Annotated in this window: 220 protein-coding genes, 4 tRNA genes, 1 pseudogene and 2 riboswitches; of the genes and pseudogenes, 121 read left to right on the plus strand and 104 right to left on the minus strand. The window is 57.1% G+C overall.

The genetic code is table 11. The features are described from left to right. Nucleotides 1-75 precede the first annotated feature (75 nt). The 4 genes from KCG46_RS00005 to KCG46_RS00020 all read right to left on the minus strand — a co-directional run bounded on the left by KCG46_RS00005 (nucleotide 76) and on the right by KCG46_RS00020 (nucleotide 6,888). Nucleotides 76-396, minus strand: coding sequence for a hypothetical protein (locus tag KCG46_RS00005; RefSeq protein WP_218403332.1), 321 nt, complete (start codon nucleotides 394-396; stop codon nucleotides 76-78). 112 nt (nucleotides 397-508) lie between these two features. After that, a complete protein-coding gene (locus tag KCG46_RS00010; RefSeq protein ID WP_218403333.1) occupies nucleotides 509-3,739 on the minus strand; it encodes a PKD domain-containing protein in 3,231 nt (1,076 codons plus the stop codon). A gap of 446 nt (nucleotides 3,740-4,185) precedes the next feature. Beyond that, nucleotides 4,186-4,854 carry a response regulator gene (locus tag KCG46_RS00015; protein ID WP_218403334.1) on the minus strand — a complete coding sequence of 223 codons (669 nt, stop codon included), beginning with the start codon at nucleotides 4,852-4,854 and terminating at the stop codon, nucleotides 4,186-4,188. A gap of 90 nt (nucleotides 4,855-4,944) precedes the next feature. Next, entirely contained in the window at nucleotides 4,945-6,888 is a 1,944-nt protein-coding gene (locus KCG46_RS00020; RefSeq protein ID WP_218403335.1) for a sensor histidine kinase, read from the minus strand. Between the two features lie 196 nt (nucleotides 6,889-7,084). Between KCG46_RS00020 and KCG46_RS00025 the strand changes: the two genes are divergently transcribed. Then, complete coding sequence (locus KCG46_RS00025) at nucleotides 7,085-7,564, plus strand: DUF3617 domain-containing protein (RefSeq protein WP_218403336.1); 480 nt, start codon at nucleotides 7,085-7,087, stop codon at nucleotides 7,562-7,564. A gap of 86 nt (nucleotides 7,565-7,650) precedes the next feature. Continuing rightward, entirely contained in the window at nucleotides 7,651-8,022 is a 372-nt protein-coding gene (locus KCG46_RS00030; protein WP_218403337.1) for a hypothetical protein, read from the plus strand. A 16-nt stretch (nucleotides 8,023-8,038) separates the two neighbouring features. Here the strand turns inward: KCG46_RS00030 and KCG46_RS00035 are convergent, their stop codons facing one another. Then, a complete protein-coding gene (locus KCG46_RS00035; RefSeq protein ID WP_218403338.1) occupies nucleotides 8,039-8,896 on the minus strand; it encodes a hypothetical protein in 858 nt (285 codons plus the stop codon). Between the two features lie 300 nt (nucleotides 8,897-9,196). Between KCG46_RS00035 and KCG46_RS00040 the strand changes: the two genes are divergently transcribed. Next, on the plus strand, nucleotides 9,197-10,801 hold the full coding sequence (locus KCG46_RS00040; protein ID WP_218403339.1) for a pentapeptide repeat-containing protein: 1,605 nt from the start codon (nucleotides 9,197-9,199) through the stop codon (nucleotides 10,799-10,801). Between the two features lie 203 nt (nucleotides 10,802-11,004). On the opposite strand, the gene KCG46_RS00045 is transcribed toward KCG46_RS00040, so the two are convergent. Both KCG46_RS00045 and KCG46_RS00050 read right to left on the minus strand, forming a co-directional pair. Next, entirely contained in the window at nucleotides 11,005-12,060 is a 1,056-nt protein-coding gene (locus KCG46_RS00045; RefSeq protein ID WP_218403340.1) for a hypothetical protein, read from the minus strand. A gap of 484 nt (nucleotides 12,061-12,544) precedes the next feature. Next, the gene (locus tag KCG46_RS00050) at nucleotides 12,545-13,462 is read right to left on the minus strand and encodes a LysR family transcriptional regulator (protein WP_218403341.1); all 918 of its coding nucleotides are present in this window, start codon (nucleotides 13,460-13,462) and stop codon (nucleotides 12,545-12,547) included. A 127-nt stretch (nucleotides 13,463-13,589) separates the two neighbouring features. Between KCG46_RS00050 and KCG46_RS00055 the strand changes: the two genes are divergently transcribed. The 6 genes from KCG46_RS00055 (at nucleotide 13,590) to KCG46_RS00080 (ending at nucleotide 23,858) form a co-directional block, all read left to right on the plus strand. Then, a complete protein-coding gene (locus tag KCG46_RS00055; protein ID WP_218403342.1) occupies nucleotides 13,590-15,677 on the plus strand; it encodes a S9 family peptidase in 2,088 nt (695 codons plus the stop codon). Continuing rightward, nucleotides 15,674-16,897 (plus strand): DUF819 family protein, encoded by a 1,224-nt coding sequence (locus KCG46_RS00060; protein WP_218403343.1) that lies wholly within the window; start codon nucleotides 15,674-15,676, stop codon nucleotides 16,895-16,897. Before KCG46_RS00055 ends, KCG46_RS00060 begins: the two co-directional genes overlap by 4 nt. A gap of 11 nt (nucleotides 16,898-16,908) precedes the next feature. Next, nucleotides 16,909-17,616, plus strand: coding sequence for a Type 1 glutamine amidotransferase-like domain-containing protein (locus KCG46_RS00065; RefSeq protein WP_218403344.1), 708 nt, complete (start codon nucleotides 16,909-16,911; stop codon nucleotides 17,614-17,616). A 238-nt stretch (nucleotides 17,617-17,854) separates the two neighbouring features. Continuing rightward, entirely contained in the window at nucleotides 17,855-20,908 is a 3,054-nt protein-coding gene (locus KCG46_RS00070) for a TonB-dependent receptor plug domain-containing protein (RefSeq protein ID WP_218403345.1), read from the plus strand. A gap of 88 nt (nucleotides 20,909-20,996) precedes the next feature. Next, a complete protein-coding gene (locus tag KCG46_RS00075; RefSeq protein WP_218403346.1) occupies nucleotides 20,997-22,379 on the plus strand; it encodes an aspartate ammonia-lyase in 1,383 nt (460 codons plus the stop codon). A 66-nt stretch (nucleotides 22,380-22,445) separates the two neighbouring features. Continuing rightward, on the plus strand, nucleotides 22,446-23,858 hold the full coding sequence (locus KCG46_RS00080; protein ID WP_218403347.1) for a methyl-accepting chemotaxis protein: 1,413 nt from the start codon (nucleotides 22,446-22,448) through the stop codon (nucleotides 23,856-23,858). Nucleotides 23,859-24,093: 235 nt separating this feature from the next. Here the strand turns inward: KCG46_RS00080 and KCG46_RS00085 are convergent, their stop codons facing one another. From KCG46_RS00085 to KCG46_RS00095, 3 genes are read right to left on the minus strand one after another with little or no spacing between them, the layout of a single operon-like run. Then, nucleotides 24,094-24,648 (minus strand): DUF5681 domain-containing protein, encoded by a 555-nt coding sequence (locus tag KCG46_RS00085; RefSeq protein WP_218403348.1) that lies wholly within the window; start codon nucleotides 24,646-24,648, stop codon nucleotides 24,094-24,096. Further along, nucleotides 24,648-25,169, minus strand: coding sequence for a DUF5681 domain-containing protein (locus tag KCG46_RS00090; protein ID WP_218403349.1), 522 nt, complete (start codon nucleotides 25,167-25,169; stop codon nucleotides 24,648-24,650). Before KCG46_RS00090 ends, KCG46_RS00085 begins: the two co-directional genes overlap by 1 nt. After that, complete coding sequence (locus tag KCG46_RS00095; RefSeq protein WP_218403350.1) at nucleotides 25,166-26,488, minus strand: site-specific DNA-methyltransferase; 1,323 nt, start codon at nucleotides 26,486-26,488, stop codon at nucleotides 25,166-25,168. Before KCG46_RS00095 ends, KCG46_RS00090 begins: the two co-directional genes overlap by 4 nt. Nucleotides 26,489-26,686: 198 nt before the next feature. On the opposite strand from KCG46_RS00095, the gene KCG46_RS00100 reads away from it, so the two are divergent. Genes KCG46_RS00100 through KCG46_RS00110 form a run of 3 tightly spaced genes read left to right on the plus strand, consistent with a single transcriptional unit; the run spans nucleotide 26,687 to nucleotide 28,916 of the window. Continuing rightward, nucleotides 26,687-26,911 (plus strand): DUF3489 domain-containing protein, encoded by a 225-nt coding sequence (locus tag KCG46_RS00100; protein ID WP_218403351.1) that lies wholly within the window; start codon nucleotides 26,687-26,689, stop codon nucleotides 26,909-26,911. Then, on the plus strand, nucleotides 26,908-27,330 hold the full coding sequence (locus KCG46_RS00105) for a DUF2924 domain-containing protein (RefSeq protein WP_218403352.1): 423 nt from the start codon (nucleotides 26,908-26,910) through the stop codon (nucleotides 27,328-27,330). Before KCG46_RS00100 ends, KCG46_RS00105 begins: the two co-directional genes overlap by 4 nt. Beyond that, nucleotides 27,327-28,916 (plus strand): recombinase family protein, encoded by a 1,590-nt coding sequence (locus KCG46_RS00110; RefSeq protein ID WP_218403353.1) that lies wholly within the window; start codon nucleotides 27,327-27,329, stop codon nucleotides 28,914-28,916. The genes KCG46_RS00105 and KCG46_RS00110 overlap by 4 nt, the downstream gene beginning before the upstream one ends. 391 nt (nucleotides 28,917-29,307) lie before the next feature. Here the strand turns inward: KCG46_RS00110 and KCG46_RS00115 are convergent. Continuing rightward, nucleotides 29,308-29,397, minus strand: a tRNA-Ser gene (locus KCG46_RS00115). 77 nt (nucleotides 29,398-29,474) lie between these two features. On the opposite strand from KCG46_RS00115, the gene KCG46_RS00120 reads away from it, so the two are divergent. Continuing rightward, on the plus strand, nucleotides 29,475-30,548 hold the full coding sequence (locus KCG46_RS00120; RefSeq protein WP_218403354.1) for a peptidylprolyl isomerase: 1,074 nt from the start codon (nucleotides 29,475-29,477) through the stop codon (nucleotides 30,546-30,548). Then, complete coding sequence (locus tag KCG46_RS00125) at nucleotides 30,545-30,880, plus strand: DUF1905 domain-containing protein (RefSeq protein WP_218403355.1); 336 nt, start codon at nucleotides 30,545-30,547, stop codon at nucleotides 30,878-30,880. Before KCG46_RS00120 ends, KCG46_RS00125 begins: the two co-directional genes overlap by 4 nt. Here the strand turns inward: KCG46_RS00125 and KCG46_RS00130 are convergent. The 3 genes from KCG46_RS00130 to hemF all read right to left on the minus strand — a co-directional run bounded on the left by KCG46_RS00130 (nucleotide 30,877) and on the right by hemF (nucleotide 34,469). Then, entirely contained in the window at nucleotides 30,877-32,967 is a 2,091-nt protein-coding gene (locus tag KCG46_RS00130) for a RelA/SpoT family protein (RefSeq protein WP_218403356.1), read from the minus strand. The genes KCG46_RS00125 and KCG46_RS00130 overlap by 4 nt on opposite strands. 141 nt (nucleotides 32,968-33,108) lie before the next feature. Beyond that, entirely contained in the window at nucleotides 33,109-33,504 is a 396-nt protein-coding gene (locus KCG46_RS00135; protein ID WP_218403357.1) for a hypothetical protein, read from the minus strand. Nucleotides 33,505-33,611: 107 nt separating this feature from the next. Continuing rightward, nucleotides 33,612-34,469 (minus strand): oxygen-dependent coproporphyrinogen oxidase, encoded by an 858-nt coding sequence (gene hemF, locus KCG46_RS00140; RefSeq protein WP_218403358.1) that lies wholly within the window; start codon nucleotides 34,467-34,469, stop codon nucleotides 33,612-33,614. Between the two features lie 141 nt (nucleotides 34,470-34,610). On the opposite strand from hemF, the gene pdeM reads away from it, so the two are divergent. Both pdeM and infC read left to right on the plus strand, forming a co-directional pair. Then, the gene (gene pdeM, locus KCG46_RS00145; protein WP_218405199.1) at nucleotides 34,611-35,333 is read left to right on the plus strand and encodes a ligase-associated DNA damage response endonuclease PdeM; all 723 of its coding nucleotides are present in this window, start codon (nucleotides 34,611-34,613) and stop codon (nucleotides 35,331-35,333) included. Between the two features lie 99 nt (nucleotides 35,334-35,432). Continuing rightward, entirely contained in the window at nucleotides 35,433-35,951 is a 519-nt protein-coding gene (gene infC, locus KCG46_RS00150) for a translation initiation factor IF-3 (protein ID WP_218403359.1), read from the plus strand. A 68-nt stretch (nucleotides 35,952-36,019) separates the two neighbouring features. On the opposite strand, the gene KCG46_RS00155 is transcribed toward infC, so the two are convergent. After that, nucleotides 36,020-36,610, minus strand: a complete 591-nt coding sequence (locus tag KCG46_RS00155; protein WP_218403360.1) for a GNAT family N-acetyltransferase — start codon at nucleotides 36,608-36,610, stop codon at nucleotides 36,020-36,022. A 302-nt stretch (nucleotides 36,611-36,912) separates the two neighbouring features. Between KCG46_RS00155 and KCG46_RS00160 the strand changes: the two genes are divergently transcribed. The 7 genes from KCG46_RS00160 (at nucleotide 36,913) to KCG46_RS00190 (ending at nucleotide 45,581) form a co-directional block, all read left to right on the plus strand. Continuing rightward, entirely contained in the window at nucleotides 36,913-38,043 is a 1,131-nt protein-coding gene (locus KCG46_RS00160) for a DUF547 domain-containing protein (RefSeq protein ID WP_218403361.1), read from the plus strand. A 163-nt stretch (nucleotides 38,044-38,206) separates the two neighbouring features. Further along, the gene (locus KCG46_RS00165; protein WP_218403362.1) at nucleotides 38,207-39,331 is read left to right on the plus strand and encodes a DUF547 domain-containing protein; all 1,125 of its coding nucleotides are present in this window, start codon (nucleotides 38,207-38,209) and stop codon (nucleotides 39,329-39,331) included. Nucleotides 39,332-39,445: 114 nt separating this feature from the next. Further along, nucleotides 39,446-40,636, plus strand: coding sequence for a DUF547 domain-containing protein (locus tag KCG46_RS00170; protein ID WP_218403363.1), 1,191 nt, complete (start codon nucleotides 39,446-39,448; stop codon nucleotides 40,634-40,636). Between the two features lie 94 nt (nucleotides 40,637-40,730). Then, nucleotides 40,731-42,164, plus strand: a complete 1,434-nt coding sequence (locus KCG46_RS00175; protein WP_218403364.1) for an SLC13 family permease — start codon at nucleotides 40,731-40,733, stop codon at nucleotides 42,162-42,164. Between the two features lie 175 nt (nucleotides 42,165-42,339). Then, on the plus strand, nucleotides 42,340-43,656 hold the full coding sequence (locus KCG46_RS00180; protein ID WP_218403365.1) for a cystathionine gamma-synthase family protein: 1,317 nt from the start codon (nucleotides 42,340-42,342) through the stop codon (nucleotides 43,654-43,656). 8 nt (nucleotides 43,657-43,664) lie between these two features. Further along, nucleotides 43,665-44,747: a hypothetical protein gene (locus KCG46_RS00185; RefSeq protein WP_218403366.1), complete on the plus strand. Its 1,083-nt coding sequence runs from the start codon at nucleotides 43,665-43,667 to the stop codon at nucleotides 44,745-44,747. Between the two features lie 30 nt (nucleotides 44,748-44,777). Then, nucleotides 44,778-45,581 (plus strand): SDR family NAD(P)-dependent oxidoreductase, encoded by an 804-nt coding sequence (locus tag KCG46_RS00190; RefSeq protein WP_218403367.1) that lies wholly within the window; start codon nucleotides 44,778-44,780, stop codon nucleotides 45,579-45,581. A gap of 21 nt (nucleotides 45,582-45,602) precedes the next feature. Here KCG46_RS00190 and KCG46_RS00195 read toward each other — a convergent pair whose 3' ends face one another. Genes KCG46_RS00195 through KCG46_RS00205 form a run of 3 tightly spaced genes read right to left on the minus strand, consistent with a single transcriptional unit; the run spans nucleotide 45,603 to nucleotide 47,233 of the window. Next, nucleotides 45,603-46,130: a hypothetical protein gene (locus tag KCG46_RS00195; protein WP_218403368.1), complete on the minus strand. Its 528-nt coding sequence runs from the start codon at nucleotides 46,128-46,130 to the stop codon at nucleotides 45,603-45,605. Further along, the gene (locus tag KCG46_RS00200) at nucleotides 46,127-46,669 is read right to left on the minus strand and encodes an NADPH-dependent FMN reductase (protein ID WP_218403369.1); all 543 of its coding nucleotides are present in this window, start codon (nucleotides 46,667-46,669) and stop codon (nucleotides 46,127-46,129) included. Before KCG46_RS00200 ends, KCG46_RS00195 begins: the two co-directional genes overlap by 4 nt. A 30-nt stretch (nucleotides 46,670-46,699) precedes the next feature. After that, nucleotides 46,700-47,233: a J domain-containing protein gene (locus tag KCG46_RS00205; protein WP_218403370.1), complete on the minus strand. Its 534-nt coding sequence runs from the start codon at nucleotides 47,231-47,233 to the stop codon at nucleotides 46,700-46,702. A 176-nt stretch (nucleotides 47,234-47,409) separates the two neighbouring features. Between KCG46_RS00205 and KCG46_RS00210 the strand changes: the two genes are divergently transcribed. After that, nucleotides 47,410-47,571, plus strand: coding sequence for a hypothetical protein (locus KCG46_RS00210; protein ID WP_218403371.1), 162 nt, complete (start codon nucleotides 47,410-47,412; stop codon nucleotides 47,569-47,571). Nucleotides 47,572-47,587: 16 nt separating this feature from the next. Here KCG46_RS00210 and pal read toward each other — a convergent pair whose 3' ends face one another. From pal to hisB, 15 genes are all read right to left on the minus strand, one after another. Then, complete coding sequence (gene pal / locus KCG46_RS00215) at nucleotides 47,588-48,106, minus strand: peptidoglycan-associated lipoprotein Pal (protein WP_218403372.1); 519 nt, start codon at nucleotides 48,104-48,106, stop codon at nucleotides 47,588-47,590. 70 nt (nucleotides 48,107-48,176) lie between these two features. Beyond that, nucleotides 48,177-49,589: a Tol-Pal system beta propeller repeat protein TolB gene (gene tolB, locus KCG46_RS00220; RefSeq protein ID WP_218403373.1), complete on the minus strand. Its 1,413-nt coding sequence runs from the start codon at nucleotides 49,587-49,589 to the stop codon at nucleotides 48,177-48,179. A 2-nt stretch (nucleotides 49,590-49,591) separates the two neighbouring features. Next, nucleotides 49,592-50,437, minus strand: coding sequence for a cell envelope integrity protein TolA (gene tolA, locus KCG46_RS00225; RefSeq protein ID WP_255551686.1), 846 nt, complete (start codon nucleotides 50,435-50,437; stop codon nucleotides 49,592-49,594). An 11-nt stretch (nucleotides 50,438-50,448) separates the two neighbouring features. Continuing rightward, complete coding sequence (locus tag KCG46_RS00230; protein ID WP_218403374.1) at nucleotides 50,449-50,892, minus strand: ExbD/TolR family protein; 444 nt, start codon at nucleotides 50,890-50,892, stop codon at nucleotides 50,449-50,451. A gap of 172 nt (nucleotides 50,893-51,064) precedes the next feature. After that, nucleotides 51,065-51,769 (minus strand): protein TolQ, encoded by a 705-nt coding sequence (gene tolQ, locus KCG46_RS00235; RefSeq protein ID WP_218403375.1) that lies wholly within the window; start codon nucleotides 51,767-51,769, stop codon nucleotides 51,065-51,067. After that, nucleotides 51,766-52,224 carry a YbgC/FadM family acyl-CoA thioesterase gene (locus tag KCG46_RS00240; RefSeq protein ID WP_218403376.1) on the minus strand — a complete coding sequence of 153 codons (459 nt, stop codon included), beginning with the start codon at nucleotides 52,222-52,224 and terminating at the stop codon, nucleotides 51,766-51,768. The genes tolQ and KCG46_RS00240 overlap by 4 nt, the downstream gene beginning before the upstream one ends. A gap of 234 nt (nucleotides 52,225-52,458) precedes the next feature. Then, a complete protein-coding gene (locus KCG46_RS00245; protein ID WP_218403377.1) occupies nucleotides 52,459-52,836 on the minus strand; it encodes a histidine triad nucleotide-binding protein in 378 nt (125 codons plus the stop codon). A gap of 3 nt (nucleotides 52,837-52,839) precedes the next feature. After that, nucleotides 52,840-53,154 (minus strand): phosphoribosyl-ATP diphosphatase, encoded by a 315-nt coding sequence (locus tag KCG46_RS00250; protein ID WP_218403378.1) that lies wholly within the window; start codon nucleotides 53,152-53,154, stop codon nucleotides 52,840-52,842. A 15-nt stretch (nucleotides 53,155-53,169) separates the two neighbouring features. Beyond that, the gene (gene hisF / locus KCG46_RS00255; protein ID WP_218403379.1) at nucleotides 53,170-53,952 is read right to left on the minus strand and encodes an imidazole glycerol phosphate synthase subunit HisF; all 783 of its coding nucleotides are present in this window, start codon (nucleotides 53,950-53,952) and stop codon (nucleotides 53,170-53,172) included. Nucleotides 53,953-54,073: 121 nt separating this feature from the next. Continuing rightward, nucleotides 54,074-54,373 (minus strand): hypothetical protein, encoded by a 300-nt coding sequence (locus KCG46_RS00260; protein WP_218403380.1) that lies wholly within the window; start codon nucleotides 54,371-54,373, stop codon nucleotides 54,074-54,076. Then, complete coding sequence (locus KCG46_RS00265; RefSeq protein ID WP_218403381.1) at nucleotides 54,370-54,633, minus strand: hypothetical protein; 264 nt, start codon at nucleotides 54,631-54,633, stop codon at nucleotides 54,370-54,372. Before KCG46_RS00265 ends, KCG46_RS00260 begins: the two co-directional genes overlap by 4 nt. Before the next feature lie 5 nt (nucleotides 54,634-54,638). Continuing rightward, nucleotides 54,639-55,367: a 1-(5-phosphoribosyl)-5-[(5-phosphoribosylamino)methylideneamino]imidazole-4-carboxamide isomerase gene (gene hisA, locus KCG46_RS00270; protein ID WP_218403382.1), complete on the minus strand. Its 729-nt coding sequence runs from the start codon at nucleotides 55,365-55,367 to the stop codon at nucleotides 54,639-54,641. Then, entirely contained in the window at nucleotides 55,364-56,002 is a 639-nt protein-coding gene (gene hisH, locus KCG46_RS00275) for an imidazole glycerol phosphate synthase subunit HisH (RefSeq protein WP_218403383.1), read from the minus strand. The genes hisA and hisH overlap by 4 nt, the downstream gene beginning before the upstream one ends. Then, entirely contained in the window at nucleotides 55,995-56,291 is a 297-nt protein-coding gene (locus KCG46_RS00280; RefSeq protein ID WP_218403384.1) for a YciI family protein, read from the minus strand. The genes hisH and KCG46_RS00280 overlap by 8 nt, the downstream gene beginning before the upstream one ends. Then, nucleotides 56,284-56,898 (minus strand): imidazoleglycerol-phosphate dehydratase HisB, encoded by a 615-nt coding sequence (gene hisB, locus KCG46_RS00285; protein ID WP_218403385.1) that lies wholly within the window; start codon nucleotides 56,896-56,898, stop codon nucleotides 56,284-56,286. The genes KCG46_RS00280 and hisB overlap by 8 nt, the downstream gene beginning before the upstream one ends. A gap of 138 nt (nucleotides 56,899-57,036) precedes the next feature. Between hisB and KCG46_RS00290 the strand changes: the two genes are divergently transcribed. The 6 genes from KCG46_RS00290 to KCG46_RS00315 all read left to right on the plus strand — a co-directional run bounded on the left by KCG46_RS00290 (nucleotide 57,037) and on the right by KCG46_RS00315 (nucleotide 61,708). Beyond that, nucleotides 57,037-57,537: an SspB family protein gene (locus tag KCG46_RS00290; protein WP_218403386.1), complete on the plus strand. Its 501-nt coding sequence runs from the start codon at nucleotides 57,037-57,039 to the stop codon at nucleotides 57,535-57,537. A gap of 65 nt (nucleotides 57,538-57,602) precedes the next feature. Next, nucleotides 57,603-57,983: a hypothetical protein gene (locus KCG46_RS00295; protein WP_218403387.1), complete on the plus strand. Its 381-nt coding sequence runs from the start codon at nucleotides 57,603-57,605 to the stop codon at nucleotides 57,981-57,983. A gap of 56 nt (nucleotides 57,984-58,039) precedes the next feature. After that, nucleotides 58,040-58,684, plus strand: a complete 645-nt coding sequence (gene gmk, locus KCG46_RS00300) for a guanylate kinase (RefSeq protein ID WP_218403388.1) — start codon at nucleotides 58,040-58,042, stop codon at nucleotides 58,682-58,684. 25 nt (nucleotides 58,685-58,709) lie between these two features. Next, complete coding sequence (locus KCG46_RS00305; RefSeq protein ID WP_218403389.1) at nucleotides 58,710-59,993, plus strand: Nramp family divalent metal transporter; 1,284 nt, start codon at nucleotides 58,710-58,712, stop codon at nucleotides 59,991-59,993. A 16-nt stretch (nucleotides 59,994-60,009) separates the two neighbouring features. Next, the gene (uxuA, locus tag KCG46_RS00310) at nucleotides 60,010-61,191 is read left to right on the plus strand and encodes a mannonate dehydratase (RefSeq protein WP_218403390.1); all 1,182 of its coding nucleotides are present in this window, start codon (nucleotides 60,010-60,012) and stop codon (nucleotides 61,189-61,191) included. Nucleotides 61,192-61,336: 145 nt separating this feature from the next. Further along, nucleotides 61,337-61,708 (plus strand): hypothetical protein, encoded by a 372-nt coding sequence (locus KCG46_RS00315; RefSeq protein WP_218403391.1) that lies wholly within the window; start codon nucleotides 61,337-61,339, stop codon nucleotides 61,706-61,708. Nucleotides 61,709-61,989: 281 nt separating this feature from the next. Here KCG46_RS00315 and KCG46_RS00320 read toward each other — a convergent pair whose 3' ends face one another. The 3 genes from KCG46_RS00320 to KCG46_RS00330 form a co-directional block, all read right to left on the minus strand. Continuing rightward, nucleotides 61,990-62,793 (minus strand): SDR family oxidoreductase, encoded by an 804-nt coding sequence (locus tag KCG46_RS00320; RefSeq protein ID WP_218405201.1) that lies wholly within the window; start codon nucleotides 62,791-62,793, stop codon nucleotides 61,990-61,992. 90 nt (nucleotides 62,794-62,883) lie between these two features. Beyond that, the gene (locus tag KCG46_RS00325) at nucleotides 62,884-64,023 is read right to left on the minus strand and encodes an acyl-CoA dehydrogenase family protein (RefSeq protein ID WP_218403392.1); all 1,140 of its coding nucleotides are present in this window, start codon (nucleotides 64,021-64,023) and stop codon (nucleotides 62,884-62,886) included. Between the two features lie 81 nt (nucleotides 64,024-64,104). Continuing rightward, nucleotides 64,105-65,295 (minus strand): acyl-CoA dehydrogenase family protein, encoded by a 1,191-nt coding sequence (locus KCG46_RS00330; protein ID WP_218403393.1) that lies wholly within the window; start codon nucleotides 65,293-65,295, stop codon nucleotides 64,105-64,107. Nucleotides 65,296-65,529: 234 nt separating this feature from the next. Here KCG46_RS00330 and KCG46_RS00335 point away from each other — a divergent pair. From KCG46_RS00335 to KCG46_RS00350, 4 genes and pseudogenes are all read left to right on the plus strand, one after another. After that, a pseudogene (locus KCG46_RS00335) lies at nucleotides 65,530-67,002 on the plus strand (MFS transporter). An 86-nt stretch (nucleotides 67,003-67,088) separates the two neighbouring features. After that, complete coding sequence (locus KCG46_RS00340) at nucleotides 67,089-68,426, plus strand: acyl-CoA dehydrogenase family protein (RefSeq protein WP_218403394.1); 1,338 nt, start codon at nucleotides 67,089-67,091, stop codon at nucleotides 68,424-68,426. Nucleotides 68,427-68,454: 28 nt separating this feature from the next. After that, nucleotides 68,455-69,543, plus strand: a complete 1,089-nt coding sequence (locus tag KCG46_RS00345; protein WP_218403395.1) for a Zn-dependent alcohol dehydrogenase — start codon at nucleotides 68,455-68,457, stop codon at nucleotides 69,541-69,543. A 217-nt stretch (nucleotides 69,544-69,760) separates the two neighbouring features. Further along, nucleotides 69,761-70,837: a phosphotransferase family protein gene (locus tag KCG46_RS00350; RefSeq protein ID WP_218403396.1), complete on the plus strand. Its 1,077-nt coding sequence runs from the start codon at nucleotides 69,761-69,763 to the stop codon at nucleotides 70,835-70,837. 8 nt (nucleotides 70,838-70,845) lie between these two features. Here the strand turns inward: KCG46_RS00350 and KCG46_RS00355 are convergent, their stop codons facing one another. Next, nucleotides 70,846-73,053 carry a S8 family peptidase gene (locus KCG46_RS00355; protein WP_369410140.1) on the minus strand — a complete coding sequence of 736 codons (2,208 nt, stop codon included), beginning with the start codon at nucleotides 73,051-73,053 and terminating at the stop codon, nucleotides 70,846-70,848. Nucleotides 73,054-73,456: 403 nt separating this feature from the next. Here KCG46_RS00355 and dapD point away from each other — a divergent pair, with 403 nt between their 5' ends. The 4 genes from dapD (at nucleotide 73,457) to KCG46_RS00375 (ending at nucleotide 74,990) form a co-directional block, all read left to right on the plus strand. Continuing rightward, nucleotides 73,457-74,293, plus strand: coding sequence for a 2,3,4,5-tetrahydropyridine-2,6-dicarboxylate N-succinyltransferase (gene dapD / locus KCG46_RS00360; protein ID WP_218403398.1), 837 nt, complete (start codon nucleotides 73,457-73,459; stop codon nucleotides 74,291-74,293). A gap of 61 nt (nucleotides 74,294-74,354) precedes the next feature. Further along, nucleotides 74,355-74,507 carry a hypothetical protein gene (locus tag KCG46_RS00365; RefSeq protein WP_218403399.1) on the plus strand — a complete coding sequence of 51 codons (153 nt, stop codon included), beginning with the start codon at nucleotides 74,355-74,357 and terminating at the stop codon, nucleotides 74,505-74,507. Between the two features lie 64 nt (nucleotides 74,508-74,571). Continuing rightward, nucleotides 74,572-74,799 carry a hypervirulence associated TUDOR domain-containing protein gene (locus KCG46_RS00370; RefSeq protein WP_218405202.1) on the plus strand — a complete coding sequence of 76 codons (228 nt, stop codon included), beginning with the start codon at nucleotides 74,572-74,574 and terminating at the stop codon, nucleotides 74,797-74,799. Then, nucleotides 74,799-74,990 carry a DUF3008 family protein gene (locus KCG46_RS00375; RefSeq protein WP_218403400.1) on the plus strand — a complete coding sequence of 64 codons (192 nt, stop codon included), beginning with the start codon at nucleotides 74,799-74,801 and terminating at the stop codon, nucleotides 74,988-74,990. Before KCG46_RS00370 ends, KCG46_RS00375 begins: the two co-directional genes overlap by 1 nt. Nucleotides 74,991-75,005: 15 nt before the next feature. On the opposite strand, the gene KCG46_RS00380 is transcribed toward KCG46_RS00375, so the two are convergent. Next, nucleotides 75,006-76,319, minus strand: a complete 1,314-nt coding sequence (locus KCG46_RS00380; RefSeq protein ID WP_218403401.1) for a dipeptidase — start codon at nucleotides 76,317-76,319, stop codon at nucleotides 75,006-75,008. A 44-nt stretch (nucleotides 76,320-76,363) separates the two neighbouring features. On the opposite strand from KCG46_RS00380, the gene KCG46_RS00385 reads away from it, so the two are divergent. Next, on the plus strand, nucleotides 76,364-76,819 hold the full coding sequence (locus tag KCG46_RS00385) for a cupin domain-containing protein (RefSeq protein WP_218403402.1): 456 nt from the start codon (nucleotides 76,364-76,366) through the stop codon (nucleotides 76,817-76,819). Beyond that, entirely contained in the window at nucleotides 76,816-77,220 is a 405-nt protein-coding gene (locus tag KCG46_RS00390) for a DoxX family protein (protein WP_218403403.1), read from the plus strand. Before KCG46_RS00385 ends, KCG46_RS00390 begins: the two co-directional genes overlap by 4 nt. A 76-nt stretch (nucleotides 77,221-77,296) precedes the next feature. Here KCG46_RS00390 and KCG46_RS00395 read toward each other — a convergent pair whose 3' ends face one another. Together KCG46_RS00395 and KCG46_RS00400 are read right to left on the minus strand one after the other, a co-directional pair. After that, nucleotides 77,297-77,545 carry an SWIB/MDM2 domain-containing protein gene (locus KCG46_RS00395; RefSeq protein ID WP_218403404.1) on the minus strand — a complete coding sequence of 83 codons (249 nt, stop codon included), beginning with the start codon at nucleotides 77,543-77,545 and terminating at the stop codon, nucleotides 77,297-77,299. Nucleotides 77,546-77,572: 27 nt separating this feature from the next. Beyond that, entirely contained in the window at nucleotides 77,573-78,166 is a 594-nt protein-coding gene (locus tag KCG46_RS00400; protein ID WP_218403405.1) for a YbhB/YbcL family Raf kinase inhibitor-like protein, read from the minus strand. Between the two features lie 258 nt (nucleotides 78,167-78,424). Between KCG46_RS00400 and KCG46_RS00405 the strand changes: the two genes are divergently transcribed. Then, entirely contained in the window at nucleotides 78,425-79,903 is a 1,479-nt protein-coding gene (locus KCG46_RS00405; protein ID WP_218403406.1) for a S41 family peptidase, read from the plus strand. Nucleotides 79,904-79,906: 3 nt separating this feature from the next. Here KCG46_RS00405 and KCG46_RS00410 read toward each other — a convergent pair whose 3' ends face one another. From KCG46_RS00410 to KCG46_RS00430, 5 genes are all read right to left on the minus strand, one after another. Beyond that, complete coding sequence (locus KCG46_RS00410; protein WP_218403407.1) at nucleotides 79,907-80,305, minus strand: response regulator; 399 nt, start codon at nucleotides 80,303-80,305, stop codon at nucleotides 79,907-79,909. Beyond that, nucleotides 80,302-81,387 (minus strand): PAS domain-containing protein, encoded by a 1,086-nt coding sequence (locus KCG46_RS00415; protein ID WP_369410141.1) that lies wholly within the window; start codon nucleotides 81,385-81,387, stop codon nucleotides 80,302-80,304. The genes KCG46_RS00410 and KCG46_RS00415 overlap by 4 nt, the downstream gene beginning before the upstream one ends. 236 nt (nucleotides 81,388-81,623) lie before the next feature. After that, complete coding sequence (locus tag KCG46_RS00420; protein WP_218403409.1) at nucleotides 81,624-82,010, minus strand: hypothetical protein; 387 nt, start codon at nucleotides 82,008-82,010, stop codon at nucleotides 81,624-81,626. Continuing rightward, on the minus strand, nucleotides 82,007-82,471 hold the full coding sequence (locus KCG46_RS00425) for a COG3650 family protein (protein ID WP_218403410.1): 465 nt from the start codon (nucleotides 82,469-82,471) through the stop codon (nucleotides 82,007-82,009). The genes KCG46_RS00420 and KCG46_RS00425 overlap by 4 nt, the downstream gene beginning before the upstream one ends. Before the next feature lie 85 nt (nucleotides 82,472-82,556). Continuing rightward, a complete protein-coding gene (locus KCG46_RS00430; protein WP_218403411.1) occupies nucleotides 82,557-83,147 on the minus strand; it encodes a fasciclin domain-containing protein in 591 nt (196 codons plus the stop codon). Nucleotides 83,148-83,369: 222 nt separating this feature from the next. On the opposite strand from KCG46_RS00430, the gene KCG46_RS00435 reads away from it, so the two are divergent. The 4 genes from KCG46_RS00435 (at nucleotide 83,370) to KCG46_RS00450 (ending at nucleotide 86,764) form a co-directional block, all read left to right on the plus strand. Continuing rightward, a complete protein-coding gene (locus KCG46_RS00435; protein WP_218403412.1) occupies nucleotides 83,370-84,605 on the plus strand; it encodes an FAD-binding domain-containing protein in 1,236 nt (411 codons plus the stop codon). A 175-nt stretch (nucleotides 84,606-84,780) separates the two neighbouring features. Beyond that, nucleotides 84,781-85,098: a hypothetical protein gene (locus tag KCG46_RS00440; RefSeq protein WP_218403413.1), complete on the plus strand. Its 318-nt coding sequence runs from the start codon at nucleotides 84,781-84,783 to the stop codon at nucleotides 85,096-85,098. 65 nt (nucleotides 85,099-85,163) lie between these two features. Next, on the plus strand, nucleotides 85,164-86,144 hold the full coding sequence (locus KCG46_RS00445; protein ID WP_218403414.1) for a patatin-like phospholipase family protein: 981 nt from the start codon (nucleotides 85,164-85,166) through the stop codon (nucleotides 86,142-86,144). Between the two features lie 38 nt (nucleotides 86,145-86,182). Then, complete coding sequence (locus KCG46_RS00450) at nucleotides 86,183-86,764, plus strand: lipocalin family protein (protein ID WP_218403415.1); 582 nt, start codon at nucleotides 86,183-86,185, stop codon at nucleotides 86,762-86,764. A gap of 6 nt (nucleotides 86,765-86,770) precedes the next feature. Here the strand turns inward: KCG46_RS00450 and KCG46_RS00455 are convergent, their stop codons facing one another. The 3 genes from KCG46_RS00455 to KCG46_RS00465 form a co-directional block, all read right to left on the minus strand. Beyond that, nucleotides 86,771-87,124, minus strand: coding sequence for an HPF/RaiA family ribosome-associated protein (locus tag KCG46_RS00455; RefSeq protein ID WP_255551687.1), 354 nt, complete (start codon nucleotides 87,122-87,124; stop codon nucleotides 86,771-86,773). Nucleotides 87,125-87,210: 86 nt separating this feature from the next. Further along, nucleotides 87,211-87,429, minus strand: coding sequence for a hypothetical protein (locus tag KCG46_RS00460; protein ID WP_369410142.1), 219 nt, complete (start codon nucleotides 87,427-87,429; stop codon nucleotides 87,211-87,213). Nucleotides 87,430-87,508: 79 nt separating this feature from the next. Beyond that, nucleotides 87,509-87,721: a cold-shock protein gene (locus KCG46_RS00465; protein ID WP_218403416.1), complete on the minus strand. Its 213-nt coding sequence runs from the start codon at nucleotides 87,719-87,721 to the stop codon at nucleotides 87,509-87,511. A gap of 260 nt (nucleotides 87,722-87,981) precedes the next feature. Here KCG46_RS00465 and KCG46_RS00470 point away from each other — a divergent pair, with 260 nt between their 5' ends. After that, entirely contained in the window at nucleotides 87,982-88,437 is a 456-nt protein-coding gene (locus KCG46_RS00470; protein WP_218403417.1) for a YaiI/YqxD family protein, read from the plus strand. A 402-nt stretch (nucleotides 88,438-88,839) separates the two neighbouring features. Here the strand turns inward: KCG46_RS00470 and KCG46_RS00475 are convergent, their stop codons facing one another. The 9 genes from KCG46_RS00475 to KCG46_RS00510 form a co-directional block, all read right to left on the minus strand. Further along, nucleotides 88,840-89,382, minus strand: coding sequence for a hypothetical protein (locus KCG46_RS00475; protein WP_218403418.1), 543 nt, complete (start codon nucleotides 89,380-89,382; stop codon nucleotides 88,840-88,842). A gap of 45 nt (nucleotides 89,383-89,427) precedes the next feature. Continuing rightward, the gene (locus tag KCG46_RS00480; RefSeq protein ID WP_218403419.1) at nucleotides 89,428-90,378 is read right to left on the minus strand and encodes a hypothetical protein; all 951 of its coding nucleotides are present in this window, start codon (nucleotides 90,376-90,378) and stop codon (nucleotides 89,428-89,430) included. 609 nt (nucleotides 90,379-90,987) lie between these two features. Further along, nucleotides 90,988-91,650, minus strand: coding sequence for a hypothetical protein (locus KCG46_RS00485; RefSeq protein WP_218403420.1), 663 nt, complete (start codon nucleotides 91,648-91,650; stop codon nucleotides 90,988-90,990). A gap of 101 nt (nucleotides 91,651-91,751) precedes the next feature. Continuing rightward, nucleotides 91,752-92,252, minus strand: coding sequence for a hypothetical protein (locus KCG46_RS00490; protein WP_218403421.1), 501 nt, complete (start codon nucleotides 92,250-92,252; stop codon nucleotides 91,752-91,754). 357 nt (nucleotides 92,253-92,609) lie between these two features. Next, nucleotides 92,610-92,879 carry a hypothetical protein gene (locus KCG46_RS00495; RefSeq protein WP_218403422.1) on the minus strand — a complete coding sequence of 90 codons (270 nt, stop codon included), beginning with the start codon at nucleotides 92,877-92,879 and terminating at the stop codon, nucleotides 92,610-92,612. 51 nt (nucleotides 92,880-92,930) lie between these two features. After that, nucleotides 92,931-93,062 (minus strand): hypothetical protein, encoded by a 132-nt coding sequence (locus KCG46_RS12535; protein ID WP_255551688.1) that lies wholly within the window; start codon nucleotides 93,060-93,062, stop codon nucleotides 92,931-92,933. Beyond that, nucleotides 93,063-94,973, minus strand: coding sequence for a phosphomethylpyrimidine synthase ThiC (thiC, locus tag KCG46_RS00500; RefSeq protein ID WP_218403423.1), 1,911 nt, complete (start codon nucleotides 94,971-94,973; stop codon nucleotides 93,063-93,065). A gap of 48 nt (nucleotides 94,974-95,021) precedes the next feature. Next, nucleotides 95,022-95,130, minus strand: a riboswitch (TPP riboswitch). A 53-nt stretch (nucleotides 95,131-95,183) separates the two neighbouring features. Continuing rightward, nucleotides 95,184-96,662 (minus strand): serine hydrolase domain-containing protein, encoded by a 1,479-nt coding sequence (locus KCG46_RS00505; RefSeq protein WP_218403424.1) that lies wholly within the window; start codon nucleotides 96,660-96,662, stop codon nucleotides 95,184-95,186. A 120-nt stretch (nucleotides 96,663-96,782) separates the two neighbouring features. Further along, on the minus strand, nucleotides 96,783-97,382 hold the full coding sequence (locus KCG46_RS00510; protein WP_218403425.1) for a thiamine biosynthesis protein ThiC: 600 nt from the start codon (nucleotides 97,380-97,382) through the stop codon (nucleotides 96,783-96,785). Between the two features lie 163 nt (nucleotides 97,383-97,545). On the opposite strand from KCG46_RS00510, the gene KCG46_RS00515 reads away from it, so the two are divergent. Beyond that, on the plus strand, nucleotides 97,546-98,199 hold the full coding sequence (locus KCG46_RS00515) for a hypothetical protein (protein ID WP_218403426.1): 654 nt from the start codon (nucleotides 97,546-97,548) through the stop codon (nucleotides 98,197-98,199). A 61-nt stretch (nucleotides 98,200-98,260) separates the two neighbouring features. Here the strand turns inward: KCG46_RS00515 and KCG46_RS00520 are convergent, their stop codons facing one another. Then, nucleotides 98,261-99,361 (minus strand): glycoside hydrolase family 5 protein, encoded by a 1,101-nt coding sequence (locus tag KCG46_RS00520; protein ID WP_255551689.1) that lies wholly within the window; start codon nucleotides 99,359-99,361, stop codon nucleotides 98,261-98,263. A gap of 685 nt (nucleotides 99,362-100,046) precedes the next feature. Here KCG46_RS00520 and KCG46_RS00525 point away from each other — a divergent pair. From KCG46_RS00525 to KCG46_RS00535, 3 genes are all read left to right on the plus strand, one after another. After that, entirely contained in the window at nucleotides 100,047-100,709 is a 663-nt protein-coding gene (locus KCG46_RS00525) for a hypothetical protein (protein ID WP_218403427.1), read from the plus strand. Nucleotides 100,710-100,727: 18 nt separating this feature from the next. Further along, entirely contained in the window at nucleotides 100,728-101,363 is a 636-nt protein-coding gene (locus tag KCG46_RS00530) for an SOS response-associated peptidase family protein (RefSeq protein ID WP_218403428.1), read from the plus strand. Nucleotides 101,364-101,639: 276 nt separating this feature from the next. Beyond that, a complete protein-coding gene (locus KCG46_RS00535; protein WP_218403429.1) occupies nucleotides 101,640-103,229 on the plus strand; it encodes a hypothetical protein in 1,590 nt (529 codons plus the stop codon). A gap of 41 nt (nucleotides 103,230-103,270) precedes the next feature. Here KCG46_RS00535 and KCG46_RS00540 read toward each other — a convergent pair whose 3' ends face one another. Beyond that, on the minus strand, nucleotides 103,271-104,206 hold the full coding sequence (locus KCG46_RS00540; RefSeq protein ID WP_218403430.1) for an MBL fold metallo-hydrolase: 936 nt from the start codon (nucleotides 104,204-104,206) through the stop codon (nucleotides 103,271-103,273). Then, complete coding sequence (locus KCG46_RS00545; protein ID WP_255551690.1) at nucleotides 104,203-105,483, minus strand: metal-dependent hydrolase family protein; 1,281 nt, start codon at nucleotides 105,481-105,483, stop codon at nucleotides 104,203-104,205. The genes KCG46_RS00540 and KCG46_RS00545 overlap by 4 nt, the downstream gene beginning before the upstream one ends. 152 nt (nucleotides 105,484-105,635) lie before the next feature. Between KCG46_RS00545 and KCG46_RS00550 the strand changes: the two genes are divergently transcribed. Both KCG46_RS00550 and KCG46_RS00555 read left to right on the plus strand, forming a co-directional pair. Further along, on the plus strand, nucleotides 105,636-107,717 hold the full coding sequence (locus KCG46_RS00550; RefSeq protein ID WP_218403432.1) for a S9 family peptidase: 2,082 nt from the start codon (nucleotides 105,636-105,638) through the stop codon (nucleotides 107,715-107,717). A gap of 121 nt (nucleotides 107,718-107,838) precedes the next feature. Continuing rightward, nucleotides 107,839-108,555 (plus strand): hypothetical protein, encoded by a 717-nt coding sequence (locus KCG46_RS00555; RefSeq protein WP_218403433.1) that lies wholly within the window; start codon nucleotides 107,839-107,841, stop codon nucleotides 108,553-108,555. 29 nt (nucleotides 108,556-108,584) lie between these two features. Here the strand turns inward: KCG46_RS00555 and KCG46_RS00560 are convergent, their stop codons facing one another. Continuing rightward, complete coding sequence (locus tag KCG46_RS00560) at nucleotides 108,585-109,562, minus strand: MipA/OmpV family protein (RefSeq protein WP_255551691.1); 978 nt, start codon at nucleotides 109,560-109,562, stop codon at nucleotides 108,585-108,587. 191 nt (nucleotides 109,563-109,753) lie between these two features. On the opposite strand from KCG46_RS00560, the gene crtY reads away from it, so the two are divergent. From crtY to KCG46_RS00615, 11 genes are all read left to right on the plus strand, one after another. Further along, complete coding sequence (gene crtY / locus KCG46_RS00565) at nucleotides 109,754-110,998, plus strand: lycopene beta-cyclase CrtY (protein WP_218403435.1); 1,245 nt, start codon at nucleotides 109,754-109,756, stop codon at nucleotides 110,996-110,998. 131 nt (nucleotides 110,999-111,129) lie between these two features. Beyond that, nucleotides 111,130-112,584: a phytoene desaturase gene (locus tag KCG46_RS00570; protein ID WP_439648831.1), complete on the plus strand. Its 1,455-nt coding sequence runs from the start codon at nucleotides 111,130-111,132 to the stop codon at nucleotides 112,582-112,584. Next, a complete protein-coding gene (locus tag KCG46_RS00575) occupies nucleotides 112,581-113,012 on the plus strand; it encodes a hypothetical protein (RefSeq protein ID WP_218403437.1) in 432 nt (143 codons plus the stop codon). The genes KCG46_RS00570 and KCG46_RS00575 overlap by 4 nt, the downstream gene beginning before the upstream one ends. Before the next feature lie 184 nt (nucleotides 113,013-113,196). Further along, nucleotides 113,197-113,568 (plus strand): hypothetical protein, encoded by a 372-nt coding sequence (locus tag KCG46_RS00580; RefSeq protein WP_218403438.1) that lies wholly within the window; start codon nucleotides 113,197-113,199, stop codon nucleotides 113,566-113,568. Then, the gene (locus tag KCG46_RS00585) at nucleotides 113,568-114,149 is read left to right on the plus strand and encodes an LOG family protein (protein ID WP_218403439.1); all 582 of its coding nucleotides are present in this window, start codon (nucleotides 113,568-113,570) and stop codon (nucleotides 114,147-114,149) included. The genes KCG46_RS00580 and KCG46_RS00585 overlap by 1 nt, the downstream gene beginning before the upstream one ends. Before the next feature lie 12 nt (nucleotides 114,150-114,161). Continuing rightward, nucleotides 114,162-115,127, plus strand: a complete 966-nt coding sequence (locus KCG46_RS00590; RefSeq protein WP_218403440.1) for a phytoene/squalene synthase family protein — start codon at nucleotides 114,162-114,164, stop codon at nucleotides 115,125-115,127. Then, nucleotides 115,117-115,281: a hypothetical protein gene (locus KCG46_RS00595; RefSeq protein ID WP_218403441.1), complete on the plus strand. Its 165-nt coding sequence runs from the start codon at nucleotides 115,117-115,119 to the stop codon at nucleotides 115,279-115,281. The genes KCG46_RS00590 and KCG46_RS00595 overlap by 11 nt, the downstream gene beginning before the upstream one ends. A gap of 1 nt (nucleotide 115,282) precedes the next feature. After that, the gene (locus tag KCG46_RS00600; protein ID WP_218403442.1) at nucleotides 115,283-115,657 is read left to right on the plus strand and encodes a hypothetical protein; all 375 of its coding nucleotides are present in this window, start codon (nucleotides 115,283-115,285) and stop codon (nucleotides 115,655-115,657) included. A 46-nt stretch (nucleotides 115,658-115,703) separates the two neighbouring features. Next, entirely contained in the window at nucleotides 115,704-116,198 is a 495-nt protein-coding gene (locus tag KCG46_RS00605) for a hypothetical protein (protein WP_218403443.1), read from the plus strand. After that, nucleotides 116,195-118,081 (plus strand): acetyl/propionyl/methylcrotonyl-CoA carboxylase subunit alpha, encoded by a 1,887-nt coding sequence (locus tag KCG46_RS00610; RefSeq protein ID WP_218403444.1) that lies wholly within the window; start codon nucleotides 116,195-116,197, stop codon nucleotides 118,079-118,081. Before KCG46_RS00605 ends, KCG46_RS00610 begins: the two co-directional genes overlap by 4 nt. 118 nt (nucleotides 118,082-118,199) lie before the next feature. Then, nucleotides 118,200-119,750, plus strand: a complete 1,551-nt coding sequence (locus tag KCG46_RS00615; RefSeq protein ID WP_218403445.1) for an acyl-CoA carboxylase subunit beta — start codon at nucleotides 118,200-118,202, stop codon at nucleotides 119,748-119,750. Between the two features lie 111 nt (nucleotides 119,751-119,861). Here KCG46_RS00615 and KCG46_RS00620 read toward each other — a convergent pair whose 3' ends face one another. After that, a complete protein-coding gene (locus tag KCG46_RS00620; protein WP_218403446.1) occupies nucleotides 119,862-121,094 on the minus strand; it encodes a multidrug effflux MFS transporter in 1,233 nt (410 codons plus the stop codon). An 85-nt stretch (nucleotides 121,095-121,179) separates the two neighbouring features. Here KCG46_RS00620 and dinB point away from each other — a divergent pair, with 85 nt between their 5' ends. Then, complete coding sequence (dinB, locus tag KCG46_RS00625; RefSeq protein ID WP_218403447.1) at nucleotides 121,180-122,298, plus strand: DNA polymerase IV; 1,119 nt, start codon at nucleotides 121,180-121,182, stop codon at nucleotides 122,296-122,298. On the opposite strand, the gene KCG46_RS00630 is transcribed toward dinB, so the two are convergent. The 4 genes from KCG46_RS00630 to KCG46_RS00645 all read right to left on the minus strand — a co-directional run bounded on the left by KCG46_RS00630 (nucleotide 122,295) and on the right by KCG46_RS00645 (nucleotide 124,671). Continuing rightward, nucleotides 122,295-122,777: an NUDIX hydrolase gene (locus tag KCG46_RS00630; RefSeq protein ID WP_218403448.1), complete on the minus strand. Its 483-nt coding sequence runs from the start codon at nucleotides 122,775-122,777 to the stop codon at nucleotides 122,295-122,297. The two genes, dinB and KCG46_RS00630, sit on opposite strands and share 4 nt — an antisense overlap. Further along, nucleotides 122,777-123,415, minus strand: a complete 639-nt coding sequence (locus tag KCG46_RS00635; RefSeq protein WP_218403449.1) for a 6-phosphogluconolactonase — start codon at nucleotides 123,413-123,415, stop codon at nucleotides 122,777-122,779. The genes KCG46_RS00630 and KCG46_RS00635 overlap by 1 nt, the downstream gene beginning before the upstream one ends. A 99-nt stretch (nucleotides 123,416-123,514) precedes the next feature. After that, entirely contained in the window at nucleotides 123,515-123,976 is a 462-nt protein-coding gene (locus KCG46_RS00640) for a Dps family protein (protein ID WP_218403450.1), read from the minus strand. A gap of 131 nt (nucleotides 123,977-124,107) precedes the next feature. Beyond that, nucleotides 124,108-124,671 carry a TMEM165/GDT1 family protein gene (locus KCG46_RS00645; protein WP_218403451.1) on the minus strand — a complete coding sequence of 188 codons (564 nt, stop codon included), beginning with the start codon at nucleotides 124,669-124,671 and terminating at the stop codon, nucleotides 124,108-124,110. 110 nt (nucleotides 124,672-124,781) lie between these two features. Here KCG46_RS00645 and KCG46_RS00650 point away from each other — a divergent pair, with 110 nt between their 5' ends. The 10 genes from KCG46_RS00650 to KCG46_RS00695 all read left to right on the plus strand — a co-directional run bounded on the left by KCG46_RS00650 (nucleotide 124,782) and on the right by KCG46_RS00695 (nucleotide 136,189). Then, nucleotides 124,782-125,576, plus strand: a complete 795-nt coding sequence (locus KCG46_RS00650; RefSeq protein ID WP_218403452.1) for an SDR family oxidoreductase — start codon at nucleotides 124,782-124,784, stop codon at nucleotides 125,574-125,576. A gap of 132 nt (nucleotides 125,577-125,708) precedes the next feature. Further along, nucleotides 125,709-126,614 (plus strand): ABC transporter ATP-binding protein, encoded by a 906-nt coding sequence (locus KCG46_RS00655; protein WP_218403453.1) that lies wholly within the window; start codon nucleotides 125,709-125,711, stop codon nucleotides 126,612-126,614. A 14-nt stretch (nucleotides 126,615-126,628) separates the two neighbouring features. Continuing rightward, entirely contained in the window at nucleotides 126,629-130,213 is a 3,585-nt protein-coding gene (locus KCG46_RS00660) for an ABC transporter permease/M1 family aminopeptidase (protein ID WP_218403454.1), read from the plus strand. Nucleotides 130,214-130,316: 103 nt separating this feature from the next. Beyond that, nucleotides 130,317-131,654, plus strand: coding sequence for an alkaline phosphatase PhoX (locus KCG46_RS00665; protein WP_218403455.1), 1,338 nt, complete (start codon nucleotides 130,317-130,319; stop codon nucleotides 131,652-131,654). 112 nt (nucleotides 131,655-131,766) lie between these two features. Beyond that, nucleotides 131,767-133,260, plus strand: coding sequence for a CoA-acylating methylmalonate-semialdehyde dehydrogenase (locus tag KCG46_RS00670; protein WP_218403456.1), 1,494 nt, complete (start codon nucleotides 131,767-131,769; stop codon nucleotides 133,258-133,260). 5 nt (nucleotides 133,261-133,265) lie between these two features. Next, nucleotides 133,266-134,228 carry a polysaccharide deacetylase family protein gene (locus KCG46_RS00675; RefSeq protein ID WP_218403457.1) on the plus strand — a complete coding sequence of 321 codons (963 nt, stop codon included), beginning with the start codon at nucleotides 133,266-133,268 and terminating at the stop codon, nucleotides 134,226-134,228. Further along, nucleotides 134,225-134,716 carry a hypothetical protein gene (locus KCG46_RS00680; protein WP_218403458.1) on the plus strand — a complete coding sequence of 164 codons (492 nt, stop codon included), beginning with the start codon at nucleotides 134,225-134,227 and terminating at the stop codon, nucleotides 134,714-134,716. Before KCG46_RS00675 ends, KCG46_RS00680 begins: the two co-directional genes overlap by 4 nt. After that, nucleotides 134,713-135,327: a DUF1214 domain-containing protein gene (locus KCG46_RS00685; protein WP_218403459.1), complete on the plus strand. Its 615-nt coding sequence runs from the start codon at nucleotides 134,713-134,715 to the stop codon at nucleotides 135,325-135,327. Before KCG46_RS00680 ends, KCG46_RS00685 begins: the two co-directional genes overlap by 4 nt. After that, on the plus strand, nucleotides 135,324-135,806 hold the full coding sequence (locus KCG46_RS00690) for a DUF1254 domain-containing protein (protein ID WP_218403460.1): 483 nt from the start codon (nucleotides 135,324-135,326) through the stop codon (nucleotides 135,804-135,806). Before KCG46_RS00685 ends, KCG46_RS00690 begins: the two co-directional genes overlap by 4 nt. Then, on the plus strand, nucleotides 135,803-136,189 hold the full coding sequence (locus tag KCG46_RS00695) for a RidA family protein (protein WP_218403461.1): 387 nt from the start codon (nucleotides 135,803-135,805) through the stop codon (nucleotides 136,187-136,189). The genes KCG46_RS00690 and KCG46_RS00695 overlap by 4 nt, the downstream gene beginning before the upstream one ends. 10 nt (nucleotides 136,190-136,199) lie before the next feature. Here the strand turns inward: KCG46_RS00695 and KCG46_RS00700 are convergent, their stop codons facing one another. Then, nucleotides 136,200-136,619 carry a hypothetical protein gene (locus KCG46_RS00700; protein ID WP_218403462.1) on the minus strand — a complete coding sequence of 140 codons (420 nt, stop codon included), beginning with the start codon at nucleotides 136,617-136,619 and terminating at the stop codon, nucleotides 136,200-136,202. A gap of 137 nt (nucleotides 136,620-136,756) precedes the next feature. Here KCG46_RS00700 and KCG46_RS00705 point away from each other — a divergent pair, with 137 nt between their 5' ends. The 4 genes from KCG46_RS00705 to mmsB are packed head-to-tail and all read left to right on the plus strand — an operon-like array spanning nucleotide 136,757 to nucleotide 140,677. Continuing rightward, nucleotides 136,757-137,902 carry an acyl-CoA dehydrogenase family protein gene (locus KCG46_RS00705; RefSeq protein WP_218403463.1) on the plus strand — a complete coding sequence of 382 codons (1,146 nt, stop codon included), beginning with the start codon at nucleotides 136,757-136,759 and terminating at the stop codon, nucleotides 137,900-137,902. A 27-nt stretch (nucleotides 137,903-137,929) separates the two neighbouring features. Next, nucleotides 137,930-138,988: an enoyl-CoA hydratase/isomerase family protein gene (locus KCG46_RS00710; protein WP_218403464.1), complete on the plus strand. Its 1,059-nt coding sequence runs from the start codon at nucleotides 137,930-137,932 to the stop codon at nucleotides 138,986-138,988. Continuing rightward, the gene (locus tag KCG46_RS00715) at nucleotides 138,985-139,782 is read left to right on the plus strand and encodes an enoyl-CoA hydratase-related protein (protein WP_218403465.1); all 798 of its coding nucleotides are present in this window, start codon (nucleotides 138,985-138,987) and stop codon (nucleotides 139,780-139,782) included. Before KCG46_RS00710 ends, KCG46_RS00715 begins: the two co-directional genes overlap by 4 nt. A gap of 4 nt (nucleotides 139,783-139,786) precedes the next feature. Then, nucleotides 139,787-140,677, plus strand: a complete 891-nt coding sequence (gene mmsB / locus KCG46_RS00720) for a 3-hydroxyisobutyrate dehydrogenase (protein ID WP_369410193.1) — start codon at nucleotides 139,787-139,789, stop codon at nucleotides 140,675-140,677. Here mmsB and KCG46_RS00725 read toward each other — a convergent pair. From KCG46_RS00725 to KCG46_RS00770, 10 genes are all read right to left on the minus strand, one after another. Continuing rightward, nucleotides 140,664-141,389 (minus strand): Nmad3 family putative nucleotide modification protein, encoded by a 726-nt coding sequence (locus tag KCG46_RS00725; protein WP_218403467.1) that lies wholly within the window; start codon nucleotides 141,387-141,389, stop codon nucleotides 140,664-140,666. The genes mmsB and KCG46_RS00725 overlap by 14 nt on opposite strands. Nucleotides 141,390-141,399: 10 nt before the next feature. Continuing rightward, a complete protein-coding gene (gcvPB, locus tag KCG46_RS00730; RefSeq protein WP_218403468.1) occupies nucleotides 141,400-142,989 on the minus strand; it encodes an aminomethyl-transferring glycine dehydrogenase subunit GcvPB in 1,590 nt (529 codons plus the stop codon). After that, nucleotides 142,986-144,362 carry an aminomethyl-transferring glycine dehydrogenase subunit GcvPA gene (gene gcvPA / locus KCG46_RS00735; protein ID WP_218403469.1) on the minus strand — a complete coding sequence of 459 codons (1,377 nt, stop codon included), beginning with the start codon at nucleotides 144,360-144,362 and terminating at the stop codon, nucleotides 142,986-142,988. The genes gcvPB and gcvPA overlap by 4 nt, the downstream gene beginning before the upstream one ends. Before the next feature lie 90 nt (nucleotides 144,363-144,452). Next, nucleotides 144,453-144,824, minus strand: coding sequence for a glycine cleavage system protein GcvH (gene gcvH, locus KCG46_RS00740; protein ID WP_218403470.1), 372 nt, complete (start codon nucleotides 144,822-144,824; stop codon nucleotides 144,453-144,455). 5 nt (nucleotides 144,825-144,829) lie between these two features. After that, on the minus strand, nucleotides 144,830-145,945 hold the full coding sequence (gcvT, locus tag KCG46_RS00745; RefSeq protein ID WP_218405206.1) for a glycine cleavage system aminomethyltransferase GcvT: 1,116 nt from the start codon (nucleotides 145,943-145,945) through the stop codon (nucleotides 144,830-144,832). Between the two features lie 188 nt (nucleotides 145,946-146,133). Then, nucleotides 146,134-146,230: riboswitch (glycine riboswitch) on the minus strand. A 149-nt stretch (nucleotides 146,231-146,379) separates the two neighbouring features. Further along, nucleotides 146,380-147,309: a sulfite exporter TauE/SafE family protein gene (locus KCG46_RS00750; RefSeq protein WP_218403471.1), complete on the minus strand. Its 930-nt coding sequence runs from the start codon at nucleotides 147,307-147,309 to the stop codon at nucleotides 146,380-146,382. Nucleotides 147,310-147,318: 9 nt separating this feature from the next. Then, a complete protein-coding gene (gene metH, locus KCG46_RS00755) occupies nucleotides 147,319-149,949 on the minus strand; it encodes a methionine synthase (RefSeq protein ID WP_218403472.1) in 2,631 nt (876 codons plus the stop codon). Further along, complete coding sequence (locus KCG46_RS00760; RefSeq protein WP_218403473.1) at nucleotides 149,949-150,995, minus strand: homocysteine S-methyltransferase family protein; 1,047 nt, start codon at nucleotides 150,993-150,995, stop codon at nucleotides 149,949-149,951. Before KCG46_RS00760 ends, metH begins: the two co-directional genes overlap by 1 nt. Continuing rightward, on the minus strand, nucleotides 150,992-151,921 hold the full coding sequence (gene metF / locus KCG46_RS00765) for a methylenetetrahydrofolate reductase (protein ID WP_218403474.1): 930 nt from the start codon (nucleotides 151,919-151,921) through the stop codon (nucleotides 150,992-150,994). The genes KCG46_RS00760 and metF overlap by 4 nt, the downstream gene beginning before the upstream one ends. A 23-nt stretch (nucleotides 151,922-151,944) precedes the next feature. Beyond that, on the minus strand, nucleotides 151,945-152,916 hold the full coding sequence (locus KCG46_RS00770; protein WP_218403475.1) for an ArsR/SmtB family transcription factor: 972 nt from the start codon (nucleotides 152,914-152,916) through the stop codon (nucleotides 151,945-151,947). 95 nt (nucleotides 152,917-153,011) lie between these two features. On the opposite strand from KCG46_RS00770, the gene KCG46_RS00775 reads away from it, so the two are divergent. The 4 genes from KCG46_RS00775 to KCG46_RS00790 are packed head-to-tail and all read left to right on the plus strand — an operon-like array spanning nucleotide 153,012 to nucleotide 157,917. Further along, a complete protein-coding gene (locus KCG46_RS00775; RefSeq protein WP_218403476.1) occupies nucleotides 153,012-154,919 on the plus strand; it encodes a beta-galactosidase in 1,908 nt (635 codons plus the stop codon). Beyond that, nucleotides 154,894-156,042 (plus strand): Gfo/Idh/MocA family protein, encoded by a 1,149-nt coding sequence (locus KCG46_RS00780; RefSeq protein ID WP_369410144.1) that lies wholly within the window; start codon nucleotides 154,894-154,896, stop codon nucleotides 156,040-156,042. The genes KCG46_RS00775 and KCG46_RS00780 overlap by 26 nt, the downstream gene beginning before the upstream one ends. A 2-nt stretch (nucleotides 156,043-156,044) precedes the next feature. Next, nucleotides 156,045-157,001: an aldo/keto reductase gene (locus KCG46_RS00785; RefSeq protein WP_255551692.1), complete on the plus strand. Its 957-nt coding sequence runs from the start codon at nucleotides 156,045-156,047 to the stop codon at nucleotides 156,999-157,001. Between the two features lies 1 nt (nucleotide 157,002). Further along, nucleotides 157,003-157,917 carry a TauD/TfdA family dioxygenase gene (locus KCG46_RS00790; RefSeq protein ID WP_218403477.1) on the plus strand — a complete coding sequence of 305 codons (915 nt, stop codon included), beginning with the start codon at nucleotides 157,003-157,005 and terminating at the stop codon, nucleotides 157,915-157,917. On the opposite strand, the gene KCG46_RS00795 is transcribed toward KCG46_RS00790, so the two are convergent. The 9 genes from KCG46_RS00795 to KCG46_RS00835 all read right to left on the minus strand — a co-directional run bounded on the left by KCG46_RS00795 (nucleotide 157,914) and on the right by KCG46_RS00835 (nucleotide 172,228). After that, the gene (locus KCG46_RS00795) at nucleotides 157,914-158,240 is read right to left on the minus strand and encodes a tail fiber domain-containing protein (protein WP_218403478.1); all 327 of its coding nucleotides are present in this window, start codon (nucleotides 158,238-158,240) and stop codon (nucleotides 157,914-157,916) included. The genes KCG46_RS00790 and KCG46_RS00795 overlap by 4 nt on opposite strands. Before the next feature lie 128 nt (nucleotides 158,241-158,368). After that, complete coding sequence (locus KCG46_RS00800) at nucleotides 158,369-160,096, minus strand: solute:sodium symporter family transporter (RefSeq protein ID WP_218403479.1); 1,728 nt, start codon at nucleotides 160,094-160,096, stop codon at nucleotides 158,369-158,371. A 216-nt stretch (nucleotides 160,097-160,312) separates the two neighbouring features. Then, nucleotides 160,313-161,188, minus strand: coding sequence for an NAD(P)H-binding protein (locus tag KCG46_RS00805; protein ID WP_218403480.1), 876 nt, complete (start codon nucleotides 161,186-161,188; stop codon nucleotides 160,313-160,315). Between the two features lie 42 nt (nucleotides 161,189-161,230). Beyond that, a complete protein-coding gene (locus KCG46_RS00810; protein ID WP_218403481.1) occupies nucleotides 161,231-162,814 on the minus strand; it encodes a sodium:solute symporter family transporter in 1,584 nt (527 codons plus the stop codon). A gap of 110 nt (nucleotides 162,815-162,924) precedes the next feature. Beyond that, complete coding sequence (locus KCG46_RS00815; protein WP_255551693.1) at nucleotides 162,925-165,327, minus strand: glycoside hydrolase family 3 protein; 2,403 nt, start codon at nucleotides 165,325-165,327, stop codon at nucleotides 162,925-162,927. 106 nt (nucleotides 165,328-165,433) lie between these two features. Further along, nucleotides 165,434-166,636 (minus strand): MFS transporter, encoded by a 1,203-nt coding sequence (locus tag KCG46_RS00820; RefSeq protein WP_218403482.1) that lies wholly within the window; start codon nucleotides 166,634-166,636, stop codon nucleotides 165,434-165,436. Continuing rightward, nucleotides 166,633-167,688 (minus strand): LacI family DNA-binding transcriptional regulator, encoded by a 1,056-nt coding sequence (locus tag KCG46_RS00825; protein WP_218403483.1) that lies wholly within the window; start codon nucleotides 167,686-167,688, stop codon nucleotides 166,633-166,635. The genes KCG46_RS00820 and KCG46_RS00825 overlap by 4 nt, the downstream gene beginning before the upstream one ends. A 57-nt stretch (nucleotides 167,689-167,745) precedes the next feature. Beyond that, nucleotides 167,746-168,747 (minus strand): glycoside hydrolase family 16 protein, encoded by a 1,002-nt coding sequence (locus KCG46_RS00830; protein WP_255551694.1) that lies wholly within the window; start codon nucleotides 168,745-168,747, stop codon nucleotides 167,746-167,748. 115 nt (nucleotides 168,748-168,862) lie between these two features. Further along, nucleotides 168,863-172,228, minus strand: coding sequence for a TonB-dependent receptor domain-containing protein (locus KCG46_RS00835; RefSeq protein WP_218403484.1), 3,366 nt, complete (start codon nucleotides 172,226-172,228; stop codon nucleotides 168,863-168,865). Between the two features lie 227 nt (nucleotides 172,229-172,455). Between KCG46_RS00835 and KCG46_RS00840 the strand changes: the two genes are divergently transcribed. The 4 genes from KCG46_RS00840 (at nucleotide 172,456) to KCG46_RS00855 (ending at nucleotide 180,145) form a co-directional block, all read left to right on the plus strand. Beyond that, nucleotides 172,456-173,970 (plus strand): tryptophan halogenase family protein, encoded by a 1,515-nt coding sequence (locus tag KCG46_RS00840; RefSeq protein WP_218403485.1) that lies wholly within the window; start codon nucleotides 172,456-172,458, stop codon nucleotides 173,968-173,970. A 198-nt stretch (nucleotides 173,971-174,168) separates the two neighbouring features. Continuing rightward, nucleotides 174,169-175,242, plus strand: a complete 1,074-nt coding sequence (locus KCG46_RS00845) for a hypothetical protein (protein WP_218403486.1) — start codon at nucleotides 174,169-174,171, stop codon at nucleotides 175,240-175,242. 89 nt (nucleotides 175,243-175,331) lie between these two features. After that, nucleotides 175,332-176,609, plus strand: coding sequence for a Xaa-Pro dipeptidase (locus KCG46_RS00850; protein WP_255551695.1), 1,278 nt, complete (start codon nucleotides 175,332-175,334; stop codon nucleotides 176,607-176,609). Nucleotides 176,610-176,830: 221 nt separating this feature from the next. Then, nucleotides 176,831-180,145, plus strand: a complete 3,315-nt coding sequence (locus KCG46_RS00855) for a TonB-dependent receptor domain-containing protein (protein WP_218403487.1) — start codon at nucleotides 176,831-176,833, stop codon at nucleotides 180,143-180,145. Between the two features lie 149 nt (nucleotides 180,146-180,294). On the opposite strand, the gene KCG46_RS00860 is transcribed toward KCG46_RS00855, so the two are convergent. Together KCG46_RS00860 and KCG46_RS00865 are read right to left on the minus strand one after the other, a co-directional pair. Then, nucleotides 180,295-180,370 (minus strand) — tRNA-Thr (locus tag KCG46_RS00860). Between the two features lie 43 nt (nucleotides 180,371-180,413). Continuing rightward, nucleotides 180,414-180,487 (minus strand) — tRNA-Cys (locus KCG46_RS00865). A 178-nt stretch (nucleotides 180,488-180,665) separates the two neighbouring features. On the opposite strand from KCG46_RS00865, the gene KCG46_RS00870 reads away from it, so the two are divergent. After that, nucleotides 180,666-181,445 (plus strand): acyl-CoA thioesterase, encoded by a 780-nt coding sequence (locus KCG46_RS00870; protein WP_218403488.1) that lies wholly within the window; start codon nucleotides 180,666-180,668, stop codon nucleotides 181,443-181,445. Nucleotide 181,446: 1 nt separating this feature from the next. On the opposite strand, the gene KCG46_RS12540 is transcribed toward KCG46_RS00870, so the two are convergent. From KCG46_RS12540 to KCG46_RS00890, 5 genes are all read right to left on the minus strand, one after another. Further along, the gene (locus KCG46_RS12540; protein ID WP_255551696.1) at nucleotides 181,447-182,265 is read right to left on the minus strand and encodes a crotonase/enoyl-CoA hydratase family protein; all 819 of its coding nucleotides are present in this window, start codon (nucleotides 182,263-182,265) and stop codon (nucleotides 181,447-181,449) included. 87 nt (nucleotides 182,266-182,352) lie between these two features. Beyond that, on the minus strand, nucleotides 182,353-182,748 hold the full coding sequence (locus KCG46_RS12545; protein ID WP_255551698.1) for a winged helix-turn-helix domain-containing protein: 396 nt from the start codon (nucleotides 182,746-182,748) through the stop codon (nucleotides 182,353-182,355). Further along, nucleotides 182,745-183,167 carry a JAB domain-containing protein gene (locus KCG46_RS00880; RefSeq protein ID WP_218403489.1) on the minus strand — a complete coding sequence of 141 codons (423 nt, stop codon included), beginning with the start codon at nucleotides 183,165-183,167 and terminating at the stop codon, nucleotides 182,745-182,747. The genes KCG46_RS12545 and KCG46_RS00880 overlap by 4 nt, the downstream gene beginning before the upstream one ends. 114 nt (nucleotides 183,168-183,281) lie before the next feature. Then, nucleotides 183,282-183,884 carry a helix-turn-helix transcriptional regulator gene (locus KCG46_RS00885; RefSeq protein WP_255551699.1) on the minus strand — a complete coding sequence of 201 codons (603 nt, stop codon included), beginning with the start codon at nucleotides 183,882-183,884 and terminating at the stop codon, nucleotides 183,282-183,284. Nucleotides 183,885-183,986: 102 nt separating this feature from the next. Further along, nucleotides 183,987-185,207, minus strand: coding sequence for an LL-diaminopimelate aminotransferase (locus tag KCG46_RS00890; protein WP_218403490.1), 1,221 nt, complete (start codon nucleotides 185,205-185,207; stop codon nucleotides 183,987-183,989). A 165-nt stretch (nucleotides 185,208-185,372) separates the two neighbouring features. Between KCG46_RS00890 and KCG46_RS00895 the strand changes: the two genes are divergently transcribed. The 7 genes from KCG46_RS00895 (at nucleotide 185,373) to KCG46_RS00925 (ending at nucleotide 192,435) form a co-directional block, all read left to right on the plus strand. Continuing rightward, a complete protein-coding gene (locus tag KCG46_RS00895) occupies nucleotides 185,373-187,307 on the plus strand; it encodes a PHA/PHB synthase family protein (protein ID WP_218403491.1) in 1,935 nt (644 codons plus the stop codon). Between the two features lie 116 nt (nucleotides 187,308-187,423). Further along, nucleotides 187,424-188,275 (plus strand): phasin family protein, encoded by an 852-nt coding sequence (locus KCG46_RS00900; protein WP_218403492.1) that lies wholly within the window; start codon nucleotides 187,424-187,426, stop codon nucleotides 188,273-188,275. A gap of 286 nt (nucleotides 188,276-188,561) precedes the next feature. Further along, nucleotides 188,562-188,906, plus strand: coding sequence for an ATP-dependent Clp protease adapter ClpS (clpS, locus tag KCG46_RS00905; protein WP_218405213.1), 345 nt, complete (start codon nucleotides 188,562-188,564; stop codon nucleotides 188,904-188,906). A gap of 9 nt (nucleotides 188,907-188,915) precedes the next feature. Continuing rightward, on the plus strand, nucleotides 188,916-189,422 hold the full coding sequence (locus KCG46_RS00910; protein ID WP_369410145.1) for a DUF427 domain-containing protein: 507 nt from the start codon (nucleotides 188,916-188,918) through the stop codon (nucleotides 189,420-189,422). A 132-nt stretch (nucleotides 189,423-189,554) separates the two neighbouring features. Continuing rightward, nucleotides 189,555-190,796, plus strand: coding sequence for an LPS export ABC transporter permease LptF (lptF, locus tag KCG46_RS00915; protein ID WP_218405215.1), 1,242 nt, complete (start codon nucleotides 189,555-189,557; stop codon nucleotides 190,794-190,796). A 20-nt stretch (nucleotides 190,797-190,816) separates the two neighbouring features. After that, nucleotides 190,817-191,914, plus strand: coding sequence for an LPS export ABC transporter permease LptG (gene lptG, locus KCG46_RS00920; protein ID WP_218403493.1), 1,098 nt, complete (start codon nucleotides 190,817-190,819; stop codon nucleotides 191,912-191,914). Continuing rightward, nucleotides 191,911-192,435, plus strand: a complete 525-nt coding sequence (locus KCG46_RS00925) for a GNAT family N-acetyltransferase (RefSeq protein ID WP_218403494.1) — start codon at nucleotides 191,911-191,913, stop codon at nucleotides 192,433-192,435. Before lptG ends, KCG46_RS00925 begins: the two co-directional genes overlap by 4 nt. 29 nt (nucleotides 192,436-192,464) lie before the next feature. Here the strand turns inward: KCG46_RS00925 and KCG46_RS00930 are convergent, their stop codons facing one another. Continuing rightward, entirely contained in the window at nucleotides 192,465-193,565 is a 1,101-nt protein-coding gene (locus KCG46_RS00930) for a fatty acid desaturase family protein (RefSeq protein WP_218403495.1), read from the minus strand. A gap of 144 nt (nucleotides 193,566-193,709) precedes the next feature. On the opposite strand from KCG46_RS00930, the gene KCG46_RS00935 reads away from it, so the two are divergent. Both KCG46_RS00935 and KCG46_RS00940 read left to right on the plus strand, forming a co-directional pair. Next, entirely contained in the window at nucleotides 193,710-194,873 is a 1,164-nt protein-coding gene (locus KCG46_RS00935; protein WP_218405216.1) for a GNAT family N-acetyltransferase, read from the plus strand. 329 nt (nucleotides 194,874-195,202) lie between these two features. Next, the gene (locus tag KCG46_RS00940; RefSeq protein WP_218403496.1) at nucleotides 195,203-195,997 is read left to right on the plus strand and encodes a response regulator; all 795 of its coding nucleotides are present in this window, start codon (nucleotides 195,203-195,205) and stop codon (nucleotides 195,995-195,997) included. A 12-nt stretch (nucleotides 195,998-196,009) separates the two neighbouring features. Here KCG46_RS00940 and KCG46_RS00945 read toward each other — a convergent pair whose 3' ends face one another. Further along, nucleotides 196,010-197,725, minus strand: coding sequence for a CHASE domain-containing protein (locus KCG46_RS00945; protein WP_218403497.1), 1,716 nt, complete (start codon nucleotides 197,723-197,725; stop codon nucleotides 196,010-196,012). Between the two features lie 139 nt (nucleotides 197,726-197,864). Here KCG46_RS00945 and KCG46_RS00950 point away from each other — a divergent pair, with 139 nt between their 5' ends. Further along, on the plus strand, nucleotides 197,865-198,065 hold the full coding sequence (locus KCG46_RS00950) for a NepR family anti-sigma factor (protein ID WP_218403498.1): 201 nt from the start codon (nucleotides 197,865-197,867) through the stop codon (nucleotides 198,063-198,065). Then, nucleotides 198,065-198,688, plus strand: a complete 624-nt coding sequence (locus KCG46_RS00955; RefSeq protein ID WP_218403499.1) for a sigma-70 family RNA polymerase sigma factor — start codon at nucleotides 198,065-198,067, stop codon at nucleotides 198,686-198,688. The genes KCG46_RS00950 and KCG46_RS00955 overlap by 1 nt, the downstream gene beginning before the upstream one ends. Here KCG46_RS00955 and KCG46_RS00960 read toward each other — a convergent pair. Next, nucleotides 198,685-199,974 (minus strand): dicarboxylate/amino acid:cation symporter, encoded by a 1,290-nt coding sequence (locus tag KCG46_RS00960; RefSeq protein ID WP_255551702.1) that lies wholly within the window; start codon nucleotides 199,972-199,974, stop codon nucleotides 198,685-198,687. The two genes, KCG46_RS00955 and KCG46_RS00960, sit on opposite strands and share 4 nt — an antisense overlap. Before the next feature lie 115 nt (nucleotides 199,975-200,089). Between KCG46_RS00960 and glmM the strand changes: the two genes are divergently transcribed. From glmM to KCG46_RS00980, 4 genes are all read left to right on the plus strand, one after another. Then, nucleotides 200,090-201,427: a phosphoglucosamine mutase gene (glmM, locus tag KCG46_RS00965; protein WP_218403500.1), complete on the plus strand. Its 1,338-nt coding sequence runs from the start codon at nucleotides 200,090-200,092 to the stop codon at nucleotides 201,425-201,427. A 14-nt stretch (nucleotides 201,428-201,441) separates the two neighbouring features. Next, nucleotides 201,442-201,666 carry a DUF1272 domain-containing protein gene (locus tag KCG46_RS00970; RefSeq protein WP_218403501.1) on the plus strand — a complete coding sequence of 75 codons (225 nt, stop codon included), beginning with the start codon at nucleotides 201,442-201,444 and terminating at the stop codon, nucleotides 201,664-201,666. Further along, complete coding sequence (gene thiD, locus KCG46_RS00975; RefSeq protein ID WP_218403502.1) at nucleotides 201,663-202,478, plus strand: bifunctional hydroxymethylpyrimidine kinase/phosphomethylpyrimidine kinase; 816 nt, start codon at nucleotides 201,663-201,665, stop codon at nucleotides 202,476-202,478. Before KCG46_RS00970 ends, thiD begins: the two co-directional genes overlap by 4 nt. A gap of 95 nt (nucleotides 202,479-202,573) precedes the next feature. Continuing rightward, a complete protein-coding gene (locus tag KCG46_RS00980) occupies nucleotides 202,574-203,560 on the plus strand; it encodes a YHYH protein (protein ID WP_218403503.1) in 987 nt (328 codons plus the stop codon). Here the strand turns inward: KCG46_RS00980 and KCG46_RS00985 are convergent. Both KCG46_RS00985 and KCG46_RS00990 read right to left on the minus strand, forming a co-directional pair. Beyond that, on the minus strand, nucleotides 203,557-204,438 hold the full coding sequence (locus KCG46_RS00985; RefSeq protein WP_218403504.1) for an LOG family protein: 882 nt from the start codon (nucleotides 204,436-204,438) through the stop codon (nucleotides 203,557-203,559). The genes KCG46_RS00980 and KCG46_RS00985 overlap by 4 nt on opposite strands. Before the next feature lie 85 nt (nucleotides 204,439-204,523). Then, nucleotides 204,524-204,597, minus strand: a tRNA-Gln gene (locus KCG46_RS00990). 165 nt (nucleotides 204,598-204,762) lie between these two features. Between KCG46_RS00990 and KCG46_RS00995 the strand changes: the two genes are divergently transcribed. Both KCG46_RS00995 and KCG46_RS01000 read left to right on the plus strand, forming a co-directional pair. After that, nucleotides 204,763-205,971 carry a Ppx/GppA phosphatase family protein gene (locus tag KCG46_RS00995; RefSeq protein ID WP_218403505.1) on the plus strand — a complete coding sequence of 403 codons (1,209 nt, stop codon included), beginning with the start codon at nucleotides 204,763-204,765 and terminating at the stop codon, nucleotides 205,969-205,971. Beyond that, entirely contained in the window at nucleotides 205,971-206,636 is a 666-nt protein-coding gene (locus tag KCG46_RS01000; RefSeq protein ID WP_218403506.1) for an RlmE family RNA methyltransferase, read from the plus strand. The genes KCG46_RS00995 and KCG46_RS01000 overlap by 1 nt, the downstream gene beginning before the upstream one ends. Before the next feature lie 18 nt (nucleotides 206,637-206,654). On the opposite strand, the gene KCG46_RS01005 is transcribed toward KCG46_RS01000, so the two are convergent. Then, on the minus strand, nucleotides 206,655-207,362 hold the full coding sequence (locus KCG46_RS01005; protein WP_218403507.1) for a c-type cytochrome: 708 nt from the start codon (nucleotides 207,360-207,362) through the stop codon (nucleotides 206,655-206,657). Nucleotides 207,363-207,493: 131 nt separating this feature from the next. Between KCG46_RS01005 and KCG46_RS01010 the strand changes: the two genes are divergently transcribed. The 11 genes from KCG46_RS01010 to KCG46_RS01060 are packed head-to-tail and all read left to right on the plus strand — an operon-like array spanning nucleotide 207,494 to nucleotide 217,218. Next, the gene (locus KCG46_RS01010; protein WP_218403508.1) at nucleotides 207,494-208,387 is read left to right on the plus strand and encodes a prephenate dehydratase; all 894 of its coding nucleotides are present in this window, start codon (nucleotides 207,494-207,496) and stop codon (nucleotides 208,385-208,387) included. 59 nt (nucleotides 208,388-208,446) lie between these two features. Next, nucleotides 208,447-209,157 carry a hypothetical protein gene (locus tag KCG46_RS01015; RefSeq protein ID WP_255551703.1) on the plus strand — a complete coding sequence of 237 codons (711 nt, stop codon included), beginning with the start codon at nucleotides 208,447-208,449 and terminating at the stop codon, nucleotides 209,155-209,157. Beyond that, complete coding sequence (locus KCG46_RS01020) at nucleotides 209,154-210,422, plus strand: DUF4350 domain-containing protein (RefSeq protein ID WP_218403509.1); 1,269 nt, start codon at nucleotides 209,154-209,156, stop codon at nucleotides 210,420-210,422. The genes KCG46_RS01015 and KCG46_RS01020 overlap by 4 nt, the downstream gene beginning before the upstream one ends. Further along, nucleotides 210,419-211,381, plus strand: a complete 963-nt coding sequence (locus KCG46_RS01025) for an AAA family ATPase (protein WP_218403510.1) — start codon at nucleotides 210,419-210,421, stop codon at nucleotides 211,379-211,381. Before KCG46_RS01020 ends, KCG46_RS01025 begins: the two co-directional genes overlap by 4 nt. Before the next feature lie 4 nt (nucleotides 211,382-211,385). After that, complete coding sequence (locus KCG46_RS01030) at nucleotides 211,386-212,726, plus strand: DUF58 domain-containing protein (RefSeq protein WP_218403511.1); 1,341 nt, start codon at nucleotides 211,386-211,388, stop codon at nucleotides 212,724-212,726. Then, nucleotides 212,723-213,814 carry a stage II sporulation protein M gene (locus tag KCG46_RS01035; protein WP_218403512.1) on the plus strand — a complete coding sequence of 364 codons (1,092 nt, stop codon included), beginning with the start codon at nucleotides 212,723-212,725 and terminating at the stop codon, nucleotides 213,812-213,814. Before KCG46_RS01030 ends, KCG46_RS01035 begins: the two co-directional genes overlap by 4 nt. Then, nucleotides 213,811-214,731, plus strand: coding sequence for an RDD family protein (locus KCG46_RS01040; protein WP_218403513.1), 921 nt, complete (start codon nucleotides 213,811-213,813; stop codon nucleotides 214,729-214,731). The genes KCG46_RS01035 and KCG46_RS01040 overlap by 4 nt, the downstream gene beginning before the upstream one ends. Then, nucleotides 214,728-215,195: a GNAT family N-acetyltransferase gene (locus tag KCG46_RS01045; protein ID WP_369410146.1), complete on the plus strand. Its 468-nt coding sequence runs from the start codon at nucleotides 214,728-214,730 to the stop codon at nucleotides 215,193-215,195. The genes KCG46_RS01040 and KCG46_RS01045 overlap by 4 nt, the downstream gene beginning before the upstream one ends. Then, nucleotides 215,192-216,121, plus strand: a complete 930-nt coding sequence (bla, locus tag KCG46_RS01050; protein ID WP_218403514.1) for a class A beta-lactamase — start codon at nucleotides 215,192-215,194, stop codon at nucleotides 216,119-216,121. Before KCG46_RS01045 ends, bla begins: the two co-directional genes overlap by 4 nt. Nucleotides 216,122-216,139: 18 nt before the next feature. Continuing rightward, the gene (locus KCG46_RS01055; RefSeq protein ID WP_218403515.1) at nucleotides 216,140-216,334 is read left to right on the plus strand and encodes a hypothetical protein; all 195 of its coding nucleotides are present in this window, start codon (nucleotides 216,140-216,142) and stop codon (nucleotides 216,332-216,334) included. Continuing rightward, nucleotides 216,331-217,218: a fatty acid desaturase gene (locus tag KCG46_RS01060; protein WP_218403516.1), complete on the plus strand. Its 888-nt coding sequence runs from the start codon at nucleotides 216,331-216,333 to the stop codon at nucleotides 217,216-217,218. Before KCG46_RS01055 ends, KCG46_RS01060 begins: the two co-directional genes overlap by 4 nt. Nucleotides 217,219-217,221: 3 nt before the next feature. Here the strand turns inward: KCG46_RS01060 and KCG46_RS01065 are convergent, their stop codons facing one another. Continuing rightward, nucleotides 217,222-218,334 carry an isoaspartyl peptidase/L-asparaginase family protein gene (locus KCG46_RS01065; protein WP_218403517.1) on the minus strand — a complete coding sequence of 371 codons (1,113 nt, stop codon included), beginning with the start codon at nucleotides 218,332-218,334 and terminating at the stop codon, nucleotides 217,222-217,224. Nucleotides 218,335-218,470: 136 nt separating this feature from the next. Here KCG46_RS01065 and KCG46_RS01070 point away from each other — a divergent pair, with 136 nt between their 5' ends. Both KCG46_RS01070 and KCG46_RS01075 read left to right on the plus strand, forming a co-directional pair. Next, a complete protein-coding gene (locus tag KCG46_RS01070) occupies nucleotides 218,471-219,619 on the plus strand; it encodes a mechanosensitive ion channel (protein ID WP_218403518.1) in 1,149 nt (382 codons plus the stop codon). A gap of 170 nt (nucleotides 219,620-219,789) precedes the next feature. After that, complete coding sequence (locus KCG46_RS01075) at nucleotides 219,790-220,740, plus strand: SDR family NAD(P)-dependent oxidoreductase (RefSeq protein WP_218403519.1); 951 nt, start codon at nucleotides 219,790-219,792, stop codon at nucleotides 220,738-220,740. Nucleotides 220,741-220,746: 6 nt separating this feature from the next. On the opposite strand, the gene KCG46_RS01080 is transcribed toward KCG46_RS01075, so the two are convergent. From KCG46_RS01080 to bufB, 3 genes are read right to left on the minus strand one after another with little or no spacing between them, the layout of a single operon-like run. Then, the gene (locus tag KCG46_RS01080; protein WP_255551704.1) at nucleotides 220,747-221,718 is read right to left on the minus strand and encodes an alpha/beta hydrolase fold domain-containing protein; all 972 of its coding nucleotides are present in this window, start codon (nucleotides 221,716-221,718) and stop codon (nucleotides 220,747-220,749) included. A gap of 12 nt (nucleotides 221,719-221,730) precedes the next feature. Then, entirely contained in the window at nucleotides 221,731-222,525 is a 795-nt protein-coding gene (locus KCG46_RS01085; protein WP_218403520.1) for an HvfC/BufC N-terminal domain-containing protein, read from the minus strand. Then, entirely contained in the window at nucleotides 222,525-223,379 is an 855-nt protein-coding gene (bufB, locus tag KCG46_RS01090; RefSeq protein WP_218403521.1) for an MNIO family bufferin maturase, read from the minus strand. Before bufB ends, KCG46_RS01085 begins: the two co-directional genes overlap by 1 nt. A gap of 277 nt (nucleotides 223,380-223,656) precedes the next feature. On the opposite strand from bufB, the gene KCG46_RS01095 reads away from it, so the two are divergent. From KCG46_RS01095 to KCG46_RS01110, 4 genes are all read left to right on the plus strand, one after another. After that, complete coding sequence (locus tag KCG46_RS01095) at nucleotides 223,657-223,938, plus strand: BufA1 family periplasmic bufferin-type metallophore (RefSeq protein WP_218403522.1); 282 nt, start codon at nucleotides 223,657-223,659, stop codon at nucleotides 223,936-223,938. A 69-nt stretch (nucleotides 223,939-224,007) separates the two neighbouring features. Beyond that, nucleotides 224,008-224,481: a DoxX family protein gene (locus tag KCG46_RS01100; protein ID WP_218403523.1), complete on the plus strand. Its 474-nt coding sequence runs from the start codon at nucleotides 224,008-224,010 to the stop codon at nucleotides 224,479-224,481. 1 nt (nucleotide 224,482) lies between these two features. Further along, the gene (locus tag KCG46_RS01105) at nucleotides 224,483-225,013 is read left to right on the plus strand and encodes a sigma-70 family RNA polymerase sigma factor (protein WP_218403524.1); all 531 of its coding nucleotides are present in this window, start codon (nucleotides 224,483-224,485) and stop codon (nucleotides 225,011-225,013) included. A gap of 1 nt (nucleotide 225,014) precedes the next feature. Then, entirely contained in the window at nucleotides 225,015-225,680 is a 666-nt protein-coding gene (locus KCG46_RS01110) for an NrsF family protein (RefSeq protein WP_218403525.1), read from the plus strand. Here the strand turns inward: KCG46_RS01110 and KCG46_RS01115 are convergent. Next, on the minus strand, nucleotides 225,667-226,362 hold the full coding sequence (locus KCG46_RS01115) for a DUF8692 domain-containing protein (protein ID WP_218403526.1): 696 nt from the start codon (nucleotides 226,360-226,362) through the stop codon (nucleotides 225,667-225,669). The two genes, KCG46_RS01110 and KCG46_RS01115, sit on opposite strands and share 14 nt — an antisense overlap. Nucleotides 226,363-226,538 lie beyond the last annotated feature (176 nt).

The raw sequence follows: 226,538 nt of genomic DNA on the forward strand, positions 1-226,538 counted from the left end.
TGATGACACCCTGACAGCGATCTCTTTCGCGGCAGTCCCATTCCATAGGCGGTACAATTTGTCTGACAGTGCCGATCAGAGAGTTTGCGCGAACAAAGAACCACACAGCGAAAGCGCGAGTATGGCCGCCAAGGCAATCCATTTTATAGCCTTCGGCGAATTGCGAAGAACAACAAGGTAGGCAGCCGCCCAAGGTACGAGCGCGCTGCCAACCACATATCCTACCTGCCGTCCCACCGCTTCGCCTTCATCGAATGAGCTTCCATTCGGAATGGTCTCTGCGCTTGCAGTCGACACAAAAGCCAGCAGAGCCGCGATCGACCCTGCTAGTGCAATCGCTACCGTGAGCTTCCACCACGGAGTCGGAGCTGGCATCAATCGGTTTGTCTGTTTCATAGGAATTGCCCCTTTGGGTTTTCTGATTGAATTGAATTTGGCAAGATTCGCGCAGCGGCCTGAGAGATATTGGGGGCCCCCAGGCCGCTACACTTCACGGCCTCAGTCCGGCTCAGAAACCGAACGAGATCGACACGTGCCCGCCGGTGCTTCCAAAGTTGTCCGCCCCGATACCATCATGGAATGCACCGATGCTGGCGCGAATACCGTTCTTTGACAGCATATCCAGACCGCCTTCGACACGCGCTCTCAAACCATTTTCAAGCACATTGTTGATCGAAGTGCCGAACGTGTAAATGCCCTCGACTTCGGCAAATGGACGCAATGTCCATCCGCTTTCCAATTCGATCCGGTGCTGGACACGCGGGCGGAAGCTGATGTCCCCCTGCCCAACCCTCTGCTCGGGAATGATAACATTCAAACTGTCTGTGTAGGCAATCTGCGTCTCGTCAAGGTAGCGCACCGTCAGTTCAGGGCGCACTTGCGTGCGCTTACTAAGATCAAACTGTCCAACAAACGAACCGCTATAAAAAGCGCGGTTGGTTTCAAATTCGTCTGTATAGGTGCCAAGCGGCGAGACGCGGTTGTCTGACTTACCCCATGCGGCGCGCACTTCGGCGAAGAGTGTCGGCGCAAGACGGGTCATGACATAGGGGCCAACCATCCAGCCATTACCCTCGGCCTCGCCCGCTTCCAGATCATCACGATCATTGAAATTGTCGAATTCGCCAAGCGCACCGATCAGCAGATTTTCACTGATGCGGTAATCTGCTCCGACATGGAAAATCTGAAAGCTTGCGCGTTGATTTCCAAGCTGCGCACGAGAGAAGAAGGCCTCGCCCCAGATATCGAAATCCGATTCCGTCCGGTCTGGGCCGCTTGCTATCCCCATAACCTGAGACAGGCTGGTCGATGCGCTCGCGCGGCCATCCACAATGGAAAGATCGAACGGCAAAGCTCCTGATCCCGGAACCGGCACACCGAATGCCGAGGCCGAACCGCCCGGTGCGCTCTGCCCGTCGAGCCTGTCCAGCCGTCGTTGAAGATCGGGTTGATGCGACATAATCAATGCATTGCGACCGGTGAGGAAATCAGCAATTGCGGCCGATGCCGCTTCACGCGAATTCACCGATGTGAATGTGCAGACCAGATCTTCGCTCGGTGAAAGTTCAATCGCCACCGATCGACCAGCGATGTTCGCGACGGAATCGCCATCATTGCATGTGATGTCTGTTAAGGCGAAGCCTTGACCGGTCAGGTCATTGACACTGACAGAGTAAGAGCCTGCGGCGACGCTGGTTGCGCTGATTTGACCGGTGCCGCTGACCGTGTTCACAATCCCGTTCAGTCCCGCAACACTTGAGGTGAATGTAACCGGCGTATCGCCGCCGCCCACAAGTTGTTGAATAATGGTGACCGTACCAACGGCCTGCACGCTTACTGTGACAGTAACGACAGGTGAATCAAGCTGACCGTCGTTCACCCTCAGCGCAAAAACGAGATCCTCATTGCCATTCACCGTGGGCGCGACAAATGTCGGCGAAACACTGTTCCCGCCAGTGAGCGTCACGGGTGTTCCGGCAATCTGTGTCCAGATGTAAGTCAGGCTATCACCCTCAGGATCGGTCGACCCGCTACCATTCAGCGTTACGGTCTCGCCGCTATCAATCGGCCCCTGATCTGTGCCCGCATCGGCAACGGGCGCAGTATTCGCCAGGATTGTGATCTGGACACTGTCTTGTTGGGGGCTCGATGGCGCTTGTCGGGCGCCGGAGCCTGCGCCGCCAGACGTCGCATTGTCATCGACCGTCAGATCGAATGTCAGAATTTGGTCGACAGATGTCGCGGTTGGCGCGGTGAAGGTAGGGTTGACGGTATTGGCACCCGTCAGGACTACCAATGGACCACCATTCTGAACCCAAGTGTAATTGATTGCATCGCCATCGGGATCGGAAGAGCCGCTGCCATCAAGCGTGATCGTGCTGCCGCCAACCTGCGATTGATCGGCACCTGCATCTGCAATCGGAAGATTGTTAGAGAGTACCGTCGTCGTCGTACTTGCCGACGACGATGCATCGAACACATCAGTGACCGTCAAGGCAAATTCAAGAATCTGATCGGAGTTGGTTCGCGGCGGTGCAGTAAAGGTGGCCGTCGGCGTATTTGCGCCCGTCAGTACAACTGTAGGACCTGTGACCTGCACCCAGCTATAAATCAGCGCATCGTTTTCAGGATCGCTTGAGCCAGTTCCGTCAAGGGTGATGACAGTGCCGCCCGCGACATTCTGCGGCGCGCCGGCATTGGCAGTCGGTGCCTGGTTACCGGCAATGATGATATCGACGAAATCCGATGGACCTGCTCCGCCTGCATCGCTGGCCACCACTTCAAACGTAATAGTCTGATCATTGAAGGCGCGCGGAGGCGCTGTGAAAGTCGGCGTCGCTGTGTTGCCGCCGGTCAAGGTGACCGATGGGCCAGCGGTTTGGAGCCATTGATAGGTGATCGGGTCGCCTTCGGCATCGCTGCCCGTTGCAGCAAGGTTCACAGTGTCACCGCCCGAAACGTTCTGATCGGGTCCAGCATCCACCGTTGGCGGTTCGTTTGGATTAATCGTCACTCGGATCGTGCCTAAGTCGCTGGTCAATCCATCGGATACCGAAACTTGGAAATCGATGACCTGTGGGCTCGTCACAGTTGGAGAAACGAATGAAGGCGTCGCTGTATTGCCATTTATCAGCGTGACTGGTGTGCCAGATGTGAGCTGCGACCAAGAAAATGTGAGTGGGTCACCGTCCGGATCGGTCGAAGCGGACGCATCAAGATTAACGGTTTGACCTGCGCCAACGGATTGCGCTGGGCCTACAACAGGTACTGGGATTTGATTGGCGGCAATAAGCACATCAACCGTGTCCGTATCGATTGAAGTGCCATCATTTGCCTCCATCTCAAACGTCATCGCCTGCACGGCATTCGTTTTGGAGGGCGCTGTGAATTGCAATTCACCGGTGCCGGTGTTGAAACTAAAACTGCTCGCCGGTGGTGGCCCTGACAATTGCGCCCAGCCATAAGTGATCGGGTCATTCTCTGGGTCAGTAGCAGCAGCTGGCAGCGATACCGTTGCTCCGCCCATCACAGTTTGGTCTGGCCCCGCATCCGCAGTCGGCGGTGCGTTGGGAACGAGCCGTGAGCACCCGCTTCCTCCTTGGGCTAAAAGTGTTTCAGGTATAGACGCTGAACGCAAAACCGGACTGCTGAGTATCACAGTAATCGACGGGGCATTCGAAGTCGCCTCAAGCAGGCGAAGCTCAAAGCTGTTTGCCGCCAGCGAACTCGATAGAACCACTGGTTGTGTAACGGTTGTGGTGGAGCCTACTGTATTAGCATCAGGCGTACGAGCGGTTACGAATTGGCCCGTGCTAGTGGTGATCGAGAATTGCGTATAATCGATCGCCGGCGGGGAATCCGTGATCGTTCCAGTTATTGATGCGCTTACTATTAATTGGCACTGTCCACTGGACGTTGTGCTCGCGGATACCACGGATAAACTACTGGAAGTCGCTGCGTTCCCAGTGCCTGGGAAGGCAATTGCAGCGAGTATTGCGACTGGCATTGCGGAAGAGCGGAATAGTGATTTCTTGTATGATGATGGCAATGGACAAACCCCTCAATGAAATTTGAGAGGGATATGCGCAGGCATTGGTACCTTGCGAAAACCACATTGTTGGGTAGGTGGCGGCGCGGTGCACCATAAGTGTGGTGCAGGGAGGGAAGCTTTAACCCGTCCAAAAGCTAAAGCTTTAGTTGCCCGGTCTTCAGCGCTTCGTACACGGCCTCGCTGCGGGAATGGACCGCAAGTTTGCCATAGATTGATTTGACATAATTGTTGATGGTCAGAGGGGCGATCCCCATCGCGCTGGCCGCTTCTTTGTACGTTAGACCACGCGCGAACAGGTTTAGTAATTCAACCTCGCGCTCCTTAAGCTCAACATCCTCTCCAGCCTCAGCCGCCTCAACCAGGGCATCATCGTTGCGGAGACGTTCAAGCAGATAGACCGCTGCAGTCGCGCTTACAGGAGAGCCTCCGTCCAGCGTCACTTCGATCCCGTCGGTGATTTCCTGAACGCTGCTGTCTTTCAGTAAGTATCCATCTGCCCCTGCACGGATCGCGCCGACAACAGTCTGCCTGTCTCCGAACGAGGTTACAATCAAGACCTTGCCTCCGGCGGCTTCCTTTATCTCGGGAACAAGATCCAGCCCGCTGCCATCAGGCAGGCCGATATCGACCAGAAACAGATCAGGCTTCAACCGGAACAGCTTACGAGCGTCAGCCACAGACGACGCGACACCTGCAAGGTCGAGATCAACCATATCGGTGACAATCGCGATAAAATGATCGAGCAGATTGGGGTCATCTTCAATAATCGCCACGCGGCGGGTTGGGCCCAGATTATCCGTCATTTCGTTCATCCAACAGCAAGGTTTTGTGCCCTGTGAAACCATTAGAGGCACGAGCGCCAGCCAGAAGTGTGGGTGATTAGAGCCGCAAAGTCATTCGGCATGTCCGGCCATAGTCAACAAAACACGTGTTCCGTCGTCACTCGATACGATGTCAAATTCCGCTTCAATTCCCGTCGCCCTTGCCCGCATGTTCCTTAGGCCGCGGCCTGATCTTCCTGACGCCGCCTGAGCAATACCTCCGCCATTGTCCGCGATCGTGATTTGCGTCGTATTCGGATTGCCGGGAGCCGCCCCGATCGTCACATCGATTGTGTCGCCGCCGGAATGTTTCAACGCATTCGTCAGCGCCTCTTGCAGGATACGGAACACCTGCAAAATTTGGCGCGGGTTGTATTGCGGCAAAATTGCGGTTCCATCGTCAGACCAGTTTACCGCAAAACCTGCCTCCTGAGCGCGCGGAACAATCCGTTTTTTGAATACAGTCAATGCGGCTCTGAGCGATTCCCCTACAGAGTCCATGGAATCGATCATCAATCGCATCTCATCAATGACCGATTGCAAGCCATCAGCGTAATCGGAATACTCGCCATTCCCGCGCTTTGCCATCATCATCATTGACATCAGGTGGCTGCCCAACCCGTCATGCATATCGCGCATGATCCGCTGACGCTCCTCATCGAGGGCTTGTTGGCGAACGAGCCGCTTTTCCCGGTCATGAGCCACGGCGAGCTCACCTGTGCGTTCATCCAGTTGCGCCTGAAGCAGATCATTGATCTGCGCAGAGGTTCGGAACAGCGTCACTCGCCGAGCGAAAAAGGCAATCGCGATCCCGATAATCAGGAAGGGCTGCGTCCGGCTGGCATATCCCATGTTCAAGGCGTCGGTCATTTCTGTAATGACCTGAAGAGCCAGCAGCGACACAAGCAAAAGAGCAATCGCCGCCTCCAGATAGCGATCTTCTCGCAGGTCACGAAAATTCCAGATCAGACGCGCACCCGTAGCTCCTGAAAATGCGATGCCGGTGTAGAAAAGAACCTCGCCAGCGCGGTCATATCCCGCTCCTATCGGCAGGTTATAGAGGCAGTAAACAACTGCGAAGAGAGCGCAGACAAATACGAGAAAAGCCAGTGGCATGATCCATCGGATTCGGTCCCGCGACCATGCATTGGCCCAGCCGAACCAGGCAAAATTCGCAAACAGTGTGAGGGCGCAAAAGTACGCGAACCGCGCCTGCCCGCCAAAAGGAGGATCAGTCCAAACGTAGTAATGCGATATTCCTGCCAACGCGACGGCAAGCAAAAACAGCCACAACGCGCCGTAATCTCGGCCCGAAATCAGGAAAAATATGAAAGAGAACAGCGCCACCATCGCGATCGCGGCAATAAGGGCATAGCTATACCCTTCTGTCAGAAACTCTGTGTGCGCCATGTTGCTTTGGATGTGCGAATATTCCCCCAGAATGGGTGCAAAATAGTCAAAGTAAGGGATGCCATCGCGCACCATGATAAAGGTGACTTGGTTCGCGCCCTTATTCACCGCATCAACGGGGATGTGGTATGTCTTACGATAAAGACCATCATAGGTATGGTCGGGCAGTTCGAGCCTTCCCGTGCCCGCAATGAAATTGCCATTCACATAGATCGAGAAATTGTCTGCGCGGACATGCGGCGAGAGCCCTAGCCCTTTTTCCGGCACTTCATCCAATTCAAAACTATAGCGAAAAGCGCGGTAGCCCGTCTCGCAGCAATGCCATGCAGGCATATCATCAATGGCCGCGAATTTCGCAGAATCGACGGCGGCAAATGTAGGCTCTTTGAGCCGTGCTTCGGCGTAGTCATAACCGTCAATGGTTTCAAAACCCGGGCTCGGTGTGCCGATCACAGCAGGCTTTATCAAAAGCCAGAAAAGCAGCTGGACAAAGATCACAGCTATCGCAAGCCGCAACAGGTGCGGCATCTTATGCAAAATTGGGATGATTTTTTGCCGGATCATCTCTTTCTCCACATCTTGCCCTGCGCCGCTCAGAATACGCATCTAAGCGGCCACACTTATGGTGCATCATTTCGCCCGTAACACCACATTTGTGGGTCGGTTGAGCGATGCCGCCTCGATTGACAGCAGCATCTCTCACCCTCCGGCCCCCACACTTATGGGATTAAGGCAGCTGCAGCTGACACTAGTACAGCATGGCGAGAAACGTTTCGCCAAGTATTGAGGGAATATGAGTGCAATGCAAAAGACAGCAATTACCATCGCCGCTTTGATCGGCCTGAGCGCATGCAGCCAAGGTCCAGCAGAAGATGAAATCCTGCCAGGTAACTGGAAAATGTCCGCTGGCATGACAGAGGTTCAGGTTCCAGGCGCCACCGAAGAACAGGCGGCAATGTTCAAAGAAATGGCGGGCCAGATGTCTTCGCAAGAACAATGCGTTGCAGAGGACGAAACGAAACTTGATCCCGACGAACTCACACAGGTCTTTGCACAGGCTGGAGAATGCGAAGTAGGAGAGTTTGACTTCTCGGATGGCAAGATCGCGGGTAGCTTGACCTGCTCAATCGGCGGTAGCACCTCCGAAATTGCGATAACCGGGACGGTAAGCCCGGAAAGCTTTATGATGAGTGCGGCAACTGAAGTGTTAGAAGATAATTTTCCTGAGGGAAAAGCGAATGTCACTATGGTGGTGAAAGGCGAGCGGATCGGCGATTGCTAATCGGCAATGAATACAATGATGGGCGATTAAGCCGCTTCTTTTTCAGCAGTAATTTGCTGGGGAGATGCGGCTTTCTCGCCTGTTCAGTGCTTTCTCTGCAGGCGTGCACCCCGCCTACCCTGAATGTTACCCTTGTTCAAATTGGCGGTGAAGAAGAATTTGACGCCTGCCCCGGTGTTGGCCGGATGGCCGCTCTTCCCGGCTCAGATGCACCTCTTGAGGTTCGCGCCAGACCGGAATTTGACGCGCCCGTTACAGGCTATGTCGATCCCGGCGCATTTGTATGGATGTGCGAATTGACAGACGATAGAGCTTGGCACGGAGTCCTTTATTCCCATCGCGAGGATGACCGTATCCCATGCGAAGTTTCCAGCCCAATCGCTGAACGACAAGACTACAGCGGCCCATGCCAACAAGGCTGGGTTCCTGACGAGACTATCGTCCTGTTCGCAGACTGAGCCGGACCGTTACCGCCTACTTCGGGATGTTTTCGCAAGCCATACGTTTCGCAGCGTGGGAAGAGCGCCGGACAGCGGATCCCTCTTTGATCATAGTGAAGTCGTAGAGGTAGCACTTGCCCGATGCCGGATCTTCAACAGCAATTGCAGCATCACGGACCTGCCCGATCACAATCCCATACGCATTTCGCTTAGGCGCCCAGCCGCTGCGAATATGGATCTTCTTGATTGTGTAAGGAATACCGCTTGTGCCCCAAGCCGTTCGGAAGAGGTTTTCTGTTGGCTTACTGGCTTGAACCGCGGCAGGCATCCTAACTTTTCGAGCCCGTTCCATGATGACCTCTTCTTTGAGGATATTAGCGCCTTCTCTGGAACCGAATTTTTGTAGCACCCCACCAATGAGGGCGCGCGCTTCCGAATATGTCGCATTTTCAGGATAGATCACAACTGCCGCGTCTAAGTTAGTCGCATGAACCAGCATCAGATTGTACGCCGCATCGGCGACACCGATATTATTCACCATCTGCTCGGCCCAAGCAGCCTCTCGTTCAGCGGTTTCCGCCTGAGTGTCATAGAATGCTCTCAATTCACCGTCAGCTTGATTGCGCTGGACTTCGGAAAGAGCACCAAAGCGACCATCTGCAAATCGCTCGGCGCGTTCTTTGTAGGCTGTAACTTCGCGGTCGATACGATCATTGTCAGCCTTTGACCCCCAACTTGAGTCAATCAGAACCGATAGCATTCCGACTTCGCTGCGGAATTTACGCTCCAGCTCTTTGCTACCCGAGCTATTGATTTCACTTGGCTGTACGTTCTCGGGCGTCGAACCAATCTTCGGACTGCTGCCAAGTGGGTTCTTTACCTTAACAGGCATTCTGAGGCTCTGCGCGCTCAATGCTATCGTTGAAGCAAAAGCTGGCTGAAAGAGCCCCACTGACATCGCCGCTCCTGCAATCAAACCGAACCCTGCTACGCGCTTAATCATTGCCTCACTCCATTGTGACTTTTCTGGCAACAGGATGGAGACGCAATCAATTGATGCCGACCCACGAATGTGGTTGCTTAGAGATCGAGCAACAGAGCTCAAGCCAGCACCCTGTTTATGGTTTTCACCCCCAACGCAAGAGCAGCTATCACTAAGCGAGGTGGAACTCAGCCGAATAAGGGACAGCCAATGAATACCGTCAGAAGAGCATCTTTAATGCTGGCGGCTTTGACCGCTGGCTCTGCGATCATGCCCGAACTAGCGTCAGCCAAGGGCCTGCCGGCAGAATCGTGCAAACAGCTATTCGATCACGCCAAGGCCGGAAGTGAAACGATATTCCCGTCAGAGGCCAGCGGCGACTTCGAATATCTCGATGGCGCCGAGCTCCATACGCCTGATATGCTGCGCGCGGCCTTAAAACGCATTCGGTCATCGGAACATTCCGGTGCCAAAACACCGGTCGTCCTGATAGCGCGCGGGAACTTTGACGGATGGCTGTTTCAGGGAACCAATCCTGACAATTTGCCCGTTTGTTTTAATCAAAGCTCACTTGCCGGATCGAACTGGGAAAACGCTGATTATCCCGGGGTTGGGTTCCTTCAGTCTGATCTCACAGACGCCAATTTCCGAAGAGCACGCATAGAAAACGCCATCTTCCACGATTCCGCCTTAACGAATGCGATCATGCAGGACGCTTTCATCAAAGGCGGCCGGTTCAGCGGAAGCTGGGCCCGCAGCGTGACGAACTGGGACCTTTCAGGCTCCGACTTGACCCAATTCGTATTTGATTGCGGGATAACGATAGGCGATGGCTGCACGCTGGAGCGGGATGGAATAAAATTCGCATACGCCAATCTGGAAAAAGCTGATATTTCGTCCTTCCCGACTTGGGGAACTGCGGATTTCGACGGTGCTGTTTTCAAGTCAACCAAGATTGCCCCAAAGCAGATACGCTATCTGGTCGGGATTAATCCAGTGGGCACTATCGTGCTCCACGGCGGAAATGAACGGTCATATCTTACCAAATCGCATTTCCAGCAATTGCATGCCCTCTCGAAAATCGTCGTCGAAGAGAAGAGCGAGCCATCATTTCAGTGCTCTGACGCCCGCACAATTGTCGAGAAATTGATCTGCGGCGAGTATGAGACAAGGCTGCGTACACTCGATCGTCGTATGACCTTTCTCTACACAAATGGTTGGCCTCACCATTCACCTGGTCTCCAACCTCAGCGCGCGTGGCTAAAAGAGCGAAACAAGTGCGAGGATGCAGACTGTGTTGAGACCGCTTACAATGATCGGATTAACGCGGTTTTGGCGGCCAACGGAGAACCGATGTTTCTGGATTTGGGAGAAAGTGCATACTTCATCCCGGACACTATTGGCCTCCCGAAAAGCATCATCGGATCAGAGCTTTATGAACGTATCGTTCCCGCAGTCGCAGGCGAAGCGATGGCAAGCGTCCGTATAACCCGTGAGCTGGACGGCACCTATTCCGCGATCGGACAATCAATCGGGGCGAATGCACACATATGCTCGCTCAGCGGCACGAGTCTCTCATTCGACAGCACAAGCGGTTGGTTTTCCAGCACAGATGAAGGCAGTAATTCGTGGCCGCTATTTCAAATCATCCGCGACGAACTGACGATTTACAAGAACGGTCGATTCTCAGATTCTCGCCCCGAAAATAGCTCGGCGTTTGTCAGCTGCGGCGCGCGCGCCTACTTTCCAGACATGCAGCGGATTTTCTACGATACTGAAAAGCTTGCAGCTTTAATCGCATTTCCTGACGACTAGTTTTCATCCTGTTCGTGGGAGGAAATTGCTGCGCCTTCCGCGAAGTGCGATTTTCCAGAAGAGAAAGATTTAAACGGCTCGATGCGAACCAAAGTCATCTGTTTGCGCGACTGCGCCAAATGCTCAAACAAACGGCCAATCGTGCTCGCTTGACTGCTTGAAACCGGTTTACCCAAGGCGCCGCCGAAACAGCGGCATGGGGTTCAAACGTTTTCGCAGAGCATTTCATCCTGAAGAAAAGCTCTGCTGTGGTAGGCTGTACCGTACCGACCACCGCCCTGATGGTTTTGCTCAAAAAAAGCGTTGATCGCATAGCATTTGCCATCTGCCGCCTTAATGGCGAAATTAGCCAATCGGTTTCTTCTCAGAATTCGCCCGGTTAACTCGTTGCGTTCTAAGAACCAGTTCGCCGATTCCAGATGCACCTTCAAAACTTGGACACTGGAGAATTCGCGGCGGATCCCACGGCTCGATGAGAGCGCACTCGCCAACTGTTTTTCTACCGCCTGATTTTTGGCGGCAGCCGGACGCAGCCTGGTTTCTGCGATCTCGGCAACACGCTCTATATTTTGCTGCTGCAGAAGGTCGTCAAAATTCCCCGAATTGGCGAGCAGCCTAGCAGAAAATGCGTTGGCGGTGCTCACTTCCGCGTTTGCAGGAAAAAGTTGCTCCATCAAGCGCAGCTTCTCATGTGTGCGCGCGAGATCCAGCTGCGCACTGATCTTGACATCGGCTGCGGTATTCGGGTCGGCCAGCAGACTTTCTATTTCTGATAGTTTCGTCGATTTGTCATTTGTCCAATATCGAACATCAGTAAGAGTTCGAGCCATGCTACGACTCGTCGTATCTTGTGTGGCTTGAGACAGTTCAGATGTGATCTCCCTCGACATCGATTGTCGCAGCTCGCTCAATTGCTTCTTAATGACGTCAATATCGGCCGTAGAATTATACCTCCGCACCGAGAGATTTCGGATTTTGCGGAACATTTCCGCAACCAATTTGTTCAGGCGGCGATGCTCGTACATCTGTTCTCTTGTGATGCGCGGCAGGCGCTCTCTCGCTTGCAAGGTGGAACTGGAGGCCAGATGTTGCTTCGACATGATCAGCAAGGCGGTCGATTGATCACTCAATCTGCATTGCACGGTTGAACAGGCTTGGCTGCCTTGGATGCTTGCTGTGTGCTGATGCCGCGCTGCTACCGCCCCAGCGGGCAGGTTTACAGCGATTGCTGTGGTGAGAAATAACATCTGTTTCCGCATGGTCTGTTGCGTCGCTTTCTTCCGGATGGAGTCACGAAAGCAATAGTACCGGAGTGGATGACTGCATAACCACAGATGTGGTCCAAGAGCTATGAGTTCTCTTGATTATCCGTTCAGTCGCCCAACCCAAAAAACACTTCGCGTCAACAGGGTATCTGATCAATATGTCCGCAAGTGGGCCGGTAGGCGACTGTCCGCTCCTGGGTGACGAGGCGCCAAATGCAGCCCGTCAGCAAACGACCCATTTGCAGACATTGTAAAGGTCAAAACGATATCGGTCAGATGAGGAATTTGGGACACCGCGATCCGAATGAACTCGGTAGTCTACTGCTTCACTTAACGGGAAAGTCTGGTCGGCGAAGCGGAGCTAGACTTTGCCCACGCACTGGCCATTGCAGGCTAGTAGCCTGTGTTTTTCGCATAGCTGCTTGCTGTCGTTGTCGTTGGGGCTGCAGAGGCGGTGCTGATCAATGTAGCGATCCGGCTAAGACATAATTCCATTAGGCGGGTCTTTCGCAAGCAGCGCGTCCCATATCCTCTGGACGGTAGGGCGCTTGTTGTGGCGTGAGGAAAAAATCAGGATCTCCAGGTCGGCCACGTACTCGTCGGAGATCGGTCGAAACGAAGCGGTTTCACGGACATGCTCTGCGATGGTTTCCGGCAGCCAAGCGATCCCCAACCCTTCACGCGCTGCCGTGGCTAAACTCTCAGCCAAAGTGGCGCGGTAGACTGTCCGCAACCTGCGTTCGAACGCCGCATTGTTGATCATGTTTCGAAGCACGCGCGACATTATCGACGTTGGCCCATATTCCAGCAGCGGTATCGGGGTATCGTTATCTGCATCCAGAATACCGGCGAACTTTGTCGTATCGCCATATGGAAGAACACGATCAGCCGAGATCACCAGTCGCGGGTAATCATCGACATCGACATCAAACGGAATAGCGGCATGATTGTAGCAGATGAAGAAGTCGCAAGTGCCGTTTCGCAAGGCGTAAAGATATTCTTCGATCGTTCGCGTTTCAGGAACAATGGCGGCCTCAAATGGAGGAACCTGTCTGTGAAGGTCCGCCACCAACCTAGGGAGGAAATTGAGCGCAAGTGTGTGAAGGCAGGCGATGGTGACACCACGCTCGCTGATCCTGGCATAGTTCGCAGCCGCTGCCTGCGCTTCGCTGGCCTGCTTAATTATTGCACTGCCGCTGCTCATGAATTCAGTCCCTGCAGCGGTTAGACGAATGGGATGTTCGGTGCGATCAACCAGTTCAGCGCAGGCCCATTGTTCAAGCGCTTTGATCCGTCTGCTCAGCGCCGATTGAGTTACAAATCGCGCCTCAGCGGCTCGGGCAAAGTGCCCAAGTCTTGCAACTGCAGCCAAATCCTCAAGCCATTTGAGCTCCAAAACTCTTACCTTTCAAAGTCTTGCAATTTCCGCATTGAGGCTAACGACTTCGGAATTTGAAGTCGACCGTGATTTCGTCTCTCGTTTGCCTGGGACAGCGGCCAGACGCGGCACCAAATTGGGGGAAATGACCATCAAGCGAGGATTTCGTTACGGCAGCATGGTCGCAACAGGTTTGTGGGGGCTATGTGGATGGCCGGGACTGACAATGGCGGAGCAGATGCCTCAGAGTGAGCCGCTGCGTTCCGCGCCGCTCGGCCCGGTCGAATTCGTCGAACTGCCGCGGCTCTCCAACGTATCAGCCAGTGATGACGGAAGCTATCTGAGCTACATTCTTTCGGAACCTGATTGGGAAAAGGACGAGCGTAAGGAAACGCTCAAGGTACTTCGTTGCAGCGATGGCCAATGCGGCGAGACGATGCTTGAGCAGCTACCTGGAAAACCAGAAACCGGGGCCATCTGGCGGCCGGGTTCGCATCAGTTTGTGGTTTTGGCAGAGACCGGCAAGAATGATGATGAACAAGCCTATCTGATCGATCCCGCCGCCAATGAAAGCGCCCGAATCACGGATCATGCAGGGGGAATACGGCAGGTCAGCTGGCTGCCGAATGGAACAGGGCTGGTGTTCGAAGGGGACACCCCGGCAGAGGACGAATTTTCAAAGAAGTGGCGGATTGAAGCATTCGGCAGCGACGAGAGCGAAACGCTTTATCACCTTGATCTTGCAACCGGCGAGGCCCGCGCTGTGTTTTCGAGCGCGGGGATAATCGAGGGCTATTCGCTCTCAGAAGACGAAGAGCATCTGATCTTACGCCAGCGCTTCGATCCGCAAATTGAAGATCGCAATTCAGCGGAACTTTGGCGAGTTAGTCTGGTGAGCGGCGCGGCGCAGCAGCTCACCGACAACCGATATCGCGAGAATTCAGCGCGACTCTCGCCTGATGGATCCTCATTCGCTTTCATCGCCACTGTTAATGCGTTGGGCGAGCCCTATTTCGAGGACAATCTGTTCGTCCAGTCAGTAGGGGATGCTGAGCCGCGGCTGCTGTTGCCGGATGAGCCGCTCGAAGTGCTCGATATCGCTTGGGACAAGTCGGGCGAGGCGATCTGGTTCGTTGGCAATAGCGGGCTGCGCTCCCAGCTTTACCGCGTGCGGGTGAGCGACGGATCATTGACGCAAATCACTGATGGCGATCATGCCCTGCGTGATTGGCTCTACAACCCTTCTACCGGAAGACATCTCGGCCGCTTTGCCAATGGAGCGAAGCCGGGCGAAGTGTATGAAATCAATCCCCGCAGCGGAAAAGCTGAGCCGCTTTCCAACGTCTATTCTGCCGCCCTAAGCGAAGTGGATTTGCCAAAGCAGCGCAGCTTCTCTTGGCGAGCGGCTGATGAGCAGCGGCTTGAAGGATTGCTTGTTTATCCCCTCGGCTACCAAGAGGGCGAGCAATATCCCCTGGTTACGATCACTCACGGCGGTCCGCGCTCTTCTGCCCAATTCGGCAGCTGGAATGCCTCCCGCTATATCTCCGTGCTCGCAGGCCAGGGCTACGCCGTGTTCCTCCCCAACCATCGCGGCGGAACAGGCTATGGCGATGCCTTCATGCGCGACATGGTCGGCAACTATTTCCGCAACGCTCATACCGATGTGCTGAGCGGCGTCGATGCTTTGGTAGCCGAAGGTATTGCGGATCCGGACCGGCTGATCAAAATGGGCTGGAGCGCGGGCGGCCATATGACCAACAAGCTGATTACCGTGACCGACCGATTTGCTGTAGCTTCGTCGGGCGCGGGCGTCGCTGACTGGGTCTCGCTATATGGTGAGAGCGATCGCCGCTCCGGCAGAACCCCGTGGTTTGGGGGAACGCCCTGGAAAGAGGGCGCACCGCTTTCCTCCTTTCGCTCGCAGTCGCCGATCTTCAACGCGTGGAAAGTCACCACGCCCACTCTGTTTTGGAGCGGCAAAAACGACGTTCGCGTTCCTCCCACTCAAGGGATCATGATGTTCAGAGCGGTGCGTGACACCGGCACGCCGACCGCGCTCCATCTTGGCAAGGGGGAGCCGCACAATTTCAAGCGGCCAAGAAATGTCCTCTTCAAGATCAATCGTGAACTCGCCTGGTTTGCTGAGCACCTCGGACGGCCAGCCTACAAGCCGGACTTGCCCGCTCTTGAGCCGGACACCGATGAAGCCAAGGATACTGCCAAGCCATGATTACCAATGACAGCGTTATTCTCGGCCTGCTTGCCGCAGTGCTCCTCTTTGTTGGACTGACCCGTCAGCTCGGCGGCGGATGGCAGAAATTCTACACTTTCGTTCCGGTGATCCTGGTTTGTTATCTTGTGCCATCTTTGATGCGGACGTTCGGATTGATCGACACCTCGGAATCGAACCTGTGGCCGATTGCAAAGGACTACTTCCTGCCAGCAGCCCTCGTTCTGCTGACGCTGTCGATCGATATGAAGGCGATTTTGGGACTTGGTCCCAAGGCGCTGATCATGTTCTTCACCGCCACTATTGGTATCGTTATCGGCGGGCCGATCGCGCTTTGGATCGTGGTGCAGTTTGACCCGAGCATCCTTGGCGAAGGCGAAAATGCTGCCTGGCGAGGTCTTGCGACGCTCGCGGGCAGCTGGATTGGGGGCGGTGCTAATCAGACGGCTATGCTCGAAATCTACGGCTACAATCCGGAGCGCTATGCGGCACTGGTAGCGGTCGACATTATCGTTGCAAATATCTGGATGATCTTCCTGCTTTATGGTGCAGGCGCCCCCGAAAAAATCGATCGCTGGCTGAAGGCTGATACGTCGGCGATTGAGCGGCTGCGCGATAAGATGGCCGATTACAGCGCCTCGGTCGAACGCACCACTACAGCCAATGACTGGATGGTTTTGGGAGGCTTCACCCTAGCGGCAGTTGGGCTGTCGCATCTGGGCGGCGGAGCCATTGCAGCGCTGTTTGAGCAAGCATTCTCAAGCAGCGACGGCGTGCTTGCCAGCAAGTTCTTTTGGGTGGTTGTAATCGCCACGACCATCGGTTTGGGCGCAAGCTTCACCCGCGCCCGCGATCTCGAAGGAGTAGGCGCCTCAAAACTCGGGACCGTGTTCATATTCCTGCTGGTTACCGTAATTGGCACCAAGATGGACATTCTTCAGTTGGGCGATGCGCCCTCGTTCTTCGCGATTGGCATTATCTGGATGCTGATCCACACCACGCTTCTCTTGATCGTCGGTAAGATCATCCGCGCGCCGTTCTTCTTCATCGCCGTGGGCAGCAAGGCTAACGTCGGAGGCGCGGCATCCGCGCCGGTTGTGGCTGGTGCCTTTCACCCCGCCCTTGCTCCGGTGGGCGTGTTGCTGGCGGTATTGGGATATGCTCTTGGAACCTATGCCGCGATCTTAACCGCCGAACTCATGAGTATGGTTGGCGGATAGGCTGAACCCTGATGGCGAAGAACACCAGACACATCCTGGCGATGAGCAATTCCTCTGCGTTTTTCGCGGAGCCTTCCACGACGCCAGTATTAGCCAAATATCTGATGGGGCTCACGGGAAAAGACCGCCCGACTATAGTGCATGTTGGCGCGGCAAATGGAGACTCTGCGGAAAAGTCGGGCAAGTTTTTTGCTCTCGCGCAAATTGCTGGGTTTGAGCCCAGACATCTGAACCTGTTCGCACTGGAAGATGGCAATCCAGAGACCTTCTTCACAGGCGCCGACGCGATCTATATCGATGGCGGCTCCACCAGAAATCTTAGGGCGCTGCTGAAAGAGTGGTCAGCCGATAAAGCGTTGAAACGTGCCTACAAAAATGGCGTCGTGTTGTCTGGCGCAAGTGCCGGGGCAAACATCCTGTTTGAATGGGGAATGACGGACTCGGTCAAGACGCGGATCGAGGCGACACGCGGCCTCGGAATACTCAAGGGCACCATGTCGGTCCATTCTGATGTTAGGGAAGATCGGGGTGAAGCGCTTGAGAAGCATCTCAACGGAATCGATGCGACATATCCGGCCTATGCGATCAATGATGGCACCGCGTTGCACTTTGAGAACGAGGTTTTGCATCATGCAATCTCTCTAAACGAGAGCGCAAATATGGGCGTGGACGAAAATGGTGAAGGGCTGATCCCTCACCCCGTTTCTCAAATTTCCTAGAACGCCCGTTTCGACATATTATGACAATTCTATCGCAGTAAACAGCTTTTTGGGAGAGGTTGCTCGCTGAGTTTTGAAAAAATCTTTCAATTTGAGCATCTTGCGTTTTTGACATCGGTTAGCGCCTATTCGGAATTAGATGCCTCCCGCGATTTTGGTCAGCCTCTCCTTCCGACCTACCAAGTGGTGGGTCTTGTGCCGGGGCTGGCAAACGAAAATCAGACAGGGAGGTTTTGAAATGAAACGATCGTACAAAACAGCAGCGAGCACATCAGCCCTTGCGCTGGCGTTGAGCATGAGCGCTCAAGCCGCAGCGCAAGACACCCAAGTTGCTGAAAACGAATCCACCCTGGCAACTGAAACGACGCAGAATACGATCGTTGTCACGGGCAGTCGGATCGAGCGCACAATTGAGGAGAGCGCTGTACCGATCCAGATTTTGGGCGCGGAAGATATCGAGGAATCTGGTACGACCGACCTTGCTGAGGCAGTGCTGCAATTGCCCGGCGTTTCTGAATCAATCTCCCCCCAGAGCTCAAACAACCTAATTCAGACGAGCGGGCTCTCAACGATCAGCCTGCGCCGCCTTGGAGACGACCGCACGCTGGTCCTCATCAACGGCAAGCGCGCGGTTTCCAACTCGGGCAACTCGGACCGTGTCAGCCTCTCGACCCTCCCTGCCGGTTTTGTTGAGCGCACCGAAGTGCTCACAGGCGGTATGTCGGCGGTCTATGGTTCGGACGCGATTGCTGGCGTTGCCAACTTCATCCTCGAAGATGATTTTACCGGGGTTCAACTTGATGGGCGTTTTTCCGCTCCTGAGGCAAGCGGCGGCGGAGAATTTCGCATCAATGCGCTCGCCGGGACCGAGTTTGCCGGCGGGCGGGGCTACGCCTTGCTTGGGGTTGAGTATCGCAACGAAAACGAAGTCTTTGCGGATTCATCGCGGCCACTGACTATCGCCGCCATCGAGTTCGACGACCCGATCCCGTCAACCGGTAGCGATGGCTGGACCAACGAAATCGATGCCCCCGGCTGTTTTGGTGTCGATACTGATCGTCATTGCTTGCTGCCGAGCTTCAGCAGTTCGACCCCCGGCGGTGTTTTTGAAGGAGATGCTTGGTTTGTCGGCGGCCAATGGTTCAACGACCAATCACTCCGCCCTGCAAACCGGCCTGCCGGATCTGATTTTTACACGGATTTCGATGGCTGGAATTTCCGGCCGGGACGCTCAAACCTGCCTGAACGCGAAATTCTCAACATCGCGCTCACGACGTCTTTTGAATTCTCTGATGCAGCGACCTTCTCTTTCACGGGTGCATACTCGGATGTGGACACCACCTACTTCACCGGCTTCGAAACGCTGAACAGTGGCGACCGGCTTGGCGATGGCACGACCATTGGGAATATGGCTGCGGATCATCCGTTCATTCCGCCAGAGGTGGAAGAGACGCGCAGCGGCAGCGTGAGCTACAACAGGCGCCTGATCGAATTGGGCGAACAGGGCCGCGTAAACGACCGCCGAACCTTCCGCCTTATCGCCGATGTTACGGGCGACCTTAGCGATACGCTGCGATATGAAGTATTTGGCACATACGGACGGTTCAAGCAGGAGCAAAACAACCCCAATGAATACAACTTCCTAAACGCTCGCTTTGCTCTCGATATTGAGGATGATGGAAACGGCGGCTTCCAATGCGTTGACGCAGATGCACGGGCCGATGGCTGCGTCCCGCTCGATATCTTTGGCGAAGGCACGATCAGCCAAGGTGCGGCAGATTACATCCGCTACAACGGATATGGCGAGCAGGTCCGCCAGCAGTACACCGCTGGCGGATTTGTCTCAGGTACATTGTTCGACATGCCGGCGGGCGAGCTCAAGTTCGCAGCTGGCGTGGAATGGCGCCGTGAAAGCCAAAATACCGATGGCGATCCGGACGGTGACTTGTTTGCTGGCGTAAACGGCGTCCGTGACCTCAATGACGGCGCGACACGTGACACACCAAACTTTGCGCCAGATAGCGATTTTGACGTCACATCCTTGGCGACCTTCCCCAGCGTCTCCGCAAGCTACGAGGTTGTCGAAGCATATGCGGAGGTCGACATCCCGGTGTTTGAAGGTTTCAATGTGCAGCTTGCTGGCCGGATTGGTGATTACAATACAGTCGGCACGATCTTCAGCTACAATGCCGGCGCCGTTTGGAAGATAAACGATGATATTGGTCTGCGCGCCCAGTACTCGCGCTCACAGCGCGCACCGAACCTGACCGAAATCTTCTCGCCGCCGCGGCCTGATGCCGATGGCTTGTCTGATCCATGTGAAGGTCTGCTCCCTGATGGCACTGGTCTCACCGGAATCGTGGGCGACGGCGCTGAAAATGCCGATCTGGCGATTGTCGCGGCCAATTGTCTTACCGAACCGGGCATCCAGGCGTTCTTTGCTGATCCAGACAATGCGGGCGATCCGTTCACTGATGATCAGACCGGCACTCAAGGGCCCAACGCTGGTAATCCCAATGTGCAGGAGGAAACGGCCGACACGATCACAGCAGGGTTTGCGTTCACGCCGACCTTCATTCCGGGCCTGACGATCGTGGGCGATTATTACCGGATCAAGATCAAGGATGCGATCACGTCGATTTCAACACAAAATACTGTATCGCTCTGCTACTCAGCTGATGATTTTCCTAATAACAAGTTCTGCGATGTGATCACGCGTGACGGCGTTGGTGCAGTCACCGAGGTTATCAACTTCCAGGAAAATCTCGATACCGAAGTGGTATCCGGTTTTGATGCGCAGATACTTTACCGCTTCGAGCCCGAGTTCATACCTGGCCGCTTCGACATCGATTTCCGCTACGCGCATTATTTCGAGCAAGAGGTTTCCTTTGAGGGGATTGGCGGTGAAACAATCACGTCGTCGCCATTGGGGGAAATCGGCGACGCTGAGGATGAGTTCCGTCTGCGCCTTGGATACAGCGACGGCGGTTTCCGTCTGAGCTACACCGTCACCTATACTGGCGGCGGGGTCGACGATATTGCTCAAAACAGCAATCCGACAGATGATCGCTATTTCAAGGTTGGAGATCAGGACTTCCACCGGATCTACGTGCGCTACGATTTCGGCAATGGTGATCAATTCCGCATTTACGGCGGCGTGAACAATATCTTTGACGATTACGGCGCCTTTGTTCCGACAGGCCTGAACAATGGATCCAGCTACAACCTTTCAAACAGTCTAGCGGACGTTCTGGGCCGCGAGTTCTATGTGGGCGCACGGGTGCGCTTCTAGGTTACCGCTGTGCTGAACACGAAACACTCCGCTGGTCAGGGACTAGCGGGGTGTTTTCATATTCTGACCTCATATTGGAGAAGCGCCGATGGCTAAGCACACGCACATACGGCTTGAGTGCGATTTTCTTGGCGAAATATCGCTCCCTGCAAGTGCTTATTACGGCGTCGAAACAGCCCGCGCGCTTCAAAATTTTCCGATAACCGGGATTGCTATCAAGCAAATGCCCGAACTGATCACAGCCTTGGCCTGGATCAAAAAAGCTGCTGCCCGGACGAATTCGTCTGCGGGCCTTTTGCAAGATGACGTCGCCGCTGCAATCGCACAGGCTTGTGATGAGATTCTGGGCGGACAAATGCGGGATCCCTTTGCAGTTGATGTGATCCAAGGCGGCGCTGGCACCTCTACAAACATGAATGCAAACGAAGTGATTGCTAACCGGGCAGGCGAGCTGCTGGGCGATCGGCCAGGCAGCTACAAGAAGGTCCACCCGAAAGATCATGTGAACATGGCGCAGTCGACCAACGACGTTTATGCATCAGCGATCCGCCTCACCATAGTTCAGCGCAATCAGCACCTCATTGATGCGCTGCGTGGCTGTGTTGCAATGTTCACCAAGAAGGCAGACGAGTTCGCGCACGTTCACAAGATTGGCCGAACGCAGTTGCAAGACGCAGTGCCTATGACGGTGGGGCAGGAAATGCGCGGATATGCGACCGCTTTGGGTGAAGATATCGAACGTCTCATTGAGATTGAGAGCCTGTTTCTCGAAATCAATATGGGCGGAACCGCAATCGGCACCTCAATCGGTGCAAGTGAATATTACCAGACGCATATCGTGCAAGAATTGGCCCGGGTTTCTGGCCTGCCTGTGGTCAGCGCGGCCGACAAGATTGAGGCGAGCTGGGATACTGGGGCGTTCGTGCTCTACAGCGGTGTTCTGAAGCGTATCGCGACCAAGCTCAGCAAGATTGCCAACGATCTTCGCTTGCTGTCCAGCGGCCCTGTTGGCGGCTTCGGTGAACTAAGGCTTCCGCGCCGCCAGCCCGGCTCATCAATCATGCCTGGGAAGGTCAACCCCGTCATTCCCGAAGTGGTCAATCAGGCCTGTTTCCGGATATTTGGCGCTGATACGACGGTAACCTTCGCGGCAGAGTCAGGGCAGCTTCAACTCAACGCAATGGAACCCGTTATCATCTGGTCGATCTATGAGAGCTCGACGGCATTGATCGCGGCGCTTGAGACCTTCGCCAAAAATTGCATCGGCGGGATTGAGGTTGATGAGCAGCGCTGCTCCGCTTTGTTATCAGCCAGCACTGCGCAGGTGACAGCGCTTTCGCCGATAATCGGTTATGCCAAGGCTGCGCGCGTTGCCGAAGCAATGACCGATCGCTCGCTGACGATTGAACAGGCCCTGCGTGAGACTGTGCCCGATCAAACAGAAACCGTTTTGGAAGAATTGCTCCGCTAGCCCGGAGCTGCACGGTCACCGAGCCGAGATGTGTGGGATTCTGTCAAACCTTAGAGGATTGAACTGATGAATGGACTGGAAGCGACAAACGAGACCCAGGAGCCGGAGTTCGGCTCTCTGTCGGATCGCATCGCCGAGAAATGCGGCGAAGTCAGCGTCGGATCTTCGAATGTCGCTGGCTTGCTGCTGGGTGTCATTGAATCTTCTGATCTCCTTGGCGAGAAACGCGCGAACCTCATCGAAACATTTGAGACGCTGGAGCAAAATCAGCGCAAAGCGGCGGACGCGTCTGACGAAGCACGTGAGCTGTCCCGGCAGGGCAGTGAGAAACTGTCACAGAGTATCGGTCTGATCGGAACCGCGCTTACCGACATATCCTCCCTGCTCGAATTGGTGGGGACGCTCGAAAAGCATGTCATTGGTTTTACCGCTGCGCTGGAGCAGGTGCGCCATAGCACTAGCCAGATCGACCAGATCGCTGAGACAACCGGCATTCTTGCGCTCAACGCATCCATTGAAGCGGCCCGTGCAGGTGAAAAGGGCAATTCCTTTTCTGTCGTCGCCGCGGAAGTGAAGGGCTTGGCTGCGGATACGAGCAGAGCGACAGCTGAAATCAGTGCAACAGTGGAGCAGTTTACCGGCGAGGCCCAGGAATTGATCGGGAATATCGAACTTGGTGCACGCACGAGTGAGAAGGCGCGAAATTCGGTCAGCCGGATTGAGACGACGGTGTCCGATGTGGTTCAGGTGTTTGACGAGGTCGATCGCAATAACGAGCAAATCACCCGCTCTACCGGCGCAATAAGCGGAGAAGTCGCGACCGCGCGGCAGGTCATCGAGAGTTTCGAAGTGGCCTCAGCGAAGAACGGCGAAGATCTCGGATCGGCGCGCACGCTGGTGGGTGAGCTTGAGGTTGCAGCGAGCGAAATGTTCGATTCCGTGGTCAAAGCTGGTCTGTCACCCAAGGACAGCGAGATGGTCGACATGGCGCTGCTGAACCGCAAAAGGGTGGAGGACGTGACCATGGCTGCCATCCAGTCTGGCGAACTCAGCGCAGAGGCCATGTTCGATACGCAATACGTCGAAATCGAAGGCTCAAATCCCGTCCGGTACCGAACCCGCTTCACGCAGTGGGCGGATCAGAACTGGCGTCCCCTCCTTGATGAAATGAAAGCGGCCCATGCTGCTGTATCTGCAACAGTCTGCAGCGACATGAATGGTTTCCTGCCCACTCACCGGACAGAGAGATCACGCGAGCCGACGGGCGATTCGGTGCATGATGATGCCTATTGCCGCAATGGCCGAATTTCTATTGGCCCGATGACCAAAAAGGCGAAAGAGAGCAAGGGCGACTACCAGATGGCCGTTTATCGGCATGTCGGAGACGGCGCGTCCTACAAAATTGTCCGAAACGTCTACGTACCGCTCATTATTGATGGGCAGCGCTGGGGCGATGTTGAGCTCGCCTACAGCCTTTAGTCGAGCATCTAGCAACTGTACCTATACGTGTGATTGAGAAAGAAACGACGGCTCAAGCCTGTTTCTTTTTCAGAGAGTTCTGGTCCCGAATTCGGGGCCCCATATCGCGCCTCCCAATCATATACTAGAACCATATTCATTCTCATGTTTGGCCGAAATGGCCTTGGAGAATGTCCGCTATTGTGCGCTAAAATATTGGATCGCTATGTCTGGGACTGGGGCGCATTCCCGACATTCATTCCTTCACCGTCCACCACTCCGGCCAATTTACCTTGTGCGGCGTCCGGGTGGCCGCCCAGACCTCGCGCTGCTCTTCTTCGGTGAGCCGCTCTTCGCCAAGCCGCTCGAGCGCGGCCTCAACGATCCAAGGATTGAGCTCCCACCTCACTCGGGTTTCATCCTGCGGATATTTGAGTTTGGCAATGCCAAGGGTTTCGAGGATTGCATCAACGCCGCTGGCGACTGATTTAAGTATGATCTTTGTTATCGGAGAGCCGCTGCGATCGCCCCTGGCCGCTCGAGCTCCTTCGATAGCCTCAAGCGATGCGCGCGCCGCGGCGCTGTCTCCCGCGAGCCCTTTCTGGGTCAGTTGTAGAAGGAATGCCTCGGCAGCCGTGACCCGGCGTTCGCGGCCCTCCTCGCGGATTGTGACCATCTGGCCAAGCACGCTGTCATAGGGAACTTCGCGGTGACGGTTTTTCGGCCGGCCGCGCGGATTGCCGGACTGCCCCTTACGGAACCGATTTGCCTGTGGCGGTTGCCCGTATCCCGAAGGTTCTGGTGCGCTCATCAACTATGACCTCGCGGCCAGCGGATCGTGTCAGCATCGAAGGTGAAGAACTTCATGTCGCCCACATCTTTTGCTGTAAATCTCTTGCTCTTCGCGCGGGTGAGAGCGGCCTGCGCAGCCCAAGCCATCAGTTTCCACCTGCTCGGCATAGCAGCTTCAGGTTCGGAAATGCCAAGGATGCGCATGGCTTCATTGGCATTTTGCGCGCCATGATGACCCTCCAATGCGATTGGAGTTGGCGGCGAGCCGTTTTTCTTAGCCAGCGCTGCCTCACGCTTTTCGATCATCTTCAGCACTTTACGGATCGCCATGCGCTTACCTGCAAACGCATCTTTGAGCGTTTGCTGCTGCAGCGCCTCCTCGACTGTCGCCTCGCGCTGCTTGCCATAGCGCGCCGTTATCAGCGTCTTATCGAGAATGATCTCGAACGCCGAGATGTTTGGGCGGCGCGGTTTTGGGGGCCTGCCTTTGGGATTGCCGGACTGGCCTTTGGTGAACCGAGTGCTTGCGCCCTTGCTCATTCAGCAGCCTCCAGTTTGTCTCCGCCGTCATTATCAGCGCGGTGGACCAGCTGCGGCTCCTTGCCAGTGATCTGCGTCCAGCGTGTCATCGCCACATCGACATAGGCTGGATCAATATCCAGACCGCGGAAGGCGCGGCCGACCCGCTCAGCAGCGATCAGGCTGGTGCCTGAGCCAAGGAAGATATCAAGCACCAGCTCGCCCTGCTTAGTCACATCGCAGATTGCATCGGCAACCATTGCAACAGGCTTGACCGTGGGGTGCAGCGCCAAGTCCTCACGCCGCGATCCGCGCATCGAGTTGACGCTAGGATAGTCCCAGACATTGGTACGGTAACGGCCGTGCTTTCCAAGCTCGACTGTATTGGTGTGCGGCTCATCTCCAACCTTATAAACAAACACCATCTCGTGCTTGGAGCGGTAGAGCGACCCCATTCCGGCATTGCTTTTGTTCCAAACGCAGATGTTGAGGAGCTTGCCGTAAACTTCGCTGACCGACGCGGTGACATCATCCATGTGCCGCCAGTCCATGCAGACGAAGTGAACTGCGCCGTCACGCGATACTTGGGAGCAAGCGCCCAGCGTATCGGAGAGGAACGTGCGGAACTCGTTCTCGCTCATCTCGCCCGACGCCATCGCAAACTCGCGGTGGCGGCCAACCGCGTTGACGTGGCCATTGATCTTCACATTGTAGGGCGGATCGAGAAACGCGCAGTCAATCTGCGCATCTTCACCGATAATCTGCTGAAGAAAGGCGGCATCGCGGCCATCGCCGCAGCCAATCCGGTGTTCGCCCAGCTGCCAGATATCGCCAAGGCGGGCGCGCGGCTCGGTAGGCACCTCAGGAATTACTTCATCATCAGGATCCGGGCTATCTGCAAGCACGACGTCAATCTCGCCTGAGCTAAATCCGGTCAGGCCCAGATCAATGTCGATCTCAGGCATGGACAGATCAGCCAGCTCTAGCTTCAGGATTTCCATATCCCAGCCTGCATTGAGCGCGATCTTGTTGTCCGCGAGCCGGAGGGCTTTTTTCTGAGCCTCGCTTAGATCATTAAGCTCAATGACGGGAACTTCAGCGAGCCCCATCTCTTTCGCGGCCCGCAATCGGCCATGGCCGGCAATCAGATTACCCTTCGGATCGGCAAGGATCGGATTGGTAAAGCCGAACGCCTTTATCGACGCTGCAATTTGCTCAACCTGCTTCTTGGAATGCGTACGCGCATTGCGGGGATCAGGGATAAGGCTCGCGGCCGTCTTGTAGATGACTTTGAGCGGGCGATCGGCAGTGGGGGCTGCCTCTGTCGGGTTTGTGTTCATGCAAGAAATCTACAGGAACAAAACGGGTATCCAAAGAGGGTAAATATCAGATTCGATGCGAATTTCGGGCATAAACCGTTGATAACCTGAAGCTGCTGGACTTCGGCGCCGCTTCGAGCATTGCTGCGTGTGCCCGGCGAACCGGGCTTTCACCGGTAGGGCCGCCAATCTGGCGCCCGCATCAACCGGAGAACACCCATGACAACCAAGTCAAAAACCAAAACGCCCACGAAGCTCGATGCGCTCGAGAAGCTGCTTTTGCGCGCCAATGGCGCGGCTATTACCGACATGACGAAAGCGACTGGCTGGCAGCAGCATTCTGTACGCGGCGCAATGGCAGGTGCCCTCAAGAAACGCGGGCTGATCATTACATCGCAGAAAATCGGCGATGTGCGGCGTTACTCTGCTGAGAAAGCAGCATGAGGGGTGATCAAAACGTCAGCAATACAGAGCAGCTTGTGCGCGAGATCGAAGGCATGGATCTTGAAACTTTGCGCGGGTTCTGGAGGCGGCGCTACGGCGCCCCTCCTACCCTGCGCTCCGTACCCATCATGCGCATGCTGCTTGGATGGCGGGTGCAAACCGAGACTTACGGCGGGCTCAATGCTGATACCCGCAAGGCGCTGGCCCGCACCGGCTCGCCGCAACCTGAGGGGCGCCGGCTTGGCGTTGGCGCGGTTCTCACCCGAAGCTGGAAGGGTAATGAGGTAAAAGTTGTAGTCGAGGAAAAGGGGTTCTGCTGGGAAAGTGAGCTGTATCCCAGTCTCTCAGCTGCAGCGACCGCAATTGCCGGAAGCAGATGGAACGGGCCGCGCTTCTTTGGACTGCGAGATGCAGCATGAGTAAACCAGACAAGTCGGTCCGATGTGCAATCTACACTCGTAAAAGCTCCGATGAAGGCCTCGACCAGTCGTTCAACAGCCTTGATGCCCAGCGCGCCGCAGGCAAAGCCTATGTCACCAGTCAGGCCAGTGAAGGCTGGAGGGTAATTTCGACCCTGTATGACGATGGCGGCTTTTCTGGCGGCACGATGGAGCGTCCCGGTCTGCAGGCGCTGCTCAGCGATATTGAAGCGGGACGTATCGACGTGGTTGTGGTCTACAAGATCGACCGGCTGACCCGCTCGCTCACCGATTTCTCGCGCATCATCGAGACCTTTGATGCTGCTGGAACCAGCTTTGTATCGGTGACCCAATCGTTCAACACGAAGGACTCAATGGGGCGCTTGATGCTCAACGTCCTGCTGTCCTTTGCCCAGTTCGAGCGCGAGGTTACCGGCGAGCGCATCCGCGACAAGATCGCAGCATCCAAAGCCAAGGGTATGTGGATGGGCGGGATCCCGCCGCTGGGATACGATCCGCCGACCGATGGATCACGCACGTTGAAGGTCAATACAGAGGAGGCCGAGCGCGTCCGCCATCTGTTTGCTCGCTATCTTGAGCTTGGCTCAGTTCATGCCCTCCAGCGCGATCTTGAGGCAGGCGGTATCCTTTCAAAGCTGCACGTTACTGCAAAAGGGCGAACGATGGGCGGCCAGACGTTTAGCCGCGGCGCGCTCTTTCACCTGCTGCGCAACCGCATCTATCTCGGCCAGATCGTGCACAAGGATAAGGTGTTCGAAGGCGAGCATCACGGGATCGTAGATCCAGACCTGTTCGAGCGCGTACAGGTTAAGCTCAATAGCCAAGCCCAGCGCCACAAAGCTGGCGCTGGAACCCGCGCCGCCAAGGCGACGCTCACCGGCAAGCTGTTTGATGCAAATGGCGAGGTAATGACCCCGACATTCTCGCGCGGGCGTTCAGGCGGGGTCTATCGATACTACGTGTCGGCATCGCTGCAGCAGGGCGCGGGGAAGAACAGCAACGATGAAGTTCGCAGGCTTCCTGCGGACGCAATCGAATCCATCATCACCGAAACAGCAGCACGGTGGCTGCCGCGCGAAGATCGCCCTCTCGAATCTGTAACGGCTGTGAGGATCGTCGATTGCGGTTTGGTATTTGAATGCCCGGCGAAGTTTGCTGATGACATTGCCCGGCAGCTGCGAAGCGGCGAGCAGATTATCCATACATCCGCCAAGATTTGCCGGATCAAAATACCGGTCTCTTTGCCACTGCGAGGAGGTCAGCGTCTGGTCATTGCCGAGGGCCAGTCTGACGTTCATCCCGACCCGACATTGATTGCAGCGCTCCGCCGCGCTCATTCTTTATTGGGCCGCGACCGCAAGGGCATGCCGGTGATCGAGGTTTCTCCGCCCATTGCCCATAACCGCAACATTCTCCGGCTTGCGTTTCTGGCTCCGGATATTCAGCGCGGCATTATGGAAGGCCGCCAGCCGCAATCCCTCAACCTGCAGCAGCTTATCAAAATGCACATCCCGCTAAGCTGGAAAGAGCAGCGCGAAGTGCTCAATTGGCCGCATTCCAAATAGCCTGTTCCAGCAAAGAGCAGGGCCTGTTCCTGCTATAAAAGCCCCTGTTACACCCCAATAAATACCCTGTTCCGGCGATTAACAGGGAAACCCCATTTTACAGAGACTAACCCTCTGTAATCTGGGTTTTTTATCCAGAGGCATGCGGGCGAATTGTCCCAAAAAAGCTCTGTTTTCGGCCTCAAATGAGCAATTTTCCCTGTTATTGCCTGTTAAACAGGGAAACTCATCTGATTGCGATTGGCCAAGAGACTGGCCGCGCAAATTTGGCCTGATCTGCGCAGAGACTGATGCTGAAGATCCAGCGAACGGCGGTTTGGCCTGTTCAAACCCGCGCACACCGCCGCTTTGCGCAGGCGCCCAGCAATCAGAGATTGGTGCTGGGGGTAGTTGGCGGAGACGGTGGGATTCGAACCCACGAAAGAGTTGCCCCTTTACACACTTTCCAGGCGTGCGCCTTCGACCACTCGGCCACGTCTCCGCATGCCATTACGGCAGATGCGGGCCTCTAGCTTTCCTGCCATTGCAGCGCAAGCCGCATGATGGCACGAAGTGCAAATGAGAACATCATTTCTTGGCATCGCCGCGCTCGCCCTGACCTCCACACTTTCGGCTCAAGAAGCTCCAACCGGAGCGCCCTCACCCAATGCCATCGTCGAGACTGCGGCGAAGGAAGAGTGGGTGCAGATCGATACCGATGATCTGATCGTGATGACGCTAGCGCCGGATGCGAAGGGCGAGCCGCGTGAAGTTGTGATCCAGTTGATGCCTGCGCCGTTCTCGCAAGGCTGGGTCAGCAACATCCGTACCCTCGCCCGCGCCAAATGGTATGACGGGATCAGCGTAAACCGGGTACAGGACAATTACGTCGTCCAATGGGGTGATCCCGGATACGACAATCCGGAAAGCGGTGAGATGGAGCAGAAGCCTTTGCCCGAGGGGCTTAAGGTGATGGGGGAAGAGGAATATTTTCTCCAGTCTGGTTTTCGTCTTGACGAAATCAAAGTTGTCGCAGGGAAACCAATCGCGAATGACAGTTATTCTGAGGAGACCTATTTCGCACGCGGATTTCCGCTAGCATCATCTCTCGACCCAGAGAAAAACAATGGCATGCAGCACCGGCGAAGTTGGCCCGTCCACTGCTACGGCATGGTCGGCGTGGGCCGGAACTACTCGCCGGACACCGGCTCGGGCGCTGAACTCTACACTGTGATCGGTCATGCGCCGCGTCACCTTGATCGCAATATCGCTCTGGTGGGGCGGATTATCAGCGGAATGGAGCATCTGTCCTCGCTCCCGCGCGGAACGGGCGAACTTGGCTTCTACACCGAGGAAGAGGCAGAGCTACGCACGCCGATCCTGTCAGTGCGGGTTGTTAGCGATCTCGCCGCAAACGGCACCTATCAAGAGCGCAGCGCGGTCGAACGCAAATATGCCTATGAATATCTCTCCACCGAAAGCGAAACTTTCGCCAAATATGCCGAAGCACGCGCCAACCGTCGCGATCCGTTCTTTATCAAACCCGCGGGCGGCGCGGATATCTGCAACATTCCGGTGCCCGTGCGCACATTTGATTACGTCCGCTACGAACCGCTAGACGGGCCTGCGCCAGAGGAAGCCGAGACCAAGTGAGCGAGAACGTAACCGCCACGCTACCGCTGAAACGTTGGCAGGGGGATCGCGGCACTTATCACCTTGTCACAGTTACAGGCGATGCGGCGGAGGCAATCGCCATGCACGCGCGCCTGCACAGGCTCGAATTCGGCAAACAGCGCGGCTTTGGCTCCGTCAAAGTGATCGCGCGGATTGGCGCGACGGAATGGAAAACGTCAGTATTCCCGATGAACATCGAGGAAATGTCCAAGCAAACCAAAAACTGGACGTTGTTGGTGAGCAAGAAAGTCATGCGCGCAGAGGATTTGGCCGAGTGTGATCCGGTCGCTCTCGAACTTGATCTGCTTTAGATACGTTCGGCCTGAGCCACCGCGTCACTGGCGCGAAGGGCGCTGAGAATACGCGCAAGGTGCGACAAATCCTGCACCTCGGCATCAATTGTGTACGTCACAAAAGGATGATCCAGCTGAGACTGCGCCAGACTGGTGACGTTGCTTTTGTTCTGCGCAAACAGACCCGCCATTTCCGCCAGAGTTCCGGGCCGGTCATAGATCGTCACCGAAAGCCTGCCGACCGCGCCGTGGGACCGTTTGCCCCACGAAACATCCAGCCAGTCAGAGTCGATGCCATTGGCTAGCTCCAGACAGTTGATTGCATGGACCAGCACGGTTTCACCCTTGCGCCGCAATCCGACAATCCGGTCACCTGGCACTGGGTGGCAACATTCAGCCAATTCAAACCCTACGCCTGGCGTCATCCCCTTGATCGAGATCGCACGGTCACGCGGGGACCAATCGTCCGCTTCATCGAAATCGGCGGTGCAACCGGGCACGAGCGCCTCCATCACCTCGCGGTCGGTCAGCTTGGCTGCACCCACGGCGAACATCAGGTCTTCCGGTCCATCCAAGTCCAGCCGTTCGATCGCTGCGCGGATCGCCTTCTTCCCAATGCGGGCGGGAACTTTCGCGGCGATCTCGTCGAACAATTTAGACCCAAGGTCCGCAACCTCAGCGCGTTCCTTTTGCCGGACATTCCGGCGAATGGCCGCGCGCGCTTTGCCGGTCACAACAAAGCTTAGCCATGAAAGCTGCGGCTCTGCCGATGACCCTTTGATAACCTCGACCACATCGCCGTTTTGCAGCGGCGTGCGCAGCGGCATGTGCCGGCCATTGATCTTCGCACCAAGACACGCGAGCCCCAGATCGGTGTGGACGGCAAAGGCGAAATCAACCGCGCTTGCGCCCTTAGGCAACTGGAACAAAGCCCCCTTGGGCGTAAAGGAAAAAATGCGATCCTGGTAAATCGCCATCCGCGTATGTTCGAGCAATTCCTCGGCATCATGGCTCGCATCCACAATTTCGATCAGATCGCGCAGCCAGCCAACTTGCCCGTCGGCGCTGTCTGATTGCTTGTAAGCCCAATGCGCCGCCAGCCCGAATTCATTTCGGCGATGCATTTCGCGCGTGCGGATTTGCACTTCGACCCGCATCGAATTTTCATACATCAGCGAGGTATGCAGGCTGCGATAGCCGTTATTTTTCGGCGTCGAGATATAATCTTTGAACTTGCCCGGCAGGAACTGCCACGTCGTGTGCAGGATACCCATTGCCCGGTAACAATCGGCTTCGTTTTCCGTGATGACACGGAACGCCATGATGTCGGTCACCTGTTCAAAGCTGACGTGACGTTCCGACATTTTGTTCCAGATCGAGAACGGGTGTTTTTCGCGGCCCGAGACTTCGACATTCAAGCCCGCCTCGGCCAGCGCCTGTTTCACTTTGAGCGCGATGGCATCGACCTGACCGCCATCCTGACCGCGCAGCTCTTCCAACCGTTTTGTGATCGTGGTGAAAGCTTCGGGTTCAAGCTGTTCGAATGCCAGCAACTGCATCTCGCGCATATATTCATACATGCCGACACGCTCTGCCAGCGGCGCGTAGATATCCATTGTCTCGCGCGCGATCCGCTGGCGTTTCTCCGGCTTCTTAATGAAGTGCAGCGTGCGCATATTGTGCAGCCGGTCTGCCAGCTTCACCAGCAGCACGCGGATATCTTCGGACATCGCGAGAAGGAATTTGCGCAAATTCTCTGCCGCGCGCTCGTCCTCCGGCATGGCCTCGATCTTGGACAGCTTGGTCACGCCATCGACCAGCCGGGCGACCTCGGGCCCGAAATTGGCCTCGATATCTTCAATCGTCGCGAGCGTATCTTCGACAGTGTCGTGCAGCAGCGCGGTGATGATCGTTTCCTGATCAAGCTGCAGATCTGTCATCAGACCTGCAACCTCTACCGGATGCGAGAAATACGGATCCCCGCTCGCACGCTTTTGCGTGCCATGCTTCTGCACGGTGTAGACATAGGCGCGGTTAAGCAGCGCTTCGTCAGCGTCAGGGTCGTAGTCTAGGACCTTTTCAACGAGTTCGTATTGGCGCAGCATCGCGTTCAATATGTGCTGCCACCGGAATTGGAGCAAGCGCGAATTACATAGGGTGACTCATAAGAGAGCATATTGGCTGAGGCCACGACAGGTTGAGGCAACGACGCGACTAGAATTGCGCCTCAATTAATGGAAATCAAACTAACGGACACGCCGAGCCGAAACCACGCGATAGACCTTCCAATCGTAAAGGCCTTGGGGGCAGGCCAAAAAGACTTGCTCGCCCTTGCGCCGATACCACGCTGCTGACGAAATCTGAACCTCATCGCTAGCACGCGCAGCGTATGTTGCTCGAGCAGATGACACCTCTGCAATAGCATCAACAATCACATTGAAATGTGTGTCGGGAGGTATTTTTTGCGTGTCCGGATAGTCGTCAAAAGCATCTAGTTCGACTTTGGTGCTTTCCTTATCAGGAAGGACATCCAAACAGCTTGCGCCATCGCCACCTGAGAGCGTAGCGACATAGGCTCCTGGGGTTGCAGTCCATATGTATGCGACTTCAAATTCAACTGGATCAATCGACAGAAATTGCAAATCCGTTCCGCGATGCGCTTCGCCTAATGTCGCGACACAACCCAAAAGGGCTATCGTAGACAGGGCCGCCCCAACGACCCGCAGCGCATAGTGCTTGGTTTTGCGCCTCAGCTCCACGTCGCCCTCGGCGGTAGGCTCATCAGGATCGCGTCGATGTTGCCGCCGGTTTTTAGGCCGAAGATAGTGCCCCGGTCATACACCAGATTGAATTCGGCATAGAGACCGCGATATTCGAGCTGCTGCGCCACGTCTTCTTCGGTGAAATCGCTCGCCATCCGTTTGCGGACCAGCTTTGGATAGATGTCGAGGAATGCCTTGCCGACATCTTGCGTAAAGGCGAAATTGCGGTCCCATGACGGATCATCATCGCATTCGAGATGATCGTAGAAAATGCCTCCAACCCCGCGGTGTACTTCGCGGTGAGGCAGGTAGAAATATTCATCCGCCCATTTCTTGTATTTCTCATAATAGGTCGGGTTGTGAGCCATGCAGGCCGCGCGCATGCTGGCGTGGAACTCGTCCGTATCCTCTTCATAGGGAAGCGGCGGGTTTAGGTCAGCGCCGCCGCCAAACCATGCCTTGCCCGTAGTCAGGAAACGGCAGTTCATATGGACAGCTGGCACATGCGGGTTGTGCATATGCGCAACCAGACTGATGCCGGTTGCGGTAAAGCCGGGATTTTCGGGATCGGCGCCGTTGATATTACCAGCGAACTCTTTCGGGAAATTGCCGCGCACGGTCGACACATTGACGCCGACCTTCTCAAAGATCTTACCCTTCATAAGGCCCTGCGTGCCGCCGCCGGGGTCATCGTTGCCCTCTTCTTCGCGCTGCCAAGGGGTGTATTCAAACGAAGCATCTGAGCCATTATCGCGTTCGATCGATTCAAACGCAGCGCAGATTTGATCGCGCAGACTTTCGAACCATTCTTTCGCTTTTGCCGTCTTCGGCGCCCAATCGCTCATTCAGTATTCCCCGTCGTTTAAACTGCCTCGCAACGCGCGATGACAGTTCGGCTGTCCATCCGCTTTGACACAGATCAAGTCAACCGCATGTTTGCTGAAACGGCGCTTGCCAAAGGCATCGCGCAGCGTCAAAAGCATCGCATGGTTCCCGTTTCGTTCCCGGTCAATTTTGGCGCGCCGCTCGATTTCGCTGGTGAAGAGCTTGTTCTGATGAAGAGCAACGCGCTTTATTGGCCCCGCGAACGTGCCTTGCTGGTGGCCGATCTGCATCTGGAAAAGGGCAGCTGGTATGCCAAGCAAGGGCAAATGCTGCCCCCCTATGACAGCCGCGAAACGTTGGAACGGGTGGCTGACAGCGTAAAGGCAACAGGCGCAAGGCGCGTCATCACGCTGGGTGACAATTTTCACGATAGCGAAGGCACAAGCCGGCTCGATCCCTATGCCGCCGGAATGCTGGAATCGCTGACCCGCGCGCTTGATTGGGTCTGGATCACTGGCAACCACGACGAAGAAATGCACCGTTCGTTCGGCGCGACCTTGGTTGACGAGATGGAAATTGGCGGGATCACGCTGCGGCATGAGGCCAAGCGCGGCGAAACGCGCGCCGAACTATCCGGCCATTATCATCCCAAAATGCGCGTAAAAGTAAGAGACAGGCACATTGCGCGGCCATGCGGCGTTGTAAGCCGGTCTCCCCAAAGCGAAGACCGGATGATCCTACCTGCATTTGGAGCCTATACCGGCGGAATGGACGCAGGCTCTCCCGAAATTCTGAAAGCGTTGGGGCCTGCAAGCCAGATCGACGCGGTCCTGCCCGCAAAGGGTAAATTGGTCACATTCCCGCTTTATCGCGCTGCTGCCTAAGACTCATCTGGCGTTTCGACCATGTAGGCATTACATAGCGCGCAATACACACCGGCTATAACAGGAGATTCTCACATAGCTCGTCCACCCCGGCGCTCGATGGCCCCGCCAACTAAGAGCGGCCCTCGTTTCGATAGTTTTATTCAAGTCCCCAAGGTCCGCGTCATTGATGACGAAGGCGAAAACCTTGGCGTGATGTTCACCAAAGAAGCGACAGAACAGGCCAATGAAAAAGGCCTGAACCTTGTCGAAGTGTCCCCCAATGCGGACCCGCCGGTGTGCAAATTCCTCGATGTTGGCAAATACCGTTTCGAAGCCCAGAAAAAAGCCAATCTGGCGCGCAAGTCGCAAAAGACGCAGGACATCAAAGAAGTCAAAATGCGTCCGAATATCGACACGCATGATTATGATGTGAAGATGCGCAACGTGACAAAGTTCATCGGCAATGGTGACAAAGTTAAAGTCACGCTGCGGTTCCGCGGTCGTGAGATGGCGCACCAGCATCTTGGTATGGACCTGCTGAAACGTGTGCAGGATGATGCTGCAGAAATCGCCAAGGTAGAGGCATTCCCTCGGTTGGAGGGCCGCCAGATGCTGATGGTGCTTTCGCCAAAATAAGTGTCTTTCCGTTGCGCATGTTAATTTAAGAGCGCGCGCAGGAAACCGGCTTCATCGCCGATCGGATATCAGGCTGCCGGGTGGATCATGGTCCAGAATTTTGGACCGCCACCCGGCACCTCCCATTCAGAATCGATTTGAAACCCGAGCCGCGAGTATATCGCGACGTTGCTCGGTGTTGCTGTTTCGAGCAGCACGCCTTGGCCGACTTCGGCTGCGCTTGCGATCACTGCTCTTACCAAGGCGCCACCCCAACCCTTCCCCTGAGCCTGCGGCGCAACACCCACATATCTCAAATAGAGATAGGGCTGCGGATGCGGATGGCGGGCATGCATAGCCTCTGCGACCTTCAATCCGCGCGGCAGAGCGGTTTTAAACATGCTGAGCAGGCGGATTGTGTCCCACAATCGATCATCTTTCACCTCTCCCGCGGGATAGATGAGCGCAGCGGCATGCCGCTGCCCAGACGCCAGCACCGTGCCATGCCTCAGTGATTGTTCCGCCATAAGTTTGAAGAAACGCGGTAACATCGGGCGCCTAGCGTCAGGGTCAGTAACGATCCAGGAGAATGCCGGATCGCCTTGAAACGCCTGAGCCAACGTTGAAGCTATCCGGGAAGACTGCCTTGTTACGGTCTCTATCACATGTTTGGTTTCCATAGCGGCGCATCATGCCATCTCGCCCGCATCCCGCATAGGCTGTCCCTCCGCCGACCAACGACAAGTGTGTTCGATGAATAACACACCTCATCCGACAACTTGCAACACATGCAATTCGCTTTGCGCTATAAAATAAGCACGAGGCCGGGATCGGTTTTACCCTCTGCGGGTTTCCCCAAAGCCGATCCCGCCTCGGCAACGATAATAAGCTACGTGGCGCACATCCCCCGCTCCTCCCCGGAGTACCCGTATCAAGCCCCGGAAGAGGGCGGTAACAACCCTTTTCAGGAAGGACCGAACAAATGCCCCGCCTTCAGGCTCTTACCCTTACAGCTGCCAGCGCTCTCGCGCTGATCGCTGTTCCAGCAACCGCTCAAGATGCTCGATCCAGCGATCCGCAGTTCGCGACCTTCGTGCCGGCTGCGAACGCCACAAACGACAAGATCGACTATTCGATCTGGGACGAAGCCATGAAAAGCGTCGTCGTTTCGATGGGCCCGTCGCTGCGCGAAACCGCAGGGCGCCCTGACCCGAGCTACGGTTCGCGCCGTCAATACGGCCATGTTTCTCGCTACCGCCTTGAAGGCACGCGGATCATGTTCAGCTTCCTCGATTCCGATGTGAAAGCCAGCTTTGGCGAATATCGCCGCGATCTCGAAGCGACCGCAGACATTGTCGACATTCAGTCGCTGTCACGCAACGAACAGCTCGCCTATTGGATCAATCTCCACAATGTCGCGATGATCGAAAAGATCGCGAGTGAATGGCCCGTGCGTCAACCGCGCGAAATCGAAGTCGGCGGCGTGCCATTGGACGATGCAAAATTTCTCACGGTCGAAGGCATTGCTCTGAGCCCGCGCGACATTCGTGAGAAAATTGTCTTTCAGAACTGGAAAGACCCGATGGTCATTTACGGTTTCTGGCGCGGCGAGATCGGCGGTCCGTCGATCCAGCGCGAAGCCTACAACGCCGACAATGTGGCCCGCTTGCTCGACAAGACTGCTCGCGATTTTGTGAACTCGCTACGCGGATCGCAGAAATCAGGCGATACGCTGCAAGTGTCCGAACTCTATGCCGAAGCGGCTCCGTACTTCTTCGACAATTTCGGAGCCGATGTTCGCGCACATGTCGCGGAATATGCCAACGCCGATACCAACAAAATCCTATCAGCAACCACCGACGTGGAAGCCGTGATCAAGGAATGGGACATCGCCGATCTGGCTGGCGGCATTCGTGAGCCCACCTATCAGAACATCGAATCCGATGGCCGCACGCCAAGCTTCCGCATCCCGCAAAGCATGGCCCGCCTGCTTGCCCAGCGTGAGACCAAGTTCCGCAAGATCCTGCGCGAAGGCCGCACCGGTACTGTGACGTTCAGCAACATCACACTACCCGGCGATCCAGAAGATAAGGGCAATGGCGAGGTTGAATAAAGCTTTCCGCCAACTCTAATTCGGCCTCGTTCTGAGAGATCAGATTAAGCAAAGACCGTCAGGAGCGATCCTGACGGTCTTTTTTGTTTGCGCAATTCATGATGGGTTATGAAACCGCGTTTCAATGTATAAACAGCGTTGTACGGGGAAGTGGTGGGGGTCGATGACGAACAGAAGCAAAAGAGTTTTTCGCTGGGCAATCGCCTGTGCAGCGCTTGGTCAGTCAGCGATGCCGGCATACGCTCAGTCTGACCCGACCGTAGCGCAAGAAACGCCGAAACCGATCGCGACATTTGTGCCCAATGATGACAGGATTGAGCACCGGATCGACTATTCGATCTGGACATCGGCTCTGAACAGTTTCGTCATTTCGATGGGGCCACCCCTTCGCAAGAAACCGTTCGAGTTGGCAGGTACGCTCGGCACACGCCAACGCGCCGGTCACAATTCCCTTTACCGGCTCGACGGCGCGATGATGGGTTTTTCGTTCATGCCGCCCAACATCATCGCGAGCTTCACAGAATATCGCGAGGATCTGGAGCGGGTCGCAGACGGTCTCGACATCCAATCAATCCCTCGCAACGAACAGCTCGCTTTCTGGCTGAACCTGCACAATGTCGCGATGGTTGAGCAAGTTGCGAAAGCATGGCCCGTTCGCCAACCGCGCACAATCGAGTTAGACGGTGTGCCGCTCGATGACGCAAAGTTCATCACGGTTGAAGGCGTCGCGTTGTCGCCAAAAGATATCCGCACCCGCATCGTCTATCCCAATTGGTCGAATGCCAAGGTGATCTATGGTTTCTGGCACGGCGAGATCGGCGGGCCGGCCATTCAGCGCCGGGCATATGAAGCAAACAAGCTGTCGGACCAGCTTGACAGGGCGGCGAAGGAATTCGCCAATTCGCGCCGCGGTGTGGAAAAGCGCGGAAAGACTTTGCATGTCTCAAGGCTCTATCTCGAAGCTGCGCCCTTTTACTTCACCGACTTTGAAACGGATTTGCGCGATCACCTCTTGTCCCATGTCGAAGGCGAGGTGCTTGAACGGGTCAACGCCACAAATGCCTTGAAAGCCACCTTACGAGAGCATGACATTGCCGATCTTTCCGGCGGTGCGAGGTTCAATTCTTTCTTCTCCAACGGGAAGTTGAACCAGGGGATTATCAACCTGCTTAATCAGCGAGCGCAGAAACTGGATTATATCCAGCGTAAAGGTCTGCGCACCGGAACCGTCACATTCAGCAATATCATTCTCCCGGGAGACGATCCCAATAAGGGTGAGGTCGAATAGCAAATCGGCAATGGTGACGGTTTTTTGTTCTAATCCATCCCTGTGTTACCTTCGCTCAAATCTATAGTCCGCGCTCGTTGGGGCGGCCTGATCTGTCATAGTGGGAGAAATGCAATGCAACTTCGTTCGGTAGCCGCTGCCCTCGCCTGTTCATCGCTCGCTGCGCCCGCTACCGCGGAAAGCACCTCCGACAGCTTTCAGACCCGCAGCACCGCTGCAACTTCGGGCGGTGTCGAGCAGTTCGCCCCTGCAGCGAGCAGCACCGAGCACCGGATCGACTACGCCCATTGGGACGAAGCGCTCGGCTGGTTTGTCATCCCAATGGGACCGTCCCTGCGCGAAGGGGCGCCGAGGGTTGAACCGTTCACCGGCAGCCGCCGTGTCTATGGCCACGATTCCCGCTATCGCCTTGAAGGAAACAGGGTCGCATTCAGTTTCTTTGATGATGACGTGCGCGCTTCGCTCACCGACTACAGGATGGATCTTGAACGGATCGGCACAGAGCTGGACATCACGGGCCTGCCTCGCAACGAACAGCTGGCCTATTGGCTCAATCTGCACAACGTCGCGATGATTGAAGCGCTCGCGGGTGCCTATCCGCTTAGCGAACCGCGCTCCAGACGGTTTGGATCAAACAGCGCATCGCTCGATGATGCCAAGCTCGTTTCGGTCAACGGCGTGGCGCTCAGCCCACGCGACATCCGCGAAGGAATCGTCTTTCCCAACTGGCGCGATCCAAAGGTCATTTACGGCTTTTGGCGTGGTGAAATTGGCGGACCGTCGATCCAACGGCTGGCCTATAGCGGCCAGAACGTCGATGCTTTGCTTGCGCTGTCAGCCGAGGAGTTCGTGAACTCCCTGCGCGGCGTTGAGAAGTTTTCAGGCGCACTGCAAGTTTCAAAAATCTACGAGGAAGCCGCGCCGTACTACTTCGCCGATTTCAACCAGTTGCGCGGCCATCTTAGCCAGTTTGCCGGTGACGAAGTGCGCAGTTTGATCGAACGCACAAATGAAACACGCTACAACACATACGAAACCGATCTGGCCGATCTAACCCGCGGAGAGAAGGCACCGGGCTTTTTCAATTTCGGCACAGCGACCGATCCAACGGGCGGCGACCGGCTGTTCCGCTCCTACACACCGCGCAGCGCGCTTAATCCCAATTCACCCATCAGCATGTCGATCCAGCGGCTGATCACAGAACGCCAGAACAAGCTGACCAAGGCTACCAAACGCGGCATCCGCACAGGCATGGTCATCTATGGCGATGGCGAGTTTGCAGGCGAGCAAAAAGAAGTCGAATAGTGTGAAATAGTCTGGGCTCGGCCGCGCCCGCTCTGGACACTGCGCCAGACTGCCGCAAGAACAGCGCCTAGATCATTGGGGGCGCAAAACTGAAATGACTGCACAGCGGATCGGCCGGTTTCTTGGCCCTCTTATTTTCGCAATCACCGTTTTCACCGCGCCGCCTGCAGGAATGCCCGCCGGCGCATGGCTGGTTGCGGGTTTGGTAGTCTGGATGGCTACATGGTGGATGACAGAGGCGGTGCCCCTGACGGCAACCGCCCTGCTGCCATTTGTGATTTTGCCATTCAGCGGTGTTTCGAGCGCTCGTGATGTCGCCAGCACCTATTATTCGCCGATCCTGTTTCTGCTCTTGGGCGGCGCGTTTCTAGCGCTCGCGATTGAACGGACGGGGCTGCACAAACGGCTCAGCCTCGCGATCCTGCGTTTCGTGGGAAGCGGCGGCGGCCAGACGCAATTGCTGCTGGCATTTATGATTTCCGCCGCGCTGCTTTCGATGTTGATCTCCAACACCTCCACCGCGCTCATCATGATGCCGATGGCCTTGGCCGTGCTCGCTGGCGGAGAGGGCCTGTCTGAAAGCACCGCGCCGACAGAAGTTTTGAGCAAAGAAGGCCTGTCAGGCGCGCTCCCGATGGGGATCGCCTTCGCCGCATCGATCGGCGGGCTTGGCACGATTGTCGGTTCCCCCACCAATGCGATCGCTGTCGGCTTGCTCGACACGATGATCGGGATGGAAATCACCTTTGCGCAATGGACGCTTTACGGTCTGCCCATAGTGATCATCGGCGTGCCGCTCGCTGCGTTTATCATCGCCAAGTTTCAGCGGGTCGCGGATCACCCGTTCGATGTGGCTGCGGCACGCGCGGCGATCGACACACATGCGGCATGGAGCAGCGCGGAAAAGCGGCTGATCCCCGTTGTCGCGCTCACGTTCGTTGCGTGGATGACAGTGCAATGGGTGCGCCCTTACCTGCCCGATGGATCATGGACCAACGGCACGATTGCAATCATCGCCAGCTTGGCCTTGTTCCTGCTGCCCGATGGCACGGGCCGCCCACTGCTCAATTGGAAAGAGGCGAACCGCGCGCCATGGGGCGTAATCATGATGTTCGGCGGCGGGTTGGCACTGGCCGCAGGGATGCAGGCATCGGGCCTTGCCAATTGGCTGGGTGAGGCGCTCCTGCCGCTCGAAAGCCTGCCTTTGTTCGTCGTCGCGCTGTGTGTGGTCGCGATGATTATCGTCATCACTGAATTCGCCAGCAATGTCGCGACAGCCACCGGCATCATTCCGGTCATCGCCGCGCTCATCGTTGCGCTAGGCGCAGACCCTGTCCTGCTCGCGATACCAGCCGCGCTTGCCGCGAGCTGGGGCTTTATGCTGCCCGCCGGAACCGGTCCGAACGCCATTGCATGGAGCACGGAGCGTATTCGGATTGAGCGTATGGTCGGCGCAGGATTGGTGCTCGATATTGTAGGCGTATTCCTGATCGTCGGAATGGTATGGGTGATCGCTGCCATTGTCTGATCAGATTGCGGAAAGTCGCGCTTCAACCGGTTGCAAACGAAACTAGTCGGCGGTAGTCCTCGGCCATTGCACGGCTCGGGGGAGTTGCGTTTCTGCGGAGGTTAGAAGCGGGTGCCCGCGAGCCAAACAATTGGCTCCTGCCTTCCTGGGAGCGTTCAACAGGAAGGATTTCGGCATGACCGATTCCGTAGACCCGATCGCCGCCCCAACCCCACGCCGCAAACCCAAGCCGGAAAAAACCAGCATCGGCGGACGCGAGTTAAAACCGTCGACTCTGATGATGGGCCACGGATACGATCCAGCCCTTTCGGAAGGGTCGCTGAAAGCGCCTATCTTCCTCACCTCTACCTTCGCATTCGAAAACGCCGCGGCGGGCAAACGCCATTTCGAAGGCATCACCGGTAAGCGTCCGGGCGGCGCAGAGGGCCTCGTCTATTCGCGGTTCAACGGGCCGAACCAAGAAATCCTCGAAGATCGCCTCGCAGTATGGGACGGCGCAGAAGACGCGCTGACATTCTCATCCGGTATGACCGCGATCTGCATTCTGATGATGGCCTATGTCAGCCAAGGCGATGTGATCGTCCATTCCGGCCCGCTTTATGCAGCGTCGGAAGGCTTCGTTGCAAAATTCCTGTCCAAATTCGGCGTGACCTATGTCGATTTCCCCGCTGGTGCGACACGTGAGGAACTCGATGACGTGCTCAAGCGAGCGAAGAAACAAGCTGGCGAAAACGGCGGCAAGGTCGCTATGATCTACCTCGAAAGCCCGGCCAACCCGACCAACGCTCTGGTCGATATCGAAGCTGTCAAAGAAGCACGCGATGCAAACCTGAAATGGGATTGCCCTATCGCGATCGACAACACCTTCCTCGGCCCTCTTTGGCAACGACCACTCGACAACGGTGCCGACGTGGTTTGCTACTCGCTGACCAAATATGTCGGCGGCCACTCCGATCTCGTTGCAGGTTCGATTGCGGGCGCGAAGAAATGGATGGATCCGGTTCGCGCACTGCGCAACACAATGGGCGGTATTGTCGATCCGAACACGGCATGGATGCTGCTGCGCTCGCTTGAAACCGTTGAGCTGCGTATGCAGCGCGCGGGTGAGAACGCTGCGAAGGTTTGCGCCTTCCTGAAAAGCCACCCCAAGGTCGAAGGCCTCGGCTATCTCGGACTGATCGAGGATGCTCGTCAGCAGGATATCTATGACCGCCACTGCAAAGGCGCAGGCAGCACGTTCAGCGTGTTTATCAAAGGCGGCGAGGCGGAAAGCTTCCGCTTCCTCGACCACCTCACCATCGCGAAACTCGCGGTCAGCCTGGGCGGGACAGAGACGCTCGCCAGCCACCCGGCAGCGATGACGCATCTGTCCGTGCCGCAAGAGCGCAAGGATGCTCTTGGTATTACCGATAATCTCGTCCGGATCAGCGTCGGTATCGAAGATGCAGATGATCTGATCGCGGACTTTGCGCAGGCTCTGGAGCATGTATAACTGCGCGGATGAATTGGATTAAACTACTCCGAGGCGCAGCGCTGTTCATCAGCCTGTGCCTCGCAGCGCCTGCGGCAGCGCAATTCGAGCAGACTTACCCTGATGATCCGCCCAAAGAGGGTGAGACTTTGCTCGAATGGTCGCGTCCACCGATCCTTGACCACACAATTCCGCTCGACAAGCGCGGCGATGTGTCGAGCTGCGACGCGCGGCATGATCTTGATCTTGATGAGACTGCAGTCACGTGCTGGCCTGTTCTTCGCGCCACGCAGTTATTTACTCTTGCCAGCTTTGCGCAGGGCGAGCCGACCGGAGATATGGCTGCGAACCAGCGGCAGGGCATCGCATACGCGGATCAAGGGCTGGACTTTATCGGCGCGCCTCGTTGGCCGCTGCAGGAGCATCTTCGCTCAAAACTGCTTGAAGTGAAGCTCTCTGCGCTAATCAAACTCGAAGATTGGGAAGCCGCCCTGCCCGTGGCCCGCGATCTTGTCGAGAATGTCAGCGGCGATCTGATGAAGTATGACGATTTTCGCCGCGGTTTTGCCCACCGGCGCTATGGCGATGTCTTGCTAAAACTGGGTCGGGTCAAAGAGGCTCGCGATGATTTTAGGACGGCATGGTCTCTGTTTAGCGGGCCGGCAGGTGACAGGGTGGGCCTGCCGCTTAGCAAGTACAGCCGCAATCTGATCGTGGACGCCATTCGCACTGGCGATCTGAATTATGCCGAAAACGCGACGGAGAGATATCTGTATTTCGTACGCGAAGAGCCGTTTGGGTTGCGGTTTGGATACCGGGGCCACCTCGATTTCAAGATGTACCTGCTTGCCAAAGACGGACGGAAAGCGGCGCTGCTCGAAACGCTCGAAGAGCGAATTGGTCTGGAGCGCAATTACTCGAGCCTTTGCTCGATATTCGATCCTTTGTTTCCCGGTGTCCTGGCCCCGTTTCGCAAGGACGAGGATGTTCTGAAAATGCTGCGCGATGCAGATTGTCCGGTACGGGTCATTTCGAAAATGGACGATGTCGCCAAAAACGGCCTCCGCGAGTATAAGGGGCCACTGCTGCTTCCCTATCATGGGGCCGACTAGCACTTGCCGTTGCCCGAAAAAGGACACGTAATGACCACTCGCAAACCCGTTTTTCTAGTCATCGGCGCGGGCGCTGGAATTGGCGGCCATGCCGCTGCGCGTTTCGCCGCAGGCGGGTATCACGCGGTGCTTGCACGGCGCTCTGATGAAGAAGGTCTGGCGAAACTGGTCAGCGAGATCGAGGAAGCAGGCGGCAGCGCCTCGGGCACTTTGCTCAACGCATCGGAAGACGGCACCATCGAGGAACTGATCGAGCGCACAGAGCGCGATATCGGCCCGATTGATTGCGCGCTCTACAATTTGGGCGCGCAGATCGGAAATCGAGCGCTGCATGATACGCCGCACAGCACATTTGAGCTTGGCTGGCGGCTTGGCACATTTGGCCTCTTCCGCCTCTCCCATGCCATGCTGCCCGCCATGGTGGAGCGCGGGAAAGGCAGTTTGCTCGTCACGTCCGCCACCGCTGCCGTTCGGGGAAACGCGGGCCAGCACAGCCACGCCGCCGCGATGGCGGGCCGCCGGATGCTGTGCCAGACGCTGAACGCAGAGTTCGCGCCTCAGGGCATCCATGTTGCGCATGTCGTGGTGGACGGTTCGGTCGATGCGCCGGACACGCTGGGCAAGCTGTTAGGCGACAAATTCGAAGCGTATAAGGCGTCAAAGGGCGAAGACGGTGTGATCGATCCAGCGGCCCTCGCCGAAACCTATTGGCACCTCGCGCAGCAACCGCGCAATTGCTGGACGCATGAAATCGACGCGCGCCCATTCACAGATGTGGCATGGTGGAACGACACCCCGATTTCCGCAATCAATCGCGGTAAGCCGGGGGCTTAGCTTCGGATTAGAGCGAACCGGTCAATCCGGCTGCACTGCGGCGCAAGGCGCCTCGCCATCGGGCTCGCCTTTCTGAATGTAATATTCGCGAACCAATGGGCAAGGGATGTTCGGCCCGGGAAGCAAATCTACAGTGTAGCTGCCATCCGCGTTCAACCTGTAAATTTCAGAGGAGACCGGCGAGAAATCCGACCCGGGGCGCTCGACCAGTATCATCGCATAGGCGCCGGATTCGCTGATGGAGCGAACTTTGCGGTCCTCCAGCACTCCGCCCCAGCGTTCCTTAGTCCCTTCAAGACCATAGGTGGCGACTTCACGATCAATCTGCCGCTTCATATAGTCCGGCTGTGCGGTCAGCTTCGCCGCCGCCTCAAATTCGCCCGCTGCCATCAATCGGATCAATTCACGCGCGGCCTGTTCCGCTTTGTGGTCGGCGTGGATATCGGACGTCTGTGTTGGCGCGCTTTCAGGCTGCGCAGCCTCAGAACCGGAGCATCCGATCGCTGTCACACAGACCATGCCGACAATCGCGAGATAAATGGTCTTCATTGTTCAGTCACCGAATTTGCCAGCATTGCGATCAGTCCGCGCAGCTGTGTGTTGAGCGTATCGTCGATCAGTTTGTGAGCGCCGGTATCAAAATTCTCGCCAAAGCTCGGGACGGACAAATACCCCACCAGATTGCCTCCAAAACGCGGCATATGTCCGGTCGCAAATTCAAGCACGCCTTTGCCCCCGCGTCCGCCGGGAGAGGTCGATAGCAGCACCATCGGTTTGTCCCGCCAGACATCACGGCCCACGCGGCTGCACCAGTCGAACAGGTTTTTGAATGCTGCGGTGTAGATGCCGTTATGCTCGGCGAAGGAGATGATCAGCGCATCTGCTGATCCGACTTTGGCGAGGAAGTCGTGTGCCTGCTGCGGGATGCCGCTCTCTTCCTCGCGGTCGTGGCGATAGATCGGCATTTCGTAGTCATGGATTTCCAGCATCTCGATCTCTGCGCCTTCGGCGAGACTGGCTGCATAGGCGGCAAGCTGCTGATTGATCGAGACGGATGAATTGCTGGCCGCGAAGGCTAGGATACGCATGACGTTCTCCGAACTGTAATTGGAGCGCAACTAGCCTTTCCAGCTGCGCCGTTCTTCGGCGGCGCGGAGGACTTCGTAGCTGACCTGAATGGCCTGAAACTGTTTGGCCGCCTCTTCATCGCCCGGCTTTACATCGGGATGCACTTCTTTGGCTTTGGCGCGGTAGGCTTTCTTGATCGCGGGGTAATCAGCGTCCGCCTCAAGTTCCAGCACCTCAAGCGCCATCATCTCATCGGCGCTGCGGCTGCCATCGCCCGATCCGGTCCAGCCATAATGCGATGCCTCAGCATAGCCGGCGCTTTCCTGCCGCTCGGATTTGGCGCGCTGCGCCTTCTCCTCTTTGTCGAGGCCCTCGAAATAGTCCCAGCCCTTGTTGTATTCCGCCGCGTGCTTTTGGCAGAAATACCATTTGTCGGGATTGTTTGGCGATTTCGGCGCTGGGCACAGGCCCGGATCGCCGCAGCCATGCCGGTCACACTCCCGTTGAGCCACAGTCTCGCGAGACGATTCATACGAACGCCAGCGGGGAAAGCCCCAATCATCGGACCGGCGCGCCTTAGGCATTGAAAGCTGAGTTGTTTGTCGATTGCATCACGCGCTTTACCTAGGCGAGGTGGCGCGGAAAGCCAATGCTATGAAAAGACAGGAACCAGTTTCGATGTGAAATGTTGCATTGCAATAGAACGTTTACCTGTCGGCGCCATCGAGCTCTTTCGATCAACGCCCAATTAGAGACCCTGATGAGCCATCAACTTGCCCTCTCCAGCCTATTTTCCGTGCTTGCTCTGACGGTGCTGAGCCTTGCATCGGTGCACGGCATGATCGGATCAGGCGCTGGATCATCGGCTCCGTCGCAGCCCTTCACTATTCAGGCCGAGCTTGCGCCCGGCCTGAATAAATAGTCAGACGGATTTCCGATCAGTTTATGATGATGCTCGCGGCGCGGCGGTTTTGCGCCCACGCAGCCTGATTGGATGCAAGCGCGACCGGGCGCTCCTTACCATAGCTGACGGTGCGAATGCGGTTTGCGCCAACACCCAGACTGACCAGATAGTTCTTTGCGGCGTTTGCACGGCGTTCACCCAGCGCAAGGTTGTATTCGCGCGTGCCGCGTTCATCGGCGTGGCCTTCAACGGTGAAGGTTAGCTGCGGATATTGCGCAAAATACTGCGCCTGCGCCTGAAGCGCGGCAGCATCGCTGCTGTCGATGTTGAATCTGTCTGTATCAAAGTAAATCACAGTCGAGCTGCCAACGGCTCCGGCAAAGTGATCCTGCGATCCGACAATCGGGCCGGATTGACGCGGCGTGTTATCAATTGGCGCAGGCGTCGGCGAGGTAATCGGTGCGGGCGGCAGTTCTTCCGGCGGTTTTTTCGCGCAAGCAGCGAGCGCGGTGGCCGAAGCGACCAGCAGCATTGTGGCTTTCATCGAATTCATAATCTCATCCTTTCGAGAATGGCCTTTGGTGTTCGGGTGCGACCCCAGATTGGTTTCAATTCGTATGGCGTTAATCGCGGATCGGGCCCCATGCAGGGTCGGATGCATCGACGGGAGTTGGCAGGCGGCGTTCATTGTCGCCCGTCAGATCGACCTGCCACAGACCAGAGCGACCGGAATTGCGGGTTGTGCGGAAAAACTGGATGATGCGGCCATTGGGCGCCCAAGTCGGTGCCTCATCCTGCCATCCGCGTGTCAGCACGCGCATGCCGCGCCCGTTGGGGGACATAACCGCGACGTTGAAATCGCCGGCGATGCGCGTAAACGCGATCTGATCGCCGCGCGGGCTCCATTCCGGCGTTGCGCAGCGGCCACCGGAAAAGCTGATGCGTTTCTGGTTCGATCCATCCGCATCCATCACATAGCATTGCTGCGATCCGGAACGGTCGCTTTCAAACACGATCTTTGATCCGTCGGGCGAGTATGATCCGCCAATGTCGATGCCCGGCGTGTTGGTCAGCCGGATGCTGCGCCCGCCGGTGACAGGCACGCGGTAAATGTCCGTGTTGCCCGCGACAGCCATCGAATACAGCACGGACCGTCCATCGGGCGACCAGCGCGGCGCGAGGGTCGGATTGCTGTTCTCCGTCACCAACGTCTGTTTTCCGCTGCCGATGTCATAGACATAGATGCGCGGGTTGCCGTCGACATAGCTGAGATACATGAGTTTCTTGTAGTCAGGCGAGTAACGCGGGGTGAGCGCGGTGGCGCTGCCCAGTGTCAGGAAACGGTGGTTCGCGCCGTCGCTATCCATCACAGCGAGACGTTTTACGCGCTTATCCTTCGGGCCGGTTTCCGCGATGTAAGCGATCCGGCTATCGAAAAACGGGCTTTCACCGGTCAGACGCGAATATACGAGGTCAGAACATTTGTGCGCCGCGCGCCGCCAGTCCGCCGGACGAACCTCGTATCCTTCGCGGATCAGCTCATCCTGAAGCGCCACATCATAGAGATAACAACCGACGACCAGCGTCCCGTCATCCTGCGCGACGACATAACCGTGGACGAGCATTTCCGCTCCGCGTCCGCCCCATGTGCCAAACGCTGGCGCCTTGATCTGCTGAAAATTTGGCTGTGGCAGACTGTCTGGCCCGACAGGTTTGAACAGGCCATTGTTGCGGAGGTTCGCGGTGATAACGCGGGCAATCTCACTGCCCAACGCCTCGGTCCCGTCGACATTTGCGGCGGTTGTGCGGTTGCGATTGGTCGCGAAAGCCGGAATGGCGATGCCGATATCGGACCAGTCGCTTTCGTCGGTTACGGTGCCGCGCAGCGGGCCATCATCGTCAAGCTCGCCGCCGTCGATCGCCACGTCTGCGACCTCGCCGCCTTCGGCGAGAGGCTCACCAAGATCCTGATTTTGCGCCATCACTGGAGCGGCCATCAGGCCAGCCAATGCAGCGAGAAAAATCGTGAATTTCATTATCAAAGCCTTCTGTCGAATGTCCATTCGAGATCGTCCCAGCGACTATAGAACTGCTCGGGTAGTTTGAAAGGTGCGGCACGCCGAACCGCGCGGATTGCGCGGTCACAATGCAGGCCAGCCTGCGGTTTGTTTGACGCGGTTATGCTCCCCGGATCAGTGCGGCAAGTCGGGGACCCGCGCAGTGAGCCATTCTGATTAAGCTTCCAGGAAACGGTCGAAACGAGTTTGTCCGCATCGACGCCGTTGGGCGCAGTCCAGTGACGGCGCAATTGGCGCGTAATGGCGGAGGCGAGCGAAGCGCGTTCCCGGCGGCCAAAAGTCGCCGCCGGCGCGCGTGTTTCGGTCGTTGTTGTCGAGCTGCCCTGCCCCGGTAGGAAATCATCGCCGATCCGGCTGCCTCCGCCGCGCTCTGCGGCGCGGGCGGGAGAAGGCGAAGGCTTGGGGCGTGTCCGATCAGGACGCGAACGATCGCGCGCGGGCGGTGTCGGTGTTGTCGTGTTGCTGCGCGTGACATTCACCGGTGGCGGAGTTGGCGTCGTATCCGGCGCAGCCTCTGTCGGCGCTTCGGTGTTGTCAGGCGCCAGCTCTTCACCCAATACAGGCGCAATCGCGGCACTGCTTTCCGAGGCAGGATCGGGCGCAGTCGCCTCCAGACCCACCTCGGTCGCAAGGCTCACACTCATGCGCTGCGGGATTTGGACCACTTCATCACGCACCGGTTGCAGCACAAGCAATGCCGCCACGCCAAGATGCAGCACGACTGCAACGGGCAGCGCGATGCTGTCCTCTTTGCGAAAAATGCCGGCCTCCTGAATGCCGGTGCCTTGGATGGTTACTTCTCCCATTGTAGCAAAAGCTATGGCGGCGAGACTGAACCGCTGGTGACCAGCGATATGTTGGTAAAGCCAGCGCGGTTCAATTCACCGAGTACAGCCATCGTACGGCCGTACTCAACGGCGCGGTCGCCCCGGAACACGATAACCGGCAATTGTCCGTCTGCTTGACGATCAATCGCGGCCAGAGCCGCTGGAAAACCGCCAGTTTCAACGGCTTCATTGTCGATGAAGATCACGCCCTCGCCATCAACAGAAATGGTGATCTGCTCCGGCGTCTGATCAACCGGATTGGCGCGGCTATCAGGCAGCTCAATCGGAACACCTACGGCGAGCAACGGTGCGGTGACCATAAAGATGATGAGCAGCACCAGCATCACATCCACAAACGGGGTGACGTTGATTTCCGCCATAGGCGCGCGGCGAGACCTGCGTCCGGAGCGTGAAGAGGCTAAGCTCATAGCCATGAGGCACTCTCACACGGCTGCAGCTGGCGATGCTCGGTTGCAAAGCAACCGCAAGGGCGGAAGCGAAGTCGAAGACGGAGCTGGCCAAAGGCCACCTGCAGGCCCGCCCGCAGGCCCGTAAGGGCCGAGGAAATCGCGCGCCCGGATGGGCGTGCATGAAACAAAAACGACATTATTTCTTATCCAGCTCGCGGCTTAGGCCAGCGTGCACGCGGTCTGCAAAGCGTTGCAGCTTTGCTTCATAACGGTTCACGCGGTTCGAAAACCGGTTGTAGGCGATGACCGCAGGAATAGCGGCAAACAGGCCGATAGCGGTTGCAAACAGGGCCTCCGAAATGCCGGGAGCAACCACCGCGAGCGAGGAGCTTTCCTGAGCGCCGATCTGAAAGAAGCTGTTCATGATGCCCCAGACCGTGCCGAACAGGCCGACGAACGGCGCGACCGATCCGGTGGTGGCGAGGAAGTTGAGGCGCGCCGCAAGTTCATCCGCTTCGTGGGCGACCTGCCCCTCCATCGCGGAATTGATCCGGTCGCGCGCCGCGCCGGTATCAATCGTCACGCCCGCTGTTGAGCGCTTCCATTCATCAAGGCCAGCGGCCGCCACCCGCGCCGATGCCACATCGCGGCGCTGCTGTTTCGTAAGCAGTGCTTCGCGGTCGCGCGTTTCCCAGAAATCGGCTTCGTATTCACGGGATTTGCCCTCCATACGGTTCATCCGCAGACTAAACGAAACAACAATCGTCCAGACCCAGATACTGGCGATCAGCAAACCAGCCATCACCGCCTGAACGACGATGTCGGCGTCCATAAACAGTTCGAGCGGATCGAGCCGTGTGGCCGGAGCGGCAGCGGCAAGCAATTCAAGCGTGAATGTCATGAGGCCTCTTGGTCCATGAAAGATTGGAATGCGGCGCGCCACGGCGCCGGTTGGCGTTTTGGGCGCCCTTCGAGTGAAATGTATCCGACGCGCAAGGTAGCCTCGCACAGCTTTTCGTCGCCCCGCCACGCAATCTGGTGCATCCGGCAACTTGCCGCGCCCAGTTCTGTACAGGTCGTTTCGATCACAACGTCATCATCTAGTTTTGCCGGGCGCAGATATTTCAGATTGATCTCTGACACGGCATAGGCGCCGCCTTCGGCGCCCGCCTCAATCTCGGCGCGCTGGTCAATCTGAAGCATGCGAAGCAGATCAGAGCGCGCGCGTTCGAACCAACGCAGGTAATTCGCGTGATAGGTGATGCCCGAAAGGTCGGTGTCTTCATAATAGACGCGCACCGCATAAAGATGCCGTGAGCCGTCAAACACGCCGCCGGGAGGAGTTGGGTTAACCATTACGAGAGCGTTTAGCCTAGCCGCGATTCAGTGCAAAGGCCGTATTTGTTTTACGCACGCCATCCGGCGCGCGATATCCTCGGCCCGTCGGGCCTGCGGGCGGGCGGTCGCCCTTGCGGGCCTGCGGCCCGAGGACCAACCTTGAAAATCGCGCGGGTTCGGAACCGATAGGTTCCGCAAGCGCGACTGCGCGCCCGAGCTTATGCGAGGATAGGTCAGTCCGGATGGACTGGCCTAATTACATATCATTCTTCCCAGTGGTTGACCGCCAAAGATGTGGACGTGCAGATGCGGAACTTCCTGTCCGCCATGCGCGCCGATATTGGCCATCATCCGATAACCTGGCTCAACGAGGCCCTTCATGCGGGCCACCTCGCCGACTGCGCGAACAAAGCCGCCGATCTCTTCGTTGGACGCCTTGGCCGAGAAATCATCCCAGCTGACATAGCGCCCTTTCGGGATCACCAACGTGTGTATTTCAGCCTGCGGATTGATGTCTTCAAAAGCGAACGCCCATTCGTCTTCGTAGACTTTACTGGACGGGATTTCGCCGCGCAGGATCTTCGCGAAGATGTTGTTATCATCATAGGGCAGCGTCGGATCAATCGGCATGTGTCACTCCGTACGTGAGGCTTTTTCATCAAGGCCCGAAAGCCCCTCGCGCCGGTCCAATTCGGCCAGCACGTGGTCAAACGACACACCCTTCGCATTCAGCAGAACCATCAGGTGAAACAGCAAATCGGCGCTCTCACCGACCAATTCTTCATTGCTGCCGGAAACAGCCGCGATCACGGTTTCGGTGGCTTCCTCACCGACCTTTTGCGCGATTTTGGGCACACCCTTAGCGTTGAGTTTCGCGACATAGCTGCTGTCTGGCGAGGCGGCGCGGCGCGCGGCGATTGTCTGTTCAAGGCGTTCCAAAGTGCTCATAGCCCAGCTTTTCCCTTAAACACCGCGCGCGGGCAAGCCTGCGTCTCGCAAGGCCTTGTGCGCTTCGGAAACAGAATGCTCGCCGAAATGGAAAATCGACGCCGCCAAAACGGCGCTCGCATGCCCTTTGGTCACGCCCTCAACCAGATGATCCAGCGTACCGACACCGCCGCTGGCGATCACCGGAACGCTCACTGCATCAGCAATGGTTCGGGTGAGTTCGAGATCATAGCCCGCCTTTGTCCCGTCGCCGTCCATGCTGGTGACAAGCAATTCGCCTGCGCCCAGATCAGCGACTTTCTTTGCGTAATCGACCGCGTTGATGCCGGTTTTCTTGCGCCCGCCATGGGTGAAGATTTCCCAATAAGGCAGCGCTTCACCCACGGGCAGGATCACGCGGCGCGCATCGACGCTGGCGACAACGCACTGGCTGCCGAATTGTGCGGCAATCTCGCTGACCAGTTCAGGCCGCGCGACAGCAGCGGAATTGATCGCAACCTTGTCTGCGCCAGCAAGCAACAGCGCGCGCGCATCCTCAACACTGCGCACACCGCCGCCAACGGTAAGCGGCATAAAGCACACCTCTGCCGTGCGCTTCACGATATCGAGCAATGTGCCGCGCCCTTCGTGGCTGGCGGAGATATCGAGGAAGCACAGCTCATCCGCGCCCGCCGCATCATAGGCACGGGCCTGCTCAACCGGATCGCCAGCGTCCTTCAGATCAACGAAGTTCACGCCCTTCACGACGCGCCCATCGGCTACGTCGAGGCAGGGAATAACGCGGATACGGACTGTCATTTTCTGTCTCCGCACGCCCATCCGGGCGCGCGATTTCCTCGGCCCTTGCGGGCCTGCGGGCGGGCAGTCGCCCTTGCGGTCGCTCGCGCGCCCGATTGTAATTGCGAAAGGCTAGAAATTGTCATTGGTTCACCGGCTCCAGAGTAGCGGTGATACTTCCGCCTTCAGCAAGGCATGCGTCGCCCGAACAGCCATCGCTCGCAAAGATCATGGCGTAGGGCCATAGAAAGCTCACGAAAAACGCGCCCGCCATGCCGTAAACCAGCCCTTCCTGACCAAAGCGCGGCTCAAGAAACTTGGCGACGCCCAGCGCAAGCACAAGGAATACGACAGCATTGATTAGCGCAATTTCAAGCGTCGCGACCGTGATGCCTGCTAGTAACGTGAGGCCGAGAAAGAGGGAGCCGATCAGGCGGATCATATCTCGACCACTTCCAGAACAACCGTTTGCGACCCCGCCTCTTGATCGCTCGCCGGCTCTCGTTGGGCAGCCTGCCCTGCGAGCCAAAATAGGCCGAACGCCATGTTGAAGTAGATCACAAGTGCCATCCAATATTTCTCAGGGTCGCCTTTTTTCGTTAGCTGCAATTTGCCTATTGCGGTTTTTCCGCGACGCCAGTCGATCACCGTCACGATGATAATAGCGAGAAATGCAATCAGGGCGACGTCCTCAAGCAGCATAGTCTCTAAGCCCGCACGCCCATCGCGATCGCAGCAGCCAGATCGAGCTTGCCTTCATACAAAGCGCGACCAGTAATCACGCCTTCGATGCCTTCATGTGCGTTCAGCGAAAGCACGTGAATGTCATCGATGCCCTTCACACCGCCGCTCGCGATCACGGGGATATCGACGCGCCGGGCCAGATCAACTGTCGCGTCAATGTTCACGCCTTTCAGCAATCCGTCGCGGCCAATGTCGGTGAACAGCAGAGCGGCTACGCCTGCATCCTCAAACCGGCGGGCGAGATCGACCACTGGCACATCAGACACTTCGGCCCAGCCCTCGGTCGCGACCATGCCGTCCTTGGCGTCCACCGCTACAACAATGCCGTCTTCCCATTCCTTCGCCATGTCTTTCACGAATTCGGGGTCTTTGAGCGCTGCCGAGCCCATCACGACGCGCGACACACCAAGTTTGAACCAGCCTTCGACGCCCGCTCTATCTCGGATACCGCCGCCCAGTTGCACATGGCCGGGAAACGCCTTCACGATGGCCTCGACAGCCTCGCGGTTCTGCGTCGCACCTGCAAAGCTGCCGTCCAGATCGACCACGTGCAGATGCTCTGATCCCGCTTCGGCAAACATCATCGCCTGCGCAGCGGGATTGTCGCCATAGACAGTAGCGCGGTCCATATCGCCTTCGGATAGACGCACGACCTGGCCAGCTTTCAGGTCGATGGCCGGAAACACAATCATACTTTCCACTCCAGAAAGCGGGTTAGGGTCGCAAGGCCATACGCCTGGCTTTTTTCAGGGTGGAATTGCACACCGAGGATATTGTCACGCGCGACTGCCGCGACAAGGCCTTCGCCGTGATCGGTCATTGCCGCCACATCCTTCGGATTACTGGCTGAGAAGTGATAGGAATGGAGAAAATAGGCCTCGCCGTCCTCAACCACCGCGTGATCTTTCGCATGCGGCATCAATGCGACATCGTTCCAGCCCATATGCGGAACTTTGATCGCGGGGTCAGATGGCTCGATCAGGCGAATTTCGCCCGAAATCCAGTCGAGCCCTGCGGTTGAGCCATGCTCCAACCCGCGTGTGGCAAGCAATTGCATACCAACGCAGATGCCAAGGAACGGCGCGCCGCCCACGTGAACACGCTCTGTCATCGCCTCAACCATGCCGTCAATCGCGAGCAGGCCTTCGGCGCAGGCTTTGAACGATCCCACGCCCGGCAGCACGATCCGGTCCGCTGCGCGCACGACCTGAGGGTCGGCAGTAACAGAGACATTCGCCCCCACCGCTTCGCCCACGACCTTTAGGGCATTGTGAACCGAATGAAGATTGCCCGCGCCATAATCGATCAAGGCGATGACTTCAGCCATTGAATGCCTCTAACCCGGGACCGACAAAACGCGGTGTCCATTCGATCATCTGGCTGTTTGCCACGCCTTTCGTAATGAAAGGATCGCTTGCGGCGAGGCGCTCGGCCTCTTCGCGGCTTTCTGCGCGAATAAAAATCAGGCCGCCATCGCGCGGTTCTTTCGGCCCCCACGCCATAAAGTGGCCGGAGGCGTGCCCTGCCTTCAACCAATCCAGATGCGCGCCCAGCAAAGTGTCGATTTGCTCGATCGGCACCGTGTAAGTCAGCGACGCGATAAAGATGCTAGCCACCAAGCTGCCCCTTCGTACTCGGAATAGCGCCGCCTTTGCGCGGATCGCGTTCAACCGCGGTGCGCATGGCGCGGGCAAAGCCTTTATACAGGCTCTCGCAAATGTGGTGGTTGTTGGTGCCGTAAAGCAGCTCGCAATGCAGCGTCAGTCCGGCGCTTTGCGAGACAGAGTGGAACCAGTGCTCGATCAGTTCGGTGTCCCATTCGCCCAGCCGTTCCTGAGTGAACTTTGCCTTCCAGATGAAAAACGGGCGGCCTGAGATGTCGAGCGCAACGCGGCTCAGTGTTTCGTCCATCGGCGAATAGGCATTGCCATAGCGGCCGATACCGGCCTTATCGCCGAGCGCGTCTAAAATCGCCTGACCCAGCGCAATCGCAGAATCCTCGGTCGTGTGGTGCTGGTCCACATGCAGATCACCCTCAACCTTCATCGTCACATCGATGAGCGAGTGTTTGGAAAATTGTTCGACCATGTGATCGAGAAAACCGATGCCGGTGGAGACATCATAGGTGCCGCTGCCGTCGAGGTTTACATGTATCGCAATCGATGTTTCGGCGGTCTTACGCTCGACTGAGCCTTTGCGGGGTAAAAGAGGGGTATCAGACATGCGATGCGCTATAAGCGGGTGAGCCGCGAGTGCAAGATGCCCGAATGCCGCGAATTGCACGCTGCGCGCCTGATTTTACGCATCAATATCGGTAATTGCTTGACCCGCGCGGCGCGTCTCGCCACGACTCTGTTCACTATGAATGATGAGACACCCGATAGCCTGATCCCATATGACGAGATCGTTCAGGAGGCATTGCGCGCCGTGGTAGGCCGCGTGATTGGCGAAATTGTGGAGGGTGGCAGCGAGCTGCCCGGCAATCATCATTTCTACATCACATTCAAAACCGAAGCGCCCGGCGTTTCGATCCCGCCGCATCTGAAAGAGCGTTTTCCGGACGAGATGACGATTGTGCTTCAGAACAAGTTCTGGGATCTTGAAGTACGCGAAGATGGGTTTGGCGTGGGCCTTTCCTTCAACCAGATCCCTGCCAAGCTATCGATCCCGTTCGCGGCGATAACAGCCTTTGTGGATCCGGCAGTTGATTTCGGCCTCCAGTTTCAAGCATCGGGCAGCGACGCCGCACCCGAGACACATGAAATCGCCGAGAATGACGGGTCTGAAGGCGGCGAGCCAGCTGCGCCTCCGGCCGATGACGGATCAAACGTCGTCACGGTCGATTTCGGTAAAAAGAAATAGGCGCATCGCCCTTTTTGACGGCGCGGTTCGGATCATATCGCGGCCACAAGTGTTGATCTGATACCATGAGCAAATCCGAAGTCACTAGAACCACAGCCGAGCCTGCCACTGACACAAGGCGGACGTCATCGCTGAACATCCCGAGCACCAATCCGGCAACCAACCTTTTGATCGCCGATATCGTAGTGCGCGGCGTCTCGTCCCTGTTCCGTAAGGGAGTCGAGAAACGGGTGGTCGAGAAATCCTCGGAAACAGCCGAGCAAGCGCGCCAAGTTCTGGATGGGCGCGGAATTCTGACGACGCTGGGATTGTACGGAGCAAGCAAACTGGCGACGCGCTCTCCGATGGGGCTGGGCATTGTTGCCGGAGGCCTGGTGCTCAAAACGCTGTATGATCGCGGAAAGACGCGTCAGAAGCGGCTCCGCGAAAACGGATCGCGCGACTAGCCTGTCAGATCGCACGCGCCCTTGATTTTTGGGCGCAGTTCGCGGCAGAGGGGCCCATGGGCGACTTCCAATCCACTGACAAACTCGCGCGGCGCGGCCTGCTGTTCATTCTTTCCTCTCCATCGGGGGCCGGAAAGACCACGCTTTCCCAAATGCTGCTGAAAGCCGATGAAGAGATCAAGTTGTCGGTATCCGCGACAACGCGCCCTCCCCGCCCGGGTGAGCAAGACGGCGTGCATTACCACTTTGTGTCTGACGCGCAGTTTGACCGGATGGTGGAGGAAGACGATTTCTACGAATGGGCGCACGTCTTCAATCACCGCTATGGCACGCCCAAAGGCGCCATCCGCGAGGCTTTGAAAGACGGGCAGGATTTCCTGTTCGATATCGATTGGCAGGGAACGCAGCAGCTTAAACAGAAGGACGATCAGGACGTCGTTACCGTTTTCGTCCTGCCGCCCAGCCTGGACGAGCTGCGCCGCAGGCTCGAAAGCCGCGCGCAGGACAGCAGCGATGTGATCGATGACCGGATGGAGCGCGCCCGCGCGGAAATCAGCCACTGGGCCGAATATGACTACGTCGTGGTCAATGACAGCGTCGATGAATGTTTCGACCGGGTGCGCGAGGTGCTGGATGCAGAACGCATGAAACGCACGCGGCAGACAGGTCTAATCCCGTTTGTGCGGGAATTGATGGGATAACCATTCGGCGCGCAAGGCGCGGCGAATGCAAACAGAAGAGCTGGGGGAAAGCATGGAAAGTCAGGCACCGTCGAAGTGGAAGACGACGCTCGCGCTGTTCCTCCCCGGTATTTTCCTGCTCGGATTCAACATCGGCACGGGCAGCGTCACGACCATGGCCACTGCCGGTGCCAATTACGGCATGACCTTGCTTTGGACCGTGCTGATTTCCTGTGCGGCGACATATCTGATGATCGCCACCTATGGCCGGTATACTCTGGTGACAGGCGAAACCGCGCTTGAGGCGTTCCGCAAACATATCCATCCGGCGGTCGGCATGTTCTTTATCGCCGCGCTAGGCATTGGTGTGTGCGCCAGTGTTATGGGCGTGATGGGCATCGTCGCCGAGATCAGTTTTGAATGGTCAAAGACGTTTATCGAAGGCGGCATTGATCCGCTGCTCTGGGCGGCGTTTTTCTGCCTTGTCGCCTATTTCATTTTCTGGAGCGGTCGCACCCAAATTTTCGAGCGCACACTTGCCGTGATCGTGGCGATCATGGCTGCATGTTTCGTGCTCAATTTCTTCATTTTAATGCCGCCAGTGGCAGATATGGCTGCCGGTCTTGTGCCCTCTGTGCCGGATGTACCATCGAGCGAAACCGGCCCGCTGCTGCTGATCGCTTCGATGGTCGGCACGACCATATTTTCCGGCCTGTTCATCATTCGAACGACATTGGTGAAAGAGGCTGGCTGGACGATCAAACACGATAAGCAGCAACGCCGCGACGCCGCTTTTGCCGCGATCATGATGTTCGTAATCAGCGCATCAATCATGGCTGCGGCGGCGGGCAGTTTGTATGTTCAAGGCGTGGGCCTCGACGGTGCATCACAAATGATCGGCCTGTTGGAACCGCTGGCGGGCCCGCTTGCCGTGTCGATCTTTGCGATCGGGATCATTGCTGCGGGCGTATCTTCGCAGTTCCCAAACCTGTTGATGATCCCGTGGTTGCTATGCGATTTTCGCGGCACTCCGCGCGATATGACGCTGTGGAAGTACCGCCTGTTTGTCGGCGCGATCTCGCTGCTCGGTCTGGTTGTACCGCTTTTTGATGCGCGGCCAGTCTTTGTTCTGATCCTGTCTCAGGCTTTCAACGTCGTGCTGTTGCCGGTGACCGTCGGTTGCATCATCTACCTTGGCAATCGAGCCGATCTGATGGGTAAGTATCGCAATTCCGTGCTCACCAATATCGGATTGGCCGGGCTGTTCCTGTTTTCATTGCTAACCGGCTATATGGGTTTCCAAGGCCTGATGGGCATGCTGTCCGCTTAAGGAAAGGCACGAGCGAATGCGCGAATCCTGGCGATGGTTTGGTCCTGACGACCCGGTTTCCCTTGCGGAAATTCGTCAAACCGGCGCGACTGATATCGTCAGCGCCTTGCACCATATCCCGATTGGCGAAGTTTGGCCGCGTGATCAAATTGCCGCGCACCGTGCATTGATAGAAAGCGGCAACGTCGCGGGCTCTCAGCTGCGCTGGACCGTGGTGGAAAGCATCCCTGTGCATGACGACATCAAACTCGCCGTTGGCGGGCATGAGGCTTACGTTGACGCGTGGATCGAAAGCATGGCGAACCTCGCTGCAGAGGGCGTGAAAACTATCTGCTACAATTTCATGCCGGTGATCGATTGGACGCGTACCGACCTAAAGTACCAATTGCCCAGCGGTGCATTCGCTTTGCGGTTCGATCAGGACCGCTTTGCCGCGTTCGACCTATTTGTCCTAGCGCGCGATGGAGCCGAAGCGGATTACAGCGACGCGGAGTTTGCCCGCGCAAAATCAGCCTATGATGCCTTGCCATCAGGCGAGATTGCGGCTCTCACAAAGACAATTATCGCCGGATTGCCGGGCAAGATGACGGAAGCCTACTCACTGGAGGATTTTCGCGGCGCTCTGGCGCGATATGCCGGTATCGATCACGATCACTTGCGCGCCAATCTGATCGGGTTTCTGGAGCGGGTGCTGCCCGCCGCGGAGAAGCTGGATGTGATGCTGGCGATCCATCCGGACGATCCGCCTTGGGATATGTTCGGCCTGCCCCGCGTGATCTGTACGCCCGATGATCTCGATAAGCTTTTCACCGCCGCGCCCAGCCCTTGCAACGGCATGACGCTGTGCGTGGGCACCTATGGCAGCCGCCCGGACAATGACTTGCCGCAAATGGCGCGCGATTACCGTGAACGCATTCACTTCGCCCACCTGCGCGGCGTAACCCGTGATCCCAGCGAGCAGCGGTCTTTCATCGAAGCCAGCCATCTGGACAGCGACATCGACATGGTTCGCGTGATCCGCAACTTGCTCGAAAACGAAGGCGTTACGCAGCGCGAAATCTTCATCCGGCCCGATCACGGCCATTTGATGATGGGCGATGTCAGCCGCACGTCCAACCCAGGCTATTCGGCAATCGGCCGCATGAAAGGCCTCGCCGAGATTCGCGGTGTCATACGGGCGGTTTCCGAGGTTGGGTAAGACGGTTGAGCGAAACCCATCCATGTTCTTGCCCTGAATTCACACGAAAGAAATGTGAAGAGGCCTAGGTCTTGGCAACAACCGATCAAGGAACCCTACAATGCACTTTCAGCAATTTTTGGTCAGAGCCGCTCTTCCGATCGTTTTGGCCAGCACAGGCGTATCGGCGGCAGCGTGCCAGGGTATTCAGTTTGAAACGATCACCACTATCGCGTCACCTTCTCCTCAAACCGATATCGGCGAAGGCAAAGTGCAACTGAAAATTCGGGTGAGCGAGCAGCAATTCAAGAAAAACGTCGAGAACCGCGCTTATATCGAAGCCGATATTGTTTCGGGCGGTTCCTCTAAACAGGTGCAGATCAAGCTGCCCATGGTGACCAGTTGTGGCAGCGTCAGCCAGCCCGGTGTCGGTGTCCACTATGTGGTTGGACAATACACCAAAGAGAAAATTGGGGACGCCAAAAAGCTCGTCTTCCTGCCGAAGTACCAGACCCGCAAGCGGCAATTCCTGCGGTAAACGGCGGCTATTTTCCTACAATTGATGAAAAAGCTAATGCGTGGGTGCTCTTTCTCATCGTCGGCTCGCATGCGCCATTACACCAAGAGGCGCGGAAAGTTGGACATGTGTCATGTGTGTCCTACTTTGTGCTTTTCTCGAAAAATCAGCACTCTAACCCTGTAGGCATCGCATGACATGTTGGAGAATGTGTCACCCGTTCCCTACAGTAGGTACGCACAAAAAAGCCCGCCGGATTGCTCCAGCGGGCTTTTTAGAACCAGAGTTTCAATGCGGCTTGGTTAGCCAGCCGGATCGTTGAACATGGCTGGCAGGGCCGCGTTCACAACGCCGCCATCGACGGTCACTGTGTCGCCCACCACATAATCGCCTGCGCGGCTGCACAGGTAAATTGCGGCGGCGGCCATGTCTTCTTTGGTGCCGACCCGTTTGGACGGGATCATCGCAGCCGATGCGTCCGGCGCGTTTTTCGCGGCCTTGTTCATCTCGCTCGGGAATGCGCCCGGCGCGATGGACGTGACGATGATATTGTCCTGAATCAGACGCGCAGCCATGCGCCGGGTCAGCTGAATCACGGCGGCTTTCGATGCCTGATACGGATAGGTCTCCCACGGGTTGATCCGCTGCCCGTCAATGGACGAAACATGGATCACCTTCGCCGGATGGCCCGATTGGCCGCCTGCAACCAGCAGATCGTGCAGCTTTTGCGTCAGGAAAAACGGCGTTTTGACGTTCAGATCCATCGTGCGGTGCCAGCCCGCTTCGCTGAATTCGAGGTAAGGCTGACCCCATGCTGCGCCCGCATTGTTGATCAGAATGTCGAGCTTTTCTTCGCGCTTCGCCATTTCATCGGCGAGCGCCTGCATACCGTCCATCTGGCTGAGATCGGCAGGAATACCGATGACTTTATCCTCACCGAATTCAGCAATGGTTTCCTGCATCTGCTCGACCTTACGAGCCGAAATATAGACCCGTGCGCAGCCTGCGGCGAGCAAGCCTTCGACGAACATCTTGCCGATCCCGCGCGATCCGCCGGTGACAAGTGCAACGCGGCCATCAAGACCGAATAGTGATTGAATATCCATCATTTTGAATTTCTCCGTTCACCCTGAGCCTGTCGAAGGGTGTTGGCGCTTGGTTCGTACTTCGACAGGCTCAGCACGAACGAAAATGGCTTAATAACCGCTCATTTCTGCAACGCGATTGGCGTGGAAATACGCATCGCCGAGGAATTCCTGCAAAGCGCGGTCGCGCTTCATATAGAGGCCAATGTCGTATTCATCGGTCATGCCGACGCCGCCGTGCATCTGGACGCCTTCTTTCACGGCTAGGCCTGCGGTCTTCGCGACCTTGGCTTTCGCAACCGAGCTCATCAGCTCGGCTTTCTCGCTGCCGCCGTCGAGCAATTGCTGGGCCTTAATGACAGCAGCGCGGGCGATTTCGACCTCGGAATAGAGGTGCGAGGCGCGGTGCTGGAGGGCCTGAAACTCGCCAATCAGCTTGCCGAATTGCTTGCGCTGTTTGAGGTAGTCGACAGTGATATCCATCGCTCCGCTCGCAACGCCAACGCCTTCGGCAGCTGCACCGATACGGCCTGCGGTGAGCATGGCGTTGAGCACTTCGCGCCCGCCATCGACTTCGCCGATGACCGCGTCACCATCCAGTTCGACACCGTCAAACTTGGTGTGGGTCGCCACCGAGCTGTCAACGAGGCGCACCGAATCGTGGCTCATATTCGCTGCATCTTTCGGCACGGCGAAAAGGGTGATGCCGTCTTCGTCTTCGTCCGATCCGCTGGTGCGCGCCGCGACGACAAGCATATCCGCGCTCGCGCCTTGGATGACAAAGCTTTTGGAGCCGCTGAGTTTGAACCCGTTGCCGGATTTTTCCGCTTTTGTGGTGATGCGGCTTGGGCGGTGCTTCGGCGTCTCATCGATGGCGACGGCAAACACGCTATCCCCTTCGATCAAGCCCGGCAGATAACGGCCTTTGAGATCGTTCGAACCATGTTTCAGAGCCGTAGCGGCCAAGACGGAAGATGTCAGAAACGGCGACGGCGTGAGATTGCGGCCAATCTCTTCAAGCACAATGCCCGCTTCGACATGGCCCATGCCAAGCCCGCCATCGTCTTCACCGACAAGCATGCCGGTAAAGCCCATTTCGGCCATCTGCTTCCACAGTCCATGGCCAAACCCGTCGGGGCAATCGCGGTCACGCCAATGGCGCAATTGGTCTTTGATGTTGCCTTGGTCGGCCATAAAACTGGTCGCGGTATCGGCCAGCATCGCCTGATCTTCATCGTGATAAAGGGGCATATCCCTTGGTCCTCTCTGGAGAATTTTTAAGCGGGCCGCCCTCATTTGTGCGGGGCGGCCCTGCTGAATTGGTGCGGTGGTTTACGAACCAGGCAGATCGAGAATGCGTTTGGAAATCACGTTTAGCATGACTTCCGATGTACCGCCTTCGATCGAGTTTGCTTTGGTCCGCAGCCAACCACGCGATGGCTTACCACCGCTGGTTTCTTCGCTGTCCCATTCGAGAGAGCGCGAACCACCAGCCGTCATCATCAATTCATGCCGGCGCTTGTTCAGTTCGGTGCCGGCATATTTCATCATGTTCGGCTGCGCCGGATGTGCTTTCCCGACTTTGATTTCGTCGAGGAATTTCTCACCCATTGCGCCGTATGCAAGCGCATCGACATCGAACATCGCCAGTTCGGCGCGCAGCACCGGATCAAGCTCATCGCCTGCTTTGCTGGCGTGGCGCGACATGGCAGAGCCGACCGTGCCGGTGTTGCCGCCATCCGCGCCGGAAATCATCTCACGCTCATGGCCGAGCAGATATTTCGCAACGTCCCAGCCGCGATTGATCTCTCCGACATAGGCAGGGATGCCCTCGCCATAGGATTTCGGCACCTTCACATCCTCCATGAAGGTTTCGCAGAACGGTGAGCTGCCGCTGATCAGTTTGATCGGCTTGGTCGAGCAACCCTCGCTGGCCGTATCGAACAGCATGAAGGTGATGCCTTTATACTTGTTCTCTTTGTCGGTGCGAACGAGGCAGAAAATCCAGTCGGCCTGATCGGCGTAGGATGTCCAGACCTTCTGACCGTTCACGACCCAGTGGTCGCCCTTGTCCTCGCCAAATGTTTGCAAGCTGACGAGGTCGCTGCCTGAACCTGGCTCTGAATATCCTTGGCACCAGCGGATTTCGCCGCGGGCGATCTGACTGAGGAAGTGCTTCTTCTGCTCTTCGGTGCCGAAATGAAGAAGCGCTGGGCCGAGCATCCAGATACCGAACGAACTAAGCGGGATGCGCGCCTTGATACGGGTCATTTCCTGACGCAGCACTTTTGCCTCGGCAGGCGAAAGGCCAGCGCCGCCATATTCTTTCGGCCATGCTGGCACAGTGTACCCTTTGGCCACGCAGGCTTCGAACCATGCTTTCTGCGCGTCGCTTTTGAAGGTCGCGCGGCGGCCGCCCCAGTAAATGTCTTCCTCATCGCGCACAGGCTCGCGCATTTCGGCGGGGCAGTTCGCCTCCAGCCAGCTGCGGGTTTCTTCGCGGAATGTTTCCAGATCGGACATTGGCCGACTCTCCTCTTTGTAATCCCAATTAACGCTTACGTTATGGGAAATTTGGGCGTCGCTGCAAGCGCTCAAATAGAGGAAACGCGCCAAATGCGCATGCCGTAGCGTCACACCGGTTTCATTTCGCTATGGATTGACGCGCGCCGAAGTGTCCGTAGGTTTGCAGGCATTGAGTTGGGAGAGAGATGTGACGGGATTCGAAAGCGCTTCGGCGTGCAACAGGTGCCGCGCGTGAGCCTTGTTCAGGGCAAATTGCCGCTGCGGCTTAAGTTGATCCACGGGTTTGGCGCGGTCGCATTCGGCGTGAAAGACGGCGGATTTCTGTTCTTTCTGCTGTTCTACTACAGCCAGGTCTTGGGTATGGATGCTGGGCTGGTTGGCCTGATCCTGCTTGCGGCATTGTTGATTGATGCATTTGTCGATCCGATCATCGGCTACCTCTCGGATCGAACCTACACCCGCTGGGGCAGACGCTTGCCCTGGCTTTATGTGGCACCAATACCGCTTGCGTTCGTGTGGGTAATGCTTTGGTCGCCCCCGGGCGGTGAGGCGCCAACAGCCCTCGGATTGCTTGGAACGATGGTCGCTGTCCGGCTGTTGCTGTCGGCTTGCGAGGTGCCTTCTGTCAGCCTCGTTCCTGAACTGACATCCGATTACACCGAACGCACCACCCTGTTCCGTTATCGCTACCTTTCGGGATGGCTCGGTGGGATTTTCATGATGATCCTTGCATACACCGTTTTTATGCCCGGCGAGAACGGACTGCTGGTTCAAGAAGGCTATCCAGCATGGGGCACATTCGGCGCGATCTTGATGGCAGTTGCGGTTCTGGGTTCGGCCATAGGCCAGCACCATATCGTTGCAAAACTGCCTGAGACAAAACCGCCGCCCTTCAGCCTCAGGGATGCGTTCTCTGAAATCAAAGAGGCTTTTAGCGAGAAGGCGTTTCTGATTTTCGCAGCAGGCGGACTAGCAGCCTACATAAGCCAAGGGATGACGTTTTCGATTTCAAACTATCTCAACGTCTATGTGTGACAATTGGACGGCGTGAATTTTGGATGGGGCCCCGCGTGGCTTAATGGCCTTACCGCCTACCCGCTTGTTCTCGCGGTGTCTGTGATCGGTATGTTTGTGATCGTCGGACCAATGCACGAACGGCTTGGCAAACCGAAAAGCGCGGCTGTTAGCGCGATCATTGCGCTCGTTATCGGCCTCCTGCCCTACGCCATGTTCATGGCAGGTTTCTGGCCGGAAATCGGCTCGCTGTCTTCAACCGCGCTGTATTACGTTTTTGTGATTTTCGCGAATATGTTCGGGGTGGTCATTATGATTTCGGCTTCGTCGATGATCGCGGAAATCGTGGAAGCGTTTGAAGAGCGCACCGGACGGCGCGCCGAGGCCTCGTTTTATTCAGGCAACTGGCTGGTGCAGAAATGCGCGACGGGGTTTGGCGCGGCGCTGACTGGACAAATCATCGGACTATCGCAGCTTGAGCAAGGGGCGGAGGCTGCCAGCGTGCCATTTGAAGTTCTGTCGACGATCATTATCGCCTTTGCGATCGCGACAGTCATCCTCGCGATTTTCGCTGCCTATTGGCTCGGCAAGTTCCCTATCACCCGCGAACAGCACGAAGCGCGTATCGCAGCGCGCGAAGCCGCTCTGGCAGCTCCAGCGATCCGAAGCGATCCGCAACCCGGCGCATAAATGAGAGCTTGGCGCGGCCTGCGCGAAGTGCCACGGTCGCCCGCAACAGATTCGATTTCAATTAAGGACTAGAGAGGAAAACCCCCATGGATTTTCAGCCAACCGAACGTCAGGTCTATTGGCGTGACCGCGTACGCGATTTCATCGAAACGCATGTTCGCCCGAACATGGATACCTACAAAGAGCAGGACATGGCCGGTGATCGCTGGAAAGTGATCCAGATCATCGAAGACAAAAAGAAGCTCGCAAAAGACGCCGGCATCTGGAACCTGTTTATGCCGCCGCGCAATGACGGGCATCATCACGTCGAGGAATCCTTCGAGTTTGAAGGCCCCGGTCTCACCAACCTAGAATACGCTTTGTGCGCCGAAGAGATGGGCCGCATCGGCTGGGCCAGCGAAGTCTTCAACTGCTCCGCGCCAGACACCGGCAATATGGAAGTGTTCCACCGCTACGGCACTGCCGAACAAAAGGAACAATGGCTGCGACCGATCATGAACGGCGAAATTCGTTCTGCCTTCCTTATGACCGAGCCGTTCACCGCTTCCTCCGATGCAACCAACATCGAAACCCGGATTGAACGCGACGGTGATGAATATGTCATCAATGGCCGCAAATGGTGGTCTTCGGGCCTCGGCGATCCGCGTTGCAAAGTGTCCATCGTAATGGGCAAAACAGACCCGACTGCGGGCCGCCATGCACAGCAATCCATGCTGCTCATGCCGAATGACGCGCCGGGTGTGAACATCATCCGCCACCTGCCGGTGTTCGGATATGACGATGCGCCGCATGGCCATATGGAAGTCGAAATGAAGGACGTCCGCGTCCCTGTGACCAATATGCTGCTGGGCGAAGGTCGCGGTTTCGAGATCGCTCAGGGGCGCCTCGGCCCGGGCCGTATCCACCACTGCATGCGCACCATTGGTGTGGCCGAAGAAGCGCTGGCGAAGATGTGCAAACGCCTTCAGGAGCGCGAAGCGTTCGGCAAACCGATCTACAAGCATTCGGTATGGGAAGAGCGCGTTGCGCGCGCCCGCATCGATATCGACATGACCCGTCTGCTCTGCCTGAAAGCGGCCGATATGATGGACAAGGTCGGCAACAAATCGGCAAAGCAAGAAATCGCGATGATCAAGGTTCAGGCGCCGAATATGGCCCTGAAAATCATCGACGACGCGATTCAGGCCCATGGCGGCGGCGGCGTATCGAACGATTACGGCCTTGCCAATGCGTACGCGCATCAGCGCACTCTTCGTCTGGCTGACGGCCCTGACGAAGTTCACGCTCGCTCAATCGCGCGCATGGAGTTTGGCAAACATGTTCCGGAAGCCGGTCCGACTGCCAACGCCCTTCGCGGTGACAGCGGACGTGCAGCCAACGACAGCGGCAACATGAGCTCGGGCGATATGGGCGCAACGCGCTAAACCGCGCAGGCAAGGGAGAGAGCCTGACATGGCGAAAGCAGCAATTCTGAAAACACCGGGTGAAGGTCTGGAGATCGGCGAGATTGAACTCGCCGATCCCATGCCTCATGAAGTTCTGATCGACACAAAGGCCTGCGGGCTGTGTCATTCAGACCTGCACTTTATTGACGGTCACTACCCGCATGCGCTTCCTGCTGTGCCGGGGCATGAGGCGGCCGGCGTCGTGCGCGCGGTGGGATCGGAAGTAAAAACGGTGAAGCCGGGCGACCATGTCGTCTCCTGCCTCAGCGCATTTTGCGGAACCTGCGAGTTTTGTGTCACGGGCCGTATGGCGCTGTGCCTCGGCGGGGCCACGCGCCGCGGCAAAACTGACGCGCCTCGCATGACGCTGGCTGGCGGTGATCCGGTCAATCAGATGCTGAACTTGTCGGCTTTGTCATCTCAGATGCTGATCCACGAAAATGCCTGCGTTGCTATCGACAAGAATATGCCGCTGGACCGGGCAGCTGTAATTGGCTGCGCTGTTACAACGGGTGCAGGCACGATCTTTAACGCCTGTGCAGTGACGCCGGGCGAAACGGTTCTGGTGGTCGGTTGCGGCGGGGTCGGCCTTGCGGCCATCAACGCGGCCAAGATTGCGGGCGCTGGCAAAGTGATCGCCGCTGATCCGCTTCCCGAAAAGCGCGCACTTGCTGAGACTCTGGGCGCGACCCATACGGTCGATGCTTTGGCCGATGATGCGGCAAAGCAGATTATCGGCATTTCCGGCGGCGGCGTTGATTGGGGTATCGAAGCGGTCGGACGTCAGGCGTCTGCCGATCTTGCCGTAGCCAGTCTGAGACGCGGCGGCACGGCTGTCATCCTCGGCATGATGCCACTCGATTGCAAAGTCGGCCTTGGCGCGATGGACTTGCTGGGCGGTAAAAAACTGATGGGCGCGATTATGGGGATGAACCACTTCCCGGTCGACCTCCCTCGCCTCGTTGATTTCTATATGCGCGGGCTCCTCGATCTCGACACGATCATTGCCGAGCGGATCAGCCTCGACGATGTAAATGCCGGTTTCGATAAAATGCGCGGCGGCAGCCATGCGCGCAGCGTGGTGATGTTCGACTAAGGCGCAGCGGCTGGCCTGTCCTACAGCCGGTGAATTGGGTAGAACCGGTGTCACTGGCGACGGGCACAAGATCAGCGCGCTTTATGGAAAGTCACAGACTGACAAGCGATTGCGGCGATAAACGGCAGAAATAAAACGATTTTGCGTGGATGATCACACAGTTCGGAACTCCGGTTTGTGTCACCCGCGCGGCGTCAAACAGACGGGAATAGGTAGAATGGGCGAGATCGACTTCGATAAGGAAATGGTTGGCACAGTCGAAGTGCCAGAAGCTGACAAGCTGGATATGGCCAAGCTGACGGCGTGGTTTGAAGCCAATGTCGAAGGGTTTGAAGGCCCGATCAGCTACACCAAATTCAAGGGCGGCCAGTCCAACCCGACCTACAAGATCGAAACGCCGTCTACGAATTACGTGCTGCGCCGCCAACCCTTCGGCAAATTGCTGCCGAGCGCGCATGCGGTCGACCGCGAATACAAAGCCATGACCGGCCTGCATCCGACAGGCTTTCCGGTGCCGAAAACTTACGGTCTTTGCGAAGATCCTGAGGTTTTGGGTTCAAAATTCTTCGTGATGAGCATGGCCGATGGTCGCTCGCTGTGGAACGGCGCGCTGCCAAACAGTTCACCCGAAGAGCGCCGCGAGCTTTATAACGCTTTGATCGACACGATTGCAGACATGCATCTCAACAAGCCAGACGAAATCGGCCTGGGCGATTACGGCAAGCCGACCGATTACTGCGCGCGGCAAATCTCGCGTTGGTCAAAGCAATACAAGCTCTCCGAAACCGAGCACATGCCGGAAATGGAAAAGCTGATCGAATGGCTGCCGCAAACCATTCCGCCGCAGCATGAAAGCAGTGTTGTTCACGGCGATTACCGGCTCGACAATGTGATCTTTCATAAAACCGAAAGCCGAGTCATTGCGGTGCTCGATTGGGAGCTTTCGACGCTGGGCGATCCGATTGCCGATTTCAGCTATTTGATGCTCAACTGGTTTCAACCCTCCGACGATGGCCGCGCCGGATTGCTGGGCCTCAATCTAGAAGAGCTCGGCATTCCAACAGTCGAACAGGCGGTTGAACGCTATGTCGCGCGCACCGGCTATCCAGTGCCGCCGATGGATTGGTACTTCGCCTACAACTTGTTCCGTCTCGCGGGCATTATGCAGGGCATCAAGAAACGCGTCATTGATGGCACGGCTTCATCTGCGCACGCAAAAGCGATGAGCGACCGCGTGGCTCCCTTAGTCGAGCGGGCGGCGCAGTTTGCCCGCGCCGCCGGAATGCCCGGCTAAATTGCTACCTAGAACGACGCGTTGAAGCTGACGAGCGCGCCCACATCATCTGGCGCGCTTGAGAAATGCCCCGGTTCGCTGCGGTAAAACACACTGGCACGGGCATAGCCGACAAACAGCGGAGCGCCCCACGTCATCTCGCCCATCAACTCGCGTCCTTCAGGGGACAAGGATAGCTTCTGGCGGCCAATGATCGGTGTTTCCGTGGCATAGTCATAGGCAACCGGCAGATCGAGGTTCAGCCCGCCGCCGCTAACGCGCAAAGGCTGGCTGACGCGAAAGCCGATCGCATCGCCGCCCGTGAATGTTCCGCGCCGGGTCAAATCCAGCGACCATGCTTCCGATAGCAATTGCGAACCGCCGCCAAGCAGTTCGCCGCCGCGCGGATTGGTCACACCGGCGCGGCCTGATACTCCCAGCCGCCACGAAGGTGCAAAGCGCCACACGGCATTGCCATCGACAAACATCGTATCCGCGCCGGTCAACCCCAATGCGGAATTGAAATGCCCGCCCAAAAGCGTGTTTTCCTCAGACAGCCAGGTCAGCGACATGTTGGTATCGAAGTTGCCAAAGCTGCGATCCGCGGCAATGCCGACGCTGGATGTCGGGCGGCGCTCTCGCACTCCGAACACAACGTCACCGGCCCGCCGATTGTCGCCAAGCCAAGCATTCCCGCTTTCACCAGAGACCGTCAGTCCCCAATCGCCAATTTCACGGCGCACTGCGAATGCAACATCGCTGCTGGCAAGAAAACCGCTGTCATTGCCCGCCTGCGGTGCAATCGCGAAAGCGGCGCGATCTGTGCCCTGTAACTGTCCGACCAGCCCTTTTGAGCCTTGCGATATCGCAAAGCCAAGCTGGAGATCAGGTGAAATTTGCGCCGCAACGCGGGCCGCTAAGACTCTCGCGCCGAGCGCTTCATCCGGCGTCAATTGCAGGTCACTTGACCAGCCAAGCCCGGCCGCGCGATCACCTTCGCCAACGGTTACCGCCAACGATAGGCCTCCGCCCCCAGCCGAGCGTGTGTAGCCGCCCTGCTGCACAGCGCCGCGCAGACGCTGAACCTGCGCAGCCGACTGTGTTTGACCGCCCAATGCAACATTGTACGCGCGCCGGTATTCATCAAGCACAACGGTCGTCAACGATGCCCCTGTCAGCGCATCACCCATGGCCGCCGAACCAAGCGCAAAATTGTCGGCCAATGCCAACGTCCGGTCTGTTCCCGCGAGACTGGTCGCGCCCGAAGGAGCGATCGCAGCGGTTATATCGAGGATACCCGTTCCAAACGTCGTGTCTGTCCCCGCATCACCTGCATCGCGCGCGGTATCGAGAAGTATTTCTACAATCTCCTGTGCTGTCAGATTTGGAAACGCTTGCGCGAGCAAGGCGACAGCACCGGATACTTGAGGCGCGGCAAAGCTGGTGCCTGAAAAGACGGTTACGAAACGCTGGCCATCCACCTCTTCAACAAAAAGGTCGCCTTCGTCGTAAACACAGCAAATCCGCTCGCCGAATGCGGTCAGATATGATGCGGCATCACGGCCTGCGCGGTTACTGAAATCTGAAATCTCGCCCTGACTGTCGACCGATCCGACAATGATCACATTACCATTACCTGCCCGCAGAATGCTCGCTCCAAAAGGATCGGGCTGGTCGGGATCGATGCCCTCTTCCGATCCGTCTCCGCCATTTCCTGCCGCGACAATGATGACAATGCCCGCGTCGGTTGCATCACGAATAGCGCTCAAAACACCTTGTGAGGCAGCCCCGCCGCCAAGGCTCAAGTTGATGACGGTAGATCCGGCGTCGATTGCAACCCGAATGCCGCGCGCGATATCACTATCGGCCAATGTGCATCCAAGTGTTGGATCATCGGGCGTATCAGTGCCGCATGTCCCTACCCCGTCTCCTCGCAGCGCGAGTATCTGGGATTCGAAAGCGATGCCTACAACGCCGGTGCCGTCACGGCCTGCTGCCGCGACCAGCGATACATTGGTACCGTGATCGTCTTCTGGATCAACGCCGCGATCGCCTGCGACATCCTGTGAAAGGGGGTGAATTCGGCCCGTAAACTCGGGGCTGTCGCTATCAATGCCAGTGTCGATAACTGCAATAATCTCTCCATCACCGGTAAAACCCTGCCGCCATGCATCGTCCGCGCCATGAAAAGCCGGACCGTCTGAACGGCGAAATTCCGCCGTATCGATATTGGTCACGGGCGGAGGTGGCGGCGGCGGCGGAGGAGGGGGTGGTGGAGGCGGTGGAGGGGGCGGCGGTGGTGGTGGCGGAGGAACCGAGGAAATCGGAGATCCAGACGCGCCGCCCCCGCCGCAAGCGCTCAACGCAATGCAGGCCGTGGCAGCAACAGCCGCCCTGCCGACAACTGTCCAATTCACAGGTGATTTGGGATTTCTTGCAGGCAACACTGTTCCTGCTTGGGACTTTGGCATGAATACAACCTCTCTCGAAATCCCCCTAGACCTCAAACACTACGCGATGCTTAAGCGGAAAGACAAGTCCGCATTTTCAGCTACCGTGTTGTTAGTAATCAGCTTGTGACATTGACGCTGCGCGGCTAGCAGCACTCGACACTCAATACTTTGAACCGCCCGAGGAACTATGACCGAGACACTGATCGCCGATATCGAAACCGCATGGGAAAACCGCGCGGAGATCACACCGGGCAGCGAAGTTCGCCATGCGGTGAGCGAAGCGCTGGGCATGCTCGACAACGGAACAGCCCGTGTTGCGGAACCTGATGGTCAAGGCGGTTGGCGCGTGAATCAATGGCTCAAGAAAGCCGTACTGCTTTCCTTCCGCCTAAGAGACAATGGCGTGATGGAAGGTGCTTCTGCTGGTGAAGCGGCCTTTGACAAAGTGCCGAACAAATTTGCCGGATGGGGCGACAACCGGTTCCGCGAAGCCGGTTTCCGTGTTGTACCAGGTGCGGTTGCGCGCCGGGGCAGCTTTATCGGTAAAGGCGTTGTTTTGATGCCCAGTTTTGTCAATATCGGAGCGTTCGTTGATGAAGGCACCATGGTTGATACCTGGGCGACAGTCGGCTCGTGCGCTCAAATCGGCAAGAACGTCCACATTTCAGGCGGTGCCGGTATTGGCGGCGTGCTTGAGCCGCTACAGGCAGAGCCGGTCATCATTGGCGATGGCGCATTTGTTGGCGCACGCAGCGAAGTTGCCGAAGGCGTCCGCGTTGGCGAAGGCGCTGTGCTTTCAATGGGCGTCTATCTCGGTGCTTCGACGAAGATCGTCGACCGCGCTACCGGCGAAATTCATATGGGCGAAGTTCCGCCGTATGCAGTGGTCGTTCCCGGCTCGCTCCCCGGCAAACCGCTTCCTGACGGAACGCCGGGCCCATCGCTGTATTGCGCCGTGATTGTCAAAACCGTCGATGCGCAAACCCGATCAAAAACCGGAATTAATGAACTGCTGCGCGATTAATCTGGAACGAGGCTTTGTAGCCGCCGTTGGGTAGGCTACACTGGAACTTACGGAGGGCAAAATGGCCGACAATAACGAAGAAATTCACATCGAAGACGACGACGCACGCGCAGCCCACACTACGGGACACATGCGTTATGTGCTCGGCATCGGCCTGTTGATCGCGATCATCGCGATGAGCGCTATTTGGATTGTCCCGGCGATTTGGGGATGATGTTTTACCGGGAACAATAGTGACGCCAACATCATTATCTCCTGCATATACGCAGGAGATAATGATGAGCAATTCCAACAGTTTCCAAACCAACAAGCACGTCAAATGGAGCTGGGGCAACGGCGAAGCCAAAGGCCAAATCGCTGAGCGGTTCGAACGCGAAGTAACCCGAACGCTGCAGGGTTCCGAAGTTACCCGCAATGGTGATGCGGACAATCCGGCCTATCTGATCAAGCAAAGTGATGGCGACGAAGTGCTGAAGCTCGGAAGCGAGCTAGAAGCCCAGAACTGATGCCGAAAGCCAAAAGCAAAGCGCAGCAAAAGGCTGCGGGTGCTGCGCTATCAGCAAAACGCGAGGAGATCGCTGAGGCTGATCTTCAGGGTGCGTCAGTCGAAATGTTCGAAAGCATGAGCGAAGAGGAGTTAGAGGAAATAGCCTCTACCTCCCATGATGATCTGACCGAAACAGCGGAGGACAACTGACGCAGTTCAGCCAGATCAATCACCAGCAGGAAGAAGCGTCTCAATCGGCGGCTGATCCGCTACGCGTGATGCGTATTGCTCTGCCTCGCGTAGGACGCGGATCGCGTTTCGATTGGAGATTAGCTCGAGCTCAACCTGCGAATACCCGCGCCGCGCAAGTTCGGTGAAGAGCGCAGGATATCCGCTTACGTCCTCCATCCCGACAGGACCGGTGGGCATGCCATCATAGTCCGCTCCGATGCCGATATATTCGACACCGGCGACCGCTTTAATGTGGTCGATATGATCAGCCATATGGCTGATCATGGTTTGCGGTTCAGGGTTGGCCTCATCCCATGCGAGGATCGCTGTTTCCCAGACATCGGGTTGACCGCCGTAGAGCGATTTCTGCCGGGCGATCTCCGCTTCGCGTGTCGCATACCATTGGCGGCGATCATCATTCAGGAAGCCTGGCAGGCCAACAACCATAACGATGCCGCCGTTTTGCGGCAGTCGCGCCAGCACGCTGTCTGGTACATTGCGAGCATGTCCATTGATGGCACGCGCGCCGGAATGGCTAAAAATGACCGGCGCCTGTGCCACATCTAAAGTGTCCATCATCGCATCTTCACTGACATGGCTCAGATCAACCAGCATGCCTATCCGGTTCATTTCGCGGATCACATCCTTGCCGAAATCATTCAACCCGCCATGTTCCGGCTCATCCGTAGCGCTGTCCGCCCAGGGCGTATTGCGCGAATGGGTGATGGTCATATAGCGCGCGCCAAGCGCGTACATTTGACGCAAGACAGCGAGGCTCGACCCGATCGAATGGCCGCCTTCCATGCCGAGCAAAGAGGCCACTTTGCCGTTCGCCATTGCGCTTTCAACCTGATCGGCATTCTCTGCATAGCTTAGACTATCGGGATAGCGGGCGATCAGGCGTTTCATCACGTCAATCTGCTCCATCGTCATCTGCACTGCCTCAGGCTCGCTGATGCTCGTAGGCACATAAACCGACCAATATTGCGCTCCGACTTTGCCTTCTGTCAGTCGCGCCAGATCGGTGTGCATCACGCGGCCTTGCGGATGGGCTTCACCGGTCGCCAGCGTGTCCTCAAAATCGAAATCGTTGATCTGGTTGTCAAACCGCGAGCGCAGCTGGATCGGAACATCATTGTGCCCATCAAACACTGGCGCAGCATCCAATGCAGCATTGGCAAGATTGCGCGCCATTTGAGTCTCTGCATCAACGCTGCCGTCATCATCCGGCATGGATGTGTCTTGGGCCAAAGCCGGGAAAGCGAGGCACACCGCAATAGCGGCGAGGGAAAGAGCGCGGTATGGCATTGTAAATAATACTCCCGTTGAGTGGGACACAGAAGGACAGAAACGTGGCCAATAGCAATAGCGCGGACGCATTGATCGAACAATTGCAGCTTGAACCACATCCAGAGGGCGGATGGTACCGCGAAACGTGGCGCGGCGAAAATGATGATGACGGTCGCGCGCGAGGCACCGCGATCCTGTTCTTGCTCAAAGCGCATGAAAGCTCGCATTGGCACCGCGTCGATGCCGATGAAATGTGGCTGTGGCAGGCAGGCGATCCGTTGGAATTGCGCATCGCAGAAAATGACGCCGGTCCAGTTCGGACTATTACCTTGAGCGATGACATAGCAGCTGGCCATTCCCTTCAAGGTCTCGTTCCGACAGATGCATGGCAAGCCGCCCGTCCCAGCTTGCCGAGCGGTATCATGCACGGATTTACCCTTGTCTCTTGCGTTGTCGTACCGGGATTCGACTTTGCCGGCTTTGAGCTTGCAGAAACGGGGTGGGAACCGGGCGAATGATGCCAAGACTTAAGATAGCGCTGCGTGTGATCCTTGCCCTGTTCTATGGTTATGCTGGATACGTTCACTTCATCAGGCCGGAGCCGTTTCTGGCGATCACACCGGACTGGGTGCCGTATCCGTCAGCGGTTGTGTGGTGGACAGGCATAGCCGAAATTGCAGGCGCGATTGGATTGCTTCAGCCGTTTTCAAAGCAATTGCGTCAGGCAGCGGGCATTGGCCTTGCGCTGTACGCGCTGTGCGTTTGGCCAGCCAATATCAACCATTTCATGATGGATATGGGACGCGCCGATGGCGGGTTGGGATTGGGATATCACGTGCCACGCATGATCGCGCAGCCGATAATCATCTGGCTGGCGCTATGGGTTGGCGGCGTGGTCGGCGCAAAGCAACAGCCCTAAGAGCCCATAAAAACAGCGGCGCAAACCCCGTGGGGCTGCGCCGCTGGATCTAATCATCTCTTTCGAGACGCTGTTCTTACGTGAGGTGCTTAGACACCGCAGCAGTCATCTTGAACATCGAGATCTGGTCTTTGCCGATCACTGCGCCAAGTTTGTCATCCGGGTTGATCTGGCGACGATCCTTCGAGTCCTGAAGGTCCTTGCCTTTGATGTATTCCCAAACCTTCGAGGTTACCTGAGCGCGTGTCATCGGGCCTTTGCCGACTACGTTCTCTAGTTCGCTTGAAAGTGTCACTGGTTTCTGCAGTGCGTTGGTCTTAGCCATGGTATTTCTCCCTTTTATAATGGCGTCTTAGTCAAGTTCTTCATCTTCCCATGCCGTCCCGTCATCGGCTTTTACACCGGTGAATGGAGCCGTCAGAACCGCGCAACCTGTGACGGTGCCTTTCAGCGTCGCCATCAGATCATCGCGGCTCGCGCCGGGCATAAGAGTGAGCGGAAGGTCGGTAGCGAACAGCTGAAACACGTAATTGCGTGTTTCGCCGACCGGTGGGTCGGGCAGCAGCCATTCGGAATTTCCAAGGTGGTTTTTACCAGCGCGCGGCGGCACTTCGCCTTCGAGCAGCTTGCCGCGTTGTCCTTTAAGACCCCAGACAAGCCAGTGGCACTGCGGGCTGTCACCTGCCGTGGTCGCGTCTTCGACAATAAGCACCAGCTCCTGTGAGCCGGGAGGAGGAGCAGTCCACTCCAATGGCGGAGCAACTGCATCTTCTTCTTTAGCGGTAAAGCACGGGTCAAGTTCTTCGCCAGCGTTAAACGCAGGGCTCGAAAGCGCGAAGCCTCCGCGCCCAAACGAACGCTTGTCCCCCAGCGTCGCGATTGCGAGGCCTGGATGGCGCGCTGCCGCAGGCAGGCCAGATGCAAGCCAGTCGGGAAGGTCAGTCATGATTCTGTCTTTCCATATCTCTTTAGCTAGTAGGATACTGGGCAGTAAACGAGCCGTACGGGCGGAAATTGCGCTGCTTTCTGAGGAAAACTCGTCAAATCACGCCGAATTGCATACAATTTTGCTGAATTTTACCTCCTGAGCCCGGTCGCGAAGAGCGATCAGCCTTGCAGAGAAGGTAAGAGCATTGCATGCTCCAAGCTCCTCGGAGGACGTTTTCTTAGCCCCTACTCGTTTTTCTACCCGGAGTCGCACCCCATGAATATTGGCCGCACAGCCCTTTCTGCAACCCTCGCATTTTCACTTGCTGCTTGCGGCGGTGGCGGCAGCTCACCTCCCGCAACGGGCGGCGGTGCAACACCCACCCCGACACCAACAACAGCCGGATGTTCGCTCACCGAGCAACTCGATTTTGCCGATGCTGTTCTGAACGAATGGTATCTGTTCCCGAGCCTGCTCGACAATTCTGTAAGCCGCGCCGGCATCACCGATGTTCAGACTTATCTTAACGCGCGCGTCGCACCCGCCCGCGCGCAAGATCGCGACAAAGGCTTCACCTTTGCAACATCGATTGCGGAGGAGAACGAACTGATCAATTCTGGCGCCAGCGCCGGGTTCGGCATCCGGTTGGCATATGACACGGTCAACAACCGCGTCTTCCTGCTTGAGGCGTTCGAGAACGGGAATGGTTTCGCCGCGGGAATGGACCGCGGAACAGAGTTGCTGGAAATTGGCGAAAGCAGCGGCAGTCTTGTGACGGTCTCCTCGCTTATGGCTGCAGGCGGACCTCAATCCGTGATCAACGCGCTTGGCCCGTCTGATCCGGGTGTTTCACGCGTGATCCGTTTCGCGCAGGTTGGCGGCAACGTCGTCGAGCAGACAATCACCAAATCAAGCTTCTCGCTGAACCCTATTTCAGACCGCTACGGCGCGCTCGTTCTGGATGATAGCGGCAAGAAAGTCGGCTATCTCAATTTCCGTACCTTTATTGTCGGCACATCGGATCGCCAACTCGCCGATGTGTTTCAGAACTTCAGCGATGAAGGCATCACCGAATTCATCATCGATTTCCGCTACAATGGCGGCGGTCTGGTTCGCATCGCTGACATAATGGGCGATTTCCTACGGGGTGCAAACACCGGTCAGGTCTTTAGCGAAACAGTTTTGCGGCCCAGCAAATCGAATGAGAACTCGACCGAGTTTTTTGAAAGCACCGGCGGCTTCTTTAATCCAGCAACCGGCGGATTGGGCGCTCAGGAGGCACTTCCTTCGGTCAACCCGATCAAGATCGCATTTATCGGACGGGCAGGCACAGCATCCGCGAGCGAGCTCGTGATGAATTCTATGATCCCGTATGTCGCGCCAGCCAATCTCGCGCTGATCGGTGCCAACACATCAGGTAAACCGGTTGGTCAGTTCGGATTTGATCTGGACGCATGCGATCTGCGCATTCGCGCTGTTACGTTCCAGACCAACAACGCCGACGGTCGCGGCGAATACTTCAGCGGGATGGCTGGCGAAATGCCCAATACGTGCCGCGCCAGCGATGACATCTTTGCACCGCTAGGCGATGCGTCGGAAGCTTCCGTTGCAACCGCTCTCGATTTCCTTGCAGGGCGGACATGCACCGCGATCAGCGGCGGTACGGGGCAAAGCACTCAAAGCGTGGGCGGGCGCGAAATCCTGCAACCCGAGCGCCCTAACGCCGCGCAGTTCGACATTCCCGGATTGTTCTAAAACCTATTCGGCAGCGAGGCGGACTTCGTTCGTTTCGTTGCCGGCTACACATGCGATAGCCGCACCGATAACTTTTTCAGCTGATGCAGGCTTCGCGATCAAGGGCGCGTCGAGCGTCCGGATAAGCTCATCATGCCGGTCGAGGTCGCCCGAATGCAGTATAAAGGGAATGCCGCGTCGGCGCAGCGCATCTGCAATTGGGAAACAGGTCTCCCCTCTGCCCAGCGATACATCCAGAACCGCAACGTCAATCTCTTCGTTCGTTTCTTCAAGGATCGCAAGCGCGCGCGCGCAGGTTGACGCGCAATGCACGGTGCAATCACGATCTCCGGCAGCAAACTCCAGATCCATCAGGATCAATGGTTCATCTTCGACAAGGAGGAGACGATAAGTCTGCGTCATGCCTCGTCTCGTCTCGGCAACTTCACGGTCACCACCAGCCCCGTGTCGCGCCATTCGCGAGTGATCGAACCGCGGCCGCCGGAAAGCAACCGGTCGACGATTGTCGTGCCCGTACCCGCCTCGATGGCTTCGCTATCGACCTGAGGGCCGCCGCGCTCTTCCCATGTGATGGTAAGTGCGTTGTCGGTTTCGTCGACGTACCAGTTGACGGTGACCATGCCCGCTTCGCTCGCCCATGCGCCGTACTTGGTCGCATTTGCGGCGAGCTCATGCAGAATCAAACCAATGATAGAGATCGTCGTGAATGGCGTTCGCACGCCATTTCCAACCATCTTCAAGCGCTCCTCATCACGATCATATGGAGAAAGGACCGCGCGAATTGCTTCGCTGATCTGGATGCTCCCGCTGGATGCATCATCCAACGTCGTCTCGTAGGCGCGGCCTAGCGCCTGAATGCGCGAATTGATCTCCGCTGCTTCTCCCTGAATTCCGCGAACGCGGCCTGTCACATTCACGATGCCGGAGATCACAGCGAACATGTTCTTCATGCGGTGTGAAAGCTCGCGCGCCATTTCCTTGGCGTGCTGCTCCTCTGCACGCGCGGCACGCACGTCAGAGACATCCCACTGGCTTCCGAAGAAGTACACCAACTCGCCCTTGTCATTGTAGATCGGGCCAAGATGTAGCGCGTTCCAAAATGTCGTGCCGTTCTTGCGGTAATTGAGCAGTTCCACAACAACGACATCTTCGTCGGCGATAGCCTTCCGCATCCGCGCCACTGGCTCCGGATCGGTGTTCGGCCCTTGCAGGAAACGGCAATTTCTTCCGAGAATTTCACTCTCGGAATAGCCGGTCAGCTGGCGAAAAGCGCGGTTGGCAAAGACAATAGGTAAGTCCTTCGCGTGCGGGTCGCACAAACAGATCGCCATGCGCGTTTGCGCCATCGCCTGTTCAAACAGCACTCCGGATGCGCCGGAAAACCGGTCGCTCGCATTGCCTGACTTAAATCTATCGGGGGCGTCATCGAACCGCATAGCCGCCTGGTTAGGCCGCTGTGGCTCGCGCTCGTCATCAGTATTCACAAATCCTACTTTCCCGTTCTTCGCGCCTGCAAGTTAAGGAGGGGGTAAGACGCAAGAACGGCTGTTGTCCGTCGCTATGATAACGAAGATCAAAGCGCAGCGTTCCGAGGGTGCGCTGTGTTTAGACTGGTTGCACCGCATGACAGGCAGCCTGCTGTTAAGAATAATGAGCAATTCCAGTGCGCTGACGCGGCAACGAGATCACAGCTCGCTTTAAATAAAATTGCGAAGCCGCTTCAAACCTCGCCCGAGCGGCCCAAAAAAAGAAACGCAAGAAAACCGAGTGCGAAGACTGCGTCGAGCGAAAGGATAACAATACTCAGCGCTCCCCCGTCACCGCCAAGCACGGTGGGAAGCATCAAGCCGACCACACCCAGCTTTCCGATCACCCCGGCCCATAAGACCTTGGCATAACGCTGTGGGTCGCGTGCAACGAGCGCGTAAATCACCCCGAAACAGAACACCAAAAGCCCGATGATCCGTTCATCGATGCTTGGCACCGGCGCTAACATTCCAGCCAAGCCAATCAGGAAGTTGAACAGCGCCGCAGCCCAGAAAAATATGCGCCAGAACGATCCGATCTCAGTGCCACCGACGGGCGCGCCCAACCTGCCTTCGCTCATAGAGCAGATACCCCTTCGACAGGCTCATCACTCGTGTAACCGCACCCGAATAAGGTCCGCTCACCCAAGGTCACTGTGGCAGTGTATGGATACACGGCATCGCTCATCGTATCGCTGCATTCGCCCGGTGTGAGCGCGACTTGCATGGTCTCATCATTCAGTTCACCGGAAAACCCCAGCCCGTTGTTACCGGCAAAGCGAGTAACAATAATTGCGGTGCCATCACTGTTTTCAGGAGTGGTGTAGTGTGCCTTGTATCCCATGCCCTCTGAGGTGATTTCAATTCCCCAGAACGGCTCATTGCCAACCATATTGATCGTAGCCTCGGGGCTGATCCCCTCAAACACTGCTCCGCCATCATCAATGCTGTCGCCGCTCGAACAAGCAGCCAAGACGGCGCACGAAAGAATGGAGACGGGCAGTGTACTTAAAAGGCGGCGCGAAAAGGGTTTGTTTTCCATGGCAATCATCTAACGCGGCAACCCCGCAAACGCAAAAGGCGGACCCGATTGGGCCCGCCTTCGCGTATTCAATATGTCAGCAGAATTATGCTGGCATCAGTACCGTGTCGATCACATGGATCAGACCGTTCGATGCTTCGACATCGGTTGCTGTCACAGTCGAAGTTCCGCCTGCGGCATCGGTCAGAATGACCGCGCCATCAACTACGGTTGCCGTGAGCGTGCCGCCGTTCACGGTGGTCACTGTGTAGCCAGCTTCGCCAGCTTCTTCGATTGCGGCAGTCAGAGTGGCTGCGTCAACCGATCCTGCGACGACGTGGTACGTCAGGATGCTGCCGAGTGTTTCGGTGTCATTTGTGGTGAGTTCGGTCAGCGTCTCTGCAGGAATCTTCGCAAATGCCTCGTCAGTTGGCGCGAACACGGTGAACGGTCCTTCACCCGATAGTGTTTCGCCAAGACCGGCAGCGGTCACCGCTGCGACGAGGGTCGAGAATGTCTCGTCGCCCTGTGCGACTTCGACGATTGTTCCTGCTGCGGTCGCTTCGTCAGCAACTGCGGTATCATCAGCAGTCATCGCGTCGTCAGCGGTCATCGCATCGTCGCCGGCAGCTTCCGGTGAGCACGCCGCGAGTGAGAGGGCGATAGTCGATGCGAGGGTAATGTTGAGCTTCTTCATGGTAAATCCTTGAATTTGCGTGTAAGTTCTGTGTGTGAGCAGTGGTAGGGAACCACGGGCATTGCCGAACTGCATTGCCATGCTCTTCATAAGTACGAACGGACCGGCAGTATGGATGTTCCGAAATTTATGTCACAGCCCCGTAATTAAATTTCCCAGCAAAGCGGATAAAGCAATAGAGCGCGGCGAGGAACCTGACGCCCGAAGTCCAGTTTAGAAGGCATGACATTCTCTCCGACCCGCAATGCAGCGCTGACGCGCTTAAACGAGTTTCTGCCGCTGGCAGGCTCACACTACACAAGCAACCGGAACTACGATGATGGTGTTCCCAGAGAAGAAGCCCGGCGTAACGTCTCGCAGCTTTCACCGTGGCTCCATGCTGGGGTCATCTCTGAAAAAGAAGTGCTCGAAGCGGTCCTTGCTAAACACAGTCTGGATGAAGCCGATCAATTCATCGCCGAGGTTTTCTGGCGGGTCTATTTCAAGGGATACTTGGAACAGCGCCCATCGATTTGGCTAGCGTTCTGCAAACAACGCACCGCAGCCCTAGGCGATCTAGAGCGCAATGCCGGTCTGCAAACCGCTTATCTCGAAGCAGTCGAAGGCCGCACCGGCATCGAAGCGTTTAACCACTGGGCCCACGAGCTGGTTGAAACCGGCTACCTCCACAATCATGCGCGGATGTGGTTCGCAAGCATCTGGATATTTACGCTAAAGCTCGACTGGACGCTTGGCGCAGACTTTTTTCTGCGGCACCTGATCGATGCCGACGCAGCGTCAAATACACTTAGCTGGCGCTGGGTCGGCGGCTTGCACACAAAGGGCAAAACCTACCTCGCCCGCGCTGACAACATAGCGCGGTACACCGCGAACCAATCCGGCGGTCCCCTTAGCGCGGATCGATTGGCGGAAGAAGCCGATGCACTCGTCGAGATGGAAGAGCACAATCGCTCCGTTCCGGACCTGCCTGCTCCGCTTAAAATTGATCAGATAACGCAGCCATACGCTCTGATCCTACACGATGAAGCGGCGAGCCATGTGTATTTGAACCTGCCCTGGCCTCCTGCCGTTGTCATCGCCGCCGCGCGCCCAAGTGAGCGGTCTCCCTGTCCCGTGGGCTCACCGGCGGAAGCGTTTGCACGCGGCGCAGTACAAACGGGTGCAGAAGCCGCTTCAAAAGCATTCGATTGCGAAGTCGTGAATTGGACCAACGATAACGATCTCGCGTCAATTCTGCACGAAGCCGGGCTGGAACACGTGTTGCTGCCCTATTTGCCAACCGGATGGACCAAGGATGCCTTGCGACCTCAATTGCAGCCGATGCTTACCAATGGTCATGCAATCGAAATTCTTGATGATTTGTCCCGCGCTACATGGCCGTGGGCAAAAGCAGGTTTCTTTGGGATCAAAAAGAAGATCGGACCTATTCTGTCCGAACTTGGCATCATAGGTCATTGATCGCGTATATCTTAATAGATTCCGGACAAGTATCATGTGTTGCTTTTCCAGAGTATCGAAACGCGCCATTCCCTCTGGTCAAAATGACTGTTCTACGGCAGTAATCGCATCTTGATCTTGGTCCCCACTGACCAGGGTCTGTTTTTTACCAAGGGGGGGAAAACTTATGTGGAATATGAAAAGCGCAGACGGCGAAACTTCAATCGGCGTTTCGGCAAGCGGCACCGGTGAAATGGCGGGCACATTGGTGTTTCAGCAAGTCGCATACGAAGTAAAAGGCGAATGGGCAGCCGCAGGCAGCGTACCTGGCCGCGATTATTCCGCTTTCTATCTGGGTGGCGGCAACTCGAAATCGGCACCGGAATTCATCGCCGCAGCTGGGACAATGAAAGGCTCCGGGTCTTCGCCGGAATCGATCACTCTCAACCTGATCCGCACGGACTCGCACACTGGTTACCAGTACGGTTGGGATGGCGAACTGCAGCCTGAGTAAGGCCGCTAGGCAAGCGGCAAAGCCCGCCTGTCACTTTCGCGAATTGAAAATTTAGGAGAGCAAATATGGCAGGCGGTCTTGCACTAGCGTTGAGCGGAGGCGGCGCACACGGTGCCTTCCAAGTCGGCGTAATTGACGAACTGATCGAGAAACGCGGCGTGGATTTTGAAACTGTGGTTGGCACCTCAACCGGCGCAATTCAGGCCGCGGGTGTGGCACAGAACGAAGTGGGCCGCCTGCTTGACTTGTGGAACGGTATCCGCGGCAATGATGATGTTTATCGCAGCCGAGGCGGTGAGATTTGGGCGGCGATCACTGGTAAGGATTCAATGTTCAGCACGGGGCCACTGCGCGAATTGTTGAACTCGACATTTGACGATGCGAAAATCCGGGCGACTGGCAAGAACTTGCGATTGGCTGTCGCGAACCTCACCAACGGTCAGCTGAGAATTGTGGGTGAGAACACAGACAATATCGCAGATTGGGTTTACGCCAGCGCGGCCCAGCCCCCTGCATTCCCGCCGTTTGTAACACAAGACGAGAACGGCCAGCTTGAGCAATGGGTCGACGGCGGTCTTCGCGATGTCACGCCATTCCGTGCGGCTTTGCGGGAAAAACCGCGCGCGATTTTGGCGGTACGCGCAGAAGGGCCAAAGGCAACTGAGCCAAAAGAATATAACAGCCTGATCAAGATAGGCCTCAGATCGGTGGACCTGCTGACCGAGGAGGTCGCTGACAATGATCTGGGCAATGTTGAGTTGATCAACCACCTCTTGAAGGCAGAAATCGCGCAGCGCGGAAAGCTGGAGGCTCTTGGCCTGGAGCCGGCTCAAATTGCACAGGTCATGGAGCCGCTCAGTTCACAAATCGAGCGCTATAACTTTGTTCCAACCATGGTCCTGCGGCCGCCGACCAACCTTCACAAAACTCTTGAATTCGTGCCCGAACTGATCGCGCAAAATATCGAACGCGGACGTCAGGCTGTGCGTGATAACTGGGAAGAGCTCGGACCGTTCCTGGGTGTGACCGAGGCGACCACCGACTAGCTGCGGAACAATGGTGCAGTGACAGCCGTTATTATTACATGACTATCCCAAAACGCTTCGCAGCAGCATTATTCGCTTGCACCTCAATCGGGTTGGCTGCCTGTGTCGGAACGCCGGGACCGGTCGGCAACCTAGCTGTGCCGGAACCAGCAAAACCTGTCCTGCTCCCCGCCTATCTTGGCACGTGGTATGAATATGGCCGGTACGAAGCGCCATTCCAGAAAGGCTGCGAAGGGGTCACCGCCGAGTACTCTCTGCGCGAGACATCCGGCGATTCAAAAATCCGCGTGGTTAACTCATGCTACAAAGACGGTCTTGATGGTGAGTTTGATCAGTCGACCGGCAAGGCAAAGATCGTCGAAGGCACCGGCGGCGCCAAGCTAAAGGTCAGCTTCTTCGGCCCTTTCTACGGTGATTACTGGGTTCTCGATCGCGGCGAGCCAGATGAAGACGGCCAGTATCCTTGGTCAATCGTTGGCGAACCAAGCGGCCGTTATCTCTGGATGCTTACCCGCGAACCGCGCCCATCTGCTGAACGACGTGCAGCATTGGAAGCGCGGGTTCGCGAGCTTGGATATGATTGGGAACTGGTGCGGCTAACGCAGCAACCAGAGCCCTAATCGCGATTACATCACCTTGTCAGGGCGCGGCTCGTGCTTGTGTTTCTCGCCTTTGCCAAAGATCCGCTCGAGCCGCTGAGCCATAGTGTTGGCCGCTTTGCGAGCGGCAGAATCCACATCAGATGCATGCTCGGTAACACCGATCGGTTTGCCGCCGCGCGGGCGCGCTTCGATCAGGCAAGTCTTGTCATCTGCACCGCCCTTGCGGCCATTCTCATCTGACACATGCACTTCGACACGGGTCAAACGTTCCTCAAAGCGGGCAAGCTTGTGGCGCACTTGATTCTCGATCCGCTCGGCGACATTATCAGTGCCCATAACCGAGCTGTCGGAATTGAACTGGAACTGCATATCGGACATCGGGGTCTCCTCTTAAATTACTCTCTCAGGCGTTAGGGAACGCCTGAAGTGTATATGGGGAGTATCTGCCCGATTGGGAGTGCAAATTATTCCTGTGCGAGCGCTTCGGCTGCACGTTTCGCCGCACGCTCTTCTTCGGCTTTGGCGCGGTCGGTTGCGACACGCTGAGCCTGATTGGCAAGCGCACGCCACGTTTTCTCCGAACGAAGCTCGCGGTCGCGTACGTTATCGAGAGTTGCTTCTTCTGCCTTGGCCGCAGCTTCATCAGCGCGGTCGCGGTAAAATTCATATGTCTGGGCCATCATTGGCTCCTGCTGGAGTGGAGGGAATGGCGGGGGTAGAAAGCGGGTGCGACAGCAATCTGCCACACCCGCAAATTCCAGATTAGTCAGCAGCCGACAGGTTTACGGCGCTCTCTTTACCATTGCGTCCGATTTCGACGTCAAAGTTGAGGCGCTGCTCTTTGTCGAGGCTCTGCATACCAGCAGCCTGAACGGCAGTGATGTGAACGAAGCTATCGTTCGAGCCATCGTCAGGCTGGATAAAGCCATAGCCTTTGTCGGTGTTGAAGAATTTAACTGTGCCAGTCTTGGCCATGATGAGTTCCTTTCAAGAACTAGTATTCCACCGGGCAAATTACCCGTGGGTCGTGCTTCAAATCGTTCAGGAAAAGGAAGTCGTCGTCCGGTTTACGCCGGGGGCCTGAAAGACCAAACGGCGGAGCGCAAATTTCGAAGTCCGTCGCAAATTCCGACGTCAGCTCTGCCTCACTAGCATGATTGTGCGTATCTACCTAATTTTGTTTCGTTCCCATAATATTTGGCCTCCTACGCAAAGTCCCGCTACGCCTGTATTCCATGACTGTTTCTATCCTCATCGATGCCGATGCCTGCCCTGTCAAGGACGAGGTGTACCGCGTGGCTGACCGGTTCAAGGCAGAGGTCCGCGTGGTCAGCAACAGCGCGTTCCGCATTCCTGATAATCCTCGGATCAAGCGCGTCGTAGTCGATGATGGGTTCGATGCAGCCGATGATTGGATCGCGGAGAATGCCGATGCGAAAAGCGTGGTCATCACCGCCGACATCCTGCTGGCAGACCGTTGCATCAAAGCCGGGGCAACTGTGCTCGCGCATAACGGCAAACCGTTCGATGCGGCCGGCATAGGCGGCGCGGTCGCAACCCGCGCCATTATGGAGGATCTGCGCGCAGGTATGGACGGCATTGGCGGAGGCCCGCCGCCGTTCAGCAAGGCGGACCGTTCGCGGTTTCTGCAAGAGCTCGATCGGGTGATGAACAGGTTGAAAAACACATGACACTTTCTGCAACATGTCACCCGTGTCCTACAGGCACGAAACCCTAGAGTTCTGCCATTTCGCACCCATTTTTCGCGTGTAGGCACCACATGACAACTGTCCAACAAAGCGCCGCTTAATCGTACAGCTCAAGTCGAACCCGAAAGGGTTCGCAAGCGCGACCGCGCGCCCGCAGCGCCGAAGGCGCGAGGAAATCGCGCGCCGGATGGCGTGCGCAAAACGAAAACACCCACACATGACAACTGTCCAACAAAGCGGAGCTTGACCCCAAAGCGCGAACCGGAACCGCCGGTTCCGCAAGGGCGACTGCCCGCCGCGGCTTATGCCGCGTAGCCAAGCGGGCAGGATGGCCCGCGCCCGGCGCGTGAGGGCGCAAACAAAAAACACCCAACAAAGCGCCGCTTAATCCTCAACCTCCTCTTCCCCCTCATCATCATAAAACGCCTCATATTCGAGGCGGCCTTCCTCGTCCCAAGTCTCCGGTCCGTGTTCGACGCGTTCGACCAGAGCGCCGAAATCTTGCGGGCCGTATCCAAAGGCGGGATGGTTGGATCGCGGGCGCGGCGGGCCTAGCCGCTCGCGCATGGCGAGCAACGACACGGTAAGCCGCTCATTATAGCTGCGCGATGTGTGGATCAGCTCCCCCTGATAGAAATGCGGAACTTCAACGCCGTGCAGCGCCCGCTCCAAAGCGGCCTCTGCCAAAGCATCAAAGCGGCAGTGCAACGCCGCATGCCAAGCCAGATCAAAAGGCTCGCCCTTAAGCCGCGCCCGCAAAGCATAGGCAGACTGACGAGACATCCCGACAGCGCGCGCGGCCTGCGTAACGGAATGCGTAGAGGCCAGCGCGGTAAGAAAAGCGGATTGGCGCTCAGGCGTCCAATGCGGCGCGGCGCTGGCAGGGATGATGGATGTGGCGAGGTGTGTTTCGGATGGTTTTGTCATCCGGGATTATAGGGCAGGTTTTGGCGGAGTAGGAAAGGTTGCGACTTAGCTTGGCATCTTCTGGAGTGCTTGCACTGGACTGAACGCTTTCGTCCGCTTGAAGCTCATGTTGTGATTAAAATTCGCCATTGAGTCGGAGGGATCAATTCCCGACAAGTTAAGACTGGTAAAGGTAGGTCGAACAAATTGAACTGATAGAATGGGTGTGTCGGCCATATGACCGGTAACTGAGTCCAACATCGACGCTGTACAAGTTACAAAAACCTCATTGCGCGGGAGAACGCTAAATAAGTCCCCAGCGACCTTCAATGCGACGCTGCAAACGTAGTCCTGATATAATTCATTGCGCTCGCCTATTGGCATCTTCGTTTCTGAAAGCTTACCGCTTTGTAACTGCTTGCGCCGATATGTAGGGACAACATCATCGCTATGGACATAAGCGACCGCATGAAGGAACTGATCGGAAATTGAGAACTCAAGCCGCGTTCCAACCAATCCATCATCATTCCAAGAACTCATTTCGCTGATAACGTCCCGTTCCGCAGACGCATCGCCAGCGAGAAGCCTCGTGGCTAACTCTCTATCAATTTGCCAATCGAGATGCTCTTGCTCGTACCGCTTTATTCTGTTTCTAGATTCAATTTCATCGGAGATTTTTGCGTCTTCGACGGCACTTACAAGCTTCATTCGACGCTTTTCTGAGCCGCCGACTAGGAAATCGAAAAACTTTGGTTTGAAGCTATCGAGAGCTGCCGCTGCCTCTTCTTCATTCAAACTAAGCCGCTTTGGCTCGACTGGTTCACGCTGATCTCTCAGCGACTGCCAATCCACATCGTCAGTCGGGTCAACGTGCAACGAAACGATATCTCTGAGATGTTCACACCATTCAGCAACCGCGTCACTTGCATCAGCAATCATCATCGCCTTCTGCTCGGCTTTCCACTGGCGTTCAGCCTCTCGATTGGCACGACGTGATGCCGCTTCCATCGCTCTCAAGGTGCCCCTCCACCCCATCTTGATCTCCTTATTTGTCCGGCAGTGGATCGGTTCGTGCGGGACATGCCTCAGCTTGCACGGAAATCACGGCCAAAAGCATCACACTCGCTGCAATGAGCGCCTTGTTCAGCGGCGTCTGTTTGCAAGAATGCATTTCAATGGAGAAACTAAACCTCAAATTTTGACCACACGGATCGCCGATTGAGCGTTTCCCGGATTTTTCGATGTTATATGTAGAACATCATCTACTCGATAGTATGATTTGCTTCGCCTGACATATTCACCTCGCCTAGGAAGGTCTTCGAAGTACCATTTACCCTGATGATAGTCTTTCTTGAAGTTTGGGCCTTCAAATACATCAAGCTGCATAAATCTCTCCACTAAAAACCAAAGTGTACATAGCTATCCTAGGCAGGTAAATCGAACTTCTCATCTTTCTCACTATAAACACAGCGTATCTCTTACATGCCCTTGGCGCTATTTCGCGGCAATTGTGGAACGCCCCCAAAAACACCAACGCCCGCCAATAGGACTATCTCCTATCGCGGGCGCAGTGTGTGTTCGCTTTAGCCGCACCCTCACACAGGCACGGCAAAACTCGAGCAATCTTTAGTCGAACAGGTTGTTGTCGACCACGGTTGTTCCGTCAGCCGCGAGGATTGCGAAGCCGTCATCCTGCATGTCGTTCGATTTCAGGCGGCCTTCATAGCCGACGCGGTATTGGAAGGATGAACCGACGCCTTCGAATGACACGGTGGTCCATGCGTAGCTGCTGAACTTTTCCGCGAGCGCAGCGTCGTTATCGGCCATAAACTGCGCGATGGGTGCCGGGTCCACTTCGGAAAGCGGGATCAGGTAGTCTTCCAGATTGAAGTCTTCCGGATCGCCGGAAACGGACATTTCAACGGGGTCCGGGCCGCTGAACATCTTGGTGTATCCATTGTAGGAAAGGCCCACCAGTTTGCGGGGGTCTTCGGGGTCTTGGTAGAAGATGTTGCAAACCTCTACGCCGCCCGCTTCGATTGTCTCGTCCCCGTCAACATCGGTTCCGGCGCTGAACATCGTGCTGATCTCGGACACTTTGGCATCCGCGTCCAGCTTGTCTTTCGCGGCTTGGAAACACACGTCATGCCCATCGGCGATGTTCATCTCACCCGCGCCCGCAGCGTTGGCAAGGTCGCCGGCCAGATCCTGCGCCTGATCACAAGCCGCAAGGCCCAGCGAAAGCGTGGATACGAGAAGTACGGAACGAATAGATTTGGATTGTAGCAAAATAGCCCCCCTAGAATTAGATGCGCGCCGCCTGTCAGCGCGCGAAAGGGCCTTGTTGGTTGTTGCGTTAATCGCAAGTGAATGCTGCGCGCATGGTCGCCTTAACCTGCAGGACCCTCGACCGCCTCATCCGTCGCATTTCCCCCGCGACCCTCCACCGGCACCGGTTTTGTCGAGCATCGGCCTAGCGCTTCGAAATAGAGCTGGAATGCCTGCGCGTCCCCCTCCAGCGCCTTTCGCAGCAAGGTTTCCGCCTCATCCGATGCCTCACGAGCGAGTGCGGGGACCATCACATTCATGGTGAAAAATTCAGCCGCGTTGATGGACTGGCGCAGGCGCAGCTGCTCCGTAAGCGCCGCATACGCCTCTGGCGGGAAAGCGCCATCATCCACCGCATCAGCGTGCAGCCTCCACCGGCCAACGCAGCGCGATGCAGCCTTGCGATCAAAAACATATGGGGACCGCTCTTCGCCCGCTGCAAAATGTGCGGCCGCCGATTGCCAGTCTGGCGTGCTGCGATTGGTGGAACTGCACGCGCCCAAAGAAGCGCTTAAGACAAGTGCCGCGCTGGCAAATGATCTGTGCTTGATCCAGTTAATCAATGCCCTTCACTCCTCTTGCAACTAGAGCGGCTCGCGCTTCTTCTTCCCGCCGCGAGCGTTTCAACAAATCCGCTCCTCATAAACGCGGCAACCACTCCTCGCCATAGTCGTCGTAGTAATACACCTCGTCCAGCCGCCACGCACGCCGCGGCTTGAAGACGAAGTTGTACTCTGAGGCGAAATCAAAAGCGCCGGTGTGGTGCAGCTGTACGATCCATTCGCCGTTCTCAAACTTCTCGAAAACAATCTCTGACCGTTCTCGACCGAAATCGCTTCCGAAGACTAGAGGTTGGCGCTGCTTTCTTCATTCGCAATACAGATTGATCAAGCGACGATGGCGCTAGGTTGGCCGCCGAACTATACGCTCGGCGCTGCCATTCTTGAAAAGCGCGTGGCATTCGTGTCCGGCTTTCCACTCTCCTCGTAGGTTTCGGAGCGGTAGAACGTGCCGTCCTCTTCCAGCAGCATACTGAACGCAACATTATGGTCTGTGCGGGGATCGGGAAGGTTCATTGCCGAGACGAATTCAAACGTCATGGCCCCGTTGCGGTCGCGCCTTTTGAGTTCAAGAAGCGGCTGGTTGCCGATTGAGCAGTAATGAAGCGCGACGAGCTTCCCTTCATCCATGCTACAAAGTGTCAGCGCAGTTATGCCGTTATGGAACAGCCATTACTCCACCTAAACAGTGTCGTTCGAGGCCATGCGGAATGACACCTCGACCCGATTGCCTTCTTCATTGGTGCCAATCCAAGAGCCCACTAGCTTTTTTAGATCGAGCGATGCCGCTTCGTGATTGACTGAGACCGGCATTTAATCGGTCCGGTCCGCGACTTCGGCCTCATCCAAGTAAAGCTTCTCGCCTTTCTCCTTATAGACGCGGCTCATCTCTTCCATGCCTTTGATTGCGGCTTGGCGGCTGGCTTCAGCGGTGTCCGCGCCCAGTTTTTCTGCGGCGAGGAAGGTTTCAGGGCTTTCGTTCTGCTTCGCGGCAAAGTCCCGCACTTCCTGACTGATCTGCATCGAGCAGAATTTCGGCCCGCACATGGAGCAGAAATGCGCGGTCTTTGCGCCTTCCGCTGGCAAGGTCTGGTCGTGGAATTCCTCGGCGGTTTCTGGATCGAGCGACAGGTTAAACTGATCGCGCCAGCGGAATTCAAAGCGGGCTTTTGACAGCGCATCATCGCGCACCTGCGCGGCGGGGTGCCCTTTGGCCAGATCAGCTGCATGCGCGGCGAGTTTGTATGTCACCACGCCCACTTTCACATCGTCGCGGTCGGGCAGGCCAAGGTGTTCTTTCGGCGTGACGTAGCAAAGCATCGCCGTGCCGTACCAGCCGATCTGCGCCGCGCCGATGCCGCTGGTGATGTGGTCATATCCTGGGGCAATGTCTGTGACGAGCGGGCCGAGTGTGTAGAACGGCGCTTCGCCGCAGACTTGAAGCTGTTTCTCCATGTTCTCTTTGATCTTGTGCATCGGGACATGGCCCGGCCCCTCGATCATCACCTGCACGTCCTGCTCCCACGCGCGGTGGGTCAGCTCGCCTAGGGTGTAGAGCTCTGAGAATTGCGCTTCGTCATTGGCATCCGCGATGGAGCCCGGACGCAAGCCATCGCCGAGTGAATAGGCGATGTCATAGGCTTTCATGATCTCGGTGATGTCATCGAAATGTTCGTAGAGGAACGATTCCTTGTGATGCGCGAGACACCATTTCGCCATGATGCTGCCGCCGCGTGATACGATGCCGGTGACGCGTTTCGCCGCCATCGGCACGTATGCAAGGCGCACCCCTGCGTGGATGGTGAAGTAATCGACGCCCTGCTCGGCTTGCTCGATAAGCGTGTCGCGGAACACTTCCCATGTCAGGTCTTCGGCGACGCCGCCGACCTTCTCCAGCGCCTGATAAATCGGCACGGTGCCGACCGGCACGGCGGCGTTGCGGATGATCCATTCGCGGGTGTCGTGGATGTTGCGACCCGTGGAAAGGTCCATGATCGTATCCGCGCCCCAGCGGGTTGCCCAGACCATCTTGTCGACTTCGGTCGCAACATCGGAAGCGACGGCAGAATTGCCGATATTGGCGTTGATCTTGACCAGGAAATTGCGCCCGATCGCCATCGGTTCGCTTTCAGGGTGGTTGATGTTGTTGGGAATGATCGCACGGCCGCGCGCAACCTCGTCCCGCACAAATTCCGGCGTGATCACATCGGGAATTTCCGCGCCAAAGCTTTCGCCGCTGCGAACGAAATCCTTGGCCAGTTCGCGGCCCAGATTCTCACGCTCGGCAACGTATTCCATTTCAGGCGTGATGATGCCTTTGCGGGCATAGTGCATCTGGGAGACGTTCATGCCCGCCTTTGCGCGCAGCGGGTTTTTAATCGTGTTCGGGAATTGCGGGACACCGCCGCTGCGGTCCGGGCCAAGCTGGCCGTTGTCTTCGGGTTTCACTTCGCGCGCGGCATATTCCTCAACATCGTCGCGCGATCTGATCCAGTCGCTGCGCATTTCGGCAAGGCCGGCATTGATGTCGATGTTGACTGCGCTGTCGGTGTAGGGGCCGGAGGTGTCGTAAACCCGCACCGGAGCCTCATCGCCCTCAAGATCAATCTCGCGCATCGCCACGCGAACGCCGCTGCCGGTGCGCGCGCCAACGTGAACCTTGCGGCTGCCACGAATGGGCCCAGTTGTTACGCCGATTTCTACGGGGGAATTGATGTCGGCCATGTCGCAGTCTCTCCTAGTGGCGGAGCGCGGACTTCTGGCGTGTCAGTGACAAGTCGGCCAGCCGCTCCCTCCGCCGATGTTAGTCGGTTCAGGTTCAACGGGTCAGGCGGTGCTTATCCCGCCCCTCTCAGCCAAGCTGGCTCCCCGGGGATGGAGATTGTCTAGGCGTTAATCCGAGTCGGGTCCAGCATCCGGTTTGTTAGCGGCCCTCTATCCATCAACTAGCTTCACCAAGCGAATTTCACCTTCAACGCTGAGCGCATTGACACGGCCGTTTCCATCGCGCTCAAGTTCGAAATTCAATCCCTTTGTCACAAAGAACCTTGAGGCTGTCTGAGGAAGAAAGCGTGACCGGTCTACCAATGCACCCTCGATCCACAATCGCTCCCCCTCACGCGTCACTACCGCCACTGGCTCGGCATCCGGATCGAAAGCATAGCGGCCCACAGCAGAGGCTAGCTCTTCTTCGTTCAACGCGGCAATTGATCGCTCTTGATAGGCGTCCTGTCGCCATCCGTATATGTCACCAAGTCCGCTGAGAATTTCCCGGATGAGCGCGCCACCGCTGTCCGAATTTGTGAGCACGACAACACTCATGCGCCCATCTGCGTAGTTGATCCAACGCGCGCTATAGCCCGGATTGTGGCCACTATGGACAAACGCCACTCCATCGCCAGGATCATTCAGGCCGAAACCAAGCCCCGCGTCATTGGCACTATCAGGGACCATCTGTCTTGCCAGAGGCGCTTCGAGTATGAAATTGCCCGATTTGCGCGCACGCGCAACCAACGATCCAAGTGTCAAAAGCTCTTTTGGCGTTGTCCAAAGCCCAGCTGCAGCCAATTCCGGATAGCTGAGCATATTGCCGTTCATCGAGCTGGCACTATCGCCGCGATGTCCGATTGCGATATTCGTGTCAGTGGCGGGATAATCAAAATTGCTCCGTGTCATACCAGCCGGATGAAACAGCCGGCCTTCAACAACGTCTGAGAACTTTTGCCCGATCGCATCCTCTATCGCGAGTTGGAGCACGGTGTAGCCGCCGCCTGAATAGCGGTATCGGGCACCAGGCAACTGATCGACGATTACCGGCTTCGTATTGGCAGGGGGCGCTCCGCCCAGAATTTGCGGCAGCGTGGGAATTACGTCGCCCGGTTTGTACCCCCTGAACCCGTGGATCGTCGTGCCTGCCCTGTGTGACATTAGATGGCGCAGTGTAACGGGCTGTTTCCGGGTAAGATCATTGTCCGGGATCTGCCAACGCTTGAGAACGCTGTTGACGGGGGCATCAAGAGTTAAAAGGCCATCCTGTACCAACGCCAGTCCCGTAAGGCTCGCGACCGGCTTTGACAAAGACGCCGCCTGAAAAAGTGTTTCGGTGTCTATCGGCCTACCGTCGTTCTTGTCGGCAACACCATATGCTTTCGCCCAGGCTAGTTTACCGTCAATCGCAACCGCGATGCTTACTCCCGGTACGTTGTGGTATTCCATACGTTCTTCGAGTGACCAGACAGTCGGGTCTTCGCCCGCAATGCCATATGCTGGCCGAAGACCGGCTTCCAATTCGGCGATTTTATCTTGGTGCCCCGCATCTCGCGGCATTTGCGGGTCACTCTGAGCGAAGGTAACCGGCGCCCCCAATTGCAGAGCGCCGAAGACTGCGATGATAAAGACGGAAACCTTGCGCATTGAAGCCCCTTCGAGGTCCAAACGCCTCCAAGAGCATTACTGACTACAGCTGTAGTCGGAGTCAAGACGCTCTCGGAACGCGTGCCGATGTGCGTTGCTGTTGCGCTGCCCGGATACCTGTCAGTCTTCGCGAACGGCGCTCATCAGGCACACCGCGAGCAGCACAGTCGCCAGCACACCCGATCCGCCCGCAAGCGGTAGCTCGCCGGAGAAATCGCGGCCCAATGCCATCGACAATGCGTTGGTGATGAAGGCGACCGCGCCAACCAGTGCGGTCAATCCGCCCAGTGCTTTCGCGCCGTCATTCAGCTTCGCCATGCCAAAGACGATTGCGGCGAGTGCCAGCAGCACCTTTGCCGCGTTGTAGACCATGAAGGAAAAGGCGACGACGGCATCCTTTGCCGGAACGAACGTTTCGACTTCACCTGCTAAAGCGAAAAACGGGCCAAACATAGTCAGGCCTACGCCGACTTGAACAATATTAAGCACGGAGGCGAAAGCGATCGCTGCCCAGCCCAAGTGCTGGCTCTTCGCCTGAACCATCGCCGAACCGGCAAAGGCCGCTAACACGACAAACAGGAAGCCTTCGATGCCCCAAAGAAGCTGACGCGGAACATACATCTCGTTGGCGTAGAGCGCAGTGTAGATCGCCTGCGTCACGGCAGCGATCAGAAGAAGCGCAGCAACAATCTGCGCCGTGCGTTTAAGCGTAAAGTCCATCTTGGGTGCCCCTGTTTTGACCCGATAACAGAGCGTATACGCAGCAAAAGCACCGATGGTTACAACAATCGCAATACAAACTGCTCGCATGGCGAGGTGCAACGGCTTGCTTGTCCGACCGGTCAGCCTAGGGTCGAGGGCCTGACTGCCAATGGGGGGCAATATGAACAGCGATAGCGTCAACGGCTTACAAAAACTCGGCATCAAACTGGAAGACAGTCTCGATGCGATGCTCGCCCAGATAATGGCGGTCGATGAAGACGTGTTTCATGAAACTATCCGCCAATTGTTGGAAAGTGAGATCAAGGCGCTTGGCGAGATGCCCGAGTATCACGATCTGGATGACAGTTTGGCGACGGCGTCTGCGAAGCTTACCTTCGAAAAAAGGATGGCCGAGATAAAGCATGGAACGGAAGTTTCGATCTATTCGGCAAAAGCTGCGTTCCACAATGCCAAGCTCGCCTGGGAACTCGCGCGCAAGACCTACACCGACGAACAGGCCAGCATGCAGGCCGATCTCGATTACAGCGACCGGATGACCACGGTATCATACAAAGAGAATTTCGACGAGGATTCAAGGGCGGGTATTCGCGCGCTTGTTGCACAATTGCGGATCGATCACATCAGTGGGCGCAGCACCCAAGCCGCTGGTACAGCATCAGCCCATGCTGCTCTAGGTTCACAAGCGGGCGATCTGATCGATGCGTATAGGACGCTCCTAGACGTCACCCGCGAAATCGAACTATCCCGAATGGAAAACGAAGCCACCGCCTTCAGGGATTACTGGCAGAGCGTAGAAGTGGCCTTGGATGGCTAGTTCAATTCCACCCGAGGCTAAGACGCGGATCACGGATATCCGACGTTAGAGAGCGATTTGCCTAAAGACCGATCGCGTCGAGCAGGTTTTGATGCCACACGCCGGTGTTCTGATCGCGGAAAGCAAAGCTGTTGGTGTAGCCCCATATGCATCCGTCTACGTCTGCGCCGCGAAAAGCGGTGGAGACTGCGCGGTAATAGCTCTCCCGCTGGTCCATCGGGATCGGGTCGTATGCTCCGTATTCGCCCATAAATACCGGTATGCCGGTCGATGTCATGAAGTCGCGCGCTTTCTGAACCGCGCCCTCCAGCTCTTGCTGATCGGCGGCGCTGCCATATGTCACGCCGGTCGGGCGGACGGGCGTGACCCATGGCGCGCCCTGATGCGTGAAGGGAAACGGATCGTAGAAATGAAACGTCGCGATCAGATACGGATCATTGGGCAGCGGCAGCGTCGCTAGCGAGTTGATCCCGCTGTAGTTCTGGCCGCCGACCACGACCGGCCGCGTCGGGTTGGTCGCGCGGACCTCTGCCAGAGCAGGCTCCAGAATGGATAGCAGGTTTGCATCGTCAATCTGGTTGTGCGGTTCATTCAGAAGCTCGAACCAGACCATATCGTCTGCACCCTGAAACCGCTCAGCCACCTGTTTCCAGATCGCGGCAAAGCGCTCTTTCTCCGCATCGGGATTTTCAAAGATCGCATCGTAATGATGATCGTTGAGGATGACGCGGAGCCCGGCGGCGCGCGCCTGGCCCACAACATCTTCCACGCGCTGCATCCACGCCGCATCGATTGTGTAAGGCGGCGTGGCAGACGCTTTATTCGACCAGCGTACCGGCAGACGGATTGTTTCAAAACCCACGGCGGCAATGTCGGCGAAATCGGTGTCGGTGATTGCCCTGCCCCAGTCACCCTCGGTCGGGTTGGCCTCAAGATGATTGGCCATATTCACGCATGCCCCGATCCGCGCATCTGCCTGCGTCAGGAGAGACTGCGAAGGGGTGGGAGTGGGTGTTGGTGACGGGCTCGGGCTCGGGCTCGGGCTGGGAGCTGGCGCACTAATCGCGCCTCCGCCGGAAGCCGCAGAACCGCCCCCGCATGAAACCAGAACCGCCGCCATAGCCAGCGGCATTGCGATTGATCGCAGACGATTATTGTGCATCGACTCTCTCCCAGTTGGCCATCGCAAACCCAAATTGACAATGACTATGACAACGTTGACAAAATTCTGTCCGAAACTCAAGCGGCATTCGTATTCACGGTTTCGCCTCGCCGTTCGACAATCATCTATTGCGCGAAACTCGCATTGAAAGAAGCCGAATCACCCACCTCGATGCGAAAGGTAAGTCCGTCCGAAGAACATCAGAAACCTACATTCCGACTGTCAGATTTATAACCAATATTCAAAGTACGAACCGCGATTACGTTACGGCATAAAGGGCTTAGAGGTCGATTCCTGATTCAACCAAATAATTGCATCAGAGGTGTTTTCAAAATCACCAAAGACGTGGTATTACCGTTAGGTAAGTAAACAGTGGGACAGTTTACTACTTTTAACCCTTAGTGGGGGGCACGCCGTGTAATATCGGCATATTGGTACGATGCGAGCGAATGGTAAGCTCGTTATACAATTGTACCGTTGGTCTTTGATAAATTGGCATAAAATTCGCTGTTTTTGGCGACGCCAACGATGATCTGACAGACAACACCGAATGTTGTCTGCCAGACGAGACTTGCACTGGATTAAACTAACCGAGGGAGAGCAAATGACTTTGCGTCATTCGTTTGTCTGACCTCGAAACAGGATCAAAAAAATAGAGCAAAATTGATTAGTACGGAGAGTTGTCATGCAGACGAACGACACAGAAACACTTATGGTCACCCTGATCATTGTTCTTGTCTTGGCCATCTTTGTGATGGGCACTCTGCTGATTATATTGGCTGCCACCCGAAAAAAATCGGGGGTCGATAAACAGACCCTTCGTGATCAGATTTTGGAAGGGAACGATAGCCAGTCGTTTCAAGCGCCTGGCACTTATCGGAGGCCGCAGCATCCGGTCGTGGTCGGCCTCGTCTCAAATACGATTTTTGCGCTCATCGTTGCCATCGTTGTATTTTTGTCGACATGGAAAGCAATCGACGAGCACGGCCATAGCCCTCTTGAATACTTCATCTGCGATTTCCTTTCGCTCGAATTGAGCATGTGCGCTGTCGATAATGCTGGTTCTGTTTCCCCGCCGATCATTGTGATTGAACGACCAGAAAAGCCTCAGCAGGCGCCGGAACGCCTTGAGGAGATGCCTTCGGAACAATCTGATGGCCTCTTGCAAGACAGCTGGCCGCCTCTTCCGGTTGCACCTCCGCTTCCCCAACCGATTATGCCCGACACCTACCTTGATAGTCCGGACCCAGATGCGGATTATGAAGTCCCGTTCTACGAGCACGGTTACACGACACCGACAGACGAAGACTGCGGTCCAATCGACTTTGATCCAAAGCGCGACCGATAAGCGAGCTATTGAGACGTCATGACCACCCTTTACCGCCTCGATTGCCCCGCTTCTGCGATCGCGTCCCGCTTAGGTGCGCGGCTGGGCGATGACCCGTGGGCTGGTGGATATGTCGCGCCGCTGAAATTCGCGCCGGTTGTTACGGCGGGGCGCGAATTTATCGCGGGGCCGCGACCGGCTGGAGGCAGATTGCAACCGCGCATTACGCCGCGCCTCTGGGGTGTCGCCCCTCCCCCGAATTCCGATGATCCAACGCGGCGTATCGCGACGGTACGCAATCACGATAGCCCGTTCTGGATCGGTAATCTGCGCAACAGCGAGTTTCGCTGCCTCATCCCCGCGACGCGCGTGATGTTGTGGGGCAGCGGAACGGATTACGAAGGGCGCAGGCTCAAACACTGGTTTGCTCCCGCCGATCAGCCGATCTTTGCGATGGCGGGCGTGTGGAAAGACGAAGACGTGCCCGGTTTTGCAATCCTGACACAGGACGCGCGCGGCGCGGCGAAGGACGCGGGGTGCAAGGCGATGCCGGTGATCCTGCCCGATCACGAAGGCGCGCGGCAATTCTGGCTTCACGGAGGATGGCATAAAGCGCGCAGCCTGATTGAGCGGCCGCAACCGCCGGTTGCTGAACTGAAAACCGGCTTCGGCTGAGTTTGTGCGGCTGATCAGCGATTTCATCGCCAGCTGAAATTACAACGCTTTTCAGACCCAATTACAACGTTGGTTGCAACGCTGGCTACAACGCTTTGCAATTATCGATGATCGGGCAGGGATGGTGTCTTGCCGGTAAGGTGCGGCCTGTTTGCGTTTCGCAGACGGGTCGACCTTACTGACCAAGCACTCCCTTACCGGCCTGAACAAGTGCCCGCCTGGCGCTGTCCCTGCACAAGACAAGACATCAACTTTGCACGACAGGACACCAAACCGATGAAAAAGACATTTCTGCTTTCGACCGCAGCCGTAGCCACTCTGACCGCGCTGACGATGCAACCGGCCCCGGCAATGGCCGAGGATTGCGTACTCGACACCGATGATGATGGCATTGCCGATGGCACTGGTGGAGCTAACAGCAATGGCGAGGACACGTCTCTTGCTTGCGGAACCAATGCGAATGCTTCTGGCTTAGGGTCGACCGCCGTGGGTGCGAATACAGTTGCAGGTGGGGAAAGCGCTATCGCTATTGGCATAAATGCTCAAAGTCCAGGTAACCGCAATGTGGTCATTGGAGCCAATGCACGCGTGGACAATGCCACTTCAGCGGTGGTGATTGGGGATAGGGCCTTTGCTCGGCTAACTGGATCGGTTGCTATCGGTGTATTTGCGGAAGCCCGAGGCACGCGGTCGATCGCGATCGGAGAAGCTGCAGAAGCACGCGGCACAAGAGCAATCGCGCTGGGCGACAGATCAAACGCAAATGCTCAGAACAGCCTCGCATTTGGCAATTTTGCCAATTCTACCGGAGTGAACGCTATTGCGCTTGGTGCAAATAGTGGCGCGACTGCCGATGGTGCCATGGCGCTAGGAAGCCGTGCGAGCGCTTCAGGAGAAAATGCCACTGCCTTCGGGGCGAACGCCGATGCCTCAGCCATTCGCGCGATGGCGATTGGGGATGGAGCGAGCGCCTCGGCGGACAATGCGGCCGCGTTCGGAGTGAACTCCAATGCGTTCGGCTTCGCCTCAATGGCGCTGGGCCGCAACACGATTGCCTCGGGCACCAACGCGCTGGCGCTGGGCAGCAACGCTCAGGTGCTGGCGCAGAACGCTACCGCCATTGGATCGGGCGCGATTGTTCGCGGTAATGAAGGCACGGCTGTGGGTATCAACAGCTCGGTCACCAATCTTCGGGGTACCGCTGTGGGTCAGTCCGCAACCGCGGGCAACACCGCCACCGCCGTCGGCCGCAATTCGGCGGCTACCGGCTTTGAATCGAGCGCGGTGGGCGCTGATGCGGTTGCCGCGCAGGCCGGATCGACCGCGATTGGTAAGGGCGCGACCACTACAGCAGCCAATCAGGTCACCATTGGCGGCACCGGCAGCGCGGTGCGGATCGGCGATGTCGAAGCCTCAACTGCTGCACAGGTCGGCCCGGTGCAGGCCGTGACGGTCGACAGCAACGGGGTGCTAGGCAGGCAAACGGTCGCCACGGCTGCTTCGGTCGCCAATGTCCGCGTCTCGATGAATGCGCTGTCGGCAGTCACCGATGCGCAGTTCAACTCGCTTTCAAACAATGTGATGGCGCTTGATGGGCGGCTTTCGTCGATCGAGTTCGATCTGCAAGACGTCGATCAACGGCTGACCGGCGGGATCGCGGCGGCGGCCGCGCTTGGCAGCGCGATTGCGATGCCTGGCAAGGACTTCGTGCTCGCGGGGAACGTCGCAACCTATGGCGGCGAACAGGGCTATGCGCTGACATTTGTGGGCCGCGCCAGCGACTCCCTCGCTTTTACCGCCGGGGTCGCCGGGAACAGCGGAGAGGGCGATGTGATCGCGCAGGCCGGCTTCGCACTCGGATTCTAGGCGAAGCGGGGGCGGCGCCGTGCGCTGCCCCCCCCTCCCGGTCAATCAGACAAACACATGCGCATTCCGCGACGTGCGACGTTAAACCCGCGCGCTTTCACTTGCTTGCTTTCGGCGCTGGCAGGGTCGCGGATCGGATTGGTGTGGTTATAATGGATGAAATGCACCTTGGCGCGCTCACTCTTCGGTAGATCTGCCAGCTGTTCCATCGTGCCGGTGACGCGGGGATGCGGGATCGCGCCCATATCGCGGCCCTTCAGCTCGCTATCGTCCCAGAATGTCGCGTCGATAAAGGCGTAGTCTACGCGGCTCATCAAGTCCTCGAGCGTCTCGCCATTCAATTCGGCGAACTCATCCCAGCTATCCAGATCGGGAACATAAAGCGCGCGCTTGTCCGGCGTCGAAATGAAGAAGCCGACCGTTTCGGAATACTCATCGCGGTGCGGGACGGTGATCGGGAAAACACCGAATTCGTTGGAGATAACGGTCAGACTGCCCTCCTCAATCTCGGTAATCGCTATGTTCCGTGCGCTTACCAACTGGTCCCACGGCCCGTTCTCACGAAGGAATTTGGCCATGCGCGGCATGGCATAGACAGGCACGCCGCTCGTGTTGGCAGCCTCCCTCCCGAGATACGCAAGGCCCAGATAATGGCCGATATGCGCATGGGTCAGAAAAACACCATCTAGGCGAAGGCCCGGCTCGCGTGGCTTGGTTCGATCTGTACGTGTGGCCTCTTCGAGATAGGCCATCTGCCGCGTGATATGCGGGGTCGCATCGAACAGGAACCGCTGGTCATTCTCACGGTCAATCAGCCCGAGCGAACTCGGATACAAATAAGGGTAATTGTCGCCGAAATTGCCGATCTGCGGCGCGCCAGCATCCTGCCCCGCGCCCAGCACCACAATCTCGCGCGCGCAGGCCTCTGGCGCGCTTACGGATAGTGCAAGCGCGCCTAGCGTCGATGCAAGGCTCACTCGATAACCCGTCCGCGAACCATCACGAAATCGACATCTTCCAGCACAGTCACATCGGTAAGCGGGTTGCCATCGACAGCGATGATATCCGCTGAATAGCCCGCAGCGATACGTCCGATCTCGGTTTCAAGCCCGAGGATTTCGGCGGCAACCGTGGTCGCGCTGGCGAGCGCCTGACGGTCGCTCATGCCGCCCGCTTTCATCAGGGCAAACTCGCCTGCATTTTCACCGTGTGGGAACACGCCTGCATCGGTGCCGAATGCGACCTTCACATCGTATTCGATTGCGCGTTCGACGATGGTTCCGGCAAAGGTCGCCACCGCGCGGATCTTGTCCTCAACCACCGGCGTGTAGAACCCTTTGCCAAGGTTCTTCTTGATCCCTTCAAACGCCATCAGAGTCGGGACAAGCGTGGTGCCATTGGCATTCATCGCGCGCGCCGCGGCTTCATCGATATAAGTGCCATGCTCGATTGTGTGGACCCCTGCGCGGGCAGCGGCTTCGATACCGCGAGCGCCGTGCGCATGCGCCGCGACTTTCAGACCGAGCGTTTCGGCGGTGTCGACAATCGATTTCATTTCCTCATCGGTGAAGTGCGCCTCTAGCCCGCGCCCCTGCTGTGACAGCACGCCGCCGGTCGCCGTGATCTTGATAAGGTCAGCGCCGTATTTTGACGCGGTGCGCACTTTCTCGGAGCATTCAATCGGGCCGGTGCAGGAGAAGTCCGATCCAATCGCGTCGTTCACATGCTTGTTAAAACCGTTCGTGTCGCCGTGGCCGCCGACAATCGCGATGGTGCGCGCGCTGGTGACGATGCGCGGCCCGGCGACAACGCCGCTTTCTGTGGCACGCCGCAGGCTTTGTGTGACTTGGTCCGTGCGCGAGCCAAGATCGCGAACCGTTGTAAAACCGGCCAGCGCGGTAATTCGCGCGTTCTTTGCAGCAATCAGCGTGTACCATTCGGGCGGATTGGTCGCCGCCCGCCAGAATTCGCCTGAGGGATCACCGGACAAGTGCGTATGCAGGTCGATTAGACCGGGCAGAACTGTCTTGTCACTGAGGTCAATCTCCCGATCAACGACAGACTCGCTTGCCCCTTCAAAGATGGCAACCACCTTGCCATCCTCGATCAGAATGGTTGCTGGCCCGGTCGGCTCGCTGTTCGCATCCACGATCACACTGCCCGCGCGAACGGCAATCGTCTCAGCATTGGCCGGTGCGCCAGACATCGCAAGTGCAGCGATCGCGGGAACCGCAAGTTTCGTGAGGACTTTCATTTGTATCATCTCCCTTTGCCGCACTTGATGACGCGCAAGTCAGCGCAGCACAAGCACGAAGGGCGATGAGATAGTGTCACGTAGCGTTTGCCATCCGCCAGCCGTTCGTTATGACTCAGCGTAAGAATCGACCAACAAGGGACAACTTTTTCATGATCCGTAAGATCGCTAGGCCGTTCGCCCTCTCCACTGTTCTGCTCGCGGGCGCATCGCTCGCCGCGACCGCACAGGCCCGCCCGATGACGCCGGAAGACGTCGCCAAGCTGGAAAGCGTTGGCGCGATGGCGATCTCTCCCGATGGCACCCGCATCGCCTTCACAACGTCCAGCCTGCCCGATGTGACCGAAGGCGAGAAGAACGGCAGCTTCCAGTCCGAATTGAAAGTCACCACCGGCCCCGATGCAGCGCAGGCTTACCTGCCCGAAGACATCAGCCCGGGCGGCGTATCATTCTCGCCCGACGGCTCGATGGTCACGTTCCTTTGGTCGAAGGGCAAGGAAGACCGCGCGGTATGGGGCGTTCCTGTTGGCGGCGGCACCTATCGCAAACTCGCTGCTGTCGAAGACACCGGCGTTCGCTCGTATGAATTCAGCCCTGACGGCAGCATGGTTTATATGCTGACAGGCGCAGGTGAAGACAAACAACGCACCACCCAGAGCAAGGCCGGCTTTAACGCCCGCATTTACGAAGAAGAATTCCGTCCAGCCCGTATGTTTGCCGCGAAAGTCGGTATGGAAGTAGATGAAAGCCCAAGCGAAATCGCTATTCCGGGCTATGTCAGCGCATTTGACGTTGCGCCGGACGGCACCTTTGCCACGATCGACACCACGCCCAGCCCGCTGGTCGATGACAGCTACACCAGCAAACGTGTGAACATTCTTGATCTGGCCACTGGCAACATCCGCGCCGTGGTTGAGACCCCGGGTAAAATCGGCGATGTCGAGATTTCGCCTGACGGTTCGCAACTCTCGCTTATCGCAGGCGTTGATATGAACGATCCGGCGGCGACGACACTGCACCTTGTCGACACGGCAACCGGCGCCTTCCGTGCTTTGAATGCTGGCGCTGCCGAAGCAGCAGTGGACGCTGAATGGTTGGCCGATGGCCGCCTCGCCAGCGTCATCCATGTCGGCGCGCAATCGAAACTGCGCATTTACAATGCGGACGGCACCGTCGCTGATGAACAGGACCCAGGATCGCTGATCCTGACCCGCGTTGAATCAGCCGCTGGCAAGATTGCCGTCGCAGCAAATTCGCCCAAGCATCCAACCGAAATGTTCGTTTGGAACAACGGGACGTTCGATCGCTGGACGAACCACAATGCTTGGCTGTCAGAGATCGATTTTGGTGAACAGCGCACCTACACCTACACCGCGACCGACGGTCAGCAGGTCGAAGGCATTCTGATCCTGCCAGTGGGCGGCGTTCCATCAGGCGGCGCACCGACCATTATGAATGTCCATGGCGGCCCCGAAGCGCATGACAGCAATGGCTGGAACACAGCCTATTCCAAACCCGGTCAAGTCGCAGCAGGTCAAGGATACGCCGTGTTCCTGCCGAACTATCGCGGATCAACCGGATACGGCGTCGATTTCGCGAAACAGCATCAGGGCCGCTACACCGACCCTGAATTCCGCGACATTGTCGATGCGAAGAAGGCGCTCGCTGCAGACGGCATCACCGACGCAGACCGCACCGGCATCACCGGCGGTTCTTACGGCGGCTATGCCAGCGCATGGGGCGCGACATATTACTCGGATGAGTATGCAGCCGCCGTCATGTCAGTGGGCATTTCCAATCAGGTATCGAAGTTCGGCACCGGCGACATTCCGTATGAAATGTACAACGTGCACAGCCGCAAGTGGCCGTGGGACGATTGGCTTGCGATGCTGAAAGTTTCGCCGATCTATCACGTCGACAAATCGAACACGCCGATCCTGATCCTGCACGGTGAAGAAGACACCCGCGTCGATCCGGGCCAGAGCCTTGAGCTGTATCGTTCATTGAAAGTGCGCAAGCCGGACGTGCCTGCGCGTCTCGTATTCTATCCGGGCGAAGGCCACGGCAACCGCCTTGCCGCCGGTCGTTATGACTTTAACCTGCGCATGATGGAATGGTTCGACACCTATCTGAAGACGGGTGATCGCCGCGCAGAAATGCCGGATACGCGCCCACAACTGGCTGAAGGTGCCAAAGGCGCAACGGCGAAAGACGAGGATGACAGTGAGGATTGATCCCGCGCTTCATCGAACGAATTGAAAAAGGGCCGCGCGGGCACAATCCGCGCGGCCCTTTTTCGCTTTGCTTTCAATGCCAAAATCGCGCTATTGTTTGACCAACAGACAAGGGGCTACCATGATTTTGAATCGCATTCGTATCGCAGCGTTGGCGCTTTTCGCCGCAATCTTGGCGACCTTCCATCTGCCAGCGATGGCTCAGGATAATGTCGATCCGTACGAAGAAATGTACGCGGCCATCCAGTCGGGCGTTGATCAGGATGTTGTGATTGAAAACGCATTGGAGGCCATCCGAAATCAATACGCTCAGATACCTGACTTCATAACACTCGAAGCGCAAAGCCCTGGTCTCATCAACGATTATGTTGACGCAATCAGCCCGGTTCTGATGAAATCGATGACACGCTCAAACGCGGAAATGAAGGTCAGTATGATCGCGTTGCTACGCAGCGAGTTTACGCCTGAGGGCGCTTTGGAAGTGGCTGCGCATTACCGCACCGATGCGATGCAGCGTTTGATGGGCAATGTCTCTCGCAACTTCTCTCCGGATAACACTTTGTCCGGCATCGAAACCGACGCACCGGTGACTGAAACGCAGATTAATCGGGACATCAATCTTGCTGCGACGCGGGGGGCCTTGGCACTCTCTGCAGCTGACAGAGCAGAGATCACCCGAAAGATGGCAGCCAGCCCGACGCTGCGGAAATTTGAGATGATGACACCCAAGATTGTTGCTGTCCGGACAGAGCAGGAAAACAAGCCGTTGCTGGCTTCCGAAGAGGCCGAATTGGAAAAGATTGCCGAAGAATTCTTCGTAAAGCGGTTCGGTGGCTAGGGCATGCGGTTTAACTGCGGGCGCTTTTTTTAGAACGTGTAGCCGATCCCGATGCCGCTGATGAACTGGCTGGCGCTGCCGCGCTCCGCCGTGAACGGCGTATCGGCGGCATCACCCATCAAACGCGAAAACCCGCCAACCATATAGACGTTGAAACCGCCGTTGAGCACATCGTTATCGAGATCAACGGTCGCAATTGCCGTCACGCCAAGGCTGTTAAGCCCGCCATCAGCGTTGAACTGCGGCAATCCGGTCGCGGTGCTTTGCGCAGGTGTGACCGAGTAATAATAGTCAGCAAAGCTATCATCGACAAAGCTGGCGCTGCCAATGAACTGGACTGCAGCGCCGCGCCCCAGCGGGGTGAAATATGATATGCCCGGCTCGATCAGCATACCGTCATGCGCGCCAAGCACATCCCAGCGGACAGCGGCAGACAGACCAACGCGGTCAAACCGGTTGAGAACTCCGGGAAAGCTTACGCCGCCCTGCACGCCCACTTCGAGAGCGGTATCAAGGTCACCGGCAAGCTCAACAACCGGATCCTTAATCTGGCCGTTGCGGTCGCCGCGAATGCGGAAAGTCGGGCCAAAGGACAGGCTGGTTTCGGGCGGGCCTGCGGCTGGCGCCTTTGACAATACATCAAGATTGAAACCGGGGCCATTGGGAGAGATGCCAATGCCGCCAACCCGGCCGACAATCAAAGGCAGCGGGATCACGACATAATCATCGGAGCCGGAATAGCTCGGCGTAAGACCGGCCCCTGCACCAATGGTAAGCCAGGTATCATCGAAAACGCTATTGGCGAATGCACCGGGAGGCGGTCCGCCCGATGTGACACCCTCTGGAGGGCCGCCTGCATTCTGTGGTCGGCCATCTTGCTCCGAACCCTCCGCCGCTGCATCATCGGCGCCATCATCGCTCGGATCGTCAGCCAGAGCAGGCGCGGAAAATGCCAGAGCGCCCGCGAAAGCGATTGCATGGATTGGCTGCGAGGGGAGATGTTTCATGTTCATATGCCGATCTTGAATTGTGCTACACTTACTATTGCTGAACGTGAAAGTTTCCCGAATTGCGTCAAACACTTGGTTTTCTGGGATTAGCGCGAAACGGCCGGACGATTCGAGCGCAATCAAGAATCTTCCTTACCGCTCGGTCTTCCATTGCCCCGCGTGGGCCTGTGGACTAGGGCAAAGCCCGCATGGAAAGTTCAAGCCGCGATACCGAAGCAGATACCGCCACCCCTGTCGCATATGATGTGGCGATTGTCGGAGGCGGACTTTCCGGCGGATTGATCGCGCTTGCCCTGCATCAGGCGCGCCCCGAATTTCGCATTGCTCTGATTGAGGGGGGCAAAACGCTCGGCGGCAACCACCGCTGGAGCTGGTTTTCAAGCGATCTATCAGAGGCGGGTCGAGCGCTCCTATCGACCTTCCGCAAAGAAGGCTGGGATGACGGGTACGAGGTTCGTTTCCCCAAATACAGGCGCAAGCTCAAGACCGGATATCGGTCGCTATCCTCGACCAATTTTCACGAACGACTTTCCCGCGCGCTGCCTGAAGGCACTATGCATATGGGTTGCCGCGCAATGTCTATCGATGCGCGCGGCGTCGATTTGGAAGACGGTTTGCGGATCACGGCCCGGACAGTCATCGATTGCCGCACGTTCTCAAGCAGCAAACATTTGAACGGCGGATGGCAGGTTTTCCTTGGCCGCCATGTAAAGCTGGAACAGGCGCACTCGATCGAACGACCCGTGATCATGGATGCGACCGTCGATCAGGTCGCGCCGCACGGAAACGGCGGGGCATACCGGTTCGTCTACGTCCTGCCGCTGGGTGCGCATGATGTGTTTGTCGAAGACACGTATTACGCCGATGATCCTCAGCTGGATCGCGGCGCTCTATCAGCGCGGATCGATCAATATTGCCACCAGAACGGCTGGCAGGATGGGACGCCTGTGGGGCACGAAAGCGGTGTGTTGCCCGTTCTCACCGGAGGAAACTTCGCCGCTTATCAGGATGAGGTCCGCATCGAAGGGGTCGCCATCGCCGGGGCTCGCGGCGGGTTTGTCCACCCTCTCACCAGTTATACGATGCCGATGGCGGTCGAAAACGCGCTGGCCATTGCGGCAGAGGCCGATCTGCCGGGTGCACAGCTTGCCGCCATTATGGAGGCGCGTGCGAAAACCCATTGGCGCAGAACCGGTTATTACCGCTTGCTGGGAAGATTTCTTTTCTTCGCGGCGAAACCAGAGAAGCGCGTAAACGTATTCCAAAGGTTCTACAGTCTTCGCGAAGGGCTGATCGAGCGGTTCTATACAGGCAAGTCTACGGCATTTGACCGTCTGCGCGTCCTGTGGGGTGATCCGCCCGTATCTATCCCGCGCGCAATCACTGCGATGTTTAAGCGGGGCAAGCCCCTGAAACCGGAGAAAACGGCATGAATGCCCCGATAACGCCAGACGCTAAACTTGATCTTGGCCTGTCCACCACCGGAGGCAAGGGGATCAATCCGGCCATCGCCGAAAAGTATGCGGGCAAGACCGCCTGTGTGATCGGTGCCGGTTTTGGCGGCATGGCGCTTGCTGTCCGGTTGCAATCGCACGGCATCAAAACAACCGTGGTTGAATCGCGCGACAAGCCCGGTGGCCGCGCCTATTTCTGGCAAAAGGACGGCTTCACGTTCGATGCAGGTCCAACCGTCATCACCGATCCGCCCTGCCTGAAAGAGCTGTGGGAGCTGACCGGCCACGACATCGCCGAAGATGTCGAGCTGATGAAAGTTCACCCGTTCTACCGTCTAAACTGGCCCGATGGGACCAACTTCGATTATTCCAACGTCGAAGACGAGCTCTATGCGGAAATCGCCAAGCTCAACCCCGATGATGTGATCGGATATCAGCGCTTCCTCGAATATGCCGCAGGCGTGTATGAAGAAGGCTATGTGAAGCTGGGCCATATCCCATTCCTCGATTTCAAGAGCATGCTGAAAGCGGCCCCTGCGCTGGTCAAGAAGCAGGCGTGGCGCAGCGTTTACAGCATGGTTGCCAGCTACATTCAGGATGAACGCCTGCGTGAAGCCTTCAGCTTTCACACGCTGCTGGTCGGCGGCAGCCCGATGAAAACATCCTCCATCTACGCGTTGATCCACAAGCTGGAAAAGGACGGCGGCGTCTGGTGGGCACGCGGCGGCACCAACCGTTTGATCGCGGGCATGGTGCGCCATTTCGAACGCCTCGGCGGGACAATGCGCGTCGGTGACGGCGTGAAGCAGGTTCACACGCTCGGCACGAAAGCCACCGAAGTTGAAACGGAAAGCGGTTGGAAAGAGCGTTTCGATGCGGTCGCCTCCAACGCCGACATCATGCATTCTTACAAAGACTTGCTGAGCGAAAGCGCGCGCGGTCCGAAATATGCGAAATCGCTGGCCCGCAAGAGCTATTCGCCATCGCTGTTCGTGGTTCATTTCGGCCTCGAAGGTACGTGGCCGGGCATTCCGCACCACATGATCCTGTTCGGCCCGCGCTACAAAGGTCTGGTCGATGACATCTACAAAAACGGCGTGCTGCCACAGGATTTCTCGATCTATCTGCACCACCCGACCGTGACCGATCCGAGCATGGCGCCAAAGGGCAAAAGCACGTTCTATGCGCTGGTGCCGGTCGCTCACATGGGCAAAATGCCGATTGATTGGGACGTCGAGGGGCCGAAGCTGGAAAAGGCGATCCTCGACGAAGTGGGCCGCCGCCTGATCCCCGACATTCACGACCGGATCGTGACGAAATTCCACTACGCACCGAAGGATTTCTCGGCCGATCTCAACGCGCATCTGGGCAGCGCATTCAGCCTTGAACCGGTCCTGTGGCAGAGCGCATACTTGCGCGGCCACAATCGCGACGATGTGATCGACAATTTCTACCTCGTCGGCGCAGGCACCCACCCGGGTGCAGGCATCCCCGGCGTCGTCGGCAGCGCCAAGGCAACAGCCGGTATTGTGCTGGAGGATTTGGCGGTTAAGCAAACTGCATGACTTTTACCGCGCTCTTGATGGCCCTGAATGTCGCCGCAGCGGACTTACCGCGTTCCAGATTGGTCGACGAAGGTCATGTGCATCAGTGGTCACAGATCGTAGACGAGGATGACACCTCGATATCTCTCGATCTTGCGCATAGCGGTACCCACCTCGATGAAGGGCGTCCTTATCCGACTGTCCTGATCAGAGGCATCCAGAAGGCAAGACTGCCGGACTTCAGCGACTATCTCTTGGCGATTGATTGCGACGGATCACGGGCGGCGTCTTTGGAAGGCTGGATTGTGACTGAAGGCAATGAAGGCGGCGTGCGCGAAAAGGCGCCGCAGCAGCGGTTTCGATCACTCACCGGCATGCCAGCTGAACTGCGGGACACGATGTTCAGCCACATCTGCGGACCAACATGGAGCTACGAATCTTCAAAATGAAACGCCCCCCGGCCTGTTACGGCTCCGCCACGCCCAATGATCCGCGCTATTTGGAAGTTAGCTGCGCAATAACGGCCTCGGGTGCCGTGCCAGAATATCTCGCGGTCAAAGCGACAGCATGATTGTTACCTCGCTTCTTATGATGCTGAACATACCCGCCGTGGACTTGCCGCGGTCCGACCTGGTGTCAGAAGACCACAGGCACGAATGGTCTGTGATTGATCGTGAGAGAGCGGAAGTTATGCTGCTTGATCGGACAAAAACAGCTGACTATTCCGACGGTGAAAACACTTATAAGACGGTGCTTGTCAGAGGCTACGAACCCGAACGAGACGGCAGCGTATATGTCGTTGATTTTCTGGTTGCGATTGATTGTGAGCGTTCGATGTTGGCCGCTATTGGATCCTGGGAACCGAAATTGCAGAACGAGACCCCAAAAGTTCGCAGCCATGAGATCGGAAAGTTTGTCCGAGCTAACGATAAAGCCGATGAAAAAGTGCTGACCGCCGTTTTCCAACATATTTGCGGCCCAGAATGGAAGTTTGAACCCCGTTGATGAAACGTCTCGCTGTCTATTGCGGCTCGGCCACGCCCGATGATCCGCGTTATATCGAACTCGCCCGCGAAGTTGGCGCCGGCCTTGCGACACGCGGCATTGGCGTCGTCTATGGTGGCGGCAGGCTGGGCCTGATGGGCGCTGTTGCAAACGGTGCTAGGCAAGCGGGCGGCGAAGTAATCGGTGTGATCCCAGAAGCACTCGTCAATTCAGAGATCGCCAATCACAATTGTGACGAACTGATCACAGTCACCGGCATGCATGAACGCAAACAGCGTTTCACCGATCTCTCCGATGGCTTTGTCACCATCCCCGGCGGCGTGGGTACGATGGATGAATTGTGGGAGGCGATGAGCTGGGCGCAGCTTGGCTATCATTCCGATCCGGTCGGCTTGCTCAACGCGTTCGGCTTTTACGATGATTTGATCGCGTTCAACGCGAAGATGGCCGATGTGGGCTTTGTCCGCCCTGCGCATCAGAACATCCTGATTTCATCTGAGACGCTGCCCGATTTGTTGGACAAGATGGCAGCCTATGTGCCGCACACACCGATTTTCAAAATGAAGGCCGACGACCTTTAGGGCGCGCTTGATATGAAAGTCGACGCCGCCCGCCGCACCGCTTTGGTTGAACACGCTCGCCGGACAATCAAGGTCGGCTCGCAAAGCTTCTCCGCCGCATCGCGTCTGTTCGATCCCGAAACGCGAGAGCGCGCTTGGCTGCTTTATGCATGGTGCCGCCAGTGTGATGACATCGCCGACAACCAAGTGATGGGCGGCGAATTGGGCGACCAATCAGACCTCGACAGCCGCCTAAACCTGATCCGCAAACTCACCGCTATGGCCTTCGCAGGCGAGCCCACTGGCGATCCCGCTTTCGATGCGCTGGGCGTGGTGGCAGAGGAATGCGGACTCACCCCCGCCATGGCCGAAGATGTCATCGCAGGCTTTGCGCTGGATGCCGAGGACTGGCGCCCGCGCGAAGAGGTCGACATGCTTCGCTACTGCTTCCACGTTGCCGGGGCCGTCGGCGTGATGATGGCCGTGGTGATGGGCGTCGATCCCGAAGATCAGGATACGCTCGACCGCGCCAATGATCTGGGCCTCGCCTTCCAGCTGTCCAATATTGCGCGCGACATTGTGGAGGATGACGCTGTTGGGCGCTGTTATCTCCCGCTGATGTGGCTCGTCGAAGAAGACATCGAACCGGGTCAACACACCAAGCCGCATCACCGGCAGGAGCTGGCTGATATGGCATCGAAACTGGTCGATTTGGTCGAAAAGCACGAAGCCGCCGCCCGTGTCGGCGCTGCTCGCTTGCCCTTCCGCAGCCGCTGGGCCGTCCTGTCCGCCGCGCGCATTTACGGTGCAATTGGCCGCAAGGTTCGCAAACGCGGAACCGAAGCGTGGAACAGCCGCACCTATGTGCCGCGCTGGGAAAAGGCGCTTTACGGCGCGCGTGCGTTCCTTTCGGCTGCGATCAACCGCGAGAAGCACCCGGACGGCCCGATCACATGGGGGATCAAGGATTTCCGGCCCAAATCAATCGATGCTGCCTGAGGCGGATCGTCCAAGTGGATTGCGCCTATTTGCAGGCACCACCGCGCTCGCCATTGTAATCCACCTGCTGCACGAGGCCGCCCATATGCTGGCGGCGATGGCTTACGGTGTATCAGGCGTGATGAGCAGCAAACACGGTCCGCTATACCTCTGAAATGAGCGACGCGGCTGTTATCGGCGCAACCGCCGCAGGGCCTGCGTTGATGGTGCTGTTTGCCATCGCTGCCGCGCTCAGCCGCTGGCGCTGGGCACCCTCGGTCATATTCATCGTCTTCGCCCAAAGGGCCATGGCTGCCCTAATCAGCGCGATATCCGCTCCAAATGACGAGGCCCGGCTCAGCATCATGCTCGGCTTTGGACCGTGGGCGCTTTTCGCTTTCACTGTCGGCCTTACCGGCTACCTCTTCATTCGACGCTATCGCCGTGATGCGCTGGGATGGAAGTGGATTGCAATCAGCTATGCCGCGTTCAGCCTTGCGATCACTCTGGTGGTGTTTGGTGACGGCCGCCTGTTTCAACTCCGCTTCTAATCACACCGCTTGAAGACGCGTGCGCGCTGGCGTAGCGATTGCAGGCATGATCAGATCAATTCTTGCCGCAGCGCTGGCGGTCACCGCGACGGCGGCCTCTGCACAGCTCACGATGACCCCTACCGACTCTGGCAAAGTGATGCTTGCGGCGGCGGATTTCATCGATGCCATTGGCAGCGATGATAAATCCGCCCTCGCCCAGCATATGATCCCCGAAGGAACGATCTTCGTTCACAATCGCATGGATCCTGACAATCCGCGCGTTGATATCGTCTCCGTTGCCGATCATCTTGAACGGTGGAGCAAGGGCAAACGCAAAACATCCGAGCGGATGGATTTTCGCCGGATCAGCGTTGATGGCGACATGGCGCAGGTGTGGGGACCCTACAGCTTTGAAGTCGACGGCAAGCTGACCCATTGCGGCGTCAATTCGCTCAGCATGGTAAAAACCGAAAGCGGGTGGAAAGTCGCCAACACCAGTTTCACGATGGTGCCGCCATCCGATTGCTACAAATACGGCATGCATTGGATCGAAGAATGATCAAGAAACTCCTCATTGCCAATCGCGGCGAGATTGCCTGCCGCATTATCCGCACCGCGCGCGAAATGGGTGTGGCGACCGTCGCGGTCTATTCCGACGCCGATGCCAAAGCGCTGCATGTGCGCCAAGCAGACGAGGCCGTGCATATTGGCCCCTCGCCAGCGGCGGAAAGCTATCTGGTCGGTGAGAAGATCATCGCGGCGGCGAAGGAAACGGGCGCTGAGGCGATTCACCCGGGTTACGGCTTTTTGTCAGAAAACGCCGACTTCGCCCGCGCAGTGATCGCGGCGGGCCTGATCTGGGTTGGGCCGAAGCCTGAAAGCATCGAGGCGATGGGCCTAAAGGATGCCGCGAAAGAGCGCATGATCGCCGCCGGAGTGCCCGTAACTCCGGGCTATCTTGGCGAAGACCAGTCGGTAGAGCGGCTCGCCAAAGAAGCAGACGCCATCGGCTACCCCGTCCTGATCAAAGCCGTCGCAGGCGGCGGCGGTAAGGGTATGCGCAAAGTTGACGCGCCCGATAATTTTGAAGCCGATCTGGAAAGCTGCCGCCGCGAGGCCAAGGCGAGCTTTTCCAATGACGAAGTGTTGCTGGAAAAGTGGATCACCTCGCCCCGCCATATCGAAGTGCAAGTGTTCGGCGACAGCCACGGCAATGTCGTCCACCTGTTCGAGCGTGATTGTTCACTTCAACGCCGCCACCAAAAGGTGATCGAGGAAGCCCCCGCCCCCGGTATGGACGAGGCCACCCGCGAAGAGATCTGCGCCGCCGCCGTGCGCGCAGCGAAAGCGGTCGATTACGAGGGCGCGGGCACGATTGAGTTTATCGCAGATGCCAGCGAAGGCCTGCGCGCCGACCGCATTTTCTTTATGGAAATGAACACCCGGCTTCAGGTCGAACACCCTGTGACCGAAGAGATCACAGGTGTGGATTTGGTCGAATGGCAATTGCGGGTCGCGAGCGGTGAGCCGATCCCGCTGAAGCAGGAAGAATTGAGCATCAATGGCTGGGCGATTGAAGCGCGGCTTTATGCGGAGGATGTCGCCGCTGGTTTCCTCCCTTCGACCGGAACACTCGATCGATGCCATCTACCTGACGAAGGCGAAAGTTTACGGGTGGAGACTGGTATCGAACGTGGTTCCGCTGTTTCGCCTTTCTACGACCCGATGATCGCAAAGGTCGTGTCGCATGGCTCAACCCGTGACGAAGCGATTTTCCGGCTTGGCACAGCGCTTGAAAGCGTCGCGGTCTGGCCAGTCAAGTCGAACGCAGGTTTCTTGTTCGATCTAGTGACTCATCCGGCCTTTGCGGCTGCAGATCTGACGACAGCATTCATTGCCGATCATGAAAATGACCTGAGCCCAATGGTTCAACCGAAGGTGGAAATGCTGAATCGGGCAGCGATGGAATTGTTGGAGCAGTACGAAGATGAAGACATTCGCGCGCTTTCCGGATTCCGTCTCAATGCCCCAGCGAACCGAACGGTGCGCATGCGTTCTGGCAAGGAAGTATACGCAGCCGAGCCCAGCAAAGACCGGTTGGATCACACATTCTCATCACTCGCCGCTCCTGACATCGCGCTGGTCAGCTATCGTGCCGACACTTTTGCAATTGCACTCGATCATGAACGAGGCACTGGCGCTGCCTCCGCTGCAGACGGCGCAATTCTCTCACCCATGCCGGGCAAGGTGATCGCGGTCGATGTGACCGATGGCCAAACGGTCAAAGCAGGCGACCGCCTTATGGTGCTTGAAGCGATGAAGATGGAGCACGCGCTCACCGCGCCGTTTGATGGGACTGTTACGGAACTTGCGGCGAGCGAAGGCGGACAGGTTCAAGTTGAGGCGGTGCTTTGTGTGGTGGAGCCTAGTTCCGAAGACTAACATTCCAACCCGTTCGTGCTGAGCCTGTCGAAGCGCGAATTGGCGATGCGGTGCAGCTTCGCCGTAGGGCATTCGCCCACCTACGGTTCCGACGGGTTCAGGGTGAACGGGGTTTGTTATGACATGGAAAGCTGAACTCGAAGAACTCCGCGCGCGCGAGGCGCTCGCCGAACAGATGGGCGGCGAAGACAAGGTCGCTCGCCAGCACAGTCGCGGGAAGATGGATGCCCGCGCTCGCCTTGCGGCACTCTGCGATGAAGGCTCCTTTCGCGAAATCGGCAAGATCGCTGGCAAGGGCCACTACGACGAAAACGGCGATCTAACCGGCGTCACCCCTGCCCCGTTCTTATTCGGTAAAGCCACCGTCAATGGCCGGCCTATTGTGGCCACCGCAGACGATTTCACCATTCGCGGCGGCGCGGCGGATGCGGGCATCAAGCGCAAGATGGTGCAGGCCGAACAGATGGCGCACGAGCTTAAGCTGCCCATCGTCAAAATGATCGACGGCACGGGCGGCGGCGGCAGCGTCAAAACGCTCGAACAGATCGGCGCGACTTATATTCCGGCGGTTCCCGGCTGGGGCGACACGGTCAAAAACCTTGATACTGTGCCCGTTGTGGCGCTGGCCCTTGGCCCGACCGCTGGCCTTGGCGCGGCGCGGATTGTCGCCAGCCATTACTCGATCATGGTTCGCGGGCTGTCGCAGTTGTTCGCCGCTGGCCCCGCTGTCGTGGATGGCCTCGGAGCAAGCTACAAAAGTGCAGAAGATCACCAGCAAGCCAAGGAAGAGCTTGGCGGGGTCGATATTCACACCCGCAACGGAGTGGTCGATGATGAGGTGGCGAGCGAGGCCGAAGCCTTTGCCAGAGCGCGCCACTTCCTGAGCTTTATGCCGGAACATGTCGGGCAACTCGCCCGCCGCGCAGCGCCCACCGATCCGGTCGACCGGCGTGAAGAAGCTCTGCTCAGCCTAGTCCCACGCGACGACAAGCAGGTCTATTCCATGCGCCGCGCGATGGACATGATCCTCGATCACGGCACCGTGTTTGAGATTGGCAAGAATTGGGGCCGCGCGGCGATCACAGCGCTGGCCCGGCTTGATGGCTATCCCGTCGCCGTTATCGCCAGCGATCCCAGCTTTCTGGGCGGGTCATGGGAAGCCAAGACTAGCGAAAAAGTCGAACGCTTCGTCAAGCTGGCTGACCAGTTTCGCCTCCCCATCGTCCACCTCGTCGACAATCCCGGCTTTATGATCGGGCGCGAGGCAGAGATGGCAGGCACGATCCGGTACGGCGTGCAGGCGATGAACGCGATCTACAAAGCCTCCGTGCCCCTCGCCAGCATCGTGATGCGCCGCGCATACGGTATCGCGGGCAGCGCCATGAGCAACGCCGATCTGTATCAATACCGTTTCTGCTGGCCGAGCGGCGATTGGGGCAGCCTGCCCATCGCGGGCGGATTGGAAGTCGCCTACAAATCCGAAATTGCAGCAAGCGATGATCCGGCAGCCGAGCTTGAGGCGATCAAGGAACGGCTAAACAAAGTCACCTCCCCATTTCGCAGCGCAGAACTGTTCAACGTCGAGGACATCATCGACCCGCGCGACACACGGTCACTGCTGTGCGAATTCGCAGGACTGGCATGGCGGAACCTTGAGGCGGAGCGCTAAAAACGGCCCATAGGGCCGCAAGGGCGTCTATGCTTTTTGGCGCCCGTCCGCAGCGACGCGACCGCTAGGTCTTATGAGCGAGGCAATCGCACGCCCGATGGCGTGCGTAAATCAAGAGGCGTTAGGCCGCGTGAACAGCTTCCCGCGCTCGCTGAACAGCACGATGACCAGCGTCAGCAGTGAACAGATCAGCATCGACATGGCGAGAGGGACAGTCGTACCGTCATAGGCCGCACCAATCGTCACGCCCAAAACCGCGCCCAATGTCATGCGCAATGCCGCGTGAACGGAGCTCGCCGCGCCTGCGATATGGAAAAACGGCTGCATCGCGATCGAGCTGAAATTCGCCCCGACAAAACCCAACATCGCCATGTTGAAGCTCATCAACGGGACAAACTGCCAGATCGTCTGATCAGGCTGGTTCGCTGACCATAGCTGGAGCAGTGAGGCGCCGATAAACAGGAACAGCGCGGTGTGGCTTACGCGCCGCGCTCCGAACCGTTCTACGATCCGCGAATTGAGGAAGTTTGCGGCCACCATGCCCAGCACTGCCCCGCCAAATATCACCGCGAAATAATTGCCCATGCCAAACGCTTCGCCAATCAGTTGCTGCGAAGAATTGAGGAAGCCGAACAGCGATCCGAACACCAGCCCGCTGCCGATGACATAGCCGATTGCCTGACGGTTAAAGAGCGCCTGCCCCATATTCGCTGTGACGGTTGACAGGTCGATTTTCTGGCGGGTTTCCTCGGTCAAAGTTTCAGGTAGGCGCAGCCACACCCACGCAGCGACCAGTGTGCCGACAAAAGCCATCGCGTAGAAAATCGCCTGCCAACCGGCAAAGATCAGGATGACCTGACCAATCGCGGGGGCGATAATCGGGACGATCAGAAAGATCATCATGATCAGGCTCATCAGCCGCGCCATGCGGTCGCCGCCCACCTGATCTCGCACGATTGCTGCGGGTACCACGCTTAATCCCGCGCAGGAAAAACCCTGCACCAATCGCATCGCAATCAGCATGTCGAAACTCGTCGCCAATGCGCAGGCAACCGACAGGCTGATATAGGCGACGAGGCAAACGGCAAGCACCGGTCTGCGGCCAAAACGGTCTGCAAACATACCCGGGAACAAGGCGCCGATACCTGACCCGATGAAGTACGCGCCGATCACCTGCTGGCGATCATTGCCCTCTGCGCCAAAGTCATTTGCCATCTCGCCAAGCGCGGGAAGCATCGCGTCAATACCGAATGCCTGAAGGCTCATCAAAAGCGCCATCAGCACGATCATTTCACGCTCGCCCAAAGATTTGCGGATGGCAGGCGAGGCGGCGGTTGCGGTCATTGCGCGCAGCCTTGGGCGTTTGGACACAATAAGGGAAGCGCGATTTTCGTGACGCGGGCACGATCATGCGGCTATTGTCAGCGATATGCCCGACCACTCGACCGACAAAGATGATGAAGCCGCGATGGGCCTTCGCAAGATCATCCATGTCGATATGGACGCATTCTTTGCCAGCGTGGAGCAGCGCGACAATCCTGAACTGCGCGGAAAGCCGGTGGCGGTGGGCGGATCGGGCGGACGCGGCGTGGTGGCCGCGGCGAGTTACGAAGCGCGCAAATTCGGCGTCAAAAGCGCGATGCCATCCGTCACGGCGAAGCGGCTGTGCCCCGATCTCATTTTCGTGCGGCACCGGTTTGATGCGTACAAAGAAGCGAGCCGGCAAATCCGCGCTGTGTTCGAACATCACACACCGCATGTCGAACCGCTCAGTCTGGACGAGGCCTATCTGGACGTGACCGAGGACTTGCTGGGCATTGGCAGCGCCACTCGCATCGCCGATCTGATCAGGCAGGAAATCCGAGCCAAAACGCGCCTAACGGCGAGCGCGGGCGTGTCCTACAACAAGTTCCTCGCAAAACTGGCGAGCGACCAGAACAAACCCGATGGCGTGTGCGTGATAAGGCCGGGTCAGGGCGCAGATTTTGTCGCGGGCCTGCCGATACGGCGATTCCACGGGGTCGGCCCAAAGGCCGAGGAGAAAAGGAAGCGGTTGGGTATTCACACGGGCGCCGGTCTGGCGGCTAAAGATATCGAGTTTCTGCGCACCAATTTCGGTTCGTTCGCTGACTATCTGTACCGCGCGTCACGCGGCATCGACCTGCGCCCGGTAAGCGCGCACCGCGTTCGTAAATCGGTCGGCGGAGAGCGCACGTTTAGCGATGATATCTCCAGCGGCGCGGCTTTGCGCGAGACGCTGGAGAACATCATCGATATCGTCTGGGAGCGGATCGAAAATGCGAAGGCGCGCGGGCGCACGATCACGCTCAAAATGAAATACACCGATTTCCAGAACATGACCCGTTCAAAATCGGTCCCGCACTGGATCGAAAGCAAGGAAGAGGTAGCAAAACTAGGCCGCGAATTGCTCGAAGAGGCATTGCCGCTGCCAATGCCGATCCGGCTGATGGGGCTGACGCTGTCCAACCTAGACCACGGCGATGCCAAACCGCCGGAAAAAGACAATGCCCAGCTTTCGCTGCTCTAGCCGCCGTCACCGGTGCCGCGTTTCTTCCAGACGGAAAGCCTGCGGCGGGTAACCTCGCCAAGCGGTTCTGGCAGAGAATGCGACGGGAAGAAGCGGGCTTCATCCACCTCGCGCCCATCCGGTTTGGGGCGCGCATTGCACATGGCGGAAAACAGGTGCGCAGTGTGCGGCGATCCCGACAGTTCCTCTGCAATAGTTCCGAGTGATTGGACATTGGTCACTTTGACAGAAAGTTCTTCCATCACTTCTCGCCGCGCGCATTCAGCAGGGTCTTCGCCCGGTTTCAGTCCGCCTCCTGGAAGCGCCCAGACCTTTGGCCCGTAAGAATGGCGCAGCAGCAGGACATCGCCGTTCAGATTGGTGACCACCACACTCACCGCCTCAATCGGCGTGCCGCGCCATATCCGCCAGCGGTGGCGCAATTTGTGCGCGGTCGGCATCAAAGCGCGGTGTAACGGAGCAGGGATGAAGTTCGCCATCAGGTAAAGCAGGTGATCCGGGGGGCTTCTGGCTCCCACTCTTTGGCCTGCGTCAAGAGACGCGCAATCGGCAAATCGCTGTTACCCGCCGCAGCCGCATCAAAAACGGCGCGTTTGTCATCGCCGCGGATGACGAAAATGATCGATGGGCAATTGAGCAGCGCCGGAATTGTGAGCGTGATCCGGTCAAACGGAGCCTCTGGCGGCAAGGGATCAGGCGTGATGCGGCGCACCGCGCGGGGATCGTCCGGTTGGGGGTCCGTGTTGGGGAACAGCGAGGCGATATGACCGTCCGCTCCCATGCCCAGCCACACCAATGCAAAGTCCGGCATTTCTGCATCTTCATGCAGGCCGATAACTTGCGCGCCGACGGGTTCGAATATCGCGCGCATCTTTCCAGTGTTGGACGCCTCGTGATCCTCCGGCACGATCCGGTCATCGGTCGGCCAGACAACGATCCGAGTGAAATCTAGTTCGCGCGTCACCAGTTCTTCAAAGATCGGGAAGGGTGTCGAGCCGCCTGGCACCGCGATGGTGAGATCGGCATGACTGGCATCGAGCGCCCATTCCAAATACGCGGCCAGCCGGTCCGCGATTTCTGCCGCGTCCATATCGGGGATAAAGTCTATGTGTTCCATCCACCCGCCATAGCAAAAGGGCCGCTTCCGGCTAACCGGAAACAGCCCTTTTGATGTGGACGCTTTGGCACGCCTTCTGATTTTTTTGTTGCGTTCGGCTTATCCGAGTGTCGAGGTGAGGAACCAGACGCGCTCTTCGGCCATGTCGGTCCAGTCATCCAGCAGACCGTCGGTGGCGTTATCGCCTGCCTGTTCCGCCAGATCCTTCATCGCTTTCAGACGCTCAACCATCTTGGCGTTGTCATCGCGCAGTTCGGCGACCATTTGTTCGGCGCTCAGGGCCGCGCTGTCTTGGTTTTTGACCTGTGTGTGCTCAGCAATCATTCCGACCGAGGTAATGGTATCACCGCCAAGCTTGCGAGCGCGCTCGCCAATCGCGTCGATCTGGTCGCGGATTTCGATCGCATGCTCGTCAAACATCAAATGCAGATCGCGGAAACGCGGACCTTTCACGTGCCAGTGAAAGTTCTTTGTCTTCACATAGAGCGCGAAATGATCGGCCAGCAGACCATTGATTTCGGCGATAAGAGCGGTTTTCGAATTGTTGTTTGGATCAAGCATGCTTGTCCTCCTGATTGGTGTTCATGTCAGGCGACTGGGGGGACAGCCGCTGTGTGTCTGTTCACCTAATCAATGAGTGAGGCGCAGATTGGTTTCGAGAAAATTCAGATCGGATTAATCGTATAAATCGATCAAAGGGTGGCGAAACGAGCATTCAATCCGATGAATAAAGCCGCAACAATCAAACAAACACCGATAGAGATGCGGATATAATGGAGGGGGTACCGATCCAGCTTGGCCTTTCCCAATCCCCAACCAACCGCGATGGCGGCCATCCCGCCCAGCGCGCCGCCAATGATCGTCACAACCGGATAGACCGCCTGCGCAGCAAAGGCGAAGATTACGAAACGTGCCGCATCGCCAAACTGGCGGAAAAGCACAACAACACCAATCGCAATATGACTGCGCGTCGGCTCTTTCATCGGTTTCAACTTGATCCGCCAGAACAGTTCCAATCCGGCGAAAGCGATAGCTATGGCGACCAGCATGTTGGCCGCGCGGGCCGGCAGGATCGCCGCGATTGTCCATCCGGCATAGGCCATCACAGCCGCACTCGCCGCTGCGCATGCAAGCCCAAGAATGAGTAGACCGTTTGTCCGTTCAAGCTCGTCAGAAAATTGCGCAATAATCATCTGATCGCGCCCGCCCAGCGCGATGATGAATGTCAGCAGCAATGTGAACATGAAAGCGTCCATCCGCGCGCCCTAGCATGCCAGACGCACTGCGCCAGCCTGCTCATACTTTGCGATGGCGGCAGCGATAAACCGCGCTAAGACTGGGCTAGAGAGAAATCATAGGAGAGAACATGAAACTCGAAGCAGGTATGGCAGCCGTGGTTACTGGCGGCGCATCAGGGTTGGGCCGAGCAAGCGCAGCGGCGTTGGCCGAACACGGATTGAAAGTCGCGATTTTCGACATCAACGATGAAGCGGGAGAGGAGCATGCCAAGGCGATCGGCGGCACGTTCCACCATGTCGACATTACCGATGAAGCCAGCGTCGAGGCCGGCTTCGCTGCCGCCCGTGCGGCTCACGGTCAGGAGCGCGTGACAGTGCACTGCGCCATGGCATCAAAGCGCGGCAAGACAATCGGATTCGACAAGACCACTGGCGGTTACAAGCGCCTTTCAACCGAGGATTACGAATTCGGCGCGCAAGGAATTCTGATCGCGAGTTACCGTGTCGCAAGCATCTCGGCATTGGGCATGGCAAACTCCGATCCGGTCAATGCGGATGGAGAACGCGGTGCGATTACTCTGACTGCCAGCGTTGCAGCGCAAGACGGGCAGATTGGCCAGACCATCTATGGCAGCTGCAAATCAGGAGTGAACGGAATGGTTCTGCCGATGGCGCGCGATCTGATGGATCTCGGCATCCGCGTGAACTCCGTTATGCCCGGCATCTTTGCGACGCCGCTCATGCTAGGCATGAAAGATCGCAATCCACAAATGTGGGATCAATTGAACGCCAGCGTCCCCTTCCCCAAACGTCTGGGTGAACCGGAAGAGTTTGCCTCGCTGATCTGCGAGATTGCACGAAACTCCTACATCAACGGCCATCAATTCAGGCTGGATGGCGCAATCCGCATGCCCCCGAAGTAAGGTGCCCTGCCCAAACCGTTGATCGATGAAAATCACGCTTCGGCAGAGAGATGCAAACTGGTGCTTTACATTGATAACACACCATTCTAGCTTTCCCTTCAATTGGAAGACCAAAGAGGGATCACCGTTCGCATGCTCGAATTGAACAATGTCAGCCACGTCTATTCCAACGGCGTGCGCGCGCTCGACGATGTCACTCTTTCAATACCCAAAGGGATGTTCGGCCTGCTTGGCCCAAACGGCGCGGGCAAATCCACTTTGATGCGGACAGTTGGCACATTGCAAACGCCTACGTCGGGCTCAATCACGTTTGACGGTCTCGATATTCTTCAGGATCCGGAAACGCTGCGCAAACGGCTTGGTTATCTGCCGCAGGACTTTGGCGTGTACCCGCGCGTTTCGGCCTATGACATGCTTGACCATATGGCGGTTCTGAAAGGGATCGCTGGCAAGGGTGAGCGTAAGGACACGGTCGAGACCCTCCTCAATCAGGTGAACCTATGGGACGTACGCAAGAAAGCAATCGCAGGCTTTTCGGGCGGTATGCGGCAGCGTTTCGGCATTGCCCAGGCTCTGATCGGCAATCCCGATCTGATTATTGTTGATGAACCGACAGCGGGCCTCGACCCGGAAGAACGCAATCGGTTCCTCAACCTGCTCGCCGCGATTGGCGAGAATGTGGTGGTGATCCTCTCCACCCATATTGTCGAGGACGTCGCCGATCTTTGCCCGCGGATGGCGGTTATCGTGCAAGGCTCCATCGAGTTGGAAGGCGCACCGAAAGACCTGATCGAGAAATCGGCTGGTACCATCTGGGGCAAGACAATCGAGAACGGTGAGATCGGCGCCTATCGCCAAATGTATGAAGTAATCTCCACCCGCTTGTTCGCTGGCGAAACGATCGTTCACATCATGTCGGACACCGATCCGGGAGACGGCTTTGCCAGCGTCGATGGCGGGCTTGAGGATGTGTATTTCTCCACCCTATCCGCCACGCGGAAGGCAGACGCCGCTGCAACCGACGCCGAAGCAGCGTAAGCGGGGGAACGGCCATGTTTGGTAAGATCGCCCAGTTTGAACTGCGGTATCAAATGCGCAATCCGGTTTTCTGGGTTGCGGTTGTTATATTCTTCCTGCTGACATTCGGCGCGACAGCGAGCGAAAGCATCCAGATCGGAAGCGGCGGCAACGTTAATGTGAACGCCCCGACGGCGATCCTGCAAACGCAAATGATCCTGTCCCTGTTCTTTATGTTTGTCACAACCGCCTTCGTCGCCAATGTCGTTGTGCGCGATGACGAAAGCGGCTTCGGGCCCATGGTCCGAACAACGCAGGTGTCCAAATTCGCCTATCTGATGGGCAGATTCACCGGTGCGACCTTTGCGGCGCTGGTCGCGTTTCTCGTCATTCCGTTCGCGATTTTTGTTGGCTCTATGATGCCATGGGTCGATCCGGAAACGGTCGGCCCGAACCGCTTCATGGACTATGCGACCAGTTACGTATTGTTCGCCGCACCGACTGTGATCATGTTGTGCGCGATATTCTTTGCGGTCGCGACCATCACCCGCTCGATGATCTATTCCTACGTCGCGGTTGTCGGCTTTCTTGTCCTGTATGTCTCGTTCAACGTCGTAGTCGGCGGAGAACCTGAATACCGCGACACCGCCGCATTGATCGACCCGCTGGGTTTTGGCGCAGTCGCCAACGAAACCCGGTATTGGACCGCGATCGAATCCAACACCCAGCTGCCGACATTCACAGGCACTATCCTTTTCAACCGCCTGCTCGCGTTGGGTCTTGCTGCAATTGCTCTTGTGTTGGCCTATTGGCGTTTCAGCTTCGCCGATAAAGGCGTGTCCGCGCGCAAGGCGAAGAAGCTTGCCAAGAAAGCGGAGAAGCTCGCCAAATCAGAACCGCGTACCGTTTCCGTGCTGCCATCGGCCAGGCCGGAAAGCGCAGCACTGGCCCGCCTTTCCAAAACAACTCGGTTTGAGATCGGACAGGTTGTCCGGCATCCAGCTTTCATCGTCTTGATGATCATGGGACTGTTCAACAGCTCGACTGCGCTGCTGTTCGGTACCGAAGTGTATGGCACACCGCCCGTTCCGGCGACCTTTGCTCTGCTTCCACTGTTGCAAGGCACATTCGGCATCATCCCGCTGATCATCGCGATCTATTATGGCGGCGAATTGGTGTGGCGTGACCGAGATCGGAAATTCCACGAAGTGATCGACAGCACATCGTTGCCCGGATGGGCTTACATGGTGCCAAAGACGATTGCTGTGACGATGGTTCTGCTTTCCACGTTGCTGATTTCGGTCATCGCCGCGATCATCATTCAGGCAGTGCGTGGCTATTTCAATTTCGAGCTCGACAAGTACTTCGCCTGGTACATTCTGCCGACAACGATCGACCTTGTGTTGATCGCAGTTCTGTCTGTCTTTGTTCAAGCGCTAAGCCCGAACAAATATCTCGGTTGGGGACTGATGGTATTGTACATAGTCGGCACAATCACCTTCAACAGCCTCGGCTATGATCACCCGCTGCTTCTTTATGGAACAACAGCGGTAGGACCTGTTTCGGATATGAATGGCGACGCAGTGGCGGGCGCTGTGAGCTGGTGGCTGCGGCTTTATTGGGGCGGCGTTGCCCTGTTACTGGCTGTGCTGGCTCACTTGCTGTGGCGCCGCGGGACAGAGACGCGCTTGATGCCGCGCCTCAAACAATTGCCGCGCCGCATGATGTCTGGTGCAGGCGCGCTTGGCCTTGCGGGTGTGCTTACATCCGTTGGCACTGGCGCGTTCCTCTACAACCAAATGAATGTGCAGAACGAGTATCGCAATCAGGATGATGGCGAGAAACAGCTCGCGGATTACGAGAAGAAATATCTGAAATACGAAACGCTGAAACAGCCTTCGTTGACCGATGTGACGCTGAACATCGATCTCTTCCCCGAAGAAAGACGGATGGAAGCCAGCGGCACCTATCAGATGGTCAACGACACCGGCGCGCCGGTAGAGATGCTGCATGTGCGGCTTTCCGATTTGGAAACCGAATTGCTGACCATCGACATCCCCGGTGCCACGCTGGAGGAGAATGACGAAGCGTTCAAATACCGGATTTACCGTTTTGATACGCCGCTTGGCGTGGATGAAACGGCAACGCTGAGCTTCACGACACGTCGCTGGCACAAAGCCATGACGACGAGTGGTTACGGCACGCGCCTCGTCGAGAACGGTACGTTCTTGAACAACGCCGAATTTGCTCCGCAGATCGGGATGGACCGCAACGGATTGCTGACAGACCGCGCAACGCGCCGCAGCTATGATCTGGAGCCGGAGCTTCGCATCGCCAAACTCGAAGATGAGAGCGCGCGTGAGCGCAATTATGTCGGAGATGCTGATTGGGTAAACTCCGACATCACCATCTCGACCTCAGCCGATCAGGTGCCAATCGCGCCGGGTTCTAAAATCTCGGATGAAACCGTCGGAGATCGCCGCACAGCGCAGTTCAAATCGACCGCTCCAATCCTTGCGTTTTTCTCGATCCAGTCAGCCGATTATCAGATCGCCACGCGCGAGGCAGACGGGGTGGAGTTGCAGGTCTATTACGACGCGCAGCACCCGTACAATGTGGAGCGGATGCTGGATGCGATGGATACCTCGCTTGGCTATTACCGCGCCAATTTCGGGCCGTATCAATTCCCGCATGCGCGGATCATCGAATTCCCCGGCTATGCATCCTTTGCTCAAGCATTTGCTGGAACCATGCCCTATTCGGAAAGCATCGGCTTCCTCGCCAATCTCGCCGATCCGGGTGAGATCGACTACGTAACCTACATCACCGCACACGAGGTCGCCCACCAATATTGGGCGCATCAATTGATCAGCGCGGATATGCAAGGCGGCACCATGCTGGTCGAAACCATGGCGCAATATTCGGCGCTGATGGTGATGAAGGAGCTCTACGGCGAAGACGATATGCGCCGCTTCCTTAAGTTCGAGCTAGACAATTACCTGACTTCTCGTGGCAGCGAAGCCATTGAAGAGCTGCCGTTGGAGCGGGTTGAGAACCAAGGCTACATCCATTACCGCAAAGGATCGGTTGTAATGTATCTGCTTCAGGATCGTTTGGGCGAAGACCGCGTGAATGAAATGCTATCCGGCTTGCTTGATCGTTACCGGTTCAAAAGCCAGCCTTACGCAACCTCAACCGATCTGGTCGAAGGGTTCTACTCACTCGCCCGCAATGACGAAGAGCGCGATCTTGTCCGCGATCTGCTCCAGCGCATCACGGTCTATGATCTGAAAGCGGAAGAGGCGGTAGTGCGCGAATTGGATGATGGACGGTTTGAAACCACGATCACAATCGCGGCGGCGAAATACTATGCCGACGGCGAAGGGAAAGAGACCGAGGCCGATCTGTCAGACCAGATCGAAATCGGCCTGTTCACCGAACGCCCCGGCGGAGATGCTTTTGCAACCGAGAACGTGATCCTGATGGAGCGCCGTCCGGTCAAATCTGGCGAGCAGACCATCACTATCGTGACTGATAGCGAACCGTCATGGGTCGGGGTCGATCCGTACAACAAATATGTCGACCGCAATTCTGACGATAATCTGGTTGCGCCGGGATAGCGCGCCTGCGTCGGCGCGATCCCGAACGGCGACATGCCGTATCATCATGACATAGCCGCCAATCCGCGATAGGCGTGCTATGAACATGAGGATGAACACGCCGATGTCTTTGAACACACCCAGCCGCCGCCAGTTTCTCTCCACCACCGGCAGCGCCTTTGCCGCGCTGCTCGCTAGCGGCTGCATGACCCGCGTCGCACCCGCTCTGACAGGCGCTGGCTCCGCGCTTCCGGGTTATGGCCCGCTTGTGCCCGATCCGGCTGGCATGCTCGATTTGCCGCAGGGCTTTTCCTACCGCCTGCTCTCCAGTCTTGGCGATGCGATGGACGATGGCGGCACTGTGCCTGACAAAGCCGACGGTATGGGCTGCCTCGACATTGGCAATGGCGAGATTGTTCTGGTGCGAAACCATGAACTCATTCCCAGCGACGATGCCGGCGGACCGATCGCCAAGGGGTTCGGCACGCATAATGGCAAGACCGTGTCCGGCGGAACGACCAATATCGTCCTCGATGCGAAAACCCTCGAAGTGAAGCGGCAGTTTCGCACTCTTGGCGGGACGATCCGTAATTGCTCTGGCGGCGTAACACCGTGGGGCAGCTGGCTGACCTGCGAAGAAGCGCCAACCGGCCCGGGACAGCGATACGGCGAAGGCCTCGCTGTCAATCACGGCTGGGTGTTTGAAGTACCCGGCAACGCCACCGGCCTTGTCGAGCCGACACCGCTGCGCGCCATGGGCCGCTTCAATCACGAGGCCGCGTGTGTCGATCCCGAAACAGGTATCGTTTACATGACGGAAGACCGCGATGAAGGTGTCCTCTATCGCTTCATCCCGAACACGCGGACCAAGCTGGCCGATGGTGGTCGCTTACAAGCGATGGTGATTGATGGCCTGAAAGACACCCGCAATTGGGACGCGGCGACGATGCCTGTCAGTAAGACATTCACGACCCGCTGGGTTGATCTGGATGATGTAGAAGCGCCGAAAGATGACCTGCGCACACAAGCAGCGACGAAGGGCGCAGCTCTGATCGCGCGCGGCGAAGGCCTGCATATGGGCGAGGATGAGATGTATTTCTGCTCGACCAGCGGCGGCGCGAACAAGCTCGGCCAGATTTTCAAACTGATCCCCGGACGCGGCTCTGCTCCAGACCGTGTTGAACTGTTCTTTGAAAGCGAAAGCTCCGATCAGTTCAACTATGGTGACAATCTGTGCGTGTCCCCGAACGGCCACCTGATTGTATGCGAAGATCAATACACTGACGTGGTCGACAATCACCTTCGCGGGATCACCCCTGCGGGCGAGGCCTATGATTTTGGAGGCCTGCGCATGCAAACCGAGCTGGCGGGCGGATGTTTTTCACCGGACGGCAAATGGTTCTTCGTCAACGCATACGCTCCGACACGAACCGTCGCGATTACGGGGCCGTGGGCAGCCTAGGCTCAACCGCCGCTCAACGGAGCCCGCGCGGTGACCGTCACCGCAAAGATTGGATTTATGCCGCTGCGGCGCTACGGAGTGTGGCAGAATCGAAAACCCGAGAGGAATAATAATGCGCCAGGTTGATCATTTCATTGTCGGCGACAGCCCAGCCCCGACGCGCAAACACTCGATCTGGAACCCGTCTACCGGCGAAGTTCAGGCAGAGGTAGCTCTCGGTGATGCGGCCCTGCTCGACAAAGCTGTGGCCACCGCCAAAGAAGTGCAGCCCGCATGGGCCTCGACCAATCCGCAAAAACGTGCCCGCGTGATGTTCAAGTTCAAGGAATTGATCGAAGCGAACATGCAAAGCCTCGCCGAACTGCTTTCATCCGAACACGGCAAAGTGGTCGATGATGCGAAGGGCGATGTGCAACGCGGCCTCGAAGTGATCGAATATGCTTGCGGCATTCCGCAGATTCTCAAAGGCGAATACACGCAAGGCGCAGGCCCCGGCATTGATGTCTATTCCACCCGCCAGCCGCTCGGCATTGGAGCGGGTATCACCCCGTTCAATTTCCCCGCGATGATTCCGATGTGGATGTTCGGCATGGCGTGTGCGGCCGGCAACGCCTTCATCCTGAAACCATCCGAGCGCGATCCAAGCGTGCCGATGCGTCTCGCCGAATTGTTCGTCGAAGCGGGAGCACCAGAAGGGCTTTTGCAAGTTCTGCATGGTGACAAGGAAATGGTCGATGCCATCATCGATCACCCCGATATCGCCGCTATCAGCTTCGTCGGATCATCCGATATCGCGCAATATATCTATTCGCGCGGCACAGCGAATGCGAAACGTGTTCAGGCTTTCGGCGGCGCGAAGAACCACGGCATTGTCATGCCCGATGCCGACCTTGATCAGGTTGTGAATGACCTGACCGGCGCGGCATTCGGCTCCGCTGGCGAGCGCTGCATGGCTTTGCCCGTCGTCGTTCCAGTCGGCGAAGACACGGCCAACCGCCTGCGTGAGAAGCTGATCCCGGCGATCAATGCTTTGCGGGTCGGTGTCTCCAACGATCCTGACGCGCATTACGGCCCGGTTGTCACGCCGGAACACAAGGCGCGCGTTGAACAATGGATCACCACTGCCGAGGAAGAAGGCAGCGAGATCGTGATCGATGGCCGCGGTTTTACTTTGCAAGGCCATGAGAACGGCTTCTTCGTCGGCCCGACCCTGATCGACGGCGTGACTGAGACAATGAAAAGCTATCAGGAAGAAATCTTCGGACCTGTGCTTCAGATTGTCCGCGCGAAAGATTTCGAAGACGCCGTGCGCCTGCCAAGCGAGCATCAATACGGAAACGGTGTCGCGATCTTCACCCGCAATGGTCACGCCGCGCGCGAATTTGCGAGCCGTGTTCAGGTCGGCATGGTCGGCGTGAACGTCCCGATCCCTGTGCCGGTCAGCTATCACAGCTTTGGCGGGTGGAAGCGTTCCGGATTTGGCGATATCGATCAATATGGCACAGAAGGTCTCGCATTCTGGACCAAGAATAAGAAGATCACCCAGCGCTGGCCGGACGGTGGCGGCGATGGATCGAATGCCTTTATCATTCCAACCATGGGGTAACGGATTTGGCTTTCTTGCGCTCAATATTGGTGCTCTTCGCGGTCTTGCTGCCGGGAGCACTGGCAGCGCAAGAGGCCGCCGAAGCTACACCGGTCAAACGCATCGCGCTCAGCTTTGATGACACGCCTAGGTTTGAAGGCGCGCTGTATTCCGATGATGAACGCTCGATCCGTCTGATCGCGGCTTTGCATGATGGCGATGTCAAACAGGCAGCGTTTTTCCTCAATCCGGGCAAGCTTGCAGAAAAGCCGGGCGGTCATGCGAGGATTGCAGCCTATGTCGCGGCCGGGCATGTGATTGCCAACCATACTTTCTCGCACCCGCAGCTGCGCGATACGGATGCGCAAGCCTATATCAACGATATTGGCAGGGCGGCGAAGTGGCTCGACGGACGCGACGGCAATCGGCCTTGGTTCCGTTTTCCGTTTCTGGATGAAGGCGGGAAAGACAAGGTCAAACGCGATGCAATCCGCACAGCTTTGGATGAGCTCGGCCTGACAAACGGATACGTCACTATCGACGCATCCGACTGGTTCTACGACTCAGAGTTTTCCAAATCGATGCGCGCGGGCAAGTCCGTGAATATAGATGCGATGAAAGAGCTTTTCGTCGAAAGCCATGTGGGCGCAGCGGAGGTCTATGATCGGATCGCAAGGGACACGCTCGGACGCTCTCCGGCGCATGTCATGTTGCTGCACGAAAGCGACCTAACGGTCCTTGCTCTACCCGATCTCATCAAGGCGTTGAAAGCAGATGGCTGGGAATTCATCACCGCTGATGAAGCCTATGCCGACCCGATTGCCAAAGAAATGCCCGATGTGCCCTTCTCGCAAGGCACGCTTACAGAAATGATCGCGTGGGAGCGGGGTATGCCTGCGCCGCGCTGGTATGGTCGCAATGACACACGTATCGCAGGGCTGCTGTTTCGAGAACGCGTCTTGGGGGAAGCCCCCGAACCAGAGGAATGAGAATACGCACTACGCTATGTCTAACGCTTGCGGCAACGCTGTCTGCCTGCGGCGTATCGCCCGATCCGGCAGAACCACAACCGATAGAAACTCCCATTCCTGTCGAGCCGGATGGCGGCATTGGCGACGGGGCCGAACCCATTCCGGAAGTGACGGATGAAACGGATACAGGAGCGGTCATGATCCCCACCCGTTTCCAAGGAGTATGGGATTATGAAGGGGGTACCTGCTCCCCTGAAAGCGATATGCGAATGGAAATATCGGGCGATGAAATTCTATTCTATGAATCCATCGGAACACTAAACGCGGTCTCGATAGATAATGAGGATGCAATCGTAACGCTCGATATGGAGGGCGAAGGCGACACATGGCAGCAATCGACCCGGTTTTCATTGGTCGGAGAGGGTGACGATCTGCGACTGCACACAACAGAAGGCGACCAGCCGAAGCAGGACGACGAATACCCTGCGAAGAAGTGTCCTGAATGAAGAGGGCACTGACCTACCTCGCTTTCGCAATCCTCGGCATAGGGATAGGCGCGTATTCTGCCTTGACGATGGCAGGTTTGCTGCCCGGTGACAGGCGCACCCAAGGACCAATTGAAATCAACAATTGGTACGGCGATTTTGCCATGGGGTCAGAGGATGCCAGCCCCTATTTTCGCGCGCGGATCGCGCGGCACGGGTTGCTCGCTTTGGCGAACACCGAAGCGGTGTATTTTACCCGCACAGTGGACGACAGCGGACAGCCTTTCACGGAAGATTGCATGTACCAGTTGAGCGGCGGCGCAATGCCCGCCCGATGGTGGTCAGTCACGCTATATAACGCGCAAAACTTCCTGCCAGACAATACCGATAGCGCGCTCAGTTTCGATGCCAGCCGCGCAGATATGCAGAGCGATAATGGCTCTGGATGGTCGGCGGTCATTTCGCCTGCCAAGCCGGCCGATGACACAGGTTGGATTTCGAGCAAAGCGTCCGAAGCATTCGACCTGACACTGAGGCTATACGTGCCGAATGATGGCGTTCTGGAAGACCCGGAAGGGATGATTGACGCGCCTTCGGTCAAACGGCTTCAATGTTCAGGAGATGCCTCATGAAGCGGCTCGCCGGTCCGATAGCATGTAGCATTATCCTCGCCCTCGCCACGCATGCGGGAATTGTATATTTCGCGCCGTCTTTCATCATGGACCGCGCCTATACGATGATCGGAGAGCGAGGAACGCCCGTGCATGGGTTTCAACTGGCCCCGCAAATGCGCCCGGATACGCAGAGCGTTGTTCGACCATCTCCCGATCTTGCATATTCGGGATGCCGGTTTGATTTTGGCCAGGCTGCGAACGGCATTCGGGTAAAGATGGCTGCCTATGAGGGGTATTCCAGCCTGTCGTTCTTCGATGCGCAAACCAACAATTTTCGCACCATTCGCGGCAATGGCGAACCGCAGGAAATCACGCTCACTGCGAAAGACGCACCGTCTGCCAAAGGCATTATTCTTATCCGGCGACTGGCCCCGACAGACGCGGACTATGCCCGTGTTATCGAGGCTGCACAAAACGACATCTGCGAGGCACTATGAGACAGCGCGCCACATCCGGCTCTCCGTTCGAAGCGCAATTCGGGTTCTGCCGCGCCGTTCGCGAAGGCGACCGTATTCTTGTCGCGGGAACAGGCCCGATTGAGCCTGACGGGACGACAACGTCTGGCGATGCTGCAGATCAGGCGGCGCGATGTTTTGAGCTAATTATCGCAGCAATAGAAGAGCTTGGCGGGACCGCGAAAGATGTCGTGCGCACCCGCATGCTGCTCACCGATTTTGATGATCAGGCAGCTGTGGGCGCTGTTCATGCACGATACTTCGGAGACGCTAAACCAACGGCAACAATGGCAGGCGTGGCATGGCTATGCAGGGCAGAATGGAAAGTTGAGATAGAGGCCGAGGCGATCGTCAGCGCCCCCTAACTTAGACAGCTTAAGCCGACACCCGAACAAACGGCATATTGACCCGCTCGGCTTCAAGTTTGCTCTCCATCTCGACAATCAAATCGCTTAGGTCATCCATCGCATCCAGATCACTTGCAGGGATCAGTGCGCGCAGCCGCCGATTTGAATCCGCGACAAGGATCGCAGGCAAATCATGCCCGTAATTGGGATAGGCATCAGCGAAATCGTCACGGTGGTGAAACACCGCATCCATCGGCAAGGACTTCAGAAACCGTTTCCACTCCCCGCGCATCGAAACCGGGCCGTAAGTCAGGGCGCAAAGCGAACAGGGATACGAGTCAGGCGCGAACTGTTTATGCGCTGCGTGGAGCAGCATATTCAACACGCCTCCATCGGCATTGTAGACGATCAAAAGCTGGGGTTTTTGCGGTGATTTGTGCCGGGCCATACCGATAGCTACGTCGGAGGAGCCAGTTTGGTTACATCCTTACGAAATATTTTTTGCGGCTTTCTGCATCGTACCAAGTAAAAACCACTGCCCGCCAGCCCTTTTCTCAGCAGCCGAAGACGCCTAGATACTAGCCCATGACAGGACAATTTCAGCTCACCGAAGACCAGCTTGCGATCCAGGAAATGGCGCAGCGTTTCACTGCCGACAACATCACCCCGCATGCCGGAGAATGGGATGAGAAACATATCTTCCCAAAGGATGTGATCAAGCAGACCGCCGAGCTTGGTTTTGGCGCGATCTATGTTTCCGAGGAAAGTGGCGGCATTGGGCTTGGCCGGTTGGAAGCCGCGCTGATCATGGAAGCCATGGCCTATGGCTGCCCGACGACAAGCGCGTTCATCTCGATCCACAATATGGCCGCGTGGATGATCGACACATTCGGCAATGCGGATGTGAAAAAACGGTATCTGGACGATCTGATCAGCATGGAGAAAATCGCCAGCTATTGCCTGACAGAGCCGGGCAGTGGATCGGACGCGGCGGGCCTCAAAGCCAATGCAGTGCTTGATGGAGATCACTATGTTTTGAACGGCACAAAGCAGTTCATTTCCGGCGGCGGTGTAAACGACGTTTATGTAACCATGGTCCGCACAAGCGAACACAAGACCAAAGGCATCACCTGCCTTGTGATCGACAAGGACACACCCGGCGTCAGTTTTGGCGCGCCCGAGAAGAAACTCGGCTGGAACGCCTCGCCCACCGCGCAGGTCATTTTCGAAGACGCGCGCATCCCCGTGGCGAACCGTGTCGGTGATGAAGGCGAAGGCTTCCGCTTTGCGATGATGGGCCTCGACGGCGGACGGCTCAATATCGGCGCATGTTCGCTTGGCGGGGCGCAGCGCTGTCTAGATGAAGCGATCGCCTACACAAAGGATCGTAAACAGTTCGATACGCCGATTGCCGATTTTCAGAACACCCAATTCATGCTCGCCGACATGGCAACCGATCTGGAAAGCGCGCGGGCGCTGCTTTATCTCGCTGCGGCCAAAGTCACCGACAACGCGCCGGATAAATCACGCTTTTCCGCGATGGCGAAACGGCTCGCCACCGACAATGGCAGCAAAGTCGTCAACGATGCGCTGCAATTATTCGGCGGCTACGGCTATCTCAAAGATTACCCGATTGAACGGTTCTGGCGCGATCTGCGCGTGCATTCGATCCTCGAAGGCACCAATCAGGTTATGCGCATGATCGTAGGTCGGGATTTGCTGCGCCAGTAATTGGTGCAGACACAGGAAAGGGGTTTCATGACCCAAGACGTAGTTACACGGATCGACGGAACTGTCGGGCGTATCTCGCTAAACCGGCCTAAGGCGCTCCACGCGCTAACGCTGGATATGTGTCACGCGATGAGCACGGCGCTTAGCGAATGGGCGAATGATGACGCAATCGAAGCCGTTATCATTGATCATGTCGAAGGAAGTCGCGGCTTCTGCGCTGGAGGCGATATCGCTTTCCTGCGGGATTCCGCGCTGAACGATGGCGGCGCATCGGGTCGCAAATTCTTCCATGACGTGTACCAGCTAAACCATCAGCTGTTCACTTTTCCGAAGCCCGTTGTCGCCTTTATGGACGGCATCACGATGGGCGGCGGCGTGGGCATTTCACAGCCCGCCAAGTTCCGCGTCGCGACCGAAAATACGCGCTTTGCCATGCCGGAAACCGGTATCGGCCTGTTCCCCGATGTTGGCGGCGGCTGGTACCTATCGCGGATCGGCGGGCGCTTGGGCCAGTTCCTTGCGCTGACTGGAGCACGGCTCGATGGGTCAGAGGCTCTCTGGACGGGCCTCGCGACGCATTACGTGCCGAGTGAAATGCTCGATGATATCAAGGCCCGCATTGTTGAACGGCCGGGCCGGATCGCAGGGATTTTGTCAGAGCCGGTCGGCACTCCCCCCGAAGCACGGATTGAAAAGAACGCGCTGAAAATCGCTAAGCACTTCGCCTCTGACCGGTATGAGGATATCCTCGCGAGCCTTGAAGGCGCAATTGCTGACGGCGACACATGGGCAGAAAAAGAACGCGACACGCTGGGCACGAAAAGCCCGCAGACATGCAAGGTAGCGCTTCGCCAACTGGCGACGAGCACCGACCTGCCAACTTTCGCTGACAATATGGTGATGGAATACCGCATCGCATCGCGCGTGCTGACGCGGCCCGATTTTGCCGAGGGAGTGCGCGCAGTGATCACAGACAAAACAAACGATCCCAAATGGGATCCGGCAACACCGGCGGAAGTGAGCGACGCGCTGATCGACAGCATTTTCGCACCCCTGCCAGCAGATGAAGAATGGAAGCCTCTATGAGCACCTACGAAACGATCACTGTCGAGAAAAACGCAGGCGGGACCAAGGGCGTTACCTTGATGACGCTCAACCGGCCCAAGGCTTTGAATGCACTCAATTCAGGCATTCTCGCCGATTTGACTGCAGCGTTTGCCGAGTACAGCGAAGACGATACGCAGCTGTGCGCTGTGCTTACAGGATCGGGTGACAAGGCTTTTGCTGCGGGCGCTGACATTAAGGAGATGTCGGAAAAGGCCGCAGCGGATTTCTACCTCGATGATTTCTTCTCGCCGTGGACCAGCGAAATTGTGAAGAAAACCCGCAAGCCGTGGATCGCAGCGGTCAACGGTTTCGCGCTAGGCGGCGGGTGTGAGCTCGCCATGATGGCGGATTTCATCATCGCGTCGGACAACGCCAAGTTCGGTCAGCCTGAAATCAAGCTGGGCGTAGCCCCCGGCATGGGTGGCTCGCAGCGCTTGACCCGCGCGATTGGCAAATCGAAATCGATGGAAATGTGCCTGACGGGCCGGATGATGAGCGCTGACGAAGCAGAGCGCGCCAATCTGGTGGTGCGCGTTGTGCCGCAGGCCGATCTGCTCGCCGATGCGCTCAAAACAGCGGGTACTATCGCTTCAATGCCGCCAATGGCCGCAATCGCTAACAAGGAAATGGTCAACGCCGCGTTTGAAATGACGCTGGATCAGGGCCTGATCATGGAGCGCCGCATTTTCCAGATTCTCACCGCGAGTGAAGACAAAGCGGAAGGCATGGCCGCGTTTATCGAAAAGCGTGAGGGGAATTGGAAAGGCCGCTAAGGCCATCCATTCGGGGAGAGAGAACATGAAAATCGCCTTTATCGGACTTGGTAATATGGGCGGCGGAATGGCTGCTAACCTTGTGAAGGCGGGCCATGATGTGCGCGCTTTTGACCTTAGTCAGGATGCGCTCGACGCCGCGAAGGACGCAGGCTGCGCCACTTTTACCAGCGCGAAAGATGCCGTTGCAAATGCCGAGGCTGTCGTTTCGATGCTGCCAAACGGTGCAATCGTTAGAGGCGTTTATGGCGAGGACGTGATCGGCCTTGCCCCGACCGGCGCCGTGTTCCTTGATTGCTCCACCATCGATGTTGCCACAGCCCGCGATGTGATCTCCTCTGCGACAGAGGCGGGATATGACATGGTCGATGCGCCCGTTTCTGGCGGTATCGCGGCGGCCAATGGTGGCACGCTTACCTTTATGGTCGGCGGCAGCGCCGACGCATTTGCGAGGGCCAAACCTATTCTCGAAGCGATGGGCAAAGCCGTGATCCACGCAGGGGACGCAGGCAACGGCCAAGCGGCGAAAATCTGCAACAATATGCTGCTTGCGATTCATATGGCGGGGACGTGCGAAGCCTTTGCCATGGCAGAAAAGCTCGGCCTTGATCCTCAGACATTCTACGACATTTCGTCCGTCTCTTCAGGGCAAAACTGGTCGATGACGAGTTATTGCCCGGTGCCCGGTGTCGGCCCGCAAAGCCCTTCTGATAATGACTACCAAGGCGGCTTTGCTACCGCATTGATGCTGAAAGATTTGCGGCTCGCGATGGAAGCGGCGGACGCATCTGATAGCGCCGTGCCGATGGGCTCGCGCGCGGCGGCGCTTTATGAAAGCTTCGACGGGGCGGGTAATGGCGGGAAGGACTTCTCCGCCATCATCAAGACCTATTGATTTTCGCGATCTTGGTCTCAAGCCATTCGCGCGGAGCCCTGCGCCGGCCGATATCCGCGACGAATTCTTGACCGCGCGCAACGCTGCGCAATCTGTTGCCGCGCAACCACCGGTCAGCGCGGTCATGGTATGACAACCCGCCGCGTTTGAGCCAATCAGGCCGCTGCCAAAGGCTTGGCGGTCCGCCCGGCACGGATAGCCGCAGCGAGTCACTCGCGCGGTTCGCAGTGCGCCCCTCCCCGCGCCAGATCACATCATTCGCGCTGTGCATCGCCAATGCATGCGGATGGGCAATGTCGATCAAATCAGCCGGAATGCCGTCTGCAAGAGGGATTGTCTCTTCGACGCGCAAATAGCCAAAGATGCGGTGATGTGCCTCGCTAGTCTGCTCCTCGGCAAACAGGCCGAAAAACAGAAACACATCGCCCAGCCCAACGCCCTGCCGTTCAAGATGCGTTTGCGCCGCGCTGTGCTGTCCAAAGACGCAAGTGCCGCCCTCAAGGAACACCGGATCGTGGTGGCACAGATCGCCCGCGCCCAGCTTGCCTTTACTCGCTTTCGCCGCGTGATCGCCCAGCCCCAGATCGCCGTAAGTCGTCGCGCTCGCCGTGCCCGCCGGAATGGGTAGGCTTACAGGATGGCCCTCCAAAATTGGCGAAGGTCCACCGCCAGAAGAACTGTCGAAACCCTTGCGGCTAAAGACGATCTTCACAGGGTGACGATCATCCTACGGGCGCTTCCCATGCCAGCTTCGGCTTGCGCGCGGCGGCAGTCTCATCAAGGCGGCGACGCGGCGCATAATACGGCGCTTGTTTCATCGTCTCGTCACCATCCAGAGCGCGCTGCGCGACCGAACGGAACGCCGTGATGAACTGGTCAATCGATGCCTTGCTCTCCGTCTCTGTCGGCTCGACCAGCATCGCGCCGTGCACGACCAGCGGGAAATACACCGTCATCGGGTGATAGCCTTCGTCGATCAACGCCTTGGCCAGATCCAGCGTCGACAGATCGCCGCCGAAGTCTTTGTCGCCAAACAGAGCCTCGTGCATACACGGGCCGGCGTCCGCGAACGGCGCATGGAGCAGGTCTTCGAGGCTGCGCAGGATATAATTGGCGTTGAGCACCGCATCCTCGGCCACCTGTTTCAGGCCGTCTGCGCCATGGCTGAGCATGTAAGTCAGCGCACGTGTGAACATGCCCATCTGGCCATGGAATGCCGTCATCCGGCCAAAGCTGGAAAGCTCACCGCCGAAGTGCTCGCGGGCAAATTCGTCTGCCTGCTCTTCTTCGATCAGGTGAACCACGCCGTCCTTCGTGCGCGCAGTGTATGGCAGCGGCATATAGGGCGCGAGCGCCTCTGAAAGCACGACTGGGCCGGAACCTGGTCCGCCGCCGCCGTGCGGAGTGGAGAATGTCTTGTGAAGGTTGATGTGCATCGCATCAACGCCGAGATCGCCAGGGCGAACTTTGCCGACGATGGCGTTGAAGTTAGCCCCGTCACAATAAACAAAGCCTCCAGCTTCATGAACCGCATCGCTGATTTCACGCATATCAGGCTCAAACAGACCACAAGTGTTGGGATTGGTGATCATCACCGCTGCCACATCTGGCCCTAAACGCGCCTTAAGCGCCTCGACATCCACTCTGCCTGCTGGTGTCGCGGGGATATTCTCAACCCGGTAGTTGGCAAAGGCAGCAGTCGCAGGATTGGTACCGTGCGCGCTCTCTGGCACAAGCACGACTTCGCGGGCGTTCCCGCGCGCTTCAAGCGCCGCACGAATACATAGGATACCGCAAAGCTCGCCGTGTGCCCCCGCTTTAGGGCTCATCGCGACGCTGTGCATTCCTGTAAGTGTCAGCAACCAGTGCGCCAGCTCGTTCACTACCTCCAGCGCGCCTTGCACTGTTTGCACGGGTTGCAGCGGGTGCACATCGGCAAAGCCTGGTAGGCGCGCCATCTTCTCATTTAAACGCGGATTGTGCTTCATCGTGCACGATCCGAGCGGGAAGAAGCCGAGGTCGATACCGTAATTCTGGCGGCTGAGACGAGTGTAATGACGCACCGTTTCTGGCTCTGTCAGGCCGACCAGACCAATCGGATCAATACGTTCCAACCCGCCAAAGCGAGTGGCCGCACTCGCATCGACTGCTGGCAGATCGACGCCGGTCGTTTCCGCTTTGCCAATCTCAAAAATCAGTGGTTCTTCGAGCATCAATGCACGGTTGCCAGTGGTGGTTTGCGGGCCATTGTGCAGGCCGTCCTCGGCGACTTCCATCTGAGGTTTCCAGCCGGATTTGTTGGGCGCGTTCATTGGGCTGGCTCCTTCACGAGAGCTTCGAGCTCGGTGGCTAGGGTCTCGATGTCGTCTTCGGTTGTCATCTCTGTCACCGCGACAAGCAGTGCATGCTCCAGCGCTTCGACACCTGGATAAAGCCGCCCGAGCGACACACCGCCCAATACGCCGCGATCCGCCATTCCGCGCACGATCTCGCGCGCGGGCTTGCCATCGAGCATCAGGGTGAATTCGTTGAAGAACGCGTTGTTGAGCACTTTCACGCCCGGCACTTTGTCCAGTCGATCTGCAGCCAAACAGGCAAGCCGGTGGTTCTCTGCCGCCAGCTCCCTCATTCCGCGCTCACCCAGCAACGTCATATGGACGCTGAATGCCAGCGCACACAGACCGGAATTGGTGCAGATGTTTGAGGTCGCTTTTTCGCGGCGAATATGTTGCTCGCGCGTGGACAGTGTCAGCACAAAACCGCGCTTGCCCTCTGCATCGGTGGTTTCTCCGCACAACCGGCCCGGCATCTGGCGCACATGTTTCGGATTTCGCACCGCGAAGAGGCCGAGATATGGCCCGCCAAATTGCAAGCCGACGCCGATTGACTGGCCTTCACCCACGACGATATCCGCTCCGAGTTCACCCGGTGATTTGATCGAGCCCAGAGCCACCGGCTCCGTGTTTACGGCAACCAGCAAAGCGCCCTTCGCATGGGCTGCTTCGGCCACTTTGGACAAGTCACTTACCCGGCCAAGAATGTCGGGATATTGCACTACGACGCATGATGTCTCGTCATCGATACGGCTGATCAGCCCTTCAAGGTCCGGCTCGGTCTGGATCGATGGCGCGCTATCGGCGATCTCGTCACCCGTGAACTGCGCCATTGTCTTGACGACTTCTGAATAATGCGGGTGGAGCGCGCCGGACAAAACCGCACGTTTCCGTTTGGTAACGCGGCCAGCCATCGCCACCGCTTCCCAGCACGCCGTCGACCCATCATAAAGCGACGCGTTCGCGACTGCGCAGCCATACAGCTTTGCCACCTGCGTTTGGAATTCAAACAGCATTTGCAGCGTGCCCTGCGCGATTTCGGGCTGATACGGGGTGTAAGCCGTCAGAAATTCGCCGCGCTGGATCACGGTATCGACGCTGGCCGGAACATGATGGCGATAGGCGCCCGCACCAAGGAAGAATGGCGCGTCACCAGCCGCCAAATTCTTGCCCGCGAGCCGTTTCATATGACGCTCAACCGCCATTTCGCTCGCATGCATCGGCAAATCACGGATCGGGCCATCAAGCCGCGCGACTTCAGGCACATCGACAAACAGATCATCTATCGACGACGCGCCGATTTTTGCCAGCATGTCGCTGCGATCGGTGTCAGTTAGAGGGAGGTAACGCATTTGAGAGGTCTCCTAAGCCCGCTTTTTCGACTAACGGGTGCTCCGTAATTCAGCAGCTACGGTCGGCAGGAATGCCGGGATGAGCAAAAATCAAAGATTGTCGACGAAAGCCTTGTAAGCCTTGTCGTCCATCAGGCCTTCGAGCTCGTCACGATCCCCGATGGTCATGCGGAAGAACCAGCCTTCTTCCTCTGGCGAGGAGTTCACGAGTGCAGGTTCATCTTCGAGAGCAGAATTGCCTTCGGTCACTTCGCCGGTGATCGGGGCGTAGACATCGCTGGCCGCTTTCACACTTTCGACAACGGCTGCATCGCCGCCCTTGTCCAACATCGCGCCGACATCAGGCAGTTCAACAAAGACGATATCGCCCAATTGCTCCTGCGCGTAATCAGTGATGCCGACAGTGGCGCTTTCGCCTTCGACATCGATCCATTCATGTTCATCAGTGAAGTAACGCGGCATAGAAATCAGCTCCCTCGGAAATAGCGGTGCGGAACAAAAGGCATAGGTGAAACGGTGGCCGGCAGGCGCTTTTTACGCACCTCGCAGCTCAATTCTGCGCCATCGGCGGCGTGGGCTTGGTCAACGTAAGCCATCGCAATCGGCACGCCGAGCGTGGGCGAGAAACCGCCGCTGGTAACGGTGCCAACTTTGGTATCGCCTGAGTAAACTTCCGCGCCTTCGCGCGCAGGCATTCGGCCTTCGAGTGTGAGGCCAACGCGCGTTTTCGCAGTGCCACCGGCGATCTCGCGCAAAATCCGGTCTGCGCCCAAAAAGCCGCCCTCGGTCCGGCGACGCTTGTTAATGCCGAAAATCAGACCGGCTTCGATCGGGCTAATGTCAGGTGACAGATCATGCCCGTACAATGGCAAGCCAGCCTCCAACCGCAAACTGTCACGCGCCCCAAGGCCGATGGGCTGAACCTCGGGTTCGCTCAGGAGCAGAGTCGCAATTTCTTCTGCAGCGTCAGCAGGTATCGAAATTTCAAACCCGTCCTCACCGGTGTAGCCAGCTCGCGCAATCGTTGCGTTGTGGCCAGCAATCGAAAACTTGCCAAAGCGCATGAATGTGAGATCGGACAGCGAGTATTCGCCGGTCGCATGACGCGCCAGTGCATCAACCGCCTTTGGCCCCTGCAGCGCCAGCAAAGCGTGATCGTCCAGATGGTTGAGTGTAATCTCGTCCGGCAAATGCTCACGCAAATGGCCGATATCATCAAATTTGGTTGCGCCGTTCACGACGAGATAAAGATGCCCCGGCCAGCGCGAAACCATCAGGTCATCCAGAACGCCGCCTTCTTCATCCAGCAGCAGCGAATAACGCTGCCGGCCCAGTTTCAACGTGGAAAGGTCAATCGGCAAGACAGCCTCAACCGCCTCATCCAATCCCTCACCGGACAGCAAAAGCTGCCCCATATGGGAAACATCAAACAGGCCCGCATTCGTGCGCGTCCATTCATGCTCCGCAACAATGCCGCCATGCTCGCCCGTATATTGAATGGGCATTTCATAGCCCGCAAACGGAACCATGCGCGCGCCCTGATCGCGGTGCCACGCATCCAGCGGCAGCTTCTCAGGCGGCATATCGTCTTGTGGTATCTCGTCGCTCAAAATCACTGTTCCCCGAACAAGAATCCAACGCGCCGGACGGCACGCTGTTCCTGCCCCCTCTGTCGGGAAACCTGAGAGCTTCAGTCAAACGAATTGATCCGCCTAACCTTCCCCTTCGGTGGTGATTGCAGCTGACTGCAATCACGCTTTCCAGAGTGCCTATGCCTCGCGCGGTCCGTTTGCCTGAGAGTTTCCGGGGCGGTTGCTCCTTCGGCGCCGTGCTTGATTGCTCAAACCAGTCTCTCCCGCGAAAGACGCCGGAATCACACCCGGCAGGCACGACTCGTTTTGCGGATGCGAAGGCATACGTCAATCGCCGGTTGCGCTGACTCGCAAAAGTTCGGGGAAAGCGTGTAAGATTCGTGCGGAAGGCCGTCAGAATCCTGCTTGGAAACTTAAACAGGCTCTCAGGACTGAGTTATGCCGATCAAATAGAAAGCAGACAGTGCGATCCACAGCCCGCCTGCCGTCTTGAGCTTGCGCGGTCCGAGCCACAACGCGATCGGCCGAGCGAGCAATGCGCCCAACATAGCGCCCGGGGCCGCCAACAGGACAATATCCCACGCTATAATGCCCGCATGCACATTCACCACGGTGCCCGCCACCATGCTGATTGAAGATATAACGCAGGCTGTGCCAACGGCGAGCACCATCGGGAAATGCCGCAAGAACAGATAGAACGCGACCAACTCCCCGATCCCGACAGAGAACAACGCCGTGATGAAGCCGCCCGGGATCGAAAGTCCGGCGAGAACCACAAGGTCCAACCGGCTCAGGTTCCGCCGCTCGGGCGCATCACGGTTCACAGTCCATGTCGCAATGATCAGCGCAAAGCCGAGGGCAATCGAAAATCCTTTATAGGCGAGCAGGATTGTTCGCCCTTCGATTTGGACGAACACTTGGGTGACCAATTGCAAGGGCAATGAGATCGCGAGCACCAACAGGCATGTGATGGCATAATCCCGATACCGCACCGATGCCTCGTTTGAATGTTCAGCCGTTTCTGGCTGATGGAGTAACCGGTCTGTCCAGCGAAGCGCGCCGACACTCATTCCGAAAGCCTGAATGCCCATCGAAATCGCGGTTATCCGGATCGGATCAAGCTGCCAGTCGGACAGGTCGCGCAGCGCATTGAAAACCGGAATGAACACCACTCCGCCGCCCGTGCCGCTGGCATTGGCGATAATTGCGCCAACAACGCCCACAGCAGGTACAAACCAAAGGTAGGCCCATTGGTCGTAATCCTTCGGCACCGACCAGAATGTCAGCGCATAGGCCAGAACCAGCCCGGCGATGCCCAACCATAGAAGCCGGGAAGCGTGCGTTTGGGTGCGCACCGCTGAACTCTAATCGAGGTTGGGCCGTAGCCAGCGCTCGGCCGTTTCCAGATCAACTCCGCGCCGCGTCGCATATTCCTCAAGCTGGTCCCGGCCCACACGTGCCACACCGAAATATTCCGATTCCGGATGGCCAAAGTAAAAGCCGGATACAGCAGCGGTCGGCCACATGGCGAAGCTTTCGGTCAAGGTCAGCCCGACATTCTGCTCCGCTTCGAGCAGTTCGAACAAGATCGGTTTGAGCGAGTGATCCGGGCACGCTGGATAGCCCGGTGCAGGGCGAATTCCGCGATATTGCTCTTTGATCAGCGCTTCGTTGGTGAGCTGTTCACCGGGCGCATAGCCCCATAGATCAACCCGGACATGCTGATGCAGGCGCTCTGCAAAGGCTTCCGCAAAACGGTCAGCCAGAGCCTTTAGGAGGATGTCAGAATAGTCATCCTTGTCCGCCTGAAAGCGCGCAATATGCGGCTCGATCCCGTGGATGCCCACGGCAAAGCCGCCAATCCAGTCTCCATCAGGATCGATAAAATCGGCAAGGCACATATTGGCGCGGTCGCGGCTTTTCTTCACTTGTTGGCGCAGGAATGGCAGCGTCACGTGCTCTTCGCGCCGAACGCGGTGGATGGTCACATCATCGCCATCGCGCGCGCACGGCCACAGGCCCGCAACACCGCGCGCTGTTAGCCATTTCTCGCCAATGATCTGATCCAGCATCGCATTGGCATCATCGAATAACTGGCTGGCGGTTTCCCCCACCACATCATCTGTCAGAATGGCCGGATAATTGCCGTGCAATTCCCATGCGCGGAAGAACGGCGTCCAGTCGATGCACTGGCGTAGATCGGCAAGGTTCCAATCATCATAGACATGCACGCCCGGCTTCAATGGCGGCGCAGGTTTGTCACTGTAAAACGGATCATAATTGTTGGCGCGCGCTTCCTCGATAGAAAGCAACACGCTGGGTGATTTGCCTGCGCGTGCTGCGCGCGTTTTCTCGTATTCGGCAGCGGTTTCTGCTACGAAATCATCGCGCTGTGTGTCCGACAACAGTTTAGAGGCGACACCGACGGCGCGGCTCGCGTCGAGAACGTGGATGACCGGGCCGTCGTAATTCGGATCGATTTTCAGCGCGGTGTGCACCTTGCTGGTGGTCGCCCCGCCGATCAGAAGCGGCATCGTCATTTCAGCGCGCTGCATTTCTTCGGCAACGGTCACCATCTCGTCCAGCGAAGGAGTGATCAGGCCGGATAGCCCAATCATATCGGCGTTCTCTTCTTTGGCCACTTCAAGGATTTTCGGCCACGGCACCATTACGCCAAGGTCGATCACATCATACCCGTTGCACTGCAAAACCACGCCAACGATGTTTTTGCCGATATCGTGCACGTCACCTTTGACCGTAGCCATGATGACCTTGCCTTTGGCCTTGCGCTGCGATTCAGGAAGCAGGTCCTTTTCCGCTTCGATAAAGGGAATGAGGTGCGCGACCGCTTTTTTCATCACGCGCGCGGATTTCACGACCTGCGGCAGGAACATCTTGCCGCTGCCGAACAGGTCGCCGACGACATTCATGCCATCCATAAGCGGGCCTTCGATCACTTCGATAGGCCGCCCGCCATCCTCATCGATCGCGCTGCGCATTTCTTCTGTGTCATCGACGATATGCGCATCGATGCCTTTGACGAGCGCGTGCTCCAGCCGCTTGCGCACTTCCCAGCCGCGCCATTCCTCGGCTGCTTTTTCGTCGGCGACGGATTTGCCTTTGTAGCTTTCGGCAAGGTCGATCAGTCGCTCGGTCGCATCGTCCCGGCGCATCAGGATCACATCCTCGCACGCATCGCGCAATTCGGGATCGATCGTGTCATACACATCAAGCTGGCCGGCATTGACGATGGCCATGTCCAAGCCCGCCGGAATGGCGTGATAAAGGAACACAGAATGCATCGCGCGGCGCACAGTTTCATTGCCGCGGAAGCTGAAAGAGAGGTTGGAAAGGCCGCCGCTTGTTTTGGCGTGCGGGCATTGCGCTTTGATTTCCTGCACCGCTTCGATGAAGTCCAGACCGTAACGGTTGTGTTCTTCGATGCCGGTGGCGACCGCAAAAATGTTGGGATCGAAAATGATGTCTTCAGGCGGAAACCCGATACCGACAAGCAGGTCATAGGCGCGTTTGCAGATTTCGACCTTGCGCTCTTTTGTGTCAGCTTGCCCCACAGTATCGAACGCCATGATCACAACAGCCGCACCGTACGCCATGCATTTGCGTGCGTGCTCCAGGAAAGGCTCCTCGCCTTCCTTCATGCTGATTGAGTTCACAATCGGCTTACCGGAAACGCATTTCAGGCCCGCTTCGATCACGTCCCATTTGGAACTGTCGATCATAACCGGCACGCGGGCAATATCCGGCTCGGCTGCGATCAATTTGAGGAAGGTCGTCATCGCATGCTCGGCGTCGAGCAAGCCTTCGTCCATGTTGACGTCAATCACCTGCGCGCCGTTTTCGACCTGCTGGCGCGCGACCTCGACAGCGGCGGTGTAATCATCCGCCATGATCAGTTTCTTAAACCGGGCAGAGCCGGTCACATTGGTGCGCTCACCGATATTGATGAAGCGCGCGCTGCTCTTTTGCTCTGACATCAGGCCGCCACCACAAACGGCTCAAGTCCGGCGAGGCGCATCGCTGAATTGTCCTCTGGGATTGTGCGCGGCGGCAGGCCTTTTACAGCCTCCGCAATTGCCTTGATGTGCGCAGGCGACGAGCCACAGCATCCGCCAAGGATATTGGCCTGACCGTTCGCGGCCCATAGTTTTACGAGACCCGCTGTGGTTTCGGGCATTTCGTCGTACTCACCCAGTTCGTTGGGTAGGCCCGCATTCGGATATGCCATCAACAAAGTGTCCGCGATCCCGGAAAGCGATTGGATATGCGGGCGCAATTGATCGGCGCCAAAGCTGCAATTGAGGCCGATTGTGATCGGGTTTGCGTGGCGTACAGCGTACCAAAACGCCTCAACCGTGTGGCCGGACAGATTGCGACCGGACAGGTCGGTAAGTGTCATCGAAATCATCACAGGCACTTCGCGGCCAAGGTCATTCTCAAGCTGTTTGACCGCCATAATGCCCGCTTTGGCATTGAGCGTATCAAACACTGTTTCGATCAGGATGAAATCGCATCCGCCTTCGATCAGCGCGGCGGCTTGTTCTTTGTAGACCGCCGTCAGTTCATCAAAGTCGATCTCTCGAAAACCGGGGTCTTCGACATCCGGGCTGAGCGAGAGGGTTTTGTTGGTTGGTCCGATCGCGCCTGCGACAAAGCGGGGTTTGCCGTCTTTTGCTTCATACTCATCGGCCAATGCGCGTGCGATCTTGCCGCTTGCGATGTTGATCGCTGCGACCTGATTTTCGGCAGCATAGTCAGCCTGACTGATCCGGTTGGCCGAGAATGTGTTGGTCGAGACAACATCCGATCCCGCATCCAGATAAGCGCGGGTGATGTCCTTGATCACATCGGGCCGCGTTAACGCGAGAATATCGTTGTTACCCTTCTGATCCGCTTTCAAGCCAAGATCACCAGCGTAATCTTCTTCGGTCAGCTTGCGCTCTTGAATCTGCGTGCCGAATGCTCCGTCAGATATCAAAACGCGTTCGGCGGCAGCAGCGTGAAGACGCGCGCGGGCGCTCATGCCGGGCCTCCAACAGGGCGTTTGCCAAGCATGTGGCAGATCGCATAACTCAGCTCGGCCCGGTTGAGTGTGTAGAAATGGAAATTGCGCTCGCCGCCTGCGTAAAGCTTGCGGCAAAGCTCTGCAGCGATTGTTGCGGAAACCAACTGGCGCGCGGCCGGGCGTTCATCGAGGCCATCAAACAGCCCTTTCATCCAGCCCGGAATCTCTGTGCCGCACATGCCCGACATACGCTGGACCGCGGCAAAGCTCATAACCGGCATAATGCCCGGTACAATTTCCGCATCAATCCCTGCCGCCGCGACATCATCGCGGAAACGGAAGAAGCATTCGGGATCGAAGAAAAACTGAGTGATCGCGCGGTCAGCACCGGCATCAAACTTGGCTTTGAGATTGTCGATATCAGCCTGCGCATCAGGAGAATCTGGATGGACTTCGGGATAGGCCGCGACCGATATTTCAAAGTCCGCGACCTTCTTCAATCCGGCAATAAGATCGGCTGCGTTCGCGTATCCGCCGGGATGCGGCTTGTATTGCTGCGAACCATCCGGCGCATCGCCGCGCAACGCGACAATGTGGCGAATTCCTTCAGCCCAATAATGGCGGGCAACCTCGTCCACTTCTTCCTTTGTCGCGTTGACGCAGGTCAGATGCGCGGCCGCCGGAATTTTTGCCTCGTTCTGAATACGAACAACTTGCTCATGAGTCCGCTCACGCGTTGACCCGCCCGCACCGTAGGTGACCGACACGAAACGCGGGCCCAGCGGTCCGAGAGTCGCGACGCTGTCCCACAATGTCTGCGCCATCTTCTCGTTCTTGGGCGGGAAAAATTCGAAACTGATGTCGATATCGCCGGGGAGATCGGAAAACAGTGGCGCATTCAGGGCCGTTTTCGCTTCCTGAAGCTGGTCGAGTGTTGGGGTCATTGGGGGTGCTCTTTGGCAGGTGTTTAGAGGTTTTGCGGGGCCGGCACGTCGCGCCTTTTCCCAATCCAGATTTTGACGACAAGTTCCCCGCCATCCAAAGCAATCGGATCGCGTGCGGAAAAACCCGCACTGCGCAGGAGGTCGCGCATTTGCCGGTCTGAGAAACCAAGGCGGGCGTGCTGGTGACGGGTGCGAAGTTCTTCACGGTCATGGTTGGCGAAATCGACGATGGCGATCCGCCCTCCAGTGCGGGTGACACGCGCGGCCTCAGCCAAAGGGATCGCGGGATCTTGCGCGAAATGGAGCACCTGATGCAGCAGCACAGTGTCGAAACTCGCATCAGGAAGAGGAAGTTCAGCAAAATCGCCCTGAACAAGCTCGATCTGAGCAGCGGGCAAATGCTGAAGTTTCGCACGGGCAATGCGCAACATCTCAAGATTTTTGTCGAGCGCAACAACGTGATCTGCGTCTTTGGCAAAGAACTCCGCCATCCGGCCGGTACCGGTGCCGATATCGAGTGTGGCACCCAGCGGCGCATTGGAAAGAGCTTTGCCAAGCTGTTCTTCAACCTGCGCGTCCGGACTGTGGAGGGCGCGCAAATCATCCCATTCACCGGCGTGCTGGGCAAAATAGGTTTCGGCTGATTGCTCGCGTGCGTCGCGGATTGCCGCCAGTTTGCGCCGGTCGCTTTCGCAGACTTGCGCAAATTCTGCGTCTTCGCGCTCTACCACGGCAAGCACATGCTCGAGAGCTGCCACAATAGGGTTGGCCTGATCGGAGCCGCCGGTTGACCGCAGGAAAACCCAACTGCCTTCACGGCGTCTTTCCGCTATTCCGGCATCGCACAGAATGCCAACATGGCGCGAAACGCGTGGTTGGCTCTGACCGAGAGCCTGGGCCAGTTCACCCACTGCAAGCTCCATCGTCCCGAGCAAGCGAGCAATCCGCAGGCGGGTCGGGTCAGCCAATGCTTTGAAGATCGTATCGACGGCCATACGGACGGATATAAAGATATTTTTATATCTGTAAATGCGTCAAATGGGCAAACGCACTTGCAATATTTCACACGCGAGCGGAAACGGCGAAGGTTATGAAACTTGGCTGCTGCTATTACCCCGAACACTGGCCCGAAGACAATTGGGCAGACGACGCGCACCGAATGGCCGAAATGGGGCTGTCGCTTGTGCGGATCGGAGAATTCGCGTGGAGCCGGATTGAGCCCGAACCCGGCAAGCTGGTTTGGGACTGGCTCGACCGCGCAATAGAGACGCTGCATGCAGCCGGCTTGCAAGTCATCCTCGGCACGCCGACGGCCACGCCGCCAAAATGGCTGGTGGATCAGATGGCGGATATGGTGGCAATCGATGATCAAGGCCGCCCGCGCGGGTTCGGATCGCGGCGGCATTATTGCTTCTCCCATACCGGATACCGCGCTGAGTGCAGGCGGATCGTCACCGCCATGGCCGAACGCTACGGGCAGCACTCTGCTGTCACCGCATGGCAGACTGACAATGAATATGGCTGCCACGATACGATCCTGAGCTTCTCCGATGCCTCCGCGTCGCGTTTCCGCGAATGGCTAGGCGCGCGATACGGAACGCCAGATGCCCTCAACTTGGCGTGGGGCAACGTGTTTTGGAGCATGGAGTACCGCTCTTTTGCCGAAGTTGACCCGCCACATCTGACCGTAACCGAAGCGAACCCTGCGCACTGGCTGGACTATCGCCGTTTCGCTTCTGACGAAGTAGCGAGCTTCAATCGTGAGCAAACCGAAATCCTTCGCGCCCATTCGCCACACCGCGATATCACGCACAATTTCATGGGATTTTTCACGGAGTTCGATCACTACGACACGGCCCGCGATCTTGATGTGGCGACTTGGGATTCGTACCCGCTCGGCTTTCTTGAACAGTTCTGGTTCGGCGAAGACGACAAGCGTGATTACCTGCGTCAGGGCCACCCTGATATCGCCGCGTTCCACCATGATCTGTATCGCGGCGTCACGGGCACAGGCCGCTGGGCCGTAATGGAGCAACAGCCAGGTCCGGTGAACTGGGCGCGTTATAACCCTGCCCCGCTGCCCGGAATGGTCGCGCTATGGTCTTTAGAGGCGATGGCGCACGGGGCCGAGTTCACCAGCTATTTCCGCTGGCGGCAGGCACCCTTCGCGCAGGAACAGATGCATGCAGGGTTGCTGAGGCCGGATGGCAAGGATGCCGAGGCCGCACATGAGGCGCGCGAGGTCGCCGATATCATCGCAGACATAGGTCCGCAGAGACTGGCCAAGGCACCGGTTGCTTTGGTGTTTTCATATGAAGCAGCGTGGGTGTGCGGGATCCAGCCGCAGGGCCAGAGCTTCCGGTATCTGGAGCTTGCTTACCAATGGTATTCGGCGCTGCGTAAGCTTGGCCTTGATGTCGACATCGTCTCGCCGGATGCACCGATCGGTGAATACAAAATGGTCGTCGCTCCGACGCTGCCGATTGTGTCAGACGATCTGGTCGCGAAGTTGAAAGCGCTGGATTGCCCCGTCCTTATCGGCCCCCGGTCGGGCAGCAAGACCGCCAACTTCCGCATTCCCGATGATCTCGCCCCCGGCGCCCTGAATGATCTTATCCCGCTCACCGTCTCACGCGTAGAATCCCTGCGGAACGGAATTGTCGAGCAGGGCGATGATTTCTCAGTGTCCCGGTGGGTCGAGCAAATCGAGAGCAACATTGAGCCGGAATTTGCCCTTAAAGACGGACGAGGTGTGGTCTTCAAACACAAGCATGCGCGATATTGCGGAGCATGGCCCGACGACGCTTTGCTTCGTTCTTTGGTTGAGCGAATGTCCGTAGAGGCGGGAATTGATACGATGCCTTTGCCAAAGGGACTGCGCGTTCGCCGCACCGCCTCACATCTGTTTGCCATCAATTACGCGGGCAAGCCGGTAACGTTTGAGCCAACTGGCGAGACTATCGCGCCCGCCGGTGTATCAATCACTCGGCTATCCTGATGATCGCTTGCCAAGTCAAACCCTCTACCACATGGGCACAGCCATGATCGGAACGCGCAACTACGCCATTATCGGATGCGGCATGATGGGCCGCGAGCATATGCAGAACCTCGCGCTGGTCGAGGGGGCAAATCTGATAGCGATTGCCGATCCGGATGCCGGATCACGCAAAGAAGCACACGACCTTGCCAGCCGGCTGGGGCAGGACGTGCGGCTGTTCGAAGATACTGCGACCATGCTTTCTGAAGCAAAACCCGATGCGGTCATTATCGCCTCGCCAAACTACACCCATTTCGATGCAGTCAAACCCGTCATGGAAACGGGTGCGGCCATTCTGCTCGAAAAGCCGATGTGCACGACTGTTCCCGATGCAGAATCATTGGCCGTGGCAGCAAGCAATTATCCAAACCTTTTCTGGGTCGGTCTGGAATACCGGTACATGCCGCCGGTCACACGCTTTATCGAGCGCATTCACGCAGGCGAAGCCGGCGATATCAAGATGCTGGCAATCCGCGAGCATCGCTTTCCATTCCTCGAGAAGGTCGGCGACTGGAACCGCTTCAATCGCAATACAGGCGGCACTCTGGTCGAAAAATGCTGCCATTTCTTCGATCTGATGCGGCACATAATGCGCGACGAACCGGTGCGTGTTTTCGCAAGCGGGGCGCAGGATGTGAACCATCTGGACGAGACATATGATGGAGAGACGCCGGACATTATCGACAACGCATTTGTCATGATGGATTTCGCGGGCGGCGGGCGGGCGGTGCTTGACCTGTGCATGTTCGCCGAAGGATCCGCGCAACAAGAAGAGATCAGCGCCGTCGGGCCCATCGGCAAGTTAGAGGTGAAGCTGCCTGTAGGCGAAGTCACATGGTCACCGCGCGACAAATCCGGCCCGTTTGTGACCCATGTCGAAACGCCGCCGGATGCGCTCGCGGCAGGTGATCACCACGGCGCAACCTATTTCCAGCTGCGCGATTTCCATGATGCCCTCCTAAACGGTACCGACCCTTTAATCGATGCGCGCGACGGGTACCGATCAGTCGTAATCGGTGCGGCCGCGCAGCAAAGCATCGCATCCGGCTGTCCGGTCGATATCTCATTCACTGCCAAGGACTGACCATGCTTTCGAACATGCCCCGCAGCGGCTTTGGCCTATGGAAAATCCCGCAGGACAAGACAGCAGATACGGTCGTGGAAGCGGTGCGCGCGGGCTATCGTCATTTCGATAGCGCTGCGGATTATGGCAATGAAGTGCAGACCGGCGACGGCATCGCTCGCGCGGTAAGCGAAGGACTGGTTTCGCGTGAGGAGCTTTGGATCACATCAAAGCTCTGGAACACATTCCACGCGCCAGAGCATGTTGAGGAAGCCTGCCGCAAGTCATTGGGCGATCTTGGCCTTGATTTTCTCGATCTCTATCTGATCCACTTCCCGATCGCGCTGGAATATGTTCCCATCTCGACCCGCTATCCGCCGGAATGGGTCCATGAACCTGAAACAGATGGTGCTGGCATGAAGCTGGCCAAAGTGCCTCTTCATCAGACATGGGCGGCGATGGAGACTTTGGTAGACAAAGGCCTCGTGAAGAATATCGGCGTGTGCAATTACAATTCAGGATTGCTCCACGATCTGATGACCTATTCGCGCATCAGGCCTGCGATGCTTCAGATCGAAAGCCATCCTTATCTCACACAAGAGCGCCTGATCCGGTTGGCGGGCGATTATGGGGTGGACGTAACGGCGTTTTCGCCGCTGGGCGCGCAAAGCTATTTCGAACTGAATATGGCAGCGGAGGGCGACAGCCTTCTTGGTGCTGCACCGGTCATGGTGGCGGCAAGCGCGCACTGCAAAACGCCTGCTCAGGTCCTGCTTCGCTGGGGCATTCAACGCGGTACTGCGATCATCCCGAAGACGACAAAGCCGGAGCGCATGCGCGAAAATCTGGACATTGATGACTTTGAGTTGAGCCGGGTCGAAATGGCGGCAATTTCCTCGCTCAATCAAGACCGCCGGTTCAACGATCCAGGCGCATTTACCGAAGCCGCTTTCAACACATTCCACCCGATTTACGATTGATATGACACAGCAAAGCTTTCCCGCAATCATCGAGGGCGGCGGTGACCTCGCCGCGTTTCTTGCCGCGAATAAAGGCGCTGTCGATGCAGCGCTCGCCAATGCTGGCGCGCTGCTGTTTCGCGGGTTTGACGTGCCCGATCCGCACGCCTTTGATGCTGCGATTGAAGGGTACGGCGAGCCAGGCTTTACGTATGAAGATTCGCTGTCGAACGCGGTTCGCACCAATGTCACGACGCGCGTCTTCACCGCCAACGAAGCGCCGCCGACGACAGAGATTTTTCTGCATCACGAGATGGCTCAGACACCGCTTTATCCGTCAAAGCTGTTTTTCTACTGCGAGATTGCTCCTGAAACAGGCGGCGCGACACCGGTTTGTCGATCTGATTGGGTGCTCGACACCCTTGCAAAAACTGCGCCCGAACTTGTGACCCGCATCGAAGCAGAGGGGGTGCGATACACAAATGTTATGCCCGGGAGCGACGACGCCGGATCCGGTCAGGGCCGCAGCTGGCGCAGCACTTTAAGCGTGGATGCACGCAGCGCAGCAGAAGCGCGGCTGCGCGACTTGGGATATTCATGGGAATGGCAAGCAGAGGAGACTTTGCGTGTCACCACCCCTGCCTTGCCCGCCATTCGCAAGCTCGCCGATGGCCGCAGGACATTCTTCAACCAATTAATCGCCGCGTTCCGTGGCTGGGCCGACAGCCGCAATGATCCGAACCGGGCCATTACATTTGGCAACGGCGAACCGATCACATCGGAAGATATGGCCCCAGCAATTGCGATCGCCGACGAGCTAACCGTTGATCTGGAATGGCAATCAGGCGACGTCGCCTTGATCGATAACTTCCTTGTCATGCATGGCCGCAAACCGTTTGAGGGCAAAAGGCGCGTTCTGGCCTCGCTCATTGCCTAATGCTGGGTGATGCCCAGCTGCGCATAATCGACCATCCAGTAGCCCGACGGATGTTTTGAAACTGCATGAGGGCGCACTTCGCGAACTTCATCGGCCATAGCGCCAAAGACATCGCTTCCTTCGCAGAGCTCTGCAAACTCAGGCCGATAATCGAACAGGTATAATCCGAACCCAGCGGGATGATCGCCGACTTTCCGAATGTTCTGCTTAAGCCGGCGATCGGACATCATTCCCATGCCGCCCATACCCATCATGCCCGTGCCAGTTTCACCGGTGAACCCGCCAAAACCATCATTGCCAGGACCGACACTGCCGCCGGTCAAATTCCGGACACTCCCATAAGGCCGCAGTGTTGGCCGGGTATAAGGTCGTTTGGTATTTCTCGACATCTCAGATCCAAGCCCGAAGGCCTCCATAAAACTTCATCCAGCAACAATACGTACCCTTCCCCCTACGTATCGGCTGGCACCTTAATCGTATCTGATCGCCCGAAACTGGTCAAAATCCAGAACAACAGGTTGGCCGTAAAAATTACCCCGATCAGCGCGAAAAACAGCGCACCGGGCCCGGTTTCTGACGCCAGCCCCACCGGCGAAAACAGCAGGTATGTCGCCACGACACAGCTGAACAGCGTGACAGCCAATGGCTTCGCAAACCGCCACGGGGTCATGTCCACCTGATCGTTCCGTGTAAAATTCCATGCTGTCTCGCGCGGTTTTAACCAGCCGCAAGCGAGCATAATTCCGACCTCTATCCAGAACAGTACGGCGTACAGGTGGATGAAGTGCAGCGTGATCACATCGTCGAACACAAACCGGATCAAACCATATACGGCGACATGGAAGACGATCACGATCTTCGCACCCAGCGCCGGTACACGGGCCGTGAACAACCCGACGATCACGATCACCACGGTCGGAATGTTGTAAAAGCCGGTGAAGATGCGGATGATCTGCCATAGCCCCTCGGGTGCGAAAGCAAGCATGGGGGCCACAACAAACGAGAACAGCGCAATCACCAGGCTGGCAATCTTGGCAACGCGGACCAGTTCTTCATCGCTCGCCTTGTCCCCGCGAGCCGGTGCATAGACATCCAGACTGAACAAAGTCGCCGCGCTGTTGAGCAGAGAATTGAACGATGAAAACACCGCGCCAAGCAGCACCGCCAGGAAAAACCCGGAAAGATAGACCGGCAAGACATCGCGGATCAGGCGCGGATAGGCTTCATCAATTGTGCCCAATCCAGGCCCATAAAGGTGAAACGCGATCACGCCGGGGATCATCATCATGAACGGTACGAGTATTTTGAAAAAGCCGGAAAACAACACGCCCTTTTGCCCTTCGGCTAGGCTCCGCGCCCCAAGCGTCCGCTGGATCACATATTGATTGGTGCACCAATAAAACAGGTTGGCGAACACCATACCGGTGAAGATCGTGCCGAACGGCGTCGGATCATCGGAAGCACCGATCGCGTTGAGTTTTTCAGGGTTTTCCGCGGTTAGCTGCGCCAACCCTGCACCGAAATCTCCGCCGCCCAGCGCGATCAAGCCGAAGACCGGCACCAATACACCTATGATCAGCAAACCAACGCCGTTGAGCGTATCCGAAATCGCCACTGCCCGCAGACCGCCAAAGATCGCATAGATCGATCCGGTAACCCCAATCAGGATGACCATCGCCACCAGCGCTTCAAAATCGCCAAGGCCCGTTAGAGCGGGCACATCGAACAACGCGATCACTGCGAGGCTGCCGGAGTAAAGCACGCTGGGGATCGTCACGAGACCGTATCCCAGCATAAACAGCACCACAGACATGCGACGCACCACCGGATCAAACCGGTCATTAAGAAACTGCGGCAAAGTCGTGAACGCGCCGGCAAGGTATTTGGGCAGGAATATCAGCGCCATCGCAATCGTTGCGACCGCAGCCGTTACTTCCCAGCCCATGCTCGACATGTTGAAACCATATGCCGACCCGTTCAGCCCGATAAGCTGTTCGGCGGAAAGATTAGTGAGGAGCAGAGAGCCTGCAATAAAGGTCGCACCAAGCCCGCGTCCGGCAAGGAAGTATCCGTCTTTGGTCTCTGTCGTCCCCCGCGTCTTTAGCCAGCTAATCCAGCCGACAAGTCCCATAAAGAACGCGCAGCTGACGAGCGTGAAGATCAGGTTTTCACTGCTCACGCCGCGTCTCCATCATGACTCTGCACCAGCGCGAATGGAAGTGGACGACACGAAACGCAGGTCCCGTGAAAAGCTGCAAGCGGATTTTTCCCAAGCGCGTCAAAGCCTTGAAAGCGCCGAGCGCGCACAATGTGTGACTTTCCAAGATGCAGGCTGTCATCGTTATTCATCACGGGCTTTCTACGCGAGGCGGCGCGAGTAGGAAACGGAGCGCATTCATCCGTGCTCCTTCAACAAACCACGGTAGTGGTCGGCCAAGGTGTCGCTGCCAAATTCAGGCGTTTTTTCAGCGCTATATTCGCCGCTTTCTGGATCAAGTACCAGCATGCTTTCAGTCGCGTAATAATGCGCGATGCGGGCATATTCGGCCTTTTCGGCCAGCCAATCAGATAAGGGGGCGCCCCATGACAGGACCTTTGCCGCGCCGGTAAACAGACGCGGCGAAATGGATTTGAAGCGCGGCTCTTCACCCGTAAGCTCAAAGATCAACTCGCCTTGCTGGCGCAGGGAAATCGCAGGGCCCGGTCCGCCAATTGGCAGAACCTGTTTGCGGCGTGCAGGATCGATTACGCAATCGGCGATGAAACGCGCCAGATCGCGGTCACTGATCGGCTTGCAACGGGTCAGATTGCCATCGCCGAAAATCATAAACGGCTTGCCCTTTTGGACCCGCTCCACCTGTCCCGACAGCGATTTGAAGAACGCTGTCGGCCGCACAATTGTGTGGTCGATCTGCGATGCTTTAAGCGCCCGCTCGAACGCGATCTTTGCGTGCTGGAAGGCCAGCCGAGGCTTTTGAACACAGATAGCCGAAAGCAGTATGAAGTGCTCTGCTCCCGCTGCTTCGGCGGCTTTCAGCAGCCTGAGATTGGCCAGAAAGTCGACCGCTTCGGCATCTTTGGGTGATCCACTGCGCGATGCGATGCAGGAAATGACTGTGTCCGGCTTTGCCGCGGCGAATGCTTTTGGCAAGCCATCCTCCGATGCGAAGTCGCTGCGTGTGATAGCGGTCACCTGATGTCCGCTATCCTCCAATGCCTGCTGCACCGCGCGGCCGATTGTGCCGCTCGCCCCTGCAAGCACAATACGCATCTGTTGGTGGGCCCCGTCCATCACAGGACGGGGCTTAGCCTATCACCACAGAACGATATAGAGGCCAACAAGGATGGCGACGGTCAGCATTGAGAGCGTGTTGAAAAGCATCGTCGTCGCAAAGCTGATGTCGCCGAGCTTGACGGTGCGTTCTTCGTCCGGAGCGCGCGTCATCCGCGAGACCGCAATTGCAGCAACAAGGGCGACCACAAAGACAATCCAGATGCGGATAATGAATGGCACATCAGGCGCACCGAATTTCAGCGCGATGTTCAGCAGAACCGAACCGATAAGCGCAGTGAATGCGCCCGCAGTGTTCGCTTTCTTGTCGAAGAAACCGAGCAGGAAGACAATCACGATACCCGGTGCGATATAGCCGGTGTATTCCTGAACCGTCTGAAACGCGCTTTCAAAACCACCGAGGAACGGACGGGCAAGAACCAGCGCGAGGCCCATCGCGACAAAGGCGGTGATCCGGCCAACCATCACGTAATGTTTCTCGCTCTCGTCAGCGCGAACGCTGCGATAGAGGTCCATTGTGAAGATGGTAGAGATCGAGTTCATCATCGAAGCGAGCGAAGACACAATCGCCGCGATCAGAGCCGCAAAGACCAATCCGCGCAGGCCAGCGGGCGCAAAGCCCATCAATTGGCCATATGTCCGGTCCGATTTCTCAGCCAGCGCCGCCTGATCGAGCATACCCTGCTGGGCAAGGATGACAGCCGCGATGCCCGGGATAACCACGATGAACGGCACGAGCAGTTTCAGGAATGCTGCAAAAGCGAGACCCTTTTGCGCTTCGCCAAGGTTCTCCGCACCCAGCGCGCGCTGAATGATGTACTGGTTAAAGCCCCAATAGCTGAAGTGCAGCACCCACAGTCCGCCAAGCAGCGTCCAGATACCCGGAAGGTCGCTATAGCCGGTATCGCCTTCGTCGAGGATCATCTCGAAATGGCCCGGCATTTCCTGCATCAGATATCCGAAGCCGCCGATAGCGCCATCCGCAGGCAGCGCGTCGAGCGCAAACCAGGTGATGGCAAAGCCGCCGATAATCAGGATCACAACCTGAATAATATCGGTGAGCGCAACAGCTTTCAGGCCGCCATAAAGCGAATACAGCACAGCAAAAGCGGCGAGCGCCATCATCGATGTCATCACGCCCCAGCCGGTCAGCGTATCAACCGCAAGACCGCCCAACCACAAAACAGCGGTGAGGTTCACAGCGGTGTAAAGGAACACCCAGAAAACACTCATCAATGTCTTCACGCCCGAACCATACCGCTGGTCGAGGAATTGCGGCATGGTGTAAATCTGGCGCTTCAGGAAGATTGGCAGGAAGTATTTCGCGACGATCAAGAGAACAATTGCGGCCTGCCATTCATAGGCGGCAATCGCGATACCGATGGCGAAACCCTGGCCCGACTGGCCAATGATTTGCTCGGCCGAGATATTCGATGCAATCAGTGAGGCACCGATTGCCCACCAAGGCAATGCGCGCCCAGCGAGGAAATAATCCTCGGTGTTTTTCTCGTGCCCCGCGGGCTCCCGGCTTACAAACAATGCAATGCCGAGCAGCGCGAGCGCATAGGCCGCGATGATGATGATATCGATAGTCTCGAGTGTCACTTGAACATACTCCCCCGTGGACTTTGGCTCTTATCGGCCTTGGTCCGGATCCCTAAGGCGACAGGACTAACGCGTTCCTGCGTTACGTCCAGCCGCATTCGATTGCACGATCAGAATGAGCACTCTGCCCCTTCGGCTGCATCTTCCCGTGCAATAGCTGAAATCTGGATCGAAAATGGCGCTTCCGAACGAATTGTCAGGGCATTGCTAAGCCCCGCAAGACACGCTGGTGTCAGCACCATTTCGCGCCAGCCTTTGCCTTCTGCGACCAGCATTTCGCGCGATATGTCGAGCGTGCTGCCGTTGCTGGCAAGCACAACCGGACCAGCGGGACGCTGCGTGACTTGATAGGCGATACGGTACGCATTGCCGCCCTGCGGACCGCTCAGATCAAGCGCGGTGCCCGGACCGAATGTGATCTCTCGGGCATCTTCCTGAGTGTTCCGGTCGATCCCGCGCGCGACTACGCCGCCAGCAGCGCCGCGCAGATCGGGGATCTCGGTCCCTTTCGACAAAGCCTTAACCCGTTCAGCGAGACGGCCTGCAGTAAACCAATCAGAAGCACCGCCAGCGTCCAGCGCCGCGCATTCTTCGCTGAGCGTTCCGAACGGAGCAGTGTTGTTCATCGACCGACTAAAGCCGACCGGGAAAAGCGCACCGTCAGGGCCATTGAGCGGATCACCGTCGCAACCTGCAGGCCAGCTGAAAGACAGCGCCCCGTTCGTTCCCGTTTTTCCGTAAAGGAAATCAGCGACGCCCGCGCCTTCGCTGCCCGGAAGCCAGGCAGCCACAAATGCATCTGCCACATTAAGCTCGCGGTTCACCCACATCGGGCGACCAGAAAGGAATACGGCGACTGTTGGGACACCGGCATCCTTGAGACGGCGCAGGGTTTTCAACCCTTCCTCGTCGCGGAACGCGAGGTCCTTACGATCACCGACGAATTCGGCGTAAGGCTCTTCACCGAACACGACGATAGCGACATCTGGCTCCTGCCCTTCGGCAAGAGTGCCGTAGAGCGAGAAATCAACACTTCCGCCCGCCGCTTTCGCTGCGTCTTGGATACCCGCAAGAATTGATGTCGCACCGGGAAAATCATCGTTGGTTAGCTCTCCGCCGCCCTGCCAAGTGATCGTCCAACCACCGGCTTGCTGTGCGATACTGTCCGCTGCGGTGCCAGCGACCATGATGTTGGCCCCTTCCTTGATCGGGAGCACCCCGTCATTCTTCAAAAGCACCATGGATTTCGCGACTGCTTCGCGCGCGATTGCACGGTGGTCAGCCGAACCGAGCTTGCTCCAGTCGCCAGCGTTCGGGCGCAGAGACGGCTTGACTTCACCATCCAGAATACCGGCGCGCTGTTTAATGCGGAGCACGCGAACAACGGCTTCATCGATCCGCGCTTCAGGGATCGTGCCGTCTTTCACCTGAGCCAGCGTTGTCTCGTAAAGCCCCTTCCAATCTTCGGGCACCATATAGACATCAAGGCCCGCCAACATGGCTTGCGGACAATCGGTGTTGGTGCAGCCTTTGATCTGGCCGTGTCCGTTCCAGTCCCCGACGACCAAACCGTCAAAGCCCATTTCGCCGCGTAGCAAGTCTGTCAGCAGCGCTTTGTTGCCATGCATTTTCTTGCCATTGATCGAGTTGAAGCTGGCCATGACGGAGCCCAATCCAGCATCAATTGCTGGCGGGTAAGGCGTGACATGAACCGCTTTCAGGTCTTCGATGTCACCGTTTACCTCACCTTGGTCGACCCCTTGCGCCGTGCCGCCATCGCCGAAGAAGTGCTTGGCCGTGGCAATAACCCGGCCTGCTCCCAAGAAATCATCATCGCCTGGTTTGCCCTGCAATCCCTCGACCATGGCGACACCCATCGCGGCGACACGGACAGGGTCTTCGGAATAGCTTTCGTAAGTGCGACCCCAGCGATCATCGCGGGCAACCGCCACAGTCGGGGCAAAGGTCCAGTCGATGCCGGTAATCTCAATCTCGACTGCTGTTGCCGCGCCAATTTTGCGGATCAGATCGGGATCGCCCGTCGCGCCCAGCGCGATGTTGTGCGGAAAGATCGTCGCACCGATCACGTTGGCATGGCCGTGAACCGCGTCTGTGCCCCAAATCATCGGGACCGCCGGTTCACCATTGGCAAGCGACTTTGTCGAAGCCTCCCAAAATTCATCAGCCAGCTTCAGCCAGTCTTCGGCGGGTGCAAAGTCATTGTTGTAAGGGCCGGAATTGCCGCCGTTCAGCACGGTGCCGAACCGGTATTTTTCAACATCGGCTGGCGTGACCGAGGCAATGTCTGGCATGATCAGCTGCGCAACCTTACGCTCCAGCGACATGCGAGCGAGGAGATCAGCGATCTGCCGTTCGGCGGCATCTTCGGTTGAGGCTGCAACTTCTTGAACGGGCGGCGTGCTCGCCGCTGTTTGAACCGGCGCACCGGCACCGCATGCAGAAACCAAAACAGCAAGTGCACTGGCTGCCATCAGCCGAGCGGAAATACGCATTTTTGAAAGTCCCTCCCAAAGACCCGAAACGTTCACGTGAATCTCAATTTTGAGAACGTTCACAAAGATGCGATTGTTCGCACGCGTTTGTACGAAAATCAAGCCTTCATACGTGCTTTGGAGTGGTGACGAGCAAGACCGCTGCAAGCGCGGCAAGCGCCGCGAAGAGCAGGAAGAGCGCCGAAAATCCGAAACCCGGCACAAGCGACAATGTAAGCCACGGCATAACAATCGATGGGACTGTGTTTGTCAGGTTGAAGACACCAAGATCGCGACCGCGATGCTGCGGTTTGGGCAGCACGCGAAGATACTGGCTTGTGTGCAATGACAGGAAGATGGACGCGGCAATTCCGAACACGACGTAGCCGGTAATCGCCAGCGGAAGTTCGGCAGAAAACGCCATAACCACCAATCCGACAGCGGCCAGCGCGGCGCAAACAACCAAAGGTGCGATAGGGCGCTGATGGGTGTCCGACCATCTGCCCATAATCAAAGATAGAGGGATGGAAATGATCAGAACAATGCTGAATATATTGGCTGACGTATTTTCGTGGAAATCGGGCAAGATCGAACGCAGCCAGAACAATAGAAATGCGAACAGACCGGCCTCGGATATCTGTATGAGAAAGCGTGATAACCACATCCGGACAACGATTGATCTCGACGTACGATCGGCGACGCTTCGCCCGCGCTTTTGATGGCTCGGTTGCATCAGAGCGGAGCGCTCTCGGCCGCCTCCCAATACCAAAACGGGCAGAACGAGCGCCGCAACCATGATCGCGACGGCAATTGTCCGGTATTCTTCCGCAACGAACCCCTCAAACGTCACCAACGATCCGGCCATTGCGCCAAGCGCTGGGGCCACTGAGAGCAGCCCGCCAAGCAAGCCCTTCTGGCTATCCGGGACACAGTCCCCCGCCCATGCGAGCAACGGCCCAAGCATCATGTTGAGACACAGCTGCCACAACATCACCGCCGCAATCAGTTCGAACAGCGATGTGGCCTGACCGATCCAGATCAGCAACACGCCCGAACTGATGAGGCCAAACACAATCCAGGGCCGCCGCGTTCGGCTCCAGTCGCTGACCAGCCCGAATACGACATTGGCAAGGCTGGCGATAATCGCGCCGTAGAATGTGACGCGCGCGAGCGATACGACGTCTTCGCCGCCCATCAGACTTGTTATTTTGAGCGGGAGCAAGACGGTTAGAAACGGCACGTAAGCAATTGCGCCGCCGCCCACGGCAACCGCGAATAGGATCAGAAACCAGAGCGGCTGGCGATCATCAGGCTTGATGTCGTCGCTCACTCCGCGGCGGGGGCCGGTCCTGTTGATGAACGTTCGACAAGCTCGGCCGGGACATCGATAATCTCGTTCACCGGCGGTGCTTTATGCAGATTGATAAGGTGTTCGACTGCAATCGATACGGTTTCTGCAATCGGCTGATCCACTGCCGTTAGCGGCGGCTGCGTGAACCGCACAATCGGAGTGTTGTCGAAAGAGATCAGCGAAATATCGCGGGGCACATGCAAGCCTCGGTCTCTGGCCACTTCAAGCGCGGCAAGCGTCATCTGATCGCTGCTGCCGATAATTGCAGTCAAATTGGTATGGCGGTGGAGCAGACTCCGCGCCGCCTGTGTGCCGGATTCATATCCAAAGTCGCCCTTTTCGCACAGGCCGTCTGTTGCAAGACCGTGCTCTTCCATCGCTCTTTTCCAGCCTGTGATGCGCCAGGCGCTGAGGCTGTATTGATCCGGGCCGGCGATCATTGCGATTTTGCTGTGTCCCAGCTCGATCAGGCGTTTGGTCGCGGCATATGCTGCCCCTTCATCGCCCATGGTCAGCCGGATTCCCGGCCCTTCTTCCACGGATCCGATCCGGGCAACGGGAATGTTCCGTTCCGCAAGCAGCCGGGTGATCTGCGTATTTTCAGAATGCGGCGGTGTTAGAATGACACCGTCCGGTTGAAGCGCGGAAACAGTCGCGCCAAGCTCGCGTTCCACATGATCCGCATGTGTATCGACCAGCTCGACGATCATGCGATAGCCGTTCTTTGAGCACGTCAGCGTCCCGCCGAGCAACATCTGGTCAACCCAGTCCGTACCAGTGCGCTCGCGCCAATCAGCCAGAGTGCGTTCGCGGTCATTGATAGCGAGAATCAAGTAACTGCGTGATCCGCTCATCCGTTGCGCCGCCAGCGACGGGACATAACCCAGCCGGTCAATCGAAGATTGCACCCGGTCGCGCATTTGTGGGCGCACATTTGGCTCGTCATTGATGACGCGGCTTACGGTTTGCAAGGACACGCCTGCATCCTCTGCCACTTCGCGGATTGTTACTGTATTACGGCGCCTTGCCATTTCGTTCCCGTCTTAACTGACCCCCCAGCCAGCACCCAAAAAATGCGCACCCGCGCATTAGTTCATGCATGCCCGACCTGTATCGCGGTCTTCCTTGCATTGATACACTCTGATCCAATCAATCACGAACTGATTAGGCAGCGTGTCCTCATCGAGCCCCAGCTCATTGCTTTCTTCCGGCCATTTCCCACCAACAGCCAGATTGGCCATGATATAGAATGGCTTATCAAAAGGCGCATTGGCATTGCCCGCCGCCAGGGGCGAGGCTGTAAACCACTCCTCGCGCGGAACGGTGAAATGCACGCGGTCATTGATCAAAAACCGGATCAGCCCTTCGCCCCATTCGACCGCATAGACGTGGAAGCCATCCGAAGGCAGTGAGAGATCGGGTAGCGGCGACTTTTGAGAGACAAATGCGTTTGCCGGCGACGTATCGCCAAAATGCAGCGCACTGACATGGCGGTTCTCGCCCAAAGTCCCTTCGCATTCGTCGCATTCCGCGCCAAGATTGACTGCCTCCAGAATATCGATTTCGCCAGAAAGCGGCCAACCGCCATATTCTCCGGTCTCAGGCATCATCCAGACCGCAGGCCACATGCCCTGCCCGGCAGGAACCTTGGCCCGCACTTCGAAGCGGCCGTACTTCCAACTGTGCAGACCGCGCGTGCGGATCTTGCCGGATGTGTATTCCCGTGTGACCTGCGGGTTAGGATTTTCCGCGATCTCTGGAGGGCGATCGGGTCCGGTGAAGGTTTCTTTGCGAGCCTTCAGATAGAGAAATCCGTCCTCCACCGCGATGTTTTCCGCGCGGTCAGTATAACATTGGCGCTCATTATTGCCGCCGCCCCAGCACGATTCCTCTGGCACCCATTTCAGATAGTCGAGCGAAGTGCCTTCGAACTCGTCTTCCCAAACCAGCGTCCAATCCTCGGAAAGGGGAGCAACGCCGGTTCCTGTTGCCGCGCTTTGTGCAGGTTCACCCACCGCTTCGGCGCCGCAAGCGGGCAACGCTGCGCACGAAGCCACTGCTAGTGCCTTGAGCCAAAACCGAGCCATCATTTGCCTTCCGCCAACATCCAAACGCCGTGCATCCAATTCAGGAGCCTAATCGAGAAGGAGGGGACTTTGCCGATGCAATGCCCCCTCCCCTATTCATTCGCGTGAGCTCTGTTCCTTAGAAATCAAAGCGAGCGAGGAACGTAAACCGCCGGTCATTACGGAATGCCGAGCGGGTGATACGCGTGCCATCAAAATCGACGACTTGCGACGTTACTGTCACTTCGTCGAGCAGGTTGACGCCCTGGACACCCAGTTTGAGATAGTCGGTCACCGAATAGAAAATCGACGCATCAAGCTGACCCGTAGATTCCTGCCAGATTGGCGAGAACGGGAAGATGTCATCGCGCGGCGTGATGAGGAATTCCGAACGCCAGTTATAAGCTGCACGCGCTGCAAACGGACCTTGCTCATAGAACAATGTCGCGTTGAACGAGTGCTCCGAAATACCGGCGAGTGGTTGCTGGGAAACGAACGCGCCGCCGCCCAGATCATTCGCCGCCGTCGTAATCGAAGACTGGCCAACTGCTGTCAGGTTCGGGTTCGAGAAATCGCTTCCATCCACATAGGTATACGTACCTTGGAAACCGAACCCGCTCAGGAGACCCGGCAGAAAATCGAAAGTTTGCTGGTATGCGAATTCGAAGCCTTTGAGCAATCCGTCCTGCGAATTGACCGGCCCTTCAACAGCAACCTCAACGGGAACACTGGCCTGATATGTGACCGTTTCGAAGCCGTTGTCGATGAACCCGTCGACATCCTTCAGGAAGCCGGAGAGCGTGATCGAACCAACATCATCGAAGTACCATTCGACCGAAAGGTCATAGTTCCAGACCTCAACGGGAAGCAGGTTCCTGTTGCCCGTTGAGAGTGCGAACAGCGGACCATTCGCAAGCGCATCCGCGCCAGCCGTCTCAAGCGCATTGGTGTTGTCGCCGATACCGCCGCCAGCACGGAAAAGCTGAAGATCCGGTCGCGCGATATTCTTCGATGCCGCAACACGGAACAGCAGGCCGTCCCCTATATCCAGTTTTGCATTGAAGCTGGGCAGCCAATGCTCGAACCGGATCTCGCGATCATCATTCAAGACTTCGCCGGTGTGAGCCGCCGCGAACTCCGCAAGCCTCGCATCCGAAAGCGAACAATAGCCGCGCTGAATTCCCGGAACATCAGGAGTCGCGCACAGTGCCTGCAATTCCGAAACCTGTACGATGCCATCACCGTTTGAAACGCCATTGGCTGGATTGTCGAAACGGCTCGCGTCGGGCAGTCCGATCCGGCCGCCACTGGTGACCTCGGTTTCAACATAGCGGACGCCGATGTTGCCATCGATCGACCAACCATTGCCAAAATCAGTACCGAAATCGATGCGCCCATAGGCCGCTTTTGTGACCTCGGTAACAGTCGAAACCTCACCCGGACAGAAGACACCCTCAATATCACAAGGCACAATGTCGCCAGTAAGTTCGTCGGCTCTGAAACGTCCGTTTACACCATAGTTGAAGCGCTCTGGCGAAAGGCCAAACTCTTGGATTTCCTCAAACTGCTGGTCGGTGAGACCGGACAGATATTCGCCAAGGAAATCGTCTCCACCGAAGTAGAAGGCGCCGCCATTCTCAATCGGTGTTGGCGAATTGCCACGTTGGAAATTGTCGCCAAATGGTGTGCGGTACTGCGAGAAGCCGGGAAATTCATCGACATAGGCACCGCCAGCGATGGCGAATTCCTGCCCTGGAAGCCCAGTATAGAAACGGCCTGGAATAAAGCCGTTGCCGAATGGTCCAGGACCGTCGGCACCGCATCCTGATCCTTCACCCCATGGCGCACAACCAGCGCGGCCAGCCCACGGCGCAGACAAGTTACCCCAAGTGCTAAAGTTGGTGTTGCGCGTCGTACGATCACGCTCTCCCCAGCGAGCACCAAAGCGTGCGGCCTTGAAGAAACCAGTGTCGCTGATGTCGTATTCGGCATCAATCCGGTAGCTATCAAGTCCGCCTTCGTTTTTCTCGCGGCTATCCAGACCAAACCAGTAGTAGGTGTTGAAGCCGGAGGTGAAGTAATCAGATTCCGCGCCGGGAGGCGCGATGAATTGAACGCTGGGCACCGTTCCGGTGAGATCGAGATCGATATTCGCCCAAGTGCTGAGCGCGCCAAAGACCGAATCCCGCGAAAGATCGGAATTGATCGATTGCGCTTCAAAATTGATCCGCAAACGGTCGCTCAGGTTCCACTTTACGTCGAAAGAGAAATCTTCCGTTTGCGATTCCAGACCGCGCTGGAAACGCAGCGAGTCAACCGGAAGACCGCCACGACCGAATGGGTTTGCGTAAGCGTCACCGGGGCGCTGCGTCAGAACACCGCTTTGGAAAATGCCGTTTTCGTCAAATTGCAGAGTGCTGCCAGCAGCCGCGACGGGGAACAGCGCCTCGTCATCAACACGGGCGATGAGCGCAGATTCGTCGGTGTCGAATGTAGTGCTCGAACGAAGCCATTCGAAAGTGGCCACAAAATTGCCGGTGGGGTCTTCGTATTGAAGAACAGCCGACCAAGCTTCGCGGTCGCGATCAAGTGTGGTCGAACGAACGCCAGCGCCTTTTGGCAGCAGAACCGACCCTTCAGGCGGGAAATTGGCTGCATCAAAATTTGGATCGCCTACAAATCCGCCTGAACCTACGGAAAGAGCACGCAAACAAGGGCCGTCGAGCGCGGCGGCGCGATAACACGGGTCGGCAATCTGCGAAGCATCGGTGCGGCTTTTCAGCTCTGACTTGGCGTAGGAAAGCTGCAAGCCGAGCGTGCCTTGCGGCGTATCCAGTGTGCCCGAACCCAGTATCGAATATTCAGGCGACCAATCGCCGCGAAGATCGCCATAGTTGGCACCGACTGTACCGGCGATCTTGAGGCCCGGAGTATCAAGCGGCTTGCGCGTGACCAAGTTGACCGTACCCGAAGGTCCGCCTTCGATCATGTCGGCAGTAACGTTCTTGAAAACCTCAACGCGGCCGAGCAGTTCAGGCGAAACGTCGTTGAAGCTTAGAACACGGCCGCCAGTCGCAGAGAAAATATCCCGACCGTTCAATTCTGACCGCGCGAAAGGAAGACCACGGATGATAACGCCAGTTCCCTCAACCGAGAAACGGTCCGGATCGGTCGTCTTCTCAAACCGGCCAATCGTGATGCCAGGAATACGTTGGAGCGTTTCTGCAACCGAACGATCTGGCAATGCGCCGATATCTTCAGCCGTGACCGCATCTACGAACGTGTCGGAATCGCGCTTGATGTTCTGCGCATTTTCAAGCGACCTGCGGAAACCATCAACGATGATGACATTGCCTTCGTCGACCGGAGCAGCCTCTTCGGCGCCCTCGTCCTGATCTGCATCCTGCGCGAGAGCCGGAGTCGCGATCATGGCAGACATCGCCAGACCGGACGCAGTGCTCAGAGCAAAGAAGCGCCGTGTAGGCGCAATACGAGCCGTCTTCATGTGAACTTTAAACCTCCCCAAGACCCCATAATTGGGTTCATGTCCTTTATGGACTTTCCAATCGGTAGCGAAAATTGTTAGCGTTCACAAGACTCGCAAGATAAACTTCATATTGCAGATCAGGAGTGTGGGATTTTGCCCACACATTTGGTCCCGGGGGTGATGCGTGTATTGAAGCACAAGCTTGACCGGTGGTACCGGTGAAAGCGCCAAGGGCAGAGGAATAGATGGCAATTAACAACATAGTGATCGTTGGCGGCGGGACCGCTGGCTGGATGGCCGCTGCGGCTCTTTCGCGGCTTAAACGCAACCGCGATCTTGGTATTACTCTGATCGAGTCAGAGGCGATTGGCACTGTTGGTGTGGGCGAAGCAACGATTCCGCCTTTTGTCGAGTTCAACCAAATGCTCGAGATTGACGAGCGCAAGATGCTTTCAGAGGTTCAGGGGTCTTTCAAACTGGGGATCCAGTTCGAAAACTGGGGCAATCTCGGCGAAAGCTACATTCACCCGTTCGGCGCGTACGGCTATCCGATGGGCGGTATCTCGTTCCACCATGTGTGGCACAAGCTTGCGCAAAGCGGAGACAAGCGCCCGATCCAGGCCTTTAATGTAGAAACCATGGCCGCTTACTTCGGGAAATTCGCGCGGAGCGAGGACTATCAAAAAGAACGCGATGACATGCCGCCTGTCAATTACGCGTATCATCTCGATGCGGGTCAATATGCGCAGTTCCTGCGCCGCTATGCCGAGGAACGCGGCGTGGTCCGTCAGGAAGGCAAAATCTGCGACGTAAAGCTCGACCCGGAAAGCGGTGATGTAACATCGGTTCTTGTCGAAGACGGTCCCGAAATTGCAGCTGATCTTTTCATCGATTGCTCCGGTTTCCGCGGGCTGCTGATCCAGCAGGCGCTCGAAACGGGGTATGAAGAATGGACCCACTGGTTGCCGTGCAACCGCGCGGTGGCTCTGCCTTGCAAACGCGATGACGGCAGCCAGCCTCCACCCTTCACGCGCGCGACCGCACACACAGCTGGTTGGCAGTGGCAGGTCCCGCTTCAAAACCGCAATGGCAACGGGCACGTATACAGTGCGGACTTTATGGAACAGCAGGAAGCTCTCGATATCCTGCTCGGCAATATTGCTGGGAAACCTCAGGCTGAACCGAACCACCTGCGCTTTGTAACCGGCCACCGTAAGAAGTTCTGGAACAAGAACGTCGTTGCTCTTGGTCTGGCCGCAGGATTTATGGAGCCGCTGGAATCAACCTCGATCCATCTCGTAAACACCGGCATCGACAAACTGGTTTCGATGCTGTCGCTTGACGGGATCACCGATGCGCAGCGCGATACCTATAACCGCCTGACGGTGCGCGAATATGAGCGCATCCGCGATTTCCTTATCTTGCACTACAACGCGACATCGCGGACGGATTCCGAGTTCTGGAACTACGTCCGCACGATGGATGTGCCGGATACACTCACTCAAAAGGTCGAGCTGTTCAAAGCAACTGGTCAGATTTTCCGGGAGGAAGACGAACTGTTCACTGAGACAAGCTGGGCTGCGGTTATGCTGGGTCAGGGTGTGCCGATGCTCAGCCACAATGCCATGGCGGATTCGCTGGATCAGGCCAAAACCCACAAAGAGATTGACGAGATCGAGCAATCGATCCGCTTTCTGGTTCAACACATGCCCGGTCACGGTGAATACCTTGCGCAATATTGCCCGGCCAAAGGCGCTTAGAAAAGCAAGCCTTAAGGCTCTGGGTCGATCCAGACCTTTTATCGAAATGATTGATATTGATAACGTTCTCAAACTAATTTGGCGCTCAGGGGGATCGGGCGCTGTTGTCATGGGAGAGGGAAAACGATGACTTCGCATTTGAAAATGCTCCGCCTGAAAGCAATAGGCTCGGCCTTGCTGCTTGGAACAGCCGGTTTAATGACCGCACCACTCGCCGCGCAGGACAATGCTGCGATCAAGGAACTGGATGCGCAGCTTCCCGGCGAACTTGTGAATGACCCGTCGCGGATCGACTGGCAGAGCTACGGCGCCGATCTTGAAGCAAGCGGTGTCGTAGACGAGAGCATCCCAGGGGGAGGGGCAGCGCGCCGGTTCGAAGTCAAACGCGCGGCCGAGTTCATCTACACCGCTGGCACCAACGTGCCGCTTACCAAGCCAGTCAATCGCGGCGACACAATCACAATCGGTTTTTACGCCCGGACTGTCAGCGCCGATACTGACGATGGCCGCGGTATCGTGCGCGTCCGGTTTCAGCAGAACGCGGAACCGTATCCCGGCTTTGGCGAAGAGACTGTCTCCATCGGCACGGATTGGGAATGGTACGAGGTATCTGCCGAGGCCGAGCAAAAATTGCGCAAAAAGGATGGCATTGTCGCAATCCAGTTCGGCCGCACGCGCCAGACGATTGAGATTGGCCAAGCCATCATCGTTTCGGGAAGCGGCACAATCGCGGGCAAAGGGCCGGTAACGGTCGCTGCTGCGCGTTCTGAAACGCCAGAACTGGAAATGCCGGATAGCGTGAAAGGCGCGGGCACTTTGCTCAACAATCCCGCTCAGGCGCGCTGGAAGTTTGGCGGATCCGCCGGAACATATGTCAATCGCGAAGAACCAGAAATCTGGATGATGCAGGCAACACGGTTTGAAGTCGCCGAGCCGGGTACCACCCTTACCGATCTGTACGCCACCGTTCCGATTGGGCAGGCTATCAAAAAGGGTGACAAGCTGACGATCGCCATCGCGGCAAAATCTGTCGCGACCAATGCCGCAGATGGCAAAGCGGTTGCCGCATCACGCATCCAGGGCACCGCACCGCCGTTCGAATCCTTTGCGTCAAACCGTTTCAAGGTTGGCGACAAATGGCAGCTCATCAAAATCCAGACGCAGGCCCCGCGCGACTACACACCGGGCGGTTCGGAACTTCAGCTGTATTTCGGCGGATCAGAGCAGCAAGTTGATCTGGGCCCGGTCTACATCTTCAAGACCGAGGAATAGACGCGCCGCCAATTGACCTTTTGCCGTTTTCGGGAAAGCTGTTACGCCTTGCGAAACCGCACGGCCCACAGCTTTCTCGGAGACTCACATTGAAATTCGCGCATCTCGCCCTTGCTGCAACCGCCCTCGCCACCTTCAGCTCAGCGGCGCAGGCTGACACCGTAATCCTTACGGCGGATGCGATGGTAGATGTGAAGCGCGGCACGCTGGTTGATGATCCGGTGGTGACAATTGTTGATGGCGTGATTGAAAGTGTCGCAACCGGTCAGGCGCCTCAGGTTGAAGGCGCTGAATACATCGACCTTGCGGGCAAGACGATTTTGCCCGGCCTGATCGATATGCATGTTCACCTCACCAGCGACAGCGATATGCACGGATACCGCCGTCTTGCGATATCTGACGAGCGCGCGACGATCACTGGCGTGGTCAACGCGCAGACCACTTTGATGGCTGGATTTACCACCGTCCGGAATGTCGGAGCGGGCAGTTTCGGCGATGTGGCCCTGCGCGATGCGATCAATGAAGGTGACATTCCGGGTCCGCGAATGTTCGTATCGGGCCCTCCGATCGGGATCACCGGCGGCCATTGCTCCGACAACAACTTGCTTCCTCCCGAATACGAGGCAGTTGGTGAAAATGTCGCGGACGGGCCATGGGCGGCTCGCGCAGCGGTTCGCAAAAACCGGAAATTCGGGGTCGATGTGATCAAGACCTGTTCGACCGGCGGCGTTCTGTCGAAGGGAACCAAAGTTGGCGCCCCGCAATACACGGTAGAAGAACTGACAGCTCTGACCGAAGAAGCGCACAGCCACGGACTGAAAGTCGCGAGCCATGCGCACGGGTCAGAGGGGATCGTAAATGCGCTTAAAGCGGGCGTGGACACAATCGAACATGCAAGCTTCATCGATGATGAAGGGATCCGTCTAGCCAAAGCCAATGGCGCCTATCTCTCGATGGATGTCTACGTAACAGAGTTCATTCTGGGCGAAGGCGAAGCGGCTGGCATCCTGCCTGAAAGCCTCGATAAAGAGCGCATTGTCGGCCAGACCCAGCGGGACAATTTCCGCAAAGCGCACGAAGCTGGCGTAAAAATGGTTCTTGGTACCGATGCTGGTGTTTACCCGCACGGCGACAATGCGAGGCAATTGTCGCGCATGGTCCAGTTCGGAATGACATCCGCAGAGGCGCTGCGTGCGGCCACCGCGAATGCCGCCGATGCTCTTGGACAAACGGGGAATGTCGGCATCATCGCGCCTCAAGCTTCGGCGGATATCATTGCCGTCAGCGGCAACCCGTTGGCCGATATCTCCCTGCTCGAAGGCGTGGAATTCGTGATGAAATCGGGCGAGGTCTACAAGAGCGAATAGGCGCCGCACTGCAGCCACGACCGAACTGCTGGCCGTGCAATGGTTGGAATTTCAGAGTCAATCACGGCTCTGTGGCGTACGAAACAGCCCATATGTTGGCAATTTTGCAACACAATGTTCCAGCTTGTAACAGAATTGCAAATCAGAAATCGATCTGCCTTGACTTGGCCTCTTCCTGAGAGCGAGTATGTTGCGACGCAACAAAAAGGCGGATGTACCCTATGACCAAGCAACCTCACCAATCGAAAAGCCCCTTCCTGCTTTCCCGCAACGCTCTCCTTCTTGCCGCAGCCAGCGCAATGCCCTTCGCAGCACAAGCTCAAGAGGTCGCAGATCAGGACGAGCAGGCCGAAGCCGAAGAACAGCAAATCGTTGTTGTCGGCTCGCGCATCGCACGTGATCCGAACATTGGTTCGCCGGCCCCCATCCTTTCGCTTGATGCCGAGCAGCTGGCCCAATCGGGTACTGCGGATGTGGTCGATGTTCTCCGTGACATCCCGGCGCTTTCGACATCGACTTCGACCGAAGGTTCGATCGACGGTGTTTTTGCACAGTCTGTTGGTCAGGCGACGCTGAACCTTCGCGGTCTTGGTGCGGGCCGTACTCTGGTCCTCGTCAATGGCCGCCGCCACGTTTCTGGTGTTGCAGGTGCGCAGATCGTTGACGTCAACTCGATCCCAACCGCTCTTGTCGAGCGCGTCGAAACACTGACCGGCGGTGCGTCGTCGATTTACGGTGCGGACGCTGTAACCGGCGTGGTCAACTTTGTTTTGAAGGACGATTTCGAAGGCATTCAGGCCAACGTCCAATCAGGTATCTCTTCGGAAGGCGATTCATGGCGGATCAACGGTGACCTTACATGGGGCACCAATTTCGCCGACGGACGCGGTAACATCACGATCTCCGGCGAATACGCTTACGGCGAAGAGCTGCAATTTGGTGACCGTAGCTTCTCTGCCAATAACGGCATTTTCGACGATGCGGCCAACCCTGCGCTTCGCTTCCAAACCGGTGAGCTTGGCGCGGATACTCCCAATTTCATCGCCAATGGGGCAATTCTTGGCGGCCTGATTGATACCGATGCTTCGGGCTTCACTCCCACAGCTGCCGAGCAAGCCCTTATCAACCGTTCGCTTAACGCGCCGCGTCGGTTTATTGCTGGTGATCCACGGTTCTCGCTTTCCTCGGCTGGCGGCATTGTCGCTCCCGGTGATATTGGCCTAAGCGATGGCCCTGACATCAACAACAACGGAACAGCTGACTGCCTCGAATCAGCAGTCGGCTTCAACAGCACATTCAATGCGGGTGCGTTCGGCCTTGCAGGCGGCTGCGCCGTTATCAACGCCGATGGCAGCCTGTCGGTGTATCAGGACGGCCAGATCACCGGATTGTTCAACCAGTTCGGTGGCGACGGTATCCAGAACAACTTCGACTCCAGCTCGCTCATTCCGGAAACCGAGCGTTGGTCAGTCAATGCCAACCTAAACTATGAATTCTCACCGGAAGCGATCTTTTTCTTCGAAGGCAAATACGTTTCGAACTCCGCGGAATTTCAGACTCAGCCAAACACGTTTTACGATCTGCTGACGATCCGCGCGGAAAACCCGTTCATCACCGGCGATCTGCAAGACTTTGTGGCTCCGCTGTTCTTTGGCAATGGCACCGACGAAGGTCTGTACCTGACGCGTGACCCGGCTGACCTTGGCCCGAACCGCAACCGCAACGAGTTTGAAACTCTGCGCTTCGTTGCTGGCCTCAAAGGCGACATCACCGATCACCTGAATTATGAGATCAGCGCCAATTACGGCAAGTTCAACCAGACCACGCTTGATGCCAACCGCGTCATCATGGACCGGTTCTACGCCGCGATTGACGTGATCAGCGATCCAACCAGTGGAAACCCGATCTGTCGTTCGGATATCGATCCAACGGCTCCTGCGACGACCCCGTTCGGAATTCCGGCTGGCGATCCTGGTTTCTTCACCTTCAACCCGGGTGATGGATCTTGCCGCCCTGCCAACGTGCTTGGCGGCGTCGGCGCGATTAGTCAGGAAGCGATTGATTTCATCACAACGACCGTCGTCAATGAATTCCAGCTTGAACAGCTGGTCTTCAGCGCGATTTTCGCTGGCGACACCGGTGCGTTCTTTGAATTGCCGGGCGGCCCTGTCGGTTTTGCCGCAGGCTTTGAATTCCGCGAGGAGCAGAGCACATCGAACTTTGATCCGCTTGTTCTCGGCATCCTTCCGGTGACCACACCGGACGGCAACGCTGGCGATTTGATCCGCGATCTTCCGAACGCGCAAAACTCGCTGGTTTTTGACCCGTCGAGCACGATCAACAATGCTGGCGGCGAATTTACTGTCGTCGAACTCTTCGGCGAAATTCGTTTGCCACTCCTTCAAGGTGTTCCGCTTGCGGAAACACTCGAAGTCAGCGCGGCGGCCCGGTACGCGGACTATTCGACAGCCGGCGGCAACTTCACATGGAACGTCAATGGTCTATACGCGCCAACGGAGGACATCCTGTTCCGCGGCACATATTCGCAGGCCGTTCGCGCACCGAACATCAACGAGCTGTTCAACCCGGCGCAGGGCGCGTTCTTCCGTCCAGTTGATCCGTGCGATGTCGGCAATATTCAGGCAGCACCGGATGCGGCCTTGCGTCAGGCAAACTGCACCGCGTTCTTCCAAGACATTGGCTTTGATCCGACGCTCGGCACAGGCTCCTATGCCTATGTCGATCCACTGACAGCCCGTTTCTCCGGCTCGATCAGCGGTAACCAAGCGCTTGATGTGGAAACGGCGACAACTTGGACAGTGGGCGCGCAGATCACTCCGCGCTTCCTGCCGGGCTTCATCGCAAGCGTCGATTATTACAATATCGAAATCGAAGACGCGATCAGCACGGTTTCGGCTCAGGACATTGTCGACAACTGCGTCGACAGCTCCGGCATCGACAACAGCTTCTGCGGCTTGTTCGACCGTAACCCGGCCAATGGTGGTTTCACCTTCCTGCGTCAGACTTCGCTCAACTTTGCCCGTCTTGAAACCTCAGGCATTGAATTCAGCGCCCAATACGGTTTCGATCTTGGCGATCACGGCTTCACGCTGGCCGGTAGCGGCACCTATGTTGAAAAGCTGAACCGTTTCTTCGACCCGAGCGATCTCACTCTGATCGATCCGGAATTGCGCGAATTGCAGCGTCCAGAATGGGCAGGCCGCGCCTCGTTCACTTGGGACTGGGAAGGCCTGAGCGTAACGTGGGGCACGACCTATCTTGACAGCATGGCACTGCGGGCGGTCGAGATTGAAGATGTGGGCACCACAGCCAACGATCTGTATTCGCCAACCAACGCGCTGACGAATGACACCTTCATCCACGATATCAGCTTCAATTTCGACGTGAACGAGATGTTCGATATCTATGGCGGCGTGAACAACGTGTTCAACGACAGCCCGTTTGTGACGGAGCAAGCCTATCCGGTCAGCCCGGTCGGCACTCTGTTCTTCCTGGGCGTGCGCGCAACCATGTAAACACGCGTCGAAAGCACAATAAGAAAGGCGGGGTGGCATCGTGCCAACCTGCCTTTTCTTTTGCCTGATAGACGAGACCTGAAGACTGGGGGGGCTCGAAAAAGCCACGACGGACTTTCGCTCTGCGCTGGAATGGCATGTTTGAAAAGTGGTGCCGCTTAGAGGACTCGAACCTCTGACCCCATCATTACGAATGATGTGCTCTACCACCTGAGCTAAAGCGGCATATTGGCGCGAGGTTGGCGGAAAATCCTACGCGCGAAAAGAGTGGAGGCCCGAGCCGGAATCGAACCGGCGTGCAAGGATTTGCAATCCTCTGCGTCACCACTCCGCCATCGGGCCGAGCCGCTTGTCACCAAGAGTGCGACAAGCGAAGGCCGCCACTAGCGATTCGTTGGGGCAAAGGCAATCGGTCATTCGTATTTCGGTGCCACATTTGTAGAATGCGCACACCGGGAGTTTGCTGGGTTACGCAACGTCAATCTGGACCCGCCGCGCGGATGCGGGCAGATACCTTCGCATGACGATTGCAAGCCTGCTCGAACCGATAACCGGCAAACCCGGCCCCGCCCGCCTGACGCATGCCGTCGATTGGATGCAAGGCCGGACACTATATGGCGGGGCATCGGCGCTCGTTGCTTTCACAATGGCTCAGCGTGCCTTTCCCGATTTGCCGCCATTAAGAGCGGCTCAAATCGGATTTGTCGCTCCGGTTGGTGAACAGATCGAACTGTCTGCAGAGATCGTCAGGCAAGGTCGCAATGTCACCCAAGTCCGCAGCGAAATCAAAGCCGATGGTAAAACGGCGCTTACCGCTTTCTGGCTTTTCGGAGGCGAGCGGGACGCCAACGCGTTGCGGCAGGGAGACAAACCGGACAATTGGCCGGGTCCTCCTACGGAGAACCCGCAGGCGATGAAGGGGCAAGGGCCCGCCTTCATTCAGAACAATTTCGAGGTTCGATACGGCCAAGCCAAAGATGAAGACCACGGTGCGACCATTCGCCGCTGGGCAAGGCTGTCAGAAAACCACAATCTCGAGCCGGTCAGCAAACTGGTTCTGATGGGCGACGTGATGCCTCCCGGTGCGATGCGCATCATGCAGCGCATGGGACCGATCAGCTCGATCAACTGGTCATTCAACGTGCTTGACCCCCATACACAGTCCGAAGGCGGCTGGTACCTGGCTGAAAACGCAAGCCAGCACGCTGATGCGGGCTATTCTTCAGAACGCTTGCGGATGTGGGATAGCGAAGGCCGCCAAGTGCTTGACGGCCTCCAATGCGTAGCGGTGTTTGGTTAGGTTATACGTCTTCGAATGAAGGCGCGCGCTTGGCCATTCCGGCCATAACCGCTTCAACTTGGTTTTTGGTGCGCATAATGCCGTGCTGCTCGATGCTTTCTTCTAGCAGAATTGCATCAGTGTCCCGCTCCAGCATGCCCGCATGGAGCCGCTTGGCCCCGCGGATTGCGTGGGGGTTTCGATTGGCAATGTCGGTCGCGATCGCTGTGGCCCGTGCCAGCGGATCTGTATCGACATATGTGGCCAGACCGAGAGTTTGTGCTTCCTCACCGTTAAACTCACGATTGGTGTAGACGAGCTCGCGCAGGACATCGTCTCTCACAAGCCCGCGCCAAAGCGCATAGCCGCCCATATCAGGTACCAGCCCCCATTTAAGTTCCATGATCGCCATGCGCGTTTCAGGGTGGGCGATGCGAATGTCCGCGCCGCTCGCAATCTGCAATCCACCGCCAAAGCAGACGCCATGCATAGCCGCGATCACCGGAACCGGGAGCTTGCGCCATTGCATCGCAACCTGTTGGAACTTGTTCGAGTTGCCGTAGGTGCGCTCGGTCAATTCAGGCTCGTCCGGGCTTGGAGTGCGTGCGAAACTCGCTGTGTCCAATCCTGCACAGAACGCATTGCCCTCCCCCGAGAGTACAACCGCGCGCAGCCCCTTCATATTGTGCAGTACGCTGCCCGCTTCGATAATCCGTTCGAACATTTCCGGATCAAGCGCATTCATCTTGTCACCTCGTGTGAGGCGAACTTGCGCGACACCGTCGCCTCCCAATTCAATCGAGATACGATCGTTTTCTGAAAGCGTCAGAGCGTGTGACATAGGGGTATCCTCGTGGAAGCGTATAGGTTCGAAAACGAAACTAGCCCTGGATAGCTGCGGGGTCCAGCCACAAGAATTAAGGGTTCGCTATTCCGTAGAACGCGAACCAAAGGAAAATACGCTTGGTCCGGGCAGTGCATTCAAGAGATAGCCGCCATCAGGATGTGTCAGGAGAATCCCGTCGAGACCAAAAGTCGACAACTTCGCGCGGACTCTAGCCACATGGACAGCCACGCTGTTGCTTTCCGGTTCGAAATCGAGCCGCCACACATCGGCAAGCAATTGCTTTTTGGTCATTCGTAAGCCGGGTTCTTCGGCGAGCCGCCAAAGCAATTCAAACTCACGCGGGTGAAAACCAATCCATTTGGCGCCTACGCGGCCGTCACGGTGGATCAGATCGAGTGTAATCTCGCCCACCTCACGAAAGCGCGGAATGAGCGTCTCATTGTCAGGGAAAATTGTATAGGCAGCATTGGAGTTCATAATTGCCCTCCTGCCCGCATCGAATAAATTGCATTCTTGGTGACAATGAGGTGATCGATCAATTCGATATCCAGCGCATTAGCAAAGTTTTTGAGTCGGCTGGTCTCTTCGATGTCTATTTGGCTGGGCCGGCAATCACCTGATGGATGATTGTGAGCAATAATCAAACCGCGCGCATCGACCGCCAGAGCTTTGCTGAACAATTCACGCAGACGAAGCTTCAGATACGCTCCTTTCCCATCGCCCATCGAAGCATCAGCGATGAAGGTATGGGCGGAATCCAGAAAAATTGCATGGAACCGTTCGCAGATGGCCGGCTCTGCAAGAACGATGCCTCGTAAATAGTCCACCATGGCGGCGGTTTGTGCCTCGCGCGGATCAACCTCGCGGACTGGTGCTCGATCCAGAATGGAGATCATTGACTGCCTCCGGCTTCATCGGCAATTGCATCGGCCTCGCAGACCATTTTGTTGAAGTTTCGGGCGTTGCCAGGAGAGCGGTCAGTCATTGTGATCTTCCGTGCCCGCCGCCGCTCAAACGGTGGGCTGAATTTCATCCACGGGGACACGATCACTGCCGTCCATTGCCTCGCTCAGTGCAACCGCCGCAGTCAGCGACAAAATCACCGCAGCAAGAATGCCGAGGGCGATTCCGCTAATCGCGGCGAGGCGAAACAAAACGGCATGGTCGCCGTCGAGCACCCCGGGGACGACCTGAGGTTCGTCAGGACGCAGCCACGGCGCCTGTTCGATCAGCGGGAGAACGTCACTCATCATGAGCTCGCCCTGGTCGACCCGACCATCGCTATCGCCTGCCTGCGCCAAATGCGGGACCTGATTTTTGCTATATACAGATTCCGTGAAGTCTTCAGGATTTGTATCTATAGGATCAGTTTTTGAAGCCCCCCCGGATGGCGAGGCTTCCTCTTCAGGTGGATTGTGGGCTCTATAGATTTCGACAAGCTCACCCAGGCTTTCTGCACTGTAGATGTCCTTAAGAGCGCGAATGTGCTGATTGATGCGAGTTTCAGACACGCCGAGTTCTTGCGCAATCACCTTAATCGGCATGCGGCGGTCGATCCGTTCAATTACGGCCTGCTGCCTTTCGGTCAGCGGTCGTACCGCTTCGGGCGGCATCCGATCCTCCATTAAGTAGTAGCCTGCATCTATAGTTAATGCATTTTATACAACTTTGCTCCCTGAAATTTTGCGAAGTTGCTTAATCGTTGAAACAGTTGCTTAAGTTTCAGGTGCGTTGATATCAGTTCCAGGTGCGTTGATATCTAAAGAAGTCAGGTATCGTTTAACATTCCTCGCAGCCTGTCGCAGTCTTTGTTCGTTCTCAACCATTGCAATGCGGACAAAACCTTCACCTTCTTCGCCATATCCTACGCCGGGTGCAACTGCGACTTGCGCTTCGGTGAGCAATTGCTTGGAAAACTCAAGACTGCCCATATCCGCCAATGATGGCGGCAAAGGTGCCCAAGCGAACATGGATGCTGCTGGCGGCGGGATATCCCAACCGGCCCGCCCGAATGCCTCAACCATGACATCACGGCGTTTGCGATAGAGATTGCGATTGCTTTCAATGATGTCCTGCGGGCCGTTTAACGCCGCGCAGGCCGCCGCCTGAATCGGCGTGAACGCGCCGTAATCGAGGTAGGATTTAACTCGGGTCAGCGCCGCAATCAGGTGTTTATTGCCAACCGCGAAACCCATCCGCCACCCTGCCATTGAGTATGTCTTGCTCATGCTCGTGAATTCGACGGCAATGTCTTTCGCGCCGTCGACCTGCATAATCGACGGCGTTGGCTCGCCATCGTAATACAGTTCGGAATAGGCGAGATCCGACAGGACCCAGACCTTGTTATCCTTCGCCCACGCGACAAGCCGCTCGTAAAACGCAAGATCAACTGTCTCGGCTGTCGGGTTCGATGGATAACTCACGACCAGCACGCTGGGGCGAGGCACGGTGAAATTCATCGCGCTTTCGAGTGAGCGCCAATAGTCCTCGTCCGGGGTCGTCGGGATTGATCGTATCGTTGCGCCCGCAATGATAAAGCCGAATGTATGGATCGGGTAAGACGGATTTGGAGCCAAAACCACATCACCTGGCGCGGTGATCGCATTGGCGAGGCTGGCCAATCCTTCTTTCGACCCCATCGTAACGACGACTTCGCTTTCAGGATCGAGGTCGACCCCAAACCGGCGCTCGTAATACTCTGCCTGCGCGCGACGCAGGCCGGGTATGCCCTTGGACTGCGAATAGCCATGCGCTGATGGCTTGGCGGCAACTTCGCACAATTTGTCTATGACGTGCTGAGGCGGAGGCTGATCGGGGTTGCCCATGCCAAGATCGATAATGTCCTGCCCGCTTTGACGCGCAGCATGCCGCATCGCATTCACTTCAGCGATTACGTAGGGCGGCAACCGTTTCATACGGTAAAATTGTTCGTCCATTGCGTTTCCTACCCTCATCTGCGCAATCAAACTGGCCGCAGACGTAATTTTCCGTTTAAGCCATTAACAGTCGATGTGGGAAGGCGTTTTCGCTAAAGTTGCATGCGCGATGCACAAATGCGTGTCCTGCCGATCAGGATTCGCAAAATCAGGACAGCTCTACCGATGGCAAACGACAAAACCGACAATCCTTCCGCCACTCCGGATGGGCTTAAGGGATTCTTCGACATGGGCGGTGACGCAATGCGCGAAATGTTTGCGCAGGCCATGCCGGGTGATGGCGGCAATCTGAGCGAAGGCTTGAAGGCATTGCTTCCAGACGGGATCGCCGTTGGTGATCTTGGCGAATGGGCGAAATCGAGCGGCGAGCTGCAAAAACTGTGGCTCGAATTTGTGACGCATCAAACAAAGCAAGCCGCCGCGGACGCGACCAATGGCAAAAACTTGATGGACCCGGCCCAGTGGCTGGTGATCTCACAAAGCATGGCAAAGCAGCTCCCGGCAGGCGGATTCGAAGCCCAGACAAAACTTGCGCAGGACTCGCTCGTACTTTGGAAAGGAGTGTTCGAGAGCTTCGTTGGCAAAGCCACAGGCGGGCAGACCGAAGCAGGCACCGATATAGACCTGCCGATCAATGATCGCCGGTTTTCCGATCCGGCGTGGAAAGAACAGCCTGCTTTCGCCCTACTTCACCAGACCTACCTGATGCTGACCCAGTATTTTCAGCAGTCTGTGAAAAACATGGGCGGGCTGGATAAGGAAAAGCGCAGGCAGCTTCAGTTTGCGGTGACCGCCCTTTCCGAAGCGATGAGCCCTGATAATTTCCTGCTCACCAATCCGGTCGTCCTGAAACGGACGGTGGAGACGAAGGGTCAGAATCTGGTGCGCGGGATGCGCCACTTGATCACCGATTTAAAACGGGGTCAGCTGACCCATACCGATCCCGATGCATTCACTTTGGGCGAGAACCTCGCCGCGTCTCCAGGCAAGGTTGTCTATGAGACACCGATGTTCCAGCTGGTGCAATACAGCCCATCGACAAAGGACGTGTACGAGGTTCCGCTGGTGATCTTCCCGCCTTGGATCAATCGGTTCTACATCCTCGACCTGACGCCTAAGAAAAGTTTCATCAAATGGGCCGTCGATCAGGGGCTGACCGTGTTCGTAGTCAGCTGGAAATCAGCCGACGAAAGCATGGGCGATGTCGTGTGGGACGATTACATCCGGTCTCAAATCGAAGCCATCGATAAGGTGCGTGAGCGGCTAAAAGTGCCGAGCGTAAATGCCATCGGATATTGCGTTGCGGGTACCACCTTGGCGGCTACACTCGCACTGCTAGCGCGCCGCGATCAGGCTGACAAAGTCAAGAGCGCGACGTTCTTCACCGCCCAGGTCGATTTCGAAAAGAGCGGCGAGCTTAAGCACTTCATTGAAGACGGTCATCTCGATATGATCGGTAAACTCTCGCAGAAAGGCTATCTCGACGGGCGCTATCTCGCGGCGACGTTCAATGCGCTGCGCGGTAAAGATCTGATCTGGAATTATGTCGTCAACAATTACCTGCTTGGTGAGGACTATCCGGCATTCGACCTCCTCCACTGGAATGGTGATGTGACCAACCTGCCATCCAAATGGCACAATGATTACCTTCGCGATCTCTACCGCGACAACAAACTGGTCGTGCCGGATGCTCTGTGCGCTGATGACACTCCGATAGATTTGACCAAAGTGGAGACGCCCAGTTTTGTTCAGGCTGGCCGCGAAGATCATATCGCCCCGGCTGAAAGCGTGTGGCGCATTACCGAGCATTTCTCGGGCCCCCTTGAATTCCTGCTTGCCGGTTCGGGTCATATCGCCGGTGTCGTCAATCCGCCTGCTGCAGGAAAATACCAATACTGGGTCGGTGACAGCGATGCGCCTTCTCTAAAGGCATATGTTGAAAGCGCGCAGGAGCATCCCGGCAGCTGGTGGCCGCATTGGCTCGATTGGCTGCAGCAACAGGATAATGCCCGCGTGCCGGCAACCGGCAAACGCAAGCCTGGCGGACGCGGAGATACAGTGATTGAAGATGCGCCTGGCCGTTATGTGAAGACGCGGTAAGAAAGTATTTTACTTAATTTCAATGCCTAAGCAATTTATTGTGCAGCGCACAAAAAACTCTTGACTTCGCAGTCGCAATGCCTATTTTGTGCAGTGCAACATGAAACGAGGTTATTATGGCTGAAGCCAACACCCAATCTAAGATCGATGCCGCCGCTGAGCAGGCATACGCTGATGCGGCTGCAAAGACCGCAAGCACTGCCAAGGTCGCAGAAGCTGTCCAAGCTGATGCACCCAAGCCTGCGCCGAAAGTGGCCGCTGTCAGAAAAGCAGTGAAAGCCCCGGCAAAGCGCGCAGCAGCTAAAAAGACTGCAGCCCAAAAGACCGCAGCTAAGCCTGCCGCGAAGAAAGCTCCGGCCAAAAAAGCCGTCGCAGCCAAAACGCCAGCTAAGACCGCTGCAAAGAAAACACCCGCCAAGAAGCCGGTCGCCAAAAAGGCACCAGCAACAAAGGCCAAGACCGCTGCAAAGAAAGCGGCACCGAAAACAACGACCACTAATCCGGTCACAAAGCTTAGGGATACCATTATGGCTACCGCAGAAAAGAACGACTTCGCCGCAACTGCCAAAGAAATGGCCGCAACTGCACAAGAGCGCGTGAAAGCCGCTTACGGCAATGCAGGCGAATTTGCCGGTGAGTTTGGCGAATTCAACAAAGCGAACGTTGATGCGGTTGTCGAGAGCGGCAAAATCTTCTTCACCGGTGCTCAGGAACTGGCCAAGGACAATGTCGAAACCGGTAAAACCGTTGTCGAAACCGTAACTGCAGACGCCAAGAAGATGGTTGCCGTTAAATCGCCAACCGAACTCTTCCAGATGCAGGGTGAACTTGCTCGCCGTAACTTCGACGCTGTCGTTGGCTACGGTTCGAAGCGCACCGAAGCATGGGTTAAACTTTACAACGATGCGTTCGCACCAATTTCGAACCGCGTAAGCGTTGCTGCCGAGAAGATGTCGAAAGCAGCCTAAGCAATCTTTTTCTGAACCGGGCCTCTCCTCTCTCTCCCAAACCCGGTTCATGGAAACGGCGCATAGCGCCAGGCCGGATAGACCACGCGTCTGTCCGGCCTTTTGCTATCTGGCTGCCAAGTTCTGAGTGGCTTGGAACGGCTTTGGCAGCATCTCGTTACTCTCATTCACGCGATGCGGAGTGTTTCGCCTCTTGCGATCACGAATACTAATCCCATAATGGAGCCTCATGGCAACGCCCCACCCCACCCTTAAAGAGATCACTCTGCCGCTGACTCTCGTGCCGATGTGCGCGGATGATGGTGATGCGGATAAGGATGGCGGCAGCGGAACTGACGGTGAAACTGGCGTCGCGACCAAAACCCGCACAAAGCCAAAGAAGCCGAGCCAGTACAAAGTTCTGCTGTTGAATGATGATTACACCCCGATGGAATTCGTGGTGATGGTGCTTAAGCGGTTCTTTTCCATGGATCTTGAGCAAGCGACGCGGGTCATGTTGCAAGTCCATCAAAAGGGTGTCGGCGTGTGCGGGATTTACACTTATGAAGTCGCAGAGACCAAAGTGAATCAGGTGATGGATTTCGCAAAGCAGAATCAGCATCCGCTGCAATGCACGCTTGAAAAGGCGTAGAGCGAAGCGGTGAGCCTTTTTGGTCACCCGGAACCCGATCCAGTCGGCGCGGGTCAGGAAAGCGTGTGGGACTATCCCCGTCCGGCCATTTGTGAGCCGACAGACCGCCGCATTCAGGTGCTTCATCGCGGTGTCGAGATCGCTGATAGCCGCAATGCATGGCGCACTCTCGAAACAAGCCATCCCCCCACCTATTACATCCCGCAATCCGACATCGCGATGGACCATCTTCAGCCAAACCCACGGCGCAGCCTTTGTGAATGGAAGGGGCAAGCGCGCTATTGGGACATTGTGACCGGCGATACCCGCTTGGAAGCAGCAGCTTGGTCTTATCCGGAACCGACGACCAGTTTTGAAGGTATCCGCGACTGCATCGCATTCTATCCCGATCCCTTGGACGAATGCCTGGTCGATGGAGAGGTCATCACACCCCAGCCCGGCCAGTTTTATGGCGGCTGGATCAGCCAATATGAAGCAGGCCCGTTCAAAGGCGGTCCGGGCAGCAGGTTCTGGTGACGACGCAGCCTCGCAAATCGCCTTGCAATTCTGGGGCATGACCGCGGCAGATTTTCCCGCTATGGCCCCAGCAGTTGTTAGACGATACAACTGTCAAACCTACACAAAACAAAGGCGCATGATCCACCAGTGCTGAAGCTCATTCCCAGTATCGACCGGTATATTTTCCGGCTGGTGATTGTGCCGATGCTCAGTGTGTTTGCGCTCGCAGCCTCGCTGCTGATGCTCGACAAGATGCTGCGTTTGTTCGATTTTGTGGCTGTTGAGGGCGGCCCGATCGGGATTGTTTTCAAGATGCTTGGTGCATTGATCCCGGAATATGCCAGCCTTGCGATACCGCTTGGCCTTCTGCTCGGTATCCTGCTCGCATTCCGAAAACTTGCAACGTCGAGCGAGCTCGACACGATGCGCGCAGTGGGCCTTTCTTATTGGCGACTGTTGCGGGTGCCCTATGCAATCACACTGGGGCTCGTCGCGGTAAACATCGCGCTGGTGTTCTATGTCCAGCCGCTGAGCAATTATTACTATAAACAGATGGAGTACGAGCTTCGCTCTGGCGCGCTCGGCGCTTCGATCAAGGTCGGCGAGTTTACCACCCTGGCGGACCGAATGGCCTTGCGCATCGAGGAAAGCGAGAATGAGGGGCAGAAGCTGAAAGGCATCTTTGCCCGCGTTGCCAATGACAAGGATCAAGTCCTCTCTATCAGCGCGCGCGAAGGAACCTTTATGGCGACCACCGATGATCCCAACACGATCATCCTGCGCCTGACCGAAGGGACAATCGTGCAGGACACAGGCAGCGAAACGCCGCGAGTGCTTTCGTTCAGTCGCCACGATCTGCCGATCGATTTGCCAGCCATCGAAGAATTTCGAACACGCGGCAACGAGACACGCGAATTTATACTGCCAGAATTGCTCCGCATTGGATGGAGTGAGAACACAACCGAAGCAGAACGGGATGCAAGTCAGGCAACCTTCAATTTCCGCCTCGTCGAAATCGTAATGATGCTGCTGATGCCGCTGCTGGCTGTCGCGCTCGCCATCCCTCCAAAACGCTCGACCAGCGCGCTGGGTGTGTTTGTCTCGATCGTGATGGTGGTCGCCTATCATAAGGTGAACCAATATGGGGAGGACGTGGCAACATTGGGCAGGATCGATCCGATCCTCGCGCTTTGGGGCCCTTTCCTGATCTTCGCCGCGCTCATTCTGTGGATGTATCACCGAGTGGCGCATGTTCCCGGCGGTCAGGCGATCGGTGCGCTGGAAAATGTATTCGCGAAAGTCGCCAAGATGATCGGTAAGCTGTTTAAGCGGCGCAGACCGAAAACGGCTTTGCCTGAAGATGCCGATCCGCAATTGTCTCCGGCAGAATAGACAGCCATAGGCGAGAGGCAATGCAGCTAGATTTCTTTCCTTCGCGTTCGTTGACGGTCTATTTGGCCAAGATGTTCATCGTGCGGATTTTTGCCGTACTGGTGATGCTGGTGCTGGTCCTGATGGCGCTCGATCTGCTGTCTGCCACTGGCAAAATCCTGACACCGGAAGGCAATGGCCAAGGCGAAATCCTCAAATATGCGGGGTTGCGAATACCCCAGCTTATTTCCCGCTTCTTGCCCTACTCCGTACTGCTCGCGACCCTAATTACATTGGTTACGCTCAACCAGAACAGTGAAGTTGTGGCGATGAAGGCGGCGGGGCTTTCGGCTCATCAAGTGCTTGCGCCGTTATTGCTGACTGCAGCGATCGTTGCCGCTTTTAGCTTCGCATTCAATGAGCGTGTAGTCACCCGAGCCAATTCGACATTGAAGGCTTGGGAAGCCGCCGAATACGGGCCCATACCGGAAGAAACCGGCATCCGTTCGAATGTCTACCTGACCGACGGTTCCAACATTCTAACCGCCGAAACCCTGACCGGAACCGGAGAGAGCATCACGCTGGACAGTGTAACCTGGTATGCGCGCGGACCGGGCGGCATCATCCGCGAACAGATCAAAGCCAGCGGCGCGCGCTATGCTGGGCCGGGTTGGACGCTCGAAAACCCCGTCCGTTTTGATGTTGGCAGCGCCGAGACAGAAGAACTCGAAACAATGGTTGTGGGTGAGGATTTAACGCCGGCGCAAATCGACCTTCAATCGGTAGATCCGGACGGCCTGTCATTCTGGGAATTGTCCGACACGATTGATGCGTTTGATGCTGTCGGCCGGCGAACATCTGAAATGCGCGCCAGTTGGTGGCACCGGATATCGGGCCCGCTCTCCGCATTCCTGATGCCGCTGCTCGGATCGATTGCTGCTTTTGGATTGGCCCGTTCCGGACAGTTATTTGTCCGTGCGGTCATAGGGATGGCATTGGGCTTTGCGTATTTCGTGGTCGACAACGCCGCACTGGCCATGGGCAGTTTTGGCGGATACCCCCCTTTCCTCGCCGCTTGGGCTCCGTTCTTCTTGTTTTTGCTCGTCGGTGAAACGGTTCTTATCCGGACCGAAGAATGAGCCGCTCCGAATGGTCGCTGCGTCTGGCGCGCCCGGAAGATGCCGATGCCATGCCGACAATCGAGTTGGCTGCCTCCGTGTTGTTTGCGGACGATCCCGATCTTGCTGATTTCGACTTAGACGACCTGTGGGAGCCTGACGAACTGCGCGTGTTCATCCGAAAGGGTCATTGCCTCGTTAGTCATGTCGGTGAGGATATGGTCGGCTTCCTCGTAACACAGCCGTTCCAGCGCGAATTGCATATCTGGGAAATGGATGTTCTTCCCGATCATCAAGGCAAAGGCATCGGTGGCGGTCTGTTAAGAGCGTGCCAGATCGATGCGCGCAATTCCGGATTCAAAGCACTCACGCTCACGACTTTTCGCGATCTGCCGTGGAACGCCCCGTTCTATAACCGGCTTGGATTTGAAGAGGTCACCGCGCTTGATGCGCACCCGCGTTTGGCAGGCGAGCTCGCCAACGAAGCAGATGACGGACTACCGGCAGAGCGGCGCTGCGCGATGATCCATTTTCTCGATTGAGGCGGCGCTGATCGCGCTAGGCGCATCCCCTAACGCATCATTGTGCTGCGTGCGATCCTGCTCACAAGCGGGAACATTCCCGCATGGTTCGCGCCGTCATAGGTTGAATTATCGCCAAGCTCACGCTTCAAGCGGCGGTGCGCCTCTGGCAGGTCATGATACGGCATTGATGGCATCAAGTGATGCAGTGCGTGATAGCGTAGCCCCACAGGCGCCCAGATTTCCGCAACCGGGCCCGGCGGCGGCACATTCACACTATCGAGAAACTGTGCGGTAACCGTCATCGGATCGCCTTCATTCTCCCACAAATGTGCGACGAGTGTCCGCAGCTGGTTCAGGACCGCTGTTACGGAGAAGATGGCAAGCGCAATCAAGAGCGGGCGCCAATCGAGCACAAGCGGGCTGAGCAAGACTGCAATCGCCCAAACCGAAGCTCCAGCTTCCTGCCAGCGAACCCGCGAAGCCAGTGTATCTGTTGGCGGCTTGCGCCGGAAATCAGGATTGATCGATAGCGACGAAAAACGCTGCCACACAAAATTCCGCAACGGGGGGAAAATCAGGCCAAGCGGTACGAGAATTCCGAAACGGACAATCAGCGCGAGCGGGGCAAGCAAAGCCACCAACACGAATGCAGGCAGGCTCCATGGTTTCATCAGCGCAAGCGGAAGATATTCCGGGTCTTCGATCGTGCCATATTGCGTGCGCTTGTGATGGATCACATGCACGCCTTCGTACATAAAGCTCGGCGTCAGCATCGGAATGCCCACCAGTACGTTCCAGCCGAGGCGAAAACCGGGCAACGCATCGCTTTTGATATGGGTCAGTTCGTGAATGAACATCAGCGCGCGGTACAATGCCAGCGAAGCAATCACGCCTGCGAACACAGCTACGGCAACATTTGCGGACACGATCGCTGTCGCAATACCCGCATAACCAATCCCTGCAGATATCAGCATGTCTGGCCAGTAAATGCCCGGCTTGGCTTCACCCAAATCCTTGGTCAGATCGCGGGCGGCGCGCAGCATATCCTTGTCATCTTCGGTTTGAAAATCGGCACGCTGCGCCTTCCGGCTTTGCGGGCTGGTCTGGACTGCTTCCGGGGCAGAAATGGGGGATTGCTGTATGTTCATAGCTAAACTCAAAGCGGCCTTTACCGCAAAAGGTGCGGCAGCGCCAAACAGGATATGTTGGCAAGAGTAATCGAGCGGCTTGCACGTAAGACCATTTCGAGGGCAAACACGCACCTCGATACATCAAACTACGGGAAACGCCGCGTGACAGATGCGAAAATAAGCATTGAAACCATATCCGACAAGCGTGGACGGGCACGCTTTGTGGATGTGGGCCGCGCCTTCGCGGCAAAAACGCCCAATTCCGTCCCGCAATTGCGCAGCGAGCAGCTGGAGCTGGTGAACCCGGACAAGAATCCATTCTTCGGTCATGCCCGCGCCCAGTTCTTCATCGCGCACCGTGGTGGTCATCCTGTTGGCAGAATATCTGCGCATATTGATGATCTCGCGCTCAACATGCCTGCCGAACAGGGCTTCGGCCCGGGCACTGGAATGTTTGGATATTTCGACGCCGAGGACAAAGACGTCACGGACATTCTGATTGAAACAGCCGAAACGTGGCTGCGCGATCATGGCATGACCCGCATTGTCGGGCCGATCTCGCTTTCGATCTGGGAAGAGCCCGGATTGCTCGTCCAAGGGCAAAACCATCCGCCCATGATCATGATGGGGCACCACCCTGCAGAGTATGCTGGCTGGATCGAAGCAGCAGGCTATGCCCGCGCAAAAACGCTGTACACCTACGATCTCGACATCACCAAAGAGTTCAATCCGCTGATCCGGCGGATCGTAAAGTCAGGCGAACGCAATGACCGGATCAATGTTCGCCCTGTTCGAAAGGACCGCTGGGATGAAGAGGCCGATATAATCCTTTCGATCCTGAATGATGCGTGGTCGGATAATTGGGGGTTCGTGCCATTCACGCCTGATGAAGTCGCCTATGCTGGCAAAAAGCTGAAAACGATCATTCACGAAGATCTGAACATGATTGCCGAGGTTGACGGCAAGCCGGTCGCTTTCATGCTGACCTTTCCCGACATCAATGACGCGCTTACCCGCATTGATGGCAAACTGTTCCCGTTTGGCTGGCTGCACATGCTGCGCTGGCTCAAAAAGCCTCGAGGCTCGGGCATGCGCGTTCCGTTGATGGGAGTGCTGAAGGAAATGCACAATTCGCGCCTGGCGAGCCAGCTTGCATTTATGATGATCAGCTACATCCGGGTGCATGCCACCGGTCAGTTTGAATCGACCCGCGGCGAATTGGGCTGGGTCCTTGATGATAATCAGGGGATGGTCGCCATCGCAGAGATGATTGATAGCGAAATCAACCGCGAATATGCGATCTACGAAAAACCGCTCGCCTCCTAGGCCGTTACGAAAAAAGGCCACCACTTGGGAAAGTGATGGCCTTTCGGGATCGTATCACCGGCCGCTTGGACGGGAGGGGGGTCTCGGCGGTGATATAGACAGAATGCACACCTAAAAGAGCGGTTCCCGGACGTTTAAAAATTTTTTGAACAATTGCTCCGAATTGGTTCGAATTTGCATTCAAGGGAGTTTCTGCAAGCTGCAAACTTACGATTGCCACATGTAATCTTTGCACACAAAAGCAGGGGCGACGCGATCAACTCAACGCGCTATGGACTTGATTCGGAGCCAAGGACTGGCCGCCGTTCTGGTCGTGAAAGTGAGATATTATGCCTTTAGGTCAAGAAGTTGCAGCCAACCTTCCCTTCCTGCGTCGTTATGCCCGCGCGCTAACAGGATCGCAGGCGACCGGCGACGCATTCGTTCGCGCGACACTAGAAGCGGCGCTGGCCGACGAGGACCTGAAAGCATCGCTCAGCGGTGGACGTATTCCGCTCTACGCCGCGTTCAACAAAGTCTGGTCGAGCGCATATATGGACGCGGATGCTGGCGAAATCGCAAGCGGCGAACATGAGATCGGCGCTCAGGCAAGGCTGGGCGCGATCACCCCGCTCAATCGTCAGGCTCTCCTTCTGACGACACTAGAAGATTTTTCGCCCGCACAGGCCGCACAGATCATGGAAATGGAAACGTCCGAGATCGAAGCGCTGGTCGCCGAAGCCGTTAGCGAAATCGACCGCGAGCAAGCGACATCGGTTCTGATTATCGAAGACGAACCTTTGATCTCAATGCAGCTTGAGGATCTTGTGAGCGGGATTGGTCACGAAATTTCCGGCACGGCGGCGACCCGCACTCAGGCGCAAGAAGCAGTCGAGAAAAGTATGCCGGGCCTCGTGCTTGCCGATATCCAGCTTGCTGACGGATCATCGGGCCTTGATGCGGTTGATGATATTCTCGCCATCGCAAAAGTACCGGTCATCTTCATCACCGCATATCCGGAACGCCTTTTGACCGGTGACCGGCCAGAGCCGACCTATCTCGTGACCAAGCCGTTTCAGGAACAGACCGTGCGCGCCGCGATCAGCCAGGCACTGTTCTTTGGGTCAAGCCGTCCGTTGGACTAAGCCGCATTTGGGTCAGAGAGACACCGGCTCGCGAATTTGGAACTCGCTTCGCCGCCGGACCGGCACGCGAAGGCGGCAATGCACACCGTGGTCATGAAAATCGAGCTGCACCGGATGTTTCAATTCGTGTGCGACAATCTTCTCGATCAGCTCCAAGCCAAACCCCCTCTTGCCAGGCTGTGCAACAGGCGGGCCGCCCGCCTCGCACCATTCCAGTTCAGCAAGATTTTCGCCCACCAGTTCCCATGTAATGGCAACCGAACCTTCGGATGCGCTCAGCGCCCCGAATTTGGCAGCATTGGTGGCGAGTTCGTGGATCGCGAGGCCGAGGGACAGGGCATCGTTAGGGGCGAGCTCAACATCAGGGCCTGAGACAGCGAAAGCGTTTTCCGAATCGCCGCGGAAATGTCTCAGCTCAGCCTCGATAACGGAGCTCATGGCAGTCGTGCCCCAGTCACTTCCGGTGAGAAGGTCATGCGTTGCCGAAAGCGAGCGCACCCGCCCTTCGAGGCTATCGGCGAAATCATCGAGGCCCTTGGCGCGTCGGCGGGTCAACGACATGATCGAAAGCACGTTTGCCAACGTGTTCTTGACTCGATGATTCAGTTCCCGGCTTAGGGAATTACGGATTGATTGTTGCTCTTCATAGAACGTCAAACGCGCCCGATCTTCATGCGCCTGCTGCGTGATTAGGCGGGCCAACAACATCAAAAGGCCAGACAGAGCCAGTCCGAACAACAGCGTAACCATGGACAATGGAGCAAGCGTCTGTTTCTCATCGGTTTCGACAAGAAGTATCATTTGCCGATTGGCGAACGACACATTTTGCTCAACCTGCTGCGTTGTTCTCCCGTCGAGTGTCACAGCGGCGAGCTGTTGCTCCGGTTTCAGCGCTTCGTCGTACAATCGCACGCCGAGACCTGTCGAACCAGTGCGTTCGATTGCCGTTTCAAGAAAGCGCGCTGCATCGAACGGGCTGTAAACGAAGCCAGCCAAGCTCTCATTGGCATCGCGCAAGGATGGCTCACCGGAATAGACCGGCATAAGGATCATAAAACCGAGCGCTTCATCAGACCCCTCTTGCGCGACAATAATTCGGCCCGATGCTGTTGGTTGAACTGTGCGTTTTGCCTCGTCCATCGCCTTTGCGCGGACGGGGTCGGAATACATATTGAACCCGAGCGCGCGCCGGTTTCTCCGCGTGTCGGGGGAGAAATAAGTGATAGGGGCCAACCGCGGAAGCGCAGGCCCAGAGACAGGCCGAATGTCCGGGAATTCGGGTTGCCCCGCCCGAACTCTTTCAAGGAACTCTGCCTCGCCCGTTCTTGGGAGCACGGTGATCCAGCCGATCCCTTCCGCTCCCTTATATTCTAGGTTGAGCCGCAGTTCGCTGACAAACTGGCGGAATACGCTGGGACTGACTTCATCAACGCTGGAAAAAAGTGCAGCTCCGGCCCGCAGATAAGATGAAAAACTGTTGCCGCGCCGCTCCAGCTCAGAAGCGATCGATTGCGCCTGTTCCCGCATTTGAGCGGCATCGCGTGCTCGCTCGCTGCGCTCAATCGAATAGACACTGAGGGCTGTTATAGCGGCGATAGCGGCAAAGATCGCAAGCGGGATTGCGCGGGGATAGTTGAGCATCCACCCGCGCACACTCCCACGCGCTTCGCGCGTCTTTTGCACTCCCCTTTCGGGGCCAGTATCGTTCATGGTCGTATTCGTATTCATTATGCAGTATCTGCTATCCCGTGTGGACGGAACCAAACAGGGCGCGCTTCGTTCCCACTCTACGCGAAGAGGTGATGTACACCAAAGGTGTAAAACCGAGATTGCGATAGACACCACTAGAAGGGATCTGGTCGAGCCGATGGCTTCGGATAAAAACGTGACGGATAAAGGCATGGACAGCGACAGAGGCAAAGACGGTGCAGCAGCGCCGGACTGGGCCAATGGCTTGCGTCAGTTCTACGATTCCGTGGTAGACGAACCCATCCCTGACAGTTTCAAAGACCTGCTCGACAAGCTCGATGATCATGAGAATGCATCGGGCAAAGGGTCTGGCAGATAATGGCGGATAAAAAGCCACTGCCGGTGCGCACACCGGCTGAAAAAGCAGCGTTCAAACGAGAACTTACCGAAGTTGTCCCGCATCTGCGCGCCTTCGCGCGCGGCCTTTGCGGCCGGCCTGATATGGCCGATGATCTGGTTCAGGAAACCATGCTGAAAGCGTGGGCCGCACAAGACCGGTTTGAACCGGGTACATCGATGCGTGCCTGGACGTTTGTGATCCTGCGCAATGCGTACCTCACCGATATGCGCCGCAACCGGTTCCGCGGCGATTATGATGAAGGCGTGGCAGAGCGTATCCTCACCGCTCCAGCGGGTCAGGAAGAGCCGATCCATCTTTCCGACATGCACCGCGCATTGCTTACGCTGCCGCCTGAACGGCGCGAGGCTTTGCTACTCGTCGGCGCTGGCGGGTTCTCTTACGAAGAGGCAGCCGAAATTTGCGGTTGCGCGGTCGGTACGATCAAAAGCCGGGTAGGACGCGCGCGCGCAACTTTGAATTCCATGCTGGAAGACGGCGATATTCCGCGGCGATCGACCGAAGATGCGAGAGCACATCGGGCGATCCTCGAAGAATTGGATAACGTCGCAGCGGGCAAAGGCATCGCTGCTGCCAAGCCTTAATCGCTGGCTTCGTCCGAACCGCCGCGATCCACTGCAGAAGTCACCGCGACATTCATAGTTACGTTCGCAAGCGTCCGCATAATATCCGGCAGCATTTCGACAGCGACCAGCAGGGCTAGCGGCTCAATCGGCACTCCCATCGCAAGTGCAATTGGGCCGATTGAAACCACAAAGCTGATCGAACCCGGCAGGCTGACCGATCCGATGCTGATGATGACCGCAATCAATATCCCTACGATCATCAGCGTAAGAGGCACTTCAATGCCTGCAAGCGCCGCGACATAGAGCGCGACCGCCAAGTTCATCGCGACACTGGTTGCGCGGAAGATCGCAACAGCCAGTGGCAAGACAAATTCGCTGGTCTCCGGACGCAGTTTCAGCCGCGTGGCGCTATCAAGCATTGCCGGCAGGCTGGCGAGCGAGCTCTGTGTGGACACCGCCACCGCCTGTGCCGGTACCAATGCCTTCGCAAAGCGCAGCGGGCTAATCCCGCCGAGCACCCACGCCAACAGATAAGCGAGCACCAGAATAAATCCGCCCATGGCCGATACGATCAGGATGTAATGCGCAAGCGCGGCAAATGCCCCGCCCCCGCTTCGCATGCCGACACCGAACGCCAGAGCCAAAACACCCGCAGGCGCAAGCCACAAGACCCAGCCGATAATCATCAACATCGCATTGGCCAATGCATGGAAGAATCCGAGCAGCGTCTTGTTCTGGCCGCCGGGCAGCTTCGCGATTGCGACAGCGAACAGCGCGAAGAAGATCGTCAACGGTAACATTGACGTTTCCGCCGCCGCCGCAATCATATTGGGCGCAATAAGCGAAGCGGCGAAATCGAGAATTCCCGGGACTTGCTGTTCGCCGCCTGGCACTTCAGCCAAAAATCCGCTGGCCGCTTCGGGTATTGGGATGGTCTGCAACACCATCGGCATGATCAGCGCTGTAAATATCCCGCCCGCGATAAGAACTGCGAAAACCAACACCAAAAACTTGATCGCAGCCGCACCGGCGCGGGCCGCAGACATCATCTGCGCAATGCCGAGCACCAGCAAACTCGCCACGAGCGGGATAATCGTCATCTGAAGAGCCCGCAGCCACAGCGTGCCGACCAGCGCGATGCTATCCTGCAACCATTGCGGCAGCCCTCCGCCAGCAAAGGCGACGCCCAAACCCAGCCCCACAATCAGCGCGGCAAAGGTCGCGATGACAGGCAGGCGGATCGCAACCAGCTCAAAATTGCTATCAGAAGCGGCCGGTGCGCCCGCTGGAACATCATTGGTCAAAAACCGAACCCCTGCTTACCTGTAAATCTTTATGTCGAAACTCTTCCCTTCGCGCGATAACCGCGCCAGAAGCGCCTGACAAATATGGCTGACCAATCAGGGGGCTCTTAGGGGCATGGCACGTAAATTCTTCGGCACAGATGGCATCAGAGGCCGCACCAATAGCGGCGTCATGACAGCGGCGACGGCTATGAAAGTCGGGCAAGCTGCTGGCCGGCACTTTGTGCGCGGCGGTCACCGGCACCGGGTTGTGATTGGCAAGGATACCCGCCTGTCCGGCTATATGATGGAAAGCGCGCTGGTCGCCGGTTTCACCAGTGTCGGGATCGATGTGATCATGACCGGCCCATTACCGACGCCCGCTATCGCTCTGCTAACACGCGAAATGCGCGCTGATCTGGGCGTGATGATTTCTGCCAGCCACAACCTTTATGCTGATAACGGGATAAAGCTGTTCGGGCCTGACGGATTCAAACTGTCAGATGAAGCAGAAGCGGAAATTGAACGCTTGATCGAGACCGACATCCCACTCGTACCAGCGGAGAAGATCGGCCGCGCTCGCCGTATTGAGGATGCCCGGGGCCGTTATATTCACGCGGTAAAAAACTCGGTCGCCAGTGAAGTGCGGTTCGATGGGCTGAAGGTTGTCGTCGATTGCGCGCACGGCGCCGCCTATCAGGTTGCGCCATCCGCGATTTGGGAATTGGGCGCGGAAGTGATCGCGCTAGGCGTGAGTCCTGATGGCGTAAACATCAATGACGGGGTCGGCTCGACCGCTATCGAGGCGTTGCAAGCGCGCGTTGTGGAAGAACAGGCGCATGTCGGCATCGCTCTTGATGGGGATGCAGACCGGCTGATCGTCGTCGATGAGAAAGGCCGCGCGGTTGATGGGGACCAGATTATGGCCCTGATCGCGACACGGATGCACGAAAAAGGTGTCCTGAAAGGCGGCGGAATAGTCTCAACGGTCATGTCCAACCTGGGGCTTGAGCGGTATCTCGCCTCACAGGGATTAACGCTAGAGCGGACCAAGGTCGGAGACCGGTATGTGCTCGAGCGGATGAAAGAAGGCGGCTTCAACGTTGGCGGCGAGCAATCCGGTCACATGATCATGCTGGACCATTCAACCACAGGGGACGGCACGGTCGCCGCGATGCGTGTTCTGACCAGCCTGGTCCGCTCGGAAAAACCGGCCAGCGAGATCCTGCATCTGTTTGACCCAGTGCCGCAATTGCTCAAAAATGTCCGCTATGAGGGCGGCGCACCGCTCGACAATGAGGCAGTTAAGGCCGTGATTGCCGAAGCTGAAGCAGAGCTTGAAGGCAAGGGCCGCCTGGTGATCCGTCCATCCGGCACAGAGCCGGTTATCCGCGTGATGGCCGAAGGCGATGACAAGAAACAGGTCGAGGCGGTGGTCGACCGCGTGTGCGACGCCGTTCGCGCTGCAACCTAAACGGAGAACTTCCAATGCTGGAAATGCGGCCTGACTGCGAACGCTGCGGCAATGATCTGCCAGCCGAAGCTCCCGGTGCGTTTATCTGCAGCTTTGAATGCACATTCTGCGCGCCGTGCGCCGAAGAGATGGATGACCAATGCCCGAATTGCGGCGGTGAATTGATGGACCGACCGACCCGTGCGGCGAAGCTGCACGATAAGTACCCCCCATCAAAGCAGCGGAAATTCAAAGGGTGAACAAGGCCCCTCCCCGCATTCTCGCCATTGCCGGATCGGATTCATCCGGCGGCGCGGGCATTCAAGCGGACATAAAGACGATCACCATGCTCGGCGGCTACGCCATGAGCGCGATTACCACGGTGACCGCGCAAAACAGCGTCGGTGTGCAGGCAATCGCGCCGATGGGCGGCGCGATTGTACGTGAACAGATTGCATCGTGTGCCAACGATATCGGGGTGGACGCAATCAAGATCGGCATGCTCCACGATATAGAGATCATCAATGCTGTGGCAGAGGGATTAGACCTCATCGACAGCTCAGTGCCCATCGTGCTCGATCCGGTTATGGTCGCAACGAGCGGCGCGACGCTGATCGCTCAGGACGCGATAGCTGCAATGCGTGAAACGCTGTTTCCCAAGGCCACGCTGATCACGCCGAACCTTCCGGAATTGGCGCATCTGCTTGAGAGAAGCCTGACGGATTCGTCGCAAATGGCTGGCGCGGCCGAGGAACTGGGTGAAGACACCGGCGCCGCGATTCTCGCCAAAGGCGGCCATACGGGCGATGCGAGAGTAATCGACATTCTGTATGTTCCGGATACGCGCGCGGTTCAATTCGAACATGCCCGCATCGATACGCAGCACACGCATGGTACCGGCTGCACGCTGTCATCAGCCATCGCGACGCTGCTCGGCCACGGACAGCCACTGGTAAACGCAGTCAGGCTTGGGCGAAATTTCGTCCGCCACGCCATCGAAAATGCGCCCGGCTACGGTCTCGGCAATGGTCCATTGGGGCATCAGGCGGTCCGGTCCCTTTCGGAAGACTGATACAATCGTGCGACCATTTGCGACAATTCGCCCCTGACTGCTTTGACCCTTAGTTGATAGGAAACAGCAGATACAAAAACCGGAGCATCGGGCATATGGCGTGCAAAAGCATCGCAAGAACCACAATTGCATTGGGCATTCTGGCTGGCAGTCACGGACATGTGGTGGCCCATGATCTGAGCAGCGTTTCCGCACAACACGCCGGTTCCGACGCGTCGCTGCCAGTTGGCGACGGACGGGTTTCTACCGACGCGCCGCAAACCGGATATGTCTATTCATGCACCAGTGATTTCCGAACCGGCGGCGCAAGGCACTACGGCGAATGGCTGCGGCAAGGGCGATGGTTCCCTGACGAAAAAGTAGTCGTGAGCGGCGAAAAATCGTGGCCGGAAGCCTATTTTGAGATGGTGGCGGACAAAAGCAGCATCACGGTGAAGATGAACAGTCTGCCGACAAACCACCCGACCGGCACTTTCCCGATCGCTCGGAGCGACCCTGCATATCAATACGATACCAATCCCAATCCGATCGCTGCACAGGCGCTCGAACTTATGATCCCGGCACAGCCAAGTTTCGCGAGCGAACCCGGCTGCCTTCGCCGCGGGATGATTGGCTTCACGGTAAATGGGGTGGCATTGTACAATGCGCTGGACGACGCAGGTCTGGATGCCGCAGCACACGAAGTGCAGGACGCATGCGCCGGCCATCCATCAGGACGCGGCCAATATCACTATCATGCGGGGGCACCTTGCATCCCGGGTATCAAGGAAAACGCCATCATTGGCTGGGCCATAGACGGCTTCCCGATTATGGGCCTTAGCGGCGGCGAGGGACAGGCATTCACCAACAGTGATCTCGACGAATGCCACGGCCACGCGCAACAGATCGCGATCGACGGTAGGAACTATAGTTATGCCTACCGCGTCACCGCCGAATATCCATACACTTTAGGGTGCTACAAAGGCACTATCCTGCGGGGTACAAACCGGCAGATCCGCGAAGGCTTGAACACTCGGCGCATTCGCGGGGCGGCTGGCGGCAACCGCGAGCGGCAGCCTAGAGACCAACGCCGCCGCGATTAGGCGGAGCGATCTTCGAGTTCGTAGAATTCCGAAATGTGCTGCCAAGCGTCTTCAGCCGTTTCGCACCAGCGGAACAGCTCAAGGTCTTTCTTCGAGATCGTACCCTCTTCGGCAATCGCTTCGAAATCGACAACCCGCGTCCAGAAGTCCTTGCCGAATAGCAAGATAGGAACGGCCTTCATTTTGCCAGTCTGGATCAGAGTCAGCAGCTCGAAGAACTCGTCAAAAGTACCGAAACCGCCCGGGAACACCGCGACAGCCCGCGCGCGAAGCAAAAAGTGCATCTTGCGCAGCGCAAAGTAATGGAAATTCAGCGAGAGATAAGGCGTTACATACGGGTTCGGCGCCTGCTCGTGCGGCAGAACAATGTTGAGACCGATGGATTCGCCGCCCGCATCGCTCGCGCCGCGATTGCCCGCTTCCATAATCGACGGGCCACCGCCGGTTGTGACCACAAACTGGCGTTTGCCATCTTCAATAATGGCCTTTTCAGTGATCAACCGGGCGAGCTTGTACGCTTCTTCGTAATATTGGGCTTTGTCAGCAAGCCGCTGAGCCACCTTCTGCTCGTACTCGGTACCGTTCTTTGCCGCATCAATCTTGGCCTGCGCTTCTTCCGGTGAAGGGATACGTGCCGAACCATACATGACCATGGTCGAACCGACCCGCGCTTCGTCGAGCAGCATTTCCGGCTTTAACAGCTCAAGCTGGAACCTGACCGGACGCAATTCATCGCGAAGCAGGAAATCATGATCGCGGAACGCCAGCTTGTAGGCGGGATGTTCGGTCTGCGGCGTGCGATCCGGCGCTTCTTCTGTGAAACGCGACTCTTCGCCAGCGTGGTAAAACTTGTGATCTGTTAGGTCTTTATCTGTCATGCAAACGCTCTAGGCGCGCGGACTCGCATCGGCAAGATACCGAATGATCGCGCGCAGTTGGAATGCCGGTGGAATGCCGGTGGAATGGATGCCCCGTGAGGATTCGAACCTCAATTGACGGAGTCAGAGTCCGTAGTCTTACCATTAGACGACGGGGCAATACGCGGCGGGTTAAAGGGGGACCATCGCCGAGAGAGCGGGCCTCCTAGTTTCGCACCGCAGCACAGTCAAGGCCCCGTTCGCTTGCTCTTAATGCGCTCTTGAGTTAGCTTTTGTTTCAGGTGCTCGCGCCATACGCGCGGGTGATATGAAAGATACAGTATTATGGCGGACACGCATCCGCCGGACGAAGAAAAAAGTGTTGGCAAGAAAAGGGGCCGCAGGTCCGGTAACGTAGCAGATTTTCGCTACAAACGTCCCTCCCGACACAAAGGAAAAGGCGATAGCGGCGGAAAATCCCGCGCGCAGCGCTCCTCACCGAACAACGCTTCTGCGGCAAAACCGCATGGCGGGCATCGCCCCAGCGAAGCTTATGCTGCGCTCGATCTTGGTACCAACAATTGCCGCTTGCTGATCGCGCGCCCCTCTGGCCGCGATTTCACCGTGATTGATGCGTTCAGCCGCGTGGTAAAACTCGGCGAAGATCTGGCTACGACCGGCAGAATGTCTGATGAGGCGATGGACCGGGCACTGGGTGCCCTTTCTGTGTGCGCAGACAAGTTGCGACGCCGGAAAGTCAGGCTGGCACGCTCTGTCGCGACAGAGGCCTGCCGGCGCGCTGCCAATGGCGCCGCCTTTATAGAGCGCGTGAAAGAAGAAACCGGTATCGTGCTTGATATCATCACCGCAGAGGAAGAGGCCCGCCTTGCTGTGCTGGGCTGCCACATATTGCTGGAGCAAGGCAAAGGTCCGGCAGTCATCTTCGATATTGGCGGCGGTTCTACCGAGCTGGTCCTGCTGGAGCCGGGCGGAAAGATCCCGCGCATTATCGACTGGCAAAGTGTGCCATGGGGCGTCGTATCGCTGACGGATACGGTTGGGCGCGGCGAAGACAGTTATGACGCGCGGATCGCCCGCTATGCGAAGATGCGCGAGATTGTGTCGGGCAGTTTTGCGCCATTTGCCGAGCGTATTGCAGAGGCTTCAACGCATGACGACATTCGTCTGCTGGGCACCAGCGGCACAGTAACCACACTGGCAAGCCTGCACTTGGAATTGCCGCACTATGATCGCAAGGCAGTCGACGGGTTAATCGTTCCGTCTGCCGCTATGCGCAGTATCAGTGAGCGCTTGTCCGGCATGTCGCCAGAAGAGCGCAGTGAACTGCCATGCATCGGCAATGACCGTGCCGATCTGGTCGTGGCTGGCTGCGCAATTCTCGATTCGATCCTCGATCTTTGGCCGGCCGAAAAGCTGGGAGTCGCTGATCGCGGAATTCGTGAAGGTATCCTGCGCAGCCTTATGGCCGCAGAACGTCAGAGCGAACGCGCATTACAATCACTTCAAGAGACCCGTTCGGGCAAGGACAACTGATGGCCCGTTCCGGTCGCGATCCCGAAAAGCGTGTGAAAACAGGCAAGAAGCGCAGCGAATCTTCGATCCGCTGGCTGCAACGGCAGCTCAATGATCCATATGTGAAACAGGCCAAGGCCGATGGATACCGCAGCCGCGCAGCGTACAAGTTGATCGAACTGGACGAACGGTTCGGATTGATCCGCGGATCAAAGCGTGTGGTCGACCTTGGAATTACACCGGGCGGCTGGGCTCAGGTGGTTCGCGCCAAAGCGCCAAAGGCGAAAGTGGTCGGCATTGACCTGCTACCGACGGAGCCGATCGAAGGCGTCACCATTTTCGAAATGGATTTCATGGACGATGCCGCGCCTGCGGTTCTCGAAGAAGCATTGGACGGCCCACCAGATCTGGTGATGTCGGATATGGCTGCGAACACCGTAGGCCACAAGCAGACAGATCATCTGCGCACTATGGCGCTGGTCGAGGCGGGAGCATGGTTCGCAACAGAGACATTGGAAAAAGGCGGCGCCTTTATCGCCAAGGTGTTGGCGGGCGGAACCGATGCGGAATTGCTGACCTTGTTAAAGAAGCACTTCAAGACCGTTAAGCACGCCAAACCCCCGGCGAGCCGCAAGGGTTCATCCGAATGGTATGTCGTCGCTCAGGGATTCAAAGGGCGCGACTGATCGCGCCCATTTAAAGTCTTATTCGGAAGCGGCTTCTTCGATTTCAGCTGCTGCATCCTGTTCGGCTGCAGCTTCGCCTTCTTCGTCAGTTTGCGCTTCGCCTTCGGCACCCTCGGTTGCTTCCGCCGCAGCTTCTTCAACATATTCAGGAACAGCGAGACTTGAACCATTTGCGTTCAGATACATCGCGACAGCCGCGCGGTCTTCGATCTTGCCCAGACCGGCAAAGCTCATTGACGTGCCGCTGATGTAGCCTTTTGGAGATTTCAGCCACGCGTCCATTTGTTCCCAGCCCCAGCTTTCGCCCATGCTGGTAAGCGCCGAAGAATAGCCGAAGCCAGACTTCGAACCGAAAGCAGCGCCCATCACACCATGGAGGTTCGGACCAACACCGTTCGCGCCGCCGGCGTCAATCGAGTGGCATGACATGCACTTGGCGAAAACCTTCTCGCCTTTGGCGATCAGCTCGTCCTGCGGCATCATGTTAAGCGCCGCCGCCATGGTCATTTCGGCCGGACCAGCATCTTCCGATTCCGCCACCGCAATCAAATAGCCGGGGTTCTCAGGCATCTCGGGCTTATCAGCATGGAAGAACTTCCCGCTGAGAATCGAAAGGCCAAGGGCCATCACGCCTGCAAACAGGACCCAGCCTGCTGCGGTATTGAACAGGTCACCGCCGCCATTTTCGGCCGCAGGTGTCGTTTCTGAAGAGTTTTTCTGTGTCATTAGAGCGGTCCAATAATGCCCGCTGCGCGTGGGCGCAAGAGAGTTCGCATCATCTATTGGTGCATTGCGTGCAACCGGGCCGCTTTCCGCACTTGCCGCAAGGGCTAACCCGCATTAGCACGAGCGCCATTATGCGCAGTTTTCCCGGCCCAGCCATTGCTATCGTTGACCAGCTTCGCTCCGCAGCCGAGGCCAATCCTGCGCAAGCCATCGCGTTTCAGGGTTCGCCCGGTGCCAATTCGCACCGCGCCGCCAGCGAAGCCCGGCCCGATGCATTCCCGCTGCCTTGTTTCAGTTTCGAAGACGCATTGGAAGCGGTGAAGGATGGCCGGGCAGGCCAAGCCATCATTCCGATCGAAAATTCACAACATGGCCGTGTTGCCGACATCCATTTTCTGTTGCCCGAAAGCGGCCTTTCGATTGTGGGCGAGTATTTCTTGCCGATCCATCATGCGCTGATGGGCGTCGGCCCCGGCCCTTATGAGGCAGCATACAGCCACCCTCAGGCGCTGGGTCAATCGCGTTTGTTCCTGCGTCAACGCGGGATTGTGCCGCTCAGCTATGCTGACACCGCCGGTGCGGCGGCATTCGTATCGGAAAAAGGCGATCCGAAATTCGCTGCCATCGCGCCTGCTATTGCAGCGGAATTGTATGGTCTGGAAATCGCCGAAGAGCATGTCGAGGACAGTAGCGACAACATGACGCGGTTTGTGATCCTCGCCAATCAGCCAACCTTTCTAAAATTAGGCAGCGATAAGCAGGCGATCACGACCTTTATCTTCGAAGTGAAGAACATCCCTGCCGCGCTATACAAGGCGATGGGCGGGTTTGCGACGAACGGCGTCAACATGACGAAGCTTGAAAGCTACCAAAAGGGCGCGAGCTTTTCCGCGACCACATTCTACGCCGACATTATCGGCGCGCCCGGTGATCCGGCGGTGGACCGTGCGCTTGAAGAATGTGCGTTTCATTCCAAGGTATTGCGGATTCTTGGCACCTACGAGCAAGCGCGACCGCGTGGATAGCGAATAGCCCAATTTCTGCTGTTGCACCGCGCGATGAGCCGTGCCACCACCGCAGTCCAATGACCTATCCGGCGACGACCTCTCCTGCCGAAAGTGATGCACCTTCCTCCGCTGCCGAAACCGGCACGCCTTTGGAAAGCTGGGAAGGTGTCCGCGATGACAGTGACATCCAGTTTGCGCCGGTCGAAATCGAACCCACCCCTCCACCGGAACCCAATGCAATCGAGCAGGCGCTGAACGCATTCTTCGGATTCCTCGGCGAAGTGCTTTCGCCGGTGGGTGCTCTAATCGCTGGCATTTGGCCCGTGCTGCAATGGGTGCTGTTGGCGTTGCTGGCCGCCTTCATCATCTACATGCTGGTCAACACGATCGGACCGGTTGGGCTTAGAAAGCGCGATGCACGCAAAGACCGCGCCGCCGCAGGCGAGCCGGAATGGGCGCCAAGCCGCAGTGAAAGCCTCGCTTTGCTGGAAGATGCAGACAGACTGGCCGCAGAGGGCCGTTATGACGAGGCAACCCACTTGTTGCTTCAACGCAGCGTTGGCCAGATAGCAGCGGCAAAGCCCGACTGGGTTGAACCCTCCAGCACCGCCCGCGAACTCGCTGCTTTGCCTGCCCTATCCGAGGCGGCACGCGGAGCGTTTGGCGCTATTTCGGAGCGGGTTGAGCGAAGCCTGTTCGCGCTTCGCAAGCTTGATCAGAATGACTGGGTCGCGGCGCGCGCGGCCTATACTGATTTTGCCCTTGTGAAGATCGGAGAAGCAGCATGAGCGCAGCAACCCGGTCATCATCCCCATTTAGCAAGATGGCCGTTCTTGGGATTGTGCTCGTCGGCTTTCTCGCTTTCATCTCGCTGCTCTATTTCCTTAGCGCCGGCGACACTGGCGATCAGCGCAATGATGGTGCAGCCCACGCCTCTGCTACGGGTCTGAATGGCTATGCCGGGTTCGTCCGCCTGCTGGAGAAAGAAAACTATGATGTCACTCTTTCCCGCACTCCCGGCGGGCTAGAAACAACCGATCTGCTGATCCTGACCCCGTCTCTCTATGCGGACGGTGAAGAGATTGGCCGTATCCTCAATAACCGCGACTATCTCGGCCCGACAATCGTGATTCTGCCCAAATGGTTCGCGAACCGACCGCCGCGAAATTTGCCGGGCGAATCCGCTGGTGAATTCAAGGAAGGCTGGGTTCAGCTTGGCGGTGCGACGCAGCTTGCATGGACCAGCGAACTCCCCGGTGTCTTTGAATTTGAACATCAGATCGAAACGCTCGAAGAAACAGAAGCGCCGAATTGGTCAGGGATCGAAACGGCTGGCGAACTGCCAACCAAAACGGTCGCCTACGCCGAAGAGAATGAACTGCATCAGCCGCTCATCACTGATGGTGCCGGTCACACGCTCGCGCTCAGCGTACTGGGCGAAGAAGGCAGCGAATATTACGAAGACGCGCATTGGACGATTTTCGTCGTCGAGCCCGATCTGGTGAACAATTACGGCCTTGCCAGATCAGAAAACGCCGAGGCCGCACTCGCTCTGGTAAGAGAGGCGGGATATGGCGGCGAATACGAATCCGTCACCATCGATATGACCCTCCAGGGGTTTGGCGGTGCCGACAACTTGCTAACCTTGGCATTCCGGCCACCATTCCTCGCGGCTACTCTTTGCCTGATCCTTGCCATGCTGATCATCGGCTGGCGCGCGTTCCTGCGGTTTGGTCCGGCGGCAGTCAGCGGACCCGAAATCGCCTTTGGTAAGAAACGGCTCGTTAGCAATGGCGCGGGCCTGATTGTGCGCGCCAAGCGGCTTGGCCTGCTGGCTGAACCCTATGCCGATCTTTCTGCGCGGCGGCTGTCCCATCGGTTGGGCCTGACCCGACCCGAACCAGAAGCCATCGATGCGGCTCTGGCTGCGCGACTGCCCGATGAAGAACCTTATTCACTGCGCGCAGACCGTCTGCGCGAAGCCCAATCACCTACCGAAATTCTGCGCGCCGCACAGGCGCTGAGAGAGCTTGAAGGGAAACTTGCGAAATGAGCATGAACCTAGATGAACTGCGCGCGCTGGCGGACGCGATCCGCACTGAAGTGGCCAAAGCCGTCGTCGGCCAGGAAGAAATGGTCGAGCAACTGTTGGTGGCTATGGTCAGCGAAGGCCACGTCCTGCTGGAAGGTCCTCCGGGTACGGCGAAAACGTTCCTTGCCAACAGTTTTGCGACAGCTCTCGGCCTCGATTTCGGACGTATCCAGTTTACGCCGGATCTGCTGCCGGGCGATATCCTAGGTTCCAACCTGTTCAACTTTCAAACCAGCCAGTTCACGCTGACGCGCGGACCAATTTTCTGTGAATTGCTGCTGGCGGACGAGATCAACCGGACCCCGCCAAAGACGCAGGCCGCGCTGCTAGAGGCGATGCAAGAACGCCGCGTTACTCTGGACGGGGAAACGCACCAATTGCCGCCGCGCTTTATGGTGGTTGCAACCCAGAACCCGATTGAAAACCAGGGCGTCTATCCTCTGCCAGAGGCGCAGCTGGACCGGTTCCTGTTCAAACTGCTCGTGCCCTATCCGGATGAGGCAGAGGAGATGCGGATCGTCACCGATTACGGCAAACGCCAAGGGCCGCAGCGCCCCGCCGATCTGGGCGTTACCGCCGTCGCCGATTCCGATAAGCTGGTCGCTGCAAGCGGCGCTCTTGAGAATGTGACTGTCGCGCCGGAAATCACCCAATATGTCGTGCGCCTGATCCGCGCGACCCGCGACCATTCCGAATTGGCTGTAGGCGCAAGCCCGCGTGCTGCGGTGATGCTGGCCAATGCAGCAAGAGCACGCGCAGCTCTCGCCGGACGCGCCTATGCCATACCTGACGATGTGAAGGCGCTTGCCATTCCGGTGCTTCGCCACCGTTTGACCTTAAGCCCGGCGGCGGAAATCGAAGGCCGCGATATCGAAGCGCTCGTATCCGAACTGGTCGAAGCTACTGAGGCACCGCGATAGGCTGATGCAACTGCCCCGCATCACACTCCCGCTGGTTCCGACCGAGCGCGCAGCGTGGCTCATTGCCGCGTTCGCTCCGGTTGCGCTCATCATCGCGGCAATCGCGCCGCAGATGTGGGTCGTGGCACCAGCAGCGGCGATTGTGCTGATCGGGTTGATTATCCTCGACGGGTTTCTCGCAGGTTCCTGCCGCGAATGGGTCGTGCAATTGCCATCGGATACCGAAGTCGGACAGGCAACCGCGATTGAGGTCTTTGCCCGTTTCGCCCGCGTAATCGCGCTGGGACCAGAAGCCGCGATCGAATTTGACCCAAGGCTGGGCCAATCAGGCCGCGCCACGCTCAAGCTTTTCCGCGATCCGGAAACCGGTACACGCACCGGTGCGTTTGATGTCTATCCGGAGCGTAGGGGTACTGCGGAGATTTCGCGGGCATGGCTGCGATGGACCGGTCCGCTTGGCCTTGGCGCGCGGCAAAGCACCAAAGTGCTCGATAAAGAACTGCGCATCTGGCCCGATCTGTCACCTGTGCGCAGCCGCGAATTGCAGACATTCCTGCGCAATTCGCAGAACGGCCTGATCGCGCGGCGGATTCGCGGCGAAGGCACCCAGTTTGAGGCGCTTTCCGAATACGAGGCCGGCATGGACCGCCGCCGGATCGATTGGAAAGCGAGCGCACGGCACAACCATCTTTATGCACGCGAAAACGAAAGCGAGCGCAACAACCAGATCGTATTCGCGTTCGATTGCGGTCAGGCGATGTGCGAGCCGGTGGATGGAATGCCGCGCATCGATAGAGCCGTTTCTGCGGCCCTTACATGCGCCTATGTAGCCCTTAAAGGCGGCGACAAAGTCTCACTGTTCGGCTTTGCCCAGCGCCCTCAGGTAATGACCCCGTTTGCGGCCGATAGCCGCGCGTTCCACCGCCTGCAAAGCGCCGCCGCCGCGCTCGATTATGAGTCGACGGAGCCGAACTTCACCTTGGCGCTCGCGACGCTCACCGCGAAGCTGCAGCGCCGATCAATGATTGTGCTGTTCTCCGATTTCACCGACCCCACAGCGGCGGAAATGATGATCGAAAGCATCGGACGATTGGTAGACAAGCACCTGGTCTTGTTCGTGACGATTGCCGATAGCGAGCTCGACACATTCGTTAGCGAAGAGCCAAGCGATATCGCGACGCTTGCCCGCAGCGTGACGGCAGATACGCTCGCGACCCAACGTTCAATCGTGCTCCAACGCCTGCGCCATCTGGGTGTCGATGTGGTCGAGGCACCGTGGGATCAGATCGGTTACCGCCTGATTGACCGCTACTTCCTGATTAAAAACAGCGAGGCAATCGGATGAACACTGCTGTTCCTGCAACAAAGGGCGTCAAAGACCGCATCGGATCGTTCTTTGGTCGCGGAGAAATCGCCGCGCCAAGCGATATTGAAAGCGCTGCGCTGCGGTCTGACCGTTTCCGTCTCGAGCGCGAATCCGATTGGCGGCGGCTCGAAGACATCGTTGTTGCGATGGAGAAAGGCGGCGTGCGGCGGATCGATGATGAGGAGCTGCTCGCACTGCCGACTTTGTACCGGACGGCAGCGTCCAGCCTTTCAGTTGCGCGGGAAACATCCCTCGATGCGGCAACGCTGAAATACCTTGAAAGCCTCGTCCAAAGGGCGTGGTTTCAGGTTTACGGCCCGCGCAAAGGATTGTTCGGGTGGCTGCGTGAATTCTTCCTTGGCGGATGGAGCCGTGCGGTCCGCGAAATCTGGCTCGACGTGTGTATCGCGTTGTTCGTGATGACGGCGGGAGCGGTGGTTGGCTGGCTGCTCGTCGCCCAGAACAACGATTGGTATTACCGGTTGGTACCCGGCGATCTGGCGGACACGCGGGTTCCGGGTGCGAGCCGGGAAGTGCTGGCTGAAACGATTGAGGTCGAGAACTCGACCGGGGGTCTTTCGGTATTTGCCGCCTATCTTTTCAGCAACAATGCGGGCGTCTGCATCCTCGCCTTTGCGCTCGGTTTTGCCTTTGGCATCCCCTCCCTGCTGTTGCTTATTCACAATATGGCGATGCTCGGCGCGATGATCTGGCTGTTTGCCAGCGCAGGACTTGGCTGGGAATTTGGCGCGTGGCTCAGCGTGCATGGTACGACCGAGATCTTTGGTATTTTGCTGGCTGGAGCAGCTGGCCTGCATATTGGCCGGTCGATGGCTTTTCCCGGCACGCGCTCCATCCTCGAAGCCGCATCGGAAAGCGGCAAGCGCGGCGCAGTCGTGATGGTGGGCGTGGTGCTGATGATGGTGGTTGCCGCTTTCCTGGAGGCATTTCCGCGTCAGCTCGTAGAAAGCATGGAAAGCCGTTACATGATCGGCGGTGCATTCCTCGCATTTTGGCTTACGTACTTCTTCCTCTACCGCCCCGCGCGCGTTGAGGACGACGGATGAACGCGGCGACGGGCATAATAGACCGGACGAACAAGCGTGAGCGAACCCTGATCACGCCCGAAGGTCTTGCTGTGCCCGTAACCATCGCGGCGCGTGGATCACGGCTGGGCGCGCTGGTGCTCGATTTTGTATTTATCTTCCTCGCGCTTTTGGTGATCCAAATCGTTCTGTTGCTCGTGCTTGGCGGGGTGATTGATGACACGATGGAGAGCCTGGACGAGAACGTTTCGGGCGCAGCCGAATTTGTGATCATCATCCTGATCCTGGTCGTCTTCCTCGCGCGTTACGGATACTTTCTGGCGATGGAACTTGGGCCCCGCGGCGCAACGTTCGGCAAGCGGATTCTTGGTGTCCGGGTCGCCGCCCGAAATGGCGGAAGATTGACCCCGGAAGCCGTAATTGCACGCAATCTGCTGCGCGATATCGAATTGTTTATGCCGCTCATTTTCCTAATGATCGCGCCAAGCGGCGAAGCTGGAAATGCCGGGATAGCGGGCATGATCTGGTTCCTGATCTTCATGCTTTTTCCCTTCTTCAACAAAGACGCGCTGCGCGCCGGCGATGTGATCGCAGGCACTTGGGTATTGGAGGCGCCGCGCACAAAGCTGGCCGAAGCGCTTTCAACACAGGGGGCCGCTGCGAAAGGTTCGAGCATGGTCACCGGCGTGAAATACGAGTTCGGTGATGAAGAACTGTCGATCTACGGCGAGCACGAATTGCAAACGCTTGAGCGGATGCTGCGCGATGCCCAACCAGAGGCCTTGTCCGCCGTACATGAAACAATCTGCCGCAAGATTGGCTGGGATCCCGGCGCTGGTGATGAACGGGCATTTCTGGAAGCGTTCTACGGCCAACTGCGCGCCAAACTCGAAGGCGATATGCGGTTCGGCAAACGCAAAGCGGACAAATTCTCGTGAGCCAGTTTGAGATCGAACCTGATGACCTAACCGGCGCAGATGTCCTTGATCTGCTCCGCCTGCACCTCAATGAAATGCACCAATGGTCGCCATCCTGCAAAGTGCACGCCATGCCGCCAGAACGGCTGCGCGAACCAGATGTTTCGTTCTATGCTGTTCGCGACGGTACGGCACTTGCCGGTGTCGGAGCCATCAAGGCACTGGGCAACAAAAAGGGTGAGCTCAAATCCATGCGGGCCTCCCCAGCCTATCGCGGCAAGGGGGTGGGCAAGCTGCTGCTGCGGCAATTGATCGACGTGGTCCAAGCTCGCGGATATTCATGGCTGGGTCTGGAGACAGGGAGAGCCGAACCGTTCATCCCCGCTGTCCGCCTTTATGAGGCTCACGGATTTGCCGAATGCGCTCCATTCGGCGACTATGTTTCGGACGATTTCAGTCTTTGTATGGAGAAACACCTCGAATGATCCGGCGTCGCACCTTTCTCGGTGGATCAATCGCACTCGGTGCATCGGCATGTTTGCCAATTGATCAAAGCCCGCTTGGCCGCCTCACTGCAAAACTGCGCATTATCGAGGCGGCAGCCGATGGCACCTTGGGTGCTGAAATCTATGACACCGCGACAGGATCTTCTGTCGGCCTCAATCGCGATGCGCGCTTTGGCCATTGTTCATCGTTTAAACTGTCGCTTGCCGCTATAGTGCTCGCCCGGGATGCAGCCAAACTCGATAGCGTCGATCGGCGTGTCACATGGACGCAGGCCGATTTGATGTCAGTTTCGCCCTTCACGACGCGCCGTCTGGCAGAGGGTGCGACGCTTGGCGAACTCGCGGAGGCCGCACAGAAGTATTCGGACAATGCGGCTGCCAATATCCTGCTGCGAGAAATCGGCGGACCGGCTGAATTAACCGGCTTTTGGCGCTCGATCGGCGATGAAACAAGCCGCCTCGACCGGATTGAGCCATCACTCAACAACGTGCCCGCAGGCGAGTTGCGCGATACCTCAACACCTGCAGCGATGGCTCGCACCATTGCGAAGCTCATATATGGCGATGCCCTACCCGAAGCCCGACGATCAATGCTGCGCCAGTGGATGATCGATACTTCGACCGGAGCACGGCGCGTGCGCGCTGATTTGCCGGATGCATGGCCCGCAGGTGACAAGACAGGCACATCAATCTGGCCTGGCATGGGAAGTCTCTATGTCGATATCGGCTTCGTAGAACCCGACGGCCATCTTCCAATAACGTTCGCGGCCTATTTCCGTGCACAGAAAACCCATGACGGGATCGACCCCGCATCCGAGGAGGTTTTAGCGCGCGTTGGCGAAGTCGTCGCAGATTTCGCTCGCAGAGACCGCATCCTTCCTTTGTTATCGCAATTTGTCACCTAATCCGACAAGGAGAGGATTATGGAACGGGCATTGAAACTGGTTGCAGCCTTGCTGCCTATAGCTTTTGCCTTCGCATTCTTGGTGCCGGTTTTTGATCAGGGGATGCAGGCGCTCGGCATCAACGCGCCGTTTGGGCTATCCACTTTGACGCTCGCAGTGATTATCGGCGGTGGATGGGGATTGGTTGCGCAAGTAACGGGCCGCTGGATATGAACGCCCAGAAACCAATAATTCCGGCTGACCTTTCGCAAATGTCTGACCGAGAATTGCGCAAATTGGAACTTTCCATTGCACGCAAATATTCGGGCCAAGTGCCTTGGATCGCTGTGATCTGGGCATTTGGAAACCTTGCTTGCTGGCTCTCGCTTTGGCCGCTGGTGTTTCTGAACATTCTGCCGCTTTGGGCGGCGTTCCCGATCGCAACGATCAACATGGCGCTGGTTTATCTGCCAACGCATGAGGCACAGCACGATATTATCGCACGTCCGGGGACCAAATTGCGTTGGCTCAACGAACTGGTTGGTCACGCGACCAGCTGGATGCTCTTGATGCCGTTCCAGGTGCTTCGCGTCAGTCACCTTGATCATCACCGGCACACCAACGACCCGGAGCTGGACGTGGACATCACATCCAGCGCGAGCGGGCCGTGGCACGCGATCTGGAATGCGGTTCAGGGTCGCCAACCAAATGCGAAACGCAATCAGGATTACCTTGCCAGTCTGACACGCAATGGCCGCGAAGACCTGATTGTCTTGTCCCTGCTTTACAGGATCGGTTTTATCGCCATTCTCGGCACGCTGGCGTGGAATGGCTTTGCGATGGAGGCGCTATTGCTGTGGTGGCTGCCATACCAAATTGCCATCACTTACATCGTCTTCTTCTTGTCATGGGCGCCGCATCATCCCGCGACGCATCAGACGCGCTATACCAATACGCGCAGTTGGAAATCAGCCGTCGGCAATATCGGATCGATGGGGATGCAGTTTCATATCGTGCATCACCTGCACCCGTATATTCCGCTGCACCTGACACCGGCGGCTTACCGCGAAATGCGGCCAATTCTGGAAGCGCGCGGTTGCCGCTTAGGCGAAATCTAGCCTCTATTCCTCAGCAAAGATCGCAACTTCGTTCACGCCGTCACTTGTGGCCCGGCCACGGTACATACCGGTCGTATTGAAGCTGTAGAGAGCATGGCCTTCGGGCGTTACAAGAATAACACCGCCGTCGCCGCCGAGATCTTTAACTTCCGCCATAACCGCGTCGGCTTCTTCTTGTGCAGATTCCACACTGAGCGGAAATTCTGACGCGTGAATAATGTATGTCGGAAGTCCGTCTGCATCTTTCGGCACAACCGATTGCACGGCATCGATATCCATCCGGAACCGGTAACGCAGCCGAGTACAGATCTCCTGGGCCACACCAACCCGGATAAAGTACTCGCCCCAGCCAGTTGCTGAGACCGCGCAGCTGCGATTGTCCGCATATGTGCCTGCGCCGATCACCGGTGCATCGCCGATCCGTCCCCAACGCTTTCCCGTCATGCCGCCAGTGGATGTGCCAGCTGCCATGTTGCCTTCAAGATCAAGCGCAACTGCGCCCACAGTGCCGAATTTGTGATCAACATCCAAAGCGGAAAGCTGGCGCGCTTTCATCCGTTCGAGCGATTTGAGACGGCGCTCTGTCGCGAACCATTCCGGCGGCGCTGTTTCAAGTTCTTGCTCTGATGCAAACTGCTCTGCACCCTCTCCCATCAAGAACACATGCGGACTTTCCGTGCGCACTTTGTCGGCGAGCAGGATCGGGTTTTTGATTGTGGTCACACCAGTAACCGCTCCTGCGCTGCGATCGCGTCCGTCCATGACAGAGGCATCAAGCTCATTGCGCCCTTCCCACGTAAAGACCGCTCCGCGCCCCGCATTGAACAGCGGATCATCTTCGAGCGGAATAATCGCCGCCTGAACTGCTTCCATCGCGGTTCCGCCGCTGGACAAAATTGCCTTGCCCGCATCCAGCGCATTTTGCAGCGCGGCTTCATAGGCAGCTTTCTGCTCCGGCGTCATTTTATCCGGATCAAGCGTCCCTGCCCCGCCGTGAATCGCAATCGACCATCGCGGTTCTACCTCTTGTGCAAGAGCTGGCTGGGAAACCGTCCCAACAACCAATGCAAACAAAACTATGAAACTGGCGGCGAAAGACGAAACATAATTACGCATAAGAAGGCGATTCCCCATTGGGCTGTAAACAGCTGTAATTTTACGGCGCGTGCTATTTCGCTTTGTCATCTCAGGGTTCAGAAGAAGGCCCGCGTTACAATTTCCATTATTCGAAACCAAATAAGAGGGGTCCCCAATGCAACTTGGCAAATATTCTTTTGATCCAGAGCTCGCGATACAGCTCGCCGAAAAGGCAGCCTATGCCATCGGCATCCTGCTTGTCACGTGGTTGCTTGCAAATGCAGCCAAATGGGCTTTCGCAAAACTCGTGGACCGCGTGCCGTTTCTCAATCGCGGGATCAGCGGCGGCCAGAGCGTTGGCCTGTCGCTTGGCAAGATCGTTTCCCTGTTGATCTGGCTGTTCGGTCTGATCGCAATCCTTCAAGTGCTTGAATTGGATGCGGTCGCAGAACCGATCAACGGACTGCTTGATCAGGTTATGGCGTTCATCCCGAACATCGTCGGCGCTGGCTTGCTACTCTTCATCGGCCTGATGATCGCCGGTATCGTCCGCGATATCGCCGTAACCGCAATGCAAACCGTCAACCTAGACAAATGGGCCAACAAAGGCGGTGTCGAGGAAGTGACCGGCAACACCACCGTCAGCAAGACGCTTGGCACCATCATCTACGCTTTGATCGCAATTCCGGTGGCTATTGGCGCTCTCGGCGTGCTCAACATCGCGTCAATCTCTGGTCCTGCAACAGACATGCTGGCCATGGTTATGGCCGCTATTCCGAACATCATTGCAGCCGGTATCCTGCTCGGCATTGGCTATCTGATCAGCCGCTTTGTCGTTGGATTGCTCGGCGAATTGCTTGCCGGACTTGGAATTGACGGACCGATCACAGCGATGGGCGTGCTGCCTTCTGAAACGAAGGCATCATCGGTTATCGCCCGTATCGTGCAGATCGCGATCATCCTGTTCTTTGCCATCGCGGCGACACGGATGCTCGGCTTCCCCGAATTGACAGCGATCCTTGATCAGGTGCTGGCGCTTGGCGGCAGCGTGGTCTTCGGCGGCGTTGTTATCGCAACCGGTTTCCTGATCGCAAATATGCTCGGCAAAATGCTGGGCGGTGCGGGAATGGCAGGAACAGTGGTCCGCTATGCCACGATGCTCTTGTTCGCCTTCATGGGCCTTCAGTTCATGGGTGTTGGCGAAGAGATCGTACAAACCGCATTCAGCGCTCTGGTAATCGGCATTGCTGTTGCCGGCTCGCTCGCCTTCGGCCTTGGCGGCCGCGAATGGGCAGCGAAGAAGCTGGATCAAATGGACAAGTAATACAGAAGGCCGGCAAACGGCCTCATATTCAAACGTCTGTTCCGGGCGCGGTGGCACTGTCACCGCGCCCTTTTTCTTTGCAGCGCCTTCGAGCGACCACGCGAAAATTGCTGACAAGCGGCCCGAACTGCGCGACTGATAGGATCAAAATTCGATACGGGAGAATTACGATGAGCGGCTTTGGCGAAACAACCACCACGGATGAGGTTCTTGCGGGCAAGGACCTGTCGGGAAAGACCGTTTTCATCACTGGTGGCAATTCCGGCTTGGGCATGGAAAGCGGCCGCGCGATGGCGGCGAAGGGCGCTCATGTTGTGCTGGCTGGCCGTAATCAGGGAAAGCTTGATGCAGCGATCTCGTCCATCAAGGCCGACACGCCAGACGCACAGGTTGAGACGATCATCTGCGATCTCGGCTCACTCGATAGCGTGCGATCCTGCGGCAAAGAGGCAGCCGAGCGGTTCGAGAAAATCGATATCCTGCTCAACAATGCAGGCGTAATGGCATGCCCGCACACTCAGACCGCTGACGGGTTCGAAATGCAGTTCGGCACCAATCATGTCGGCCATTTTCTTCTGACTAAAGAGCTGATGCCTCTCGTTGAAAAGGGGCAGGACAAGCGCATCGTCAATCTGTCCAGTCGCGGTCACCATATCACGCCCGTCAATCTCGATGATCCGCATTTCGAGAACCGCGAATACAATGAATGGGCCAGTTATGGTCAATCAAAGACGGCCAACATCCTGTTCACTGTCGGGCTGGAAAAGCGCTTCGCTGACAAAGGCATTCACGCATATGCCGTGCATCCGGGCGGCATCCAGACAAACCTCAGCCGCCATATGAGCGAAGAGCAAACGCAGGCGCTTCTCACACGCGTCACGGAGAGCGATCCCGACTTCTCATGGAAGACGATACCGCAAGGCGCAGCGACGCAGTGCTGGGCCGCGACTGCCGATGAGCTAGATGGGCAAGGCGGGGTTTACTGCGAGGATTGCCATGTCGCCGAACTGGATGACACATCCACGACCAGCGGCGTGCGCAGCTACGCGCTGGATCAAGCAAGCGCAGCACGGCTGTGGTCGATGAGCGAGGAAATGGTCGGCGAAAGCTTCACCGCCTAGCTCGCATTACTCGGCGAGGAATTCTCCGAGCAGCTTTAGCGTATCCTTGGACTCCTTGGTCGGCGTTACCGCCATAAACACGTGCGGTGCTGCCTCGTATTCGTAGAGTTTTGCATCGATTCCAGCATCACGCAGCTTGCCGGTGAATGTGCGGCTGTCGATGATGAAAAGATCATGCCGTCCGGTCCAGATGCGGGTGGGCGGTAGCTTCGCGAGGTCCTCTTTCGCGGTGTAGAGCGGACTGCATTCTGGACTTGCAAAGTCGCGGTCGCCTGCGAACATTTTCCCGCAGCTGCGCAACGTGCCGATCTTGAGCATGATGTCATGCGGCTCGACGGCTTCAATTGCAGGGTCAGCCATGGTCAAATCGAGCCACGGCGCAAACAGAGCGAGCTTTCCGGGCTGCGGCCCGCCTGCCTTAGCGAGGCGCAAGGCTAGGCTTAGCGCCATATGGCCGCCAGCGCTGTCTCCGTTCAGCACAATGCGCGACGGATCATGGTTTGCAGCAAGTTTCGCATAGACCGCGTCTGCAAGCGCATCTTGAGACGCATAGGAGCTTTCTGGAACGACATTATAGAGCGGCAGGGTCACGCTCACGCCAAGTTGATCGACCATCGCGGCGGCAAGCGGCCAGTGCTCTTTGAACATCGGCAGGACAAAACCGCCGCCGTGGAAATAAAGCATATGCCATTCACCCGGCCCGGATTTAGGGTGGATCGTGACCACTTCCTGATCCGCAGCCGACCAATGCTCCAGCGTGTAGCGATGCTTGAACTGGTCAGGGATCGCCGCATCTTTGGGCAGTGGGCGCGCCGCCATATAGGCTTCAAATTCCTCCGGTGTATGCGGGAAGACAGGCTTCTTCTTCGACATCAGCCATTTGACACCGCGCAGCAGCATGCTTGCCTTTGTGGTGCGCAGTTCAATCGATGTACCGGTTAGCAATGCGTCTCTCCCTTTGATGCGAAAGTGACGCAAGCCATCAAGGAGTCAAGCGCGTACGCCGACAATCAACCCTTCATTTAGCCACTCGCCCAGCATACCGCCCGCTTGCACGGCGGCCTGCTGGATTTTCTCGGCATCAGGGTTTTCGCCAGCGAGCAGCATGATGGCTTCGCCATAGGCCGCGCCTTTCTGCATCGCGTCAAAAGCATGCGCAGCCTCGGGCGTGACCATTTGGAACGTCGGCAGCTCGCCTTCGCGCGACACAATGCACCCTTTCGGCTGGTCAAGCAGCGAGGCAGGACGGTCGCCATCCGCTCCCTCCTCAAGTGCACTCCATAGCCCCGACAAATTGGCTTTCACCTCTCGCGCTTCGGCCCTTGGCTGAAACTCCAATTTGAGTCCCATCCAGTCTTTATCACCGAACTCAGCTGTGGCTTCGCCGAATTCTGTCGCTCCAAAGGGCTGAATATCCGGCGCGCGTGAAACCTTCAGCATTGCCCATTCGAGCCACGCCAGTTCAGCGACTTCAGGATTGTTGGCAAATAGCTCGGCGCAGGTCGCATCAAATCCCGCTCCCGCTTCCTCAATCGTCCAGCCCGATGGCGGATGAGCAATCGCGTGATGCGCGGAAACCTGTTTAAACGGGCCCTCGCCAACATATCGCGCCGTCCGTTCAAACGTGCTTTCAAGCGCGCCGACCAAAGCCGAGCGATAATTGCCGCGATACACGGACATGCCGACTGTCTGCGAATTGCCCCACCCCTCTGGCAAAGGCGCACTTTCGTCCAAGACACTGCGCAGGAATGCTGCCTGCCGCTTTGCCAGAGTTTGATCGCCCATCACGCCGGAACCATCGCCTCATTCGCGATCCCGCGCGCTCGGTCCAGCTCGGTGAGCAATTCGGGCAAAGGCGGAATGTCCTCATCACGCTCGATCATGGTTGCGACCGGCTGCGGCAGCATCGCGATTGCTTTTGCGTAGAGATCCCAAACACCATCAACGACAGCGCGATCATGCGTATCGATGATTACGGGGCGCTCCTTTGTGGCCGGATCGTGACCCGCAAGATGGATCTGACGCACACGGTCAAGCGGCAAGCCAGCTAGGTAATCGTCAGCCGAGAAACCGTGATTGCGCGCGCTGACATAAATGTTGTTCACATCAAGCAGCAGATAACAGCCAGTTCGGCGTGTCATCTCGCTCAGAAATTCCCACTCGCTCATCTCGTCTTCTGGAAATGTGAGATAGCTGGAGGGGTTTTCGAACAGCATCGCCCGGCCCAGCGCATTCTGAGCATGATCAATGTTCGCGCATACCGCCGACAACGCTTCTTCGGTTAGAGGCATGGGCAGCAAATCATGGCTGTTGTGCGCGCTTGTGCGGGTCCAGCAAAGATGGTCGGAGACCCAGAGCGGGTCGATCCGCTGCTCAAGCAATTTCAGCTTGCCGAGATGATCGCTGTCCAGTCCGCCTGCCGAACCGATAGACATTGATACACCGTGCAGGATCACGGGATGTTTCGCCCGCACCTCTTCGAGAATACGCAGCTGCTTCCCGCCCTCGATCATGTAATTCTCGCTGATCACTTCGACAAAATCGACAGGCACGTCCGTTTCGAGGAAATCCTCGTAATGCGTGCGGCGCAGGCCAAGGCCGATACCGCCGAAAGGTGCGATTGAGTGTTGATGCTCCATAGTTGGCCTTCATAGCAGAACGACAGGGAAACCGAATGCGTCATCGCCGCTGTCGTTCGAAAAGCGCGCATTGTGCAGCCCGCTCGAACAAGATAGCCTCTGCTAAGCTGGCGCATATGGGAGTGTTCGCGAGCGATGAGCACGGCGTTACAGGCCACGTGCACAGAGGGGAACGGCAACTTTTTTCACATCGGTGTAACCACAGCGCGTTGCCGGGCGAATGGCATCATGTGTCGGGCAAAACGCTGGACAAACAAACACACTTTGGAGAACCCCCATGAACGCCAAATCAATTGCAAACATCGCCGGCCTCGCCCTCACTGCGGGCATCGCAGCTGGCCTCGCCACCACACCAGTTGCCGCGCAAGGCGCCAAAGAGAAATGCTACGGCGTTTCCAAAGCAGGCAAGAACGACTGCGCCGCTGGTCCGGGCACAAGCTGCGCCGGTACATCGACTAAAGATTACCAAGGCAACGCATGGACATATGTCGACAAAGGCAGCTGCGTGAAAATCAAGACGCCAAAAGGCAGTGGCTCGCTCAAACCGATCAAGCGGTAATCAAACACATGGCTGCGGGCCTGTCAGGCAAATACCAGGCCCGCAGCCGCTGATATTCGGAGGAATACGATGAGCGGACTTACAAACCTATGGCAGCGATTGACCCGCATTTTGTCGGGCACCATCGCCGAGAGCATCGCGCAGCTTCTTGCTCGCATCGCGCTGGCCGGAATTTTCTGGCGGTCATACCAAACGAAAGTCGTCGACGGCACATGGTTGCAAATCGACGAGGTCCAGTACCTCATTTTTGAGAACGAATTTTCAGGCCTGCCTATCCCGACTGATCTGGCGGTACCGATGGCAACCTATGCCGAATTCGCATTCCCGATCCTGCTGGCTTTGGGTTTGTTCACGCGCTTCTCGGCGCTCGCGCTGATGGGTATGGCGGTTGTCATTCAATTGTTCGTATTCCCGGATGCAGCACACTTCTTTGGCTGGGCTATCACGGTTCTTGCACTTGGCGCGTTCCTTGTAAGCCGCGGCGGCGGGCTGTTCTCGCTCGACGCAATCATCGGCCGTTTCACGGCAGCGAAAGACGCCTGAGATGGTCGCCGACGAACCAACCTTCGCCCGCCTCATGGTGTCGACACAGGACGGCGACAAAGCCGCCGGTAATGTGTTGCTCACCGAGGTCGGCGTCTGGCTGGAGCGGTACTTTCTCCGCCGGGTGCCTCCGCATCAGATCGATGATCTGGTGCAGGAGGTGCTGATATCGTTTTATACAAAGCGCGGGACATGGGATCCCTCGCGTCCGTTCCTGCCGTGGCTTGCCGCCATTGCGCGCTATCGCTGGGTCGATCACCTGCGCAAGGTTTACAAGCACGACAGTCAGGAACTGATGGAAGATGATGCGGTAGAAGACAGCGAAGAAGAAGTCGTCCTCGCCCGCGTCAGCCTCGATCGCCTATTTGGCCAGCTTCCCGAAAAGCAGGCCGAAGTGATCGAGATGGTAAAGATTGGCGGATTGTCTGTCCGCGAAGCCGCAGAAAAGACCGGACAAAGCGAAAGCCTGGTCAAAGTGAATATCCATCGGGGTTTGAAGAAAATGGCCTCCTTGGTCGAGAAAGCTGATTGAAATGAATAACACTTCCAACAATGCCCGGTCCCGCGCTGATCTGATTGCGGCAATGGCCGAAGACCTGACCCCGGTTCGCCGGGTAAAGCCGGTCGAAGGCATGCTGCTTATCGCGGCGGCGACGGTGCTGGCGACGGTTGGCTCTATTGCGATCCATGATTTCTGGTGGGGTCTGCTATCCGGAGATGCCTCGGGCTATTTCCTGATCACGCATGGCCTTCTGCTGGTGGTAGGATTGGCGAGCGCGGCTGGCGTTGTTTTCAGCGCTCAGCCCCGTGTTGGCACGCGCGGTAATGCCCCTGCGTGGAGTGTGGCGATGCTCGCTATTGTTCCGGTTGCTGCCATCATCAGCATGATTTCGGCTGGCGGTGAGCATCTTCATAAAGGCATGAATGATCCGGCTGCATGGCTATGCACCAGTTCATCGCTAATCGCAGCCGTGGTTGTTGCAGGCGCATCGATCCTTTGGCTGCGCCGCGGCGCACCGGTTTCAATCGAACGGTCTGGTTGGTTGACGGGTATCGCAGCAGGCTCGCTTGGCACGCTTGCCTACGGCATCACCTGCCCTGTCGACAGCCTCTCACATGTCGGCCTTTGGCATATTGCGCCGGTTGTGATTGCGGCTGTGATCGGGCGCTTTGCCGTACCGCCTCTTATCCGCTGGTAAGAATGCTATCGGCGGCCGTTTCGCGGTCGCCGATATGCTTTTGCCGGTATTCTAAGTCAAAGAACCCAACGGTCAGCAAGAAGGCGAGGATGATCATCGCGAATTCGCCTGCATCTTCGGTGAAGGTCAGGATCGCGTGAAGCACCTTACCTTGCTCACCCCAGACGACGAGCAAGTCGACAACCACGCCGAATAAAGCTGCGCCGAATACGCAAGCGGCCAAAGCCAGATTGAAAGCCAGTGCCCGCCCTGTGATCGACCGAACTGCAAGCGCCAAAGAGGCGAGCCAGAACACGCCAACTCCGACCATCAGGGATGCTTCTGCCAGATGCGAAGGCTCGACCGGGAGCGCTGATATCTGCGGAAAGAGCGGCCCGGCCGCCAGACCAAACGTCTCATGCAGTTCGATCCAATTGTCGAGCGTCAGCCAAACAAACAGAATGGCATGGGCGAGATAGACTATCGCCCGCTCCCGTCGCCATAACAGAAACATCATCACCGCAATCGCAGCCGTGAGCGCGTACTCAAGATATTCGCCAAATGACCGGTCAGAGGCGAGGTAAAACTGCACGGGCAGCTCTGCATTGGTAAGCGAGCCATAATGCGCCGCTACATCAAGACCGATCAAAACACCGGCATATGGCAAGAGAAAGAACGCCGCGCGCAGCGTAGCTTTTGACATCGCAATTTCAGCCAAAAATCGGGCTGATTTTCGCAATTCGATCAATTTGGTTTTCACTGACTGCATAGACTGGGTGCCATTGCGGTCTTCGACGTGCTCCACCAATCCAATTCCAGAGCCGTCTCGCAATGCGACAGGTGATGGCCGGATTGCTACCTCCTGCGCGCAAACGAAGA

Origin of the sequence: Erythrobacter crassostreae (genome assembly GCF_019204045.1) — a bacterium.
Classification (GTDB): Bacteria; Pseudomonadota; Alphaproteobacteria; order Sphingomonadales; family Sphingomonadaceae; genus Erythrobacter; species Erythrobacter crassostreae.

Excerpts from the sequence above, each read along its gene's own strand:
- KCG46_RS00005 (WP_218403332.1), bottom strand. The coding sequence starts at position 396 with ATGAAACAGACAAACCGATTGATGCCAGCTCCGACTCCGTGGTGGAAG.
- KCG46_RS00015 (WP_218403334.1), bottom strand. The coding sequence starts at position 4,854 with ATGACGGATAATCTGGGCCCAACCCGCCGCGTGGCGATTATTGAAGAT.
- KCG46_RS00020 (WP_218403335.1), bottom strand. The coding sequence starts at position 6,888 with ATGCGTATTCTGAGCGGCGCAGGGCAAGATGTGGAGAAAGAGATGATC.
- KCG46_RS00025 (WP_218403336.1), top strand. The coding sequence starts at position 7,085 with ATGCAAAAGACAGCAATTACCATCGCCGCTTTGATCGGCCTGAGCGCA.
- KCG46_RS00035 (WP_218403338.1), bottom strand. The coding sequence starts at position 8,896 with ATGCCTGTTAAGGTAAAGAACCCACTTGGCAGCAGTCCGAAGATTGGT.
- KCG46_RS00040 (WP_218403339.1), top strand. The coding sequence starts at position 9,197 with ATGAATACCGTCAGAAGAGCATCTTTAATGCTGGCGGCTTTGACCGCT.
- KCG46_RS00045 (WP_218403340.1), bottom strand. The coding sequence starts at position 12,060 with ATGCGGAAACAGATGTTATTTCTCACCACAGCAATCGCTGTAAACCTG.
- KCG46_RS00055 (WP_218403342.1), top strand. The coding sequence starts at position 13,590 with ATGACCATCAAGCGAGGATTTCGTTACGGCAGCATGGTCGCAACAGGT.
- KCG46_RS00060 (WP_218403343.1), top strand. The coding sequence starts at position 15,674 with ATGATTACCAATGACAGCGTTATTCTCGGCCTGCTTGCCGCAGTGCTC.
- KCG46_RS00065 (WP_218403344.1), top strand. The coding sequence starts at position 16,909 with ATGGCGAAGAACACCAGACACATCCTGGCGATGAGCAATTCCTCTGCG.
- KCG46_RS00070 (WP_218403345.1), top strand. The coding sequence starts at position 17,855 with ATGAAACGATCGTACAAAACAGCAGCGAGCACATCAGCCCTTGCGCTG.
- KCG46_RS00075 (WP_218403346.1), top strand. The coding sequence starts at position 20,997 with ATGGCTAAGCACACGCACATACGGCTTGAGTGCGATTTTCTTGGCGAA.
- KCG46_RS00080 (WP_218403347.1), top strand. The coding sequence starts at position 22,446 with ATGAATGGACTGGAAGCGACAAACGAGACCCAGGAGCCGGAGTTCGGC.
- KCG46_RS00085 (WP_218403348.1), bottom strand. The coding sequence starts at position 24,648 with ATGAGCGCACCAGAACCTTCGGGATACGGGCAACCGCCACAGGCAAAT.
- KCG46_RS00090 (WP_218403349.1), bottom strand. The coding sequence starts at position 25,169 with ATGAGCAAGGGCGCAAGCACTCGGTTCACCAAAGGCCAGTCCGGCAAT.
- KCG46_RS00095 (WP_218403350.1), bottom strand. The coding sequence starts at position 26,488 with ATGAACACAAACCCGACAGAGGCAGCCCCCACTGCCGATCGCCCGCTC.
- KCG46_RS00100 (WP_218403351.1), top strand. The coding sequence starts at position 26,687 with ATGACAACCAAGTCAAAAACCAAAACGCCCACGAAGCTCGATGCGCTC.
- KCG46_RS00105 (WP_218403352.1), top strand. The coding sequence starts at position 26,908 with ATGAGGGGTGATCAAAACGTCAGCAATACAGAGCAGCTTGTGCGCGAG.
- KCG46_RS00110 (WP_218403353.1), top strand. The coding sequence starts at position 27,327 with ATGAGTAAACCAGACAAGTCGGTCCGATGTGCAATCTACACTCGTAAA.
- KCG46_RS00120 (WP_218403354.1), top strand. The coding sequence starts at position 29,475 with ATGAGAACATCATTTCTTGGCATCGCCGCGCTCGCCCTGACCTCCACA.
- KCG46_RS00130 (WP_218403356.1), bottom strand. The coding sequence starts at position 32,967 with ATGCTGCGCCAATACGAACTCGTTGAAAAGGTCCTAGACTACGACCCT.
- hemF (WP_218403358.1), bottom strand. The coding sequence starts at position 34,469 with ATGAGCGATTGGGCGCCGAAGACGGCAAAAGCGAAAGAATGGTTCGAA.
- pdeM (WP_218405199.1), top strand. The coding sequence starts at position 34,611 with ATGGTTCCCGTTTCGTTCCCGGTCAATTTTGGCGCGCCGCTCGATTTC.
- infC (WP_218403359.1), top strand. The coding sequence starts at position 35,433 with ATGGCCCCGCCAACTAAGAGCGGCCCTCGTTTCGATAGTTTTATTCAA.
- KCG46_RS00155 (WP_218403360.1), bottom strand. The coding sequence starts at position 36,610 with ATGGAAACCAAACATGTGATAGAGACCGTAACAAGGCAGTCTTCCCGG.
- KCG46_RS00160 (WP_218403361.1), top strand. The coding sequence starts at position 36,913 with ATGCCCCGCCTTCAGGCTCTTACCCTTACAGCTGCCAGCGCTCTCGCG.
- KCG46_RS00165 (WP_218403362.1), top strand. The coding sequence starts at position 38,207 with ATGACGAACAGAAGCAAAAGAGTTTTTCGCTGGGCAATCGCCTGTGCA.
- KCG46_RS00170 (WP_218403363.1), top strand. The coding sequence starts at position 39,446 with ATGCAACTTCGTTCGGTAGCCGCTGCCCTCGCCTGTTCATCGCTCGCT.
- KCG46_RS00175 (WP_218403364.1), top strand. The coding sequence starts at position 40,731 with ATGACTGCACAGCGGATCGGCCGGTTTCTTGGCCCTCTTATTTTCGCA.
- KCG46_RS00180 (WP_218403365.1), top strand. The coding sequence starts at position 42,340 with ATGACCGATTCCGTAGACCCGATCGCCGCCCCAACCCCACGCCGCAAA.
- KCG46_RS00185 (WP_218403366.1), top strand. The coding sequence starts at position 43,665 with ATGAATTGGATTAAACTACTCCGAGGCGCAGCGCTGTTCATCAGCCTG.
- KCG46_RS00190 (WP_218403367.1), top strand. The coding sequence starts at position 44,778 with ATGACCACTCGCAAACCCGTTTTTCTAGTCATCGGCGCGGGCGCTGGA.
- KCG46_RS00195 (WP_218403368.1), bottom strand. The coding sequence starts at position 46,130 with ATGAAGACCATTTATCTCGCGATTGTCGGCATGGTCTGTGTGACAGCG.
- KCG46_RS00200 (WP_218403369.1), bottom strand. The coding sequence starts at position 46,669 with ATGCGTATCCTAGCCTTCGCGGCCAGCAATTCATCCGTCTCGATCAAT.
- KCG46_RS00205 (WP_218403370.1), bottom strand. The coding sequence starts at position 47,233 with ATGCCTAAGGCGCGCCGGTCCGATGATTGGGGCTTTCCCCGCTGGCGT.
- KCG46_RS00210 (WP_218403371.1), top strand. The coding sequence starts at position 47,410 with ATGAGCCATCAACTTGCCCTCTCCAGCCTATTTTCCGTGCTTGCTCTG.
- pal (WP_218403372.1), bottom strand. The coding sequence starts at position 48,106 with ATGAATTCGATGAAAGCCACAATGCTGCTGGTCGCTTCGGCCACCGCG.
- tolB (WP_218403373.1), bottom strand. The coding sequence starts at position 49,589 with ATGAAATTCACGATTTTTCTCGCTGCATTGGCTGGCCTGATGGCCGCT.
- tolA (WP_255551686.1), bottom strand. The coding sequence starts at position 50,437 with ATGGGAGAAGTAACCATCCAAGGCACCGGCATTCAGGAGGCCGGCATT.
- KCG46_RS00230 (WP_218403374.1), bottom strand. The coding sequence starts at position 50,892 with ATGGCTATGAGCTTAGCCTCTTCACGCTCCGGACGCAGGTCTCGCCGC.
- tolQ (WP_218403375.1), bottom strand. The coding sequence starts at position 51,769 with ATGACATTCACGCTTGAATTGCTTGCCGCTGCCGCTCCGGCCACACGG.
- KCG46_RS00240 (WP_218403376.1), bottom strand. The coding sequence starts at position 52,224 with ATGGTTAACCCAACTCCTCCCGGCGGCGTGTTTGACGGCTCACGGCAT.
- KCG46_RS00245 (WP_218403377.1), bottom strand. The coding sequence starts at position 52,836 with ATGCCGATTGATCCGACGCTGCCCTATGATGATAACAACATCTTCGCG.
- KCG46_RS00250 (WP_218403378.1), bottom strand. The coding sequence starts at position 53,154 with ATGAGCACTTTGGAACGCCTTGAACAGACAATCGCCGCGCGCCGCGCC.
- hisF (WP_218403379.1), bottom strand. The coding sequence starts at position 53,952 with ATGACAGTCCGTATCCGCGTTATTCCCTGCCTCGACGTAGCCGATGGG.
- KCG46_RS00260 (WP_218403380.1), bottom strand. The coding sequence starts at position 54,373 with ATGATCCGCCTGATCGGCTCCCTCTTTCTCGGCCTCACGTTACTAGCA.
- KCG46_RS00265 (WP_218403381.1), bottom strand. The coding sequence starts at position 54,633 with ATGCTGCTTGAGGACGTCGCCCTGATTGCATTTCTCGCTATTATCATC.
- hisA (WP_218403382.1), bottom strand. The coding sequence starts at position 55,367 with ATGATTGTGTTTCCGGCCATCGACCTGAAAGCTGGCCAGGTCGTGCGT.
- hisH (WP_218403383.1), bottom strand. The coding sequence starts at position 56,002 with ATGGCTGAAGTCATCGCCTTGATCGATTATGGCGCGGGCAATCTTCAT.
- hisB (WP_218403385.1), bottom strand. The coding sequence starts at position 56,898 with ATGTCTGATACCCCTCTTTTACCCCGCAAAGGCTCAGTCGAGCGTAAG.
- KCG46_RS00290 (WP_218403386.1), top strand. The coding sequence starts at position 57,037 with ATGAATGATGAGACACCCGATAGCCTGATCCCATATGACGAGATCGTT.
- KCG46_RS00295 (WP_218403387.1), top strand. The coding sequence starts at position 57,603 with ATGAGCAAATCCGAAGTCACTAGAACCACAGCCGAGCCTGCCACTGAC.
- gmk (WP_218403388.1), top strand. The coding sequence starts at position 58,040 with ATGGGCGACTTCCAATCCACTGACAAACTCGCGCGGCGCGGCCTGCTG.
- KCG46_RS00305 (WP_218403389.1), top strand. The coding sequence starts at position 58,710 with ATGCAAACAGAAGAGCTGGGGGAAAGCATGGAAAGTCAGGCACCGTCG.
- uxuA (WP_218403390.1), top strand. The coding sequence starts at position 60,010 with ATGCGCGAATCCTGGCGATGGTTTGGTCCTGACGACCCGGTTTCCCTT.
- KCG46_RS00320 (WP_218405201.1), bottom strand. The coding sequence starts at position 62,793 with ATGGATATTCAATCACTATTCGGTCTTGATGGCCGCGTTGCACTTGTC.
- KCG46_RS00325 (WP_218403392.1), bottom strand. The coding sequence starts at position 64,023 with ATGCCCCTTTATCACGATGAAGATCAGGCGATGCTGGCCGATACCGCG.
- KCG46_RS00330 (WP_218403393.1), bottom strand. The coding sequence starts at position 65,295 with ATGTCCGATCTGGAAACATTCCGCGAAGAAACCCGCAGCTGGCTGGAG.
- KCG46_RS00340 (WP_218403394.1), top strand. The coding sequence starts at position 67,089 with ATGGATTTTCAGCCAACCGAACGTCAGGTCTATTGGCGTGACCGCGTA.
- KCG46_RS00345 (WP_218403395.1), top strand. The coding sequence starts at position 68,455 with ATGGCGAAAGCAGCAATTCTGAAAACACCGGGTGAAGGTCTGGAGATC.
- KCG46_RS00350 (WP_218403396.1), top strand. The coding sequence starts at position 69,761 with ATGGGCGAGATCGACTTCGATAAGGAAATGGTTGGCACAGTCGAAGTG.
- dapD (WP_218403398.1), top strand. The coding sequence starts at position 73,457 with ATGACCGAGACACTGATCGCCGATATCGAAACCGCATGGGAAAACCGC.
- KCG46_RS00365 (WP_218403399.1), top strand. The coding sequence starts at position 74,355 with ATGGCCGACAATAACGAAGAAATTCACATCGAAGACGACGACGCACGC.
- KCG46_RS00370 (WP_218405202.1), top strand. The coding sequence starts at position 74,572 with ATGAGCAATTCCAACAGTTTCCAAACCAACAAGCACGTCAAATGGAGC.
- KCG46_RS00375 (WP_218403400.1), top strand. The coding sequence starts at position 74,799 with ATGCCGAAAGCCAAAAGCAAAGCGCAGCAAAAGGCTGCGGGTGCTGCG.
- KCG46_RS00380 (WP_218403401.1), bottom strand. The coding sequence starts at position 76,319 with ATGCCATACCGCGCTCTTTCCCTCGCCGCTATTGCGGTGTGCCTCGCT.
- KCG46_RS00390 (WP_218403403.1), top strand. The coding sequence starts at position 76,816 with ATGATGCCAAGACTTAAGATAGCGCTGCGTGTGATCCTTGCCCTGTTC.
- KCG46_RS00395 (WP_218403404.1), bottom strand. The coding sequence starts at position 77,545 with ATGGCTAAGACCAACGCACTGCAGAAACCAGTGACACTTTCAAGCGAA.
- KCG46_RS00400 (WP_218403405.1), bottom strand. The coding sequence starts at position 78,166 with ATGACTGACCTTCCCGACTGGCTTGCATCTGGCCTGCCTGCGGCAGCG.
- KCG46_RS00405 (WP_218403406.1), top strand. The coding sequence starts at position 78,425 with ATGAATATTGGCCGCACAGCCCTTTCTGCAACCCTCGCATTTTCACTT.
- KCG46_RS00410 (WP_218403407.1), bottom strand. The coding sequence starts at position 80,305 with ATGACGCAGACTTATCGTCTCCTCCTTGTCGAAGATGAACCATTGATC.
- KCG46_RS00420 (WP_218403409.1), bottom strand. The coding sequence starts at position 82,010 with ATGAGCGAAGGCAGGTTGGGCGCGCCCGTCGGTGGCACTGAGATCGGA.
- KCG46_RS00425 (WP_218403410.1), bottom strand. The coding sequence starts at position 82,471 with ATGGAAAACAAACCCTTTTCGCGCCGCCTTTTAAGTACACTGCCCGTC.
- KCG46_RS00430 (WP_218403411.1), bottom strand. The coding sequence starts at position 83,147 with ATGAAGAAGCTCAACATTACCCTCGCATCGACTATCGCCCTCTCACTC.
- KCG46_RS00435 (WP_218403412.1), top strand. The coding sequence starts at position 83,370 with ATGACATTCTCTCCGACCCGCAATGCAGCGCTGACGCGCTTAAACGAG.
- KCG46_RS00440 (WP_218403413.1), top strand. The coding sequence starts at position 84,781 with ATGAAAAGCGCAGACGGCGAAACTTCAATCGGCGTTTCGGCAAGCGGC.
- KCG46_RS00445 (WP_218403414.1), top strand. The coding sequence starts at position 85,164 with ATGGCAGGCGGTCTTGCACTAGCGTTGAGCGGAGGCGGCGCACACGGT.
- KCG46_RS00450 (WP_218403415.1), top strand. The coding sequence starts at position 86,183 with ATGACTATCCCAAAACGCTTCGCAGCAGCATTATTCGCTTGCACCTCA.
- KCG46_RS00455 (WP_255551687.1), bottom strand. The coding sequence starts at position 87,124 with ATGTCCGATATGCAGTTCCAGTTCAATTCCGACAGCTCGGTTATGGGC.
- KCG46_RS00460 (WP_369410142.1), bottom strand. The coding sequence starts at position 87,429 with ATGATGGCCCAGACATATGAATTTTACCGCGACCGCGCTGATGAAGCT.
- KCG46_RS00465 (WP_218403416.1), bottom strand. The coding sequence starts at position 87,721 with ATGGCCAAGACTGGCACAGTTAAATTCTTCAACACCGACAAAGGCTAT.
- KCG46_RS00470 (WP_218403417.1), top strand. The coding sequence starts at position 87,982 with ATGACTGTTTCTATCCTCATCGATGCCGATGCCTGCCCTGTCAAGGAC.
- KCG46_RS00475 (WP_218403418.1), bottom strand. The coding sequence starts at position 89,382 with ATGACAAAACCATCCGAAACACACCTCGCCACATCCATCATCCCTGCC.
- KCG46_RS00495 (WP_218403422.1), bottom strand. The coding sequence starts at position 92,879 with ATGGATGAAGGGAAGCTCGTCGCGCTTCATTACTGCTCAATCGGCAAC.
- KCG46_RS12535 (WP_255551688.1), bottom strand. The coding sequence starts at position 93,062 with ATGCCGGTCTCAGTCAATCACGAAGCGGCATCGCTCGATCTAAAAAAG.
- thiC (WP_218403423.1), bottom strand. The coding sequence starts at position 94,973 with ATGGCCGACATCAATTCCCCCGTAGAAATCGGCGTAACAACTGGGCCC.
- KCG46_RS00505 (WP_218403424.1), bottom strand. The coding sequence starts at position 96,662 with ATGCGCAAGGTTTCCGTCTTTATCATCGCAGTCTTCGGCGCTCTGCAA.
- KCG46_RS00510 (WP_218403425.1), bottom strand. The coding sequence starts at position 97,382 with ATGGACTTTACGCTTAAACGCACGGCGCAGATTGTTGCTGCGCTTCTT.
- KCG46_RS00515 (WP_218403426.1), top strand. The coding sequence starts at position 97,546 with ATGAACAGCGATAGCGTCAACGGCTTACAAAAACTCGGCATCAAACTG.
- KCG46_RS00520 (WP_255551689.1), bottom strand. The coding sequence starts at position 99,361 with ATGCACAATAATCGTCTGCGATCAATCGCAATGCCGCTGGCTATGGCG.
- KCG46_RS00525 (WP_218403427.1), top strand. The coding sequence starts at position 100,047 with ATGCAGACGAACGACACAGAAACACTTATGGTCACCCTGATCATTGTT.
- KCG46_RS00530 (WP_218403428.1), top strand. The coding sequence starts at position 100,728 with ATGACCACCCTTTACCGCCTCGATTGCCCCGCTTCTGCGATCGCGTCC.
- KCG46_RS00535 (WP_218403429.1), top strand. The coding sequence starts at position 101,640 with ATGAAAAAGACATTTCTGCTTTCGACCGCAGCCGTAGCCACTCTGACC.
- KCG46_RS00545 (WP_255551690.1), bottom strand. The coding sequence starts at position 105,483 with ATGAAAGTCCTCACGAAACTTGCGGTTCCCGCGATCGCTGCACTTGCG.
- KCG46_RS00550 (WP_218403432.1), top strand. The coding sequence starts at position 105,636 with ATGATCCGTAAGATCGCTAGGCCGTTCGCCCTCTCCACTGTTCTGCTC.
- KCG46_RS00555 (WP_218403433.1), top strand. The coding sequence starts at position 107,839 with ATGATTTTGAATCGCATTCGTATCGCAGCGTTGGCGCTTTTCGCCGCA.
- KCG46_RS00560 (WP_255551691.1), bottom strand. The coding sequence starts at position 109,562 with ATGAAACATCTCCCCTCGCAGCCAATCCATGCAATCGCTTTCGCGGGC.
- crtY (WP_218403435.1), top strand. The coding sequence starts at position 109,754 with ATGGAAAGTTCAAGCCGCGATACCGAAGCAGATACCGCCACCCCTGTC.
- KCG46_RS00570 (WP_439648831.1), top strand. The coding sequence starts at position 111,130 with ATGGCGCTTGCTGTCCGGTTGCAATCGCACGGCATCAAAACAACCGTG.
- KCG46_RS00575 (WP_218403437.1), top strand. The coding sequence starts at position 112,581 with ATGACTTTTACCGCGCTCTTGATGGCCCTGAATGTCGCCGCAGCGGAC.
- KCG46_RS00585 (WP_218403439.1), top strand. The coding sequence starts at position 113,568 with ATGAAACGTCTCGCTGTCTATTGCGGCTCGGCCACGCCCGATGATCCG.
- KCG46_RS00590 (WP_218403440.1), top strand. The coding sequence starts at position 114,162 with ATGAAAGTCGACGCCGCCCGCCGCACCGCTTTGGTTGAACACGCTCGC.
- KCG46_RS00595 (WP_218403441.1), top strand. The coding sequence starts at position 115,117 with ATGCTGCCTGAGGCGGATCGTCCAAGTGGATTGCGCCTATTTGCAGGC.
- KCG46_RS00600 (WP_218403442.1), top strand. The coding sequence starts at position 115,283 with ATGAGCGACGCGGCTGTTATCGGCGCAACCGCCGCAGGGCCTGCGTTG.
- KCG46_RS00605 (WP_218403443.1), top strand. The coding sequence starts at position 115,704 with ATGATCAGATCAATTCTTGCCGCAGCGCTGGCGGTCACCGCGACGGCG.
- KCG46_RS00610 (WP_218403444.1), top strand. The coding sequence starts at position 116,195 with ATGATCAAGAAACTCCTCATTGCCAATCGCGGCGAGATTGCCTGCCGC.
- KCG46_RS00615 (WP_218403445.1), top strand. The coding sequence starts at position 118,200 with ATGACATGGAAAGCTGAACTCGAAGAACTCCGCGCGCGCGAGGCGCTC.
- KCG46_RS00620 (WP_218403446.1), bottom strand. The coding sequence starts at position 121,094 with ATGACCGCAACCGCCGCCTCGCCTGCCATCCGCAAATCTTTGGGCGAG.
- dinB (WP_218403447.1), top strand. The coding sequence starts at position 121,180 with ATGCCCGACCACTCGACCGACAAAGATGATGAAGCCGCGATGGGCCTT.
- KCG46_RS00630 (WP_218403448.1), bottom strand. The coding sequence starts at position 122,777 with ATGGCGAACTTCATCCCTGCTCCGTTACACCGCGCTTTGATGCCGACC.
- KCG46_RS00635 (WP_218403449.1), bottom strand. The coding sequence starts at position 123,415 with ATGGAACACATAGACTTTATCCCCGATATGGACGCGGCAGAAATCGCG.
- KCG46_RS00640 (WP_218403450.1), bottom strand. The coding sequence starts at position 123,976 with ATGCTTGATCCAAACAACAATTCGAAAACCGCTCTTATCGCCGAAATC.
- KCG46_RS00645 (WP_218403451.1), bottom strand. The coding sequence starts at position 124,671 with ATGGACGCTTTCATGTTCACATTGCTGCTGACATTCATCATCGCGCTG.
- KCG46_RS00650 (WP_218403452.1), top strand. The coding sequence starts at position 124,782 with ATGAAACTCGAAGCAGGTATGGCAGCCGTGGTTACTGGCGGCGCATCA.
- KCG46_RS00655 (WP_218403453.1), top strand. The coding sequence starts at position 125,709 with ATGCTCGAATTGAACAATGTCAGCCACGTCTATTCCAACGGCGTGCGC.
- KCG46_RS00660 (WP_218403454.1), top strand. The coding sequence starts at position 126,629 with ATGTTTGGTAAGATCGCCCAGTTTGAACTGCGGTATCAAATGCGCAAT.
- KCG46_RS00665 (WP_218403455.1), top strand. The coding sequence starts at position 130,317 with ATGTCTTTGAACACACCCAGCCGCCGCCAGTTTCTCTCCACCACCGGC.
- KCG46_RS00670 (WP_218403456.1), top strand. The coding sequence starts at position 131,767 with ATGCGCCAGGTTGATCATTTCATTGTCGGCGACAGCCCAGCCCCGACG.
- KCG46_RS00680 (WP_218403458.1), top strand. The coding sequence starts at position 134,225 with ATGAGAATACGCACTACGCTATGTCTAACGCTTGCGGCAACGCTGTCT.
- KCG46_RS00685 (WP_218403459.1), top strand. The coding sequence starts at position 134,713 with ATGAAGAGGGCACTGACCTACCTCGCTTTCGCAATCCTCGGCATAGGG.
- KCG46_RS00690 (WP_218403460.1), top strand. The coding sequence starts at position 135,324 with ATGAAGCGGCTCGCCGGTCCGATAGCATGTAGCATTATCCTCGCCCTC.
- KCG46_RS00695 (WP_218403461.1), top strand. The coding sequence starts at position 135,803 with ATGAGACAGCGCGCCACATCCGGCTCTCCGTTCGAAGCGCAATTCGGG.
- KCG46_RS00700 (WP_218403462.1), bottom strand. The coding sequence starts at position 136,619 with ATGGCCCGGCACAAATCACCGCAAAAACCCCAGCTTTTGATCGTCTAC.
- KCG46_RS00705 (WP_218403463.1), top strand. The coding sequence starts at position 136,757 with ATGACAGGACAATTTCAGCTCACCGAAGACCAGCTTGCGATCCAGGAA.
- KCG46_RS00710 (WP_218403464.1), top strand. The coding sequence starts at position 137,930 with ATGACCCAAGACGTAGTTACACGGATCGACGGAACTGTCGGGCGTATC.
- KCG46_RS00715 (WP_218403465.1), top strand. The coding sequence starts at position 138,985 with ATGAGCACCTACGAAACGATCACTGTCGAGAAAAACGCAGGCGGGACC.
- gcvPB (WP_218403468.1), bottom strand. The coding sequence starts at position 142,989 with ATGAACGCGCCCAACAAATCCGGCTGGAAACCTCAGATGGAAGTCGCC.
- gcvPA (WP_218403469.1), bottom strand. The coding sequence starts at position 144,362 with ATGCGTTACCTCCCTCTAACTGACACCGATCGCAGCGACATGCTGGCA.
- gcvH (WP_218403470.1), bottom strand. The coding sequence starts at position 144,824 with ATGCCGCGTTACTTCACTGATGAACATGAATGGATCGATGTCGAAGGC.
- gcvT (WP_218405206.1), bottom strand. The coding sequence starts at position 145,945 with ATGCCGCCTGAGAAGCTGCCGCTGGATGCGTGGCACCGCGATCAGGGC.
- metH (WP_218403472.1), bottom strand. The coding sequence starts at position 149,949 with ATGTCAGAGCAAAAGAGCAGCGCGCGCTTCATCAATATCGGTGAGCGC.
- KCG46_RS00760 (WP_218403473.1), bottom strand. The coding sequence starts at position 150,995 with ATGAGCGCCCGCGCGCGTCTTCACGCTGCTGCCGCCGAACGCGTTTTG.
- metF (WP_218403474.1), bottom strand. The coding sequence starts at position 151,921 with ATGACCCCAACACTCGACCAGCTTCAGGAAGCGAAAACGGCCCTGAAT.
- KCG46_RS00770 (WP_218403475.1), bottom strand. The coding sequence starts at position 152,916 with ATGGCCGTCGATACGATCTTCAAAGCATTGGCTGACCCGACCCGCCTG.
- KCG46_RS00775 (WP_218403476.1), top strand. The coding sequence starts at position 153,012 with ATGAAACTTGGCTGCTGCTATTACCCCGAACACTGGCCCGAAGACAAT.
- KCG46_RS00785 (WP_255551692.1), top strand. The coding sequence starts at position 156,045 with ATGCTTTCGAACATGCCCCGCAGCGGCTTTGGCCTATGGAAAATCCCG.
- KCG46_RS00790 (WP_218403477.1), top strand. The coding sequence starts at position 157,003 with ATGACACAGCAAAGCTTTCCCGCAATCATCGAGGGCGGCGGTGACCTC.
- KCG46_RS00805 (WP_218403480.1), bottom strand. The coding sequence starts at position 161,188 with ATGCGTATTGTGCTTGCAGGGGCGAGCGGCACAATCGGCCGCGCGGTG.
- KCG46_RS00815 (WP_255551693.1), bottom strand. The coding sequence starts at position 165,327 with ATGCGTATTTCCGCTCGGCTGATGGCAGCCAGTGCACTTGCTGTTTTG.
- KCG46_RS00825 (WP_218403483.1), bottom strand. The coding sequence starts at position 167,688 with ATGGCAAGGCGCCGTAATACAGTAACAATCCGCGAAGTGGCAGAGGAT.
- KCG46_RS00830 (WP_255551694.1), bottom strand. The coding sequence starts at position 168,747 with ATGATGGCTCGGTTTTGGCTCAAGGCACTAGCAGTGGCTTCGTGCGCA.
- KCG46_RS00835 (WP_218403484.1), bottom strand. The coding sequence starts at position 172,228 with ATGAAGACGGCTCGTATTGCGCCTACACGGCGCTTCTTTGCTCTGAGC.
- KCG46_RS00840 (WP_218403485.1), top strand. The coding sequence starts at position 172,456 with ATGGCAATTAACAACATAGTGATCGTTGGCGGCGGGACCGCTGGCTGG.
- KCG46_RS00845 (WP_218403486.1), top strand. The coding sequence starts at position 174,169 with ATGACCGCACCACTCGCCGCGCAGGACAATGCTGCGATCAAGGAACTG.
- KCG46_RS00855 (WP_218403487.1), top strand. The coding sequence starts at position 176,831 with ATGACCAAGCAACCTCACCAATCGAAAAGCCCCTTCCTGCTTTCCCGC.
- KCG46_RS00870 (WP_218403488.1), top strand. The coding sequence starts at position 180,666 with ATGACGATTGCAAGCCTGCTCGAACCGATAACCGGCAAACCCGGCCCC.
- KCG46_RS12540 (WP_255551696.1), bottom strand. The coding sequence starts at position 182,265 with ATGTCACACGCTCTGACGCTTTCAGAAAACGATCGTATCTCGATTGAA.
- KCG46_RS12545 (WP_255551698.1), bottom strand. The coding sequence starts at position 182,748 with ATGAACTCCAATGCTGCCTATACAATTTTCCCTGACAATGAGACGCTC.
- KCG46_RS00880 (WP_218403489.1), bottom strand. The coding sequence starts at position 183,167 with ATGATCTCCATTCTGGATCGAGCACCAGTCCGCGAGGTTGATCCGCGC.
- KCG46_RS00885 (WP_255551699.1), bottom strand. The coding sequence starts at position 183,884 with ATGCCGCCCGAAGCGGTACGACCGCTGACCGAAAGGCAGCAGGCCGTA.
- KCG46_RS00890 (WP_218403490.1), bottom strand. The coding sequence starts at position 185,207 with ATGGACGAACAATTTTACCGTATGAAACGGTTGCCGCCCTACGTAATC.
- KCG46_RS00895 (WP_218403491.1), top strand. The coding sequence starts at position 185,373 with ATGGCAAACGACAAAACCGACAATCCTTCCGCCACTCCGGATGGGCTT.
- KCG46_RS00900 (WP_218403492.1), top strand. The coding sequence starts at position 187,424 with ATGGCTGAAGCCAACACCCAATCTAAGATCGATGCCGCCGCTGAGCAG.
- clpS (WP_218405213.1), top strand. The coding sequence starts at position 188,562 with ATGTGCGCGGATGATGGTGATGCGGATAAGGATGGCGGCAGCGGAACT.
- lptG (WP_218403493.1), top strand. The coding sequence starts at position 190,817 with ATGCAGCTAGATTTCTTTCCTTCGCGTTCGTTGACGGTCTATTTGGCC.
- KCG46_RS00925 (WP_218403494.1), top strand. The coding sequence starts at position 191,911 with ATGAGCCGCTCCGAATGGTCGCTGCGTCTGGCGCGCCCGGAAGATGCC.
- KCG46_RS00930 (WP_218403495.1), bottom strand. The coding sequence starts at position 193,565 with ATGAACATACAGCAATCCCCCATTTCTGCCCCGGAAGCAGTCCAGACC.
- KCG46_RS00940 (WP_218403496.1), top strand. The coding sequence starts at position 195,203 with ATGCCTTTAGGTCAAGAAGTTGCAGCCAACCTTCCCTTCCTGCGTCGT.
- KCG46_RS00945 (WP_218403497.1), bottom strand. The coding sequence starts at position 197,725 with ATGAATACGAATACGACCATGAACGATACTGGCCCCGAAAGGGGAGTG.
- KCG46_RS00950 (WP_218403498.1), top strand. The coding sequence starts at position 197,865 with ATGGCTTCGGATAAAAACGTGACGGATAAAGGCATGGACAGCGACAGA.
- KCG46_RS00955 (WP_218403499.1), top strand. The coding sequence starts at position 198,065 with ATGGCGGATAAAAAGCCACTGCCGGTGCGCACACCGGCTGAAAAAGCA.
- glmM (WP_218403500.1), top strand. The coding sequence starts at position 200,090 with ATGGCACGTAAATTCTTCGGCACAGATGGCATCAGAGGCCGCACCAAT.
- KCG46_RS00970 (WP_218403501.1), top strand. The coding sequence starts at position 201,442 with ATGCTGGAAATGCGGCCTGACTGCGAACGCTGCGGCAATGATCTGCCA.
- KCG46_RS00980 (WP_218403503.1), top strand. The coding sequence starts at position 202,574 with ATGGCGTGCAAAAGCATCGCAAGAACCACAATTGCATTGGGCATTCTG.
- KCG46_RS00985 (WP_218403504.1), bottom strand. The coding sequence starts at position 204,438 with ATGACAGATAAAGACCTAACAGATCACAAGTTTTACCACGCTGGCGAA.
- KCG46_RS00995 (WP_218403505.1), top strand. The coding sequence starts at position 204,763 with ATGGCGGACACGCATCCGCCGGACGAAGAAAAAAGTGTTGGCAAGAAA.
- KCG46_RS01000 (WP_218403506.1), top strand. The coding sequence starts at position 205,971 with ATGGCCCGTTCCGGTCGCGATCCCGAAAAGCGTGTGAAAACAGGCAAG.
- KCG46_RS01005 (WP_218403507.1), bottom strand. The coding sequence starts at position 207,362 with ATGACACAGAAAAACTCTTCAGAAACGACACCTGCGGCCGAAAATGGC.
- KCG46_RS01010 (WP_218403508.1), top strand. The coding sequence starts at position 207,494 with ATGCGCAGTTTTCCCGGCCCAGCCATTGCTATCGTTGACCAGCTTCGC.
- KCG46_RS01015 (WP_255551703.1), top strand. The coding sequence starts at position 208,447 with ATGACCTATCCGGCGACGACCTCTCCTGCCGAAAGTGATGCACCTTCC.
- KCG46_RS01020 (WP_218403509.1), top strand. The coding sequence starts at position 209,154 with ATGAGCGCAGCAACCCGGTCATCATCCCCATTTAGCAAGATGGCCGTT.
- KCG46_RS01025 (WP_218403510.1), top strand. The coding sequence starts at position 210,419 with ATGAGCATGAACCTAGATGAACTGCGCGCGCTGGCGGACGCGATCCGC.
- KCG46_RS01030 (WP_218403511.1), top strand. The coding sequence starts at position 211,386 with ATGCAACTGCCCCGCATCACACTCCCGCTGGTTCCGACCGAGCGCGCA.
- KCG46_RS01035 (WP_218403512.1), top strand. The coding sequence starts at position 212,723 with ATGAACACTGCTGTTCCTGCAACAAAGGGCGTCAAAGACCGCATCGGA.
- KCG46_RS01040 (WP_218403513.1), top strand. The coding sequence starts at position 213,811 with ATGAACGCGGCGACGGGCATAATAGACCGGACGAACAAGCGTGAGCGA.
- bla (WP_218403514.1), top strand. The coding sequence starts at position 215,192 with ATGATCCGGCGTCGCACCTTTCTCGGTGGATCAATCGCACTCGGTGCA.
- KCG46_RS01055 (WP_218403515.1), top strand. The coding sequence starts at position 216,140 with ATGGAACGGGCATTGAAACTGGTTGCAGCCTTGCTGCCTATAGCTTTT.
- KCG46_RS01060 (WP_218403516.1), top strand. The coding sequence starts at position 216,331 with ATGAACGCCCAGAAACCAATAATTCCGGCTGACCTTTCGCAAATGTCT.
- KCG46_RS01065 (WP_218403517.1), bottom strand. The coding sequence starts at position 218,334 with ATGCGTAATTATGTTTCGTCTTTCGCCGCCAGTTTCATAGTTTTGTTT.
- KCG46_RS01070 (WP_218403518.1), top strand. The coding sequence starts at position 218,471 with ATGCAACTTGGCAAATATTCTTTTGATCCAGAGCTCGCGATACAGCTC.
- KCG46_RS01075 (WP_218403519.1), top strand. The coding sequence starts at position 219,790 with ATGAGCGGCTTTGGCGAAACAACCACCACGGATGAGGTTCTTGCGGGC.
- KCG46_RS01085 (WP_218403520.1), bottom strand. The coding sequence starts at position 222,525 with ATGGGCGATCAAACTCTGGCAAAGCGGCAGGCAGCATTCCTGCGCAGT.
- bufB (WP_218403521.1), bottom strand. The coding sequence starts at position 223,379 with ATGGAGCATCAACACTCAATCGCACCTTTCGGCGGTATCGGCCTTGGC.
- KCG46_RS01095 (WP_218403522.1), top strand. The coding sequence starts at position 223,657 with ATGAACGCCAAATCAATTGCAAACATCGCCGGCCTCGCCCTCACTGCG.
- KCG46_RS01100 (WP_218403523.1), top strand. The coding sequence starts at position 224,008 with ATGAGCGGACTTACAAACCTATGGCAGCGATTGACCCGCATTTTGTCG.
- KCG46_RS01105 (WP_218403524.1), top strand. The coding sequence starts at position 224,483 with ATGGTCGCCGACGAACCAACCTTCGCCCGCCTCATGGTGTCGACACAG.
- KCG46_RS01110 (WP_218403525.1), top strand. The coding sequence starts at position 225,015 with ATGAATAACACTTCCAACAATGCCCGGTCCCGCGCTGATCTGATTGCG.
- KCG46_RS01115 (WP_218403526.1), bottom strand. The coding sequence starts at position 226,362 with ATGTCAAAAGCTACGCTGCGCGCGGCGTTCTTTCTCTTGCCATATGCC.